Consider the following 217,040-nt stretch of genomic DNA (forward strand, 5'->3'; position numbering starts at 1 on the left):
AACGTGACCGATTGTGCCCACGTTTACGTGTGGCTTATTACGTTCAAACTTAGCCTTAGCCATGAAATCATCCTCGTTTACGTCGAACACGGGTCAAAACAACTCAGTTTCGACAATCGCCTGAAAAAAACCAGACACCTGATACTTAAAAAGCAGACTAATAAGCCTGCTTTTGGAAAACTGTGCGAATAATCGCTTAAACTGTATATCTGGAGCTCTTATCGAGATTTGAACTCGAGACCTCTCCCTTACCAAGGGAGTGCTCTACCACTGAGCTATAAGAGCATAGACTTAGAATGGAGCGGGAGACGAGGGTCGAACTCGCGACATGTAGCTTGGAAGGCTACCGCTCTACCAACTGAGCTACTCCCGCTTAATGTTGGTATCAACAACTTCAATCTAAGTTAATGGTGGTGAGAGAAGGATTCGAACCTTCGAAACTTTCGTGGCAGAGTTACAGTCTGCTCCCTTTGACCGCTCGGGAATCTCACCTTTACACTTACTTCAGTGTTGTTCTTTTACTTCACTTCAAAACTTAAGATGGTGCCGGCACACGGATTCGAACTGTGGACCTACTGATTACAAGTCAGTTGCTCTACCAACTGAGCTATGCCGGCGTTTCTTTTGTTTCGTACGTTTCGTATCGGAACGGTGTGCAGTTTAGCAAAAAAGAAAAACCTTGCAAGTGTTTTTTTCAAAAAAAACGTGAAAAAGTCATAAAATCAAACCATTTGATGATAATTCAACCGCTTTGATCACTGCGCGAGCTTTTATTTGCGTTTCTTGCCACTCTGAAGCTGGATTTGAGTCCGCAACAATGCCCGCTCCCGCCTGAACATAGACTTTATTTTCACGAATTACGCAGGTTCGAATCGCAATCGACATATCCATTTCACCATGCCAGCCTAAATAACCAACAGCACCACCAAAAATTCCTCGTTTTACTGGTTCAACTTCATCAATAATTTCCATCGCACGAATTTTTGGCGCACCTGAAAGTGTCCCTGCGGGGAAAGTTGCTTTAAAAACATCCAAAGCATCAACATCATCTAAAACTTCGCCCTGTACATTGGACACAATATGCATAACATGCGAATAACGTTCGATCACCATTTGGTCAGTCACTTGCACTTTGCCAATTTTTGCAATACGTCCAACATCATTTCGACCTAAATCGATCAACATTAAATGTTCTGCAATTTCTTTTTCATCGGACAATAGGTCTTGCTCAAGTGCTAAATCCTCTTCACGAGTCTTTCCACGTGGTCGAGTACCTGCTAATGGACGTACTGTGGCTATGCCATTTTCAAGACGAGATAAAATTTCAGGTGACGAACCAACCACATGGAATGGTTTACCATCGTTAAGCGTTACACCTTGCACAAGGAATAGATACGGCGATGGATTGAGATGACGCAGTGCACGATAAACCTGTAAAGCATCGCCATCGAAATCTGACACCATACGATGCCCAGGAACAACTTGCATCACATCCCCTGCACGGATGTATTCTTTTACTTTTTCAATAGACGCTAAGTATTTGTCTTCGCCTGTTAAGGATTCAAAATGTGGCGCAGTATGTTTTTTCGCTTGTAAGCTCACAGGCGTTGCAAGTAAGACTTCTAAATCATCGAGTTGCTTTTGTGCTTTCTGATAAGCATCGGCATCATTCACATCGGCGTGAACAACTAAAAATAATGTATCTTTCAAGTTATCAAAAACAATGACCGTCTTAGACAGCATCATCCAAATATCAGGTAAGCCCACAGGATCTGCTTCTGGCATGTTATTTAAACGTGGCTCGATATAACGCACTGAGTCATAACCAAAGTAACCAACGAGTCCTCCTGTGAAGCCTGGCAATGCAGGTAACTGCGCCACAGAAGGCACTTTAAACTGCGCCAAATAATCGCGAATGTATTGAAAAGGATCACTACATGATTCTGTTTGTAATGCACCATCAGGCGACTGTACGGTAAGCACCCCATCATTACAGGAAAATACGGTTGACTCACCTAGTCCAATAATTGAATAGCGTGCCCAATTTTCCCCACCTTCGACAGATTCAAATAAATATGCTTGTTTATGTGCTTTTAAGCGTGCAAATACAGAAAGAGGTGTGTCTGTATCAGCAAGACGCTGACGGTACACAGGAATCAAGTTATAGCCAGCGGTAGTGAGTTGTTCAAATTGATTTAAAGTGGTCATGAGGAATTTTCTCTTTTTCGATTGGATTTATAGCTGAAATAAAGTTTCTTTCAGCAACGCCATCGAAAAACGGTTTGTGTATTCATTCCTCACCCTTCTATATTAAGTATCGAACTCATTCTTTTTTGCTACGTTTTAAATTGCGGTTTTGCCTAAGAATCGGCTTATACCAACAACTCGTTTAAATTATCAACCACCTGCTGTGGCTGACATAAGCGAATATCTTCACCATGATTATAACCATAGCTCACCACAACACAATCGACCTCTGCCCGTCTTGCTGCCTCCACATCATTGCTTGAATCACCAATCATTAATGTCTTTTCTACATTACTTTGATAATGCTCTACACAATACAGTAATGGCTTAGGATGCGGCTTGCGCACTTCAAAACGATCACCACCAATCACATCAACAAAGTAATGATCCATTTTAAGTACTTCAAGTATTTTACGTGCAGGTTGCTCGGGTTTATTAGTGACACAAATAAGCTTTTTATGGTTTTGTATCCCCCACTCTAAAAACTCAAGAATGCCATCAAATGGACGCGTATCAACACAAGGATCGGCATTATAAATTTCAAGAAAAGTATCGAGTAATTGTTGATGCAATACAGGATCGATCTCGCCTTTTAAATATTTTAATGTGCTTTCACAAAATAAGGACGTACCCTTACCAATCCATACACGAACCTGTTGCTCTGTCACGGTCGGTAATTGCAAACGCTCCAAGCTTAAATTCATTGCACGATATAGGTCATAAGCTGAATCTACAAGCGTCCCATCTAAATCAAATAATAGAAGGTCTCGTTGATCTAGTTTTGCCACATCTATCATATTTTACTCGCTTCTAAAAAAGACAAAAGGCATGCGATTGCATGCCTAGAGTGTACCGCAATCGTTCAAGACTTACTTAAAGAATAGCCATGCAATAATTGCAAGTACAACCAAAACAATAATAGAGATCAATCCAACTTGAACATTTTTCTGCGCGTCTTGCTCTTGCTCAACACAAGCTGCAGGAATTTCCATTGGTGCTTCTTCTACACGGGCATGTATATCAACATTGCTAGGAATTGGTGCAGGCTTTGGCACTCCGACATTCACAGGCATACCATTAGCATGTAATGTCGTTTCTGTCGCACGATCTGCAAGGCTTGGCATACCTTGTGTATTCATTTGCTGTGCCGCTGTAGGTGCCACAGGTTCAGAAACGTCCTGAGTCTCAGTTTGCGCTGGTTCAATTACTTTTTCAGATTTTGTAATTTCTGGCTCAACCATCTCAGGAACAACCACTTTTTCAGACTCAATAATAACTTCTTCAGCTACAATCGGCTGTACGACCTCAACAACAGCAACTTGAGCTGTGTACTGCACACTTGCAAAACTTAGACTATCGCCATTTTTAACTTCGGTTTCTACCGCAATACGCACATCATTCACAAATGTACCATTGGAAGAATTAAGATCTTGTACCCACAAAGCATTATCTTTGAGCGATAATCCTGCATGACGGCGTGATACATCCGCAGCTTGTAATACCACATCTGCATCCTGATGGCGTCCCACAAGCATGTCACGATCTACAATTACACTTTGCGCCTGATCATCTGCCGCTTCTAGTTTCCAAGCCATGTCAATATTCCCAATCTAATTTCAATTTATATTAACACGTACATTCATATTTCCTGAATGTACCCGTCAAGATTTAGGGCGAACGGTTGTCGTCGTTACCGTATTTTTGGTTCTTTCTGTTTCTGTACGAGATTCTGTACGTTGAATGGCAGGTTCAATTGCTACAGGAGTTGTCACTACACTACTTTGCGTATTTACGGGTGATACACCACCTGATGGTACTTGTTGGTAACTTTGTGGCTGAGCGTTTTGTGGTTGCATGTTTTGCAAAGTTGAATTGACAGGCGATGTTAGTGGCAATCTTTGTTGATTTATATCTTCAACATTTTCAGGTAATTTGGCAAAATTACCCTCGGTATCCATTGCCAATTGTAGACTATAAAGTTGACTATAACGATCTTGAGCCAATTTACGTACATCTTTGCTATCACCCACAATAGTTGGATGAATAAAAACAAGTAAATTACGTTTTATACTACTTTTCCCATCTGAACGAAATAAACGCCCTAGACCTGGAATATCACCTAAAAGAGGAACGGACTGACGACTCTGCGAAACATCATCAGAAATTAAACCACCCAAAACAATCGTTTGCCCATGATCTGCAAGCACTGAGGTTTTTATGGCACGTTTACTTGTCACCAAATCCGAGGCTTGCCCCTTACTATCTGCAACTGCAGAAACCTCCTGCTCTACTTCCAGACGAATAGAACCACCCTCACCAATATGAGGAATAACTTTCAGCGTGACACCGACATCTTTACGTTCAATAGACGTATAAGGATTAGCTGTACCACCATTAGTCGTTACCGAACCCGTCACAAAGGGTACGTTTTCACCAACAACAATATAGGCTTCTTCATTATCCATAGTCAAAATAGACGGTGTAGACAACAAGTTAGATTTGGTATTTGACTTTAATGCTTGAATCAATGCCCCATATAATTTACGAGAACCATCAGCACCTTCTTTATAGTCACCCAAGATGAGCGATGTACCCGTTCCCATTGCGCTACCCAAACCAGCTGCACCACCAACCAAATAGCCTGCTGCGAGTTTAGATAAGCTTGAACCAATATTGTCAAAATTAATTAAACCCACACCACTACTTAGATCACCAAGCGCCCACTGCACACCCAACTGATCAGCATCATTACCTGACACTTCAATAATGGTCGCTTCAATAAGTACTTGTTGACGGCGCACATCAAGCTGTTGAATTGCTGCCTCAATTTCACGCATAAGTTGTGGTTCAGCTTTCACCACTAATGCATTTTGGGCACCATCAGCAATAATACTGACACCATTCGCATTAAAACTCGTTACATTATTTTGGTTATTATTGTTCGAGTTACTGTTCAAGTTAATAGATGAACTCGTACTACTACCACTATTTGAAGACGTACTATTCCCGGAACCAGAATTCATTAAGTTATTATTACTATTTGAGCTATTGCTATTTGAAGAACCATTTGAACTTGAATTGACTGCCTGCCCTGTAACAAGTCCTTGTAAAATTTCAGATAGATTTTTCGCACTCGCATATTTCAGCTTAAAGACTTTCAAACCACCTAAACGATCTGCAGAAGGCACATCCAACATTTCAATCATGGAGCGTAGACGTTTACGTGTACTCGTATCACCTTTAATCATAATACGATTGGTTCGCGCATCAGCAACTACACGTACACGCGAACCTGCAAAATCTTTCGATGCACCTGTTGCACTCATCGCACTCAACTGCTCAATAATTTCTTCAGCTTGACTGTGTTGTAATGGAATCGCCTCAATGTCATTTTGACCCGTGCCATCTAAGTTACGCACAATGGTTTCAAGTTGATAAATATTGCTTGCACGATCTGAAACAATTAATGCATTTGTTCCTTGAATGGCTGCCAAATGAGCAAACTGAGGCATCAATGGGCGAAGTGCAGGAATCAAATCATTTGGGTTGGTATTTTCAAGCCAAATGACACGGGTAACCACTTGATCACCACGCGCATTTCGGCTTGAATCATAGGGTACACCTGAATTTTTTACATTACTATCAGGGACTAAGCGAATAGTATTGCCTGAAGGTATAGCAACTACACCATTGACATTTAAGACCCCAAGAAAAAGATCGTAAACTTCATCCTTATTTAGCGCTTTATTAGAAATGACTGTGACATTGCCACGTACACGTGGATCAACTGCAAAGTTTTTTCCTGTAATGTCTGCGACTTCATTAATAAATGCAGTCAGATCAGCGTCACGCAGATTAATTTTCCATGTCTGCGCCTGAGCCACTGTACTCACAGTTGCCAACAGGGGTGCCGCCGCGACCAACGCCCAAAGTGGTCGATTGTGATTTGAAAAAGCCATAACTTATTATCTTTCCTAATTTATTTACAGCTACAGTCACTTATAAACTTTGCTGAATGGTCATCACCTGATCACCACGTTTAATTTCAATTTTTACTTTGCCTTCCCTTTTGGCTTGTTCAAGCAACTGTACATCGCTTTGCCCCTGCCCGACTGGCTGCCCGTTTAACGACAGAATACGATCTCCAGCCCTTAAACCGAGTTTAGTTTTTAATGCTGATGGTGTCTGATCAGTCACTTCGTAACCCTGACCACTTCCTGCATTGACACCCATATTTTTCATATATTGTTCACGGTCTTCATTCATTTTTTGAATGGCTTGACCCAAAACATTTTGATCAGAACTTGAATTACTCAATGGTGCAACCGATATTGGTGAACCTGAAGTTGATGAGTTCGAAACACCTGCTCCACCCTCCAATGCTTCTATTGGCTGATTCAGTGTCTCTAAACCGTTAAATTTCAATTCTTTTGTTGCGCCATTACTTTGCTTTAGAATGACTCGATCCCAATACACTTCTGCCAATTGATACGAGCTATCACCAATCATTTGCCCAACCACAATACGATCTGCAACATCACCCGTTTTGATCACAGCCGAAGAATATCTTGCAGGCATAGATACGACTACACCTTGCAACTGCATTGGTAAGCTATCATTTGCACTCGACGTACTTGCACCTTGCTCATAAAATAATGCAAAGCCTGAAATATTTGGAATTTGTTGTTGCTGAGAACCAGGACTGACCGAGCTCGGTTGCATCACTTGTGGTGGTGCGACCACCCACCAAAACATGGATGCAAGCTTCCAACAAAGTGCAAGAATCAGAAGCAATAAAACAATAGGCGCGAGACGATCAATCTTTTTGAGTGATAAATTTTCAAAATTTTCACGAAAATCTACCATTAGAATCCACCCTGAATTAAAGGCTGACGCGTACTAATAACATAGGTATCCAAACCTGCTTTACCATCATACGATGGAACATTAAGCAATAGGCGTTGTGTCAATTGCACATCGAGCATCATGCCCTGATCAAGCACAATATTTGCCATTTTTTGTCCACGTGCATCTTGTAAATCTATGATTAATTTTGTATTTTCATCTTTAAATATACCGTTCAATGAAGGCACACTCATACGATCTTGACGCTGTCCCATTGTATATTGCAATTCACCACCTGCCCATTGCAACTGCCCATCAACATCGCTAAAGCCTTTGTCTTTATTCATTTTAAATTGAATATCTTTAAGCTGAATGGCATTTGCAGGCCATTGCCAATTGACCACATTTTTCAGCGTATCGGGAGCAATCTGTCCCGTGATATTTTTAATAATAATATTTTTACCCAAGCCATACCCCACCACACCTTGTAGTTGTGTCTGTCCACTATGGATTTCAACATTGGCTGCGGCACGAAGTAAAATAAAATCTAAAGGACGAGTGCGCCATGAAACTGTGCCACGTAAATTGCCTTTTTGCCAATCGGCTTGACCAATCCAAATATTGCCACTGACATTTTGCAGGCTTTGATTATCTTTATAAAATTTAGAAATAAGCCATGTTGCAGGAATTTGTAGAAAAATAAAAATGACCAAAGAAATGAATCCAAGAATCCACCACCTCATTTGCTTTGATTTATTATTCATCCAACTGCACCAACTTATTCATTTATTCTTCCATGCGAGATGACACCTCTCTGAATAGACATTATGCATAGTTTTTGCAAATCGCCAATTCAATGCGCAAAAAAAACCGAGTATTCACTCGGTTTTTAAAATTTTAAAATTCAATCATGAACTTTAGCAGACCATCAGATCAAGAAATCTTCAAGTTTTGCGCCTTTTTCAATTTGAGCAACTAACCAACGTGGTTTTTTACCACGACCTGTCCATGTTTCAGCAGGATTACTTGTATTGCGATAGCGTGGCTCTACTGCTTTGCGTGTTGTTTTTTTACGTTTTTGCGCACCGTATTCAATCAATTGTTCAAGACTATATCCAACCGATTCAGCAATGTTAATAATATTATTATATGCATCTTCAATTTCTTGATCTTTTTTAGACTCTATTAAAGCTTCCGCCTCTGCTGTCAAACGACGAAGTTCTTCAACAGAAAGGTTACTGATATCTGGCATTACATATACTCCGAGAATAGCGATTTAATAATAATTTCAAAATTATAATATTTTTAATAGGGTAAATAAGCAATATTTATATGCGTCGCTACAACACAAATAAACAAAATAGTTATTCTTATGTATCACCATATCAGCAATTTATTCTGACTAAAATAAAAACACAATCATTTATACGACAACTACATTATATAAAATATAAAATTTTACCTATTAAAATTAACTTTTTAAATATAACAACTTTAATTTAAATGATGCTGAATAGTATTTTCAAGTGCGATTATTTTCTCTCGAATGATTTGTGGCATTAATGTCTTTTTCATTTCCACTTTATCGACAAAAACCACAACTGCTTCACCTAGAGCCACTATATCATTTTGTTGTGTACTATATAAAGCATAGCTCATACGCATTGCACTATTACGCAATTCTTCAACACGTACCCCTATATGTAATACATCAGGATAAAAAATAGGTTTTAAATATTTGCACTGATTTGATGCAACTACAGTATTTACATCATAACTAAAAATATCGAGTTGATCGAAATACCAAATACGCGCACTTTCCATATAACGGTAATACATGACATTATTAACATGCCCAAATGCATCCATATCTCCCCAAGCAATTTTCTGTTCAAAAATAACAGGATAATCAGCCAAAATATTCATTATATTTCTCATAATTTAAATGCAATAAAATTTGTGTCTTTCTCATAAATAGAGTTTAGTTGTTGAATCAGACTTTCATTACCATTTAATGCAGCTTTCACTCTTAAATAGTTCATCAATATATTATCAGGATATAAATCTAATAATTGATTTGCTTCTTCCATTCGCTCAGTTGCAGTGTAAATATGCCAACGCACAAATGTAAATACAGGAATACCTGGATATTGAACTTCAAACTGATTCAACTGTTGTTCAACAGCCATATAATTTGGATTCTGTTTTAATAGTTGATGTTGAAACCATAAATAAAAAACGTCTTGATCAAACTGCTCTGCCAATAAATGCAAAGCTAAATCGTCATGCTGCTGACTTAAATCAGGGAGATGGGTAAGTAGTTTTAACCACATTTTTTTAACAGGATAAGCCAAAGCATTTAAATTCTGTGCTTCAATTTCATAGCGCTGTTGCAAATGTAAAATATGCTCTGCATCTGCCTGTTCAAATTGAGCAAGTAACTGCGTTAACCATAATACCTGCGTTTCCGTTGTCAATATTACTGACTGTGTTGCATCCAAATACAACCATGGAAAACGCACTGCAAAATCACCCCACAAAACACTGAGTCGTTGCGTAAATGTCTGTCCAATTCGAGCTAACCACGGCGAAAGATCATGCGCACTCAAAAACTCTAAATGTGTCAGGGCTTGAGCACCATCATTTTGTGCAAGAAAAATTTCAACACGTTCAATTTCTGCCAATTCAAAAGCCATCGCTGGACTGCTTTCCAACACTTTCAATGCTTCAGTATATTGTCCTTGTTGAATCAATAAACGAGCATCAATAATATGTTTGAGCAATCCTGACTGATCAAAGGTCTGCTTGATAAAACCCTGTTGCTCTTCTGCACCCTGTAGCATCCAAATCACACCCAACTGTTCATACGGATGTAAATGATTAAAACTCAGTATATTGTCCTGCTGACGTTTCATCTTAACCATGAAACGCTTTAGCCACAGCCACAGCATTTGCAATAAAAAACTAACCAATAGTGCAAAAAACACCACAACCCACAAGTTGGTTTGTACTTGCACATCACGCCAAAGTACATAGACGTAACCAGCCCCTGCACCGTAACTGAGTACACTCATTGCTGCGATGGTCAATAAACCAAGTAAGGCATAAATCTGAAAAATGTGCTTCATTGGATTAATCCATAACCGCAAGGCTATTGAGCTTGGGAGAAAGAAGAATAGGTAGTTGTTTGAGTTGAATAACTTGTTGTTTGATTTTTTGACTATCAGCATCAGGTAAAGTATCGAGCTGTTGAATCGCAAAATCGAGCATTTGTTGATAATCTTTCATTTGCCCATGCGACAAAGATTGCTGTGCTGACAAAATACGAATTTGGACTTCTTTTAAAATCATTCTGCGATTCACCAACTCAACCTCAGGTTGTTTGACACTTTGTACACTGAACCAATTTTGCCAAAAATGTGCTACGGGTTGTTGAGTCGGTTTAAGTTGTGTATTGTCCACTTGTATCATCAACTGATGATCCAATTGCAATAAAGCATCGTCAAACTTTTCAAGTTGTTGGTTTTTAGCGACGGTAAATTGCTGAATACTGGTCTTATCTTGTGCAATAGTTTGATGTAAACTCTGCTTTAATGTTTCAGCCAAAGCATACTGCTCAATGGCATAATCGAGCTCATTGAGTTTTTCAACGGCATACACAAACTGTTGCTGTTGTAGCGCAAACTGTACCAGTTCTAAGCGTTGTTTAATCAAAATAATCGGACTTAAACCCGTTTGAACTAATGCTGTCTGTGTTGTAGGTGCGGATGTGGCTGAACTTGAATCTACTCCACGTTTCAATGCCACAAGCTGATCTGTCAAAGTTGCATTTTTTTGCTCACTTTGATGTAAATCATTTTGAATACTGTCCAATTGCTGATTCATGACATACATGTCATAGCTAATTTTTATTAGCCACGCCAATGCCAATACTAAAATCAAATAGACAAATTTTTTCATGATTTTCTTTCATATTCCGCTAAGGTTTGAACAATATGCGTAGGATTTAAACACTCAATTTGAATGATTTTAAAACAAAATTGTTGTTGTTTTCGATCTAATTGCAAAATTTCACTTAAACGCTGACCTAAAACCAAATAATGCATCTGATTTAAAACGTCGGGAGCATGCTGACAAAGTAATTTCCAATTATTCCAACTTGCCTCACTACTAATACACACCCATTTTTTTAAGTTTGGGCCCAAATGAGAAAAACAAACGTCCAACTGTTGAAAAACATGCCAACTCTGCTCGGGCAATGCACGTTGATATAACACAAAATTGATTACTTCAATTTGACGATCAAGGCATTGTTGCATCATAAATTGGCGTCCACCTTCACCTCGCCAAAAAGCAATTTTGTTTAAATCATTTTGCTCAGAAAATAAAGGTAAATTCAACATGCCTTCTGAGGTTTCAACTTCAGGAATAAGAGCATCTATCCCATATTCTGCCAAACAATCGGCTGTAGTTTTTCCAACAGCAATCCATTGGATATGTTGCAACTGTGCGAGAAGAATACCACTTTGTTGTAAATACTGCATGCCAATGCTAACCGCAGTTGGACTCACCACGACAATGCATTGCACCTCAGGCAACCGTTTAAACAAGATATCCAACGTTGACGAATACGGACATGCTTGTAGCTCCAATAACGGTAGCTCTACAACCTGATAACCATTCTGTCTCAGTACAGCCGTTAATGGTTGTGCACGATCAGCAGGTCGTGTATTCACAAAAAGCGTTATAGCTGAATTCGTCATAGTTGAATGAATGTCAAAAATGGTCATTAACTATTTTGATCGTCATGCAATGCTTTTAGCAATGCTCCTGCACCCAATGTCAATAATTCTTGAGCAAGTACAATACCAAGTGCTTCGGCTTCTTCAGGCTGCCCCTTCACTTCGGCTTTCAACAAAGTTAGACCATCCACACTACCGACACGACCTTCCATATGAATACCTTTCTCGGTCAATGTCGCATAGCCTGCAATAGGTACCTGACAACCACCTTCTAAATAAGCATTGAATGAACGTTCAGCACGAACACAAGCATTTGTTTCAGCATGCATCAACGGTAAAATTAAGTTCAAAACTTCCTGATCATCACTGCGACACTCAAGCCCTAAAGCTCCTTGTCCTACCGCAGGTAAACTAATATCTGGAGTTAAATTATGACGAATACGCTCATTTAGACCCAAGCGCTTCAAACCCGCACTCGCCAAAATAATGGCATCATATAAACCCGCATCTAACTTAGACAAACGTGTGCCAACATTGCCACGTAAATCAATAACATCAAGATCGGGACGTTGTTTTAAAATTTGGCATTTACGGCGCAAACTTGAAGTACCGAGTTTTGCACCCTGTGGTAACTCAGCAAATGAAGTATAGCTATTGGAAACAAAGGCATCAAAAGGGTCTTCACGTTCACAAATCACCGCAAGCTCTAAGCCTTTTGGCAGTGCCATTGGAACGTCTTTCATTGAATGTACAGCTAAATCTGCACGACCATCAAGTAAAGCCGCTTCTAGTTCTTTAACAAAAAGCCCTTTACCACCTATTTTTGCTAAAGGTGTATCTAAAATTTTGTCACCCTGAGTGACAAAAGTCACCAATTCCACCTGTAAGCCAATATGTAAACTTTCCAATCGTTCACGGATATGTTCTGCCTGCCAAAGTGCAAGCGGACTTTGACGTGTTGCAATTTTCAGAGTTTTCATCATCTTCAGGTCACTGTTGATTTTATTAACCCACTCAAATTAACCTGATAGCTTAAAAATGCAAGTAAAATTATCAATAACACCGTCATAGACATGCTGATTTATAAGTTTTGCATACGCTCACGAAGGAAGGGTAAATGACGTCGACTCACTGCTAATTTTTCATTCAACTCACGGCAACGCACTTGGTATTGCCCTGCTGCAACGAGCTCTAAGCCATCCAAGAAGCTTAAAGAAATGAGCGCATTTCGATGAATACGAATGAATTTATCGGCAAATTCTGTTTCAAGATCTTTCAGTGTTTCGTCAATCAAAACACTGCCATTACGATGACGTACCGTGACATATTTTTGATCTGCAAGAAAATAATACACATCTTCTAACGGAATCAATTCAAGTCCACGATAAGTTTTTGCAGCAATCTGCTGACGTTGATTTTTTTCTTCCATGAGTTCTTTTTTTTCTATATTAGACACTTGTGCCTGGGTGAGTTGAGTGACGCTTTCTAAAACACTTTGTAATTCTGATTTTGCAACAGGTTTAAGCAAATATCCTTTTGCTTGTGAACGAATTGCCTGCAACGCATGCTCATCGTATGCAGTACAAAAAATAATGGCTGGCATCGGGTTGTATTGACTCAAATGTTGCGCACAAGTCAAACCGTCCATTTCTGGCATTTGAATATCTAGCAATATGACATCGGGTTCAAATTGTTGAACCATCTGTAAAGCTTGCTGACCATGCTGTGCCGTTGCAACAACATCATGACCCAATTGGGTCACCAATCGAGATAAGCGTTCTACAGCAAGTGGCTCATCATCACAAATCAGGATGTCCATTCTTCCTCCTCACCTCAATTAACGATGATTTTTTTAATGTGTTAATTTTCGACTTCTTTTATTTATAGTGGTATTGAACCACAGTGGTAAACATATTTTGCCCCGCAACCTGACGAAATTGTACAGAATGACCAAAATGTGCTTTTAACCGCTGTTTTACATTGTCCAATGCAATACCATGCCCTTCTCTTAAACTTATTCTATCCTGTATGAACGGGTTAGTAATGACTATAGTGACTTGATTTTGCAATATTTCGACCAATATACCAACCCTACCACAGCTTAATTTTTTTTCAACACCATGAAAAATACTATTTTCAAGTAACGGCTGCAATGTGAGCAATGGAATTTGAGCCTCTGCTAATAATGCAACTGTCGGCATATTCCACTCTACTTGTAAGCGATCACCGAGACGAATCTGTTCAATCGCAAGATAATGCTGACACAATTCAATTTCTTCTTTTAAACTCACGAGCTTTAGTTCTTGTAAACTCGCTCGAAATAATCGTGATAAATCGATTAACATTTCTTCGGCTTTATCGGGATCTATACCGATTAAACTCACCACACTATTTAGGCTATTAAACAGGAAATGCGGATGAATTCGTGCTTGCATGGCTTGAATTCTTGCATTTAGCTCACTCGTTTGTTGCATAACCCATTGTTCACGCATATAAATATAGCGTAAACAAAATGCGCCGATTAACACGCCATAACTCAAATGTAAGGTTAAATGTTGCCCAAGCACACCCCAAGACAAACCTTTTAGAGATAAACTCATCCCCAAATAATGGCACAAATTTAAAATGACAGTGGTCAGTAGCACAATCATTTGTAAAAGAAAAAAACTACCCACATAGTTCCAAGCCGTACTGAGTTTTTGTAGCGTATTTTGAAAAAAATCGACCAATGCGGCAAATGCCAACAAAATCCAATTGATATACAGCACATAGCCAAGCACATGCGTGGCTTGTAAATTTGACCATGATTGTGCCTCAGCAAGTGCAATCAACAATGCCAACACATTACTCGTCATAAACAGTTCGACAAGATATTGCCAATGTCCAATTTTTGAAAAAAAATAAGAACGATGAAAGGTCGCCTGTCCATTTCCTGCAGATTCCTGTTGCAGTTTTTTAGCATGCTCGTCTGAATTTGCTATACTGCTGACAGTTCTACCGCTTTTTATCTTATTGAGCCGACATGACCACATCTTCTAATTCCTCTAATCCGTCACAAGCCCAAACTTCAGGCATGTGGGGCGGTCGTTTCTCCGAAGCTACGGATGCCTTTGTTGCTGAATTTACAGCATCTGTACAGTTTGACCAACGCTTTTATAAACAAGATATTGCTGGCTCTATTGCACACGCAACCATGCTTGCAAAAGTTGGCGTACTGACTAACCAAGAACGTGATGACATCATCAATGGTTTAAACACCATCAAAGCTGAAATTGAAGCTGGCAACTTTGAATGGCGCATCGACCTTGAAGATGTGCACATGAACATTGAATCTCGCTTGACTCAACGCATAGGCATTACGGGTAAAAAGCTTCATACGGGACGTAGCCGTAATGACCAAGTGGCAACCGATATTCGCCTCTATGTCCGTGACGAAATCGATGCCATTTTGCAATTACTCGAAAAATTACAAAAAGGTATTTTGGGTCTCGCTGCAAACCACATCAATACCATTATGCCTGGTTTCACGCATCTACAAACGGCTCAGCCTGTGACTTTTGGTCATCACCTCATGGCTTGGTTTGAAATGCTAGTACGTGACTCTGAGCGTTTAATTGACTGTCGTAAACGTGTTAACCGCTTACCACTTGGTTCTGCTGCACTTGCAGGCACAACCTACCCTATCGAACGTGAATTTACTGCCCAACTTTTAGGTTTTGAAGCAGTGTGTGAAAACTCACTCGATGCTGTGTCTGACCGTGATTTTGGTATTGAATTCAATGCCGCTGCATCTCTAATCATGATGCATTTATCACGTATGTCTGAAGAAATGATTTTATGGACATCTGCACAATTCAAATTTGTGAATATTCCTGATCGTTTCTGTACAGGCTCGTCAATCATGCCACAAAAGAAAAACCCAGATGTTCCTGAGTTGATTCGTGGTAAGACAGGTCGTGTGTATGGTGATTTAATGAGTCTTTTAACACTCATGAAAGGTCAGCCTTTGGCATACAACAAAGACAACCAAGAAGACAAAGAGCCATTATTTGATGCCATTGATACCGTTCGTGGTTCACTCATGGCATTTGCTGACATGATTCCTGCATTGGTTCCAAACATTGAAATCATGCGTGAAGCTGCTCTTCGTGGTTTCTCGACTGCGACAGACCTTGCAGATTACCTTGTTAAAAATGGCGTGGCATTTCGTGATGCACATGAAATTGTCGGTAAAGCAGTTGCGCTTGGTGTTGCTGAGTCTAAAGATTTGTCTGAGCTGACACTTGAGCAACTTCAGCAATTCTCTGACTTGATTCAAGCAGATGTATTTGAAAAAGCCCTCACACTTGAAGCATCTGTAAATGCACGTAACCACATTGGTGGTACTGCGCCTGCTCAAGTTGAAGCGGCAATTGCACGTGCATATACACGCTTAGAAAAGCTTTACGCTTAATTTTAAATTAAATTTAAATTAAATTTGGAGTATTGATATGTCTCGACAAGTTTTTTGCCGTAAATATCAGGCTGAAATGGAAGGTTTAGACTTTGCACCTTTTCCAGGTCCAAAGGGGCAAGAATTGTTTGATACCGTATCTAAACAAGCTTGGCAAGAATGGCTTAAACACCAAACCACGCTAATCAATGAAAAGCGTTTAAATGTGTTTGAAGCCGATGCAAAAAAGTTTCTTGAAGAACAACGTGAGAAGTTTTTGAGTAATGATGAATCTTTAGAAAAAGCTGAAGGTTTAAAACCTGAATAATTTAAATTTAAAATGGCTATTTTGAATTTAAAATCAAAGATGCTCCCAATTTGGGGGCATTTTTTGTAGCAGTTAAATACTCTCCCAGTTTTTAAATTTAAAATGTAAAACCACTTTAAATTTATTATTGAAAAGCAGATTTTATCTATCATTTTTAAACTAAAAATAAATTAAGATTCTGTATTGCCTGTTTAATTTTAAATGTAAGCAACTATTTGTATCTAAATTCGCCGAAATAAACACTACAGATGCAGAATATTACATAGCATCACAATAATAATGCTGAAATTTACATAAGCAAAGCCTATATTATATCTATCACCTAGCAACTTGTAATGTTCTTGATTTCCAAAGTTATTGATTGATTATAGTACAAAGCGTTTTGTGAAATATGTTGAACTAGACATTTATACCTTATAAATGAGTTTCTCAGTTTTATTCCTAGGTTTCCCCCAAAATCTAGGAATTTTTTTTGTCTGTCATTTAAGATAGATTAAATAAAACCCACCGAAGTGGGTCAAATCAATCAGTTAAATACAGCTTATTTTTTCTGAACTTTTTCTTCAATTTCTTCAACACTGGTATGACGTACATCATAACCTTTCGCAAGATAAATCACCTGTTCAGAGATATTACGTGCGTGATCACCAATACGCTCTAAAGAACGTAGTACCCACATCACATTTAATACACGACTAATATGACGTGGATCTTCAATCATATAAGTCATGAGTGTACGAGTCGCTGACTGATATTCACGATCAATATCAGCATCGGCAAGTAACACTTTTAATGCTTGTTCTGCATCAGCACGTGCAAATGCATCGAGTGCATCATGAATCATCACACGAACCTGATTACCAATATGACGGGTTTCCATATAACCACGAGGTGACTCACCCTCTTCACACAAGTTCTGCGCAATACGGGCAATTTTTGAGGCTTCATCACCAATACGCTCTAAATCTGTATTGGCTTTACTCATCGCAATTACCATACGTAAATCAATTGCGGCAGGGTGACGGCGTGCCAAAATTAGGGTCAGTGCTTCATCAATTTCACGTTCATAACGATTGACCACATTGTCTTGAAATTGCACATCAATTGCCAAATTTGCATTGGTATCGAGTAAAGCATGAATTGCGTTGGCGACCTGTTGTTCAACCAAGCCACCCATGGTCATAAATTTAGTATTAACATCTTGTAGGTCTTCATTGAACTGAGATGAAATGTGATGGCTTAAAACAGGATTGCTTGGGCTCAAGATAGATTCTCCTGCGACAAAAAATGTGCAATGGTACAAATATTAGGCGACATTTAAACACACCATTTATGAAGCTTTAATGACAAAATACAGGATTTATATTATTTCATCACTAACCATTGATTTAAGTCTTGAATCGCTTGATCATTTAACTGTCCAACACTTGCTTTTAGGCGTAAAACATTCATTACATAGTCATATTGTGCATTGACATAGTCTTGCTTGGCTGAAAATGCATTGCGCTGCGCAAGCAAGACATCGACCATATTTTTCAGTCCTTCATCATATTGTGCACGTGAGGCTCTAGATACGATTTCTGCCGACTGCATTGCTGCTAAACGAGCCTTTAATATGGATTGATCTGTATCGATCTGTAAATACTGTTTTTTCACATCAATCGATGCCTTACGAATAGCAGCATCCAAGTCGGCATCGGCTTTTTTAACTTTAATGGTCGATTGCTGAATAGTCTTTTGAGTACGCCCGCCATTAAATAAATTTAAATTCATTTCAACGCCAATTTGATTAACTTGACCATTGCCACTGATCAAGGTTTCAGGCGATTGCTTGTTTATGCCATAACTTGCAACTGCTTCAATTTGTGGATAGTTCGCAGCCTGATCAATACGGCGCTGATCATTTGCATACTGCTGTGCTAACCGTGCTTTTTGAATATCTAAATTATGGCTTTGCGCAAGTATCCGCCATTCATCAAGCGATGCAGGAATTGGTTGTTCATACTGAAAGTCATCACGCAATACTGCTAAATTTTCTTGGTATACACCAATAAGTTGCGTTAATTGTTCTTGTGCTAAAATCAACTGCACACCACCTGCTATACGATTAGCCTGAGCATTTTGAAATTGTGCATTGGCTTCACTGACATCACTTTTTGCTACTAAACCTTCACGCAGTTTGGCATTCATCATTTGCAATTGTTCAGATAGTGCTTTTTCTTCTTGGACATGAGTCATCGTTAATGCTTGTTGGCGCAGGACATTAAAATAAGCATCTGATACAGAAAGTAGATGTTGTTGACGTTGTAAATTCAACGTGACTTCACTCAGTTGTACCGACGTTTTGACTTGCTTATAGCCCTGCCATGCATCCCAACGGAAAAGCGGTTGTCTTGCAGTAACGGTCAACTGACGTGTTGTTGATGTTTCTGTCATCAAATCTGCTGAACCATTTCCATTGCCTAATCCATCCAATGAAGCATCATCAATATCTTGATGTTTACGGGTAATATTGCCTGACAATGTCACCGTCGGCATGAGAACACCTTGTGCAATACCCAAGTTTAATTGGTCTGCTTCATACTGATACTGATGCGCTTGCCACTCAGGATCACTACCCTGTGCACGCTGTACTGCCTGCATTAAATCAAGTGCATAACTGAATGGACTTAAAACGATCAAACTTAAAAAAAGACAGGTTTTATTCATTTTTGATTACACAAATGCTTGGCTTTGGAAATATCGATTGCTAGACATATCCGTTTATCACGCAGTAACATAGGGATTGATGCAAAAAAGTTGCTCTCATTTACCTATCTCTGCAACAAAACTACAATTCATTTCATTTATTTAGCACGATTTAAGCAAGAATAGAAATATAGCCTCAACGTTGTCTTCTTCTAAAGACAGCATATTTTTATTTTTAAATCTTTTCTTAATGGTTCTATGACTTTCAACTTTCATCATTTACGTGCTTATCGTGTACTGATCTTGAGTTCGATTGTGGTGCTTTCTGCCTGCCAGAAACCACCGCCTGAAATTGTACTTGAACATGAGCATACTGTATCGCAGGCGAATACTGCTCCTGATCTTAGTAAAATCTGTCAAGATTTGAAAATACAAATGCAAGACATGAATGATCAACGTACAACTTTTGCCTTGGAACAAATTAACCAAGATATTCGTATGTGTTTACCATTGATTAGTTTTAAAGAACAAAAAGAACTCTTAAAGCTTTCCGATCAAATGTACAGCCAATTTTTACATGTTGATCGTAATGCATTACAACAAAAGGCTTTTGAACAATACGCACAAAATGAATCACAGTACCCAACCCTCCAACAGAGTCTTTTTGAGCAATTACATGTCCGTGATCAATATCTCATTCGCCATAAAGGACAAGCCTATATTGAACTCATGGATGCAGGGAAAAATCATCTGTTCTATCGCAGAAATCCGCAGTATTTTGCTAAAGTCTTTGCACCTGATTTACCTCAAGCTGAAGAGATTTTTCTGACTGAAATGGCAAATCAAAATGAACAACCTTTAATTAAGAACAATCAAATAAGTATTTCACCTGATGAAATAATGCAACGCGCATTATTTTGGGAAAACTATTTAGCAGACTTCCCAAAAAGCACTTGGCGGAATGATGCAAACTATTTATATCAAACCTATACTAGCTTGTTATTTAAAGGTTTGGATGACCAACCTGTTTCCACGAATTATGAAGACAAGTTAGATATCCAACCACAAACTTTAGTTGCCGTTGAACAACTTGCAGAACAACAAGGGCCACTTGCAGAAAAAGCACAACGTTTTTTAAAAATTGTTGATGCTAAACCCAAACAAAATCATGCTAATTTTATTCAGGCACGCTCTGTATCTACACGTCAAGTAGAACAACAAGTCAATCTGCAAGATCCGCTTCTCATCAACAATAGTGATCAATTAGATCAAAGTTTAGAGTTACATACAGTCAATTTAAAAACATTAAAAAAACGTGATTGTTTTAGTGATGCATTATGTCGTTAAAAATTTTTTGTACCCCTATCTCCGAATAAATCAAAAAGTTAATGCATTCATAACCATCTTCTAAAGTTAAATATTTTTCTTATTTGTATATCGGCACAGAATATCAGCAGTGCTTGTGCTACTATCTTTGCATCGCTTGACGGAGCGCGAGTAATCGCTCGCTGAGATCATCTAAAGCGTTTAATTCATTTTGAAATTAAGCACACCTTGAAGATGAGTACCGTTGAACCTGATCAGGTTAAGACCTGCGTAGGAATCAAGCCAATCTAAAAACTAAATGTTACGCATTTGACTATTTGCAGTAGAAATACGCTTTTGCCATGCACGCTAGGATAAATCCCTCGCATCTCTGCATCGTACCCAAAAGTAAAATAGTCTAAAGCCTACTTGTTTTTGGTCGTGCTTGATTCGTTGATGTCATTCATAAGGATCATTGCAATGAACCAATTAACGAATCTATCTTCTCAAGACATTTCAGCTCAACATGAGCAAGATGCTAAAGATCTCACTCGTATTTTACCTGCATCCCGTAAAGTCTATATTCAAGGCTCACGCCCTGATATTCGTGTACCTATGCGTGAAATTGCCCTCACTGATACACCGACAGGCTTGGGTGGTGAAAACAATCTACCGATCATGGTCTATGACACATCAGGTGTTTATACCGACCTCAGCGTCCAGATTGATCTCAACAAAGGTTTGCCAAATATCCGTGAAACGTGGATTGCAGAACGAGAAGATACTGAACGCTTAGACACGCTGACATCTACTTTTGGTCAGGAACGTCTCAAAGATATTCGTACTGCTGAAATTCGTTTTGCGCATATTCAAAAACCACGCCGTGCCAAAACAGGCAAAAATGTATCGCAAATGCATTATGCAAAACAAGGTATCATCACCCCTGAAATGGAATATATCGCCATTCGTGAAAATCAGCGTCAGCATGAAGGTGCGGATATGCGCCAACATGTAGGGCAAAATTTCGGTGCGCATAACCTGATGGAAATTACGCCTGAATTTGTACGAAAAGAAGTGGCGGAAGGTCGTGCCATCATCCCTGCCAACATTAACCATCCTGAATGTGAACCAATGATCATTGGGCGTAATTTTCTAGTGAAAATCAATGCCAATATTGGTAACTCGGCACTTGGTTCAAGCATTGATGAAGAAGTGTCAAAAATGACATGGGCAACCCGCTGGGGCGCAGACACCATCATGGATTTGTCGACTGGTAAAAATATTCATGAAACCCGTGAATGGATTATCCGTAATTCCCCTGTACCGATTGGTACTGTTCCCATTTATCAGGCTTTAGAAAAAGTTGATGGTGTTGCAGAAGATTTAACTTGGGAAATCTTTAAAGATACTTTGATTGAACAAGCTGAACAAGGTGTGGATTATTTCACTATCCATGCAGGTGTGTTATTACGTTATGTACCGATGACAGCAAATCGTCTAACAGGCATCGTATCACGTGGCGGTTCTATCATGGCGCAGTGGTGTCTAGCGCATCATACAGAAAACTTTCTTTATACCCATTTCGATGAAATCTGTGAAATCATGCAAGCCTACGATATTTCATTTAGTCTAGGTGATGGCTTACGTCCAGGCTGTATTCAGGATGCCAATGATGAAGCACAGTTTTCAGAACTTCGTACCTTAGGTGAACTCACGCACCGCGCATGGAAACATGATGTCCAAGTCATGATTGAAGGTCCAGGTCATGTGCCTATGCATATGATCAAAGAAAATATGGATTTACAGCTTGAAGTCTGTCAGGAAGCACCCTTCTATACCCTTGGTCCACTAACCACTGATATTGCACCAGGTTACGATCACATCACCTCTGCAATTGGTGCTGCGATGATTGGTTGGTATGGTACAGCGATGCTGTGCTACGTGACACCTAAAGAACATCTCGGCTTACCGAACAAGAAAGACGTTAAAGATGGCATTATCACCTATAAAATTGCAGCTCATGCAGCCGACCTTGCCAAAGGTCATCCAGGCGCTCAAGTGCGTGATAATGCTCTATCTAAAGCACGTTTTGAATTCCGTTGGGAAGATCAGTTTAATTTGAGTTTAGACCCAGATACCGCACGAAGTATGCATGATGAAACCATGCCGAAAGAAGCACATAAATCTGCACACTTCTGTTCGATGTGTGGTCCTAAATTTTGCTCGATGAAAATCACTCAAAACGTGCGAGATTATGCTAAAAACCTAGATAATAGTGCATCAATATCTGAAGATAAACATGATGTTGAATCAGGTCTCGAAGCTATGAAAACGGCTTATCATGATCAGGGGAAAAAGCTATACCACAAAATCTAATTTTTAAAAAAATGATTTGTCTTTAAGCATTTCTCAGTTAGGATGAAGTGAATATGTTTCATCCTGACTTTTAAATATGGATATTATTCAGCAAGCAACTTATCAACACACAGATGTTGAGATTCAATCTCGAGAATTTCTCTATCGAGGCTTTGTGCAGGTTGAAAAAGTCAGTTTACAACATCGTTTATTTAATCAAACCGATTATACCCCTGTTTTTCAACGTGAATTAATCTTACGTAAAGAAGCAGCAGGCGTATTAATCTATAATGATTTGCAGCAAAAATTTGCACTCATTGAACAGTTTCGTATTGGTGCAATGGACGATATAATATCGCCATGGCAACTTGAAATTATTGCGGGGGTACTTGACGGTGATGAAACACCTGAAAGTTGCATTCGTCGTGAAAGCCTAGAAGAATCGGGCTGTGAAATAAATCAATTACAAAAACTTTTCCGTTTTTATCCTTCTGCAGGGGCATGCAATGAAATTTTTCATTTGTATGTTACAGAAGCTAAATTACCTGATCAGGGTGGCATTTTTGGCATGCCTGATGAAAGTGAAAATATAAAACTACATCTCCTTCCTTATTCAGCAATCGATGATCTATTGCAAGGAAGTCGTTTATGTAATGCACCCGTCATTATGGCGGTGCAATGGCTACAACAACATGTGGCAACATTAAAAAATGTCTAGGGGCAAGACATGGCTATACCATTACAACAAAATTTAAGTGATCAAATACACAGTAATAAAATTGTAATTCAAATTACAGATACACACTTGATGGAACATCCTGAACAGGAATTTATTCAAATTAATCCTGAACAAAATTTTCATGCCGTCATCAATGATCTATTACAACAGTATCCAAAAATTGATGCGATTGTCCATACTGGTGATTTAGCGCAAGTTGCCTCGCCTGCGACCTATCAACGTTATGTGAACTATATGGAAAAATTGGGCATCCCTTTTTTTCAAATTCCAGGTAATCATGACGATCTACGTTGTTTTCCGCTACATAACCCTCACCCTGAACCTACCGTGATTGAGTTAGGGCAATGGGCAATGATTTTGCTCAATAGTGCCGTTGCAGGAAAAACCGATGGTTGGATTCAGATGGAACAACTGCAATCTTTACAAACCCTGTTACACAAATATCAAGACAAAAAGATTATTTTGGCCTGTCATCATCATCCATTTGAAATGAAATCGCATTGGATTGATCAGCATAAGCTTAAAAATACAGTCGAATTTACCGATATTTTAAAACAATTTAATCATATTAAAGCTGTAATTTGCGGGCATGTGCATCAAGATTCAATCACTCTTTGGAACAATATTCAGTTCATTTCAACACCTGCAACTTGTATTCAATTCAAGCCTTTAAGTCATAATTTTGCCCTTGACCACATTGCACCTGGTTACCGCTGCTTACATTTAAAAGCCGATGGGCAACTGGAAACTATGGTACATAGACTCGAAAATTACAGCATTACAATAAATGAAGAAATTTCAGGTTATTAGCTTTTAATTTTGATGTTTTTCTATTAAGTTATTGCATCTGAAATGCGATGTAAAAAATCAAATCAAGAGATTGGTGGCTTTCATCTTGCTACAAAATTCTATATGATGATGCCCCCCGATAGCAGCAATCTATCGAGTGCGATAATAACACTTGCATATCACCATATTTTTTACGTATAGATAGTACGTATATGATGAGGAATGCCCTTTATGGCAAATGACAACCAAAATCAAACCCTGGATGATCAGGTTGATCTTGTAGATGAAAAATCTGTAAAACGTGTGCGTAAAGCTAAACCGAAGGCAGCTGAAGCAGGTACCACAGCAAGTCTGTTTGGTATTGAGCCTTATCAGCCTAAGAAAAATGAAGAATACATGTCTGAAGGTCAGCTTGAACACTTCCGCAAAATCCTCCTTGCGTGGAAAGCGGAACTCATGTCTGAGGTTGATCGCACATTAAATACCATGCAGGACGAATCATCTTCTTTGCCGGACGTCAATGACCGTGCAACGCAAGAAGAAGAGTTTGCAATTGAATTACGTACTCGTGACCGTGAACGTAAATTAATTCGTAAAATTGAGCAATCAATTGAAGCAATCAAAAATGATGACTATGGTTTCTGTGAAACGTGTGGTATTGAAATCGGTCTACGTCGCTTAGAGGCTCGTCCTACTGCAACGTTATGTATCGACTGCAAAACACTCGCTGAAATCAAAGAGAAGCAAAATAACGGTTAATTCATGTTATTGAATAATCCTCCCCTGACTCCTCCTTTAAAAAAGCAGGAGGACAATAGGATGGCATATTCAGGTCGGTTTGCACCATCGCCAACCGGCCCTTTGCATTTTGGCTCACTCATCACTGCGGTTGCGAGTTATTGCGATGCCAAAGCACATCAGGGGCAATGGTTTGTACGTATTGAAGATACCGATATTCCACGAATCTATCCCGGCAGTGAAAACCACATTTTACAATGCTTGGATGCGTTTCAGTTTGAGCCTGATGCCGAAATCATTTTTCAAAAAAATCGTCTCGATATTTATGAGTATGTCATTGAGCAATTGCATCAACAGCATTTAGTTTATGCCTGTCAATGCAAACGTAAAATACTTGGTTCTAATCATATTTATACGGGAACATGCAGAGATTTAGCTCTCCCCTTTAAAGATCAAGCTATTCGACTTAAAGTCAATGATCAGGTCATCTGTTTTGACGACTTATTACAGGGACAGCACTGTTCCAATTTACAAGCCGATTTAGGTGATTTTGTCCTTAAACGCAGAGATGGCATCATCAATTATCAACTTGCTGTTGTAGTCGATGATTTTTTACAAGGGATCACACATGTCATCCGAGGTTCAGATCTACTCGATAATACTGAACGGCAAATTTGGCTTGGACAGTGTTTAAACTACCCTAAATTACAGTATATGCATCTGCCTTTAGCCATGAATGCTCATGGAAGTAAGCTATCTAAACAAAACCATGCTGAAGCACTCAATATTCAACATGCTCCTCAAACGCTCGCTCAAGCACTCTCTGCGCTTGGACAACCTCCCGTAGACATCGATCAGCCCTATAAAATGCTCACTCAAGCCATTTCACAGTGGGATCGTAAACTCATTCCTAAAGGCACTGAAATGAACGGTATTTATCAATAAAAAAGCCATTTGAAAACAAATGGCTTTTTTACAACTTCATTTTAAAAATCACTTAAAATTAGAAATTAGATTCTTCTCGTGCAGGATTACTCTTTTGTGTTGTCGCATCAATCTTTAAAATCAGACTGATCATGACCGCACACATAATCAGTGACGAACCACCATAACTAATGAATGGTAAAGTCAAACCTTTAGTTGGTAGCATTCCCATGTTCATTCCTGCATTTACTAGAATCTGCAACAGAAAGATAATACTGATACCGTAAGCCAAATAGCCTGCACGTAAGTAATTATTTTTCAATGCGCGATGCCCAATACTGATACAGCACACCAGTAAGGTGAATGACAAGGCAAGCACAGTCGAAATACCAAAGAAGCCAAATTCTTCACCTAAAATTGCCAGCATGAAGTCAGTATGGGCTTCTGGTAAATACGACATTTTTTGAATACTATGCCCAAGCCCTACACCAAACCATTCACCACGTCCAAATGCCATAAGTGCATTGGATAACTGATAACCAGCACCTAATGGATCGGCCCATGGATTTGAAAATGACATCAAGCGCTCAAAGCGATAAGGCTCAAAAACGATCAAACCAATAAAAGCAATTAAAATAGCACCAAATGCAAAACTAAATTGAATCATTGGCGCACCAGCAAGAAAGAACACACCTAGCATTGAGGCTGCAATCACCACTGTCGCACCTAAGTCTGGCTCAAGAATAATTAAACCAACAGTGAGCACCATCACAATACCAAGTCGTACAAGCCCTTTAATATTATTACGAACTTCTTCTGAACGACGTACCACATAATCGGCGGTAAAAATAGTCATCACGACTTTTGCAACTTCCGTTGCCTGTAAAGTAAAACCACCAATACGAATCCAACGGGTTGAACCGTTGACTTCTGTACCAACCACCAAGACTGCACCAAGTAAAAGAATCGTTCCGATCCACAGCAGAAAGGTATTTTTAAACCAATACTCTAATGCCACCTTATAAGTGATGAATGCCGCAACAGCAGCAACAGCAATAGAAATAGCATGACGAATCACATAGTGAAATGGTGCTTCATGTGAACGTTCAGCATACGGCATAGAAGCAGATGCCACCATGACCGTACCAATACAGAGCAATGCCAGTACACAAAAAATTAAAGTATTTCTAACAGTAATTTCAGCAGGTATTTTAGGTGTAATCCGCTCATAAAGCTGATGCATTTTACTTATGGTTGCCTGAGCTAACCCAGCCATATTCTCTTCCTTATGATTCTTCTTGATTGAGTGCGTTTACATATTCAACAAAATGCTGACCACGTTGTGGATAGCCTGTAAACATATCAAAACTTGCACATGCTGGCGATAATAGCACCACATCATATGCATGCGTATGTTGCTGACTCAAATTAACGGCTTCTTGCAAAGATTCTGCATATAAAAGTGTGGTTGTCCCCTCAATTGCTTTTTCAATCACTGGACGATCTTCCCCAATTAACACCGCAACTTTGGCATATTTTTGTAATGAATCACGCAATGCTGTGAAATCTTGCCCTTTGCCTTGACCACCTAAAATGATCGCAACCTTCCCCCTTTTTGCTTCAATGGCAGCACCTAGACCATCAATTGCAGCAAGTGTTGCACCAATGTTTGTGCCTTTCGAATCATTGTAATAACGCACATTATTGAGCTCACGAACAAACTCACAGCGATGCTCAAGCCCTTTAAATGTTTTTAAAGTTTCTAACATGACATCCATTGGTAAATTAATGGCTTCACCCAAAGCTAAACACGCCAAAGCATTGGCAACATTATGCGTACCTTGAATGTACATCTCTGCACTATTTAATAAACGCTCACGACCTCGCGCAAGCCAAATGTTGCCATTGTCTTCACGAAGGATGCCATATTGATTCAAATCAGGTGCATTTAAACCGAAACTTTGCATAGGTGTGACATCGGGAACCAATGGACGAGTCAGTGAATCATCGCGGTTAAACACGACTTTTTTCACGCCTTGGAAAATACGATGCTTCGCTGTGTGATACGCAAACATATCACCATGACGATCTAAGTGATCTTCACTAATATTCAATACAACAGCGACTTCTGCATTTAAATTGGATGTCGTTTCAAGCTGAAAACTCGATAATTCTAGAATATACAGATCAGGATCATCTTTGGTTAAGTCCAAAGCTGGTCGTCCTAGATTACCTCCAACAGCAACTTTTACACCCGCATTCTTCGCCATCAAACCAATCAATGTGGTCACTGTACTTTTTGCATTTGAACCTGTGATCGCCATAATAGGCTTCTCAGTTGCACGGCGTAAAATTTGAATTTCACTAACAACGGGGATCCCTTGGGCAATCGCTGCCTGAATTTCAGGAAGCTTCGGATCAAGCCCTGGACTAATTACAATTTCTTCAGCTTGTAATAATAGCTCTTGATCCAACTGTCCAAAACTCGTTTGTACTTCTGTTGGAATTTGATCATGTCCCGGTGGTAGCGCACGCGAATCCGTCACAGCAACGCGGTAGCCTTTTTCATGCAAAAAATTTACTGCCGAAACACCTGAAATCCCAAGCCCAGCCACAACCTTTAAACCACCACGTTGTATCAACATTTTTGCTCACCAGCATTTAAATTTTAAAACTTGCAAAATGTTAGCACTTTGGCGATTTGATTGCCTTTTCTGTTTTCACTTTCTCACTCATTTTTTGTGTCCGTGCGTAAATATTCTGTCATCTCTATTTGAGATCATGTTTAAAAAAATGGATCACCTATTATTCAGCCATAAAAAAAGCCACCCTCTTTTGAGAATGGCTTCATTGTTTTATTTAAATGAATCTATCGAAAGCAATTTGAATCCTATTTCCATTTAACCGCTTGTACTTCTATTTTTTTAGATGGTGCTGAATCGGTTGAACATCCACAACCACCGCCACAACCTGCAACCATTGCAGGTTGTAACCATTTTGCGAGTTTCGTCCAACCCTGTGCCTGACAAAGTTGCGAAAGCTTCATAAAAACCGTATATGCCGATTTTGGGAATACTTTTTTAAATACAAAAATCGTACTCCAAATCACCAATGCTGTAATAATCAATAATTCAATCATTTCAAACTCCTTCGCTACGTCTTCAGACCATTAGCCAAAATAGTGTGTCGCAATTTGATAGGTCAAATATGCCATCAAATATGCAAGACCAAATAAATATGCTGTCATCACTGCAACAGTTTTCCACGAACCTGTTTCACGTTTTACCGTTGCCAAAGTTGCTAAGCAGTGTGGCGCATAAATAAACCAAACCAAGAGTGACAAACCTGTCGCAAGCGACCAACTCAGATCACCATGACTGATTAATTGTGATAAACCTTGTGATACTGCATCTTCATCTGTCGCAGACAAGGCATAAACAACACCGAGTGATGCAACAAGAACTTCACGAGCAGCCATTGCCGGAATTAAAGCGATACAAATTTGCCAATTAAAACCAAGGGGTGCAAAAATTGGTTGCATCAAATGACCCAACATCCCAGCAAATGAATAATCAATTGCGGGTAATGTGCCACCTTCAGGCGGTTGTGGGAATGTGCACAAAAACCAAAGCAAAATAGACAACGCAAAGATGATACCACCCACACGTTTTAAGAAAATTTTGGCACGATCCAATAATCCAATCCAAACGCTTTTTACATCAGGAATACGGTAACTTGGCAATTCCATAAGTAACGCATGTTCTGATTTATCTTTTTGGAAGAATTTCAATACCGTTGCAACAATCAACGCACTGACAATACCTGACATATACAAAGCAAAGAGTACCAAACCTTGTAGATTAAACATGCCCCAAACAGTTGTGCTTGGAATGAATGCAGCGATTAATAAGGCATATACGGGTAAGCGTGCCGAGCAAGTCATTAGTGGTGCAACAAAAATCGTGGTTAAACGATCTCGTGGATCACTAATACTTCGTGTCGCCATAATACCAGGAACAGCACAAGCAAAACTTGAGAGTAATGGAATAAATGCTCGACCACTTAGACCTGCTTTAAACATCAATTTATCGAGCAAGAATGCTGCACGAGGTAAATAGCCTGATTCTTCTAAAACCAATATAAAGAAAAATAGAATTAGAATCTGCGGTAGGAAGACAACAACGCCCCCAGCACCTGCAATCACACCATCCACAACCAAACTATTTAGCATTGGATGAGCAATAAATGAACCGACAAATTCACCAAGCCATGCAAATGTATCTTCAATTAAGGTCATGACAGGTTCAGCCCAAGCAAATACGGCTTGGAAAACCACAAACATCATCACTGCAAGACTAAGTAACCCTAAGACTGGATGTAAGAAAATTTTATCGAGAAAATCTGTACGTTTATCTTCTTCGTCAGCAAAGTTGACCACATCTTTTAAAATCTGTTCAACTTTTTCATGATTTGTTCCTGACAGATGAACATCGCTCAACTCCGTATCTTGTGTACGGAATTTCTTTTGATCAAGTGCATTCATCAGGTTTTCAATACCTGAATTACGTACTGCAACCGTTTCAATCACAGGTACACCCAAACGTTGTGAGAGTTTCTGTGTGTTGATTTGCATACCACGGCGACGTGCTTCATCCATCATGTTAAGCACAAGTAAAATCGGTTTACCTTGTGCAATCACTTCGAGGACTAGACCCAAATGCAATTTTAAATTGGTTGCATCGACAATACACAAGAATGCATCTTGTTCCTGCTCTTCTGCAATTTTACCCATGACTACATCACGGGTAATTTCTTCATCTGGACTTGTTGCATTAAGGCTATATGTTCCCGGCAAATCTAAGACACGAACACCTTGCCCTGAAGGCAATGTAAAGGTCCCGACTTTACGTTCGACCGTAACGCCTGCATAGTTGGCAACTTTTTGACGTGTCCCTGTCAAATGGTTGAATAGTGATGTTTTACCGCAGTTCGGATTTCCTACCAAAGCAATACGTAAAGCTTCGCTCATGTAGGTACCCCTGTTGATGCATCTGCAATTTCGATTTTTTCCGCCTCAACTTTACGTAAAGCAAAACGTGTAAAACCAACTTGAATTAAAATTGGGTCACCACCAAAGATACCTTTAGTGATGACTTGCACTCGTGTACCAGGAACAAAACCTAATGTTTCCAAACGACTCGCGACCATATCAGGACGCTGTGTTTCTGTGTTTTCGACTCGAGCGACCTTGGTAATCACAGCCGAGTGCTTTACCTTTAATTCTGACAAACGCACGGTAAATAACCCTAAAATCAATGTATATCTACCGTTTAGTATACATACAAATGAGAATAATTACCAAATCATGTTTGATAATAATTCTCATTTATTTTGTGATTCGACATCTTGTAAATTTTGCTCTACATTGCTGTAAAAGGATTGTTTTTATCACTATGCTCAATAAAAAGCCTCGCATCCCCACTGCTGTTCAAATCCCTGTTAATTATGATTTTTTACAAGGTTTCCGTGATGATTTGATTGCTCAATCCGTCAGTCCACATACTCGAAATGCTTATTTATCTGATCTCATTAACTGTGCAGATCTTTTAGTTCAGCCCATGCCTAATTGGAGTCATGATGATATTTCTGATGTATTGATTGCGTTAACAAAGCAAGGAAAAAGCCCTCGTTCAATTGCACGAGCATTATCTGCATTACGTTCATTTTTTAAATTTTTACGTGAACAACATTTCCGCTCAGATAATCCTGTCAGCACACATAAAACACCAAAATTAGGACGCTCATTGCCAAAGGATTTGTCAGAAGAAGATGTTGATGCGCTCATTCAAGCACCCGATTTAAATACGGCACTAGGACTGCGTGATCGCGCCATGCTCGAAGTTTTGTATGCCTGTGGTTTACGTGTGACAGAACTGCTCAATCTACGTTTAGAACTGATTAATCTCAAACAAGGCTATTTACGCATTGTTGGTAAAGGCAATAAAGAACGCCTTGTACCTATGGGTGAGGTTGCTTGTGAATGGATTGAAAAATATTTAATAGATTCACGTCCTCAATTATATAAATCGGCAACGGATTATTTATTTTTAACTCAACATGGCGGCATTATGAGTCGGCAGAATTTTTGGTACGCCATTAAACGCTATGCACTCCAAGCAGGTATACAATCGGATTTATCTCCGCATACGTTACGTCATGCCTTTGCAACACACTTGCTCAATCACGGTGCTGACTTACGTGTCGTCCAAATGCTTCTTGGTCATAGTGATTTATCAACCACTCAAATTTATACGCATGTTGCACAAGTCCGTATGCAACAGCTTCATGCACAACATCATCCTCGTGCATAAACTATAACTTCTATTTTTTGTGGCAAACTGATTTATATCGCCAAATTTCACCACTTAATCAAGTTTTAACAAAGTCTAGGCAATTTTTTGCTATGCTGATTGTCTAAAATGAATTTCCACGCAGAACAACATAAAGAGTTATTTATGCCATTTACCCGTTCAAAATTAATGCTTGCTTGTACACTTGCAACTGGATTGCTTTTTTCAGGATGTTCAAACTCAAAAGAGAGCAAAAACGATGATGGAACATTGACGGCAACTGCACCTGCAACAGGTGAAGCATCCAATTTGAGCGAGCGTAATGCGAAAGAACGTTTAATTCAGACTCTACAAGGTCATTTTAAAAAAGCCAACATCAATGCAAAAATTACCGACATTAAACAGACTGAAGTGCCAAATTTATATTGGGTTAGCATGGAAGGCATGTCATCAGTATATGCAACCAGCGATGGCAAATATATTATTCAGGGCGATGTCATTCGTTTAGGCGGAACTGAACTCAGTAGTATCAGTGACAAATTGCAGTCGACTGAAAATAAAAAGCACTTTGAAAATTTGAAAAAAGAAGATTTATTGGTTTACCCTGCACAAGGTAAAACAAAACATGTGATCTATGTCTTTACTGATGCAAGCTGTCCGTATTGTCATAAGCTGCATGAGCACATTCCTGAAATTACCGCTCAAGGTATTGAAATCCGATATATCGCATGGCCTCGTGGTGATCAGTTCATGCCTGCAATGGAAAGCATTTGGTGTAGTAAAGACCGTGCCGCAGCATTTGATCAAGCGATTGCTGGCGTACAGCTTCCTCCTGCAAACTGTAAAAATCCTGTCCGTGATATGTATCAGCTCGGTCTGAATATGGGCGTGAACGGTACACCTGCAATTTACAATTCAGAAGGTGAATATTTGGGGGGTTACATGACCGCAGATGAAATTTCAAAGCGTTTAAATAAATAATTTTTATCAGTAAATTTACTATTATTTATAGCTAAAACAGCAATACATATAAAGATGCGTCAGGCTCTAGAGTCTGGCGCATTTTTTAGCTATGATCTAAGCTTAATACAATTTAAATGCATAATGGAGTGTGACGTGAAACCTGTGCGTCTGGCAATACTCGGTCTTGGTACCGTAGGCGGTGGTGCCCTTAAACTATTACAAGAAAACGCTGCTGAAATTAGACGTCGAACTGGTCGAGAAATTGAAATTACCCACGTGGGTACTCGTCGTCCACGCCCCGATTTAAATTTACCAGCAAGCATTAAGCAAAGTGCTGATCTGCTCGACATTGTTCGTCAACCTGATGTAGATGTTGTGGTTGAGGTGATGGGCGGTATTCATCCTGCTTATGAAGTCATGATGGAAGCCATCAAACATGGCAAACATATTGTGACTGCAAATAAAGCCTTACTTGCAGAACATGGCAATGAATTGTTTAAAGCGGCTGAAGATCACCATGTTCAAGTCGCATATGAAGCTGCGGTTGCTGGTGGTATTCCAATCATTAAAGTGATTCGTGAAGGTTTGGCTGCAAATAAAATTGAATGGCTTGCAGGCATTATCAATGGTACGGGTAACTTTATCCTCACAGAAATGAGCGAAAAAGGTCGTGCCTTTGATGACGTACTCAAAGAAGCGCAAGAACTTGGTTATGCAGAAGCAGATCCAACGTTTGACGTAGAAGGTATTGATGCTGCACACAAGTTAACGATTTTGGCATCATGTGCATTTGGTATTCCGCTACAGTTTGACAAGGTCTATACCGAAGGTATCACCAAAATCACAGCACAAGATGTCAAATATGCTGAAGAACTTGGCTATAAAATAAAACACTTAGGTATTGCTCGCCGTTCAGCAAAAGGCATTGAACTTCGTGTACATCCAACTTTAATTCCTGATGAAGAACTCATTGCAAATGTAAATGGCGTGAAAAATGCTGTTCTTGTTCAAGCCAATGCAGTGGGTCCAACATTGTACTACGGCGCTGGTGCTGGTGCAGGTCCAACAGCCTCTGCTGTGGTTGCCGATGTTGTCGATATTGTTCGTGACATTATTTACACAGAAGATGGTGCAGGTACTATTCCACAGCTTGCCTTTGAAGCACTTTCAGACTTGCCAATTTTAAGCAGTGATGAAATGACGACAGGTTATTATCTGCGTATCAATGCTGAAGATCAAACGGGTGTACTTGCTGATGTCACCACAATTTTGAGCCGTTTAGGCATTGGAATTGATGCGATTATGCAACAGCCACGCTTAAAAGATTTGATTCCTATTGTGATCCTCACTGATCCAATTCAAGAATCGAAAATGAATGAAGCAATTGCTAAAATTCAGGCTTTATCTTTCGTTCATGGCGAAGCTGTACGAATTCGTTTAGAATTGCTTGATAACTAATCGGGTTGGGGGTAGTCATGCCCTCTACCAGCTCTACTCATAAATTTGGAACACCACCATGTCTACTGCAAATCGCTATACAGGACTTGTTGATCGCTATCGTGACCGCTTACCCGTTTCTGCAACAACCCCTGCAATCTCTCTCGGTGAAGGTAATACGCCTCTCATTAAACTTGCAAATATTCCTCGTTTAATTGGTAAGAATGTCGAAATTTATGTGAAGTACGAAGGTTTAAACCCGACTGGTTCATTTAAAGACCGTGGTATGACCATGGCTGTAACAAAGGCTGTTGAAGAAGGCTCTAAAGCAATTATCTGTGCATCTACAGGCAATACTTCTGCTGCGGCTGCGGCTTATGCTGCTCGTGCCGGTATCAAAGCATTCGTTTTAATCCCTGAAGGCAAAATTGCCATGGGTAAAATGGCACAAGCGATGATGTATGGTGCTATTACTATGCAAATTCGTGGTAACTTCGATGACGGTATGCGCCTTGTTAAAGAAGTTGCAGACCAAGCGCCTGTAACGATTGTAAACTCAATTAATCCGTACCGTTTACAAGGTCAAAAGACCATTGCATACGAAATCGTAGATGAACTTGGTCGTGCACCTGATTATCACTGCTTACCTGTAGGTAATGCAGGAAATATCACTGCACACTGGATGGGTTATACCGAAGCTGTAGCAAACCAACCCGTAGGCGAGTTTGAGCAAGTTATTTATGACGCTACAACTGATGCCTTCACAGGTCCTAAACCTGAAGGCTTACCAACAATGGTAGGTTACCAAGCTTCAGGTGCAGCTCCATTCTTACGTGGCGCTCCGGTAGAAAATCCTGAAACAATTGCAACTGCAATTCGTATTGGTAATCCACAGAGTTGGAACCATGCGAAAGCTGTTGTACGAGACTCAAAGGGTTGGTTTGATGAACTAACTGATGCTGAAATCTTAGATGCTCAACGTATGCTTTCTATGTATGAAGGTGTATTTGTAGAGCCAGCTTCTGCTGCATCGATTGGTGGTGCAATCCGTGACCTTAAAGCAGGTAAAATTCCTGAAGGTTCAGTCATTGTATGTACTGTAACAGGTAATGGCTTAAAAGATCCTGATACTGCAATCAAACAATGTTCTGATGCAGTCATGTTGTCTATTGATGCCACTATGGATCAAGTACGTGATTCAATTCTTTCAAATATGTAAAATTTGAACGTATAAAAAACCTGCCAAGCGCAGGTTTTTTTATTTTTTAAATTCAAAATAATAATACGACATCCGTTTTAATCCCAATAAAATAAAAAATGCTTCTCAAAAGAAGCATTTTTTGATTACACAATTTATTTCAATAAGATCAAATAAATTAAATACGTTTTGGTAAATTACTTACCCAATTCATTAGATTAGTTGCATCATTAGTACGTGCTTGAGATGTACTTGCTCCAAGTAACACAACAACAGCAGGACGGCTATTCACAGTAGTATGCATCACCACACAACGCCCTGCTTCATTGATATAACCTGTTTTTGAAATATTGATATTCCAGCCACCGTTACGTACTAATGCATTGGTGTTATTAGATTTCAATACACGATAACCTAAATTGAAGTCATAATGCGCTGTAGTGGAAAATTGACGGATCAAACCATATTGTGATGCTGCACTGACCAAAATACCTAAATCACGTGCTGATGCGATATTACGTACATCTAAACCTGTAGATTCAACATAGTGCGTTGAATTCATACCTAACTGACGTGCTTTGGCATTCATTGCTGCAACAAATGCAGTACGACCACCTGGATATGTACGTGCTAAAGCAGCGGCTGCAGGATTTTCCGATTTCATGAGTGCCACAAGTAACATTTCAGCACGATTCATAGTATCGCCCGCTTTCAACGTTGAACTTGAGTTTTTACCGCCCGCACCTGCAAAATCAATCTGTTGCAAAGTAATATCTTCAGACATATTTAAACGTGCATCAGAGGTTACAACGGCTGTCATCAACTTAGTAATCGATGCAATTGGTAAGGCTGTATTGGTATTTTTACTATAGAGCACTTCACCTGTATTCGCATCCATCACCAATGCAGCTCGTGAATTTACAGATGGCTGATTACTATAACTATTTGTATCTGAAATATAAATAGATTTTGGTGTAGTACTACTTACTGTATTACGATTGGTTGTATTCGCTGTATTCGACGTACGCAATGTTGTCGTAATAGTGGTTGAGCCTTGTGGAGATGGTTCATCATCATCCAAAGAGTCATTGTTTAATAGTTGGCTTGCATCTGATGAAGACCAACTGATAGAAGCCTGACTGCTACTCCCAGAAGGATTCATGACTAGATCTGCAAAACTCGTTGAACTTAGACCAAAGAGTACTGATAGACTCAATACACTCATCAATGTTTTTTTAGATTTTTTCACGGTTACCTACTCATTTCGGGAGGTGTTCAGCAATCTTGCTTCTTACCTCGAATATGACTTACATTTACACACTGTCGCGAATAATATAAATTTACGAAATTGTGCATGATGATTCTATAAGGATTATGGATAGCATTGCCAATTTTGTTGTGACATTGCAAGTGAATTTTGCTTTATGTAACAAAAAACATGATATTAAAATCATTAATAGAGGTGATATGTGATTACAGTTCTCGTCGTTGATGACCATGAATTAGTGCGTACAGGGATCTGTCGCATGTTAGAAGATCAAGTCGATGTACAAGTGATTGGTCAAGCTGAATCTGGCGAAGAAGCGATTGCCTTAGTACGCCAACATCACCCCAATGTCGTTTTGCTTGATGTTAACATGCCCGGTATTGGCGGTGTAGAAACAACTCGCCGCTTACTCCAAACTGCACCAGAAACCAAAGTACTTGCTGTCAGTGGACTTGCTGAAGAGCCTTATCCATCCTTATTATTAAAAGCAGGTGCTCGAGGCTATATTACTAAAGGCGCACCTATTACAGAAATGCTGCGTGCCATTAAAAAAGTTATGCAAGGCGGTAAATATTTCAGTGCCGATATTGCAGAACAATTGGCAAGTTCATATCTCTCCGACACACAAACCTCACCTTTCGATGCATTATCTGAACGAGAAATGCAAGTGGCAATGATGGTAGTAAATTGTATTAGCGCACAAGAAATTTCCGATAAACTTTTTGTCAGTGTCAAAACCGTCAATACTTATCGTTATCGAATTTTTGAAAAATTGACAATCGATAGCGATGTAAAACTGACGCATCTTGCTATTCGTTACGGTTTAATTAAACCTTAAATCTAACTTTCTTTAATTGATTTGATTAAAAATCCGAGCATCGTTATGACTCCATCGGTATCCGTTTCTATGTCTCAGACGATGTACCGACTTGGATCGTCATATACGGGCTATCGGCTGATTACATCTGCAAGCCTGATTCTGATTTTTTTACTTACGTTAAATAATCAAACACTGCACTATGAATCGCCTGGACTGTATTTATATTCACTGATTATTTATGCCATTTTAAGTGCCGCACAATTGGCCTTATTAAAATTTTTCCCTCGTGCTATCTCAACACAATTAATTGCTATTTTTGCAATTGATGTCATTTTTTTAAGCACTTTGACCTTTGCATTAGGCGGACCTAATGTTTCTATTGGTCTACTGTTTGTAATTACGGTCTTTGCATCCAATTTTTTACTGACACGCAATAAAGCCTTACTCATAACACTTTCTGCCGTCATTGCAGTGGTTTATCAACAATTTTTTGGTAGCTATTTTGATTATTCCAATTTAAATAATATCGGCAATAGTGTTTTCCTCGCTTTTTTGTTTTTTGTCGTCCATGCCATTGGGCAGATTGCCATTCGTCGCTTTCAAGTACTTGAATCACTTAACAGCCATCAATCAATTGAATTATTCAAATTACAAAATATTAACCGCTACATTTTAGAGCAAATTGAAGTTGGTTATTTGGTCTTAGATGAGCAATGTAAAATTCTAGTCAGTAACCCTGCGGCTTGTTCATTACTTGGAATTTCATCACTTTATGCACATCAGCAGTATCATTTAGCAAACTTCCAACCCGATCTTTTTGAAAATCTCAGAGACGCAACGTTAAGAGATGGTGAACGCTTTCAATTCCAATCAAAGCAATCTTCTTATACCGTTGATATTCGTGTGCAAAAACTGATTGTGCCTCATCAGGCTTTAACCTTACTTGTTCTTGAAGATGCACAAAAACTCAATCAAAATGTACAACAACTTAAACTTGCAGCATTAGGTCAACTCTCAGCGAGTATTGCTCATGAAATTCGCAATCCCCTAGCGGCCATTGCACAAGCCAATGAGTTAAACCAAGATAGCGATGAAGAACAAAAAATCATGCTCAATCAAATGATTGCTAAACAAACACAACGTATTGATAAAATTATTAAAGATACATTGGATATGGCAAGAAATAAAAAAACCAAAACGAGCCTCATTGATGTCCAAATTTTTATTGAAGATTTACTCCAACACGATTTACATGATGCTCAAACGCAAATTGAACTGCAGCTAAAATCAAACTATGAAATTTACTTTGATGAATCACAATTACGTCAAATTTTGGTCAATCTCATACGTAATGCCTTAAGACATAATCCAGAATATGCAAATGCTATTCAACTCAATATCCATGCCCAAGAAAATATGTTATTTTTTGATGTGATCGATTTCGGTCATGGCATCGCAAAACAAGATTTATCGCAACTTTTTCAACCGTTTTTCAGTACCGAAATCAATGGAACTGGTTTAGGATTATATCTATCACACAGTCTATGTGAAGCCAATCAGGCAAAACTAGTCTATGTAGAGCAAAAACAACAAGGGGCATGCTTTCGAATTGAATGCCCACTCACACATTAAATTAGGTTTTTTGGGGATATGACAACAAAGCAATCTTTGGTCTTATTGGTCGATGATGAACCTGACCTATGTACACTCATGCAAATGACTCTCTCACGCATGGGCATAAAAACGCATATTGCACATCATCTACAACAAGCACGCTATTTTTTTACAGAGTATAAATATGATGCCTGTATTACCGACTTAAACTTACCTGATGGTAGTGGTTTAGATTTAGTTCGTCATGTCTCTGAACATTATCCAAAAACCCCAATTGCCGTACTCACCGCTTATGGCAATATGGAAATTGCGATTTCTGCACTTAAAGCAGGTGCTTTTGATTTTGTCAGTAAACCCATTAATCAAATGCATTTGAATCAATTAATGCAAAAGGCACTGCATGTGCCACAAGCCGATGCTGAAGTAAATTTACAACTCGAACATCGTATGCTAATTGGTGATTCTGATCTTATTCAGAAACTTCGTGAAGCCATTAAAAAAATTGCTCGCTCACAAGCACCAGTATTCATTACGGGGGAATCAGGCACAGGCAAAGAAGTTGTTGCCAATCTTATCCACCAACTCAGTAATCGTAGTGATTGTCCTTTTGTCGCAATTAATTGTGGCGCGATTTCAGATGAGCTAATCGAAAGTGAATTGTTTGGGCACATTAAAGGTTGTTTTTCAGGTGCAACCCAAGACAAACAGGGGCTGATTCAAGCATCCAATGGCGGTAGTCTATTTTTAGATGAAATTGCCGAGTTAAGTATGGCAACCCAAGTCAAGCTATTGCGTGCCGTACAAGAAAAGAAAATTCGTCCTTTAGGCAGTGATAAAGAGATTGAAGTCGATTTTCGTATTATTAGTGCGAGCCATCAGGACTTAGAGCGCTTAGTTGAACAAGGTAAATTCCGTCAGGATTTATTTTTCCGTATTCATGTCATGGATATCGTTTTACCCCCATTACGTGATCATAAAAGTGATATTCCTGCGCTTGCAGCACATTTTATAGCGCAAATTTGCCGTGAATGGGGAATTCCAAATAAAAAACTCACCGAAAAAGCACTCAATTTTTTAATACAACAACAGTATCCTGGTAATGTCCGTGAACTACGCAATATTGTCGAACGTGCCATTACACTGAGCGATGATGATCGGATTGACTTACAGCACTTACAATCTGCACCTATGCGTGTTTTACAGAAAACAGAACCGAATAACACCACAGCCAGCAACGAGGCTGTAACGCCTATTTCAACCGTAGATAAAGCTAAAAGTGATGCCTTACAAATTCCTGAGGAAGGTTTAGAACAGTTCCTTGAAAATGTTGAAAAGGAAGTTCTGCTCAATGCTTTGAATCAAACCCATTGGAACCGCACACTTGCTGCGAAGAAACTCGGCATGACCTTCCGTTCACTGCGTTATCGATTGAAAAAGTTTGGACTCGATACTGATGATGACTAAAACGAAAGTCATCTAAATAAAAAAATGAGGATGATTGTCCTCATTTTTTATTTAACTTTATATAAATTAAAGCTATTTATGCTTGATCAACATCTCTGCAACATTATTCAAATAAGTATCTTCTTTCATATCTAAAGGCCATGCATATTCTTGATTGGGACGAATCCCTTGACCATCAATCATGCTTTCCTTTGGGGTGAAATAATGCGATACCGTCATTTGTAGAGCCGCACCATTGGCAAGTGGAAAGAGCTTTTGTACGACACCTTTCCCATAACTTTTTTCACCTAAGACCCATGCACGCTGATGCTCTTTCAAAGCGGCTGTAAATACTTCGGCTGCCGAAGCTGAACGCCCATTGATAAGGATACCAAGTTTTAAATTCTGAAATTCATTGCCCGGCAATGCCTGAAATTGTTGATCACCTTCTGAGCGACTTTTAGTCGAAACAATCACGCCTTGATTTAAAAATAAATCTGCTGTTTCAACAGAAGATGACAACAATCCTCCTGGATTATTGCGTAAATCAATCAGTACCGCTTTTAATTTACTTGGATTATTTTCTTCAATTAAACGCTTAATTTCATTGGCTGTATCTTGTTGAAAAACTCGTACATGCAAAACAAGGACTTGGTTGTGCAATAGCGTGGCTTCAATATCAGCCACATCCATTTTTTTATTTCGCACAATGCTCATTACAGGACTATTGGCATTGAGCTGTAATTGTAAAGTCGAACCTATTGAGCCATGTAATAAATCTTCAACTTGTTCTCTGTTCAGATTTTTGAGTTCCTGATTATCGAGTTTAAAAATGGTAAAACCATTTTTAAGACCCAATTTATAAGAGTCTGAATTTACAGTTAAATTTTTGATTTGCCACTGACGATTGTGATTATCATAGTTCAATTCAAAATCGACTGTCGCCAAATCACTTTCAGTATATTGAACGAGTTGTTTATATTCTTCAGGACTTAAATAACGTGAATATCGATCTAAGCCACCAACCAAACCTTTGATCGCTTGTAAAAATAAAGCATCATCCGATTTTTCCGTGACATAGTTTTGTTTGACTGTGCCATAAATTTGCACAAATTGTTCAATGGACTCTACTGGAACTTCGGCAATGCTCTGCTCCGGATCATCCATTTCTAAAGAATCATCATATTCCGCTGCATAAAGTGAATGACTTGCACTCATCAATAAACCTGTTAAAACCGTAATGTATTTCCAGTTCCGTAGCATTCATTCACCCGATGCATTGAATATCAATATTATTTTAATGTAATGAGATTACGACCTTTCATATCACTCGGTACAGGTAACTGCATCAAACTCAATAGGGTCGGTGCAACATCGGCAAGAACACCACCGTCGGCAATGGTTGCAGCCGTTGGGCCAACATAGATAAAGGGTACAAGTTCCGTGGTATGCTGGGTATGTACTTGACCACTCACGTAATCTTGCATTTGTTCAACATTACCATGATCGGCAGTAATCAGCATATGCCCTTTCCGCGCCATTACAGCTTCATACAAACGACCTAAACAAGTATCGACTGTTTCAACCGCTTTAACCGCAGCATCAAACACACCAGTATGCCCAACCATATCACCATTGGCATAGTTCACTACCAACAAATCGAACTCGCCTGAATTGACCGCAGCAACCAATTCGTCAGTGACTTCTATGGCACTCATTTCTGGTTTTAGATCATATGTAGCAACATTTGGCGATGGAATCAAAATACGTTTTTCACCCGGATACTCATCTTCACGACCACCGCTAAAGAAGAATGTAACGTGTGCATATTTTTCAGTTTCGGCAATACGCAGTTGAGTTTTACCTAAACTTGATAGATATTCACCAATCGAGTTTTTAAGTGCATCTGGCATATAAGCCACAGGTGCATCAATGCTTGCTTGATAGCGTGTCAACATGACAAATTTAGAAAGTTTTGGCACAACTTTACGTTCAAAATTAGCAAAGTCTTTTTCTACAAATGCTTTGGTAATTTCACGTGCACGGTCGGCACGGAAGTTCATGAAGACAATGCTGTCGCCATCAGATACTTTCGCAACATCACCAATACGAGTTGCTTTGACAAATTCGTCATTTTCCCCTGCCGCATAAGCAAGTTCTAAACCTTCTGTTGCAGAGGTTGCAATACGTACTGCTTCGCCTTCAGTCATTAAACGATAAGCTTGCTCAACACGATCCCAACGGTTGTCACGATCCATTGCAAAATAACGACCAATCATGGTCGCAATCCGCCCTTGATTTGGATATTTAGCAAAGACAGCATCTAATTTTTGTAATGATGGCTGTGCGCTACGTGGTGGTGTATCTCGACCATCAAGGAAAGCATGTAAATACACGGTTGCTCCACGCTTTAGTGCAAGCTCTACCATCGCAACAATATGATCTTCATGAGAGTGTACACCGCCTTGAGACAACAAGCCCATGATGTGCACTGCACCATTTGCTGCTTTGGCTTTTTCAACAGCATCGATAAGGACTTCGTGCTCGAAAAAATCACCTGTACGAATATCTTTGGTAATACGTGTGAAATCTTGATACAACACACGACCTGCACCCAAGTTCATGTGACCCACTTCAGAGTTGCCCATTTGACCATCAGGCAAACCCACATCTTCACCTGAACCTGAAATCAAACTATGCGGATGCTTATCCTGCATCATGGTTAGATTTGGCGTTTTTGCTGCTAAAAACGCATTATCTTCGACCGCTTCACGATGACCCACACCATCCATAATCACTAGAACGTGCGGGATTTTGCCAGCAGTTGCATCCGTCATAATTTTCACTCTTTAATGTTTACAAGTTAATCATTCTATCTTACCGAATTTCCCAGTAAGACTCTATGTTCTCTCAATGTTTGCTTCATGGAAATCCTGAATCACGTAGATCAGGATTTCAAATTACTTAAGTTATAAATAAATCTAGTTTTAAAGATCATTAAGACAAACAAAATATTTTAAATGCTTAGCGCGCACGATGTAGCAAATAACTTCCAACCACGAACATGATTCCAATTGGTAAGAATACAAACCATGCAGGAGATGGTGAATATACCAAACTCGCATAGCCCAAGAAGTCTTGTAGATAGAAAAATCCTAAACCGACAAAGAGTGCAATCACCAAACGGAAACCCATCGATTGTTGGCGCAAAGGTCCAAAAATAAATGAACATGCAATCAATACCAACATCAGCAATGCTAAAGGTGAACCCACTTTTTGCCAAAATGCCAATTGATAGGTTTTCGGTACTTGGCTATATTCATGCATATATTTCATGAAGCTTACCAACTGACTTGGTGCTAAATCTTCAGGATCAATGGTCACCATATGTACATATTTCGGTTGCAATGCCAAAGCTAAAGCTTGTTGATCTGCATGATTTAAAACCGCACTACCATTGGGCTGTAAAATCATTTGATCTGAATTTTTCAGAATCCACTGGCCATCTTTAACAAACTGCCCTTGTTCCGCATTTACAACATTTTCAAGACGATAGTCGTGATCAAAATCGACTACTTGAACTTGTTTGAGTTCACCTTGTGAGTTGGCATAGTCAATGTATATGAAACGCTGACCTTCTCGTGTCCAATAACCTTTTACTTCACCTAATGCTGCAACACTACGATGACTCTTAGCACTTTTTGCTTGCTCATTGGTATATGGAACAATCCATTCGCTTAGTACAAAAGAGAGTAAAACCAAGACCAATGCAGAACGCATCACCCAACCGACAATACGCCACAAGCTAATACCTGCGGCACGCATCACAATCAGTTCACTACTCGATGCCATGGTGCCTAAACCAAGTACTGCACCAATGAGCGCTGAAATTGGTAAAATTTCATAGAGATAACGTGGCGCACCCCACATCACAAATTTAAATGCATCCCAAGCGCTATAAGTATCATTCAGATCGCCTAATTCAGCCAAATAGGTAAAGAGTACTTGAAGTACAGACAACACTGCTGTTGCACCTAGCATGGCAAGTAAGGTCGTTTTGGTAACGTGTTTTGCGACAATTCGACGTGCTAACATTATGATCTCACTCGCTGAATTTGTTTTTTCAACTTCGGTGCTAGTTTTTGTTTACGTGCAAAAAGTGCCGCTGCAATAGCATACACCGCCAAAACTGCAGGATATGCCCAAATACCCATTTCATCTTTACTAATACGGGTTTTCACTGCCATCAATGCCACAATCAAACTTGCAAAGATCAATAGGGATGGAAACAGTTTTAAGTAACGCCCCTGACGTGGGCTCACTTCACACAGTGCAATTGCCAACATTAATGCCACAACGACACTAAATGGCACAAAAATACGCCATCCTAGTTCGCTCGCAACCACAGGATCTTCACGAGTTTGCCACAACTTACCAAATGACAAAGCTTCTACATCACTACTTTCAAATTTAGCTTCTTTATTATTTTCTAAACGTAAACGATAAGACTGAAATTCTGCCTGAGAATACTGCGGTGTACCTGGATAAATCTCATAACGACGCCCTTGCAATAGGTCAACCACACTTGCAGTATCATTATCCATTTGCACACGAGTAGCTTCTTTTGCCAAGATCATCACATCAGGTTTACCTTCTTGGGTCGCACGCTGATAGAAGAAAATATCTTTCAAATTCTTACGATCTTCGGACAATGCACCCGCATAAATGGTATATGCACCCGAAGAAATAAACTCTTTAGGACGTACCAAATCAAAACCTGTCCGTACCGCTTGTGTTGTTGTCAATTGATCAAATTGACGAATACCCCACGGCGACATCCACACCATTAAGACAGTCTGTACAGCCATATACACCACGGTCAATGGAATCAGTAAACGCCCGAGTTGAATCCGACTTATGCCACTGCCGTTTAATACCGCCATTTCATGGTCAACGTACAAACGTCCAAAAACCAACATCAACCCAATAAAAAAACCAAGCGGTAAAATGAGGGTTAAAAATTCAGGTAAACGATATCCGATGATGCTGAATAAAATACTCGCATCAAGACGCCCTTGTGCCGCTACACCAAAATATTTGATCAAACGCCCGCCCATCATAATCAGGGTGAGGAGTGAAATGACAACCAGCGAGGTCGACATCACTTGCTTGACGAGATAACGTCTTATAATCAAAGTAATCTTCCAGAATCGGATTAATCGGAACGAAAATCACTGCCCATCAATTTAATTTGGCAGGATCAATAGTTTACCCGAATGTTAAAAATATAAAACCATATTGAAATTCTACCATTGACAGTGGTTCAATGGTTTAATGTTTTACAACCTCGTTCAGGCACGTTACTGCATATGAAACTTACGCTCAATACAACTTATACAACAGCATCAGAGAGTCAGTCATTGTTGATTCTTGTCGATTCAGAACAACAACAAATAGTTAAAACAACATATCAAATCAATGATTTAGATTCTTTAGCTCAAGCGACACAATTTAAAGCGGGTTTCAATGAGATTTTACCGCTTATCGGGAAAGTTCCTGCACAATTGAACAGTACGCTCATTGGTCTAGATAAAGCAACGGAATTAAAAGCAGCGAAGTTAGCAAAAATCGCACAAACCATTATCAAAGCGTCACAAAAAAAATGTGCAAAAATCAGTGTTGATATTTCAGCTGTCCCTTCGGAGCTACATTATTTACTTGCTTTGAACCTGACTCAAGCAGCTTATGCCTATGATGAGTACAAATCGAAGAAGAATGAATTTGCACTCAATCATATTGAACTCATCGCAACCAATTCACCATTAACAGCGCAACAACTCAGCCTGATTGAAGCTGTACAAAATGGTCAGAACTTTGCTCGTGATTTGGGTAACTGCCCAGGAAATATCTGTTTCCCTGAATATTTAGCGGAGCAAGCACTTGCACTGGCAGAAGAGTTCCCTGATCTACTGAAAGTCACTGTACTTGAAGAACAGCAATTGGCTGACTTAGGCATGAATGCTTTTCTTGCTGTGAGCAAAGGTTCAGACCGTCCGGGTCGTGTGATCACCCTTGAATATATGTCAAATATTGACCAAGCACCAATTGTCTTGGTCGGTAAAGGTGTCACCTTTGATACTGGTGGTATTTCACTTAAACCAGGTGCAGGCATGGACGAAATGAAATTCGACATGTGCGGTGCAGCATCTGTTTTAGGGACTCTACGTGCTTTATGTGAATCTAAATTACCTATTCATGTTGTTGGTGCTTTGGCTGCGGCTGAAAACATGCCATCAGGCAGTGCAACACGTCCAGGTGATATCGTTACCACAATGAGTGGTCAAACGGTTGAAATTTTAAATACTGATGCTGAAGGTCGTTTAGTACTGTGCGATACACTAACCTATATCAAACGCTTCAACCCTGCATTAGTCATTGATATTGCAACATTAACAGGTGCGTGTGTGGTTGCACTTGGTTCAGTAGTTTCAGGTCTATTTACTCCTGATGATGAACTTGCGGCTGAAATTACTGCGGCGGGTCAAAACTCATTTGACCGTGTATGGCGCTTGCCAGTATGGGATGATTATCAAGAACAATTAGACTCACCATTTGCCGATATCGCTAACATTGGCGGTCCTAAAGCTGGTGCAGTGACAGCGGCTTGTTTCCTACAGCGCTTCACGCGTGACTACCGTTGGGCACATTTAGATATTGCAGGTTCTGCTTGGAACTCAGGTGCAAATAAAGGTGCTACGGGTCGTCCTGTGCCACTTTTAATGCAATTGCTTGCCAATCGTGCACAGTCTAATGGCTAAAATTAGCTTTTATCTGTTTGAAAAAAGCCCTGAACGACAAGTGCAAAGCACTTGTCGTTTATGTCGTAAAATTTTGCGTCAATCTGCACGAATTTGGCTACATTGCCCTGATCCAAAAGTACAGCAAGAACTTGATGAGCTGCTATGGTCATTTGATCCGACAAGTTTTCTGCCACATGGTATACAGGACACAACTGCACCCATTTGTATTTCGGCAGATTTACCAACAGAAAATGATTGGATTGTATTTAATTTTAACAATCAAGCGCTTGAAAATATGACCCAGTTTGATCACATTATTGAAATCATCGAAAATGATGAACAAGCGAAAATCATCGGTAGAGAAAAGTTCAAAACTTATCGTGGTCTTGGCGTACAACCGCAAACCTTTAAATTATAAAGATGAAGATGAATTTTAAATTCATACTTTTCTAGGAGATACATTGTGGCACTAAATGTCGGTCAGGACTTTAAAAAGCGGTGGCTTGATGCACCGAATGCTGTACGTCAGTCGTTTTTTGATGACCTCAATCGTATCTGTGATTTGTTGCAACCGTCAACAAGCATTGAAAAGTGGATAGACAATGACCGACGAGCCCTTCAAGTTGCACAGTTACAAGTCGATCAAGCTTATGCTGATTTAAAAGCACAACTCATTGAAGAAGCCCGCATACGAAAGCAACTCGCACTAGAAAAATCACTAGCAGATAAACGTGCAAAACAGCAAGCTTATAATTTGCAATTACAACAAGATGAATTACAGCAGTTTTATGCACAAACCCAATCACTCAATGCTTTGCGTCAAGTGATTGATGATGAAATTGCGCAACAAAGCCAACGCTATAGCAAAAATCCTGAATATCCTGCAATTGATTTTTCTAACCCACGCTCACGTATTCAAGATGACGAAATTCTTTCCGAGCTTGAAAGTGTACGTTTACGTTTAGAACTTGAAGCTGAAACTTCGATTGAAGAAGCTGTGAATGCATTTCGCAATAAACTCAAAGCTGCGGCAAAAGATGAAATTGATTACATTTTAGAAAATTCAAAGTTTTCAGCAGAAATATAGATTAGCTTATCCATTTTAATGCTAATAGTTTCATTTTACTGTCACCAAAATGCAATCTTTATGTCACATCATCATACCAAGTACCAAAATCATCAATGCTAGGTTTGAAAGAACGCTAACTCAATTGATGATGGCATTCAAAATGTATAATTTTTGAATCATATTGCATTGTTAGGGGATATAAAATGGATACACTCAATCAAATATCAAACCATATTCATCAACTGCATACTGGCGAACAATGGACGCTTTCCGTACAAGACTTATTGATTAGTCGTACCGACTTTCAATGTATTTCAGTTTTTTTAAGCCGTGAATCAGACAAAGGACATTTTTCTTTACTTGAAGAAGGTCAAACGAATTCGTACATCGGTCATACCTCACTAACCATTATCAAGCACTAAATATGTTTTGCTAGAGAACAAAAAAGCCCATCAGGGCTTTTTAAATAAAATATAGATTAAATAGCGTCAAATAATAAAGATAATAAATTCCCTGCACCATAACCAATGCCAAGCAATAGGGTAATCCAAATCAATCCGCCAAGTACATTATACATCATAAAAACAGGCAGTTTCATATGCCCTGCACCGGCAGCAAAAGGTGCAAATGACCGTACAAATGGAATAAAACGGGCAAATAAAATGGTCATACCACCATGTTTTTGGAAGTAATAATTGGTTTTCTGAATATATTCGGGCTTAAAAATTCGTGAATGCGCATGAAAAAACTTAAATCCCAACACTCGACCAGTAAAATAATTGACGATATAGCCTAATACCGATGCAATAAATAACAATAATCCCATATAGTGCAAATGTACCGACTCTGCTGTTGAACACAATGCACCCACAGCAATCAGTAAACTATCACCGGGTAGGAAAAACATAAATACAGAACCCGTTTCTGCAAAAACAATCAAAAATAAAATGGCATAAATCCACAAGCCATAGTTTTCCAACAACATGGGCAAAAACTGTTCTAAATGTAGTAAAAAATCAATCAATCCACACTCGCTTAAGAATTTTCGATTCAGTGATAAGCTGAATTAAAACACAGACAAAGAAAAACAGCCTAATTAAATTAGGCTGTTTTTTATCTTCATTACAGTGTAGTCTATTTTAAAAAGCCATTCGCTGCTAAAAACTCCATACTCAATTTTGATTCTGCTTTAGGCTCAGCAGCTTTATCACCCAACAGTAAACGCTCAATATAACGGGCTAAAATATCAACTTCTAAATTGACTTTTGCACCGACTTTCCACGTTCCAATATTGGTTCGATCTGCTGTATGTGGAATCAAATTGAGACTTAAAATACTGCCACGTAAATGATTGATGGTTAAGCTAATACCATCGACAGTCACTGACCCTTTTTCTGCCAAATATTTTGCAATTTCAGCAGGGGCTGTCACTTCATAATATATTGAACGTGCATCTGAACGAACAACTGTAATTTCACCGACAGCATCGACATGACCACTGACAATATGCCCACCAAAACGTGTGGTCGGTAACATCGCTTTTTCAACATTCACCGATTGACCAACTTTCCAATTGCCCAATGTCGTACGATTTAAACTTTCACGAGAAACATCGGCAGCATACCAATGTTCGCCCCATTCAATCACCGTTAAACAAATGCCATTAGTCGCAATTGAATCGCCTAAATGTACATCGGACATATCTAGATCAGTATGAATACGTAGGCGTATATCGCCACCGACACTTTGTAAACTTTCAACTTTACCTAAACTTTCAATAATGCCTGTGAACATAATTTACCCTACAACCTCATTTATTGAGGAATTTATACCTGACTGTATTGAATGGTGCCAAATGACCTTTTTAAAGGGCTCTCACCATTTTACCAAAGTGCCAACTGTGTACTCACCCCTGTGGTATCGACACCACCAAGTTCTGCAAAATGATACAACTGCCCGAGCAACTGACGCAAAGGTGGACCTGATTTGGCATGTGTATCTGTAATGACAATAAACTCAAGTACACGTGCACGCTCGGACTGGCGCTGTTTACTGACACGATAACGAGGTACATCTTGTGTCAATAACGTCACCTTGCCACGTTTCAAATTGGCAGCCAGTAAGTCTTTGGCTTCAATATTGCCATCAGTTGAATAACTCGTCAGAATATAACGTGCATTGATGGTTTCCAATAACTTCTCATATGCTTCCTGCGCATGTTTAGAAGAGTTATATTGACTTGGACGTTCTTTTCGCCAAGCACGATCAATACCACTTTTAAACCCTTTAGTATCAGGTGTCGGTAAATCGGTTTGATCCCAAAGCGTCAATGAATTGAGGACATGGTAATTACTGCTATACGCATGTTGATTATAAGGTGGGTCAAGATAAGCGACATCCACTTCAAAACTACTCATTTGATTGGCAAGATGTTGCGCATCAACACACCACATTTCTGCCATTGGTATTTTTTGCTCAGTATCACCAATTTCACTAAAACGACTTGGTGTTAACCAAAGCAATGATTCAATACGCTCAAGCGCTGTTTGCGTTTTACCACCCCATCCATGATGGAAACTTTTAAATACGCCACTTGTATTACTGACCAAACTTGCTGAATACAGTAATGGCGCAAGTAATGCACTCATCTCGACATCATCAATTGCACCTTGCGCTTGCCATGTTGCTATCTGCTGACGAATCGCATCAATACGCATTCCATTACGACGTTTAAAGAATAAACGGTCACGTGCAGGATCATAAAGGTCATCATTACGTGGGCACAAATTATGTGTCACCCATCCTTTGACTTCAGGCAAACGGTTTAAATAATCAATGGCTTTTTGATAACCACCCAACTCTTTAAATGCAGGTGCATCGGTACATGCCAAAATGGCATGATTCAATGCATGACTGTAGGGTTCCCAATCATTGGCAATCACACGATAACCATTTTGACGCGCTAAACGTGAAACGACCCCACTACCTGCAAAAAAGTCAGCAAAAATCGGGGCACGTTTACCGCCTTTATTCAGTGTGCCTGTTATTTCAAGGGCTTCAAGAATCAAATGCAGTAAGCGACGCTTATTCCCTAAATACGGCACAAGTTGATGAAATAAATATTCATCTGTCGTACGCGCGGAATGACGACGCTTATGATAAATCGCTGGCGTAGTAGATTCTGAATTCATACGGACTCTTGTAAGGGAATGAGTTTTAAGCGAATGTCATCACCCAATTGTGTCACATCAAGTAGCTTAAAACGAAGTTGTTCTGCCATACGATCAAACTCCGCATTGAACATCGTTCGTGCTTTTGCACCTAAAAATGTCGGTGCGACATAACTGATCAGTTCATCAACCAATTTTGCTTGTAAAAATGCAGTGGATAATGTCGCACCCGCTTCAACAAGCACATCATAAATCTGTATTTTTTTGAGTGTTTGTAAAAGTTCTGGTAAAGATTGTATTTCTAATTGTACCACGCCAATCTGTTCAAGTTCTGAGCGAAAAGGCCCCATAACGATAACCGTATCAGGGGTTTGTAAAATTTTTGCTGTCAATGGCAAACGTCCTTGCCGATCAAGGATTATACGTTTCGGCTGAATAACAGTTGCTAAATCAACACCTTCAAGTTGACGTACATTAAGTAAAGGATCATCAACTAAAATGGTTTCAATACCCGTAATGACTGCACCCGAAATCGCACGCCAATGTTGTACATCTTGACGGGCAAGATTACCCGTAATCCATTTAGACTCACCCGATGCCATCGCTGTACGCCCATCTAAACTCGATGCAATTTTTAAGCGTACATAGGGCATATCTGTTGCCATTGCCTTTAAAAAGCCTTTGTTTTGTACTTCGGCTTGTGCTGTACAGACATCTGTTACAACCTCAATGCCTGCTTGTTTTAATATTTCTATGCCTTTTCCTGCAACTAAAGGATTGGGGTCTGCACAGGCAATCACTACACGAGTAATGCCTGCTTCAACTAAACCTTTAGCACACGGCGGTGTACGCCCATAATGTGCACAGGGTTCAAGTGTCACATATGCAGTTGCACCTTGTGCCTGCTCTCCTGCTTCATGCATAGCAAAGACTTCTGCATGTGAACCACCGACAGGTGCAGTTGCACCACGCCCAACAATCGCACCGTCTTTGACAATTACACAACCAACTGCTGGATTGGGGCGAGTGCGGTAAATAGCTTTTTCTGCCTCAGCCAATGCTTGCAGCATCCAGAAATGATCCTGGTTTAACTCAGACATAGTGTTCCCAATTGGCAATAAGAGTGATATGAAAATGACATAGAATAAAAATTAGTTTTCCTGACCGTTATGCTGCATTTGTTCAATCTGGCGACGGAATGCTTCGACATCCTGAAAATCCTGATAAACCGATGCAAAACGTACATAAGCGACATGATCAAGTGCAAACAAGGATTGCATGACAATTTCACCAATCGTGCGTGAGCGTACATCTCTCTCACCCAAACGACGAATTTTTAATTGAATATCACTTAAAACCGTTTCAATTTGCTCTTGCGTGACAGGACGCTTCTGTAACGCATGCATGAGCGATCTACGCATTTTCGCTTCATCGAAAGGTTCATTTTTTCCATCTGATTTGGTTACACGTGGCATAACCACTTCATAACTCTCAAATGTAGTAAATCGTTCACCGCAGCTCGTACATTCACGGCGTCGACGAATCTGGCAACCTTCAGCCGCAAGACGTGAATCAATCACTTTACTGTCTGCGGTGTTACAAAATGGACAATGCATAGCGGTTTAATTGAACAAATTTTATGGAAGAATCAAGTGTAGCAAAAAAATGGAGATTTGTTGAGTTTTACGCTACATATAGAAAAAAAACAGCCCTTTTGGGCTGTTTTACACAATATATAGTTTTTATTATTGAAGTAACATATCGTTATTCAATACGTTCACCATGTTGACTCAAGTCTAGACCCATGCGTTCATCGTCAGCTTCAACACGAATACCAATTATCAGGTCAATCACTTTAAGAATAATGAAAGTCACAATAGCACTATAGGCTATCGTTGCAAGCACACCTTCAACTTGTACCCAAAGTTGTTCTAGCATAGTTGGTGCTAAAACGACACTGGCTGCTTTAATAATTTCTTCGTTATAAAACACGCCTGTTAAAATTGCACCTACAACACCACCAACGGCATGTAGACCAAATGCATCTAGAGCATCATCCGCTTTTAAAAGACGTTTTAATGACGTTGTACCCCAGAAACAAACGACTCCGCCAATCACGCCCATGATCAATGCACCACCGACACCAACAAATCCTGCTGCTGGTGTAATCACCACAAGACCCGCCACTGCACCTGACGCGCCACCCAAGACTGAAGCTTTACCACGGACAAAACGTTCAACCAACAACCATGTAAATGCTGCGGCAGCCGCTGCGACTTGAGTCACTAAAATCGCCATACTTGCACGAGCCCCTGCACCCAATGCAGAACCACCATTGAAGCCAAACCACCCAACCCAAAGTAAACTCGCACCAATAACAGTGAGTGTTAAGTTATGCGGTGCCATCGACTCACGCCCCAAGCCCATACGTTTACCAAGTAAATATGCTGCTACTAAACCTGCGACACCTGAGTTAATATGTACGACTGTACCACCAGCAAAATCTAACGCACCCGCTTTATATAACCAACCATCCGCAGCCCAAACCCAGTGTGTAATTGGTGCGTATACCAAAATGACCCATACCGCAATAAAGGCAACGAAAGCTGAGAATTTCATGCGATCAGCAACCGAACCACTTAAAATAGCAACAGTAATAATGGCAAATGTCATTTGGAAAATAACAAATAAGCTTTCAGGAATTGTGCCACTGAGTGCATCAAAAGAAACACCATTGAGCATAGCTTTGGATAAATCACCAATGTATGCACCTGACCCTGAGAATGCTAAGGAATAACCGACCGTTACCCAAATCAGACTCACAACAATGGCAGCAGTTAAGCTATACATCATGGTACTTAAAACATTTTTTTTACGAACCATACCACCGTAGAACAGTGCTAGACCTGGGATGGTCATTAACAAAACCAATGCTGTCGAAACCAAAACCCATGCTGTATCTCCTGTATCTACTGTCGGCTCAGCAGCAGGTACTGCTTCAGGAGTTATAGCAGCAGGAATGGGTTCTATAGATGGAATAGTGGTTGCAACTGTCTGATCTGTATTTGATGCAACTGTAGAAGTAGAGGTAGGCTCAGAAATACTTTCTTCAGCCCAAGTGACTGAACCACCAAGAAGTGCACCAGACAAGCTGAGTGCGAGCAGCATTTTTTTCATTTGATTCCCCAACCAATTTTTTTGAGTTATGTACTTAGGTACATAACTTGCAAACTTTATGCCAACTTAAACAGCATCAGGACCAGTTTCACCTGTACGAATACGAATCACTTGCTCAAGATTAGTGACGAAAATTTTACCATCACCAATTTTTCCTGTGCTTGCAACACGAGTAATTGATTCAATCACTGAGTCGACCAAATCATCACTGATTGCGATTTCAATTTTAACTTTCGGCAAAAAATCGACGACATATTCAGCGCCACGATATAATTCTGTATGACCTTTCTGACGACCAAAGCCTTTTACTTCTGTTACGGTAATCCCTTGGACACCAATTTCAGAAAGTGCTTCACGCACATCATCCAATTTAAATGGTTTTACAATTGCAGTTACGAGCTTCATGTTATTTTCCTTCGGCTTTTCTTACCAGTAAGGTTTTATGTTCAATTTTCGTGCCAAATTTGGGAAACGGTTGGGGGTGCTTCACAAATCTAGCAGAAACAATATGTACATTCTATTGTATACTCGAAGACTGACTTTGAGTTTTAAAAAATACAGATTTTGTGATTGTTTTTTTATATTTTTTTATCAATTAATACCATAGAAATCAGTTAATACTTTGGTCGTCGTTTAAGCAATGTTACACTCATGCTATGCAACAAGCTGATTTATGGAACACTAAAAAATGATTGAAACCCTTTTACACGCTATTCTTGAACAAGTTGATCAACCCAAAAAAGATCTTGAGCATAATCTTCGCGCCTTGCTCAATGAAGCGGTCAGCAAAATGGATTTGGTTTCTAAAGATGAGCTTACACGACAACAAATTGCACTGAATAATGCCAATTTTCGTTTAGAACAATTGCAACAACAACTCGCGCAACTCGAAACACAGTTACAAAAATAAAAATACATAAATTGCACAAATTTAGTGCAATAAAGACTAAATTTGATTAAAAATAAAGCAAAAATGGAAAATAATAATGTCTTTTGCAAAAATCTATACCCGAGGTTTGCTCGGTTTACATGCACCTCAAATTGAAGTTGAGGTACATGTCAGTCAAGGTCTGCCCTCACTAACGATTGTTGGCTTACCTGAAGCGGCTGTAAGAGAAAGTAAAGATCGTGTGCGATCTGCGATTATCAATAGTGGATTTCTTTTTCCTACCAAACGTTTAACCATCAATCTTGCACCTGCTGATTTACCCAAAGATGGTTCTCGACTAGATCTACCAATTGCGCTAGGTATTCTGATTGCCTCAGGGCAATTACCTGAAAATGCAACTGATAACTTTGAGTTTATTGGTGAACTCGCGCTCGATGGGCATTTACGCCCTGTTTCAGGAACATTGAATATTGCAATGGCATGTCAACAAGCAGAGCATCAACTCATGCTACCGCTTGAAAATGCTGATGAAGCGGCTCAACTGCCCAATTTTAAAGTCTTTGCAGCAAATCACTTAAAGCAAGTATGTGAACATTTCCTCAATTTGCACCAAATTAATGCAACTAAATCACCCGATATTTCCTTTATTCCAAACTGCAAATTTGACCTTGCAGATGTCAAAGGTCAATTACGCCCAAGACGTGCTTTGGAAATTGCAGCAGCAGGTGGACATTCGATTTTATTTAAAGGGCCACCTGGTACAGGAAAAACTTTACTTGCTTCAAGGCTATCTAGCATTTTGCCACCATTAACTGCACAAGAAAATTTAGAAGTTGCGAGTATTTATTCTATAGCAAGTACCCAGCACAGTTTTGGACAACGCCCTTTTCGAGCACCACATCACACTGCCTCTGCTGTTGCTTTGGTTGGTGGAGGCTGTCAGTTCCACAAATAAATCAGAGTTTACACAAATAAACTAGAGTAAGAATGAAAAGTATATTATCAATAAACTTTAATTTTTCATTTTGTAAAAATATATGCCTGTTAATAATGAAAAAATAACGACTATTGACTGTTTCCCAAATGATAATATTAGTCGGGTAGTTTATCGATATGGTGGACTTGTTCGTAACGAAGATAACGACTCAACTAACCCTTTTGTAGAAGTGTTATTAATTGAGATTAGAAAGAGTGATCAATGGTTATTTTTGGATAAATGCTCCACATTCCTCGTTCCAGTTCTTGATCTTGATGCTGTTCAACATGGCAGTATTTGGGATGGGAATGTTTTAACCGATCAATCCTATAGATTTTCAGGAAAACTCATCACAAAACGATTTTCTTTCGACTTCACCAATAATAAACCTAAGAACATAAAACTTACGGACAGAATCCCCAATACGTCAGAGTACTACATTCCATTAAAAAACTATTTTCTCCCCAATAAAGTTGATTATGTTCTACAAGGCTATCCATTCACTAAATACACCAATGATTCATATCGTAAAGTGAATCACTGCTTAATGCATTCTAATGATGGAACTCAAGTCATCACTTCCTCAATTCATGTTTTGCATAGCTTATTCGTCAATCGTAAGGATATTCGCGGACTCTTATTAGGAACTTCAAGCCAATCCATCATTAATCGCTTTTTAGAATCTTATACAACAAAAGTTGAGAATGATAATATTGAATATAAAATAAAAATCAGAAAGCCCTATGAAGATATTGGCGAGACTGCAATTATTTTTCTTGCCAATCTAGCCTTAAATCAGCATGTTCAGACGATAGTTGATAAAATCCAAAGAAGTATGGAGATTACTGAGTTTAATAATCTTCAGCATGGCTCAAGCACACGATATCCAATTGTATTTCCGCCACACCCTACAAAGCTTTTCCTTGAAGCAGAAGGAATTTGGCTAGATGACAATAAGACACGCTTTTTTATTACTAGAGTGAAAAAATTTGATCCTATTAACGATCACATGATTGATGTCAATAAAGACCTTACTAATACTATTTCAAAACCTGATGAGAAAAACCCTCGACCTCGTGAAAAAAGTCAAAATAAAAACGAGCACATCAATACTCAAAAACCACCATCAAGAACAAGCGGTGAATATCGTAAGCGTTCTGATGTTGAAACAGGAAATACACAAGGTATTTTGAAGTATTCTTTTAATGAACCAACTAATGATCCAATTGAAGTTGGGACACCCAATCATCCATATTCGGATAAATCTGAAGATGTTGAAACATCATCTGATGAACAATATGGCAATCAAAATACTAAGACTAAAAAATCTGAAACAACAGATACACCACCTAACAGAGATGAACGTTTTGACATTCAATATATTATCCAATCTCTCCAAGAACTTGCTTCTGAAATTAACTCTCCCCTAGAACACCTTTCTGCAATTGATGAGCACGGTGAAAGGATAGCGAGTATTAATTTACTTCAAATCAAAAAACTTGTACCTGAACCCAAACACCCCTCATGGATTGATTATGAAAAAGGGCGAAAATTATTGTTCTTACAACTAGATTTAAAAGACCAAAATAGTTTTTCCTATCTCATCGATATTCATAAAAATAAAAATCATGAAGCATTTTGTGCTTTTCTTATTCTTACGCAACGTCGATTAACAAACGAACAAATCAAAAAAATTTGTATTGAGCTAGAAAGTGCAAAAGGAATTAAAAAGTGGGCACTCTACTGCGATAGATTCATTCATAAAATGATTGCAATAAAACATTTATATGCAACACCAGTTGAGTGGAAAAATCGCTTTAAAAATTTATTCATAAGCTTACAGAAGGACAACTCCTAATTAAAGAATATTTTTCATACAACCATATATGTATGAAATTACTTGGTATTTCATGTTCTCAATAAATTTGCGAAATAGAAAAGAGTGAAATTTTAGTTCAGTTCGCCTATACTAACAGTTCAATTTAAATTTCTATTCGTATTCACACACTTATGCTTTTGACTCCACCCTAGTTTATTTACCCATCTTTTTGTAAATAACTCATCACTGTCTAGTGATGTGGTGTAGTCGCTTGTGTGTTGTATATATCACATCACTAGCCTTTATCTAAAACTATATAAATAGGCTATTTCTATGTTTTCTAATGTACGAGAACAATGGTTCTCTAACATCCGTGGGGATGTGCTTGCAGGACTTGTCGTAGGTCTTGCACTTATCCCTGAAGCTATCGCTTTTTCAATTATTGCGGGTGTAGATCCTAAAGTAGGTCTATACGCATCCTTCTGTATTGCTGTTGTGATTTCTTTTGTTGGTGGTCGTCCAGCCATGATTTCAGCAGCTACTGGAGCTATGGCGCTTTTGATGGTCACCTTGGTTAAGGAACATGGACTTGAATATCTTCTCGCTGCAACAATTTTGACTGGTGTTATTCAGATACTAGCAGGGTATTTAAAGCTCGCTAAGTTAATGCGGTTCGTGTCCAAATCTGTGGTCATTGGCTTTGTAAATGCTTTAGCAATTTTAATTTTTATGGCTCAGTTACCTGAGCTAACTAATGTGACTTGGCATGTTTATGCATTGATTGCTTTAGGACTAGCTATTATTTATCTATTTCCGTTAATACCAAAATTGGGAAAGCTACTACCTTCTCCGCTTGTTTGCATCATTGTGATTACCTTATTAGCAATAGCCCTAGGAATTGATGTACGGACTGTTGGAGATATTGGAGCATTACCTGACACACTTCCAATGTTCTTGATCCCGAATATTCCTCTAAATCTTGAGACATTGATGATCATTTTACCGTATTCAGTTGCACTAGCAGCCGTAGGTTTGCTTGAATCTATGATGACAGCAACCATTGTCGATGAAATGACGGATACGCCAAGTGATAAGCATCAGGAATGTAAAGGACAAGGTATTGCAAATATTGCCTCTGGCTTCATGGGGGGGATGGCAGGTTGTGCCATGATCGGTCAATCTATGATTAACGTAAAGTCGGGTGGACTCACACGATTATCGACTTTCTCTGCAGGTATTTTTCTTCTCATTTTAGTTGTGTTTATCAGTGATTGGCTCAAAGTCATTCCAATGGCTGCCTTGGTTGCTGTGATGATCATGGTTTCGATCAGTACATTTGAATGGAGTTCTGTCACCCAATTAAAAGATAACCCTAAAAGTAGTAATGTTGTGATGATTGCGACTGTGATCGTTGTAGTAGCAACACACAATTTGGCATTAGGCGTTTTAACAGGTGTACTGCTCTCAGCTTTATTCTTGGCCAATAAGCTTGAAAATGATATTCAGGTAAATGTTTCTTTTGAAGGGACAGCTCGTGTATATGATTTGAGAGGTCAAATCTTCTTTAGCTCTTCGGAAAAATTTATGCGAGGTTTTGACTTTAAAGAAGATATGAAAGACGTAATTATTGATTTAACTCACTCACATATTTGGGATGTAACATCAGTCGCTATGCTTGATTCCGTGGTCAATAAGTTCCAAAAGAATGGTGCGAATGTCACGGTTCGAGGCTTAAATGAAGCCAGTTCGATCATGATTGATAAATATGGAGTTCATTCAAGGGTTTAATTTCAAGCAATTACTAAATTCATTTTATGACCAGTGACACTATGAGAAATCATAGTGTCATTTTTATAATTAATTTTATTCAATCTGAAAATATGGAATTGCATATATATGGTTATTCATATATAAATATATTCAAAGATTCTGTTGAGTTTGAGCAAATGACTGCTACTCCAAAAGTTAAGATCTATCACAACCCTGAATGTGGTACATCACGTAATACATTGGCGTTGATTCGTAATGCCAATATTGAACCTGAAGTTATTGAGTACCTTGAAACGCCACCATCTAAAAATGAACTGATTCAAATGATCGTAGATGCGGGTTTAACCGTGCGAGAGGCAATTCGTAAAAATGTTCTGCCATATTCTGAGTTAGAACTAGAACGTGATGATTGGACGGATGAACAGCTTTTAGATTTTATGCTTCAGCATCCAATTTTGATTAACCGCCCATTCGTGGTGACTGAACTAGGAACTCGTTTAAGTCGTCCGTCAGAACTGGTCTTAGAAATTTTACCACTCCCACAAAAGGGTGCTTTCACTAAAGAAGATGGTGAACAAGTGCTTGATGCAAATGGGCAGCGATTGAAATAAAAATTTAATGGATATATGTGAATATTAATATATCCATATATTTTAATGAGTGAAAATATGGATCAAATCAATTTCTTTAAATGTTTGGCTGATGAAACGAGATTCAACATCGTCATGTTGGTTCTTGAAAATAATGAACAGTGCGTTTGTGATTTGACTGAAAAACTAGAGTTGAGCCAACCCAAGATTTCACGTCATTTAGCCTTACTACGCTCTTCTGGTCTTTTACAAGATCGACGTCAAGGCCAATGGGTCTATTACAGTCTCAATCCCAATTTACCCACTTGGTGCATAGACATCTTAAATACCCTTAAAAATGCCGATATACAGCCAAAAATTGCCCCATCATTTCAGCAAATCAATAGTTATTGCGAGTAAAACAATATGAAATTTCTTTTTTTGTGTACTGGAAATAGTTGCCGTAGCATCCTGTCAGAAGTTCTTTTTAACAGCCGTGCCCCAGAGGGTTGGAAAGCTTATAGTGCAGGCAGTAAACCATCGGGACAGGTACACCCACTGACGATTGAAACCTTGGAAAATCTAGGTCTTTCAACAGATGGTTTGTGGAGTAAAACCATTGATGATTGTGAACAATATCAACCTGACGTAGTGATTACTGTTTGTGATTCAGCAGCGCAAGAAGCGTGTCCACTTTATTTAGGTGGAGCGATCAAAGCACATTGGGGTTTGGCTGATCCATCACATTTAGACTTACCTAAAGATGAAAAACTAAAAGCATTCCAAGTCACTGTAGACCATATCAATCGTCGTTTAGATGCATTGTTGGCACTAGATACAGCGCACATGTCTCGTCCTGAATTGATTGCTGCAATCAATCAAATCTCAGATATTGAATGAGAACATCATGGCTCAACAAAGATTATCCTTTCTAGATCGTAACCTCACGCTATGGATTTTCATTGCGATGGGGTTGGGAATAGCGATCGGTGTGTTCTTTCCACAAGCGTCAGTGGCATTGGATAAAATGAGTGTGGATTCCGTCAATATTCCAATTGCGATTGGTTTGATTCTGATGATGTATCCACCATTAGCAAAAGTAGACTATGCTGCGCTACCACAGGTGTTTAAAGACAAAAAAACCTTAACTTTGTCTTTGGTACAGAACTGGGTGATAGCACCTGTATTGATGTTTGCATTAGCTATTATTTTTCTACATAGCTATCCAGAGTATATGACAGGGTTAATCCTGATAGGACTGGCTCGTTGTATTGCTATGGTCTTGGTGTGGAATGGTTTGGCTTGTGGGGATAACCAATATGTTGCTGCATTGGTGGCCTTTAACAGTATCTTTCAAATTTTATTCTTTAGTACCTATGCTTGGTTGTTCTTGACCTTCTTACCACCGTATTTTGGTGTTGCAGGGCAAGTGATCAATGTCGATTTTTGGACAATTACCCATGCGGTATTGGTGTATTTAGGAATTCCATTTTTCCTTGGCTTTATGACCCGATTCATTTTGGTTCGAGCTAAAGGTTTGGTTTGGTATCAAAACGTCTTCTTACCCAAGATCAGTCCACTAAGTTTGTTGGCATTATTGTTCACGATTGTGGCGATGTTCAGCCTAAAAGGTAACGATGTGGTGAGCTTACCGATGGATGTCTTGCGTATTGCCATTCCATTGACGATTTACTTTATCGTGATGTTCTTCATTAGCTTCTTTATGAGCAAATGGATGGGGAATGACTATCCTAAAACCACAGCTATTTCATTTACTGCTGCGGGAAATAACTTTGAACTGGCGCTTGCTGTAGCGATTGCAACTTTTGGTTTAGCTTCACCAGTGGCGTTTACTACTGTAATTGGCCCACTGGTTGAAGTCCCCGTGTTGATTGCCTTAGTCAGTGTGTCATTGTGGCTCAGAAAAAAGTTTTTTAAAGCAGAGGTATAATTTCTATGACTCTCCCAAATGTAGATATGAATCTTATCGATCAACCTACTTTAGAAAAAGTACAAGCTAAAGAGCTGGATCATTCACCACGTATTTTGCTGCTGTACGGTTCAAACCGTGAGCGTTCATACAGTCGATTGGCGGTAATGGAAGCAGGACGTATTTTGGAGCAGTTTGGTGCCGAAGTAAAAATCTTTCATCCTAAAGGTTTGCCCTTACCTGAAGATGCGGACACTGAGCATTCAAAGGTTAAAGAGTTGCATAATTTACTCGCTTGGGCAGAAGGCATGGTGTGGTGCTCACCTGAGCGTCATGGCTCCATGAGTTCAATCTTTAAATCGCAAATTGATTGGATTCCACTGGCGGGTGGTGCAATTCGTGCAACGCAAGGAAAGACTTTGGCTTTGATGCAGGTTAGTGGTGGTTCGCAATCTTTTAACAGCTTAAACCAGATGCGTATTTTAGGCCGTTGGATGCGCATGATCACTATCCCGAACCAATCGTCTATTCCTAAAGCTTTTTTAGAGTTTGACGAAGATGGCAGAATGAAACCTTCAGCCTTCTATGATCGAATTGTCGATGTGATGGAGGAGCTGTATAAGTTCACCCTGCTCACCCGCGGACAAAGTCAGTACCTCACAAATCGTTATTCAGAACGAAAAGAGTCGGCAGAGGAGTTATCTAAGCGTGTCAATCAACGTAGCTTATAAACTTTAGGTGATTAGAAATGCAAAAGAGACATTCTAAATTAGTGATCTTAGGTTCAGGACCTGCGGGTTAACTTTACAACTTTATTGTTGGTCAGACACAATAAAAAAGCTCAATTTGTTATATAAATTGAGCTTCTCATTTAAGTTTTTTTATTAATTACTGAGATTTTGGGCAACTAATATAAATGCTCACTATACTTCACAGTAACAATATCATTCACTTCAGTAGCTATATCTTTTTTTATAGTACTAATATAAGTCAGCTGATGAAAAATATATCAACTCCCTTCTAACCCAAATGATCTAGGCTTCATTCTATTTAAATCAGTTTTGACTAGCGTACTAGCCAATCTTCTTTTTCAATTTTTTGATTCCGCCCAGTTCTTGAATCTTTTTTTACTTATTAGAGTTGTACTATTGCCATACCACCCAACGCACTTATTAACACAACAAGCCAAGGTGGTAGCTTCCAAAAAACTAATAACAGAAATGCAATTATAGCCAAAGCAAAATCAATAGGTTTTAAAATTGCACTTGTCCAAACTGGATTATAAAAAGCAGCCAACAATATTCCGACTACAGCTGCATTTACCCCCATCATCGCATATTGTGCAGTAGGGAAATGACGTATTTTATGCCAGAAAGGCAGTACTCCCAATACAAGTAGAAAAGCTGGTAAAAAAATCATCACCAAGGCAATGAGTCCACCCAACCAACCATTAGGTTCTGGTTGAGCAATAGCTCCAAGATATGCTGCAAAAGTAAACAATGGGCCGGGGACAGCCTGAGCTGCACCATACCCTGCTAGAAATGTATCATTAGTAACCCAACCTTCCCCAACTACAGATGCTTGCAAGAGTGGTAGTACCACATGCCCCCCACCAAATACTAACGCACCAGCTCTATAAAAACTGTCAATCAACATAATGAGATGGTTCTGAGTAATTGATGCTAACAGAGGTAAGACAAGTAAAAGAGCAAAAAAAAATGTTAAGGACAATATTCCCACCCACAAGCTGACTTTCGTCGGTATTGTTGTTACTGGTAAAGATGGAACTTTCTTTAAAAATATTATACCTAAGCAAGCACCACCAATAATAACAACAATTTGCCCCCAAGCATTTGAAATCAAACTAATGGCAACAGCAGCTACTATAGCCATGCTAATTCGTAGCCGATCTGGACAAAGACTTTTTCCCATTTGCCATAAGGCTTGAGCTACTATAGCAACCGCTACAACTTTCAGACCATGTAAGCCACCTGTACTTAAAACGCCATTCAGTTGAGATAAGCCTAATGCAAAACAAATTAAAGCTATTGCTGATGGCAAAGTAAAACCAAGCCATGCAGCAATAGCCCCCCAATAACCAGCACGTGACAATCCTAGTGCAATTCCAACTTGACTACTTGCTGGACCTGGAAGAAATTGGCATAACCCAACTAAATCTGCATAAGCATGGTCACTAAGCCACTTGCGTCGTTCAACAAACTCCGTATGGAAATAGCCAAGATGAGCAATAGGTCCGCCAAAAGAGGTCAATCCTAGTTTCAAAAAAGCAAAAAATACCTCCAAGACGGAGGCTCTATGCGGAATTTCATCCTGTTTCACATGGCTGGTCATGCAAATTATCCTATGTTCAATTCTATTTAAAAATTTCAATATCATTAAATAGGGTACACTCCCTTTTATTTAATACATATTAAAAACATCAAGACAATATTAGTTAATATCTAAATTTGGATCCAAAATCGTAAATTTTACAGATGATGTTTTAGGCAACCAATATGAATGCCCATTAAACATTACCACAAGACCATCCTTGACCTCTGTAACCATCCCTGCTTTAACTTTTAAAGCATCAATGTAAGGAAGTTGGTGGAAATATCTAAGACTTTTTCTAATCCAATTGATCAGAACTTCATTGTTACTTAAATCACTCTGAGTTAAGGCAATAATCTCATTTTCAATTTTTTGTTTGCGCTTAATTTTTAAAAACCCAGACTTTTTCAAAGCTAAATAGTCAATATCAGTACCAAAGTTGTCATTTAAAAAATTAATGAATCCAGTGAGTGCAGCAGCTTGACCCGAATAATCTGATAAATACGTCTTGATATGTTCCAAAGTAGGTAGTTGAGAATTTTCATGCCCCATTGATAGCATCAATGCAACAGCAGGTTTTACTGCCAACCGAGCTGAACGTATTGAAGTCTTACCTCGTTTCATTTTTTCTTCTAATTTATTTTTGTACTCTATTACGACATCATATGCCAAAGATGGCTGTGAAATGCTTTGTACAAGTTTTTCCATCTGATCTCGTTCTGAACAACTTTTTTTGTTATCCATATCTATTCGAATGTCATGCACTTCTTCAAGCCATTGCATCACCAATTCAAATTTTCTAAGTCCACTGCTTCGTAATACTGATAATAACTGTATTGGTGTAGGTACAGATTGATTCCAATCTATTTCGGTTTTCATAAAGAAATGGGTCTGTTTATTTATATATAATGCAGCTTTATGCGCCCCAACTTTCTTTTCTAACCAGCCTATATAGTTTTCATACTGCTGTTTTAAGTAACTAGACTCAAATACTTTCTGATTTTGATCAAATTTATTCCATAAATTTTGATGCCAATAACAATCATCGCATAAATCAGCACAACCTGCTGCAATCATACAATGACATGCTTTACAGGATTTCTGAGACTTATCTCTACATTTTTTACACGTTCTTTGTCCTGATGCATCAGATTGCAATAAACGATGTTTCTGGCACGATGGACATGTCTCATAATCTCGTGTCGCACATTTTGGACATATCCGTAGATGATCATTAAATCGTGAAATTCGGGTCAATTTTTGTGATGGCGTACCACATCGTTCACAAGACTCAATGGGTCTAAAATACACGGAACAACTATTACACACCACACCATATTCGGTCAGCTTACCTATTGGTTTATTTGTCTGATTACATCGAATACAGGGGTGTTTCTTAATACATTCATTGCAAATGGCTTGTTCATCATCTCTAGGGAGTCGGGCAAAGTCACCACAACTTGGGCATAGCCGCTTTTTAAAGATACGAGCATAACAAGTCGAACAATATTTCTTGCCTTTATATCGTTTTTTTATGAAAGAAACAGACTGGTTACATTCATGACAGTCATGTTTAATAACATTTTCAGTCAATATGCCTCGCTCCACTATTATTGCTTCTTCTCAATAAATTTAACCATTGACGTTGTACACTTGCTTTAGATTTTGGCTTAGTAACAGTTATTGCTGCACGAGAGACAGGATAATGTCTTGTAGGCTTAATCATTAAATCTTTCATCTGTTGGAGCTGAACAGGCAGCTTCTTACGCTTATCCCAAAAGTTTGCATGACTTATTCCATATTCTTTTGAACGCTGCACCAATAAATCACACGGAATATCCATAATCTGATCCAATATTGAGAGCAGAACTATTCGCTCCTGAGTATTCAAATATTCAAATGCTAAAGGGGTAACAGGATATGGAAGATTTAAATTTACGCCAAAACTTTCAAATAATTGAATCACATTTTTATTGGGAGTACTGGTTAATAATCTAATCTCACTGAGCCATGCACGAGCAATTGAAAACCACGCTTGAGAGGTCACACTTGTGTGATTATAAAAACCAACTTTTTGTTTTAAAACCCGATCAGCTTTATTTTGGAAGTTTAAAACACTTGAGCTGATAATTTGATTTTGCTGACAATACCTTAAATCAAAACCACATGTCGTACAGATCGCCAAACAGCCATGTTCCAAATCAGTCTTAAATGGTTGGATCGTAGCACCACATTTAGGACAATGATCGATCAAACTTATCTGATGCCGATCACAACTACAATGCCATCCCATACGCCACATTAAACGCAAATAAGGCGGTTTAGTACCATCTCTCAAGCATTCAATACATATTTGCCGACCTGATGTGTTTGAACGATTACGTATACCTAAAGAAAGAACCCAAGGAATGTTTTGTTTTGGATCATAATCTTGGTGTATGTCAGAACAAAAGCTACTCAATATTGTTTGCTGTATGTTCTGCTTTGACTCAATGCTATGAGATAAAAGAGCATCAAGCTTTCCTTTATCTACACCTTTGTCTAAATCAATCGTCAAGGCTCTCCATTTACCCCATAGAGCCTCAACGAGAACCATAGGTGAGCATCCTACATCTAAAGCTGAACGAATCAACCACGATGAAAATATCTCCCCTTGTTGAATGGGAGTTCTGATATACCAACGTTGTTCAAGTTGACTCATCTTTATCTCCCTATATTTCGCAGATTTAACTCACACTAAGATTTATATTCCTGATATTTCTTAAACCCTCAGTCGGTTTAAGCCATTTAAACTTATGCACGATGTCATAAGTAATTTCTTCAGTCCCTTGTAAAATAGCTTCTTTAGCACATTCCACTAGTAATCGATTTAAATCACCTAAATTTCCACCAGAGACTTCAAAAATCAGCGTAGCAATCTCTTTTGAAGCAAGATTTGATGATTTTTTTAAGGGCAAAAGCCGAACATAACTAATTAATAATCTTAAAAAATCTTGGTTCAGTTCCCATTTTGGTAAATTCATCACATCAAAACGGCTCGCATATTGCGGATCAGTATGTAATATGGTGATCGCTTCACGAGTACCAACCCCGACAATATTCAGACTCAATTCATTACTAAGATTCTTCAGCGTATTCATGACTTCAGGAAGCATTTTGGCTGAACCTGTCAAACAATTATGAATTTCATCAATGATCAACATTTTTGTCTCATACTTACGCATCAAATGTACTGCTTGATTTCGTAATTTGGCTTCAGGATCTGTTGCCCGAAATGGCACAAAAAAATGATTCAAAATATTGATATAGAGTTCTTTAACATTGGCTTTTGCAGGGGCAAGTATTGGCAGAACTGGCTTAGTTACCGAAAGCAAGTCCATGTCTGCATCACTTACGGTTTTTGTGTAATATTGTTTAGCGAACTCATGAATGATAGTGGTTTTTCCCATGTTAGAATCACCAACAATTAATAGACACTCAGGTCTAAGTTTTCTAGGGCGATTCAGAATATCAGTCAATGTATTCAAAATCGTAATCGCTTTCTTATAGCCAATCCATCGATCTGTGAATAAGGTTTCAATCCTTTCACTATCGCTTAATTGCATGATTTCAAGTACATGGTCTGCAAGATGTTCATATATTTCCATCACATCACCTTAAATCATCAAATGCGGTTAAAGGGGTACTCCACAAATCATCACTTGCCTGATTATTTTCAGAAACTACAGGTATTTTTTTCTGATTATTTTCAGAAAGTTGAGTGATGGCTTTTTCATTTTCCTTTTTTCTTTGATTTGAGCGACGTTGCTTTCGAGTCAAACTTCGAGCCTGATTAAGTTGCTCACGCAGATGCAAAATCGCTTTATAAATCTCATCCTGATTCTGAACATCCTGACGTTCACTTTTGAGATAGTCCTGAACCTGTTTATATTCAAATAAACTAATAGGTGGTATTTCTCGCTTCGCAGTAGGTACTTTAAAATAAGTATTAGAAAAAGGCTCATAAAACCAAATCTGTGAAATATCTCTCGGATCACGCTTAAATACAAACTTTCTTTTACGTTTCCTATTACTATCTTCTGGATCAATAGAATTGACCCATTGTCTTAAACAATCTGCAAAATAGAACAAGTTATCTTTTTGAACACCAGTACGTTGAATGGTTGCTTCAAATTCAGGCAAAAAATCAATAAATAAAGTATCTTCGTCAGATACACGTTCTTTCAAACCCGTTCCTACGCTCGTCTTGGTTCCCCAAACACCTTCTTCCCACTTAATGATAGGAGATGTCCCTAAAGCAGAATGCTTCTTCTGATGATAGACTTTGGTAATCCAATAAACGATATAATATTCAAGCTCTTTTAATGTCATACATGCTTGTTTGGCGGAATCATAAGTTCCTCGCTGTTGTACATTTGAAAAAGTTGTACCATCCAGAACATGCATTTCAAGATTAACTATCCCAATCATACGCTCAATGTGACCACCAAACCTTGCACCACCAATTGGTCTGTATTCCCAGTGAATCCCATATTTTAGACAAGCTTTACTGATGTGATTAGTCCTAAAATCAGGCCCATTATCTGTGTGCACCGAGTCCATGATTCCTTCAACTTGCCACTCAGCATCAATATCAAGTTCAATTAACTTACGTTTTTTTGACAAAATGCAGGATGCTATGCACATCGCTACAGAGGTTGCACTTGGTGCTTCTAATGAGAGGTAATACCCAACGATTATCCGACTAAAAACATCAATCGCCAAGGTTAAATGCGGTTTACCGATTGCTTCTCTATATTCATCATCCACGATTTCAATATCTAAAGGAGTGTGGTCGATCTGTACATACGCCAACGGATAATCTGCATTCGGGAAAGAACCAGCAGCAGCCTTAAATTTATCTATTGCAGCTTTCGATCCATACCGTGATTTTGTCACTTGGTAATCGTTTAAAGCCTCAATTCTTCTACGAATGGAGTTTTCATGTGGTGCTTCAAGTTGTAGCCGTGAACACTCTGCTTTTACAATATCAATCGTTTTGGAAATACTTGGTTTCTTTGCATTCAAATATTCATCATTGATGGCTTGTTTGATAATATTGGAGACTTGAGGTGATAGCCTTGATTTTTCAGTTGTCCAACCTCGTTTTTTGGGAATCAAAGCCATTAGAGAGTTATTTTCTCGATAATCTTTAAGCCACTTCCACAACGTTGAACGATTCACATCATATTCATTCGCTCTATTTTCAACCAATTCGGTTGTAGAATAATTAATTAAAGGTTTAATAATTTCATAACGTTGTAAAGCAATCTGCCAAGCTTCATTACTGATATCTTGATCACCTTTATTTAGATTCTCTGATGATAAATTTTCCGCATCAAAAACAGTCAAGTGCCTAGCATTAACCTGTAAGCTACGCACCGAATCTAGACTTGATATAACCATATCGTTGGCATTTAAAACATTCACAATTTTATAGGGTTGCCCCTCATAACCGACAATTACATTCGGTTTAAGAGTGAGACGGCTACGATCAATACGAATAGCATTAGATTCAATCATTTAAACACTCCCCTCAAATGCATCATTTTGGTTCACCCATATCACTGTTTCAGCAGTTAAAGGGGAGTAAAGATCGCAAGCAATCGTTCGCTTAGCAACAAGTGCCCAAATTTGGTGAATACCTTTCAGGACATTGGTCTTATCTTTAAAAATATGAGCAGGTAATTGATTAATTGTTGATTGACCTAACTTTTGCAGGGTATCGAGTAAAAGATTCTGATCAGTTGGATCTACATGAGAACGTCTAAATTTTCGCAAAAAGTTAATATTTTCCCAATACTGATCGTACAACCTTGATTCATTGATAATTTTAAACTTCCACCCCTTAGCAACAGCATAACGATGAGCTGCTCTGAATTTTGGTTTTAACTTATCCCAATCCTCCATAAGCTTTTTCTTAGGCTTAATCTCGATGAGCATTGGTACTGGGAAATCTTCAAAATCATCACAATTCGAGCTTGAAAACTGTACCAAAAAGTCAGGTGTATACGTCGATTCATTACCTAACTCGGTAATATAAGGAATCACAACAGGCTGTCCGACCACATCAATTACATTGTTATTAAATTCTTGCTTGAGTATGAAATCTCGCTCAAGTGTGGACTCAAACCAAATGGTTTTTTCACCTCTAAAGGCATAATTGCCTGAAATACTCCCATAAACTGTTTGAGCCTTTCGAACAGGCGAATATTCATCACTCAGTTTTTTCATAAAAATCCACCTTAAAGCTACTCGTGCTTATTACTGTAATTTTGCAAGCGACTCTTATCTATTTATGTAAATAATCTAATTTAATTGTGTAAAAAAAGAGTAGCAACCTATTGATTATCTATAATGCCACTCTATTCTATTGCTGTAAATGACAGAGGCTCACAACCGAAACCAGGTGAAATTACGCTCGCTCATTTAGGTGTTTTATTTTTAGATGAATTACCCGAGTTTGATCGAAAAGTTTTAGAAGTCTTACGTCAACCTTTAGAGTCTAAAGAAATTGTGATTTCTCGCGCTTCACGGCAAATGACTTTCCCCGCCAACTTTCAACTCATTGCGGCAATGAATCCATGTCCATGTGGTTATGCTTTTAATCAGGACAGTCGTTGTCAATGTTCGGCAGAAGCGATTAAACGCTATCAAAACCGTATTTCAGGTCCTTTACTTGATCGTATTGATTTACATATTGATGTGCCACCATTAAAAGCACAGGAATTACAGGATAATAAACCTGTTGAAAATTCTGAAACTGTACGATTACGTGTCACTCAAGCATATGATTTACAAATATATCGTCAAAGCTTTCTAAATCAAAGTTTGTCACCACAACAACTTGAAAAATATGCATTACTTGATGATGGTTCACAAAAAATAATTGCGCTTGCACAACAACGATTAAACCTCTCTGCGCGTGCCTATCATCGGATACTTCGAGTTGCGCGTACTATTGCTGATCTTGCTCAATCCGAACATATTCAGAGTATGCATCTCACGGAAGCGTTATCTTATCGTAGTCAAGAAAATTAAAGATTGTTTTGTTTAAATGATCGAATATATTAAAGGTACTATTCAATCATAAAATATGCCTCATCAGGAGTACACCACTTGACCCTTGCTATACAGATTCGACCTGAACAAGATCAAGATATTCATGACATTACTCAAGTGACTGAATTGGCTTTCGCTGATGCGCCACATAGTAGTCATACTGAGCATTTTATTGTGAATGCTTTACGCGAGCAGCAACAACTTACAATTTCGTTGGTCGCATTATTGGATGGCAAAATCATTGGACATATTGCAATTTCACCCGTGAACATTAGCTCAGGTGAAAAAAATTGGTATGGTTTAGGTCCAATCTCTGTTTTACCTAAATATCAAGGACAAGGCGTCGGTTCTGCACTCATTCAGCAAGCGCTACAACAGTTAAAAAACTTAGGTGCTGAAGGTTGTGTACTACTTGGTGAACCTGAATATTATACTCGATTTGGTTTTCAAGTCGTATCAGGGCTGACACTTGCAGATGTTCCTGCTGAATATTTTCAAGCCTTATCCTTTAACGGTAATTTTGCACAAGGTGATGTGACCTATTCTTCAGCATTTGAAGCAACAGCATAATCTAAATATTGAAGTATCATTTTTTACATTCGATTTTCTAACTCAATAATTTAATTCATAAAAAAGCCCGATGAAATCCATCGGGCAAAGCGCATTTGATATCCATTTATTATTCTAAAATTAGTATTATTATTTACAAAAGTTTAGAAAGATTTAGCCAAGGTAAAAACTGCTCCTGTTTCTACAGCACGTTCTCCTGCATGTGACATACCATCAGTATCAATATTGGTTCCAATAGCTGCCAATTCAGCTGTTAAACCCGAAACAGATTTGAAACCATAAGTCACACCTGCTTTCCAATCTACATAATTATCATCGCCATTAAAGTCGTATTTATCTTTATCTACAGTTGTATAACCAACACTCGCAATACCACCAAAACCTGTCGAACCAAACGGCACTGTATATCCAACATTAAAATTCCAACTGTCACCATCTAAACCTGCATAATCATTGGTATAGTTCACATTGGTTAAAATATTATCACCTGAAATAATGGCATCTTTAAAGCCTAATTTTCCATAAAGCTCAACCCAGTTCAAATCACTATCACTTGGATAATTATAATAAAGCACACCAACATCTAATAAAGGTTTACCTGGAAGACTGGTCAAATTTGTAGCAAAACCTAATGATGGGTCAAGCTCTAAGCTTGGTGAGTCCTCACCAAAATCTACATTTGAACCCCAAAGTCCAAAATACAATCCTGATGTATGTGCCAATGTGAAACCAGCTTGAATTGCTGGATCATTTTGAGTTTGCGTAATCCCACGAAAACGATAGTCAGAAGTAATCGCCGCAGAGCCACTAAAGCTCAAACCCAAATTTGACAATGCTGTATTTTCTGTAGCCATTGCGACAGTTGTCATTGATGTTAAAATAGTTGCAGCGATCAGTTTAATTGAAAATTTCATTGGTATTACTCCCCATCAAATGGTGTATTTGTTTTGTTTAAGAACTCGAGAGGTATTTAGCAAATGCTATGCCAATTTTAATATTGATAATATTTTTTTAATAAAAAATTAATGAATTCATGCTTTTAAAATCTAAAATTTTTAATAAAGTTAAATCATGCTGCTGAAGTAATAGCCTTTTCAATTTAAAATTTTCAGTCTAGATATAACTTTATATACACATCATGCCTTTATTTATTCTTTTTAAGCGTAATTGCATATATACAAATGAATTATGCGTTAATTTTGTGCAAAATTGAATCAAGCGACATTCAGCTATTTTTAAATACTATCCTGATCTAATTTGATGCATTTTCGCTTAAATCCTTTATCGCGTTTTAAACACTTACAATACCTTACTGTATCTACTAGATTTTTACTCACCTTATCAAAAACATCATTTGAATGTTTTTTAAGCACAAAAAAGGTGCATATTAAATATGCACCTTTTTATGACAAAGCTAAATTATCTTAAAAAGCATAATTTAAACCGACTACTGTATTGTTATCAAAGTCATCACCTATACGATTTTCACCACCCATCACATAATCAACAGATATCTTTAGACCTGTTTTAGCAATTTCTTTACTAATTCCAAGGCGTGCTTCATTGAAAGCAAAGTCTTTTTTAGTTTCCATTAAAGCATCATCACGACTACTGTTATACACAGAAGCACCAATCGATGTATTCAACATAAACTCATATGGCAATGTATGACTATATGCCGCACTAAGGTACAAATCACCTGCATTGGCAAATGCCGCATCGGCAAGCATAACAGTCATACTCATAGTCAAATCTTTATAAGTAAGTGCACCTAAGACATCAAAACCTGTGGTCTTACGTTTCTCGTTATTGTCTGCATAAACAGTCCCACCATTGTGGTAAATATAGCTCGTTGCTTGTAAACGATAACTCAAGTCTTGATTAATTTCATGATCATAAGCGATATAAAGATCATTTTCGATGCCATGATCTTTGCTTTCATCAGTCATATCATAGTCTAGTGTAGACCCCCAATATCCCACACTAATGCCATTATTAAAGGCATATTCAAGTTCACCTTGTAGAGCAGGTTCATCATTTTCTACACCACCACGGTAAACATATTGTGAAACAACACCAATATTCCCCGATAAGTGCTGTGTCGCCTTTTCAGTCTCAGCAATCGCTGTTTGAGTTAAAAGTGAAGTAATACATAAAGCAGAAAGCGTGTGTTTGGAGAGATAAAAGCAAGACATATGGAAAGACTTGGAACAAAAAGATGAGCGATTCTACTTTTTTTTTAATTTTTAGTAAAAATAAATCACCTATTATTTTTATGACATTATTTCATCTATTTGAAACATTATTTCATTCTTTATAATGGGCTTATTTCATAAAAAAGTGATGCCTAAGTTAAGAAAAACAGAATAATATCTGAAAAACATGTAACTTTAGTAAAATAAAATGATAAACACTGTTATTTTTTTATGTTTTACTTATACAATTCAGTAAAAGAACCGTGTTCTATTTAAACAATATTGTAACCAATAATTTAATTGTGGGAATTTTCGATGCCAACCGCTCAGAAACTTACGTTAGCAGTACTCATTAATGCTGCTCTTATTTCTTCAGTATACGCAAGTGAACAAAGTGAAGCTAAGGGCTTTTTAGAAGATGCTTCTGGTTCTGTTTTACTACGTACTGGCTTTATCGACCGTGATAAGAAAAATGGTGTAGAAGATACTCGCTCTACAGCTCAATCTGCAATTTTCAAATTAGAATCTGGCTATACTCAAGGTATTGTTGGCTTTGGTGTGGGTGCTGTAGGTGATGGTTCTTTCAAAATTGGTAAGAACAATCATGCTGGCAATCAAATGATTCCTCTACACAATGACGGTGCAAAAGATGCAAATGGTCATGTAGACGCATACGATCATTGGGCTCGTGGTGGCGCAAGTGTCAAAGCTCGTATTTCAAATACAGAAGTTCGTTACGGTACTCAAGTTTTAGATTTGCCTGTACTTGCGAGCAATACCGGTCGTATGGTTCCTGAATACTTTGAAGGTGTGCTTGCAACAAGCCGTGAAATTAAAGGTTTAGAATTAACTGCGGGTAAATTTACTAAAAACCAAATGTCCGATCAAATCAATACAGATTCTGATGTGAATGGCAATGGACTCGATAGTGCTATTGTTTGGGGTGCCAAATACAAATTTGATGACCAATTCAACGCATCTTATTATGGTTTAGATTCTAAAAATGCTTTAGAACGTCACTATGTTAATGCCAACTATAAATATCCATTGGCAAATAAAAGCTCTTTCACTGTAGATTTCAGTGGTTATCACACTGAATGGGATAAACAAGCTTTAACTTACTCATCCCCTCTTGGCGATAAAGATGTAGATGGTCGTAGCAATAATATTTGGGCACTTTCAGGTACTTATAACCAGGATGCACACACTGTAATGTTGGCTTACCAGCAAAATACAGGCAATACTGGTTATGACTATGGTCAAAATGCCGATGGCTTCCAAAGTATCTATCTACCAAATTCTTACTTATCTGATTTTATTGGTAATCATGAAAAGTCGGTTCAAGTACAGTACAACTTAGACCTAGGTAGTTATGGTGTTCCAGGGCTAAATTGGACGACTGCATATGTCTATGGCTGGGATATTAAAGTTGCAAATAATCCAGAAGAAGGTAAAGAACGCGAATTCTTTAACCAAGTAAAATATACCGTTCAATCTGGTTTTGCTAAAGATGCTAGCTTACGCTTACGTAACTCAATCTACCGCGCAAATAATGCTTATGACGGCGCATATATTGGTGATACCAATGAATGGCGTATCTTCTTAGATATTCCTGTGAAATTATTCTAATTCACACGATATTTAAGTCATAAAAAAACCTGCATCATCGGATGCAGGTTTTTTTATTCAATATTTGAATCATATAAATCAACAAAATTATTTGTTTGCTGCTTTATACGCTTCAATTGAATCTAATACTTCTTGCTTTGCAACATCAGCACCAGACCAACCACTTAATTTAACCCATTTGCCTGGCTCTAGATCTTTATAGTGAGCAAAGAAGTGTTCAACTTGTTTGATCAATAGTTCAGGAAGATCTGTATATTCTTGAACATTTTTATAAAGCGGTGTTAATTTGTCATGCGGAACTGCGATCAATTTCGCATCTACACCACCATCATCTTCCATGTTCAATTTACCAACAGGACGACAACGAATCACTGAACCTGGTTCAACTGGGTATGGTGTTACAACAAGTACGTCCAGTGGATCACCATCCAAAGACAATGTATTTGGTACATAACCATAGTTCGCTGGATAGAACATTGCAGTACCCATGAAGCGGTCTACAAACAATGCATCAGAATCTTTGTCAATTTCGTATTTAATTGGCGCTGCATTTGCAGGAATTTCAATGATTACGTAGATGTCATTCGGTGCATCTTTGCCCGCTGGGATATTGCTATAGCTCATAGAATTGCTCTTTAACTGAGGTGTTATTTAAAAATCTGGACGATTATAACGCTTTATGTCATTTGAAGAAATAAATTGAATACAGTCTGTATTTAGATTGTAAAATCAAATGATACGGATCACAGTAATCATCAAAATAATGGGACATGCCATCGACAAAAACCAAATGATCGAGCGTAATGTTGCTAGATTCAATAAATAGCAAATACCATAAATAATACGTAAGACAATATACGCGATACCAAGTTTCATAATGATGACTTGTGGCACCACCATATATTCAGCCATCAAAACAGCAGCAATAAATAAGGGTAAGCTTTCAAAAGAGTTTTGCTGTACTGCATTGGCACGTGCTGCTAAACCTGTCGTCTTGGCTAAAAAATCACGTGGATTTTGATTGTCACGGGGTTTAAAACCACCTGTAACTTTGGCAAGAATGGTAAAAACATAAGGCAATAAACAGGCAATTAAAATTAGATATATGATGCCATCTATCCCGGACATGGGTTTATTCTCGTAAAGTCTGAATACAAACCATCATAGCATGTCATTACTGCTATAATTTTGTCTAAGTTTAGAGATTTGCAAAATTGTGTAGTGAGGGCAACATCGTGCAACCAGATCAAAATGAACTGCTTGAGGTTTTAGATAAGCAACGTCAACAACAAACTGAAATTGATCGTATTTTAAAAGTTGTATTGCCCATTTTAGCATTCTTGTTGTGTGTAATTTGTGCCAACTACAATTGGCAATCTACGCTTGGCACACTGCTCGTATTAGTCGTAGCATTTTGGGCGGTTGGTATTAAGAGAATGAATTTATATCTTTGGCTTGCCATTATTGCGGTATATTGCCTCATTGATATCTATTTCAGCTATGGAACAATTCAGCCAACTGCATTGGGTCGTCAAATGGGAACCATGCTGACCTTTACAGGCATTGTCGGTTTGAGTCGTCCTTATATTGATGGTTGGTTTATCCGTTCCAAAAACAATCAGCTCAAATAATCATACATACTTCAATTTTACGATTTAAAACAATATTTTAATACATAAAAAAGCACCCTATAGGGTGCTTTTTATTTTTATGAAATTACTTACGTAAATCTTTACGTAGAATTTTACCTACGTTTGATTTTGGTAATTCATCCATAAATTCCACATAACGTGGGCGTTTATAACCCGTTAGATTTTCTTTTGCAAAAGCAAGAACTTCTTCTGTTGTTAATGATGGATCTTTTTTAACAACGAACAACTTTGGAATTTCACCCGATTTTTCATCAGGTACGCCAATTGCTGCAACTTCCAACACTTTAGGATGAGTTGCAATAACTTCTTCAATTTCAGAAGGATAAACGTTAAAGCCTGAAACCAAAATCATGTCTTTTTTACGATCAACAATTTTGAAGTAACCACGTTCATTCATGATCCCGATGTCACCAGTACGGAAATAACCATCTGCAGTCATCACTTTCTCAGTTTCATCTGGGCGGTTCCAATAACCTTTCATGACCTGAGGACCACGAATCGAGATTTCACCTTGCTCACCTTGTGGTAGATGATTGCCATCATCATCCAAAATTGCCATATCTGTTAATGGAATTGGAACACCAATCGTGCCACTAAATTCTGTCGTTGCAGGTGGATTTGCTGATGCAACAGGAGAAGTTTCAGATAAACCATAACCTTCGATAATGATCGTACCTGTCACTTTTTTCCATTCAGCAGCAGTCGATGGCAATACAGCCATACCGCCACCCATCGCCATTTTCAAACGACTAAAATCAAGCTGACGGAATTCTTCGTTATGTACAAGTGCATTAAATAATGTATTTACAGCAGGGAAGAAACCTGGTTGATATTTACGTAATTCTTTAATCACCGCAGGTAAATCACGTGGATTCGGAATCAAGATATTCGCTTGACCTTTATACATGCCGTACAGTGCACAAACCATAAATGCAAAAATATGATACAGCGGTAAAGCACAGAAGATACGGTCATCTTTCGCACCATCACCTTGCCCAAATTTACTTTGGAAAATACCGTCACACTGCAACAGATTGGCAACCAAGTTGCGATGTGTCAGTTCCGCACCTTTAGACACACCTGTCGTACCACCTGTATATTGGAGTACAGCAGTATCACTCAATGTCATATTTGGACGTTTGTAGTTATCAGCACTAACTTTCGCAAGTGCCGCATTAAACTTGATATGCCCTGGAATATTCCAAGCAGGAATTTGTTTACGAACATTACGTAAAACAAAATTAACCAATGTACCTTTTAATGTGCCAAGCATATCGCCAACTGAAGCAACAACCACATGCTTCACTGGTGTTTTTCCATGGATCGCTTGATATACGGTAGCAAAGTTTTCAATAATCACTAAGGCTTCAGCACCAGAGTCATTTAACTGATGCTCAAGCTCACGTGTAGTGTACAGCGGGTTAACATTAACCAAAACCAAACCTGCACGGAAGACCGCCAATGCAACAATTGGATACTGCAATACGTTCGGCATCATCACAGCAACACGGCTGCCTTTTGCTAAACCAAGGCTCTGAAGATAGGCTGCAAATTTACGGCTTGCAACTTCAAGTTCACTGAATGACAACGCCTTATCCATAAAGATAAATGCGTCACGTGAGCCAAACTTTTGGAAATTACGCTCAAAAATATCAATAAGTGAGGTATTTTCCGGCGGCAATTCTACTGTCTCTGGAATCCCAGTTTTTTGGTATTCAGTGAACCATATCTTTTCCATAATGCCCTATTCTCCAATCTCTAATCCTTGGTTTTAAAATGTTTTTCTCAATATTAAGCATGCTTTTTAACTTTCTTTTGCTCAATATTGCATCCATCTGCTCGAATACTCACATATATAACGTATTTCAAGCTATGGATGCCACTATTATCTTTGAATGAGCAGTTTATTTGCTTTCTGATATCCTCGTGGTAGGAGCAAACCTTTACTTGCTCTTTTTCCGATATATTTTTGTAAATCATCACCTTTCAGTTTTAATTGCTGTTGTCCCGCAACCACATGAATCATTTCATTTAAATTCAATACCGCTACAGATAAGACTTGATCACCCGCTTCAAGTTGTATCAACTTATTCCCTTTTCCTTTATTTAAAACAGGTAAGTCAGCAAGATCAACCAACAGCAAACGCCCTGCTGTACTTAAAATCGCAAGATGTGTTCCATCCTTAATAACCTCTAAGGGGAATGCTTTCGCATCATCTGCAACTGTAAGGAAAGATTTACCTGCTTTAGCATTAGTATCTAATTGTTTTGCTTGTGTTTTAAATCCATAACCACTAGAACTTAATGCAACGATTTCACTATCATCTTCTTCAACTAAGGTTTGAATAAAACCCACACCATTTGCAGGTGAAAGTTTTGAACTCAGCGGTTCACCTAAACCTCGTGCAGATGGCAAACTGCTAATTGGAAGCGCATAACTACGTCCTGTTTCATCCAACACGTAAACTTTCTGATTGGACTTCCCTTGTGCAGAACTCAAATACTGATCGCCTGCACGGAAATTCAATTTTCCAACATCAATATCATGACCTTTGGCACAACGGATCCAACCAGCTTCTGAAAGTATCACTGTCACGGCTTCCGCAGGCATTAAATCTTGTTCACTCATTGCAGATGCTTCTGCACGTTGCACAATTGGAGAACGGCGATCATCACCAAATTTTTTCGCATCATCTTTAAGTTCATCAATAATCAATGCTTTTAAAGATTCAGGATTTGCCAACTGCTCCCTAATAATCGCTGCGCGAGCTTCAAGTTCTTCTTGTTCACGGCGCATTTCCATTTCTTCAAGTTTTGCCAAATGACGCAACTTCAATTCTAAAATGGCTTCCGCTTGAATTTCATCAATATTAAAACGTGACATCAACTCAGGTTTTGGCTGATCTTCTTCACGAATAATACGAATCACTTCATCAATATTTAAAAAGGCAATAATTAAACCACCCAAGATATGCAGGCGTTTTTCAATTTTATTCAAATGATATTGCAAACGACGTGTGACCGTATTCTTACGGATTTCAATCCATTCCAATAAAATTCGGCGGATCGATTTTACTTGTGGACGACCATCAGCACCAATCATGTTCATATTGACACGATAGCTTGATTCTAAATCTGTCGTTGCAAATAAGTGGCTCATCACTGACTCTGCATCAATACGATTAGAGCGTAAAACAATAACCAAACGTGTTGGATTTTGATGATCTGATTCATCACGTAAGTCACTTACTAATGGTAACTTTTTGGCTTGCATCTGATCGGCAATTTGTGTGATGACTTTTGAACCTGACACTTGATATGGCAGTTCACTAATAATAATTTCGTTTTTTTCGATAGTATAAATGGCACGTGTGCGATAACTACCTCGCCCTGTAATCTGAATTTTAAGCAATTCAGCAGGTGGTGTAATAATTTCTGCACGGGTTGGTAAATCAGGTGCAGGGATATATTCTGCGACTTGTTCATCGGTCAAATGTGGCTTACGAATCAGCGCAATTGTTCCTTTGACCACCTCACGTAAATTATGCGGAGGAATATCGGTTGCCATTCCCACCGCAATACCCGTTGTACCATTGAGTAGGATATTCGGTACACGTGCAGGCAAATTGACAGGTTCTTTCATTGAACCATCAAAATTGTCCTGCCAATCTACTGTGCCTTGTCCAAGTTCAGTCAGTAATAAATCGCTATATGCCGACAATTTCGCTTCGGTATAACGCATTGCTGCAAATGATTTTGGATCGTCAGGAGAACCCCAGTTGCCTTGTCCTTCAATAAATGGATAACGATAACTAAACGGCTGTGCCATCAGTACCATAGCTTCATAACATGCAGAATCACCATGTGGATGGTATTTACCCAATACATCACCAACAGTACGTGCAGATTTTTTTGGCTTACCACTTGGTTTAAGTCCAAGCTCACTCATTGCAAAAACAATACGGCGCTGAACAGGTTTCAGACCATCACTGATATGTGGCAATGCACGGTCCATAATCACGTACATGGCATAATTGAGATAAGCTTGTTCGGTAAATTCTGCTACGGAGCGATTTTCTGTCGCTTGATGCGTAAGGATTGTCATAACAACCTTTAATCCTAAATAAATGCGTTCTAAATGTGTTTATGTATCTATGTTCTTATGCTAAATCGCAGGGTCTAATGAAACAAGGGGAAGTCTGTTCCATAACGACAATTTATGACACTCTATGTCCCTACTGAGGTAAAATTATCCACTTTCAGTCAAATGATCAAGCCTTATAAACTGATTTATTAGATTCTCTTGTACTAGATGTATTCTTTATAAATTCAAGCTAAGCCAAAACATTCAAAAAAATGGACATGAATACACCCTTTAAGTCCAGACAAGCTACAGATCAGTAAAATAAACCTACACGTAAACACATCAATCGCCGAGAATTCAAACACTTCTAAGGGTTCATTTTTTGTAAAAATCAGGCAAAATATTACAAATTTTTTAACGGACACAAAAGTGGCTGAAGAAGCAACCAAACTCAGTGAAGTGGCACAAGACACTTCACAGCTCATCCATTCTGCAGGTGAAAAAACTGCGCAATCGGTGATTGAACATACTGCAAAATATAATGATGCTTACTCGACCATTGATAAATTTGTTGACGGCTTTTGGGAACGTGTACCGTATCTGTGCATCGGTTTAACCGTTATTATTATTTTTTGGTTACTGTCAAAACTGTTCAAATTTTTTGTCCGTAAAACGTTAGAAAATAAATCATATACGCGTCAAAACTTAGTTCTAGTGCTCAACCGTGTCGGTAGTACTGCAATCATGTTCTTTGGCTTCCTCATTGCGATGGTTATTGCTATTCCTGGCTTTACCCCTGCTCAGCTCATGAGTGCACTGGGGATTGGTTCGGTTGCAATCGGTTTTGCATTTAAAGATATTTTTCAAAATTTACTGTCTGGTATTCTTATTTTATTGAGTGAACCATTCAAAATTGGTGATGATATTATTGTGTCTGGCATGGAAGGTACGGTCGAAGATATTCAAATTCGTGCGACATTTCTACGTTCTCCAGATGGTCGTCGTATTGTTATTCCAAATGCTACTGTCTATACAAGCCCTGTTACAGTTAATACAGCTTATCAGCGTCGCCGTTGTGAGTTTATTGTGGGTATTGGTTATGAAGATGATGTACAAACTGCTAAAGATCTTATTTTGCAACAGCTTGATCGTGATCAAAAAATCTTGAGCCAACCAGGTTTTACCGTGAATGTTACTGCGCTTGCAGACTTCTCAGTAAACTTAACCGTTCGTTGGTGGGTCAATACCACTGAAACCACAACATCTGCATCAATCAGTGAAATTCAAGAACACATTTTAAAAGCTTTTGCTGAAAACAATATTTCAATTCCTTATCCTGTACAGGAAGTGAAAGTTTATCGTGGTGATCCATCTGTGGATGATACTGAGTCAGGTCGTGCTAAACAGTCGAGCTAAATAAACGACCAAGTACATAAGAAATTGCAGTTTCAGTGCGTAAAATACGGTTGCCTAGGCTTACAGCTTGGCAACCATTTTTTATGAGTAAATCAACCTCATACGGAATAAAGCCACCTTCAGGACCAATCAATACAATACACGGATGCTCAATTGCAGAGGGCATTTTTTGTGTTGTATATGGATGTGCCACATAGGCAGGACAATGTTCATTTATTAATGTTGGTAGTACATCTTCAGTAAAAGGTTTAAAGCGTTTATAAATTTCAACTTGCGGTGCAATCGTATCACCCGCCTGTTCTAAACCAAGCATTATATAGTGTTCAATTTGCTGTAAAAATGGTGTTTGCCAATAGCTTTTATCGACCCGATAACTATGGATCAGAATGAGTTTTTCTACACCCATCGTCACTGCATCCATCATTAAACGGCGCAACACTTTCGGGCGAGGCATCGCAACGACCAAAGTCACAGGCAGTTTTTCAGGCACACTTTCTTCTTGTAAGAGTTTTACCCGAATACTATGTTCGGTTATTTCGACGATTTCTGTGAGATAGCGCTTCCCCTCACGAATGCCGACCTTCAAAGTATCTCCAACTTGGACATTGACATGGGTTTTTAAATGTTCAAGTTGGCGACTTGCTGTGATATTCCAAAGGTCAGATTCGGTTTGACGAGGGTCTAAAAGAACGATGTTCATAATTTTGATAAGAACCGATCAATCACTGCAATATGCTTCTGCAAAGAACCCTTATTCTGATTTAACACTTCAATCGCATGCTGGCTCAATTGCGTTGCAAAATCCTGATCCTCTACACAACGCACCAATAACTGCACAACATCATGTTCAGACTGACCAATGGCAACAGCATTCGCCTGTAAAAACTCATCAACAATCGCTTGAAAATTAAAATAATTCGGACCAATCACCGTCGGTACATTCAAAACCATCGGCTCCAAAATATTATGACCGCCACCCGGTTCATTGAGTGAACCACCAACAAAACTGGCTTGACTGAGTGCATACCACAACCACATTTCGCCCATACTATCTGCTAAATATACTTGTGTATCTAATTGAATAGACTGATTTAAGCTACGGCGTTGCGTATTTAAATTTAAACTTTGTGCAACCTTAAAAACCTCATCAAAACGTTCAGGATGACGAGGAACGACTATGACTAAGCAATCAGAATGCTGTTCTAAATAAGGTTTCAGTCCATTGAGTAATTTTTCTTCTTCAGGTGCATGTGTACTTGCAAGGGTAATGATTTTACGTCTTGCTAAATTCCAATCGTGTTTTAACTGCTGTGCTTTTTCAATAAAAACTTCAGGTGCGGAAATATCAAATTTAATACTACCCACAACTTCACTTTTTGAAGCCTCTAAACCCAATTCGATAAAGCGTTGCTGTGTCGCTACATCTTGTGCAAGTAATGCATCAAAATTTTGCAACATGGGACGAGTTAAACTCGGCACTTTGCTATAGCCTTGTGCTGATTTTGCAGATAAGCGTGCATTGACCAAAATACAAGGCACTTCAAATTTATCAGCTTGATCAATCAGATTTGGCCACAACTCAGTTTCTACGAGAATAAGTAATATGGGTTGATATTTTTGATAAAAATCGGCAATTAAAGACTTCTGATCGGCAGGTAAATACACGGCTTGAAACAAAGCCTCATAAGGAGCTTTTAAAAATAGTGCTTTAGAACGAGCCTGACCTGTTTTAGTCGTATTAGTCACTAAAATGGGCTGACCCAATTTTAAATAATGTTCAATTAAAGGCTGTGCAGCATTGGTTTCCCCCACCGAAACACAGTGAAACCAAATTGCTTGCTTATTTTTGGCACTCTGAAATGGACCAAAACGCTCAAGACATTCCTGTTGATATGCCTCTACATTTTGTGCACGCTGTTTTATTTTCCACTTATATAATGGTTTTACCATCGCCAAAGCAGCGTTATACCAAAAAGGAGTAGCCAAATAATAATCTCAAACTAATCAAAACTGCACGAATATAGCAGAGCCTCATCGGCTTGTTAACCAATGAAGCTTAAGGAAATGTGTTTATTTTTAAGCGTTCGGTTCTAATGCTTCAAGTTCTGCCAAAGTTGGATAATCTACATAGCCTTCAGCAACATCCGTCCCGATCATATTGTCGAAAATTAATTCATTCAGTGGCGCATCTCCAACTAAACGCTCATACAAATCAGGATTGGAAATATAGTCTTTACCAAATGACACCGCTTCTGCCTTGCCCGAAGCCAATAAATCAATTGCATCTTCACGACTTAACTTCATATTGGCAATGTATGGCACACCATTCGATCGCTGTTTCAAATAACCACTAATACTGCCTTCATCCAAATGCTCACGAGTAAAGAAGAATGCAATTTTGCGCTTACCCAATTCTTCGAGTGCATAACCAAATGTTTCACGTGGATTCTCATCACCCATGTCATGCTCATCACCACGCGGCGCAAGATGCACGCCCACACGACCTGCGCCCCAGACTTCAATCAAAGCATCAACGACTTCTAACAAGAAACGTGCACGATTTTCAACTGAACCACCATAGAGATCGGTACGTTGATTGGTTGAACTTTGTAGGAATTGGTCAATCAGATAACCATTGGCTGCGTGTAATTCGACACCATCAAAACCTGCTTGTTTGGCTTTAATTGCAGATTGTTTGTATTGTTCAACAATGGCTTGGATTTCTGAAATTTCCAATGGACGTGGCACAACATATTCACGTTTTGGACGCAATAAGCTGACATATCCCGCTTGTTGGACTGTACTTGCAGATACAGGTGTTTCACCATTTAAAAGATCAGGATGCGAAACACGACCGACATGCCAGAGTTGAGCAACGATTAAACCTTCTTTGTCATGTACCGCATTGGTAACCAACTTCCAACCTTCAACTTGTGCATCAGTGAAAAGCCCGGGAGTATTTAAATAACCATTAGCTTCTTCAGAAATCACCGTTGCTTCAGAAATGATTAAGCCTGCACTTGCACGCTGGGCATAATACTCAGCCATCATTACAGTTGGAACACGTTCAGCTGTTGCACGACTACGTGTTAGAGGAGCCATGACCACTCGGTTTTTGAGTTTCAATTCGCCAAGGGTTAAAGGTGAGTTTAATTGAGCCATATTCGCCTCGTTACTCACTTTCCAATTTAAATTAGGAATTAAAGTGAGTTTTGTAGATAATCGATATATTGCTGAATCAAAGCTTCGTTTCGGGAAAAATACGACCACTGACCGTATTTTTCGGCTTGGATTAAATCTGCTTGCTGTAAAACAGACAAATGATTTGACATGGTCGATTGAGAGACATTACCGAGCTTTTCGATATTCCCTGCACACACACCACGATTAAAGCCACCACATTGCTCCTCAGACAAAAACTGCTCAGGGTTCTTCAACCATTCAAGAATTTGCCGACGAGTCGGATTTGCCAGCGCTTTAAAAATTAAATCTATATCCATCATATAAGGCACGTTTAATTGAGAGCTAAATATGAAACTGCAAAGCCTTGATCAACATCTTTACAAACACTATATCGTATTTTTTCGATTTTAATATCGAATATTTTAGATATATTTGCAAAAAAATCTTAAGACTTTGCTTTTAAATTAAATTTATTTGAAAACTTATAAGCCTTGTTTCAAGCTTGCTTCAATAAATTTATCCAAATCACCATCCAACACCGCACCAGTATTTGAACTTTCAACACCAGTACGTAAGTCTTTAATACGTGAGTCATCTAAAACGTATGAACGAATTTGACTTCCCCAACCAATATCAGACTTGGTATCTTCAAGTGCCTTCGCAGCATCATTACGAATTTGCATTTCACGTTCGTACAGCTTTGCACGTAACTGTTTCCAAGCATGGTCACGGTTAGCGTGTTGTGAACGTTGGTTCTGACAAGCCACCACAATACCTGTTGGCGCATGCGTTAAACGTACAGCAGAATCGGTTTTGTTAATGTGCTGACCACCCGCACCCGATGCACGGTAAGTATCGGTACGAACATCCGCAGGGTTAATATCAATTTCGATATTATCATCAACTTCAGGTGAAACGAATACCGCTGAGAATGATGTATGACGGCGGTTTCCTGAGTCAAATGGCGATTTTCGTACCAAACGATGTACGCCAGATTCTGTACGTAACCAACCATAGGCATACTCACCATCTACACGAATAGTTGCCGATTTAAGTCCCGCAACATCGCCATCCGACTCTTCCATCACTTCAGCTTTAAAGCCATGACGTTCGATCCAACGTAAATACATACGAAGTAGCATAGATGCCCAATCTTGCGCCTCTGTACCACCTGAACCCGCTTGAATTTCCACATAACATGGGTTCGGATCCATTGGATTACTAAACATACGACGGAATTCAAGTTTCGCCAATTCAGCTTCACTTGCATCAAGTTCAGCCTGAACATCAGCCAATAAGCTTTCATCATCTGCTTCAACAGCAAGGTCAAGCAATGCTTGTGCATCTTCAAGTTGTGTAGACAATCCTTCTAAAACGTTTAACACGTTTTCAAGTTCGCCTTTTTCTTTTGCCATAGCTTGTGCACGACTTTGGTCATTCCAAATGCTCGGGTCTTCTAACTCACGGAGAACCTCTTCTAAACGCTCTTTCTTTAGATCGTAGTCAAAGATACCCCCGTAGTGTTTGACCACGGTCATTTAAGTCTTTTAGCTGTACTAGATAAGGATTAATTTCCACGAGTTTTCATCTCACATTTGACATCTTTTCATTTGCAGGCATTCTACCACAGAGCAGCTAAAGTTCAGAATCGTCATTTTTTAGTGTTTTATTGAATTAACATGTGTTTGTAAGATGAATTTATTTGCTTTCTATCAACACTAAAATGATGGTTTTTAGTAAAAATTATTCCCTAGATGCAATGAACTAAAATCACTATTTTATTACAAATTGTGTTTAAATTTGCATCATATAAAATCTTCTTCACAGTATCCACACAGTTTTAATAAAACAAAACATTATTTTTTATTTATATATTTCAATATTATATTTAATTAATTTACATAACTTTACTAATGTTTCAATTTTATTACCTGAGTTCTATTGACGGTATTTTTATTTCACCTAGACTAAATATGTAACAAAAAATGTATATCGAAATGGATCATTTTCAGAGGGCAATAACCATGAAAAAATTAGCAATCGCTTCAGCAGTCTTATCCGCGTTGGTCATGACTGGTACAGCAGCACATGCTTACCAAGCAGAAGTCGGTGGTTCATATACATACAATGACCCAGATGATTTTGACGCAACACATCAGTTCGGTGTAGATGGCACATATTATTTCAACCCAGTTCAAACACGTAATTCGCCACTCAATGAAGCAGCGTTCCTTGACCGTGCAAGTAATGTAAAAGCGAATGTCGATTATGCAAATAATGACGGCGTAAAAAATAGCCAATACGGTGCAGGTCTTGAATACTATGTTCCAAATTCTGATTTCTATGTGAGTGGTCGTGTAGGTCGTAATGAACAAGAAGTTAAAGATACACCTATAGATAACAAAGTAACCACTTATGGTGCTGAAGTTGGTTATCTACCAGCACCAGGTTTATTACTTGCGTTAGGTGTAACAGGCTATGACGTAAAAGATGGTGATGATGGTGCAGACCCAACAGTACGTGCTAAATACGTGACTAAAGTAGGTCAATATGACGCTAACTTTGAAGCATTTGGTGCATTTGGTGATCTTGATGAATACCGTGTTCGTGGTGATTTATACCTAGATAAAACTTTAAGTGTCGGTGCAGATTATTACAACAACGATTTATATGATCATGATGAGTTTGGTATTTCTGCTAAGAAATTCTTTAACCAAAATGTAAGCCTTGAAGGTCGTGTTGGTTTCGGTGATGACTACAACACTTATGGCGTTCGTGCAGGATACCGCTTCTAAGTTAAGGCATTACCCAACTTAAAGGTTCCAACCATTTAAATAGAAATTAAAAAAACCGCTATTCATAGCGGTTTTTTTATTGTGAAATACGGTTAATTTTCAACATGTAACATGCGTAATTGCAAATTTACTCGTCCATTAAATTCATTCTTATCGAGTTCATATACCACTCGGACTTTATTTTTTGTGGCATCGAATTGGAATTTATCTCGGGCATTAAATGCAATTGCATCAACAAATTGACCGTTGTTCAAACCCAATTTTAACTTTAAATGGACCTCTTTAAGCCAACGATGCTCCAATAGTTCAAATTCGCCCTCAAATACTGGTGATGGAAATTTTTGCCCCCATGGCCCCAATTGCTCAATTAAATCAACTGTCTGTAATTGAATATCTTGTTCATGCAAAACTCCATCTGTCCATAATACTGCATCAAACAAGGCTTCATCGGACTGTGAAATTAAATCAGTAAATACTTGTTTAAACCGTTCAAAATTTTGCTTTTCAATAGTTAAACCTGCCGCTGCCGCATGTCCACCAAAAAAACTTACCATATGCGGATACTGTTCTGCCACTTGCTCAATGGCATCTCGAATATGAATACCTTCAATTGAACGTGCTGAACCTTTAATATGAATACCATCCTTATCGGCAGCAAAAACAATACTCGGACGATGGAACTGCTCTTTCAAACGCCCTGCGACAATCCCAATTACGCCTTGATGCCACTGTTCATCAAACATCACCAACGCTGCAGGTAAATTATCTTCATCCAAGTGTAAGGACTGCATTTCAGCAAGCGCTTCTTGTTTCATTTGTGATTCAACTTGACGGCGTTCAAGGTTTAAATCATTAAGCTGACGAGCGAAGGTATAAGCTGTTTGCATATCGTTGGCAAGTAAACATTCAATGCCGATGTCCATGGTTTCCATACGCCCTGCCGCATTGATGCGTGGTCCTAAAACAAAACCTAAATCAGAGGCTTTTAAACTCATCGGGTCACGACCTGCAATATCAAGCAGTGCGCTAATACCTGCACGACATTGATTTTGCTGAATGCGTTTTACGCCTGCATCAACCAAAATTCGATTGTTATAATCGAGACTGGCGACATCAGCATAAGTTCCTAACGCCACCAAGTCTAAATATTGTGCCATTTTCGCACTCGACTTGCCTGCTTGAGTACGTTGACTGCTCAAATTTGCAAGTAAATAAAAGGCAACACCAACACCTGCTAATGCCTTGCTTGGGAAATCACAACCGAGCTGATTTGGATTAACTACCGCTTCTGCATCAGGTATTTCCTTGGTTGTTAAATGGTGATCGGTAATAATCACTTTCACACCATACGACTGCGCCTGCTTCACACCTGCATGACTTGAAATACCGTTATCCACCGTAATCAAAAGATCAGGTTGAAAACGTTCAAATGCTAAATCTGCAATTTTTGGAGTCAAGCCATAACCGTATTTGAAACGGTCAGGCACTAAATATTCAACATTTGCACCCATTTCACGGAGTGCCAAAATCATCAGTGCAGTACTCGTAGCACCATCGGCATCATAATCGCCCACAATCACAATTTTGAGCTGTTGATCTATCGCATCATTCACGAGGTCAATAGCCCGCTGTAAACCTTTCATGGTCGGTGCAAGCAAATATTTGAGTTTTAAATCAAGTTCTTTTTCTGACTGTACACCACGTCGTGCCAAAATTTCAGCCATAAAATCTGAAACATTGGAAAATTGTTTCGGATCACTCAAATAAGGTCTTTGCTGAATTTGCATATGAGATATAGCAACAGTGAAAAAGAAGATTAAAAAGTATATCGCCTTCCGAGGCAGGACACCAACACCTCCTTTTAAAGAAAAATAAAGGCGATGAATTCAATATAAATTCATCGCCTTATTCATTTTCCAATCAAAATTTATGGCATCAAACGTTGTATCTGCCATACATTTTCAGTTTTTTCATACACCAAACGATCATGTAAACGGTTCGGACGGCCTTGCCAAAATTCATAATAATCAGCTTGTAGGCGATACCCTCCCCAAAACTCAGGTTTGGTCAATGTCGCTTGTTGCTCTACACGATCATGCAACGCTTGAAAACGCTGTTGTAATAACTCACGACTTTCAATCACACCACTTTGCGGTGTACTGATATGCGCTGCAATTTGGCTATCACGGGGGCGTTTGTGATAATAATCGGTTGATTCTCCAACTGAAATTTTCAATACCTTCCCTGCAACACGTATCTGACGTTCAAGTTCAGGCCAATAAAATAACAATTCAGCATAAGGATTAGCCGCTAAATCCAATCCTTTTTGACTGTCATAATTGGTATAAAAATCATAACCTGCTTCAGTCGCGCCACGCAGTAGTACAGTGCGAACATGTGGTCGCCCCTGAGCATTTGCAGTCGCAAGTGACATGGCATAAGGTTCGTGAAGTTTAGCTTCCAAAGCTGTATTAAACCAACCTAAAAACTGCTCATGCGGATCAGCATTGACATACTGTTCATGCAACTCACCTTTTTGGTAGCTTAAACGTAATTCACTTAAATCCTTAATTACATCACTCATGCTTTAACCTTTAATATCGAAATTTTTATATTCAAAAACTAAGCTAAACTTTGATCAAGAACTAAACTGCATTTTGACGTACAGCATCAGCCAAATGATTTGCAAGATCAGTTACTTCTTGAAGATTATCACCTTCAACCATGACACGAATCACGGGTTCAGTCCCAGATTTACGAATCAAAAGACGACCACGTCCTTTCAACTGCACTTCTGCTTTGTCAAACTCCGCAACCAATGCAGGTACAGAGAATGGGTCAAACATATTTTCTAAGCGTACATTCACTAAGACATTAGGTAAGATTTCAAAATCAGCAACCAATTCATCAAGTGATTTATTTTGTTCAACTAAAACAGTCAATACCTGTAATGCAGCAATAATTGCATCACCTGTTGTACTCTTGTCTAAAGTCAAAATATGACCTGATGGCTCGCCACCAATAGACCAATTATTCGCTTCAAGATTTTGTAAAACATAACGATCGCCAACATTTGCACGAACAAATGGCACTTCGGCTTTTTCAAGCGCAAGTTCAAGTGCCATATTACTCATCACTGTGCCGACAATGCCTGCTGGTTTATTGGTAGCTTGAGTCGCTAAAATATAAAGAATATGGTCACCATCGACCAACTTACCATAACGATCAACCAAAACTACACGATCTGCATCACCATCGAAGGCAATACCCAAGTCAGCTTGCTGTTCTACAACCGCTTTTTGTAAACCTTCAGGATGTGTTGAGCCACAATTTTCATTGATATTCAGGCCATCGGGTGTGTTATTCATGGCAATAACTTTTGCACCTAACTCACGAAATACGGCAGGTCCGACGTTATATGCGGCACCATTGGCACAATCCACTACAATTTTTAAATGGCGCAAATTGAAATGGTATGGAAATGTCGATTTACAGAATTCAATATAACGGCCATTGGCATCTTTCACACGCACACTTTTACCCAAGTTTGCGTTGTCATCAATCACGATATCTTTTTCAAGTTCTTTATTGATGGCATCTTGAATCGAATCAGGCAATTTTTTACCTTCATCTGAGAAAAATTTAATCCCATTATCAAAATATGGATTATGTGATGCAGAAATCACTATGCCTAAATTTGCATGTAAAGCACGTGTTAAATGCGCAATTGCAGGTGTTGGTAGTGGTCCCAACAAATGCACGTAAACACCTGCGGCATTCAAACCTGCCTGTAAGGCAGCTTCAAGAATATAACCTGATAAACGTGTATCTTTGCCCAATACAACAATCGGTTTTGACTTCGGACTTAATTGTTTTAAGACTTTACCCGCTGCGAAACCTAATTTTAATGCAAACTCTGGGGTAATCGGTAGCTGACCAAATTTTCCACGAATCCCATCTGTTCCAAAATAACTCATCTGTACCCCAACTTATTATGTGTTGTTTAGCTGCCTGTTTAATTTCCTCACTTTACACCAAAATAAAAAAGCCGTCATAACATGACGGCTTTTTTCAATCAAAACGATACGAAAGATTAACCTACACGATAGTTTGGTGCTTCTTTAGTAATCGTTACATCATGTACGTGAGATTCAGACATCCCTGCTGATGTGATTTTCACAAACTTAGCATTTTGACGAAGGTCTTCAATAATCGCAGAGCCTGTATAACCCATAGATGAACGTAAACCACCCATCATTTGATGAACGATGTTACCCATTGGACCTTTATAAGGCACACGACCTTCAATACCTTCAGGAACCAATTTCTCAGCACCTGCTTTAGAGTCTTGGAAATAACGGTCAGCAGAACCTGTTGCACCCGCCATTGCGCCCAATGAACCCATACCACGGTATGCTTTGTAGTAACGACCTTGGAAAAATTCAACTTCGCCTGGAGCTTCTTCAGTACCCGCCATGAGTGAACCCACCATGATGGTACTTGCACCTGCACCAATTGCTTTCGCCATATCACCAGAGAAGCGAATACCGCCATCTGCAATCAATGGAATTTGATCTTTCAATGCATTTGCAACAGCATCAATTGCAGAGATTTGTGGCATACCAATACCAGCCACAATACGTGTCGTACAGATTGAACCTGGGCCAATTCCGACTTTAACAGCATCTGCACCAGCATCAAGTAATGCCAATGCAGCATCACCCGTTGCGATGTTCCCACCAATGACTTGTACTTGTGGATAGTTAGCTTTAACCCAACGTACACGCTCAATCACACCAGCAGAATGACCATGCGCTGTATCAACAACAATCGCATCGACACCAGCATCAACAAGCGCTTCAACACGACTAGGTGTTTCAGCACCTGTACCGACTGCTGCACCTACACGTAAGCGACCTAAATCATCTTTACAGCTGTTTGGATAAAGCTCAGCTTTATTAAAGTCAGTAACAGTAATTAAGCCTTTTAATTCGTTGTTTTCACCCACCACCAATACTTTTTCAATACGGTGCTGTTGCAATAATGCTTGGATATGTTCTTTTGAAGCATTTTCACGTACAGTGACCAAACGGTCTTGACCTGTCATGATGTTGCTTACTGGCTGTTCAAGATTGGTTTCAAAACGTGTATCACGTCCTGTCACAATACCAACTACTTTGCCATCTTTAACAACAGGTACACCACTGATGTTGTTCGATTGAGTAATCGAAATCAACTCGCGTACCGTTGTTTCAGGCGTCACAGTAATTGGATCTTTCACCATTCCTGCTTCGAATTTTTTCACACGGCGAACTTCTGCTGCCTGAGCAGAAATATCCATGTTTTTATGAAGAATACCAATACCGCCGTTTTGCGCCATCGCAATTGCCATACGTGACTCTGTCACAGTATCCATTGCTGCTGAAACTAAAGGGATATTCAAATTGATGCCACGAGTCAGGCGTGTCTTTAGGGAGACATCTTTTGGGAGGACAGTAGAATAGGCAGGGAGTAATAAGACATCATCAAAGGTTAGGGCTTCTTGAACGATGGTCAACATAACAGTCTCGCTGGTAATTTCCGTGAGCTATTATATACAAATTTCAGTTTAAATTTCATTTTTTATTAGTCCGATTTAAAGTCTTTGTTGAGTATTTATAAATTCAATGTAATTTCAACTAGCTATTGCTATCATCCGAAGTCAAATATTCAACTCAACATCAGACCTGTATACATTTTTATCTGAACAATCGACTTTAAATCTAACTTAAATTATCTAATCTTTATTCTCAGACCATTCAATCCAGTTTAAACCACTTGGTCATAGTCTTCGTCATTACTTGGATATGCAGGTTCAATCTCAATCAATGGGATTAATCCATATCCTGCCCGTGCTTTATGACACTGCTCATCGCCCGCTTGTACGTCCTTACATGAAGAACTGCGTTGTGCGTACATGGTACAACTAACCTGCTGACCAATTTCACCTGACAACATAATACAACGTGGATTTTTTTGATTGGTTCCTTTCATACACGAATATACAGGCGTTATTGCTTCAACAGCCTCTTCTGGCATACCTTCCCCTTCTGCCCAATAAAATGAAACTCTGAAGAAGGCGCAACAGGCCCCGCAAGTTAAACACGCATCCTGTGCAATTATTTGTGACAACATTTTTTTAAAATTCTCGTAGTCAAAAAAACCTCCTTCATCAAATACAATGAAAGAGGTTTAAAGTGGATTTTGGCAACGTAAATCGTAAAAAAAAATGCGTATAAACTCAATATTTTTTTTGAACGTAGATGTTTATTTTATTGCGGACAAGTAAAAACTGTTTGATCCATCAAATCGACACCACATTGTAAATTTTCAATCCAATCTAAAAACTCAGTTATCTGTGCTTTACCTACAAATGGTGTGCCGTGCTGCGGTACGATCATTTCAATATCCATACCACGTACCATATTGACCCAAAGACGGATCACACGATTGGTACACATATAACGCTGATGAAAACCCTTCATTTTAGGAATATGAGTAACGAAATCCGTAATTGGCGTCGAAGCATCCGCCACCATTGAAGCACCCATATCGCCTGAAAATAAAATTTTCGAAATTGGATCATAAAATTGAAAATTACCAACCGAATGCAAAAAATGCGCAGGCACAGCAATAATACGTGTTTTGCCTAAATAAATAGAATCACCTTGGTCTGGTAGTTCAATCAAACGCTCCAACCAACCACCTTTCATTCGATCACTCATAAATGCTGAGTTCAAATGCGGTAAAAAACGTGCCCACAATTTCGATGCTACGACTTTGGCATCGGTATATACCAACCAACGTGGCATAGAAGTAATAATATCGGGGTCTTGATGCGATGCAATCACATAATCTAAATTTGCCAAACGAGTGTATTTATTGAGTTCCATCGTCAACGGCACATAAGTCAAATCACCACCTGGATCGATCACTGCTGCACGGTCATTATTGACAATTAAAAATTGATTTGCTTGAACACCTTCGCCTTTCACAAGACTGGTAAAACTAATGCACTTATGCACTCCATTATCAAACAATACCTGCGATGTAGTACGATCCAATGACATTAAAAAAACCCCGAAATATTTTAAAAATTAAAAATTTATTTATTCCATACAACATATAAGGATTTCTTTAAAGTTACAACAAATATACAATAATATTTTGATAATAATTACATGAATACTCAAAAACAAATCCCGCCAATTGACGGGATTAGTAACAAGGCGAATGAATTTAAAAATAATAATGTTGCACTAAAACACTTACGCCAATCACCAAGAAAATGGCTGCACCTATTTTATGAATCAGTGAAATTGGTAGACGGCTTGCAAACTTGTCACCAACAAAGACCGCAGGCACGTTTGCAATCAGCATACCCAAGGTTGTACCTATGGTAACGAGAATAATGCTGTCATATTTAGCAGCCAATGCAACGGTGGCTATTTGAGTTTTATCACCAATTTCTGCGAGAAAAAATAAAATGAATGTGGCACCAAAAACACCGAATTTTTGCCATTTATTAATACTGTCGGTTTCATCATCTAACTCATCGGGAATGAGCATCCAACCTGCCATAGCAATAAAACCAATAGCAAGTACCCATACTAAAATATCAGGGTTGAATAATTGCGTAATCCACTGACCAAGAACAGCAGAAAGACCATGATTAATCAAAGTTGCGATTAGAATGGCAGCAATAATTGGAACAGGTTTACGAAAACGTGCAGCAAGGAGTAAAGCGAGAAGCTGTGTTTTATCACCCATTTCAGCGAGGGCAACAATCACAGTTGAAGAAAGGAGTTCTTGCATAAGGATTCTCTGGCTAGCAAATATATACCGATGACTTATCCCTCCTGCTAGCCAAGTATCATGTGTGCAAAAAGCACTGCATGAAATGCAGAGTGATAAATCAAAGGTCTTGCCAACAAAAGAAACTAAATATTTGAATTTACAAATATTGAGTCAAATTGGTTCTTTGCTATGATGACCATGCTCTGTTGAGCAATTATGTTGACCATCACCTATTTACAGAACGTAAATAGCGGCTACTCCCCAATGAAGTTTAATTAGTTTACAATATTCCAAGATAATTGCACACTAATTTTAAATAAATAAAAATATTAAGACATCAGCTATGAGTGATAATTTCAGATACTATTTACAACAATATCAGAAACCTAAATTAATTTTCATCATTGGTGGCGGACCATCTTTAAAGAAAATCGACCTTTTATCTTTACAACATTCAGATCATTTCATTATTTGTTGTAATCAAGCATTTCAACTCTTTCCAAATGCTCGGATTGCACATCACAGCGATTACAACTGGTGGCAACAATACCAAATAAAACTAGAACAGCAATTTAAAGGTGATCTCATTACTGGCTGTGGTTTAGGCAGTACCCTTAGCTACCCTTCAAATGTGACACGTTTATCTACAAGTCACTACGAGAACCATCATGAATTGTTTACATTACCCACCATGATTACAGGGAATAATTGTGGCTTGCAAGCCTTAGTGCTTGCTCACTTATTTAAGCCACAACATATCATATTGATTGGTTTTGATTTTAAAGCAACCAATAATACAACGCATGGTTATAACAAAGCAGACCTTACATCAATTGAACATTATCAAAAATTTTGGAATATATTCTTAAAAGATTTCAAACGATTTGAACAACTAAAAAAAATACAATGGAATGTAGCCTTTCCCAATATTGAGATGCCAAAAATTTGGAACCTTAATCCTGACTCAGCTCTAGAACTTTATGATAAGAGTAAGAAGTTGGCTGACTTTATTTGATATACAGAAAATGCTAGGCATTTTTTGTATTTAAATAATAATCTAAGTTAAAAAAAATCTCGCCGAAACGAGATTTTTAACAAGATTAAAATACTATTTACAGCAAAATATTACGAATATCAGCCAAAAGCTTGCTGAGTTTATTGGTAAAGCGAGCTGCATCTGCACCATTAATTACACGATGGTCATAAGACAATGACAACGGTAACATCAAGCGTGGATCAAAATCTTTACCATTCCAAACAGGTTGCATAGTTGCAGGTGAAATCCCTAAAATCGCAACTTGAGGCCAATTCACAAGGGGTGTAAATGCAGTACCACCAATTGAGCCAAGGCTCGTAATGGTAAAATTCGCACCTTGTAAATCTTTTGGTGATAATTTCTTATCACGCGCTTTTTGACTCAACTGACCTAACTCAATTGCAATTTGCTTAATCGACTTTTGATCAGGGTTACGCAATACAGGCACAGTCAAACCATCAGGCGTCGCCACTGCAATACCTATATGGATTTCGTTACGCAACAGTACGCCTTTTTGATCATCAGCCAGATGCCCTGCAAAATAAGGCTCTTCTTTCAACAAGAATGCCACAGCTTTCGCAATAAATGCCAAAATAGTCAGGCTTACACCTTGCTTTTTAAAGCCATCTTTCAGCTCGCCACGCCATGCTTCAAGTTCAGTAATATCCGCATGATCAAACTGAGTCACTTGTGGAATGAAGTTATTCAATGACAATTGTGGTACAGACACTTGCTGTAAACGTGTCATTGGTGCGACTTCACCACCACCAAATGAGCTAAAGTCTGGTAATGATGGTAAACCTGATGCAACAGCAGGTGCAGTCGCTTGTGGAGCAACTTGTGGCGCAGTCAATTTGGTTTTTACATAAGCAAAAACATCATCTTTCACGACACGATCATGTACACCCGATGCTTGTACTTGTGACAGAACCACACCTAATTCACGTGCAAGTTTACGTACCGCAGGACCCGCATAGACTTTGGCATTTTCAGCCTGTTGAGCAGAACTCAATTTATCGCCATTCGCTACAGGTGCAACTTGCGCATTCGCTTTCACAGTTTGCGCTTGAGGTGCTACAGGTTTCGCAGGTGCAGTTACTTGCGATGCTTGTGTAGTCTGCACTTGTGGTGCTTTAACTTCACTTGTTTGTGCTTCAATTGTTACCAAAGCCATGCCTTGTTTCACCGCTTGGTTTAACTCGACATGAATAGCTTTTACAACACCAGCAACTGTACTTGGAACTTCAACCGACGCTTTGTCAGATTCAGCAACACATAGACTTTGGTCTTTTTCGACTGTGTCACCCACGCTGACTAAAATTTCTGAAATCGTTGCTTTATCAACACCTAAATCAGGTACAACCACTTCAATAGGACCTGCTTGAGTCTTGGTCGCCACAACTGCTGTTTTTTCAGCAACAGGTTGAACCGCTTCTGACGGTGTGACTGAACTTACAGAGTCAGAAACAACCGCTTCCACCACTTCAGTTTTCACAGTAATCAGGACAACGCCTTCTTTGACTGAATCACCTTCTTTAACAATCACTGATTCAACGATGCCTGCAACTGTGCTTGGCACTTCAACCGTTGCTTTGTCTGATTCAACCACAACAATACTGTCATCTACAGCAATGCTATCGCCAACTTGAACAAGAATCTCGCCAACCAATGCTTTTTCAACACCAATATCAGGCACTTTCACTTCGATAGTTTGTGCTTTTGTTTGTGCTGATGTTTCAGTTGATTGACTTGGTACTGTATTGGCTTGGGCAACAGGCGCGGCTTGTACAGCTTCAACTTTTTGAGCTTCTGTTGGTACAGGCGCTTCATTAGTTTGAACTGAATCTGCTGATTCAACTTCAATCAAGACAGCACCTTCTGAAACTGAATCACCTTCAGCAACCGAAATACTTTTCACTACACCTGCCGAAGTGCTAGGCACTTCAACAGAGGCTTTGTCCGATTCAAGCAACACAATACTGTCATCGACAGCAATCGTATCGCCCACTTTAACCATAATTTCTGCAACGGTGGCTTTATCGACACCAATGTCAGGAGTCTTAATTTGCATCATTATTTCTCCTCAGTTGGTTCAGCATAAGGCGCAACATCTTGAGTCGTTGGATGCGCTTGTGGTAACCATGCCACTGGACGATCAACATCCAATTCAAATGATGAAATTGCATCTTTCACCAAACGTGCATCTACTTCGCCTTCATCCGCCAATTTTTTCAATGTTGCGACAACAATATGTGCAGCATCGACACCAAAGTAACTACGTAGCGTGCCACGTGTATCTGAACGACCATAACCATCTGTACCTAATGCTACGAATGGACGGCTATCTGGTAGATAGGCGCGGATTTGTTCGCTATATGCACGTACATGGTCTGTTGCAGATACCACAATGCCATCTGTACCACGCAATTGCTGAGATACCCATGCTTCTTTGCCATCTTCAAGTGGATGCAAGCGGTTGTATTCTTCAACAGCCATACCTTCGCGAGCCAATTCATTGAAGCTTGTTACGCTCCAAACATTAGAATGGATTTGATATTCATCACGTAAAATTTTCGCAGCTTTGATCACTTCACGTAAGATCACGCCTGAACCAAGTAACTGAACAGTGGCTTTTTCATCTTTTTCAAACTGATACATACCACGTTTAATGCCTTCTTCCGCACCTTGTGGCATTTCAGGATGTTCGTAGTTTTCGTTCATTACGGTTAAGTAATAGAACACACGTTCTTGATCAACATACATGCGTTTCAAGCCATCATGCACGATTACTGCTAGTTCATAGCCAAAGCAAGGATCATAAGCCACACAGTTTGGAATAGTATTTGCCAAGATGTGAGAATGACCATCTTGATGCTGTAAACCTTCACCGTTTAGTGTAGTACGTCCTGCTGTTGCACCTAACAAGAAACCTTGTGCTTGAGAATCACCTGCCGCCCATGCCAAATCGCCAATACGTTGGAAACCAAACATTGAGTAATACATGTACATTGGAATCATTGGCAAATTATTGGTTGAATAACTTGTACCCAACGCAGTCCAAGCACTCATCGCACCTGCTTCGTTAATGCCTTCATTGAGCATGTGACCATCTTTAGCTTCACGATAATTCATTAGCTGTTCTTGGTCTTCAGGTGTATATTTTTGACCATGTGCGGCATAAATACCCAACTGACGGAACATACCTTCTAAACCAAAAGTACGCGCTTCATCTGGAACAATTGGTACAACACGATCTTTAATGGCTTTATCTTTCAGTAATGTCGCGATTAAACGCACCATCACCATTGTCGTTGATTGCTCTTTATCGCCACTGCCTTTCAACACACCATCAAAAATTGACAGTTCAGGAATTGGCAGTGCTTCACTATCTTTACGACGTGCAGGCAAATAGCCACCTAAACTTTCACGGCGTGCTTTCAAATATTTCAATTCAGGAGAATTTTCACTTGGACGATAAAGTGGCACTTCTTCCAATTGCTCATCGCTAAATGGCAAATTGAAACGATCACGTACATATCTTAAAGAGTCAATCTGCATTTTTTTGATTTGATGCGTTTTATTCACCGCTTCAATTTCATCAGACAAACCATAACCTTTCACTGTTTTCGCTAAGATTACAGTGGGTTGACCATTACTAGTCATTGCTGCGGCATAGGCTGCATAGACTTTATACGGATCGTGACCACCACGGTTTAAGTTGTCGATGTCTTCATCGCTTAAACCTTTAACCAATTCTTCTGCTTCAGGATATTTACCGAAGAATTTTTCACGAGTATACGCGCCACCCTTCACTTGATAACGCTGATAATCACCATCAACGGCTTCTTCCATACGTGCTTTTAATGCACCTGTAGTGTCTTTATCAAGCAGTGAATCCCAATGACGACCCCAAACTACTTTAATCACGCGCCAGCCTGCACCACGGAAAATTGACTCAAGCTCTTGAATGATTTTACCGTTACCACGTACAGGACCATCAAGTCGTTGTAAGTTACAGTTTACAACCCAAATCAGGTTGTCTAACTTTTCACGACCAGCAAGTGAAATAGCACCTAAGCTTTCAGGCTCATCCATTTCACCATCGCCTAGATAAGCCCAGACTTTACGGTCTTCTTCTTTAATCAAACTACGATTCATCAAGTACTTTTGAATATGCGCTTGATAAATCGACATGATTGGACCCAAACCCATCGATACCGTTGGGAACTGCCAATAATCAGGCATCAAATACGGATGCGGATAGCTTGATAGTCCATTACCATTCACTTCACGGCGGAAGTTGTTGAGCTGATCTTCAGTCAAACGTCCTTCAAGATAAGAACGTGCGTAAATACCTGGCGCACAGTGACCTTGATAATAAATCATGTCACCGCCAAAGCTATCGCTATTGGCACGGAAGAAGTGGTTAAAACCAACATCATATAACGTTGCTGAAGATGCAAAGCTTGCCAAGTGACCACCTAAATCATCACCTGTTTTATTGGCACGAAGAACCATTGCCAAGGCATTCCAACGAATCAATGCACGAATACGACGTTCCATGTCTTGATCACCCGGCATTGCAGGAGACTCTTCAACAGAAATCGTATTGAGATAAGGAGTATTCAGTCGCTGAATAGGAACATGCTTCGCGATCGCTTGTTGATATAATTTTTCTAATAAAAAAGCGGCACGATCTGTACCCATATGCTTCAAAACTGAATCAAAGGCTTCTTGCCATTCCTGTGTCTCTTGAGCGTCTGTATCAGCATAGTACGCCATAATTCACCTGTTCCTTTTTCTTAAATAACCATGTTCTATATGTACCATGATTATCACCAATCAAGTTATCGTTACAGATGAATGTGAAGTAGCACCACTATTTAGGAACTAAATACTTAATGACTTTTATTTACGCAAAATAACAAAAAACCGCCAATTTTGGCGGTTTTTATACAATTTTGATGATACTTAACTGTTTGTTATTAAAACAACCATATTCCCTTACAACGCAATTATGGCAACATTGCTAAATAAGTTGATGGATTTTTGCGTTGACCATCTTTCACTACTTCATAATGTAAATGAGGACCAGTACAACGACCAGTACAACCTACATTGGCAATTTGCTCACCTGCTTTCACTTGATCACCAACACGAGCAATCAGACGTGATGCATGTGCATAACGAGTGAGGTAACCATTACCATGATTAATTTCAACATATTGACCATAACCTGTACCCCAACCTGACTTAGTCACAATACCAGGACCTGTCGCATAAATTGGCGTACCACTTGGCGCAGACATATCTAAACCTGAATGGTTTTCAGCACGACCACCCATGGTACGACCACCATAATTTGAGCTAACACGCTTTAAATCAGGTAAAGGATGTGTCACCAACCATGAATATGGCGATGAACTACCACTATAACGTGGAGTAGAAACTGATGCAGCTGAACCATATTTTTTAGCAATAGAGTCGTTGTTCAATTCAATGACTTTTTCAGATGAAGCACGAATGGTCACATCAAGTTTAGTATTTGCAGGAATATCCATATCATCAGGGTGAGTAAATGAACCTTGAGATAAAGTTCTTGTAAGCTCACCTAGGCGGTCTTGATTTGTACCACTTGCTGCATCTAGCTGAACCATGTCAGCAAAAGCAACAGATGCAGCAGAAGCTGCCAACGAAAATGCTAATAAAATACGTCGCGAATGCATAAAAAACCTCTTAAACTGTCCTTAATTAAGCTTCTTGTGTGATCTCTTCCTTGATATTCACTAGAATGAAATTTTAAGACTAAAACATAATCATGTAGGAACGATGTATGTCTGAACCAAAAAATGTCTTCCAACAAACAAGACAGCACATAAAAACAGGAAACTTGTCGTTTCTTACAAAGCAAGTCGCCGAATGGCAAAAACTTACTAAATTAATTCAACCGCTTTTGCCCCAACCGGAACAATGGCAGATTGTCTGTTATCAATACGGTATATTGACCCTAACCGGAGAAAATCAAGCCATGATTAGTCAGCTCGGTTATCTTCAAAAACAGTATATTTCTCATTTGGCACAACTTGATGGTCTGAAAGATTTAAATAAACTTCAAGTTCGATTAAGACCACGGTCACAACCAGAACAGAAACCTATTAAAACTGACAAACAAATTAGTCCAGAAACACGCGAAATGTTACATAATGCCGCTAGTTTTGTGTGCGACCCTAAGCTTAGCCAAGCTCTACTGCGTTTGGCAAGCAATAAAAAGTAAACAAAGTTCCTATTATTATTTTTTAGTACATTTTATTATGTGAATCAAATCACATTAAAACATGATATATTATAACATTAGCATATAAAGACAATGACTTATGTCACACTGACAAATTGAATCGGGCAAAATTCCCCGTTATCAAATGTTACAATTTCATAGCTATCTGGATCACTTTTAACATTGCGTAAAAGTTGGTTGTTGAGTGCATGACCTGACTTATAACCATCAAAACGGGCAATAACTTGGTGCCCAAGCAAATATAAATCACCTACCGCATCCAAAATTTTATGGCGTACAAACTCATCAGCGAAGCGTAAACCCTCTTCATTGACGACACCATTGTCATCTAAGCCTACTGCATTATCTAAACTTGCCCCCAAAGCTAAATTATTCGCTTTGAGATAATCTAAATCTTTCATAAACCCAAAAGTTCTTGCACCACTCACTTCATAAACAAATGTTTCTGTTGAAAAATCAATGGTTGCAGATTGGTATTCTTTGGCAAATGCAGGATGATCAAAATCAATTGTAAAGTTGATTTGAAAGCCATCATGTGGACTAAAAATAGCCTTTTTATCATCAAGTAATGCTTTGACAGGTTTTAAAATACGAATGAATTTTTTAGGTGCATCTAGCTCAACCAATTCACCTTGCATAAGTAAGTAAATGAATGGACCTGCACTACCATCCATAATTGGAACCTCAGATGCCGACACCTCAACAATCAAATTATCAATGCCAAGTCCAGCAATAGCACTCATGACATGTTCAATTGTTCCCACTTTGGCATTGTCTTGAACCAAATTAGAACACATAAATGCTTCTTGGATCAGCATTGCATCCGCAGGAATATCGACAGGTGGATTCAAATCAATTCGACGAAAAACAATTCCCCCATCCGCAACATGAGGTAAAAAGTTAATTAAGACTTTTTGCCCGCTATGCAGTCCAATGCCGCTCGCTTTCACGACACGTTTCAGGGTTCGTTGTTTCAACATACTTCAATGGTCTTCAACCTCAATCAGCTATACGTTAGCACATTTAGCCATTGATAAAAATCAAAAAAGGTAATGAATTCTCATTACCTTTTTCATATACAGCATTAAAACCATATTTCAAGCATTACTTACGTTGCTGATTTTTCAGATAATCCTGAATACTCATTGGCGTTGAACGCGGTGCTGCACTTGATGTAGGCGCAGATGAATCTTCTTTGTTCGAACGGTTATGAATAGCTGGTTGATCATCTTCATCTACTGCTGATTGCTGTGTAGATGCTTGCTGCGCATAATTTTGAGAAGCGCTTGAAGTGACAACTTTACGGCGTGTTTCAGACGCATCATTAGCATTACGTGTAAGACCTGTTGCAATCACTGTCACACGAATTTCATCACGTGCATCAGGATCAAATACAGTACCAAAGAAAACTTCGCCATCATCTAAATCGACGATTTGATTGACAACATCAGTAATCACTTCTGTTTCACGAAGGGTAATATCAGCACCACCTGTAATATTAATTAAAACACCTTTGGCATTCATAATATTAACATTATCAAGTAATGGACTGCGAATCGCGAGGCGAGCAGCTTCTTCAGCACGCTCACTACCACTACTCTTCCCTTCACCCATCATCGCATAACCACGAGTACTCATCGCTGTTTTCAAATCGGCGAAGTCAAGGTTAATATGACCAGGACGAACAACAAGATCGAAGATACTACGTACTGCATTTAACAGAACATCATCTGCTTTACGGTAAGCATCTTGCATTGAAATATCACCATAAACGCTTAGTAAGCGTTGATTTGGAATGATAATCAAAGAATCAACATGCTGTTCAAGTTCATCAATGCCTTTTTCAGCGGAACGTTGACGACGACGACCTTCGAAGTTAAATGGTGTCGTTACAACACCTACAGTCAAAATACCCATTTCTTTGGCAATTTCAGCAACAACAGGTGCAGCACCAGTACCCGTACCACCACCCATTCCTGCTGTTACAAATACCATATCCGCACCTTCTAAGTGCTGACGGATTTGTTCACGACTTTCTTCTGCAGCCATTTGACCTACATCAGGATTGGCACCTGCACCAAGACCACGTGTACCTTGCTCACCTAACTGAATTTTAAAAGGTGCGTTCATACGATCAAGTGCCTGTTTGTCTGTATTGGCACAAACAAATTTTACACCTTTAATATCCGATTGCACCATGTGCTGAACGGCATTACCACCACCACCACCTACACCAAATACAGTAAAACGGGCTTGACCGTTACCATCGGTTTGTTCGTCGTCTAATAATTCAAATGAGGCCATGACCTTCAGGATTCCTAATAAATTCGGCAGCCACTTTGAAGCCCGTATACTGCCTTGATCTTCAATAATAAAAAATTGTTTTTAGAATGCTGTGCCTGTTTGAGCTTGTCAAGTACAGAGCGACATACTTACAACTTCCTAACAATATTCCCCAAAAACTAAAAAAAACTTTTCAATTTATCATTGAACGTTGACCATCCATTTGCGACTCGTTCAAAAAATGGACGTTTCCCAGAAGTGTCAGGCTCTTCAATTGCTTCCTGCAAATCACCCTGACTAAACATGAGTAAACCTGTTGCAGTCGTGTACATCGAACGGCGCAGTACCGATAAATGCTGATCTTCAGCAAATACTTCTAAAGGTGAATTACCCAAATGCGCTGAAACACCGAGGATATGACGTGTCAACGTCACCATACCCTCAATCTGACATGCATCACCTGCCAATACTACACCATGATACAGACTCTGTAATGCACCTTTATTTTCAAGTTCTGTACGGACTGTGTGTAAAATTTCTTCATAACGCGCAATGATAATGTCTGAAAGCTCAATACGACTAATTGATTGCGGTCCATCAATTGCTTCAAATTGAATCATGTGTTCTGGTTTTACTTGTTGTAAATCAACACATCCATGCAATAATTTTAGACGTTCCGCTTCTTCTGTCGTGGTCTGTAAAACAGTTGCAATATCACGTGTTACATTTTCACCGCCACGCTGTATGGTATGTGCAAGTGCCAATTGACCTTCAATATACACCGCAATATTGGTTGTTCCTGCACCAATATCAAGCAAACATACGCCATATTCTTTTTCATCTTTGAGTAAACTACTTTCAGCAGTAGCTAAACAAGACACCACCATTTTTTCAACAAAAATGTTCGCTCCTTTAATCGCGCGATCCAAGTTTTGCATGGTACTAATGGGTAGCATCATCAACTGATAATGCCCTGTTAAGCTATGTGCAGATAAATTAAGAGGATTTTGTACCCACTCACCCTCACCATCAAGTTCAAACCCCATGGGTACTGCACTTGCAAGATAATAGTCAGCTGTCATATGGCTGGCTTTCGCAAGCTCAAGTGCGCGAACCATTTCTGTCGTAGTAATGGTATGTTCAGGATTGGCAATAGGTGTACGTCCAACTGCATAATGACTTTGTAATTCGGTACTTGGAATTGAAATCCATGCAGAATGAACACGACATTCTGCTATATCTTCTGCTTCCTGCACTGCATTTTTAATGGCTGCTGTGACTTTATCTAGGCTCACAATCTTGCCTTTATTCATACCTTTATTGCGTGCAGAAGCCATACCAATAACCTGAATTTTATCAGGGGCATGTACCTTAGCTATCAATACTGAAACTTTATGTGTCCCAATGTCTATCGCCACAACTGAGGGAACAGCTTCATTCATCACGTCTACCATTTTATCTTGATTGATTATGTTTTGGCTTAACGCCTCTTATAAAGCCATACATTATGGCTGTGTAACATTTCTATTCGCAACATTACTGTCACTATTTCTTACAACAAACTGACCACTTTTAATCTGTGGTGCAGCTGAATTTTTCCATTGTATCGAAAGACCATTTCGATAACGCAAATCAATTGCCGTAATATTTGGCCAAGCAGACTTCAAATCATGCTGTGCCAAATAGCTCAAACGCTGCAATTTGCTCATGGTTTGATCTTGATCCACAATAATACGTAGACCTGTGTCAAACTGCATAAACCACGTCATACGCTCGGTCAGATAAAGCTCTTTCAAGCGCATTCCTGTAGGATGAAATAACTGATTAATTTCATTATAACGACGCATCATCACTTTGGATTGGCTGAGTGGCCCATGAAGCAATGGCAGTTGCGTATGATTCCGAATCACTGCTTCAGAATACACATCACCCGCATCACTTAACAGACGCCCTGTTCCCCACCGAGCAATGGCATGTCGAGGCATCACACGTACACGAATACCATCTGGCCATGCACGAGAAACCACCACTCGATCAACCCATGAAACCTCAAGTGCCCGATCACGAATCACTTCCAAATCGGAAGTAAAATAATTATCGGTCACAACAGGTGACAAGTGTCGCATCATCTGTGTATTTTCTTGTTCCAAATCTGTACCAATCACTTGTAGATTTGCAACTTGAGCATCAGTAATGACTTTATATAGCCCGAACACTCCTGCTGCTAAAACAAAACAAGCGACCACCATGAGTATCCAACTCCCCGCATTGAGCATTTTATCTTTGCGAGTAATCGGTTTCTCATGGATAGAGGTCGTAGCGACACGTTTGCGTCGCATAGATGCAGGAAGTTGAGCCATAAATTAGTGTGCTTTTTCTGCTAATGTTTGCTCAAGAATTGCTACACACAATTCATCAAAACTATAACCCACCGCATTGGCTGCTTTTGGCACCAATGAATGGCTCGTCATTCCAGGTACAGTATTGACTTCTAGTAACCAAAAATTACCTTGCTCATCCTGCATCGCATCAATACGTCCCCAATTGCTTGCTCCAACCGCTTGGAATGCACGTAAACATAATTCTTGTAATTGCTTTTCTTCAGTTTCGCTCAAACCACATGGAATACCATATTCCACATCATTACGGTTATATTTTGCTTCATAATCATAGAAAGCAACATCAGCTGGTGGCTGCAGACGAATCACCGGCAAAGGCTGACCATTTAAAAAAGAAATGGTAAATTCACGACCTGTAATCCATTTTTCCGCCATCACAATAGCATCATGCTGTGTTGCTTTTTCAAGTGCTGCTGCAAGATCTTCTACTTTTTCAACCTTACTCATACCGACACTTGAGCCTTCATGCACAGGCTTAATAATGAGCGGTAAACCTAAGTTCTCAATGACTTCATTGAAATCAGCATCTTTACCAATAATACGATAAGGCGCAGTAGGTAAATCCGAACCTTGCCAAATTTGCTTGGTTTTGACTTTATCCATGCCAATTGCAGAACCTTGAACACCAGTACCTGTATATGGAATATTCATCCATTCCAAAGTACCCTGAATTTGACCATCTTCACCACCACGACCATGTAGCACAATAAAGGCACGATCATAATTGACCAATTCAGTCACACTGCGTTCCTGGGGATCAAAGCCTTCTGCATTCACTCCTGAACGTAACAATGCTTCGAGTACGGCTTTACCACTATCCAATGAAACTTCACGCTCAGCAGATTTACCACCAAGCAATACCGCTACTTTTCCAAATTTAGAAGCATTTGACACGTTTATATCCTTAAACTTTACAAATAAGTCAATTTCAATTTAATCATCGGTTATGGCGCATAGAGTGATGCATATCCACAACCCATCATACAATTATTTTAAATACAGCTGGTTCTGTGCCAATTCTACAGAAATTGCTCCCACGTTACCCGCACCTTGTGTTAATAACAAGTCATTCGCTTGTAACACTTTTTGTATCACATTTTGTAAATTGCCTTCGACTGGGTCAATCAATATCGGTTCAACTTCTCCGCGTAGACGAATACTACGTGCAAGAGAACGACTATCTGCACCAACTATTGGCTTTTCACCCGCAGAATAGACCTCTAGTAATAACAATTGATCAACTTGTGACAATACATCAACGAAATCATCAAAACAGTCACGAGTACGGCTAAAACGATGCGGTTGGAACATCATGACCAAACGGCGATCAGGGTGACTTGCTCGTGCTGCTTTAATCGTCGCTTCTACTTCTTTCGGATGATGACCATAGTCATCGACCAATTTCACCGTGCCTTCACCTAGTTCATACTCACCTTGAACTTGAAAACGACGACCAACTCCACTAAAGCTTTCAAGAGCACGTGCAATCGCTGCATCTGAAACGCCTTCATCGGTTGCAATACCAATGGCTGCAAGTGCATTTAGAATATTATGTAAACCTGGCATATTGATGGTCAAGCGAAGAGGCTCACGACCTTTACGTAATACTGTGAAACTTGATTGCATACCCGTTTGATCAACATCAACTGCACGAATATCATTATCTTCGTTAAAACCATAGGTCAATACAGGACGACCAATGCGTGGCATAATTTCACGAATATTAGCATCATCACCACATACAACGGCTAAACCGTAAAATGGCATTTTTTGTAAGAATTTAATGAATGTATCTTTCAATACATCAAAGCTACCACCATAAGTGTCCATATGATCTGCATCAATATTGGTCACAATTGCAGCCATAGGCTCTAAGTGTAGGAATGATGCATCTGACTCATCCGCTTCCGCCACTATATAACGACTCGCACCCAATGCGGCATTCACACCTGTACGATTGAGCAAGCCACCAATTACATAAGTTGGATCCATGCTTTCTTCAGCAAGCATGCATGTCACAAGACTTGTTGTGGTAGTTTTACCATGTGTGCCTGCAACTGCAATACCGTGACGGTAACGCATAAGCTCACCAAGCATTTCAGCACGGCGTACGACAGGTGTACGTGCTTCAATCGCAGCTTTTACTTCTAAGTTTTCAGGATCAATGGCAGTAGATACTACTAAAACATTTGCACCCAAAATATTATCTGCATGATGACCAATATGAACTTTAATGCCATTCTCTTCGAGCTGTGCAGTAGTTTTCGATGCTTTAATATCTGAGCCAGAAACTTTATAGCCCTGATTCTTTAACACTTCGGCAATACCACACATTCCTGCACCGCCAATACCCACAAAATGAATGTGTTTAATACGACGCATTTCAGGAATTTTGATCAGATTTTTTGCTTTATCAGCCGGACTTTGTGGAGACATAATTTACTCTAAAAATTTACAAATCTTGAATTAAACCAACCACACGCTGTGTGGCATCGGGCTGAGCGTGTTGACGGGCTTTTATCGCCATTTCCATCAACAATTGACGATCCATCAGTGGCGTCAGTAAATCTTTTAACGAATCTGGTGTCATACTATTTTGTGGACAAATCTTCGCTGCACCTATTGTTTCAAGGAAGCGTGCATTTGCTGTTTGATGATCATCCACCGCACTTGGCAAAGGAACAAAAACTGCTGCTAAACCTGCTGTTGCTACTTCAGTCACAGTCAATGCACCTGCACGGCAAATAATTAAATCTGCGTCAGCATAAGCTTTCGCCATATCTTCAATAAATGGCTCAACTTGCACATGCATACTTTGCGGTATATCAGCATACAAAGCTTGAGTTGCTTCTTGTTTATTTTGACCACATTGATGAAAAACCTTCAAAGGTACATTGAGCTGTTTCAATGCCAAAGGTACGGTTTCATTTAATGCCTGTGCCCCAAGCGACCCCCCCACAATTAAAACGTGAATAGGTTCACCTACACTCATACGCTCTTTATAGCGAAATGAGGGATTATAAATTGCCGTAATTTCCGAACGTACAGGATTACCTGTAGTTACAATTTTTGGCGCTTCAGCAAATGTATTTGGGAATGCCTGACATACCGTTTTTGCAATACGAGATAATTGAGTATTGGTAAACCCTGCAACCGCATTTTGTTCGTGAATAATCACTGGGATGCCAAGTAAGCGTGCTGCCAAGCCACCAGGTCCTGCAACATAGCCACCAAAACCAGCAACAGCTTCGACATTTAACTGTCTCATATAACGCATCGCACTCAGCGTTGCTTTCATAATTTTAAATGGCGCTACAAGTTTACGGATAACACCATTACCACGTACACCCTGAATATCAATCTGATAAATAGGAATATCATGTTGTTTTAAAAGTCGGTTTTCCATCCCTGTCGGTGTTGCAAGCCAAGACACTTGGCAACCCTGTTGTTGCAATTCTTTTGCAACCGCAAGGGCTGGGAATACATGTCCACCAGTTCCTGCTGCCATCATCATGACGTGTCGAGGTGTGCTTTGCTGAGGTTTGGTCACGGTCTAATTCTTCAATTCAAAAATAAAAAGTACGTACATTTTAGATATACAATTGTAATCACAAAGCACTACGGGGAAAAGTTTATTTACTTTTTTTCACTCAGTGCTTCATTGTTTTTTTCTACTGATTTACGAGTTTAAACCAATTTTATCATTCATCAGTCAAAAAATACTGAAGAAAGTGAGTTTTACATCAACTTCAACAAAAATTCACAGAGCACCTAACACGAGCGCTCTGTGTTCGTTTCATTTTTTACTACAATAAAGACTAAATCAATGAAACATTAAGTCCTAAACTGTTTTACCTGCTTCAAGTACAGCAAATAAATCATCTGCAATAGACGTTCCAAACTGATCATCAATTTCACGAATACACGTTGGACTCGTCACGTTAATTTCAGTGACATACTGACCAATAACATCTAGACCCACAAAAACCAAACCTTTTTCTTTTAAAAATGGTCCAACTTTAGCTGCAATCGCTTTATCATTTTCAGTTAATGGTCGTGCTTCACCCAAACCACCCGCAGCTAAATTACCACGAACTTCACCATTTTGCGGAATTCGTGCCAAGCAATAAGGTACAGCTTCACCATTCACCATCAAAATACGTTTGTCACCGTCGACTATTTCTGGAATATAACGCTGAGCCATTATTGGCTGCGTACCATTTTCAGTTAAAATTTCAATGGTTGAGCCAATATTCACACCATCTTGGTATAAACGGAAAATTCCCATTCCCCCCATACCGTCAAGTGGCTTGACAATAACGTCACCATGCTCTTTTAAAAATTCACGAATTAAACTTTGCTGTGAAGTAACCAATGTTGGTACTTGTAAATCGGGAAATTGGGTTGCAAATATTTTTTCATTACAATCACGTAGGCTTTGTGGTTTGTTAATAATCCACGCACCTTCTCGTTCCGCTTGTTCTAAAATATACGTGGTGTACACAAAGTTCATATCAAATGGTGGGTCTTTACGCATTAACACCACATCATATGTCGCAAGAGATTCTTTCTTTTGCTCACCCAATTCATAGTAGTGATTGTAATCTTCAAACACTTTGAGTGGTGAAATCAGACCAAAAGCTTTGCCCTGATCAATATATAAATCCTGTTGTAATGCATAACCTAACTCATGCCCACGACGTGATGCTGCCCACAGCATTGCCATCGTTGAGTCTTTTTTTAGGTTTACATTTTCGATGGGATCCATCACCACAAGTACACGCATACAATTGCTCTTATAAAATTTTGGCTTCCTTGGAGTATAGCCGAGATCAAATACAAAGTTTTCTGCTTTTTTTAGATACTTATCATAGATTCAATATAAAATTGTGTCTTTAAAAATTAATACAAAATATCGCATTATTCTGTTCAGTTCTTAGCCACTACTGTATTTTAAATAACTATAAATTATACTAGTGTTAAATCTATGAAAAATAATAAACAAAACTTTCAAACTGGGGTGCTCGTTGGTGTATTAAGTAGCTTTGCAATCGTTGGTTTAGGCTTTCTGGGGCAAAATGCTTATATGCAATATCAAATACATCAAGTTTTGGGGCATATCTCACAACAGCAAAAAAAATTTGCTGATCAAGTAAATCAACAGTATTTATCTAACAACAACGGACAACTCATTCAATTACTTCGGAAATCCTCAGACATTCAAAATACAATTATCCCTAACTTGCAAACTCAAGATGGTGTGAATTTTCAATTCAATCAATTGCAACTGATCGTTGACTTAAAAAACAATAGTAAAATTCCAGAAAAATTGGCGCAGCACAAAATTTACTATCAACCGCAATCATTAGATGGGCGAACAATTACTTCATGGCAATGTTTTTCAGATCTAACAGACAATATTCGACCAAAATATTGTCTCTATAGTGAAAAAGCACCTGATAATTCTAATCTTTTACGCCAAGCTATACTTGCAAACACATCCGAATATCGACGAGATCATACAAGATCAACACATACACCACCTATTGAAAATGATTGCACAAAATTTAAAACCAAACTTCCGCAACAATTTGATGTATTCGCCACAGGTGCATATTCAGGACGTGAATCCAATTATCAAATTGATAACAGCGGTCACCAAGCCAATGAAATGGATATACAAGTTCAACATACCCGCCCAATTCTACTTATTTTAGGTGCGTATGAACCCACTATTTGGAATATAAAATGGGAAGCGAATACACATATTGTAGGTGTTATCGCAACGGGATATCACACCCAAAAAGTCATTGGATTACCTAAATCTATTCCTGTATTAGAAACGACTTCTGAAAACTCACAGTGCGGTTATAGTTATGTTTCTAGTGACAATACCTCAGAAATCAACCAATTATCACAGAAAATTTTACAGCGTGATATTCAAGCCGTTGTCATTGCACAAAATGGACGAGCAACAATTGGAAATATCAACTCAAATGCACAACTGCAATTTTCCCAAGATCGCACAATGAAAGATGTGATTGATCGGAATGCTCCTTTAGCAGGGCAAGCAGGCATACAAGATGCAATTGCAAAAGGTCTACTCAGACCTGCAACTCGAGCAGATATTGACGCATGGAAAGCAGCCAATAATCGTGCGAAAAACATTCATACACCGCCAGTCGTTGGAGGTACATCCTCTTCTGGCACAGGTATGGAATATGTACATTTTGACCGTGCTTATGTGGTCTTAAAAGAAATGACGATGCCCGCAGGTTTATATGGAGCTCACTCGGTTACGATTTTTGTACCTGAAGGCGTACCACGACCTCAAGGCAATCCGGGACATTCAACCATTTATGAAATCAAATCGGGGAGTTGTTATGGTTCTAGTCCTGATTGCTTAAGACACTAATTTTTATAAATATTGATAGATTATTTTTAGATTGTTTCTCAATTCTTTAAAGAGCATTGAGAAACAGGATTATTACATTTTACAAATTATTTTTTTTATTTTTTTCAATAACTAAATCTTTTTTTGCATCATCTTTATTATTTCTAATCACATATTCATCAGCACTTTGTGGATCGGGTGGTAGGTTTAATTTAATTCGGCAACCACATTCAGTCTCAGATTTTTGAAATACTGTAATTTCAGCCTGTAAAGAAATGGGGCGACCAATAAAAAAATCAGTCTGAGCTAAATTCAAACACAGTTTTTCTGCATACTTTGGCTCTAGTTCACCGACTTTATGATCGTGGATACGCACTTGCACCACATAAGTTTGATTTTGTCGTGCCTCTTCACGCTGAACAAGTGCAGTTATATAAATCACTTCTTGATTAAATTTTAGCATCAATTCGTTTTGTAATTTTCGCTGAGCAATATAGCCCAAAGGTACCACAACACTAAATGGCAACAATGGATCAAGCTGATAGGGATACATTTGAAAATACATATCGCGTTCAATTTGATAACGCCCCCATCTACGTTGATCACTTTGGCGAATCACTAGAAAGCCAACAATCACGCAGATGATTATTAAAAGCAACCACAACATCTCAATCCGCTTCCCAATAAACTCAAATCCAAAATTTGTGCTAAAAATAAGGAGCGCATTGCTCCTTAAATTATAGAATGACTATTACATCGTTAGAAATCATTAATATTAGATACCGTATTTCACACGATAAGCTTCCATTTTTGCCAAAGCTTCTTGATCGCCTTTCGTATCTAAGAATGTCATCAAATCACGCATAGTAATCAGTGCATGTACAGGAATTTCTAACTCTTGCTGAACTTCCTGAATTGCAGACAATGTACCTTGACCTTTTTCTTGACGGTCAAGCGCAACTAATACACCTGCAATACTTGCACCCGCATTTTTCAAGATAGTAACCACTTCACGAATAGCTGTACCTGCAGTAATCACATCATCAATGATCCACACTTTTTTGCCTTCAACAGAAGCTCCAACCAAGACACCACCCTCACCATGATCTTTGGCTTCTTTACGGTTAAAGCCCCAAGGCACACTTTGACCATGCACTTGCGATAATGCCACAGCAGTTGCAGCAACAAATGGAATGCCTTTATACGCTGGGCCAAAAATCACTTCAACATTATTACACTGAGTGAGTTTATCGGCATAGCCCTGAGCTAATAATGATAATGCTTCACCGTCATTGAGTAAGCCTGCATTAAAAAAATAAGGACTCACACGACCCGATTTTAAAGTAAACTCACCAAATTTAAGCACACCACGTGATAATGCGAGTTCGATAAAAGCTTGTGGATCAAATTGAGCTTGCGAGGTCATGAGGTGCTCCAAAATTCATACAGAAAGGTTATGACTGCGCATGATACCAAAGAGTAGCTATCCAAGTGATCAAAAAATTTTAAGAGTTGTCTCAATTAATGTAAATGGTTTACGTGCATCTGTGACCAAAGGCTTACTTGAATGGCTTGAACAGTCCGATGCCGATGTGGTTTGCATGCAAGAAAGTCGCATTACCCACGCACAATGGACAGATAAATTTAAACCTGAAGGTTGGTATACGCATCTTTTTCCTGCTGAAAAAGCGGGTTACGCAGGTACAGCCATTTATAGTCGCCTTCCCTTTGTATCGATTACCGATGGCTTAGGTTTTGAACTTGCAGATAGCCAAGGACGTTTTATTTCAGCTGAGTTTGATCTTGGACTCGATCAACCTGTCCATATTTGCTCACTGTATTTGCCTTCAGGTTCTTCAGGCGATGAAGCGCAAGCACGTAAAGATCGTTTCCTTGAAGAATATTCAAAAATATTGAAACAATGGCGTGATGAAAATAAGTCTGTGATTATTTGTGGCGATTACAACATCGTACATAAACGTATTGATATTAAAAACTGGTCAGGTAACCAAAAAGCATCGGGCTGTTTACCACATGAACGTGCATGGCTCGATCATATTTATGATGAATTAGGCTATGTCGATACCTTCCGTGAAGTGCGTAAAGAAGCTGAAGTGTACTCATGGTGGTCAAACCGAGGGCAAGCTCGTGCGAAAAATGTTGGTTGGCGGATTGACTATCAAGCCTGTTCACCTGATTGGAAAGAGCGCACAGTCAATGCTTGGGTCTATAAGGAACAATGGTTTAGCGATCATGCCCCCGTCATTATTGACTATAAAATCTAAATTTAATTTTTTTCAATAAACCATATTGAGTGAACAACCGTTTACTCAATATGCGTAAATATCTCACATCGCTTGACGAAGTTGTGGATGTTTTTTCTACATAATAAACGGCATTATTGCTTCACGGCAAAGGGATGTGATCAGGATGATCAAATAGGGATAGGAAGCCGTAGGATGGATAGAAAATAGTTACGCAAGTGAATATTTTCCAAGGACGAAACAATGGACGTTGTATTGAGACCCGCATGATCAGGATGATTAAATGCGGGTTTTCTCTTTTATAGTCTTTAATTTTTTTATTTTCAATTAATATTTCCATTATTATTTATTAGAGTAAGACAAAACTTATTTTTATTATCATCAAAATCAAATAAAGCCCTGTCCACAACAACCAATTTTTATTATGAAGTTTTTTATCGTTAGATTATTATCACAATAATCTAACGAGCTATGTTCTTTTATCATTCTTATGCTTTATTGATTACATAATGCCAAATTTTCCTTACAGTTTTATGACTGCCTCAAATTTTTATTCAAACATCATTCATGCGTAAATTGACTGCTTTTGTTATGCTATTTTGCAGATTAAAGAATGGATCAACCTGATGTTAAAAATTTATGGTATCAAAAATTGTAGCTCTATGAAAAAAGCCTTTGACCTACTCACAGAACTCGGTATTGCATACGATTTTCATGATTATAAAAAGCAAGGTATTGATGCTGAAACGGTAAAAACTTGGCTCGATCAGGTTGGACAGGACATCATCTTAAATAAAAAAGGCACAACTTGGAAAAAACTAACCGAAGCAGAGCAACAACATGCACTTTCTAGTGAAACAAATTTGATTGAAACGCTGACAACGCATACAAGTATGATCAAACGACCGATTATTGAAAGCGATGACCAATATATTGTGGGCTTTAATGAGGATGCGATTCGTATATTGAAATAAATCCCCTGCTAAAAACTTCAAAATTTATTGATTAAAAAAGCCTGAATACATCAGGCTTTTTTAAAAATCTCTAAAGTAAAATTTTTTAATCAAATACTTAGATGTGTTTATTGCGCACGAATCCAAGTTTGATTACGACCTAAAGCCGATACACCAATATAACCGCGTAGATTCAATTTATTCCCCGCAAGCTCACCTTTTAGCTTGTAGGTTTTACCATTTTTAGGATCTAAAATAGATCCGCCTTCATAGCTTGTACCACCGACATTTTTAAGATTATGAACAATGGTCACGCCTTTGAGAGATTTGTTTTTATACGTCCCTTCACACTTCGTACAAGCATTTTCTTCACCTGGTGTCACTATGCTTTGGATCGTTGCAGAAAGGGTGCCGTTTTTCTGTTCTGTAAATTTTACAATAGCTTTTGGTTTGCCTGTTGCATCATCAATGGTTTTCCATACAGTTCCATTGAGTGGGTCTGCAGCATTAGCAAAAGTAGCAGTTGCGAGTAATCCTAACGTGAGTGCGATTTTTTTCATTTTTTTCATTTCCCTAGTCATATTTGACCTATATATTATTAAAAACTCAAAACAAATATGCAATTTTTCAATGTGACTATTTAGTGTAGCCTTGTAAATATTAGCCAATATTTCTTCATAAACAACTGCTAATTTAAAAAAAATGGACAAAATATGAAGTTTAATCCTGCTTTGAAACAATATCTTACAGAGAGCATTTTAAAGACAAGTTTTAAAATGCCTAGTCGTCTCAATATCCCACCCACTGCAGTGCGTTTTGCATTGGAACAACTCACTCGAGTTTTCCCCCAACATAAAGATGTAAAAATTCGTTCTTTACGCCTCGCAGGTATTCCTGCTGAAGAAATTAAACCACAAAAAAGTGCCACTCAATTGATCTTTCATATTCATGGTGGAGCATTTTTTGTCGGCTCACTCAAAACGCATCGGGCATTTTTATCTGAAATTGCGGTACGTACTCAAATGCAGGTGCTGCATCTTGACTACCCACTTGCACCTGAACATCAGTATCCTGAAGCGAGTGAAGCTGTTTATGATGCTTATCTACAACTTTTATCACAAGGTATTTTACCCAAAGATATTATTATTTCAGGCGATTCTTGTGGTGCAAATTTAGCACTTGCCTTAGCACTAAAACTGAAAAATGAAGATCCTGAATTGTTACCTTCGGGTCTGATTCTCATGTCTCCTTTTTTAGATTTAACATTGACAAGTGAGTCTTTACGTTACAATCAAAAACATGATGCTTTACTGTCAATCGAAGCCCTTGAGACAGGTATAGAATTTTATGTGCCCAAAGGCATGGATAAATCCCAACCTGAACTTTCACCTATTTTTGGTGATTTTGAAGGCTTACCTCCAACACTCGTTCAAATTGGTTCTAAAGAAATTTTACTCGATGATGCAAATCGCTTTGAAACCAAAGCCAAAGCAGCCAAAGTTGATGTAACATTAAAACTGTATACAGGCATGTGGCATAACTTCCAAATGTTTAGCCCATGGTTTGATGAAGCTAAAACTTCTTTAGCAGATATTGCAACTTTTGCGCATCGACTAGATCAAGATTAATACAAATATATATTATGAGCTTAAATCAAATTTAGGCTCAAATTTTAAATTTTGGACGTTAAATTTACTTACAATTTTAAGTTTTAAATTAACAATCTATAGTTTATATTTAAAAATAATAACAAATTAATAAATACCAATACTTTACGATATAGTCTTTCCCAAAAATAGGAATGTGACAAGATTAGTTATTCATCCAAATTATTAGAGCGCTTACTCTGATTATTTTTGTAAATAGTGTGATAAAATTCACTAATTTATAATTATTAATGAGTTAATTCAACAAATTAACGAATAAGTATGTTTGATCTTTATTATTTAAAAGCGTATATTTTCGTCAATGAGCAATAAAAATACATAAATAATCGGAGGAGAAATTTGCTATGCGAAATAAAATTTATTCCGAAAGACGTCGCAAATTACATACATTTTTTAAAAATGTGATTAAAAATTCGTTTATAAACGGATGGATTAATAACAACCAAACAATGGCAGATGATACGATTACAGACCCTTTAACAGGTCTATATAATCAATTTGGTATCAATTCATACTTAAAAGAATTACATCCACAAATTGGAATTAGCTATGCAATTGTGCTACTCAATGTCGATAACTATAAAGACATTCAAGCACAATATGGAATTAAAGCTGCTGAAGTCGCATTGATTTCAACTGCAAGTATTATTTCCGATAATTTGCGTGAAACCGACTTAATTGGTCGTTATGGCGAGCATGAGTTTATTCTTATTCTGAGCAATATTACCCTTGAATATGCAAACAGCGTTGCACGCCGAATTGCGGAAAATGTACAAAGTAAATTACTCAAAGTAAAAACTCAATCTATATTATTACAGGCAAGCTGTGGTATTTCTGTTTCTGAACAAGATGCTTATAGTGATGCCATTTTACAACAAGCAGATCAGGCACTTTTTGCAGCGAAATCGAATGGTATTAACCAAATTCGTGATCACAGTACTATTGCAAGCTAAGACCTAAAATAGAAATTGTTTACCGAAATAATTTCTATTTTATATTGTAATTTTTTATAGATCTGGATGCCCTATTATTAGTAGAACATCATTCCATATCTTCAGAGCATACCGCTCAACATACACATATGAATCTTGGAAAACAGACAAAAAAACTTCGCTTTGTTCTTAATAAAATATTACATAATAATATCATTATGAATTGGAGCAATCTCAATAAGTGCATCTTGATTTTAAGTCTTGCATGTACGATGCATTTGCTTTGGCTATTGTGGAAAATTTTTATTTTATTGACCCCTTCACTTTGGCATTGGGTCGATATGAGTTTATTGAAATTTCAAATTTATCTCAATCTTGCTAGTTTTTTTTTATTATTGTTTTTAATTTTGCCATGCTGGTTATTCCAAGGTAAACAATGGGCTGAAACAGCTCTTCCCTATGCCATTCTCAATATTTTTGTTGCCGTGATCATGCGTGATGGCTATCTGATTGGATTATTTAGTCCAGCGACCGTGATCGCATTTATTTGTATATCTGGTTTGGGGCTAATTCTATTTGAACACCGCTTTGTCTATTTCCCTCTAATTTTTGCTTGTATTGTATATATTATTCTCAGCTATCTGACGCTAACTCATGATTTACCTTATTCGCCTTTATTTACACCTGAACTTCTTTCACCCACTTTAAATATATTTTGGGTCAGTAGCATGGCTTATTTTGTAATACCAATCGCATTTGCTAGCTTAATCCTTTGCGAAATTCTACTTTTTCAATGGCGTCATCGTGAGTCTTTAATTAAAACCCTCAGCCAAACAGATCCATTGACCACTCTGTTTAACCGTCGCCATTTCAATGAACAATTAAAAAGAGTTCAAGCAGTTGCACACAACTATGCCATTATTCTACTCGACCTTGATCATTTTAAAACCATCAATGACCAATATGGACATAGCGTGGGTGACAATGCTTTAAAACAAGTTGCTCAATGCCTAAAATCTCATTTACCTGAACAAGATCTTGTTGCTCGTTTTGGTGGTGAAGAGTTTATTTTTTCTTTACAAAATATTACGCTAGAACAAACACATGCGATTGCTGAACACTGTCGTCTCGCCATTTCATATTTGCGCATTCCTGTATCAGCCGATAAATTTATTTCACTCACAGCAAGTTTCGGGCTAGCAATGTCAAACCCAACACAATGCATTGATTCTGTTATTCATTCAGCAGATAAAGCGCTATATATTGCAAAACAAAAAGGCCGTAATCAGGTACACATTTATCAAAGCTGATATTCATATTCATTTAAATAGAAGTTAGCTCAAGCTTTGCTTCAGCAATCCACTGAGCTATAGCAGGAACTTGTATTATTTTGTTCATATAAGCTTGGCTTTTTTGATTGGTGGGTAACCCATAACTTATTACCCTCATTACTACAGGTGCAAAAAAAGCATCGGCAATACTAAATTTACCAAATAAAAAATCTCCTGTTTGCTCATGTAGTTCCCAGATCTGTTCTACTCGCTGTAAATCATTTCGAAGGTCTGCATGCTGTTGCCATAGTTGTTGCCCAAGTTCTTTTAAATTGGCATGAATATTCATGGGACAATAAGAACGTAATGCACTAAACCCACTATGCATTTCTGCACAAAGTGAACGTGCCCTTGCACGCTCTAGAGTATCTTGTGGCCACAAAAGCTTTTGTGGAAATTGTTCAGCAAGAAACTCACAAATTGCAAATGAATCCCAAATCGAAAAATCATTAATCACTAAAATAGGTACTTTGCCAACAGGATTCATAGATTGAATGGTTTGCTTAAATATCCCATCAGCTAAACCATCTAACTGGACTAAATGTTCTGTAAATTCAATGTCAAAATGGCGACAGACCAACCATGCTCTCATTGACCAACTTGAATATTTTTTATTTCCAATCCATAAATCCATGACAACCTCTTTTTATATTCGTTTTCAGTTTAATCAAATTTACAGTGCATAAAAAAGAGTGGCGAACCACTCTCTCATATTATTATATGGTCAATAGCTTATGATCTTAGAACAAGAACGAAATCCCTAAACCACCATTATAAGCTTTGTCACGACCTTCCAAATCAATACCAATGCTCGCATCGAGTTGCGTACGGTCATTTAATGCATAAATTAAACCTGTACCCAAAGCATACTCATAAGGCTGGCTTTCAATTTTACGGTAAACAAATTCTGAGTAACCTGATAAATTTCCTACAATTTTATAGCCAACAGTTGGAATTGCAGTCACGCCCCACTCACCATCTTGAACTTGATAATTCATCGTTAAGCTTGTAGTCAGTAAGTCGTTATATTGGTAGTCTAAAGCTGTTCCGATGCTATAAATATCATCTTCTGCAGTAAATCCTTCGTTACCTGTTGCAATTTGTGCTTGCGCTAAAATTGCCATAGATAATTTATCATCATCTAGATCAATTGCTTTTTTCAAACCAATACTGACATCGCCTAAACCTGAATCATCAAATTTATCGCCCTTGTATTTGACTTGAGTCCACGCAGGACCTTGCCAACCAAGTTGTAATTCTAAACCTGATGCCAAACCTGTACGAAGTAACGTATCACCGTTTAAAGACAGTGTTTTTTGCTTAGCGCCATCAACAGTAGACTCGGTATAGTTTACGCTTGGTAAACCTTGCTCCCAAGCCACTTGTCCTACAGGTGTAATACCTGTACCAAAACCGCTTCCTGGACGATCAAATGAAAAGTCCGCAGCCATACTTCCCATACTCACAGTAGAAGCAAGGATTAAAGTCAATTTTTGCATTGTTATCATGTTATTACTCAGGGCTCTATTAATTCAATTCTTTTGACATCTTCGCACCACGACTACGCAGTAACTCAAGTGTTTCTTTTTCTTCAGGTAATGCTTGTGACCAATCAATTTGATCAAAATCTTGATCAAAGAATAGATCACTAATCGATGTTAAAATAGTTTTACCTTCTTCATCACGGGTATTTGGATTAACCTGATGATCAAGTAAGCGTAATACCGCAGGTGTACATGCTGCACTTGCTGCATCCCAAAGCGGACCATAGCTTTCTTCAGCATCCCACAAATGTAGATTCGCTTTTGCCAGAATAAGTGCATCCAAAATATCAAGATGTACTTGTAAAGTCTGTTGTTTTTGTTCAGCCGTCAATTCTTGACCTGCTTCATAGGCTTCACAAATAGCTTCCCACCATTTAAATAAACCATCTGACCATACTGACACAGCAGGACCTTTTTCAGGATCAATAAAGTTTGGATCAAGACCGTCTGCGAGCAGACGCTGAACCTGTGCAAGATCTAATTCTTCCAAGGCTTGTAAAAAAACTTGCTGCTGCGCATTTAACATATTGATCACTCTTTCTATCTGAATAAACATTATGCCGAATTCTTGTCAACTTTATCTAGGGTCTGATGAAAATTTATACTAATAATGTATTTTTTATCTATTCAACTTAACGATATTGAAATCAACTAACATTTTTTAATTCTAACTCATTATAAAAATATCTAAGCCATTCTAAAATTAAAGATTTAAATAAAGAAAAATTATGTATTATTTTTCAATTTTTTTAAAAATTCACGCATAAAAAAAGCCCCGAAGGGCTTTTTTGTATTATTTAAATGTCGATCTATGCTTCATCAAGATCAGCATCGACATCAGCAAGCTCAAGCTTACCTCCACGAATATTTTCTTTTTTCTCAAGTACATGCTCAAGACTACGTTTTACTCGTTCAATTGCACCGTGCAGTGAAGTATCAATATTTTTACCGTTATGGGTAACAACGACAGGTTTTAAACCAGCAGCTTTCACTTCAATCATGCTACGGATGTCATCATCTCCGCCCTTGTCACCATTTTCATCGCTAATATGTACTGAAATTTGCGTAATACGCTCAGTATGACGCTGAAATTCATTATTCAACTCATCTCGCACATAAGTAATTAAACGATCACTATTTTGAATATTTTTATCGGTACGGATTTCAATGTTCATAAATTATCATCCTCTTTCTTTAATTGAGAGTTATAGAATTTGCACAAAATTTTATATTTTGGGCTCAATTTTAGCTTGCTGTTCCATATCAGCTTGATCATCTTCAATGTACTGGAATATACCTCCACAATTGATCGGATGAACACCTTTGAGTCTGCAGATTCGTGTTCTTATGTCTTCAATATCAAGCCTTATTGGAAAATATGCAAGTACATTTTTCAATTATTTATGAAAACAATATGAAACTTGACAACTTGTTACACTTGAATTCATCTGATTGTTTTTTATTAATTTTAAAATAATTTTTTTTGATCAAAAGTCATCCAAATATTATTTTAAAATGTCTTTTGCTCTGTCTTTTAATCAATTGCTACAATTTTACATTAAAGACAGCATTTACATTATTCTTCAACGTCTGATCAGTTTTAACTTTATTTTTGCTTAATAATCTGTATCCTTAAGGCGCTTTCTTGGGGGAGAGATTAATCACATGAAACTGACTCAACTTGCAACAATTTGTGCCTTAGCAACAACTGCGACATTCACTCAAGCTGCGCCTATTTGGCAAGACTTCAGCTTAACTGGACTTTATGGTGAAAACTATGAAGTTGTCGATGAGCAACAAACAACGCTGACCGTTGAATATGCTGCAAAAGTAAAATATGCAGATGTATTCTTCTTTATGGATCGTATGCGTGGCGGTGATGACAATAAACTGACTTATTTCGAGTTATCTCCTCGTTTAAGCCTTGGTGAAGTGTCTGGAATGAAATTTTCTGCTGGTCCTGTTAAAGATGTATTAATTTCAACTACATGGGAAAGTAACCAAGACGATTTTGGTAACGATTTTGACAACTTCCTTTATGGCGTTGGTTTTGATCTTGCTATTCCTTACACACAATTTGCAAGTGTAAACTTTTACCGCGCGAATAATGACATCCAAAAAGATGACTATCAAATGACCATCACTTACGGTGTGCCATTTAAACTAGGATCAGAAGATTTCCTAGTTGATGGTTTCCTAGATTGGTCAACTGCTGAAAAAGATGATGTTCCTCATGCAAGCGAACTCAACTGGACAACTCAGTGGAAATGGAATGCAGGTAAACACATTTCTCCAGATACACGTTTATACTTAGGTATTGAACATTCTGTGTGGAATAACAAATTCGGCATTAAAGGCAAAGACGAAAATAATGTCAGCGCTTTAGTTAAATATCACTTCTAATTCGATATTTAACAATGTTTTTGAAAAGCAAGACTATGGTCTTGCTTTTTTATTGCCTGATCAATCAGATGATCTACAATAAAATATAAATAAGCTACCATGCCGTCTTTTATGAATTTAATCATCCGCCCCGCTCAGCTACACGATATTCCATATATTATGCAAATCTACAATGCTGAAATTGAGCATGGTGTTGCAACATGGAATAATCAACCAAAATCATTAGAAGAATATCAGCAATGGTTTCAGTATTTACAGGAAGCAGAGTTTCCACTATTTGTCGCAGAAGAAACAGAAACTCAAGTCATTTCAGGCTATGCTGAATATTCCAGTTTTAGAAATTTTAATGGTTATGATCAAACCGTTGAGCATGCTGTCTATATTGATCCGAAATTTACACGTTTGGGCTTAGGCAAAGCATTAATGAGTAAATTGATTGAACATGCTACCGCTCATCACAAGCATGTTATGGTTGCAGCAATTGATTCAGAAAATATAAGTTCCATTCAGCTCCATGGAAAATTAGGCTTTAAACAATCGGGTTTTATGCCCGAAGTTGGGGAAAAATTTGGAAAATGGCGTGACTTAGTGTTAATGCAATTAAATTTAGATGAATCTCATTAAATCAGAAATATATTTTAGGATTAGCATCATGATAAAAACAATTTTTTCAGGATCGCTTTGCGCTTTAGGATTAATCGCAATGACCTCCACTCATGCAGAGCTCTCTTATGAACAAGAGTTACAACAAGGCTGTGCCAAATTAAAACAATATGCCAATAATGGAAAAAAACTCTATGATCAAAAACAATATAAAAAAGCATTAGAGCAATTTAAAAATCAAGCATCTTGGTCTCAATTCTGTATGCTGAATGCTGATGATACTACAGTCAAAGTTAGCGATCGTGATGTTGCAATCGCCTATAATAATGTTGGTTTAACTTATGCCAAAATGAATCAGCCTTTATGGGCACGAGCATGGTATTTACTCAATATTCGAGATGAAATAGAACCTCAAAGTACCCGTTTTAATTTACAACAACTACCAAAGCCAAAACCATCGACAGACTTATCAGGGCAATATGTGCGTTATGCTGGTTTTGGTGAGTGGAATTACCTTACTGTCAAAAATAATAAAACTTCTTATCAAATTGAATTTGATGGCTTATATATGGGCATTCGCAGTCTGGTTTATGGACCAAATATGGGAGAATTTGATATCACAATGCCACTTTCTAAAAAACAAGCCGTTTACCGTTATGAAGATTGTAAAATTGATTTAAATTTTAAAAGTGATACTACTTCTGGAAACTCAATTAAAGTTACACAAAGTGATGGCAATTCAGGCTGTGGTTTTGGACACAATGTATATGCAGATGGTATTTATTTTAAAGTTGAAAACAATTAAGAATTTGATATTTATATGTTTTAATGCATATATAAATATTTGAAATAATTTGGTGGGTTAATGGCTAAATTCCTGAATACGAGCGCAACAAATTTCTTTTTAGAAGAACTGATTAAAAATGCAAAAGAACGTCTTATTTTAATCAGCCCATATCTCAGACTCAATGATCGGATCAAAGAATTATTAGAAGATAAAAATCGTCTGAAAATTGATATTCGTATTATTTATGGTAAAAGTGATTTACACCCAGATGAAATTAAATGGATGCAAAAGTTAGAATATATCCGTATCAGTTTTTGCAAAAACTTACATGCTAAATGCTATTTAAATGAACAAAGCTGTATTATTTCTAGCCTTAACTTATACGAATTTAGCCAAGTCAATAACAATGAAATGGGAATTTTAATTCAAAAAGATGATGATTTTGATGTTTATAAAGATGCTTATGAAGAAGCTCAACGTATTATTCGTATTAGCGATGAAGTTAGAATCTCACTTGATGAAGTCAATATAGAAAATACAAATGAAACTATTGTAGAAGCCAATGAAAGTTCTAACAAATTAACTTCATCTAAATTAGCAGCAAAACATAAACTTAAAACGGCAGAACTTCTAGAAAAATTTGTAGAAAAGGGCTTGTTGACCTTAAATGAAAATGGAAAACACTTTTTGACGGAGCAAGGCAAAGCTATAGGCGCTGAATTTAAAACAAGCCAATATGGTGGCTACTTCCTATGGATTGAAAATATGGAAATTTAATCATAAAAAATCCCCGATCATCGGGGATTTTTTATGAACAATCAAACAACTAAATCAGCCAAATTACCTTTCTGTTCAAGCCATTCTTTTCGGTCACTCGCACGTTTCTTTGCCAAAAGCTTATCTAATAGACCTGTTGTGAACTGCGTATCATCCAAATCTAACTGTACCAAACGGCGGGTATTTGGATCTAAAGTCGTTTCACGTAATTGACTGGCATTCATCTCACCCAAACCTTTAAATCGGGTAATTTGTGGATTTTTTGATTTTACTTTTTTCAAAATAGACTCAAGTTCACTATCATCTAAAGCATAGTAGACATCTTTAGCATCATCTATACGATACAACGGCGGCATTGCAACATATAGGTGTCCTTCTTCCACCAAAGTTGGAAAATGCTTCACAAACAAAGCACAAAGCAATGTCGCAATATGTAAACCATCTGAGTCCGCATCGGCAAGAATACAGACTTTGCCATAACGTAATTCTGACAGATCATCACTGCCCGGATCGACACCGATGGCTATGGCAATATTATGAACTTCTTGAGATGCCAGTACTTCATCGGAAGAGACTTCCCAAGTATTCAAAATTTTCCCACGAATTGGCATGATCGCTTGGAAATTTTTATCTCGGGCTTGCTTAGCTGAACCACCAGCAGAATCACCCTCTACAATAAATAATTCAGATTCTTCAAGCGTATGCCCAACGCAATCTGATAATTTTCCAGGTAAAGTTGGACCTGCAACAATTTTTTTACGCTCAACTTTTTTTGCGGCTTTTAAACGGCGACCTGCTTTAGCAATCATCATTTCAGCAAGTTGCATGGCAACGTCTGAGTTTTGATTGAGCCATAAAGCAAAAGCATCTTTGGCAATATTGAGCATAATATTCGATGCTTCACGGCTTGAAAGACGTTCTTTGGTTTGCCCTGAAAATTGTGGTTCTTGAAACTTGAGTGACAAAATATAATTTACGCCATCCCACACATCTTCCGCAGAGAGTTTCATATTACGTGGCAACAAGTTACGCAGTTCACAAAACTCACGCATTGCATCAGTCATACCTGAACGCAAGCCATTCACATGGGTACCGCCTTGTGCGGTTGGAATAAGGTTCACATAACTTTCTTGAACCTGTTCACCACCCTCAGCATTCCAACAAATAGCAAATTCAGCATTCGCACGCTCACCTTCACCTGTAGCAACATAAGCAGGATCAGGCACAATTTCCCGATCTTCCAGTTCATCCATCAAATAGTCGACAAGACCATTCTCAAATTGCCACTCTATTGTTTCACTATTAATTTCATCAATAAACGTAATTTTTAAACCTGCAGCTAAGACAGCTTTGGCTTTTAAATTATGTTTCAGTGCTTTTAAGGCAAATTTCGGTGAATCAAAATATTTTTCTTCTGGCCAAAAACGGACAGTTGTTCCTGTAGCACGTTTAGGTGCTTTACCTTCTAAAACTTCGAGTGGTGCAACAGGTTCACCATGCTCAAATACCATTTTATAAAGGTTACCTTGACGCTGTACTTCAACTTCCACACGATCTGACAAAGCATTGACCACAGAAATCCCGACACCATGTAAACCACCTGAAAATTGGTAATTATCTGTGCTGAATTTACCGCCTGCATGTAGTTTAGTCAGAATAATTTCAATACCACTTTGACCATATTCAGGATGAATATCGACTGGCATACCACGACCATTGTCTTCTACGGACAATGAACCATCTTTATAGACTTTTACTGTAATTTTATTGGCGTGACCTGCAAGTGCCTCATCGACAGCATTATCAATCACTTCTTGCGCCAAATGGTTTGGACGAGTGGTATCGGTATACATCCCTGGACGACGTCGAACAGGATCTAAACCAGATAAAACCTCAAGAGATTGGGCTGTATAAGACACGTTAATATTTTTCCTTTTATTTTACGGAGTAGGATAAAAATTCCAACAGCATTGGAATTTTATCTGCAAAATTTTCCATCGCATGATTGCCATGCATTTCTGTCATGGTCATTGATGTATGAGATGTTGCACTATAATACCTTTCAGCATCGCGATAATCCAAAATTTCATCGCCTTGTTGCAACAAAACCAAGAGTTTGTCTGCATCCTGAACAAATGGTACGGCTAACTGCTCAAGGTCATCAAGTTGTTGCTGATCAAGTATCCAATTTTCACTGACCTTATAAGGTAACTGCGAACCAATATGCTCCTGAAACAAAAGCCATGGTCGCATAGCAGGATTAATCAAAACAGCAGGTACACTATGCTTCGCGACCAATTGTGTCGCATAGAATCCACCTAAGCTACTTCCGACCAATACCACATCATCCAATTGCCTAATCAAATCAGATATTGTTTCTATGACTTGCAATGGAGGCATATTTAAATCAGGTAGATGTACTGTATACGATGTATAAAGTGTACAGTAGTCTTTTAGTTGTTGTCCTTTGATCGATAACGCGCTACTTTGAAAACCATGTAAATAGAGAATATTCATATCTAAAAAATTTGCTTTTGTTTAATAAACGCTCTAATTATTAGTGTGACCAAAATCACATTTTTGTTTTAATTTGTATGTATGACTAAATTGTCCGACAAAAAATTAAAACTTTAACGTAATCATCAGTATTTTAGAGATGTTCAGGATGAACACGTTAATACAATGATTTGAGGATTTATACCTTGATCCTCATCAAAAAGAAAGCATTGGAATGCGTATTAAGATAATTGAGGATAATGGCATATGACTAGTTTAACACCACTGCACGAAACCTATTGTAAATGGGATCGTTCTCCGCCAAGTCAGGCAGATGTATTGGAGGGTTTAGCACAGTTGCTAAGCGCACCTGTCAGTAGTGTTGCACAAGATCTAATTCGCTCTATCCAGCGTGAAGTTTTATTGAGCCTATTTGGACTAAGTAAACAAAAAGCTAAACGTTTTCAAAATTCTCCTATCGTCGAAAAAATTTATACGCTCGGATTTAATAGTCTGCAAACTTATAGCAATCATTTGCTTGCGCCAGCTTTGCGTAAAATCATTGAGCAGTTTCCTAATCTGCATGAAAAACCACTGACCTACACGCTGAACTTTTTAATCAGTGTTTTAAATGGTGTATTGGGAGATTACTTACTTGCCACACATAACCCACTTGCGATTACGAGTAATTTATACGATCACTATGGTGCTTTACAGCAAGGAGATTTAGCTGGTCGTGTGGTGATTTTTTCACATGGCTTATGTATGAATCATCAGGATTGGACAAGTCGTGGTAATGGTGGCATAGGTGAAAAACTATTGGCTCAACGTGATAACAACACCATGTTGTATTTACACTACAATACAGGTCGACGTATTTCAGCCAATGGTCGTTCTCTTGCCAATATACTCGAAGATTTAGTGAAACGTAATCCACGCATTACAAGTATTGACCTAATTGGACATAGTATGGGGGGACTAGTCTCACGTAGTGCTTTGTTTTACGGCAAGCAAAATATGCATCAATGGTTACATATGGTTGAAAATTTAGTCTGTCTTGGTTCACCCCATCATGGTGCAGTATTAGAACGTTTTGGTTTTGCGCTACAAGATAAAGTAGGACGTTTCCCTTTGATTAAATTGATTAGTCACATTGTCAATATTCGCAGTAACGGTATTTTAGATTTACGTTATGGTAGTGTGCGTGATGATGATTGGGAACATAACGCTGCACGTATTGGTCAGGTTGATGATAATCGCAAACCCGCACCGCTTCCTTCACATATCAATACTTTCTTGGTTGCAGGAACACTTGAGTTTGAAAATCGTAAAAATCGCACGCTTAAAGTGATTGGTGATTATTTGGTGAGTGTAAAAAGTGCTTTAGGTGAACATCCAAATCCACGCTATCAACTAAAACTACCTGAATCGCATAAAGCTGTATTTTATGGTTTGAATCATTTTGAAATTCAATTTCACGCTGAAGTTGCAGAGCAAGTTGCAAAATGGTTTTATCCGCACCATGACGAAATTGCAGAAGAACAAATCCGTAAATACTTAATCCAACTTGAAAATCTACAAGGTATTGTAGAAACCTAAAAATAAGAAAAGCCCGTTTCAACGGGCTTTTCTTGAATCAAATTTACAAGAAAATTAAGCAGGATATTTTCTAACTAGTTGCCACAAACTCACCAAAATCAAAACAGCAAAAAATGCAAATGACCATACAGGTAATGACTGACCTAAGAAGGTCCAATCAACCATCGCACATTCGCCTGAGCCTTTGAGTACATTTTCAAAGACTGACTTCAATGGCAAAGTATCAACCCAATAATCCAAACCTGGACCACAGCTAGGCACTTGATCAGCTGGTAAGTTTTGCAGCCAAACATGACGTGCGGCTACACCTGTCGACCATCCAATCGCAAGCGTACCTAAAAAAGCATAACCACGTTTCAATCCTGTAGATTTTGGATTATGTAGAAATGCAATTAGCGAAATCAACCCAAGCCCAATTAAGCCAATACGCTGGAACACACAAAGTGGACAAGGCTCAAGTCCCTGAAAGTGTTCGAGATACAGCGCAAAAGCCATGCCTACAACGCTAGCAATAAATAAAAAACCACTGACAACACGATAACTACGCCACTGCATGGCTATTCCTCTTATTTTTTATTTCAATACATCATTTAACGTTTATCTAAATTGTTTCAAATAATGTTCAAAACTTACTGTTGTATCTTGCTCAAGTTGTTGTTGCTTGTCTTTAGATGACACTGCAAGCTGTTCAAAATACGTTAAAAGTTCATCACTTAATACATGTTCTTGGTAATTTTTTACATGTGTTAAAGCCATAAAACTACCAAAACTCCATGTACCACCATGTTTCAATGTATCTGCAATCACTTGAGCAGATAGAGTTTTTTCGACATGATTAATACGTGTTTTCATCAACTGCATTGAATTACTGTAGATGTCCGTTGCGTAGGTTTGATTGAGTAAATCAGCCAAAGGTAACATTGCCGTTATATGTAAATTCAACCAATCTACTAGCAAATACTCAGCATTCGGCTCCAAAATTTTAGCATTCGGCGCTCGACCACGGTTGACCACTTCTGCCTGATTTTGATCAATCAAATCTTGTTCACTTTCAGGTAAATCAGGACTATCTTTGAGTAAACAATACAGCGCTATCACTTCTAAGAATGCTGCGGTATCTTCATTAATCCCAATATCACTATACGGATTGACATCAACCGCACGTAATTCGACATAAGCTATACCACGGTTTGCCAAAGCTTGTGATGGGGTCTCACCTGCCTCAGGTATCTGTTTTGGTCGAACTAAACTGTAATATTCGTTTTCAATTTGTAAAACGTGATCATTGATCTGAATCGGTTCGCCATTGGCATCGTCTAAACCTAAACGACTAAAAGGTGGGTAAGGCGTATAAACTGCTTTTTGTAAATCCGCCACATAATCTTTTAAATTATTATAATGAATACCCAATTGTTTCTGCGCTGAGTTTTGATAACCAAATCGCCCCATACGGAGTGCCGTTGCATACGGTAAATATAATGTACCTTTAATCAAAGGCAATAACTGATGCTCACGCCCTGTCATAAAACACTTACAAACAGATGGACTCGCCCCAATCAAATAGGTGACAAGTGGTGTTAAGCGGATAAAGTTACGTACTAATCCCAAATAACGATGACTACGATAATCCTGCAAACTCAAAGCTTTTAAGCGGTCATCTACTTCATGTTGTTGTAATGCTTCAAACACTTCATTCGGAAATGAAATATTGTAATGTACGCCTGAAATGGTCTGCATACGGCGACCATAACGCACACCTAAACCACGACGATAAAGTGTTTTAAATTTACCAATATTAGATGAACCATACTGTGCTAGACGAATATTTTCTTCTTCGTCATCAAGCATACATGGCATGGACAATGGCCATAGTTTTTCATCTTCAAGTAAATGACGATTCACCACCGCATGAATATCTTTTAAAAAATTCAATGCTTCAGGAATATTTGCTTTAGGTGGTGTAATAAATTCCATTAAAGCTTCAGAATAATCTGTCGTAATATGCGGATGAGTCAATGCTGAACCCAATGTCTCAGGATGATTGGTCTGAGATAAAAAGCCGTTGCCTTGCATACGCAGACTTTCACGCTCGATACCACGCAGCATGCCTTTAAATAGTGCAGCATCTGCCCAAGTCGGTAAAATGGCTTGAGTGTTGGCTTCTGGTTGACTCATTGCTTACTCTCTTATCTTAAAGAACATTTTCAAATCAAATGATTCAACTGCATTATATCGTGTTTTTACGATACAAAATCATGACAATAATAAATTCAGGTTGAATATTCTTAATCCATTACGGCAATTATTTATCACAAAGTCTACCGATAAGACATCTGAAATTTGTGATTTGCTTTATAAATGATGACAAAACAAGATCTAATTCAAAATTATGAGTATTCATTGATCTTTTATTTATGCTGAAATATTGAAATTAAGGCATCAAGCTTGCGATATAAGCACGATGATAAGTTACTGATTTAACAAAAATCAGCTTGAAATTTAGACTAAATCTATCATTTTAGAATGTAGGGCAGTCTAAAATCGAATTGTTTCTAAAACACCGTAAAAGCTTGATCATTCAAGCAGTACATCATCTCCCCATCATCCATCCACTTTTTTAAGAGGAACGAGATATGAAAAAAACACTAATCGGTCTAACGCTCATGACCGTTCTAACACTATCAGGCTGTGCGACAACACTCAGTAAGCCTCGTACATTTGATCAATTGGGACAGTACACTACAGTTCCCCTAAATGATCACAGTTATCGAGTCAGCTTTCAGGGCAACAGCAATATGAGCTTTGGTACAGCAGAAGAAATTACGCTATTAAAATCTGCTCAAGTCGCCCTGCTCAATGGTTTTAATTATTTCAAAGTACAAGATGATCCAAGTAACCGCAGCCAACAACCACCACGTAAAGCTGTGGTTTACCCAACGCCAAGCTATTATCCTTATGGATGGGGTTACCGTCGTCCGTATTGGAATGATCCATTTTATGACATGCCTCAAGTTGTCACACTTGATCCAGTACAAGTAGCATATACCATTGATTGTTTTAAAGATAAAAAATCTGCCCCTGATGATGCTTTTGATGCTCGTCTGATTTTACAATCTTTAGGACAAAAATATGGACTTAGTCCGACAGGACAGGTCATACAACCTGAACCAACTACGGTAACATCGAAGTAGACATAATTAATTTCAAAACAACGATACAGGACGATCAATGAGCGGAACTGAAACTACAGATATCCCGAGCCTAAACCGCAGTAAACGCCTTGCAACCATTGCGCTGATTGTGGCTGTATTGGTTTGGATTGCGTTAATCATTTCCGCCAAACTTCTCCCTGAATATATATGGCTCATTCATATTTTCATGCTCGGTGCAGAAGCGGGTGTGGTTGGTGGCCTTGCCGATTGGTATGCTATTACCGTTCTGTTTCGTAATCCTTTCGGGAAAATTCCAATTCCGAGGTTTTTACGTGATCACACCGAAATTATTCCACGTAACAAAGCCCGTATTGCCGAATCGATGGGTAAGTTTGTACAAGAAAATTTTCTCTCTCCACAAGTGGTCGAAAGAAGTCTAAATAATACTGACTTGAGTCTTGCTATCGGGAAATGGCTCGCTAATCCGAAAAACAACACTCAAATTGTTGATGTTATTCAACAAACAGTACCGAAAATTTTTGAATTTATTGGTCAAGAACAAATTGGTCGTTTTATTCAAAACAACAGTGTGCAATGGATTCGTAATACGCGTGTCAATCATCTTGCAAGTGAAATGTTACGTGCTGTTTTAGAAAATGATTTTCACCAAGATGTATTACAGCGTGGACTTGATGTTGCCCACGAATGGATGATGAATCACCCTGAGAAAACTCGTGAATTGACTCAAAAGCTATTTAAAGAACTTGGCGTTTCTCGCCTTGCTAAAGGTGCAAGTTGGATTGGGATTGATGTTGAGCAACGTACCATTGATTCTTTACTTACCAAAGTCGAGTCAATGCTTGCTGACCCTGAGCATCCAATGCGCCAGCACATTGAAGATATTGCCAATGAACTCAAAAACCAGCTTGCAGATTACAACAGCCCTGCAAGCCTACGGTTAAACGAAACAAAAAATGCACTTTTGGACAGTGAGTCTGTACTAAATTTTATGACAGGTGCTGTCGTCATCTTATGTGATGGTATTAAGTCCGATTTAGAAAAATCTGATTCAGGCATTGCTATGAATTTGCGTGTTGCTATACAGCAAGTGGGTGAAAATCTGTTGCTCAATCAATCTGTTCGCGACCTGCTCAATGACCGTATGAGCGGTATTGCAATCAATTTAAGTGATCAATATAGCGAAAAAGTCATTCGTTTTATTAGTGAGCGTATTCACGAATGGGACTCTCGTGAAATGATTGATAAAATTGAAAATGAAGTCGGTGGTGACTTACACATGATTCGTGTCAATGGTGTGGTTGTTGGCGCATTTATTGGTTTAACGCTCGGTGTGATTCGCGCCATTATTGATTTTGTAATTTAAGTAAAAATCCTTTCCATCTAACATAAACTGATAATTCATTGCTAAACTGAAATACATTAAAAAGCTCATTCTTGCAATAATGAGCTTTAGATGTAAACTTATGATTCAAAATGAAATATGGATTTTAAAATACTAAAATTTGATTTCACATCAAATGTTTATACAGATATTAGGCAGCATCATTTTGATTTTTCAATCAAGAATAATGGATGATGTATTTTAAATTTACGTTAAATCTTTTTATGATTGAACTTAAATGACTTTTTGATCTAATTTAAACAATTGATTTAAAGATGTATAAAATGTGCGACCATCTAAATTGAGGTCTACTTCAATTCCTGACTGCAAAAGAATTCTTTTGCCTACTTCAACTTCTTTTGAACCTTGACGTGTATTTTGCATTTTATTTAAGGGAATTAAAGAAACGATTATTTCCGTACCATTTTTAGATTTTGCAACTAAACTATTTTTTTCTAACAACGTATATCCTATTTTTTAATGCCTTTCCAACATGGAAATGGCTTGAACATTAAATTCCAGACGATAAAAAAGCACTAAAAAGTGCTTTTTTAAAGCATCTTACAACTTATACTGCAACGATGTTTACAGCATTTGGACCTTTAGGACCTTGAGTAATGCTGAATTCAACTTGTTGGCCTTCAGCCAAAGTTTTGAAACCTGAGCTAGCGATTTCGCTGAAATGAGCAAAAACGTCTGGACCTGATTCTTGTTGAATAAAACCGAAACCTTTAGTTTCGTTGAACCACTTAACAGTACCTTTAACAACAGTTGCATTTGACATAGTAAAATCCTACTAATTTTTAATAAATTTAGCCGTTTAACGGGCTAGTTATAACTTTGAAAATAATAAAGCATGAACTTAAAATCTAAAAAACGAAGGATTATAAACTAAAACTGCGATACTAAAGAAGATTTACCGAAACAAGACTTTTTTTTCTAGTCGAGAAGTATTATACCAAAAAAAACCAAATAATCAAGCAAACCATGAGCTATATTATCTTTTGAATCCAACTTACTCACAAAAACTATTGATATATAAGTAAATTTAAATATTTACATTGTTGAAAAAATATTCTTTCCAAATATCTTAGCTATATTTAGCTTTACGAAAAGCCAGATAAAATGTCTGGCTTTTTATATAGCTCATAAGCTACAACTATTTGCTCCAACCAAATTTTTTAAAAATCACCAAGCCTTCTGATGACTTTAAAAAGTCTATAAATTTCTGTGTTTCCGAGTTTTTCTCGCCTCGTTCCGTCAATGCCACACCCATATCACGATAAATTACTAAATCACGTTCAATCGGAACAATTTGACCAATATTCGGATTACTTACACCCCAAATATTAAAAACTAGCCAAGCATCGTAACTTTTATCTTCTTCCCAAGCCTTTTTTGCTAAACCTGTATTTTGTGCATATAAAGCAATATTTTTACGGAAATCTTTGGTTAATTGAATTGTACCCGTCCTCCCAGCAATATCTTCCCACATACCGACTTGCCCCGCACCATGCGTCACTAAAACTTTTATATTTGAGTTCGCTAAATCTTTAAAGCCTTTTATATGCTTAGGATTACCATCTCTCACCAATATTGCAGCAGGACGTAAATATAAAGGCTCAATTGATAACTTAACAATTTGATCTAAAAAGGTGATTTCTAAATCCGACATCATGGCTTCAGAGCCGCTATAGAAAATATCTGCATCAACTTTCGCTTGATCGACCCATTGTTTGGTTGGCCCAGCCGTAACTTTAACTTCTATCCCAGTTTGATTCTGAAATTGTTTAGCTGCTTCCTGCATGGCTGGAGCAGGACCTCCGGGGCCATAAACATGTAATGCTGCCAACGTTGGCATCGCAAAAGAACAAAGTACTAGAGATAATGCATAACGATTAAATTGAATTTTTTTGAACATTTCTATTTCCTTGAAGTAGATTAAAAATAATTTAATCGCGTCATTCATGTGCCTTTTTTCATTTGATGCCATTGGTTAAACGATTTGATGTAAATATGTATCCACTCTATCGCTTATTTTAATCCGCAATATCTGAGTAATTTTCTTCGTCACATTTATACAAATTACTTCTGTCTAGAGTAAAACTGTACATGAGTGAAGTTCGGCTATTTAGCTCTAAAAAATGACCTGCTACACTCAAAGCAATCTTTTTAATCGAATTTGTTCGTCATGATCGAAATCCATTCCAAACTACCTGCACAAGGCGTGACTATATTCAGCATCATGACAGCAATGGCACAACGCTTAAATGCACTCAATCTTTCTCAAGGTTTTCCTGATTTCCCTGCTCCACCAGATTTATTGCAAGCCCTCAGCCAAGCAACTTTGGATGGATATAACCAATATGCACCAGGTGATGGTTTACTCAGCTTACGTGAAGAAGTCGCTAAGCTCTTTGTTCAGCGTGACCAATTGAAGTTTGACCCTGTCACTGAAATCACCATTACCCCAGGTGCAACCATTGGTATTTTTAGTGCTATTCAAGCCATTGTACATCCAGGCGATGAAGTCATTATTTTTGACCCCAGTTATGACAGCTATTCGCCAAGTGTTCAATTGGTCGGAGCTAAAGCCGTTCACATTGCACTGAATGCACCTGAGTTTTCGGTCGATTGGAATCAAGTCAAAGATGCCATTTCTGCAAAAACACGCATGATCATTGTTAATACACCACACAATCCAACTGGAGCAATTTGGTCAAAACAAGATTGGTTAAATCTAATTGAACTGATTGAAGATAAAAATATTATTGTGTTGTCAGATGAGGTCTATGAACATTTAATTTTTGATCGTCACAAACATTACTCAGCACTTTCATTTCCTGAATTGCGCCATCGTAGTTTTGTCGTTGGCTCTTTTGGTAAAACCTTCCATGTAACAGGTTGGAAAACAGGCTACTGTGTTGCAGCACCCGAGTTAATGAAAGTCTTCCGTCAGGTTTATCAGTTTGCCAATTTTTGTGGTGTAACCCCTGTGCAAATTGCACTTGCCCAGTATATGCAACAACACCCTGAACATATCTCAGGTTTATCGAGTTTCTATCAACAAAAACGTGATTTATTTATTTCAGGTATTCAACAATCTAAATTCAGTCTACTACCTTCTTCAGGCACATTTTTCCAAAACGTTGACTATAGTGCAATTCGTCCTGATTTAAATGATGTAGACATGTGCAAATATCTCGCTGAAGAACATAAAATTGTCGCTATTCCTGTTTCCGTTTTTTATCAAAAAGCACCTGAAAATTTACGTCTCATTCGTTTTTGTTTCGCCAAAAAAAATGAAACGCTCATTCAAGCAGGTCAAATTTTGAATCAAGTATAAATAGCCCTTCATACATTAAAAAATGTTCAAAAAATAAAGCCTGAGTTACCCAAATACTCAGGCTTTTTCAATGAGGTCTGTTATATTGAGAACTAGATAAAGACAACAGAATATTCAGTAGAATAACAATGCCAACGCACTCAGATATGATTCATCAACCTAAATTTTGGAAAACCTTTTTAATTTTTCTAGTTCCGCTCATCGTCACCAATATTTTACAAAACCTATCGGGCACAATTAATACCATCTATGTTGGACAAATGCTCGGTGTCGATGCCATTGCGGCTATTTCGGTATTTTTTCCTATTTTATTTGCAATGATGGCATTTGTAATTGGTCTATCTGCAGGTGCAACAGTTTTAGTGGGTCAAGCATGGGGCGCACAGGACATCACGAAAGTCCGTCAAATTGTTGGTGCAACTTTATTTATGACACTAATTGGCGGAACGCTGATCGCATTTCTTGGTGTGGTATTTGCACAAAATATCTTGGCTTTACTCGGTATTGACCCTGATATTATGCATTTATCTTTGCCTTATGTTCAATGGATGTTGGCAGGTAGTCCATTCTTGTTTATTTACATCATTTACACCTCTATTTTGCGGGGTGTAGGCGATAGTACTACTCCTTTAATTGCATCAGGGTTGACTATTTTTGTTGGTTTAATTATCACACCTGTACTGATTAAAGGGCTTTTTGGTTTTCCAAAATTGGGCATTATTGGCCCTGCGATTGCCACGACATGTGGTTTTATGAGCGTTCTATTTTTCTTATACAATTATCTAAAGCGCAAAGAACATCCTTTACGCTTATGTCCAGAATTGATTCAAAATATCCGCTATCAACCTGAACTGACTCGTTTAATTTTAAAATTAGGCATTCCAACGGGTGTACAAATGGTCACAAACTCTGTGGCTGCACTGGTAATTATTGGTCTGATCAATCAATATGGCTCGCACGCTACAGCGGCATATGGTGCAGTCAATCAGGTTTTAAATTATATTCAGTTCCCTGCGCTATCTATCTCTATTGCTGCTTCTATTTTTGCAGCACAAGCGATTGGTGCAGGTAAGTCAGATTCTCTATCTAAAGTAACACGAACGGCTTTATGGATGAATATCATTATTACAGGTAGCCTGATTACATTGGCTTATTTGTTCTCAAAATATCTTATGGCAATGTTCATTACCGATCCTGCTGTCATTGAACTTGGACAACAGTTGCTCTTTCTTGTGCTGTGGTCAATTTTATTTTTTGGTGCGAGTGCCATTTTTGCATCGATTATGCGTTCAAGTGGCACCGTTTTAATGCCCATGCTGATCAATATTTTTGCGATTGTATTGATTGAAGTTCCTTTTGCTTATTATTTTAGTAGCATCTGGGGTTTAAAGGGCATTTGGTATGCTTATGCGCTGACATTCTTTAGTATGTGTATTGCTCAGGGGGTGTACTATCAATTTGTATGGAAGAAAAAAACCGTTGAAAAATTGATTTAATATCAAATATAAATACATAAAAATGCGAGCACATAACTCGCATTTTTTATGCCTAAACATTAAGTCTAAATTACCATGCTAAACGGTAACGCTCTAACTCATGTGCCTCAATTTCTACTGTTGACTGATCTTTAAAGTCGAGCAAAATATCATTTTTAATGGCGGAAAGTCGAAAGTCTTCTCTATGCCGTGGTCGAGCCAAATCAACATTAATAATTCGCTTAATTCGTCCTGGATGAGGTTGCATCACTACAACCCGATCTCCAAGTAAAACGGCTTCTTCTACATCATGTGTAACCAAAATTGTGGTGATTTTTTCTGAAGCCCAAATACGCTGAAGCTCTTGCTGTAAATTGGCACGAGTTAAGGCATCCAATGCTCCAAAAGGCTCATCGAGTAATAAAATTTGTGGTCGATTGACAAGGCTACGAGCAATTGCAACACGTTGACTCATCCCACCAGATAACTGACTTGGATACGCCTGTTTAAATGCACTAAGTTGTACCAATTCAAGATGATAATCAATTAGTTCCTGCTTTTCTTTTTTCGATAATTTGCTGTTGTCCAATGCCAAAGCAACATTTTTTTCAACCGTCAGCCATGGAAATAAACGGTGATCTTGAAAAACAATACCTCGTTCTAAACTTGTCCCCTGAATCGCTTGACCATCAATACTTATCTTGCCGTTGTATTCACCATCTAAGCCAACCAAAAGGCGTAATAATGTTGATTTCCCACAGCCACTATTACCCACAATACTAATAAATTCACCGGGTTGAATATCTAAATTAATGTGTTCTAATACTTTCAGCGGCTCGCCTTTGTTCGGAAAATATTTGTCCAATTGCTGAATTTGAACATGCCCAGCTATTTTTACGTGTTGATTCATTTGATCTATTTACTCACTTTTACCCATATTCACTCAAGTAATTGGGTCACATTATTTTTCTGAAGGCTGGCGCCAACGTAAATTGTAATTTTCAAAAAATTGTGCGGCTTTGGATAAAATCAATCCAATAACAGCAATCACCACCATGCCGTACAGCACAACTTCCATTTTAAATACATTCTGTCCATCTAAAATTGGGTTGACGACACCAAGATCTGATACAAAAAAATACTCTGCGCCAACCGTCGCCATCCACGAAAAGACCAAAGCAATATTTAAACCGGCAAAAATACTTGGTGCTGCCGCAGGTAAAAGCACTTTAAAAAACCGATGTGTGGCACTCAATTGGAAAATATCGGCAACTTCATACAAGTGATGAGGTACATTTTTAATGCCGTCGTAGGTATTGAAAAAGACAGGATAAAAGACCACAAGCGCGATAAAAATAACTTTAGACAATTCGCCATGACCGAACCACATAATCATCAATGGAATCCATGCAAATACAGCAACATGCTTAATGGCATTGAGCGTTGGAGAAAAGAATCGGTCTGCCCAAGTGTTTAATCCAAGTACTAGTCCTGCACTCACCCCCACTAATCCTCCTGCAATAAAACCTGCCAAATTCCGAATCAAACTTGCTAGTACATTTTCTCTCAGCTCACCTGACTGCCACCCTTTAATGAACTCATCCCAGACCGTAGAAAGTGGAGGTAAAAATGCAGCATCAATCCATTTTTGTTGTGCCGACACACTCCAAACCAACAATAAAATAATAGGAATGACTGCACCACGATAATCTATTTTTTTCATCGTTCATTCTCCTACTTTTGTAGATGCCAAGCCTTAAATGGACGTTGTAACAAGCTAATCAATACATCAAAGAAAAAGCCCACTAACCCAATAATCACCACTGTTGCCATCACCACATCAAGTTGAAAAATTTGACGACCATAGACCATGATGTAACCAATCCCCTCACTTGATGCCAATAACTCTACAGCCACCAAAGCTCCCCAAGCACTCGCGAGCGATAAGCGTAATCCGCCAATAAAGCTAATTAATGCACCAGGGAAAATCAGATTTTTAAACTTTGACCACACACTAAGTTGATAGACATCTGCTACTTCTGTCAGTGAAGATGGAATATTGCGTACACCTTTATAAATATTGACTGTCATGGGTAACAACGCTGCTTTTGCAATCAAAATAACCTTTAAGGCTTCATCAATTCCGACCACTAAAACCAGTAATGGAATCCATCCCACTACTGGGACAAGATTTAATATTTTAAAGATTGGCCATACATAGGCTTCAATTGTTTTCGATAAGCCCATACCTAAGCCAAGAAATATAGCTATCGTAATGCCTGCACCAAAACCATAAAGAATACGAACGAGACTTACGCTTAAATTGCTCCACAACTCTCCACTGCTATAAAGATCTTGTAGTGCTATCCACACCGCTTGTGGCGCAGGGAGGAGAAGTGGATTGACCCAACTTTTTTCGACAGCAACATACCAAAATAATAAAATGCTTAATGGAAAAATCCCTCCAATAATCCATTTCACTGCTTGGCTTGTTTTTAAAAAATCAATAATGCCTAACGTTCTAGCTTGCCTATCTAAACCTACAACAGTTTCTATAGGCTTCAATGCAATCTCCTCTGACATACTCACACTCCCTTTTCAGCACACTGCTTATTTGGTTGCCCAAAAATTCTGCAAGTTCAGTGTTTTCAATGCATTATTGACATATTTTGGTTCAACCCACTGATCAACATTAAAATCACCACGAATTAGTTTTAAATCCTGACCTGCTTTTAGTTTTTGTTTAATCAGTGAGATACTCGCCTGATTAAATACAGGTGCACTATGAAGCTTTAAATCTACACCTGTATTGGCTTTGACAAAGGCGTTATACGGTAGTCCTGACTTCGCCCAAAGCTTAAATAATGCATCTTTATTGGCAGGGTTACTCTCCCATGCTGCTTGCTTGACTAAAACATTCACTACTCTTTGTACAGTTTCAGGATACTTCTGTTCAAACTTTGAATTAACCAAAATATAGCCCGAACTTTGATACAAATTTGGTTCTTGCTTAGTCGAATAAATAATTTTGGCAATACCACGATCAACGACTGGGAAAATGGATTGATTGGTATAAAGACCATCAATATCCCCACTTGCCAATGCCGAATAACCGACAGGACCATCCATATTGACAAAACGGAAATCCTTTTCAGTAAAGCCATGCTTTTTAATGACATTATTAATAGCTAAATGGACACTTGTACCTTTAAAGAAACCAATCCGTTTCCCTTTAAGATCTGCCCAAGACTTCGCTGTTGAACCTGTTGGAACAGCCAAGTAGGTATTATCTTCACTTCCGCCAATGGCAATCAGTTTCGTATCTAAACGGCTTGCTTTACCAATTAACGCAGGTAGGTCTCCAAGCCAAGTAATATCGACTAGACCATTGGCATAAGATTCATTAATTGCAGGCCCTGCACCCTTAAAATTGTTCCATTGCACCTTAATGCCATCTTTTTGAAATTCCTTTTCAAGTAAGCCTAAAGTTTGTGTTGTTGCATAATAATTACCATAAGGCACAGGACGATTTCCTGTTCCAACCAAAGGTGATGCTAAACGAATCACAGTCGGTTTTGCTTCAGCAGCAACAGTCTGTAAAGATGGAATCCATGTTGCTGTTAAAAGTACGCCAGAGATAAAAACTTGAGTAAAAGAGCGCATCAAAAATTCCTCTAAATTATAAAATAAGGGTTAAAATCCAAACTGAAATTGCGCAACAACTTCATTATATTTTTGGTTGAAAATTTCGTTATTGACATGGTTTAAGTTCAATTGGAACTTGGTAGTTTCTGCAAAAAATGCATTTAAACCCAATGAATGGATATCAATCTGTTGATTCGTTAAGTCTTTATCTCGATCAATGGTGTCGTAACGATAAAATGCTTGATAAGACTTCGGCCACCAATCGTCATAGCGCCCTTGATTTCGGAAACCTTTGACAAATTGTTCACCTAAATTCCAGAACAATGTTCCTGTCTGTGACTCACTTTTGCGGTTACGAGTCTGTTGCTGACCAATATAAGTATCATCTTCACCTTTGACATATTCGTACGTCACACCAAAAGGATGATGGTTATAATAAATATCAAAGCCTTGACGTAAAATATCGCCTTTACCTGCAAATGCCGCACTATTACCATTGATATCAAATAAGTTACTTTTCCCTTGATACCAAGACAAACCAAAGCTCAATTCGCGTAACCATGAGTTATATTCTGCTGGCACGGTATAACGCAGACGTCCAATAAAATTCTTATCATCGTTGTCATCAGACTTATTTGCACCATTACCATTGACTACACCAAAAGCATAAGTCAATAAAGGTGAACGATAGTTATACCCATAATCCACAGTTGGAAATGCATCACCACGCACCACAAGACCTACTTCACGTAGTGCTAAACCGTAACCATATCCAGGTAAACTAAACAGTGCATTATTGATGGTTGGTTTTAAATCTTCTGTTGCTTGAACTTCCTGACCAAAAGGTAATAACTGTTGCCCAAGCGTCACCGATAAGCGTCCCGTATCCTGACTTAAAGTCGGTAAAACGTTATAAATCAATTGTGCATCGAGTAAATTTAAATAACTATTATTGGTTCCAGACTGTGGTGATGTACCAAAACGTAAATTAAAGTCGAGGTTTTTACCCTCTTCATAATCTCTAAATAAATTCCCAGTAAAGCCGACTTGCACTGCCCCTAAGTCAAAGGATGAACGACGATGATTCACCGCTGAACCTGTATTTAAACCTGTCGGTGGTGTGGTTTGTGGTTCATCAAGATAAGATGCCTTGGTCTGTACAACCCCATTTATTTGCAATTGGCGTGCAGATAATGCTGTTTTAGTATCTCGTTCACGTTGTACCTGATATTTAAAGTTTTCAAGATCACTTTGTAAGCCTTGGACATCAGCTTGAGTCGCAAAACCTTGACTTCCCTCTTCACCATCTACATTTTGCGCAAGTTCACCATCAATACTTTCTGAAACAATCGTTTCTTCAACTGCACCCTTTCGTACTTGAGTATCAGATACCTGCCCATTTTCTTGTTGTGATTTGAATTGATTGAGTTCAGTTTTCAACAGCTTTAATGATTTTTCTAACTGACTAACCTGTTGTTGTAGCTGATTTACATCTGGTGCTGCATGTGCCAATGCAATACTGGCACTTAATAATGAAAATGTCGCTAGACTTTGTCGAATGTGTTGCTTCATGAATCGAACCACCTACAGTTTTGCAAGCGATACATCGGTTGATTTAATCAACACAATGACCTGACTGCCAATTTGTAAGTCCAATTGTTCGACTGAACGTGTGGTAATAACTGAAGTAAAAATACCGGATGCCGTAACAACATCGACTTCAGAAACAACATCACCTTTAATAATTTCTTGAATTGTGCCTTTTAACTGATTTCGCACATTAATAGATTGGATAGTCAACTGAATAATTCCTATAAAATAACTTGGAACTAATACTGCCTAAAATTTATAATAATCAAAAATAATATAATCATCTTTTTATATCTTATTTTATAAAATAAAAAATTAGACTTCAGAAATACGACTCTCTATATATTTTAAATCATGAATAATAATATTTTCATACTGCCAAAAAACGACATTTAAATTAACTAATTTTTTAATCTCTTTATTAATCGTTTGCCTTGATGAAGATAATAAGTCAGCAAGGTCATGTTGTGAAATTTTGAGCTTTATTTCCAAACCATCTGGATGTGAAACACCATACTGCTGTACAAGTTTCCATAAGACATGACAAACTTTTTGATGCAAATTTGCCACCTGTGAAAATTTAATTTCATGCAATAGTGCATACATCCTTTGTGAGAGTATCTGCAATACATCTTGATATAAGATATTGTTATTATTTAATTCGTTCTGAATAATATGACGAGGAACAACCAAAACTCGAACTTGATTAAAAGCATAATAATCGTAATCAATTTTTTGCTGATTTAAACAAGGCAATAGATTAATGACGTTCTGTTCTGAATAATAATTAAAGGCATGAAAACGCCCCAATGGGCTTAAATAGCCAATTTGAATAATTCCATCAATCAGGATATACAACGCATCTGTGCAATTTTCCTTACTTAATATTAATTCTCCTTTTTGATGTTTTTTAGTATACGACTTGGTTATTATATTATCCAATCGATTATTAGATATATTTTTAAAGACATTCCTTAAAACACATACATTATCATTTAATGAAAAATCATAAAATTCCATAAATCCACCTTATATTTATCAATATAATATTAGATGGAATATGGAAATTACTCGAATCATTTATTATTCATAAAATATCTATTTTTATGCAAAGCCTTAAATATTGTTTATAAAGAATATACTTTACGAAACTTTTTCATAAAAACTTTCTTCACCATAATTTAAATGTGAAATATCACGTTTCACCTCTTGCTTTAATGCTTTACTCGGTTGACCGTCAGCACCTACAGGAATATCACCTTCTAAAGTCACACGGCGCACCACACGATGTTGATCGCCATAATCATTGATAGCACGATGTTGTGTCGCACGGTTATCCCAAATAGCAACATCACCTGCTTCCCAACGCCAACGTACAATATTTTCAAGTTTTAAAATATGACTCTGAAATAAATCAAATAATTTACGTGAATCTGTCGAGTTATAGCCTACAAAACTTTTAAAGAAATGCCCTAACAATAAAGTTTTTTCACCTGTTTCAGGATGCACACGCACCAAAGGATGCTCTGTTTCATACTCAGTTGCTGTGAAAATTTCACGATATTTTTCACGTTGTTCCGTGGTGATACTTGCTGATGCTGCATAGTCATAACTATTGCTATGCACTGCCCTTAAAGAATCAGCAAGTACTTTAAGTGATTCAGGTAAATGTTCATACGCAGCTGTCGTATTTGCCCAAACCGTATCACCACCGACTTCAGGGGCAATGACGCTACGTAAAATTGAAGCTTTAGGATAATTTTCAATAAAAGTAATATCGGTATGCCACGTATCTGCACGACCACCACGAGAGTCCAATTCTAAAATATGGTTTGAACCCTTTTTAGTGGGTACCGTTGGGTGATTCAATGGTGTCCCTAGACGAGCAGCGAAGGCTTCTTGTCCAATGTCATCTAGCTGATGCTGACCTTTAAAAAAAATCGTTTTATATTGTAAAAGCGCTTGATTGATTTCATTGACCACATCCTCAACAAGATTCGATGATAAATCTACTCCTGAAATTTCAGCGCCAATACGCCCACCAATCGGTTTTACTATAATGTGTTGATAGTTATAACTCATTTTTTATTCCTCAATTGTCATTTTGCTTCTATGCGTCAAAGTGCATATCCATGATTTGATAATGAAGAATCTGTTTATGCAAATCTGTCAAAAAATTGACATTTTTTTTCTGCATTTCTGATAAAGAAAAAATTAAAAAGAATATAAGTACAAAAAAACCCGCTTAAGCGAGTTTTTTATTTTAAAAAATTAATTACATATAAATTATTTAGGCTCTAATCTTTTACTTAACTTGGTTGCCATTGCAGTAATACGTTGGTAACCCGTTGGTAAAACACGTTGAATAAGATCGAGTGTTTTCGCATCATTACCAATCAACAAACGACGTTTGTTTTTCAACACTGCATCTAAAATTTGTTGTGCTGCTTCTTCAGCAGGCATACGCAATAATTTATTGAATGCTTTAGCCGATTTTTCAGGATTCATGCCCATTGATTTGATGCTATCACTCATACGTGCATCATTGGCAATATTGGTACGAATACCTCCTGGATGTACACTAAGCGCACTCACACCACTATTTTCAATGTCTAATTCTTGACGCAAAGATTCAGTAAAACCACGCACCGCAAACTTAGTTGAGTTATATGCAGATTGAGTTGGCTGAGCGGTTAATCCAAATAAACTTGAGGTATTGATGATGTGACCTTCACCTGTTTTTTTCAAATACGGAAGAAATTCTTTTGTACCGTACACTACGCCCCAGTAGTTAATACCCATGATCCATTCAAGGTCTTCATAATTTGAACCTTCAACTGTTGAGCCCAATGCAACACCAGCATTGTTAAAAATCATATTCACAGAACCATGATTTTGTACTGTTTCTTCAGCCCAAGTACGCACTTCTTCAAGTTTAGCAACATTGACTTTTTTAGACGTTACACGAACATTATAAGGTTTCACCAATTCTACAGTTTCAGCTAAACCCTTTTCATTTACATCACTAAGCGATACATGACAGCCTGCTTTCGCCAAGAGTACAGCAAGCTGCTGTCCCATACCTGAGCCCGCACCTGTGATTGCCGCAACTTTGTTTTTAAAATTTTTCATTTTTTGTCCTTTTTAGTCAACCACACAGATTTTGAAGCTGCGTAGTACGTGTTTATTACTATAAATTTGACAATACATATTGTCAATATACAATACTGATGATTCATACCCAAAAACGATATAAATATATTCATCGGCTTCAATGCTGTTTATTGGTAAAATCCACTTTTGCACGGTTAACTTGGCTTCTATTCTTATGACATACGTAGACTCAAATACAGAGATACACCCTGACGCACAGGCAAAACCTGTCAAAAAAATCATTAAAGAACGTCAGTTTAAAGGCATGTCACTCACTGAGCGTAAACAAGCACGTCGTGAAAAACTCATTGAAGCGGGCATTGAAGCCTACGGCACACATGGCTTTTTTTCGGTAACTGTTAAAGATATTTGTATAGAAGCGAAGCTAACTGAACGCTATTTTTATGAATCCTTTAAACGCAGTGAAGATTTGTTTCAAACTATTTTTCTCAAATTGATTGATCAAATGCAAAAAACACTGCTTACAGGCGTAATGAAAGCCTCGCCTAATCCTGAAAAAATGGTGCATTCAGGTTTAACCTCACTCTTTAAAATGCTCAAAGATGATCCACGCACTGCACGTATTATTTATATCGATGCTATGCTCGTTCAAGAACTGCATAACCAAGCGACTATTCATGAAACGATGACTCAATTTGATCGTATGATTCATGCTTTTGTAAGTTTGATGATGCCCAATATTTCTCGTTCTGAACAAGAGATTTCATGGGTTGCCACAGGACTGAATGGCTATGTCACCCAAATTGCAGTACGCTGGGTTATGGGAGGGTTTAAACAATCCCTTGAAGATGTCGTCATGGCATGTGAAACCGTATTTTTGTCATTATTAAATACATTTTCGAGTAAATAATTGAAAAAATTTACAAAATAGGTATTTTTTCCAAAAAAAATTAGATCAATAAGTATTTTTTATTGATCTAATAAATATATGATTATATTGATGATGTAAAAAAATTGTCACAAATCTTTGCTAAAAAATGCAGATATGATTTTTTTTGCAATGATACTGTCACAATTAAACCTTGTAATAAGCCTGTCATAAATAAAAACGGTCAACCGTTTCATTAATAGGGTATTGCGTTGTGAAAGATGACTATATTTTAATCGTCGATGACGAACTTCCGATCAGGGAAATGATCCATACCTCATTGGATATGGCTGGATTTCAGTGTTTACAAGCTGAAGATGCAAAACAAGCGCATCAAATGATTGTCGATCAACGTCCATCTCTGATTCTGCTAGATTGGATGATGCCTGGTGGTGTCAGTGGTGTAGACTTGTGTCGTCGCCTTAAACGTGATGAAAATCTAGCAGAAATCCCTGTGATCATGCTGACTGCACGTGGTGAAGAAGACCATAAAGTACAAGGTCTTGATGCAGGTGCAGATGACTACATGACCAAACCATTTTCAACCCGTGAATTGGTGTCACGTATAAAAGCGGTACTACGCCGTGCCAATGCGCTTAGCGGTGAAAAAACCATTGATGCCAATGGATTGATTCTTGATCCTGTCAGCCAACGTGTCAGCTTTAGTGATCATATTTTAGAGATGGGACCAACCGAATACCGTCTACTTGCCTTTTTTATGACCCATCCTGAACGTGCCTATACTCGTGCTCAATTGCTCGACCAAGTATGGGGTGGCAATGTGTATATTGAAGACCGTACCATTGATGTTCATATTCGTCGTTTGCGTAAAGTGCTTGAACCTTTTGCAGCAGACCGTTATGTTCAGACCGTTCGTGGCACAGGTTACCGTTTTTCGACCCGTGCCGATGTCGCTTTAGGCTAACATTTTTCAGGTAATTTTTTGTTTTATGTATGAACCCTACCCCGTCCCTGATCTTGCAAATGAATATAAAAAGTTTCGTTATAGTAGCTTATGGGCATTTGCAAAACAGGACTTAAAATTACTGGTCTTTTTACTGGTCATTGCCTGTTTTATTGGATTAGGTGCTGGGTATTTTTGGATCTGTATTAGCCTCGCATTTGTAGTCTTTTTTACCATCCAATTGCATTCGTTATATTTAGTCAATGATTGGATTTCCAACCGCCCTTATGATTCTCCACCCAATTTAAACGGGATTTGGGGCGCTTTACTGTTCAATGTATATCGAGCGCAGCGTCAGGAACGAATTGTACAAGCTGAAATGGTCGGACTCATTGACCGTGCGCAATCATCCTTAGTTGCACTTGCTGAAGCTGTTGTTCTGACGGATGAACTTCATCAAATTGAATGGTGGAATCCTGCTGCGGAAAAACTCCTCGGCATTCAACCGATTGATCGTGGTCGCAATATTTTGACCATTATTCGCCAACCCATTTTTATTGAATATTTCAACAATATTGACCAATCACCTGATGGCATTAAAATCAAATCATCCGTGTTTGATGAACATTATGTACAAATTAAATTAACTCGTTTTGGCAGTGAAAGTCGCCTTGTCGTAGCCTACGATGTGACACGCATGCATAATCTTGAGCAAATGCGTAAAGACTTTGTGGACAATATTTCCCATGAACTACGCACACCACTCACTGTACTGAGTGGTTATATTGAAACATTCACCGATCAAGAAGATTTAAACCCGCGTTGGAAACGTGCATTTGAGCAAATGCAGTCTCAAACACGGCGTATGAATGCTTTGGTCAATGATTTACTGTTACTTTCTCGCTTGGAAGGTAATAAACAAATTGCCAAAAACCAAATCATTGAAATGCCAAGCTTAATGAATCAATTGTTTGATGATGCACAAGCATACAATGTTGATTATGGACATACGCTCAATTTGGATATTGACAGCCATTGTGACTTAATTGGTTCGGATATTGAGCTTGCAAGTGCGTTTAGCAATCTGATCAGTAATGCGATTAAATACACGCCTAAAGGCGGTACAGTGACAATCGGATGGCATGATGATGGTGAGCATGGCTACTTTACAGTAGAAGATACTGGCATCGGTATTGATCCTAAACATTTACCACGATTGACTGAGCGTTTTTATCGTGTCGATAGCGCACGTAGTCGTCAAACAGGTGGAACAGGCTTAGGGCTCGCAATTGTGAAACACGTTCTAATGCAACACAATGCTTATTTGGAAATTGATTCTGAAGAAAACAAAGGTTCAACTTTCCGTGTGGTTTTTCCCAAAGAACGTTTATATATGCACGAATAACAAAATTTAAAAAATAAATATCATATAGTTAATAAAAAATCCCGCTAAAATTTTGCGGGATTTTTTTAATCTATTCTCAGCAAAAATCTTAAACCGATTTTACCTTCCCTAAAGCTTCACCCATGATGACATCAGAGTTAGCTTTTAAATAGTCATCCCAAACAATTTTATCTTTCTCAAACAATACAATCGCAGTCGACCCTAAGTAAAAACGCCCAAGTTCCGCACCTTTTTCAAGTTGCATCTCGTGATGATTCAACTCCACACGACCTGTAGGTTTCACTTTACCTGTCGCAACAGTTTCAATACCAGCCACAATCATTGCACCGACTAGAACCACTGCCATACGACCAAGTTCAGTATCAAACAAACATACCATACGCTCATTACGTGCAAATAAACCCGGAATATTTTCCGCAGTCGTTTGGTTTACAGAGAATAATTCACCTGGAATATATAAAGTTTCTGTTAGTTTACCTGCAAATGGCATGTGTACACGGTGATAATCTTTTGGTGACAAATACACCGTTACAAATTCACCTTGTTTAAAAGGTACTGCAAGTTGTGGATCACCAATCAATTTTTCAACTGAAAAACTTTGACCTTTAGCTTGAAATACATCGCCATCACGAACTTTACCAATTTGAGAAATTGCACCATCGGCAGGACATACAATATGCAGTGGATCAGGATCAACACTACGAATACCATCTTTTAATGCACGGGTAAAAAAATCATTGAATGATTTATATTTCAGCGCATCAGTTTGTTCAGCAATAGACATATCAATGCCATATTTCGCTTTAAAAGCTTGGATGACCACATTTTTAACAAGAGGATTTTCACTTGCAGCGACTTTACCCACCACACGACTCAATTGTTGTTGTGGCACAATACGCTGTGCTTGAATAAAAATTTGTTTTTTTAAATCAGAAGTAAGACTCACGCAGGTGATTCTCCAGTAATTATTGGACTGTCAGAACGATTACCCCATTCGCTCCATGCACCGTCATACGCCACAATATCCCAATTCAGTAATTTTCCAACAATATATGCCAGACCTGAGCGGTGATGCGACTGGCAATACACAACAACAGGCTGACTAAGATCAAAGCCTAACTGTTCAAGTCGTTGCTGTGTGCGTTCTAGGGAATGCAATTTTAAATGATTTTGACGTGCAATTGCAGTACTCCATTCAAAATGTCTTGCTCCCGGAATATGACCACCACGTCGTGCTGTCATTCTGAGCCCTGCATATTCATCTTCTGTACGACAATCCCATAGCTGAATTGCTTGCTGTTCAACCTTTTGGCGTAAATCATCGTATTGAATACGAAAATTTTCAACCTGACTCAAATCGACTTTTACCGATGTGGACGGCGAGTCAAATTCTTCAATATCTGATGATGTTGGGTAATCTGCACCAAGCCATGCATGAATACCACCATTGAGTAAACTGACTCGATCAAAACCCAGACAATGTAAATTCCAAATCAATCGCCCTGCCCATGCTCCACCCTCATCATCATAAACCACCACATGATGATCAGGTGAAATTTTTAAATAATCAACCAAGGCTTGTAAGTCTGCTTCTTCAGGTAAAAGCCCTGTAGCAGTTTCTTCAAGCTGAACCAATTGCCCAGGTTTGACATGGATGGCATGTGGAATATGAAGTTGTTCAAAAACCGAGCTTCGGCTTAAGTCGACAATACGCAGAAACGTATGTCCAAGATGGGGTAAAAGTTGGTCGGCATTGACCAATAATCCAAAATTAAACAAAGGTGCTGTCATAAGATTTTTCGAATTTTAGTTCATCATTACAATTGATCTTATCACAGCACGTTTGGCGATAATGCTGAATTTCAGGGATTCTTAGCTGAAATTCAAATATCAAAAAACCAATATTTTCAAATGATTTTAAGCCGATTTTTCTTCATCAGAAATATCAAAAACCTGCCGTAAATAGGCCAAGAAAGTATCGTTATCGGTCATAGTTTTACCCGGACTATCTGAGATTTTGGCAACAGACTGACCATTACATTCCACGAGTTTCAATACGATATTTAGCGGTGTTTGTCCCATATCATTGGTCAAATTTGTGCCAATACCAAAACTCACTTGGAAACGATCTTTAAAGTATTGATGCAAAGCCCAAGCACGTTCAACATCTAAACCATCACTAAAGGTTAGCATTTTGGTACGTGTATCAATTTTCAACTTTTTATAATGTTGATAAGCCTTATCACCCCATATAAATGGGTCACCACTGTCATGACGTAAACCATCAAATAGCTTAGCAAAATACAAATCGAAATCACGTAAGAATGCATCCATACCAACCACATCGGTCAGAGCAATACCCAAATCACCCCGATATTCTTGCACCCATGTTTCAAGCGCAGATTTTTGGAAATCGCGCAAACGAACATCAAGAGCTTGGAATGCTTGTAAAAATTCATGCGCCATCGTTCCAATTGGGTAAATACCCAATTCACGTGCAATCATGACGTTACTCGTTCCACGGAAAACCGCAGGCACAGCTTCATGGAATGTTTGAATGACATGCTTTTGCCAATCTAGGCTATAACGGCGACGAGTACCAAAATCTGAAACCAAGAATGGTGGATCATTTGGATTTTGTTCTTTTGAATATTGTTTTAATTGTGCAACTTTAGCTTGTAAACGACGTTCACCTTCAACCAGTACATCATCTGAACGAATACGGCTAAAGTAAAGCTCATTGACTATCGCAAGGACAAAAATTTCAAACATCATGGCTTGAACCATTGGACCTTCGACCCAAATATCCAAACGCCCTTCACTGTCAATTCCAGCTTTAATAAAGCGTCGTTTCAGTTGGAATAACTCCAAATAATCAACAAAATCGCTTTTGATAAAACGTAATTTCCGTAAATAAATCAGTTCATCTTCGGCAAATTTTAAGTTACATAGATGGTCAAGTTGTTCGTTGAGATCCGCCAAAATATCGACCAAGGGATAAACGGTATCATCAAGATTTCGACAACGAAAATGGTAAACACTATCGGCTTGAGGGAATTTGTGTAACACGACTTGTAACATGGTGAATTTGTACAAATCAGTATCGAGCAGGGATTGGATAATTGGAGCCATATCTATTTTTGATTTCGCTATGCTTATTTCATTAAAGCATATTTTTTTCGCAAAGAAGCCATGTTCTGACTAAATTTAAGAAATTTTAAATAACTCACACCAATACTTTGTTTTTTTTATCGAATTCAATGTAGTAAGTAAACGAATCGTTTAACTCGATACAGCTTTAGATGAGCTTTTAACAAACATTCATTATAATAATATGTTAATAAAATGAGAATTTAATATTTTTTTATGCATAATTGTTGAAATATCAAGCATACTTAATTAACATCTATGTATTAATAAAATTACATTTCTTTACCTAATAGAAATAATTACACATTTACCCCCAACCAATAAATGGAAAATTAAGTATGGCTAAATTTAACTTAGATGAATTGAATCAAATTGATGGCTTCGTAGCTGCGGCACTTGTAGACAGCGCAAGTGGTCTAGCAATGGCAGCTCTTGGTTCAGGCCTTGATTTAGAACTTGCTGCTGCAGGCAATACAGAAGTAATTCGTGCAAAGCGTAAAGTTGCAAAAGCATTGAATTTAAATGATAAAATTGAAGATATTTTAATTACACTTGGTAAGCAATACCACTTACTTCGTCCGCTTGATCGTAATGACGAATTATTCCTTTACCTTGTACTTGACCGTCAAAAATCAAATCTTGCAATGGCTCGTCACGAGTTGAAAGCATTTGAAAAAGGTCTAGATTTTTCTTAATTTGGTTTAGTTATACAAAAAAAGCTGGCAATGCCAGCTTTTTTAATCAAAAAATATTTCATATTAATTATAATTTTTTGCAAAATAATTCTACTTCTTTTCTATATTCATTTTCGTTGCATATTCAACGCCATGGGTATTTAAATATTCTCGAATTAATTGGCGTACAACCTGAGAAGGTTTCAAATCTTGCTGACTGCATAAATCTTCAAAAGCTTGCTTTTTTACAGGATCAATCAAGATTGTCAGCCTTGCCGTCTTATTTTCCATAATGCAGATTCCACAGCCCAGTTAACATTAAATGATAATATGATTATCATCATTTTTTCACAAGTTCTTTTCATCAATCTATAGGACAACATATTTAATCGATAAAGTATTAAACAGAATGCATATTTTCAGCAAAAGCAATAAAACACATATATTTTATATGGAATTGTATATTTTGCAATGTTGGTATAATTGTCAATTATTTATATACTCAATCAAGCTAAGCCATATTTTTACAAACCTCTTAACATCAATATTATTCGTATCTAATCAATACACTCTCTTGTTACACTAAGCTATATTCATCATCGTTTTAAAGAAGTACATGCGCGCACTATTACAAAGAGTTCTTGAGGCAAAAGTTGTTGTCGATGGTCAAACTACAGGCAAAATTGACACAGGAATTTTGGTCTTTTTGGGGATTGGTAAAGAAGATAACTTCGAAAAAGGCAAAAAGCTGATTGATAAAATCTTAAAATATCGTTTTTTTGATGATGAACAAGGAAAAATGGGCTGGAATATCAGTCAAGCCAATGGTGGCTTACTTCTTGTTTCACAGTTTACCCTCATGGCACAAACACAAAAAGGCTTACGTCCCGACTTTGGGCCTGCTATGCCACCAAACGATGCCCAAGCCTTATATGAGCAAATTGTTACTTATGCACAAGCACAATTTGAGCATGTACAAACAGGCATTTTTGGTGCAGATATGAAAGTTCACTTGGTCAATGATGGCCCAGTAACCTTCAATTTAGAAGTAGAATAAAATGTCAAAGCAAAATATCTAAGACAAAAAAAATCCTCGAATTCGAGGATTTTTTAAATCGTATTAACGCCCAGTTTTATCTTTTAAAAATTGACGTGCAACTTTAATTTTGTCTTTTACCGACTTTGGAACCTTAGGTGGAATCAAACGCGCCACTTGGTTAAACCAAACGAGTAGACTGAAATCACCTTCCATTTTGATCGTACCATTTTGCATGCCTGTCATGAATGCAGATGGATCACCCTTAATTAAGGTTTTAACACCCTGCTCGCTATCTGCAAATTGCAAAATAAAATCTGCTTTTTGCTCATCACCCGAAACGGTATCAATTTGACCATTATTGACTAAAATTTGACGAGCAACACCAAGATCAGTCCCGATTTGAATACGGAACTGACGGTCATGTGTCAATTCAACAAATTTTGGACTCGTACGAGCCAATTGTTTCATACGTAATGCTAGTCCAAGTACCATCAAGTCAAGCGGGTCTGTACTCGCATCAACAATAGGTAACTTTACAACGGGTATTGAAGAAAGTTTCATGACATTTAAGCCTGTTGTTTTAATTTAAAACTGTGGAATTCAGAAATTGGATCACATCCTAGCATATCTTACTATTTTTAAGCCGTAGTTATTTACAAATGTTTTGACCCATTTGTCACTTTATTCAATAGCAAATTATCTATAAAAAAAGGTATATCATTTTGATATACCTTGATATGTCTAACATTAATTTTTTTAGTGTAAAAATAGTCAGTTTAAACTGTAATGTCTGTGCATATTAAAGATGTTTGAGCTAAAAATGACTATTCATCTTCATACACAGGCGTATGCTCAATATATTGACGACGCGCTAAAGCTTTTTGCGCTCGGTTGTCTGCACCAAGTAAAAATACGGTCAATCCGATCATTGCTAAGCTAATGGCGCCCAAATAGCTGAACGCCAAAGACAAGTCTAAAAAATGTTGAATGCCGTAACGGATCGTTTCTAGAATTCCCCAAAACAACATCCCTGCAAGCATAAACCCTAACCAATGACGGTATGGGGAAAATAAAACAGTGATCAACGCTACTGCGATTAGACCAAATCCAATCATCGATGCAAAAGTCGCTGTTACCATAAAAACCTCCGTCAAAACCAAAAATGCTGAATCACATTTAAATCCTGTTTCACAACAATCGAGCACACTTATATTTAATCTTTTTTGCATGCTTATCATGAGCCTTGAAATGCATTATGGAGATTTTTTTTAAGAAGGAAAGTCTTGTTTCGATCTATAACGACACACAATGACGCAACATTGCTTTGTCATTACATTTTTATTTTAAACATTTTGCTGAGAGCCTATTCAGGATCAATTCTTGCGTGTCATTACAAAAAAATACCATTTAATTTTTGCCTGAAAAATCTTTTTTATCGATTGTTTCTACTTTGATCAATCTATTCTTCGCTCTATGAAAAGCCCATCAATCTATCTAATTTATAAGTAAAAAAAGCGACTCGAAAGTCGCTTTTTTGTCATCAACCTGTAAGATTTATTCGTGATTCAAATCTTTGTCGTGTACGCCTAATAAATATAACACGCCATCTAAACCTACACTTGAAATGGCTTGATTAGCATTTTGACGAACCAAAGGTTTAGCACGAAATGCAACACCTAAGCCTGCAATTGAAAGCATTGGTAAATCATTCGCACCATCACCTACTGCAATTGCTTGCTCAGGTGAAATATTCATTTCATTGGCAATTTTCTGTAATAAAAAGGCTTTACGTGCGCCATCCACAATATGACCTTTGACTTCGCCTGTAACCATGCCATTTTCAACATCTAAAATATTGGCATGCACTTCATCAATGCCTAATTTTGCTTGTAAATATTCAGCAAAATATTGGAAACCACCCGATAGAATTACTGTTCGGTAACCGAGTGCTTTTAAGGTTGAAATTAAACGCTCCGCTCCTTCTGTCACTGTTAAGCGTTCAGCAATTTTAGGAAGAACAGAGGCATCCATACCTTTGAGTAAGGCAACACGTGCACGGAAACTTTGTTGAAAATCAAGCTCACCTTGCATAGCACGCTCAGTAATTTCAGCAACTTGCTCACCTACCCCTGCTTCAATCGCAAGCTCATCAATCACTTCTTGCTCAATGAGGGTTGAGTCCATATCAAAACAAACCAAACGGCGATTACGGCGATACGCATTGTCTTCTTGTACAGCGACATCAATGCTTAACTCAGCAGAAAGACGTAAACATGCTGCTCGCATGGCTTGTGCATCAAGCATTTGCCCTTTTAAACCAAACTCAACACATGAGCGTTGCAAAATATCTTGTTGTCCATCACGCTCAGGACGACCTGACAAACGTGTCACCGTTTCGATGTTAAAGCCTTGATTCGATACGATCTGCGTCACTTGCTTTAAATGCTCCGCAGTCAGTTCGGGTGCAAGTGCCGTCACGATATAACGTGTACGTCCACCTTCACTAACCCATTGATCGTAATCTGTGCCTGTGATTGGTTTAAATCGAACTGTTAAACCGATATCATGTGCTAAAATAAGGATATCTTTCATTGCAAGTGCAGTCGCAGTCTGATCATCTGACGAAACAACAATGCCTAAAGTCAATTGATTATGAATAACCGCCTGACCGACATCGAGTATTTGCAAAGAATGTACGGAAAGTACCTGCATTAACCGAGTAAACTGATTCGGCTGGTCAGGTCCTAAAAAGGATATAAGAATGATTTCTTGCATGAATTGACTCGGGTCTGAGCTACAACTATTGTTAGAATCATAATCGAAATCGAATATTTTTTCTTTGGAAGTTTACGTTGAATGCACCAAGACAAGGGCTTTTTGCTAGCCTACTTACCGTAAGTTTTGCATTACACACATTTTTATTGGTAATCGCAACCACTCACCAACTGAACGAAAATCGTGCGAGTCAGGGACAACTGATGACAAGTCAGCTCGTCACAGACAGCGTTGCTGAGCTTGAACCTGCCAATACGGTGTCCTTAGCTTTACTTGCCAATCGTTATGCGACCAATCCAAGTGTGGCATCTATTCGCATTCTCGATGCTAAAAATCAAGTGCTAGCAACGAGTGGCATGGCAAAAACTCGTCAGGGTGAGGTTTTTGTCCGTGATGCGCTACAAAATGAAAAGAAAGTCGGTAGCATTGAAATTACGCTGATTAAACCAAGCATTGGTGAAATTCTACGTACACAATGGTTAGCCATTTTAGTTTCACTCATTATTCATGGCTTATTGTGGTTAGCATATCGTGCGATTGCTCGACCAACACGTAGTGAATACTTGGCACGTGTAAACCATGAGTCACGTTTGAAACATGAAATTATTCAATTGACTGAAGCACTTGCAGCAGAAAAATCTGCACAAAGTTTAAGTCATGCGGTTGCAGCGCAAAAATCTGAAGTAGCAAAAGTCGAAGTCGCTCAAACAAATCCTTCTGAAATGAAAAATGTTTTAGCACTCAACATTCAATTTTACGATCCAAAACAGTTAATCAATACTATTAACAGCTCTGTATCTAAACCGTATTTTAATTTGTGCCAAATTTTCTTAAATAAAAGTATTGTCCTGTGTGCACAACATTATAAATTGTCTTCAAACGATTTTATCCGAGAGCAAGAATTTAACAAAAATGGTGCAACCATTAGTATTGCAGCTGATCGCCCTGATGCAGCAGCATGTTTACTGATGATTGGTTCAGTGTTCCAACTGTTATCTGAAGTCCTCTACAAACGCTATCGTGAAGAAAAACGTTTTGTCCTACAAACTCGTAGTGCTGTTGCCTCGCAAGTCGAAGATATGAAAATCAATTCAGTACAAGCTGCAGAACGTCTATCACAGCATCTAATTGCTCGTGAAATGGCACTATACTTGGACAGCCAACACTTAAAAGTCATTACTGATCATTATCAGTTGGTCGCATTGCCAAATCCAAGTAATGTACTAACACGCCATGCGTATATGATTAATGGCATGAATAGCGAATCGGCTGAACTTGCCCATGCCATTCGTACTGAAATTTTACAAAGTAAGAAAAAAGCAGCGCAACTTGAATCTGAATAATTTCATCTTCTAAGCCAAGCTTTAAAAATCCCTGTATAACAGATGTTGTACGGGGATTTTTTTATCTTGCCCAAAATATAGATAAGGACTAAATAAAATCTGCAAACTGAATGTTCAATGTTTAAACTAAAACAATCACCTTTCAAATTTTCTTCCCTTTTCATTCCCCTACAAGCTTGTGTATAACTATGTACGGCAACGCCACATGATAAGCATAGGCAAAACATGTAAAAACACGTTAGACTATAGCGCAATGAATTCAATCAAAATGTCCGACAGACAGAACAAAAAGGTGAAGGTTGATGCCGCTCAATACCGTTGAAGAGCTTGTAGCAGATATCCGTGCAGGCAAAATGGTCATCCTCATGGATGATGAAGACCGTGAAAATGAGGGTGATCTGGTGATTGCCGCGACTCACGTTCGCGCTGAAGACATCAACTTTATGATCACCCATGCTCGAGGCTTGGTTTGTTTAACACTGAGTCGTGACCGTTGTGCACAGCTAAATTTGCCTTTAATGGTCGATGCGAATGGTGCTCAACATGGAACAAATTTTACGCTTTCAATTGAAGCCGCGAACGGTATTTCAACAGGTATTTCCCCTGCTGAACGTGCGCATACGATTCAAACAGCAGTTGCGGCACATGCAAAACCTGCGGATATTGTACAACCAGGACATATTTTCCCTTTGATGGCACAGCCAGGTGGCGTATTGCACCGTGCAGGTCATACAGAAGCAGGTTGTGATCTTTCACGTCTAGCGGGTCTTGAACCTGCCTCTGTGATTTGTGAAATCATCAATGAAGATGGCACGATGGCACGCCGCCCTGATTTAGAAGTTTTTGCTGAAAAGTATGGCTTGAAAATAGGCACGATTGCTGACCTAATTCATTACCGTATGACCAATGAACAAACAGTTGAACGTATTGATCAGCAAAGCATTGATACTGAATATGGAACTTTTGATTTGTACCGCTACCGTGAACTCGGAAACCCTGACATTCATATCGCTTTAGTTAAAGGTGAGCCTAAAGATGGCATCACGACTGTTCGTGTACATGGTTTCAACCCTGCACGTGACTTGCTCAAGCTAAACAAAAAAGATGGTGAGCCTGCTTGGAACTTAGATAAAGCACTCAAAACCATTGCAGACAGTGATCGTGGTGTTTTAGTTTGGATCGGTCAGCGCCATTTATCGGATTTAGGCCCTGCCTTAGAAGAACTTGGTAAACCAAAACCAACCAAATCAAATTCTGCACTTTCACAACAATATCAAACCATTGGTGTGGGTGCACAAATATTACGTGATCTCGGCGTTGAGAAAATGAAACTGCTCAGCTCACCATTACGTTTCAACGCATTATCTGGTTTTAACCTTGAAGTTGTAGAATATTGTTCTGCAAATCAAACTAAAAACTAATAATTTGTAAACAGATTTCTTTTTTCTATCACCGCCTTTTGAATTTTTTAAAAATACAAAATGGATGCACCAGATAAAAGAAATCTATTAAAAACTCTTGTGAAATCATCGAGGTTGCTATGGCGATTCGCCGAATTGAAGGTTTATTACATCTTGCGAGCGAAGACCGTTACGCAATTTTAGTTGGTCGTTTTAACAGCTTTGTTGTTGAACATTTACTTGAAGGTGCAATTGATACGTTGCATCGTCATGGCGTTAGCGATGATAATATCACTGTCGTTCATGCACCTGGCGCATGGGAACTTCCTGTTGTCGCTAAAAAATTAGCAGAGTCAGGCAAATTTGATGCTGTTATCGCACTTGGCGCAGTGATTCGTGGTAGCACACCGCATTTTGACTTCGTTGCTGGCGAATGTGCCAAAGGTTTAGGTGTAGTTGGTTTAGATACTGGCTTACCTGTGATCAATGGTGTATTGACTACGGACAGTATTGAACAGGCGATTGAACGCTCTGGTACAAAAGCAGGTAATAAAGGTGGTGAAGCTGCCCTTACTGCTATTGAAATGGTTAACCTGTTAAAGGCAATTTAAAGCATGTCGCAAACACTCCAAGCTACTTATGCAGCAAAACGTAAAGCACGTCGCTTTGCTGTACAAGGGATTTATGAATGGCAAATGAGCCACAACCCAGTCCATGAAATTGAAGCACGTACTCGTGTAGACAATGCCATGCACAAAGTGGATCTCGGCTATTATCATGAGTTGCTCACTGAAGTGATCGCAAACCATGAAGCATTGGATGCTTTACTTTTACCCGTTCTAGATCGTGAAATCAAAGCACTTGATGGCGTGGAATTGGCGACTTTGCGTTTAGGCGCTTATGAGCTCAAAGATCACATCGAAATTCCATATCGTGTTGTGCTAGATGAAGCGATTGAATTGGCAAAACACTTTGGTGGTGCAGACAGTCACAAATACATCAATGGTGTATTAGACCGTCTTGCAAATAGTCTGCGCGAAGCAGAAAAGCAACAGGCTAAATAAGCCTTCGTTGTATTTGACATGGCTGAGTTTTCTATTATTGACACTTATTTTAATCGTCAGAAACTTTCTGATGACGATTTAGGTGTCGGCGATGACTCAGCCTTAGTCACTCCCCCTCCCGGTCACCAGTTGGTCATCTGTGCAGATACCTTGGTTGCTGGTCGACATTTCCCTTACGATACTTCACCACATGCCATTGGTTGGAAAAGTGTCGCTGTTAATTTATCTGACATTGCAGCAATGGGTGCTAAACCTCATAGTATTTTGCTTGCACTGAGCTTACCCCAAATTGATCATGCTTGGCTCAAAGGTTTTAGCCAAGGACTATATGATTGTTGTGATCAATTTGGTGTGCGCTTAATTGGTGGTGATACCACACAAAGTCCTCATCTCACCCTTTCTGTCACCGCAATGGGATGGATTGAAGCAGGTCAAGCCGTCACACGTTCAGGCGCTCAAGTCGATGATTTGGTGGTCGTCAGTGGTACAATCGGTGATGCTGCTTTTGGGTTACAACACTTAGGGCATCCCTTACAACAACGTCTTGATTATCCAACGCCACGTTGTGAACTCGGTCATTTGCTCAGAGGTTTAGCTCACAGCATGATTGATATCTCTGATGGATTAGCACAAGATCTCGGGCATATTCTCAAAGCATCACAGGTTGGTGCTGTTCTTAACCTGAATCAACTTCCTATCAGCCCTGCACTTAAAAGCCTTCCTGAATCGCAGCAATTGCAATACGCACTCGCAGGTGGTGATGATTATGAGTTATGTTTTACAATAAGCCGCCAAAATTACGAAAAACTTTTGCAATTACAACCCAATGTAAAAACAACAATCATCGGGACAGTAAAACAGCAATATGGACTCACTTTTGAAAAAGATGGCTTAGATCACTCTCTTCAATTTAATGGATATCAACACTTTGCATAAACCGCCTATTGTCTTTAAAAATATGACTTGGTCTGAACGCATCATTGTATTTTGTGGTGTTGGTTTTGGTTCAGGACTTGCACCGAAAGCACCTGGAACGTTTGGTTCTGCATTTGCTTTATTATTTGTGCCTCTGTGGCTTGCAATGGGTTTTTATGGCTCTATCTTAACCATAACAATTATGTCACTGATTGGCATTTGGATTTGTGGTAAAACCGCCGAAATTATTCATGTACATGATGACGGACGTATTGTTTGGGATGAATTTGCAGGACAATCTATTACATTTTTGCCCTTAATTTATTTAGGTCAAATAAACTGGATTTGGGTCTTGGTCGGATTTGGACTCTTCCGCTTATTTGATGTGTGGAAACCATGGCCTATACGTGTCATCGATCAAAAAATTGATGGTGGCTTTGGTATTATGTTTGATGACATTATTGCAGGACTTTGGGCTGCGTTATGTATTATAATTTATCTATATTTTAGAATGGCTTAAGCCAAAATAATAGGGTGTTTTATGTCAACAACAGTAATTATTCTTGCTGCAGGTAAAGGAACACGTATGCGCTCCCAATTACCTAAAGTGCTACAGCCCTTAGCAGGAAAACCATTATTGGGTCATGTAATTGAAACAGCAAAAAAACTACAAGCTAAAAATATTATTACAATTTTTGGTCATGGCGGTGACACAGTACAAAAAGCTTTTTCACATGAAAATATTCAATGGGTTGAACAAGCTGAACAGCTCGGTACGGGTCATGCAGTCAAAGTGACTTTACCTGTATTGCCAAAAGATGGAGTCTCACTCATTCTGTCAGGTGATGTGCCTTGTGTTCAACAAAGTACACTACAACGTTTGTTAGATGTATCAACGGCAACAGGAATTGGTTTAGTAACGTTAACCCTTGCTGATTCTACAGGCTATGGTCGGATTGTACGTAAGGATGGAAAAATTCAAGCGATTGTTGAACATAAAGATGCGTCTGAAGAGCAGCGTCAAATTAAAGAAATTAACACTGGTATTTACTGCGTCAGCAATTCCAAATTGCATGAATGGTTGCCAAAACTGAGCAATGACAATGCCCAAGGTGAATATTACCTAACAGATATCGTAGCAATGGCTTTGGCTGATGGTATGGAAATCGCCTCAATTCAACCTGAATTGGCTTTTGAAGTTGAAGGGATTAATGACCGTATTCAACTTGCTGCTTTAGAGGGTGAATTCCAAAACCATCAAGCTAAATTATTGATGCAACAAGGCGTGCATATTATTGATCCGCATCGTTTTGACTTACGTGGTCAGTTGCATGCAGGACAAGATGTGTGTATTGACATCAACGTGATCATTGAAGGTGAGTGTACTTTTGGTGACAATGTCGAAATTGGCGCAGGTAGTATCATTAAAAATACCACCATTGCAGCAGGAACCAAGGTTCAACCGTATAGCGTATTTGACAATGCAATTGTCGGTGAAAATGTGCAAATTGGTCCTTTTGCTCGCTTACGTCCTGGCGCTAAACTCGCGAATGAAGTCCACATTGGTAACTTTGTAGAAGTAAAAAATACGACTGTTGGTGTAGGCTCTAAAGCCAATCACTTCACTTATTTGGGTGATGCAGAAATTGGCGCAGGCTCAAATATTGGTGCGGGAACCATTACCTGTAACTATGACGGTGCAAATAAACATAAAACCATTATTGGTGACAACGCTTTTGTTGGTACGAACAACTCTCTTGTCGCACCAATTACCATTGGCAATGGCGCAACCACAGGTGCAGGCTCAGTCATTACTCAAGATGTTGCAGATAATAGCCTTGCATTTGAACGTGCAAAACAAATTTCAAAAGAAAATTATCAACGCCCTCAAAAGATTGCGAAATAAAAGGATATAAATATGTGCGGAATTGTTGGTGGCATTGCTGAACGTAGCATTACAGATATTTTAATTGAAGGTTTAAAGCGTCTTGAATACCGTGGTTACGATTCAGCAGGCGTTGCATTGGTCGATCAAGGTCACATTTTACGTGAACGCCGTGTCGGTAAAGTTGCCAATTTGGCAAATGCAGTGTCTGAATCAAAAATTGTAGGTTCACTTGGTATTGCACATACCCGTTGGGCGACTCACGGTAAACCGACTGAAAATAATGCCCATCCGCATATTTCAGGTACTGTAGCTGTCGTTCATAACGGTATTATTGAAAATTACCAAGAACTCAAAGATGACCTTGAAGCGCTTGGTTATGTATTCACATCACAAACTGATACAGAAGTTGTTGCACATTTAGTTAATGATGCACTGAAAACAACACCTGATTTAATGAAAGCTGTTGAACAAGTTGTTCCACAACTTAAAGGTGCTTATGCACTCGGTATTGTGCATACAAATCATCCTGATGAACTCATTGCTGTACGTGAAGGTTCACCACTTGTGATTGGTGTGGGTATTGGTGAGAACTTTATTAGTTCCGATCAATTGGCTTTATTGCCTGTAACCAACCGTTTTATGTACCTTGAAGAAGGTGATATTGCACGTATTACCCGTTCAAGTATTGATGTTTATGTCAACGGTCAAGCGGTTGAACGTCCAATTAAAGAATTAGATGCTACTGTCAGCAATGCTTCAAAAGGTGAATATAAGCATTACATGCTCAAAGAAATTTACGAGCAACCTGAAGCAATTCAGCAAACCATCTCTCAAGCACTCAATGGTAATGCTCTACGTGATGATTTCTTGAAAAATGCTGAAATTGATTTTACCAATATTCAACAAGTACAAATTTTAGCCTGTGGTACAAGTTATCATTCAGGCATGATTGCAAAATATTGGCTAGAACAACTCATTAATCTACCTTGCCAAGTAGAAATTGCAAGTGAATTCCGTTATCGCTCACCTGTGATTGTAGCAAATACATTATATCTATGTATTTCTCAATCTGGTGAAACGGCCGATACCCTTGCAGCACTCCGTGATACGCAAAAACGTGCCGCTGAAAAGAATCTATCGATCAGCACCATGGCAATTTGTAACGTAGCAACTTCGTCAATGATTCGTGAAACTGATCACCACTTATTGACACTTGCAGGTCCTGAAATTGGTGTTGCATCGACTAAAGCATTCACCACTCAGCTTGCAGCGCTGATGTTATTGGCATTGAAAATTGGTCAAGTAAAGCAAAGTATTTCGACTGAGCATTTAACAGATATTGCAGCAGCTTTGTGGCATACACCAAAAGTAATTTTGGATACTTTACAGCAAGATAAAGACATTTTACGTTTATCTGAACTGTTCAAAGAAAAGCAACATTGCTTATTTTTAGGTCGTGGTACACAGTTCCCAATTGCTTTGGAAGGTGCATTGAAACTGAAAGAAATTTCATATATTCATGCAGAAGGTTATGCAGCAGGTGAATTGAAACACGGTCCATTGGCATTGGTTGACAATGACATGCCTGTAGTGATTCTTGCACCAAATGATGACATGCTCGAAAAATTAAAATCGAACATGGAAGAAGTTCAAGCTCGTGGTGGTGAACTATTTGTTTTTGCAGATGAAAATAGCGGAATCAAGGAAAAAGATCGTCAGCATATGGTCAATATCCCAACTGTCGATAATTGGTTAGCGCCAATTGTGTACAGTATTCCTGTTCAGCTTTTGTCTTACCATGTTGCGGTTCTTCGTGGTACCGATGTGGATCAACCACGTAACTTGGCAAAATCTGTAACTGTTGAGTAATCAAATACTTAATAAGATGTGTAGCATATAATCACGCTACCCTAGTTAAAAATAGTCAACCTTAGCGTTGGCTATTTTTATTTCAAAATCAGTCAATCAGAATCTGATTGACGCTGTTTAAGCTGTACTTTTAAAATTTTCCCTACAGCAATAATCGTTTGACGATCCGAATCCAAAGCGCCATATAACAGTGCTATTTCCCTCATCTCTAGAGTAATATCATAATGTGGATAGGATGCATTGCGATGAAATAATCGAGCATCAATATTCATATTCTGTGCAAAGATATGTAATTCTTCAAGTGTATCTGCCATCAAATGACACCACAGCTTCTCTTTAAACTGTACACGGGCACGATCTACATAAACTGCCACAAAAAGATTTCCTTAAAATGTAAAATGCTTGAATCATCAATATTTTAAATCCTAAATGCAACTAATCAATATTGAATCCTTGTTGTAAATTGGAATCATCGCATACAAAAAAGAGAGCCGTAGCTCTTTTAATGATTCAAATTTTTAAGATTGATCTTCCTTCATATTATCCGCTTTCGCTGCCCAATAAGTTGCCAAAGCAGGCCCTGAAATATTGTGCCATAAACTAAAAATTGCACTCGGTACAGCCGTCACGGGAGATGTGGCAAAATGCAATGCTGCAAGCGTCACACCTAAACCTGAATTTTGCATACCGACTTCAATCGAAACGGCTTTGGCATCGGCATAAGGTAGTTTAAACAAACGACTTGCCCAATAACCAAGTAGAAAACCCAAGCCATTGTGCAACATCACTACGCCTAAAATTAGTAAGCCTGATTGCAAAATAGAAGCTTTACTTGCCGCAATAATTGCAGCCACAATTAAAACAATCGCAATCACTGAAATCAGTGGCATTACCTGAATATATTGTTCTGTTTTTTGCTTAAAGAATGTTCTGAGCATTACCCCTAAAATAATCGGGAAAATCACCACTTTTAAAATATCAATAAACATTGAACCTGCATCAATCGGAATCCATTGACTTGCCAACACATAGAAAATAGCGGGTGTTAATACAGGTGCAAGAAATGTCGATACAGAAGTACAGGCGACAGAAAGTGCGGTATTGGCTTTTGCCATATAAGCAATCACATTAGATGCTGTACCTCCTGGGCAACAACCGACAAGAAGTACACCGACAGCAATTTCAGCAGGCAATTGGAAAATTTGACATAGCGCATAAGCCAGCCCTGGCATAATCACAAACTGCGCCACCACGCCAATAAAAACTGCCTTTGGACTTTGCAGCACGCCCTTAAAATCATCCACTGTCATGGTCATACCCATTCCAAGCATAATAATCCCAAGTACCCAAGGAATGTAGGCTTTCATCCATACAAAAGCTGAAGGAAAACACAACGCAATAAAAGCAAAAAATACGACCCAAAGTGCAAAGGTTTTTTGTATAAATTGATTGAATTTTAAAATAACCGACATCAGTGACTCGCTGCAAAAATATCTTGTGCAACCACGCGTTTCACGCCAGATGCCAACATGTTTTGCCATGCATGTTGCAATGAACCTTGTAAATCAATGGCTTTGGTTGCATCTGCAATCACATAAGATTTAAAGCCCTTTTTTGCTGCGTCTATTGCTGTCCATGCCACACAAAAATCAGTTGCAATCCCAACAATATAAACCGTATCAACCCCTCGTTCTTTTAAATACCCAGCCAAACCTGTTGATGTTTGATGATCGGCTTCCATAAATGCCGAATAACTGTCAATTTCAGAATGAAAACCTTTACGAATAATCAATTGCGCACGAGGAATATTCAAATCAGGATGAAAATCAGCATCATGTGTGCCTTGTACACAGTGCGATGGCCACAAAACTTGTGTTCCATAATTCAATTCAACAGTATCAAATGGATCTTTCCCAGCATGATTTTCTGCAAAAGAAATATGGTTTTCAGGATGCCAATCTTGTGTCAGAACAATATTATCGAAATGCGTTGCAAGCTGATTAATCTTTGGAATAATTTGATCGGCATGAGCCACAGCCAAATGACCTCCAGGTGTAAATCCGTTCTGTACATCCACCACAATTAAAGCGCTATTGCATTGCATTTTTATCGTCCTTTTTTCAATCTTCGTCTTTGAACATACTATATATTGACACTCAGTATCTAAGCCTTTGCAAAAAAATAAAATGACTGATTTTCATAACAAAATAATAGTTAGGCAAATCTTGAATGAGTCGTGCTGAAAAACGAGAATAAATCCGAGCTTTTCATGCTATTGATGCATAAAAAAAGTAACTTAATTTATTTTTGAATGTAACGTAGTTGTTGATCTTGCATATTAAACTTAGCAATCAACTTTTTTGGGCTCAATACATCTCTCCTCAAGTGAAGCCTTATTCTTATTGTTCGTATGTGATTAAAACCTTTTTGCAAGTAATTATAAAGAACTTATCTATATGTCACATTCAATCATTGATTGTAACAACAATATTTGTCGCAAAAAAAAATCAACATTAAAAAGCCTGCAATTGCAGGCTCCCTTTTTTTGATATTGTATATTTAGATCATATTAATCAGCTTCTAAACGGCGGGTTAACAACACCATAATAATCGCTGAAATCACAATACATGGAATGGCTGCTGAAACCACACCAGCAGCCCCGCTACCCATTGCTAAAAGTTGCCCAGCAATTGCAGGTCCCATCATCGCACCAATACGACCTACTGCTGATGCTGCACCCACACCTTGACCACGTAAATGAGTCGGGTAAACAAAGCTACCAAATGCATAAAGTACACCCTGTCCACCAATGGTGAATGTACCCATAATGGCTGCTGCAACAAACATCATGTTTAATGTTGATGCGCCATTTAAACTAAATAAACCAATTAAAATACCCACATACATTAAAATAATCACATAGGCTTTATTCCAACGGTCAATTAGCATACCCAATGATACTGTGCCGATTGCAGCACCAATTTGGAAATATACCATTGCCATACTGCCGTCTTTACGTGTAAATCCTAGCTCGGTGAAGAGTGATGGTAACCAACTCAGCATGATGTAAACCACCATCAAAGTGAAGAAATAGCTCACCCAAAGTAACAATGTACGTGGTGCATATTCACGACTGAATAAGTCTTTGTACGATAATTCTTTTTTCTCTATCGATGCTTCTTTTTGTACTTTTAAAAATTCACGAGATTCCGGCAAAAACTTGATCATTAACGGTACCACGATCAATGGCACAAGACCGCCCACATAAAAAATCGTTTTCCAACTGCTCGCCATATCTGATGATGCAAGCTGTGCTGCAAGTAGCGAGACAATAATGGCACCTACAGGCATACCGCAATACATCAAACCCACTGCACGACCTCGATTTTTCACCGATACCGATTCTGATGCAAGTGCGATCAGATTCGGCATTGCCGCACCCAATCCTGCACCAGCTAAAAAGCGCACCAATAATAATGAATAGAAACTATTCACCCAAACCGTACATAAGGTAAAAAAAGCGAAAATTGTCACTGAAGCAATCAGTACTTTTTTACGACCAATCTGGTCGGCATAACGACCACCAACCAATGCACCTGGCAGTAATCCTAAAATACCCGCACTAAAAAATAGTCCGAGCTGTGAAGCATCTAATGCAAAATATTCTTTAATTCCTGCTGCCGCAACCCCTGCCGCTTGAATATCGATTCCTTCGATAACTGCAATTAAAAAACAAATCAACACGGTAGTCGTGGCGTGTTTTTTATCGCTTGAAGTCAGGGTTTCATTCATCCTAAAAATCCTTTTGATATAGCCGGAAAATAGCAATGCATCATCGCTTACTCTTTAGCGACAAATAACTATCAAAAAGTGTTAGAAAAAATGAGTTTTATCGTTTAAAAATTTTACTGCCCAATCTAAAGTGCCTCATTATTTAGCCAAAAAACCAATAACTAAATGTAAAACTTGAGTAAAACACTCAGAAATATATATGTTTATCAGAGTCTATTCTCAATCTATAAGAAGATTCAACGATGGCTTATATCATTTAAAACGATCAATAACCTATTAAAAGCCCTTGCCTTAGTTTAAATTTTAATAGCCTTTGTGTATTGCATCATCTTTTTAAGCTCTTATTTTCTACACTTTTTTAGATAAATGGTGATACCTTCTCTGAAGCAATTCAAAAATAGGCTTGCATAGATATTGAACGAGACTTTTCAGGACTCAATGTAGCGCGTAAACAGCATGTTTTAAATTTTGAATACTTCTTTATGAAAACTATTTGTTGCTTTTTATAAAGTTTTTTCATGCTTTGACTAAAGCATATTGTTCTAAAAGACTGAATCAGTCATAATTTGCATAAGCATTATTCAATCAATGACGATTGATTTACGCCCAAATCAAAAAACTGCAACCATTCCTGCTCGGTGACTGAACACTCAGTGGATGGTCAAATAGGATTTTTTTCAAAATGACTCAGCAAGCACAGATTATTCAAGGCTCAATTGTCGCACTCGTCACCCCTATGTTTGAAGATGGCAGCGTAGATTGGAAGGGTCTAGAAAAGCTCGTTGAGTGGCACATTGCACAAGGCACAAACAGCATTGTTGCTGTAGGCACAACGGGTGAAGCATCAACACTCAATATGGCAGAACACACACAAGTCATTAAAGAAGTGATTCGTGTTACCAATAAGCGTATTCCGATTATTGCAGGTACGGGTGCAAACTCAACACATGAAGCGATTGAACTGACCAAAGAAGCAAAAGAACTTGGTGCAGATGCAGCGCTTCTTGTAACGCCTTATTATAATAAACCGACCCAAGAAGGTCTGTTCCAACACTATAAAGCAATTGCTGAAGCTGTCGATTTACCTATTATTTTATATAATGTACCAGGTCGCACAGGTGTTGACATGCTCAACGAAACTGTCATTCGTCTAGCAAGTGTTCCTCATATTGTCGGCATCAAAGATGCAACAGGTGATGTACCTCGTGGTCAAGAGCTCCTTGAGGGTTTAAAAGGTACAGACATGATTGTTTATTCGGGTGATGATGCAACTGCACGTGAACTGATTGAGCTTGGTGCAAAAGGCAACATTTCAGTTACAGCAAATATTGCGCCTAAAATCATGAGTGATTTATGTGCGGCAGCATTAGAAGGCAACCATGAACTTGCTGTTCAATATGATCAGCAAGTTGCAAAATTAAACAATATTCTATTTTGTGAATCGAACCCAATTCCCGTCAAATGGGCACTTCACGAAATGGAATTAATTGGCACAGGCATTCGTCTACCATTAACTCCGCTTGCAGAACAATACCGTACGCCTTTGCGTGAAGAACTCAAAGCAGCTGGTATCATTTAATAAGAGCTTAGCATTATGCAATTACGTTTTGGTTTAACCCTTGCCCTTTCAGCTTTAAGTTTAGCGGGTTGTAGTTCAATTGGCATCAAAAATGGCTCTTTAGATTATAAAGATACAACCACTTTAGCACCGCTTAAATATCCTGAAGGTTCAATGGTTAGACCTGCAACGCCTTTGTATCCAGCACCTATTGTTGAGCAAATGGCGATTGATAATGCACCAAAGTTCGAAAATAAACGTGGTAACCGCTTTGAAGTGCCACGTCCAGACGATGCAAGTGTACAAGTAGTTGCTCAAAGCAGTGAAAGCTCTACAGAAGCAGGTCGTCCTCAAATTTTAACTGATGGAAATGCAAATCCGTTGATCAAAATTGATGGGAATTCTGCTACAATTTGGCAGTACACACTTGCCACACTCAGCAGCTTGAATCATACCGTTGTTGGCCAAAGCAAAAATGCTTATGAAGCAACTGTCAAAGTCGACAAAAAAACGTATGTCCTCAAACTCACTTCAGTGGGCTCTAGCAATAACCTTGCGGTGTTCAATACCGATAACAGTTTTGCCGACAAAGAAGTCGCTGTAGAATTGTTAACCCAGATTTACCAAAACTGGCCAGCCTAGTCGTTCTAGGCAATTTTTTTTGCAAAAGGTTCCCCCATGTTAAAACAAACCTTGCTCTATACTGGTAAAGCGAAATCTGTTTATGAAACTGATAGCGCAGATCATCTTATTTTGGTTTTCCGTGATGATGCTTCAGCATTCAACGGTGAAAAAATAGAGCAACTGGATCGTAAAGGTAAGGTGAATAACCGTTTTAACGCCTTTATTATGGAAAAATTGGCAGCAGCAGGTATTGAAACTCATTTTGAGAAACTGCTTTCGCCAACAGAAGTGTTAGTGAAGAAGTTAGCAATGATTCCTGTTGAATGTGTAATGCGTAACTACGCTGCAGGTTCATTGTGCCGCCGCTTAGGTGTTGAAGAAGGTTTAGAGCTTACACCTCCAACATTTGAATTGTTCTTCAAGGATGATGCTTTAGGCGATCCTATGGTGAATGAATCTCAAGCGATTGCACTTGGCTGGGCAAATGCTGAGCAATTGGCTCAAATGAAAGAATTAACTCAAAAAGTTAATGTTGTACTTAAAGACTTATTTGCTCAAGGCAACATGCTTCTTGTAGACTTCAAACTTGAATTTGGTGTGTTCCATGACCGTATCGTTTTGGGTGATGAATTCTCTCCAGACGGTTGCCGTTTATGGGATAAAGATACAAAGAAAAAACTCGACAAAGACCGTTTCCGTCAAGGTTTAGGTGGTGTTGTTGAAGCTTATGAAGAAGTTGCTACACGTATTGGTGTAGATCTTTCAGATATATAATTTACTTCTAGAAATTAGATACTGAAACTCCTAAAAAAACCGAGCTAAATAGCTCGGTTTTTTGTTGAAGTATATTTAGTTCACAATCATTTTAATCGGCTGACTATATAAATAATACGTATTCTGCGCATCTATTTGATATGAATAACCCGCTACAACATAAGCTGTACCTTTATCTGTAAAAATGAGTTGACCATTTTCAACTTTATGATTTGGTGAACCTTTTAGTACAACAAAATGTGTTGCGAGTGCTTTCAACATTGCACCATTCTGTGCTTTTAAACTCAATGGAATCGCACTCGCCTGCCCGACTTTCATATTCATTTGAGTATTCGCCTGAACATCAACAATCCAATTTGAATACTTGTGAATATCATTGGTGGTTACGCCGTTTAAACCAGCAATATACAACTGTTTAAAAGTCATATCATTTAAATTCCATGGCCAAAAACTTACACCACGCTGCTGTGCTTCATTAAAAATATTGACCAAATCTGCACGATACGATGGATGATACGATGCAACATATTTTTGAGCATCGGCGAGCAAATACTTCACATTGGCCGATTTATTCGCTGCATTTGGTAGACTACCGACTAAAACCCCTGCCGATACATGATTCATATTAGTTTTGACTTGCTGAATTTGATCGCGATTAAATGATGTTGTGACCACTTGATCGACCACATCATATTTTGTAATTTCAGCCTTTAAAGCTTGAACCAATGTCGGTTGACTACTCTTAATTTCAATCATCAACACAGTATTTTTATTTTTTTTCAGCCAAATAAAATATTCTGCCAAAGTCGGTACGTGATAATTTTTATGTGAGGTTCGTAATTGCTGAACTTCAGCAAGCGTCATTTCTTCAATTTTCCCTGTACCTTTGGTCGTACGGTTCACCGTATTATCATGCATCACTACAAGATGTTGATCTTTGGTCAGATAAATATCATTTTCAATAATATCTGCACCCAACGTCACAGCATGTGTAGCACTTTCAAGTGTATTTTCATCCTCAAGACTCGGTACACCACGATGCCCAATAATCAAAGGTCGGCGTAATAAAGTATTTTTAGGAAATTTTTTTAAAACTTCAGCATAAATATTGCTGTTTTGGCTCAAAATACCATTAACGCCTGTAGTTAAAATTGTGGCAGCATGTACATGATCTGTGACATTTTGCTTTGTCCATACGGTCATTAACCGACGTTGCAAATAACTTACACTCGGTTTATCAAGCCCCTGTGCAGGTAAGATCATAATTTTGCTATATGCTGCATTGGTTTTCACTACAAGTTCCGCTAAATTTTCAGTATGTTTTTTAGATGAACGATACTGACTTAAATCAAGTGCGGTACGCAGAGCAGGTAGCTTTTGATGTGCTTCTACTAAAATCTGTGCGTCTTTTGAAATCAAAGTGATATCAGATAAATCATCTTCTGGTACAAATTGTTTTAAAGCATCAATTGTTCGTATATCAGCAATATCGAATGCAAAGATTTTATTTTTGGGTCTTGTTTCTAAAAGTGATTTAAGATCACCAATTACTTTACCTGTAGCATCTAAAACACGTAATTTGTTATCAAGTTGATAATAGTATTGATTTGCTTGTGTGAATGATGCTGATGTTGCCTTTACATCGCCTATACCACTTTGAATAAGTGTTGGCGGTGCTGACAATTGAAATGCTGTATTTTGAATGGCGGATGCACTGGTTTTCAGTTCTGAAAGTGCAGCATTTTGCTCAGAGATGCTAATTTTACGAATCTTCATGATAATACCCGTAGCAGATAAACCAATATCCCCTCGTAAATGCTGCTGATCAATTTCGACATCTTGCATCAACTGACCATTTAGATAATGTTGTACTCGATTACCATGTACCACAATACTGGCTTGATAGCTCTGCCCTTCTTTAAGTGTCTGACCTGATTTCGCCTCAATAACATTCCATTGCCCGTTACTTTTACGATTACCAAACTCCGTACCATTTTTTGCAGTTACATCGCTACGTACTGTAAATTGATAGTAAGTCTTTGGGATAATGCCTTGAGTCGTCACAACATCGTACATCACACTGCCCCAACGAGAGCTGTTTAATGGCTGATCAAGACTAAACTCAACATCGATACGGTAGTTCTGTTGTTGCTCTAAACTAGATGGCAACAAAATTGAAGTCGGTTGTATGTCATTCGCTCGACCATCAATTTGTAAAACACCATTTTGAATACTGATATTTCCAGGATTATTACCTGGAATACGCCACTGCTGTGGCAAAGTCTGTTGCTGAACAAAATCAACTTGATACAATATTTTTGTTGTATTCTCTGTAAGATTTTCAGTTTGTTCTAATGATCTATTTTTATGAATTTCTACTGCTTGGCTAAATGGAGAAAAAAAGAAAATACAGCCAAATAATGCAGATGAGAGTAATGAAATTTTCATAATTTTATGTTCATTGCAGCATGATTTTTACGACATGACACAATGATCTAGCGATAGAAAGAATATACATATTCTAAACCTTTTTCAGTGAACTCACATCCAATTAAAAGATTTAGAATTGCATTTTAGCCGATCAAATTATTGTTGTTGCTGACTTTGTTGCCATCTACGCTGTTGTAATTTTTCACCTTCGACTTCACGTTTATTACGTGCCGATTCATATAACTTGGTACCTTTAAGTTCAGGCGGTAAATATTCTTGCGTAACAAAATTTTCAGAATAATTATGCGGATAAAGATAATCAACACCATACCCCTGATCTTTCATCAGCTTGGTTGGTGCATTTCTTAAATGCAAAGGTACAGGTAAATTTGCTGTACGTTCAGCAAGTTCCATCGCTTTATTGATTGCTAAATAGGTACTGTTACTTTTAGCACTCGTCGCCAAATAGACCGCACATTGCCCTAAAATAATTCGACATTCAGGCATACCAATCGCTTGTACTGAGCGGAAGCATTCACCTGCAAGTAACAATGCATTTGGATTTGAATTACCAATATCTTCTGATGCCGCTACTAACATACGACGCGCAATAAAGACAGGATCTTCACCACCTTTAAGCATACGTGCCATCCAATACAACGCTGCATCAGGGTCACTGCCTCGAATGGATTTAATCAATGCCGATACCAAATCATAGTGCTGTTCACCTGACTTATCATAGCGGGCAATATTTTGCTGTGCGACTTTAACGACTTTGGCATTGGTGATGATATTTTCAACATCAGGCTCAAAAGTACTTGCAATCAAATCGAGTAAATTTAAAGCCTTACGTGCATCACCTGCTGCAAATTGCACAATGGCATCAAACTCTTCAAACTGCAAAAATCTTTCTTGTAAAAACTTGTCTTGTTGAATCGCTCGGGTAAGTAAATCTTGAATCGCATCATTGCTCAAAGCATTCAAGCTATATACCTGACAGCGTGATAATAATGCACTGTTGACTTCAAAGGATGGATTTTCTGTCGTTGCACCAATTAGAGTGATTTTGCCCTTTTCTACTGCATTCAGTAACGCATCTTGTTGTGATTTATTAAAGCGATGAATTTCATCAATAAATACTACAGGCGTGAGTAGGTCACCACTTTCTGCAATAATTTCACGTAGCTCTTTTACACCAGTATTCAGTGCAGAAAGGCTGACAAAAGGTCGATCAACCGCTTGAGCCAAAAGCAAGGCAATGGTGGTTTTACCTACGCCTGGCGGGCCCCAAAAAATAATCGAAGGTAAATGCCCTTGATCAATCATTTGACGTAAAGGTGCCTGATCACCCAATAAATGATCCTGCCCGATAATTTCGGACAAATCACGGGGACGCAGTCGTTCAGGAAGTGGAATTTGTGTATCAGACATAAGACTTATGATTATAAATTGAGGCTGTTCTTAGTCTACTATGGAAAGCCTCAAACAACATATAAAAGCCAATATTTTTAAATAAGTGGATTATTAAAATGATGCTCAACGTACCCATTTTACAATGTATTCATCAATCTCTTCAGGATCAATCTCAGCCTCTGAAATACAGCGCCCTGCAACCGATTTTCGAGCTTTAATGACGTTATGGCGTGAACCTGTAATGAGATGATGCCAAGCAGGTAAACTCTTACCCTCATTGACTCTACGATATGCACAACTATTTGGTAGCCAATGAATATTTTGTAATTTTTCAGATGTTAATTGAATACAATCAGGAACATACTGCATGCGGTTTGGATAATCTGAACAATGCCCTGTTGTGCAATCAAGTAATTTACACGCCACTTTGGTATAGGCAATTTCATTAGTTTCATCATCTTCTAATTTGATTAAGCAACATTGCCCACAACCATCACACAAAGCCTCCCACTCCGCTTGTGTCAGCTGCTCAAGCGTATAGTTTTTCCAAAACTCTGTGCGCAATTCATTGCTCATTTCAATTGATTTTCCAAGCCTTTAGATCAATTATAACAGTTCTAAGCTTTGAATTTGATCTTACAAATATCAACTTCAAATACTCTTGTTACACTTCTACAGCTTGCTCACATGAGTACAACATAAATTCACACGCTTAAAATTACATCACACCTATACTAAATTTAATCGATAAAAAAGAAGGAGAAGAGTATGTTCCGTTGGGCTATTATTTTCGCCATTATTGCACTTGTTGCGAGTCTATTTGGCTTCGGTGGTGTCGCAGGTATGTCGAAAGACTTTGCTGTCATTTTATTGGTTATTGCTGTCATTTTAGCCATAGTTGGATTTTTATTTAAGGGTCGTGCCTAAAAAAATTATGTGCTAAACATACAATAACTTAGTTTATATAAGAAGAAGGCTATATGCCTTCTTTTTTAATTTCAAATATATAGCTCAATAGATATTAGGTTATTGAAGAAATATAATTTCTCACATTTCAATTGTTAATATTGGCAACAAAGTCATTTTAAAAGTATATTTTTATGATTTAATCGAGCTATTCCCTCATCTTTATAAGGATTTAATGCATGACTCTTGCCATCCAAACACGTGAAGTGGTTTATCAAGACAAAGATGGTCATCAACTGATCGGTTATTTCGCTGCACCTGAAAATGCACAAGCTGTTGCAGGCGTACTTGTTTCACCTGAATGGTGGGGCCGCAATGAATATACCGAACAACGTGCACGTGAACTTGCAGAACATGGTTATGCAGCCCTTGCGATTGATATGTATGGTGATAAAAAAGTCACAACAGATGCATCTCAAGCCTATGCATGGATGATGGATACATTTAAAAACGCCAATACTATTGTTGATCGTGCAACTGCTGCACTCGAAACATTGGCAGCACAGCCTGAAGTCGATTCAAATCGTGTGGCGGCGATTGGCTTTTGCTATGGTGGTAAAGTCATTTTGGATCTTGCACGTTCAGGTGCACCGCTAAAAGCTGTTGCCACATTCCATGCAAATTTGAGCGCTCAATCTCCTGCTGAAAAAGGCAAAGTTCAAGCTGAAATTTTAGTATTACACGGCGAACAAGACAGCATGGTGTCCTTAAATGATGTAGAAGGATTTAAACAAGAAATGACTCAAGCTGAAGTGACTCATCATGTCACTATTTTAAAAGATGCGAAACATGGTTTCAGTAATCCACTTGCTGATGAACGTGCTCAAGCCAATAATGTCGATTTGGGTTATAACGCGGCTGCGGAAAAGCAAAGTTTGCAAGAAATGTATGCTCTACTACAACGTAAACTTTCTTAAAATAAATGAACGAAAAGATCATCTTTTTAGCTTTACGACATACGGTAAAGTCATTCAAGATGGCATTAATACTTAGAGGAAAATATCATGACTGACAAAAAATGCCCTTATTGCGAATTTGATGAATATGACATCATTGCGAAAAATGAGTATGGCGTTATTTTGCCTGAACTGAGTCCAATCTCGAAAGGACATTCAGTTATTATTCCACTACGCCATGTCGATTCTTTTTTTGAAGTTACTGAGAAAGAACGTAAAAGTCTATCTTCACTTCTTGAGCTTGCACGCAATGAATTGAAAATCCGTCATCAACCTGAAGGTTTCCATATTGCATTTAATGATGGCAATGTCTTTGGTGATGATCAAGCTGAGCACTTCCACATTCACATTATTCCACGTTATAAAAACGAATCATTAAAATTGGATCAACGTTGGGGTATTACAGCTTAAAGTTTATTTTGAAATGACAAAGACGTTTCGGCGTCTTTTTTATTATCCATCATATTGCATCCTCGTTCAGTGCTATTCTTCGCTATACTGCTCTCGTCTTTTCCCATCTTTAATTCTTCTGAGTCCTATGTCTTCATTTTCTTTTTCTGATGCACTCTTAACATGGTTCGATGTACATGGACGCCATGATTTACCATGGCAAGTGGCAGATGATCCTTACAAAGTTTGGGTTTCAGAAATTATGTTACAGCAGACTCAAGTCAAAACAGTCTTACAATATTTCCAAAAATTTATAGATCGTTTTCCAACAGTCGATGATCTTGGTAAAGCATCATGGGATGATGTCGCTCCCTATTGGGCAGGGCTTGGTTACTATGCTCGTGCTCGAAATTTACACAAATCCGCAGGTATTGTGCATCAAACAGGAAGTTTTCCAAAGACATTAGAAGAGTGGATCGCATTACCTGGCGTAGGACCTTCCACTGGTGGGGCACTAATGTCACTCGGACTACGCAAATATGGTGTGATTATGGATGGTAATGTAAAACGAGTACTTGCCCGTTTTCATGCCATTGAAGATGATTTGAGTAAGCCAATACATGAACGTGCAATGTGGCAACTTGCAGAAAGTCTTTGCCCAACTGAGCGTAACCATGACTATACTCAGGCGATTATGGATTTAGGTGCAACCATTTGCACACCGAAAAAACCACTGTGTCTATACTGCCCAATGCAACAGCATTGCAAAGCACATGCACAAGGACTCGAAACTGAATTACCGTTTAAAAAAGCTAAAAAGCCTGTACCTATCAGATATGCTAAAGTTTTATTGATCGAGTCAGATGGACAATGGTTATGGCAGCAACGTCCGAGTAGTGGCTTATGGGGTGGTTTATGGAGTTTGCCTATTATTGAAAATGACATTGAGTTTGATCAAATTTGCCAAAGCTTAAAACTCATTTCTAAAACAAAATCTATGCAAATTTCACATAGCTTCACCCATTTTACGTGGATTCTCACGGCACAAATATTCAAAGTTGAAGCAGAGGAAAAAGAGTATTTATTAAGTGAATTGGATGGCGAATGGTTATCGCCACAAAAAGCTACACAAATGGGCATTCCTACAGCGATGAAAAAATTGATCTCTGCTGTTGATCTATGACATAGTCGGATACGAGCTAAAAATAACTCATACTTATAACGTCAAATTCACTTGATTAAATGATCTCATCATTTTTAATAATAGGATTACCTGTGTCCCGCTTATTGTCCTTGAGCCTGCTTGGTTTTATGCTCACCCTACTTAGTGCCTGTACCACAGCACCTAAAAAACAAATTCCAATAACATTACCGACAGAAACAGTGTTACAGCTTAAAGCGAGTCCTATGCCAAAGAAGCTACCTATTCCTGTCGATGGCATTAAAACCAGCCAACTCAGTGATACTTGGGGAGCATCACGCAGTCAGGGACGTAGCCATGAAGGTATTGACATTATGGCTCCACGTGGAACAAAAGTGTTGAGTAGCACCAATGGCATAATCACAAGTTTGAAAAGCAATAATTTGGGTGGCATAGTCATTTGGATGATGGGACCTGCGGGGACATATCATTATTATGCGCATCTCGATGGACACAAACGGGGTCTAAAAGAAGGTGACTATGTTAAAAAAGGCGCATTGATTGGTTATGTCGGTAATACAGGAAATGCAAGACACACTGCCCCTCATTTGCACTATGGATTATACTTAGAGGGTAAAGGGCGTGGTGCGGTTAATCCCTATCTCTATTTACGTTAATTTTTTAAAATCAGGAATTACATTTCATGTCAGAAGCTTTCATTGAGCGCATGGTTACATTTGCAGAATCAGGCAATCAGCAAAAAATTGTACTGAATGATCAAACGCATCAAGGTTGGATTATGGAAATTTCTGAAGATTCCCTCTTGATCAGTACAGGATTTGCAGATAAAACAGGTAAGGATATTTGGATTAAATTCACAGATTTAGAACAAGCACAATTATCCTATTGGGATAATCAAACAGATCAATGGGCAGATTTCAAAATCTAAATACTCTGCCCAACTTATAGCGGAGTAAACTTCATGACAACCCAACGCTGTGGATGGTGCTCCGATGATCCGCTCTATATCGCTTACCATGATTATGAATGGGGTATCCCAAATCATAATGAACAACATCTATTTGAAATGCTATGTCTTGAGGGGCAACAAGCTGGACTTTCTTGGATTACTGTACTAAAAAAACGTGAGCGTTATCGTGAACATTTCTTTCAGCATTCGATTCTACACATTGCCCAACTGACCGATCAACACCTTGAATATAAATTACAGGATGCAGGTATTATCAGGCATATTGGTAAACTCAAAGCCATTCGGGATAATGCCATTGCTTGGGAAAATATGAAAGCTCAAGGTATTAATATGGTCGATTGGTTATGGAGTTTTGTAGAAAGTGCACCAAAACTTAATGATGTCCCCAATTATAAACAAGCGCCTGCACAAACTGAAATAAGTCAAAAGCTATCCAAAACACTGAAAAAAAAATGGCTTTAAATTTGTCGGACCAACAACCTGTTATGCTTTTATGCAAGCCGTAGGTATGGTTAATGACCATGAAAATAGCTGTACATTTCGCTAATCACCCATTCAAAAACGATAAAATCTTTCTTCTATAAGGAATGACACAATGACAAACAATACAATCAATGCTTATGCAGCACACAGTGCAGGCGCAGAACTTGTTCCTTACCAATTTGATGCTGGCGAATTACAAGCTCATCAAGTTGAAGTCGAGGTTGAATACTGTGGACTTTGCCATTCTGATGTTTCAGTAATTAATAATGAATGGGGCAATGCAGTTTATCCAGTTGTTGGCGGTCATGAAATTATCGGTATCATCACTCAACTAGGGTCAGAAGCGAAAGGTTTGAAAGTTGGGCAACGCGTTGGAATTGGTTGGACTGCGGAAAGTTGTCAGTACTGTGACCCATGTGTCAGTGGTCAGCAAGTACTTTGTACAGGAGAGAAGAAAGCGACTATTGTAGGTCATGCAGGTGGTTTTGCAGATAAAGTTCGTGCAGGTTGGCAATGGATTATTCCTCTTCCTAATGACTTAGATCCTGAAAGTGCTGGCCCATTACTATGTGGCGGAATCACCGTATTTGACCCTATTTTAAAACATCAAATTTCAGCCATTCACCATGTCGGTGTAATTGGCATTGGTGGTTTAGGTCATATGGCGATTAAACTACTTAAAGCATGGGGCTGTGAAATTACTGCATTTACTTCAAGCCTAGACAAGACCGATGAACTCAAAGCTATGGGGGCAGACCATGTCGTCAATAGCCGTGATGCAAGCGCATTAAAATCTCAACGTGGCAAATTTGATTTATTGCTGTGTACCGTGAACGTGACTTTAGATTGGAAATCGTATTTAAATACCCTAGCACCAAATGGTACTATTCACATGCTCGGTATGGTGCTTGAACCGTTAGCAATTCCTGCAGGAACACTAATTAGTGGTGCAAAATCAGTTACGGGCTCTCCTACTGGCTCTCCATTTGCACTACGTCAACTTTTACAATTTGCAGCACGTAAAAATATCGCACCACAAATTGAGCTGTATCCGATGTCAAAAATTAATGATGCCTTGGAACGTCTACATTCAGGTCAGGCACGTTATCGAATTGTGTTAAAAGCTGATTTTTAATAAACCGTACTAATCTCTTTAATCGCTATCGGAAGTGATAATTTTTTACTTACTTTTTCTGTTCAATAGAATCCATCCCAACCTCCCTTTAAAAAAGGGAGGTTGGGATGGATTCTAATCTAATATTAAACAGATTCGTAATATTCCCCTCTTTTTAAAGATGAGTAGCAAAGCTACGCAAGAGGGAAAATCTTTAAGCCACATTTTCTACGTCTAACTCCCCTCTTACCCAATCTGCCAACAACACAAGCGCATCTTTAATTTCATCTGACAACTCATGCCCTGCATTTAAACGAATACAATTGTTATAACGATTGTCCTCGCCAAAAATTAAACCCGGTACGATATTAATACTGTGCTCTTGTGCAAAATAATACAGCGCCAAACTATCAATTTGCTCAGGAAACTGTAACCACAATGCATAACTGCCCTGCGGTTCATTTAAACGAATATCGACATCATAAAAAGCAGAATGAATAAACTGACGATACTGCTCCACCTGCACCATCAATTTAGGACGTAACTCAGTGAGATGTTGACGATAAGCTCGACTAAAAATTAAATCGGCAAGTCCCAATTGTAGCGGTGTATTTACCGATATATTCTGCAACATTAACTTGGCATGTAAATGTTGCAAGCGCGATGGTAGGCAAAACCATCCCACTCGATACGCAGGTGATAAAGATTTAGAAATCGAACTACAATAAATCACATAACCATCTTGATCCCAATATTTGATTGGCAATGGACGCTTTGCATTGAAACTACATTCTGCATAAATATCATCTTCAATCACATAGCATTGATATTTTGAAGCAAGTTGAGCAATTTTTTCTTTCTCTGCGTTGCTCAGACAGAAACCTAAAGGATTCTGAAAATTGGCCGTTAATAGACATACTTTTGCGCCTGAATTTTGCATTTCCAGTTCTAATCGTTCTAGGTCAAAACCTTCAGTATTAGCAGGAATTTCAACAATTTTTCGGTTCAATAAAGCTAATAATTGCAACTGACCATTATAGTTAGGGGTTGGAACAATAATACTGTCACCTTCATTGCTCACATTTTGTACCATGATGGATAATGCAGGCATACAGCCATTGCTGATATAAATATCATCCTTAGCAATATAAAAGCCATCTTCAGCCCAATGCACTGACAAAGCTTCACGTAACTGTGAATGACCTTGCCGATTGTTATATAAAAAGTCTTCAGGTTTACAATGCTTTAAAGCACGTTGAATAGAACGTCTAATTGCCTCGACAGGTACTAGATTTGGGGACAGTTGAATTGAACCTAAATGAACTAAGCGACTGTTGGCTGAAGCTTCATGGATTTGTATTTGTAAATCCAAGTTAGAAATATCACGGGCATGCGATTTAAAATCGGGATGATTCGGTACAGCAATTTGCGGTTTTTGCGTAAGAGATTGTACAAAGTAACCCGATTTTTCTTTGGCATAAATCAAGCCTTGCGCTTCAAGTAATTCATAGCAACTTTTTGCAGTATTCAAACTAGTACTTTGCAACTCAGCAAACTGCCGTAAAGAACTAAGTTTTTGCCCAACAATCAATTCACCGCTATAAATTTTCTGTGCAACCTGCTCTGCTAATACCTGATATTGAAATGCCATATCTGTACCCAAATTTTAATAATAGTTGTATCTGTATCTATTAAACTAACAGATTTATTCTTCTTTTACAGTTAGTTTTTAAATCCAATTGATTTAAAAGGAGAAAAATGATGAGAATGATCGTACTTGCTTGCATCGCTTTTGGGCTGACAGCCTGCCATCCTCAACAGGTCAACAAAGCTGCACAACAACAGCATTTCATTTGTAAATCATTGATTGAAGGTTTTTTAAAAACACAAAAATTAGGTGAATATCAGCTGAATCATTTGCAACCCACTTTGCATCAAACGGCAGCTAAACGTGAATATACTTACCAAGCAAGCGCTGATCACTCAATGAAAATTAACATGCCATCACAGCAAAATTTAAAGTTTGAATGTCTACAAAAAACTGCTGAGCAATTCGATATTCAATTAGTCAATCCACAACAAACCCAAAACCAAACTTTACTGAGTTTAAGTTTACCACCGCAAAAAACTATCGATACTTTGACAGCTTTTTCGCTAAAAACTCAATGAATAAACGGACACGTTTCGGCAAATGTTCCTGCTGATAATACACCGCATGGATGTGTTGTTCATAAATGTCTATTTGATCTTCAAACAGTGCAATTAATCGATTTTGTTTCAGATCTCGATGTACTAAAAAGGCAGATAAACACGTAATACCTAAACCATCCAATGCCATTTGTCGAACCGTTTCACCATTAGAAGCTTTAATTTTAGGACGAACTGTCAACTTTTCACCATTAATTTTGATTGGCCAAGTATTTAAATGCGATACCTTGCTAAAGCCAATTTGAGGATGATTGAGAATGTCTTGAGGCGTTTTCGGATAACCATTTTTTTCTAAATATTCAGGGCTTGCCACAAGGTATAAGCGACTTTTACACAACAATCGTGCATGTAAACTTGAATCATTCAGCTCACCAAAACGGATTGCCACATCAGTTTTATGTTCGAGTAAGTCAATCACTTGATCATTAGAGTTGAGTTCAATTTCAATATTTGGATAAAGCTGATTAAACTCAGACATTAACGGAACAATCACATGCAAGACAAATGGCGTTGCTGAATCAACTCTAATTAGCCCCGAAGTATCACCATCCGATTTGAGTAAAGCATCTTCGGCTTCATTTAAATCATGCACAATTTTTCGAGCTTTTTCTAAGAAAATATGCCCTTCTTGTGTCAATTTTAATTTTCGAGTTGTACGCTCTAACAAAGTCACATTCAGTTTAGACTCAAGGCGTTGTAATGCACGACTAACACCAGACGTTGTTTGGTCTAACTGTAATGCTGCTGCTCCAATTGAGCCACTATCAACAATATTAATAAAAGCATTTAATTCTTCTAAGGTCGATTTCATATCACCAATACAACTCGCAATAATTGATTTTTAATCAATAATATTTTGCCAATTCACCACTTTAATGGCAACAATAAAACTTGCAAAATACACTCAATCTAAAAATGAAGAATATTCATGTCACAAACGACTTTATCCTATACACCTAAAATCATCCCTGCTTTCGGCGTAGGTACATTCCGCCTATCGGGTCAAACGGTCATAGACTCTATTAAAACCGCTTTAGATGTCGGTTATCGTGCAGTAGATACGGCACAAATCTACGGCAATGAAGCCGAAGTTGGACAAGCGATTGGTGAAAGTCATATTCATCGCAATGATTTATTTATCACCACAAAGATATGGACAGAGCACTATCGTGCAGACAAACTTATTCCAAGTTTAAAAGATAGTTTACAAAAATTGCGAACCGATGCGGTCAATCTCACCCTGATCCATTGGCCTGCACCGTCACTTGGAATGTCTGTAGCAGAAATGATGCAAAACCTACTTGAAGCCAAACAACAAGGTTTAACCGAGCATATTGGTATTTCTAACTTCAATATTGATTTAACACAACAAGCGATTGATGCCGTGGGTATTGAAAATATTGCCACTAATCAAATTGAACTCAGTCCTTATTTGCAAAATCATCAGTTAGTCAATTATTTACAATCCAAACATATTGATGTGACCTCATATATGACATTGGCATATGGCAAAGTATTGAATGATCCTATTTTGAGTGACATTGCCAAAAACCATCAGGCTTCAACTGCTCAAATTGTCTTAGCATGGGCATTACAAGAAGGCTTTGCTGTGATCCCTTCTTCGACAAAACGGGAACACTTAATGGCAAATTTGAAAGCACAAGATATTCAATTGACCCATGAAGAAATTCAATTGATTCGACAACTTGAATGTAATAGACGTGAAGTAAATCCTGAAAATTTAGCACCAATTTGGGATTAGTCCGATATGAAAATTAACTTTCCCTTACTCGCCCTTGCCATTGGTGCATTTGCCATTGGTACAACAGAGTTTTCTCCCATGGGATTTTTGCCACAAATTGCAGAAAATCTCAATATTTCTATTCCCACCGCGGGTATGCTCATCACTGCTTACGCACTTGGCGTGATGATTGGTGCACCAATCATGACTTTATGGTTTGGACATTTTCCACGCCGTAAAGCTCTGATTATTTTAATGGGCATTTTTACACTAGGTAATCTTTTTGCGGCAATTGCTCCCAATTATTGGGGCTTAATGGGCGCACGAATTTTTACCAGTTTAAACCACGGCGCATTTTTCGGTATTGGTTCAATTGTTGCCACAAGTGTTGTACCAAAAGATAAACAAGCGAGTGCAGTTGCGATGATGTTTATGGGGCTGACTATTGCCAATATCGGCGGTGTACCTTTAGCCACATGGATTGGACAAAATATTGGTTGGAGAATGTCTTTTGCACTGATTGCAATCTTAGGTGTCATCACCATGCTCTCTCTTTGGAAAGCACTGCCTGAGGGTGAACTCGGGCAACGTCCTGATGTCAAAGCAGAACTCAAAGTTCTAACACGCTTGCCTGTAGTACTTGCATTACTTACAACGGTGATGAGTGCGGGTGCGATGTTTACCCTATACACCTATATTGCACCGAGCCTACATCATATTACCCATGCGACACCAACTGTCATTACATTCATGTTGGTTCTCATCGGCATTGGCTTTTCAATTGGCAATCATTTAGGCGGAAAGTTTGCAGATTTATCGGTATCCAAAACCCTAATTGGCTTCTTGGTTGTTTTGATGGTGATGATGTTGCTCTTTCCAATCTTAGCAAAAACGACGATTGGTGCTGCCATTGCATTGATCATTTGGGGGGCAGCAGCCTTTGCCGTAGTTCCCCCTTTACAAATGCGTGTCATGTCTGTTGCACATGAAGCACCAGGCTTAGCATCATCGGTCAATATTGGTGCTTTCAACTTAGGCAATGCCTTAGGAGCCGGGGCTGGTGGCGCAGTCCTCAGTATGAACATGAGTTATGCCATGGTTTCAACCACAGGTGCTGTCCTAACTGCAGTAGGATTAGTTTTAGTCTTTATTCAAATGAAGATGAGCAAAGAACTTGTACAATAATTCATTCACTAATGTGGCTAAACATCAAAACAAAAACCTTCAAATATGACGTTGAAGGTTTTTGTTTTAAAACGACTTAAAAATTATTTCAACATCACAGGTAAAGCGGGTAATACACTGTTCTTTGCCAATTCTGCTTTCATCTTTTGCAACATTTGATAAGGCTGCTGCTCGACCAACATATTGGTCACACTTTGCGGAATTGAACCTTCAGGGTCAGCAAAACCCGTCGTAGTCACTTTAGTTTTATTACCTGCTATTTTTTGAAAAACCCAATCGCCTTCATAATTTTTTAAACGAATATAATTCGGATTTAGCGGTTTACCTGAAGCAATGGCTTTATTTTTAATGCTAATTGTACCATTGGCATCTTTAAACATTTTCCCTTTCACTACCATATCACGGTCTTTTAAGGGAAATGGAAAATCGAGCACCATATATAGAGTGAACTCTCCTTTTTTATCATCACGAGATAACACTTCAGCACGAGCCACATTGGGCACCCACTTCGGTGTATTTTGCACATCTAAAACGAGGGCAACTGCTCGCTCAATTGGTACATCATAAGTCGTTTCGCCTTTATAAGATAAAACCGTCTGACTCGGATCTTGATAAGTCCAAACTTTAATATTATTTTTATTCATACTAAGTTTAGCATTGGCAGGTAAAGCCGCCTGTGTAGTCAGGCATATTGCACTGACCACACACGCAAATAACATCACTGTTTTTTTCATTCGAAATTCTTTTCTAGATCATTTTTATTTATTTTAATGAAACACACTTTGGACTTAAATGTCATTTAAGCCTAAAACATCTTTCATATCGTATTTTTTGGCATCTTTACCCACAACCCATGCGGCTGCACGTACTGCACCTGAAGCAAAGTTCATACGGCTTGTCGCTTTATGTGTAACTTCTACACGTTCGCCTTCACCAATAAACATCACGGTATGTTCACCAACAATATCACCGCCACGAATGGTTTGAAAACCAATGCTTTGACGTTCACGAGGACCTGTATAGCCTTCACGATGATAAACTGCATCTTGTTTTAAATCACGACCTAAAGTATCTGCAATCGCTTCACCCATCATAAGTGCTGTACCTGATGGTGCATCTACTTTATGGCGGTGATGTGCTTCAATAATTTCAATATCGACAGTATCGTTAAATACTTTGGCAGCAAGCTCAAGTAATTTAATTGACACATTCACACCCACTGAATAGTTCGCAGCATAGACCACAGGTGTTTTCGTTGCAGAATCGTTCAAAATATCTTTTTGTTCATCTGAAAAACCTGTTGTACCAATAACCATGGCTACGCCAGCAGTAGAACACAATTTCAAGTTGCTTTCAGTCGCTACAGGTGCAGTAAAATCAATAACAACATCAACATCTTTCAAAACTTCTTCTAGGCTACCAACAACCTTCACACCCACGGCACCAATGCCTGCAAGCTCACCTGCATCTGTTCCAATGAGCGTACTTTCAGGGCGCTCTACAGCAGCAGCAAGTTGATAACCTGCTTGTTGTACCGCTTGAATAAGCGTACGACCCATACGACCGCCTGCACCTAAAATCCCAATGCGTGGAGCTGACATAACATTTTCCTGATGTTGATTCTAAATTAATCTTACTATAACAAAAGTCTGGGAATTTTCTAAAAGTTAAAATTGAAATTTAATCCACCATACACATCGCAGTGACTAAATTTCATCGTGCATAAAAAAGCCACTTCAAGATGATATTGAAGTGGCTTTTCATCATTCTGCATTTAACTTTATTTTAGTCAAATAAGCGATCAAAGAATGATTTTTTCTTTGGTGATGATTTATTGTCATCGCCATCCATTGTTTCCTGTAACTCTTTTAACAGTTCACGTTGACGTGAAGTAAGATTTATAGGTGTTTCAATGACAATACGGCACAGTAAATCACCTTGCATACTGGTACGAACAGGTTTTACACCTTTACCACGTAGACGGAACATTTTACCTGTTTGCGTTCCTTCTGGAATTTTCAGGCTGACGCGACCATCTAAAGTCGGTATTTCAATTTCTTTACCTAAAGCTGCATCAGCAAAACTGACAGGGACATCCATATATAAATCTGCGCCATCACGTTGGAACACTTCATGTTCACGAACTACGACTTCTACATATAAATCGCCTGCCTGACCATCACGAATCGCTTCACCTTTACCAGTTAAACGTACACGATCACCATTGTCCACGCCCGCAGGAATGGTCACTTCAAGTGTTTGCTGACGGTCTTTTACACCAGAGCCATGACAAGTATTACATGGGTTCTTAATGATTTTACCTTGTCCACGACAGGTATTACACGTTTGTTGCACAGAGAAAAAGCCCTGCTGCATACGTACTTGACCCGCACCATGACAAGTCTTACACGTTTCTACATCATTTGGATTTTTTGAACCCTTCCCATCACAAGTTTCGCATGGTGCTGGTGCAGTAAAGCTAATGGTTTTTTTCACACCTTGAACAGCTTCTTCAAGAGTCAATTCCATGACATAGCGTAAATCAGAACCACGGCGTTGACGTTGTTGTTGGCTACGACCACCAAAAGAACCACCGAAAATATCACCGAACTGACTGAAAATGTCTTCTGCGCTGAATCCACCTCCACCGAATCCACCGCCGCCGCCCATACCACCTTCAAAGGCTTTATGCCCCATACGGTCATACATACTACGCTTTTCACTATCGGATAAAACTTCGTAAGCTTCAGCAGCTTCCTTAAATTTTTCTTCTGCTTCAGCGTTGTCAGGGTTACGGTCAGGGTGATACTTCATCGCCATCTTACGATAGGCTTTTTTAATCTCATCATCACTTGCGGTTTTGGCAACAACCAAAACCTCATAATAATCACGTTTAGCCATGTTTGGCGATGCTCCACGGAATTTAGATAAAACTTAACTGTGAATAAGATGGGGATACCTTATCCATTTTACAAGTTATAACAATAATATTTTTAAAATGCGGCTTTCTTATTGAGATATTTGCTAAAACCTTTAATCCACGCATTGAGTAAAAACAACCATGCAATGGTACTAAATACGACACCAACAACTGTACAAGCCTTAACCCAAAGCATACTATCCCAATAAAAGAAAATAAGCGGAATAAACCAAAGTGCAGCAAAAGCGGCCAAAATAACAAAAATAATGACATTACGCATGACCCAAAGTGCTTGTGCATGCATCCATACCTCTGCATCAACCTGAGCAACTTTACGAGCAAGTAAATATGCAATCACAGCACTGACCACACTGAACAGTGCAAGAAACATAAACATATAAGCCATCGCCATATAACGGCGATGTTTTTCCAGATTGTCTTGCCCCATGCGTATTTTGAACCTCACATTTACTGCACACTGATATCATTTTTATGCAGTAAATTTACAAATATTATTTTATGTAAACGATCAAGTGCTACTATATTGAAATTTTCAATTTTTCGCACCTGATATTCCGCTTTTTTATGTAGTTTCGACGGTTTTTTTCACCTTAAACCATGTTGCATACAGCGCAGGTAAGAAAAATAGCGTCAATAATGTCGCAATAATCAATCCGCCCATAATCGCCACAGCCATCGGTCCAAAGAAGATACTTCTAGATAATGGAATCATCGCAAGTACCGCAGCCAACGCTGTTAAAATAATCGGGCGGAAACGGCGTACTGTAGCATCTAAAATTGCATCCCACTGATTTTGCCCAGCCAAAATATCTTGCTCAATCTGATCAATCAAAATGAGTGAATTTCGCATAATCATGCCTGACAGTGCAATTGTGCCAAGCATTGCCACAAAACCAAACGGTTTATTAAACAGAAGTAAAAACAGCACCACGCCAATTAAGCCCAATGGTGCAGTCAAAAAGACGATGAATGACCGTGACAAACTTTTCAATTGAATCATCAATAAGGTAAAGACCACAGCCAAGAATAATGGCATACCCGCATTCACGGAGCTTTGTCCTTTTGCTGATTCTTCTACTGTACCACCAACCTCAACCAAGTAACCGCTCGGTAATTCAGTGCGTAGCTGATCAATCTTTTCAGCCAACTCACTAACGACTGTCGCAGGCTGTAACTTAGTCGCAATATCAGCACGAACAGTAATCGTTGGCAAACGGTTACGATGCCAAATTAAACCATCTTCAAATTTATAATCAATTTGTGCAATCTGCGCTAGAGGTACTGTGCCCCCATTGCTTGTTGGTACAGCCAAACTTGATAATGCTTCTACACTCATGCGTTCTTGTTGATCACCACGAATACGAATATCAATTAATTCACGTTTTTCACGATACTGATTAATGACTGCGCCTGTAATTGAGCTATTTAAGAAATTAGCTAAATCTTGTGAAGTCACACCCATTTGACGTGCACGATCTTGATCAATATTCAAAGAAATGATTTTACTTGGCTCGCCCCAATCTAAATGAACATTGGTCGTATTTGGATTCTCTCCCACCAGCTTCGCAACTTTCATAGCTTCTTGACGTACCGTTTTTACATCTTCACCAGAAACACGATATTGCAGTGGATAACCCACAGGTGGACCATTTTCAAGTAATGACACACGAGTACGAACTTGTGGTAAAAGTTGGCGAATTTGAGTATCTAAAGATTTGCGAATGTCATCTCGATCATCAATTGATGATGCCAAAACAACAAACTGTGCAAAACTTGCCTGTGGCATTTGTTGATCGAGTGGTAAGTAAAAGCGTGGTGAACCCGTCCCTACATAAGCGACATAGTTATCAATACCTTTTTGCTTCGACAAAAATGCTTCAACTTTTTTCACAGCATCTTCTGTCGCTGTAAGTGATGCTCCTTCTTCGAGTTTTAAATCGACCAAAATTTCTGCACGGTTAGATGGTGGAAAAAATTGCTGTGGTACGAGTTTAAACATCGCAACTGACAACAGAAAAATACCGACCGTAATTGCCACAACGGTTTTTCGATAGGTCACACATACATTAACTAATTTACGAAAACTTTGATAAAAACGACTTTGATAAGGGTCAAAATGCTCACCTGCATGATGCACGATCGGCTCAGGTTCAGGCTGTTTACGTAAACGAGCTATTAAACGTTGATACCACGGAGCACGCTGAGCTGTTTTGCTAAAATCAGGCAATAATTTATCGCCCAAATATGGTACAAACAGGACAGCAGCAATCCATGACACAATCAGTGCGATGGTCACCACTTGAAAAATTGAACGGGTATATTCCCCTGTACTTGATGCAGCCGTGGCAATTGGTAAAAAGCCTGCTGCGGTAATGAGTGTTCCTGTTAGCATGGGAAATGCGGTACTCGTCCACGCATAGCCTGCCGCTTTCATTCGACTATAGCCTTGCTCCATTTTTATCGCCATCATTTCAACGGCAATAATCGCATCATCGACCAATAAACCCAGTGCTAAAATTAATGCACCCAAAGAAATTTTATGAAGACCAACATCAAATAAATTCATGCCTGCAAAGGTCATTGCCAAAACCAATGGAATGGAAAATGCTACCACAAGCCCTGTACGGAAACCGAGTGAAAAGAAGCTGACCAATAAAACAATAATGACAGCTTCAGCAAGCACTTTTACAAACTCATGAATACTGCGCTGTACCGCCACCGGCTGATCTGACACTTTTTGCAGTTTCATACCCAAAGGTAAAGTCTTTTGTAGCGACTGAAATTCTGTTTCGAGGTTTTTACCAAGCGCAATAATGTCGCCACCTTTACGCATCGCCACAGACAAACCAATACCGTTTTCCCCCATAAAACGCATGCGAGGTTGGGCTGGTTCACTAAAACCTCTATAGACATCGGCAACATCGCCCAATTGAATAGTTTTATCGCCCACCAACAACGGCATTTTTTTTAAGTCATCGACACTTTTAATTGCACCACTGACGCGGACTTGAATACGGTCTGAACCTGTTTCAAAGTAGCCTGCACTGGTAATCGCATTTTGTTTTGCTAATGCCTCTTGAATGGCTGTGACAGGTACACCGAGTTGCACCGCTTTGGTGTTTGATAACTCAATCCAAATTTTTTGATCTTGTAAACCAATCAAGTTCACCTTACTGACATCTTTCACACGTTGTAGCTGTAACTGCAAACGGTCTGCATATTCTTTTAAAGTCGCATAGTCAAAGTCATTGCCAGTGAGCACATAAATATTACCGTAGGTATCACCAAACTCATCATCAAAGAAAGGTCCTTGCACACCACTTGGCAATTGCCCTTTGATATCTCCAACCTTTTTACGGACTTGATACCATACATCGGGTACTTGCGAAGACTTCAATGAATCTCGAGCCATAAACATAATCATGGATTCTCCTGGTCGAGAATACGCCATAATTTTGTCGTATGAGCCTGTGCTCATCAGCTGTTTTTCAATTTTATCGGTAATCTGTAAAGAAACTTCTTCAGCCGTTGCACCTGGCCAATAAGTCTGTACCACCATTACTTTAAAGGTGAAGGGTGGATCTTCACTTTGTGAAAGTTTTGAATAAGAGAATAGACCGACAATTCCGAGCAGTAACATAAAATAAAGAACTAAACCTTTATTTCTCAGTGCCCATTCAGAGAGATTAAATTTAATTGGTTCGCTCATATGCCCGCCTCTTTCATGCTGACAGCACGATTTTCACGGTCTACAGGTTTAATTTTTTGCTTTTCACGCAGTAAATGAACACCACCTACTACGACCCATTGTCCAGTTTGTAAACCACTGATCACTGGTACACTGTCACGTCCATAAGCACCCAATGTCACGTTAACTTTGTGTACAGTCTGATTTGGATTGACTACCCAAACATAAGCCTGATTTTCTGTGGCTGATACACTCGACAAGGGCACACTTAAAATATTTTGAATATTTTGACTAAAGAAAACACGGGCACTTTGCCCAAGTTGAATTGCAGACTGACCTTCTTTAAGTGCTACTTTGACACTAAAAGTCCGTGATTGATCTGCCGCAGGGGATATTTCTCGAACATAAGCTGCAAATTTATCATTCGGTTTTGACCACAAAGTAATCCAAGCATCTTGACCAACTTTAATTGATGAAATTGCCTGTTCAGGAACACCTATCACCACTTCACGATCACCATCAATTGCCACTTGGTATGCAGGCTGCCCTGCTGAAATCACCTGTCCAATTTCAATATTACGTTCAGTAATGACACCATTTTTATTGGCAACCAATTGGTTATATCCTGTTTGGTTAGCACTGACATCATAATTCGATTGCGCTTGTTTTAGTGCTGCATTGGCTGAATCATATTGATTTTTAACCGTATCGTACTGTGACCGACTTACAGCATTAATCGGTAAAAGTTGCTGAAAACGCTTAAACTCATCTGCCGCAACTTTAGCAGCAGACTGTGCACTTTCAAGTTGTGCACGAGCTGAGTTAAGTTGTAATTGCGCATCTTTCACATCAAGTTTTGCTAAAACCTGACCGATTTTAACGCGGTCTCCCGTATCGACATAACGTTCAACAATTTGTCCACCCACACGAAATGCTAAAGCCGTTTGTTGTTTTGCCTGCACATCGCCTGCATAGCTTTTTTGGTCAATCAGAGACGTTGCAGGTTGTTGAACCATTACAAATGGAATTTGTTCTACAGTGGGTTGTTCTTTGCTGCATCCCCACAGCGTTACATAACTGATGATCATCAGACTACTGATCGTCGTTTTCAAAATATTCATACACAAAGCTCTTATTCAAATGTGTTTTTTCAGGCAAAATAATTTTTTCAGACAAAACAATTACGGGTTATTAATTTGATCATTTCTTAATTAATATACCGCATGGTACACTAATTGCAATTGCTGTAAAAAGTAAATGACTTTACTTAGTTTTTTTTATGGATATGTTTGTGCAAATACCTGTTGGACGACCTAAAGATCTCGAAAAGCGTCAGAACATTCTGAATGCTGCCAAAGCTGTTTTTCTCAAAAATGGCTATCATGGTTCAAGCATGAACCACATTGCCCAAGAAGCAGGCGTGACCAAGCTCACGGTCTATAATCATTTTCAGGACAAACAGAATCTTTTTATTTGTGCAATTGAAGCGACTTGTGAAGAATCAATCAGCGCTAAGCCACTAACGTTATCTGCAGATAGTAATTTTCGTGAAGTGCTTCATCAAACTTGCGGGCTTGCATTAAATGTTGTCAATTTGCCCGAAGCCATTAAGTTAGAGCATTTATTACTTGAGCTTGCTGCCGAAAAAAATCCATTGGCAGTTTTATTTTTTAATGCTTCTCATCAACGTATGAATATGGTTTGGGGAAATTTATTCAGCCAAGCGGCATCTTTTGGTTTTATTCAATCAAATGAGATTGATAAACAGATTTGCCTGATATTGTCTTTATTACTTGGTATGCGTCATCACGAAGTTTTACTCGGTATCCGCAATCCACCCGATGCTAAAGAAAAAGAAAGCATTATTACTGAAAGTATTGATCTATTCTTATTAAAATATAGTATCCCACCTAAATATTTAAATTCTAAATAATCTATAAGACCAATTTGGGCATACTGAATTGGTCACTACCCTATTTGCAGAAAAAGTATGCAATGAATACATACTTTTGTCTGTACCTGCTTGGCTTAGCAGAAAATCGAGTGCATATTCAAAAAAGAGAACACATGGAGAGTAAAAAATGGTTCAACAAATTGATGCTCCTCTACGCGAAGACGTCCGCCTACTCGGAAATTTGCTTGGAGAAACCCTGAAAGAACATGCAGGGCAGGATTTGTTTAATCAGATTGAACAAATTCGTGCTTTAGGCAAAGGCGCACGTGATGGGCAGCTTGAAGCTGAAAAAGAGCTTGAACAACTCTTTCTCAATTTAAAAGATGAAGAGATTTTACCCCTGACCCGTGCTTTTTCACACTTTTTGAACTTTGCCAATATTGCTGAGCAGTATCATGTGGTACGCAGTCGCCGTCAAAGTGAATTTGATGTGACCGCACCCTCTCCAAATGTCCTTGATCATTTATTTGAAAAATTTAAAAACCAAGAAATTAATGCCGATAAGCTCTACCAACAAATTTGTGAACTAAAAATTGAATTGGTACTCACAGCGCATCCAACTGAAGTCAGTCGTCGTACACTCATTCAAAAATATGATGGTATCAATAATTGCCTGTCTAAATTTGATCAACAGAAACTCACACCAAAACAACGTGATGAAGTACTTGCCGATTTGAAACAATTGGTCTGTTCTGCTTGGCAAACAGATGAGATTCGTCAGCATCGCCCAACACCTATTGATGAAGCAAAATGGGGCTTCACTACCATTGAACAAACATTGTGGAATGCTGTACCAAAATTCATTCGTAGCTTAGATTCACAAGTACAAGACAACTGTGAAAAATCTTTACCGTTAAATATTGCCCCAATTCGCTTTGCATCGTGGATGGGTGGCGACCGTGATGGTAACCCTAATGTTACTCATAATATTACTCAAGAAGTTTTGTGGTTATCGCGTTGGAAAGCTGCCGATCTTTATCTACGAGATATTGAAGACTTACGTTGGGAATTGTCAATTGAGGCATCTTCAGAGGAGTTAAGCCAAGCATTAGGCTACAAACACCCTGAGCCATACCGTGAATATTTACGTACAACACGTGAACGTCTAAAAGCGACCCGCCAATGGCTTGCTGATAAATTGCGTGGACAACATTCAGATGTTGATCGTAGCTTAATTATTAGTCATAAAGATGAATTATTACAACCATTACAGCTATGCTATCGCTCATTGATGGACTCTAATTTACCTGAAATTGCCAATGGTAAATTGCTCGACTTTATCTACCGTGTGAACTGTTTTGGTATCGAATTACTCAAACTTGATATTCGCCAAGAATCAGGTCGTCACCGCCAAGCCATTTCTGCGATTACTGAATATTTAGGTTTAGGCAATTTTGAAACATGGACTGAACAAGCCCGTCAAAACTTTTTATTGCAAGAACTACAAAGCAAACGCCCACTATTACCAAAACATCTTAATGAGCCAACAGGTAGCCTGATTGACCATCCGGATGTGCAAGAAGTTTTTGCCACCATGCGGACGTTAGCAGAACAACCTAAAGAATGTTTAGGTGCGTACATCATTTCAATGGCGGAATATGCGAGTGATGTTTTAGCCGTTTTACTCCTGCAAAAAGAAGCTGGCATCGAACATCCACTTCGTGTCGTTCCATTGTTTGAAACCTTGAAAGACTTAGATGGCGCAGCAAGTACCATGAGCACTTTGTTCAATATGCATTGGTACAAACAGCATATTCAAGGTAAACATGAAGTGATGATTGGCTACTCAGATTCTGCTAAAGATGCAGGCTTTATGTCAGCAAATTGGGCGCAGTATCGTGCACAAGAAGAATTGACTGCCATTGCTCAACAACATGGCGTACAGTTGACCCTTTTCCACGGGCGTGGTGGCTCAATCAGCCGTGGTGGCGCACCAACGCAACAGGCATTATTCTCACAACCACCGGGTTCAATTTCAGGTGCTATTCGTGTAACTGAACAAGGTGAAATGATTCGCTTTAAATTTGGTTTAGAAGAAATCGCTCTTCAAAACCTCGAAATTTATACCGCAGCAACGCTTGAGGCAACACTATTACCCCCCCCTGAACCTAAACAGGAATGGCGTGATTTGATGCATAAAATGACAGATCTTTCTGTTCAGGTTTATCGTCAAACTGTGCGTGAAAATCCACATTTTGTGAAGTACCTACGTACCGTTACTCCTGAACTTGAATTGCAAATGTTACCGCTCGGCTCACGTCCTGCAAAACGCAAAGTCAGTGGGGGTATTGAATCTTTACGTGCTATTCCATGGGTATTTGCATGGACACAAATTCGTTTAATGCTTCCTGCTTGGCTCGGAACAGGTGCGGCAATTAATCAAGTTATTGGTCAAGGTCAAAAAGATTTACTTGATGAAATGTTAGCAGAATGGCCGTACTTCCAAACTTTAATTGATATGTTGGAAATGGTTTTATCTAAAGCCGATTCAAACATTGCACTATATTACGAAGCACACCTAACTGATGATGAGGATTTGAAAATCCTTGGTACAGAGCTTCGTCAGCGTTTACACGATGCAGTACAAACATTATTGGCAATGAAAGGTGAATCGAAACTGCTCAGTTCCAATGAAGTTTTAGATCAGGCGATGCAAATTCGTAAACCGTATTTATTACCATTACACTTACTTCAAGCTGAACTCATGAAGCGTCGTCGTGGTTACTTGGCAGAACGTCAAGCTGAACACACGCCTGTCGACCATGCTCTTATGGTGAGTATTGCAGGCATTGCAGCTGGTTTACGCAATACAGGTTAATTGATCCATCTTCGTTATACATTGAAAAAGGGATATTTAAATATCCCTTTTTTATTTTTTAGTCACGTAACCATTAAAAAAAGATTTTACGCTTTTAGAATAGGCATTATCACTTTTATAAACATGATGATTCGCCAAATTTTTATTGCCTTTTTTATATGATTCAGAAGCGAATTATTTCCGATATATACGCATAATTCTCACTATTATCAACAATATTTTATATACCAAATGGTAAATTAACCATAAAACTCATATATTTGAGTTGAACGAAAATTTGTTACAGAAATTAAAAATTATTAAAAACAAGCGTATGATGTTCCAAATTTGTTTTTAGAGTGCTCATTTTATGTCCAACTGGTTCCCCAAATGGCAACCTTATTCAGGCAGAGTTGATGCTCGTCCTGTCGGTACCAATGAGTATCTTCCTCCCGCTCAAAGTGCTGTTTTAGGTATCCAACATGCATTTGCTATGTTTGGTGCAACGGTTCTTGCCCCATTTCTGATGGGCTTTGACCCAAACCTTGCCATTTTAATGTCAGGGATTTGTACCATTTTATTTTTCATCATGACTGGCGGACGTGTTCCTAGTTATTTAGGTTCAAGCTTTGCCTTTATTGGTGTCGTTATTGCTGCGACAGGCTATGCTGCATCGGGTACAGGTGCACCTAACCTTAACCTTGCGACTGCTGCTGGCGGAATCATGGCGTGTGGTATTTTATATGCAATTTTCGGTTTTATCGTGATGGCAACAGGTACACGATGGATTGAAAAACTCATGCCACCTGTCGTGACTGGTGCTGTAGTCATGATTATTGGTTTAAACCTTGCACCTGTAACAGTCAAAGGTGTCGCAGGTAATAACTTTAATATGTGGATGGCTTTGGTCACCGTACTGTGTATGGGTTCAATTGCTGTATTCACCAAAGGTTTATTACAACGCTTATTGTTATTGGTCGGTTTACTCTGTGCTTATTTGATCTATTTTATTGTATCGAATGTCTTGGGTAATGGTACACCAATTAACTTTACACCGATTCAACAAGCTGCATGGTTCGGAATGCCAACCTTTCACTCGCCTGTTTTTGATATCAATGCAATGCTCATCATTGCACCTATTGCACTGATTTTAGTGGCTGAAAACTTAGGTCATATTAAAGCAGTTAGCGCCATGACTGGTGAAAACTTAGATCCATACATTGGTAAAGCCTTTGTTGCCGATGGTATTGCCACCACACTTTCAGGTGGTGTAGGCGCACCAGGTATGACGACCTATGGTGAAAATATCGGTGTAATGGCTGTCACCCGTGTTTACTCAACTATTGTTTTCGTCATTGCTGGCGTATTTGCGGTTTTCTTAGGTTTTTCACCAAAGTTTGGTGCCATTATTCACACTATTCCAACGGCAATTTTAACTGGTGCTTCAATTGTAGTCTTCGGTTTAATTACTATTGCAGGCGCAAAAATTTGGATTGAAAACAAAGTTGATTTCTCCAAAAATAAAAACCTAATGGTTGCTGCTGTAACGATTATTTTAGGGACAGGTGATTTTGCCCTACAATTTGGTGACTTTAACTTAGGTGGTATTGGTACCGCTACATTCGCGGCTTTATTCTTAAATTGGATTTTTAGTTTTGCCGACAAATCAGAATAGTTTTTTTTCAAAATAATAAATTGTGACTTTTTAAGCAGCCATTGGGCTGCTTTTTTTATACCTTGATTTTGACTGTCATAAATCTACTTTTTTTATCATCAACTTTAAGTAAAATAAAAATACTCTCAAGCTATTTCAGTAACAGACTCCCATGCGCCTCGACTTTTTTGACCTGCAATTGTTTCTTAATATTGTCGATACAGGTAGCCTGACTCGCGGAGCAGAGCGTTCGGCTATTTCGCTACAAGCAGCAAGTGAGCGTATCAAAAAATTAGAGCAATATTATAAAACTCATCTATTTACTCGTCATGCCAATGGGGTAAAACTCACCCTTGCGGGACAAACTTTTGCAGAACAAGCTTTATTGTTGGTACAACAAGCAAAGAAACTTGAACAAGTCATGTCACCCTATGCCAAAGGTATGATAGCTCAAATGACGCTTTGGTGTAACTCTTCTGCACAAAGTGAATATTTACCTATATTACTGCCACAATATTTGGTCGAAAATCCACATGTTCAAATAGACCTACAAGAAGCTGAAAGTCGTGAAATTATTCAAAGTATCGAAAAAGATACGGCAAAATTAGGGCTGATTTCAAATTTTTTTCATCATTCAGGCTTACAAACCCTCGAATTTTCAGATGATCCATTGGTACTCATTTGTCCACCATTTCATGAACTCAAAGATCAACAACAGCTTAATTTAATCGATATTTTGCATTATCCTTTTGTCGGTTTAATGCAATATCATTCGCTACAACAATCGATTGAAACCCAAGCAAAATTGCTCAATTGTGCAATTCAATATCGGCTTAGACTGCCAAATTTTGCTGCCATTGCTCAAGTCGTTGCCAATGGTGTTGGTATTGCAATCATGCCCAAACGTGCTGCACGGCGTTTAAATATTTTATATGATTTTCGTCAAGTAGAGCTTGTTGGAGAATGGGCAAATCGTAAACTATTGCTCGTTGCGAAAAACTTTGATGAACTCCCCTTGTCCTATCAACATTTTTCACAATTTTTAATCGAACAAAAAAATCATTTATAAATAAACTTAAATCAAACCAAACGGATGCAAAACTGAATAACATCCAAAAATCACTAAACCACAAAAGAATAGCTTACGAAATCTTTGCTCAGGAATACGGTAACGAATTTTTGTTCCTGCCCACATGCCAACCAATGCAGGAATAAGTGCAATCAATGATAATTTATAATCAATAGGCGTATCTTCTACAGGATTTAGATGTAAGAAAATCGCCAAACAAAAAGTTGATACGGTAAAAGCGAGTCCAAGTGTTTGAACTAAGTCATCACGTTTTAACTGCAAAGATTGCACATAAGGTACGACAGGAATGACCACTACGCCTGTTGCGACCGTTAAAGCTCCTCCCAAATAGCCGACCATTGGAGATAACCATTTTTCATATGGTGCAAGATTCGGCATACTTTTGGCAAATAAACCATACAACCCGTACAGTGCCAACATTCCACCGAGTAGTGCTTCACTGTGAAAGCCCGAAGTATTTTGTCCTAGAGTTGGAAAAATACTCCACACTGAACCAACAATAATTCCTAATAACAAAGGCCAAAACCGTTTAATGAGACTAAACACATTGCCCTCAGCAAAAAGTTGCCAAAGATTGGTCACAATAGATGGAATAATCAACAATGTTGCCGCTTGAAAAGGACTAATCACCAAAGTTAAAAGCCCCATAGATACAGCAGGTAAACCTAAACCAATCGTACCTTTAATCATGCCTGCAATGGTAAATACAGCAATTATAAATCCAATCATAGAACGTTCCTCAGCAATTGGGCACATGCTACAACGCCATCTATAACTGAGAAATCACTGTTTTCAGTAGTAAGCCTCAATCAATGATTGAGGCTCTCATTGCTTAAATTTAAAAGGAAGCATCCAATATTTAACAATTGGAATAGAACTAATTTATACAAATTAAAATAATTATTTAAAATTCAATAAACTACAGACCAATCAGTCTTAAAATGCAGACAAAAATCGTCTTTTATATTTTAAATTTATATTATGAGGTACAAGCAGTATCTGATTTTTTTATATTCGATATATAAAATTACGTCTTCATATCAAGACATTGTATTAGTCATAATATTTTCAAATAAATAATTCTTATATCACCTTAATAAACGTATAAATCAAATTTCAAATGAAATCGATCTAATTGAAATCGCATTAACAACAAAAGACCCTAAAGATGTTGTCAGTACATTTTTAGCAAACTCATCTAAAGATAAAGTCAAAAATACTGCATAAAAACTCGTTGTAGAAAATGCTCTGTATATGTCTTTAAGCTTTAAAAATAAGGAACTTGAACCTATAAAACCATGGTGTGGTGTATGTAAATGTCATCAAATTTATCTCGACCCTTTCTTTACTTTCAGTACGTATGGGAAGTAAATGACTTCCAAATCACTGAGATATTTGGTGAAGGAGAAATGTCGCTGTATTTGGTCAGTTTACTTATACGTCAGTAGAGGTAGGTTGTACATTTAACTTTCCATTCTCTACTTTAGCTAAAGTCATAGATGGTCAAATTGTATATTTACAATTTATGGAAAACACGTATTTATCTGCTCGTTCTTTCCGTAAATCTGGAGCTTAGAAAGTACAAAACAAAGGTCTTCATTTACTGTAAATGAATAAAATTTGAAATGATCCCGACCATTTATGATTGAAAGATCGAGATGGTTAAAATAAAAAAGCTGTTGCATCATGCAACAGCTTTTTTATGGGCGAATTTCTTTTAATTCGCGTTGAATAAAATGCTGAATCATTTCCCGATAAATTTTTTCAACTAAATCTGGATCTGTGTGTAATTGAATGGCTTGCTCACGGACTTTATTAATCACTTGCTGCACACGTTCTGGCGACTGTACATCTTCTGCTGTACGCTTAAAACGAACGGCTTGATCGACATAAAATTGGCGCGTTGCAATCATTTCAATCAGTTCCTGATCAATCAAATCAATTTTTGCTCTTACTTGCTCTAAGTTTTCACATTTTTCTTTATTCATTCTTAAATCGTTATCCTATTGACGATGTTCCGATTGGTTTTCTGCTTTATATTTTTGCTCAAGTACATTACTAAATATACTTTCAATCATCCAAACACGATAGAGACTATTGAAAGTATATTGTTTTCCATCAATCCTTAATTCGAGTATAGGAAAATCGGGCTGATGTTTTGCTACGCTACGTGCATCATTTTCCTGAAGTAAAGAGTTAATATCAAGTTCAGTCAGTTGCTCCACACCCAATTCACGTTGCATCTGTTGTAAATGCGCTTTGTGAGAAAAATCTTTTCCTTTTGTCCATACTGCCTGCAAAATATCATACATCGCATCAATGCGTTGCTCTTCAGGTACGCTGTAATAAAGCTGTGCAATATTTAAAATACTATCTGCAGTTGGACGACAAAATGGCGTAAATTTAACTTCGGTTCGCTTAGACAAGCGTGTAGCCAATGCCCAATCAAAAAAGTCGCGACCGTGATAACTCAACGGAAAAATATTAAGCTGAATATTATAATAATCTGCGAGTTCTTCTTTAATATACGCCAACAATAACCAACTAATGGGGTCTTCGAGCGCAATATATAAATCGAGTTCAGGATGCATCGCCTGAATCTCCGCAAGCTCTTCTGCATCACTGAGTAAATGTTCACGCCACTCAATATGATCAATCATGAAAATCGGGTTATCAATGAGTAATTTTTGTTGTTTTAAACGGCGAGTTAAGCGGAGTAAATCATCGACAGCATGATATTTCCGTCCACCAAAGTAAAAATAACTTTCTAGTACAGGCGTATGATCAAAAATACGTTCAGGTAAATTTTGTGGTTTTTGATGTTGTTTCGACATGACGTACAAAGTACGTAATTTGCCATATTGTTGTTGCCACAACATGTGAAAAACATCTTCAAGTAAATAGAGAAAATTTTGCCCCGTGAGTGGTGTATTTCTTAAAATAGTTTCAGCTTGTTGTAATGCTTCTGCGCTAGGTAGTTCTGGTTTTTCATTATCATAACTAAATCGATGCTGATTGGCTAAAATTTTGGCATCATTCAAACTATAGGTTCGCCATTCTTCCATACTCATACCGTTCGGAGGTTCTTCGGCAGTATCGGAAATCGTCACTTTTAAAGGTTTTAAAGATTCAATTAGAATATCATCGAGTTGCGTCAGTTGCTGTACAGTCAAATAACTATAAACATCATCAAGACGCAAATAAATATGTAGTCCCTGTTCCGTAGGCAGAGTCTCCTGACGTATTGGCTTTTTATAGAACCAACTCGATCGGATTGGATCAAACCAACGGCGTAGCAGTGACATGAGTTTTTGCCTCGAAATAAAATTTTGAACAGAAAAATACTGAATATGAGCAGATTCGTTTAAAACCTGTTCAAGCATAGCACCCATTCAAGATAGACGCTTCACAAAATATTGAAGTTCATCTCAAACTTATAGCAACTCATTACTCAAAGTTCAATGATTAGATTGACTTTAAATCAATTGTTTCAGTCACATTCATACAGCATTTAAGTATATTTCTGTCATAAAAAATGCACTCTTTAGAGTGCATTTTTCAATCTAATGAAAATAATTTCCATCTATACTGAGGATGAAGTCATCTTAGATCTCACGTACTGCGCCACGAGAAGCACTTGTGGTATGCATTGCATAAGCTTTCAAGGCTTTCGATACTTTACGTGGACGCTCTTCAGCAGGCTTCCAACCTTTGGCATCTTGCGCTTCACGGCGAGCCGCCATAGTTGCATCATCAACCGCCAAGTGAATACCACGGTTTGGAATATCAATTTCGATACGGTCGCCATCTTCAACCAGACCAATCGCACCACCTTCAGCAGCCTCTGGTGAAACGTGACCAATCGATAGACCTGATGAACCACCTGAGAAACGACCATCGGTTAGCAAGGCACAATCTTTACCTAAACCTTTCGATTTTAGATAACTGGTTGGGTACAACATTTCTTGCATACCTGGACCACCACGTGGACCTTCATAACGAATCACAACCACATCGCCTGCCACAATTTTGCCAGCTAGAATGGCTTCCACTGCTGCATCTTGGCTTTCAAATACACGTGCTGTACCGTTGAATTTCAAGATTGAATCATCAACACCCGCAGTTTTTACAATACAACCATCCAATGCAATGTTGCCGTAAAGTACAGCTAAACCACCATCTTGTGAGAATGCATGTTCTGCATTACGAATGACACCATTTTCACGGTCACCATCTAAACGTGCATAGTAGCGGTTTTGTGAAAATGCAGTTTGCGTTGGTACGCCACCTGGTGCAGATTTAAAGAAGTTATACACATCTTCATCTTCTGTACGCATGATGTCCCATTTATCTAAAGCATCTTTCAACGTCTTTTCATGTACGGTTGGTACGGAAGTATCCAATAAACCTGCACGATCTAACTCGCCAAGAATTGACATGATGCCACCTGCGCGGTGGACATCTTCCATATGCACGTCTTGTTTTGCTGGTGCAACTTTACATAATACAGGTACTTTACGTGACAAACGGTCAATGTCTGTCATGGTGAAATCAACTTCAGCTTCGTGTGCTGCAGCCAATAAATGAAGTACTGTATTGGTTGAACCACCCATTGAAACATCAAGAGTCATCGCATTTTCAAAGGCTGCTTTGGTCGCAATTGAACGTGGTAATAGGCTGTAATCGTTTTCTTCATAATGACGTTTAGTAATTTCAACGATCAATTGACCTGCACGCTCAAATAATTTTTGACGGTTGGCATGTGTCGCAAGCGTAGAACCATTACCCGGAAGCGATAAACCTAATGCTTCCGTTAAACAGTTCATTGAATTTGCAGTAAACATACCTGAACATGAACCACAAGTTGGACACGCGGAACGCTCGTATTCGGCTACTTCTTCATCGGTGAAACTGTCATCTGCCGCAACAATCATCGCATCAACCAAGTCAATCGCATGTTCATTACCACGAATTTTGACTTTACCCGCTTCCATTGGCCCACCTGAAACGAACACGACAGGAATGTTCAAGCGCATAGATGCCATCAACATTCCTGGTGTGATTTTGTCACAGTTAGAAATACACACCATTGCATCTGCACAGTGAGCATTGACCATGTATTCCACTGAATCTGCAATCAAATCACGTGATGGTAGTGAATACAGCATGCCATCATGACCCATCGCAATACCGTCATCGACAGCAATGGTATTAAATTCTTTAGCTACGCCACCTGCTTGTTCAATTTGGCGTGCGACAAGCTGACCCAAATCTTTTAAATGTACATGACCTGGTACAAACTGGGTAAATGAGTTCACTACTGCAATAATCGGTTTACCAAAATCTTCATCTTTCATTCCTGTTGCACGCCATAAGCCACGTGCGCCAGCCATATTTCTTCCGTGTGTCGATGTTTTTGAACGATAGTCAGGCATTGTGTTATTCCAACAAGGTTTGAGCTTGAAATGAATGCTAAGATTCATTTTGGCAAATAAACTGAAATTCCGCATTGAATCAGTCAAAATATAATCACATCATACTACAGGTTACTGAGCTCTGTGATAGCAAGCCATGCGATCTTTTTTTATACGCACATAATTGGCTGATATTCCGAACTTGTCATTCAATACATCTTGAATACCTCCTAATATAAACCCATCACCTTCGATTCCATACAAAACTTATATGAATAATTTTTTATTTTTACATTAATTTTAGTTATGCTTTTTTATGTTTTTGCCAATTTTATTTTATAAAAAAGGCTTCCAAAGAAGCCTTTTTTTTAATCTCTTAGTCTTATGACTGCTTAATTAAGTATAAACCTGTACATTGTTTACCTGCCACATCGGTACATAATTCTGCTGTCGTTGCTGAAACCCACTTTAAACCTAGACGAATATCAGCATTGGTATAATCTGTTGCCTGCCCACCACAACTCGCTGCTTTATTATCAGACTTAACTTTCATGGTCAAAATATCAAGCTCTTTAGCATCTTTACTGCGCATAATGGCAAATTCACCTGACATTTTTTTTTGTTTCGCTGTGTAGTTAAACTGACCTGGTTTATTAAATTGATATTTTTCTGAACATTGTGTTTTTGCATTATAAACTGACCAGTTACCCCAGAATGTTTTATCGAGTGCCACTTGATTTTTATCAAATGCTTGAACCGAAAAAGCAACGCCTAGAGTACATGCAATCATTACAAATCTTTTTAACATTCAAATACTTCCTTATACAATTTAAATTAACGTTCTGGTCGTAAATACACGGGACAACTTTGACCTAATGCATCATTACAAAAATAGATCTGCTGATCTGATACTTTTTTAATAAAATTCGTAGTCGATGTCCCAGCTTGATCTATTGTACTACCAGCACAATCAGGTTGACGATTATCGGTTTTAAAACTGATCATCACTGCAGGCAACTCAAAATTAGTTGTTGCTTGCATAAAGTGATAAACCCCTGTTACGCGCTCACGATTACTCTGAATCAGAATATCCCCATTTGGTAAAAATTGATATTTTTCAATACAACTCATACCTGGTTGAATCAATCCCCAACTTTTTTCTGATTGTAGTTTTTGTACCAATGTCAGATCAGCTGATGCAGTGGATACAGCAAGTAGACCACTCAATATTCCAACTAAACTCAATAGCGTTCTTTTCATTGCTCTATACTTATCTTCAGTTTGTTATTACCACGTAATATTGACACGACGATTCGGCGCCAAACATTCCACTAACTGTATTTTTTTGTTCTCACCAGAACATTGCTGATAGCTATCAGTACGATTTTTAGCCTCAAACTGAATCCGATCCGCTCTCACGCCCTGTTCAACCAACAACTGTGCAATGGTATTAGCACGAGATGCCGACAAGTTTTGATTATAGCTATAACTACCTAAACGGTCTGTATAGCCAGTCACATGAACCGCTTCTGTTTGTGATTGTTTAATCTTTGTCGCAATTTCAGAAATCATACTAGGGTTTTTAATTCCTTGTTTATCACCACGATCAAAATAAAACAATATATTTGCAGCATTTTCAGCAGATAAACCACCTGCTTCTACAGCTGATTCATTGTTAACGCCCCATGCCATTAAACCCTGACATGCCTCGCCTTTCCAATAAAGATCTTCCGACAAATACTGTTTATCGAAATCAATGCGAAGCTGACAACGCTTATATTGCTGACTATTTGGTTCACGAATATCAAGTACATAATTCCACGTCTTAACAGCAAATAGACCTTCTGAAAACTGTGGGTTACCCAATAAATAACGGATTTGATCTTTGGTTAGACCTTTATCTAAACGTGCAACATCATCATATTCATAACGCTGTACTTGTTTTAAATAACTGTCTTTGATTTCTGGAAAGTGAATTTCTTCTGTCGTTTGTACTGGCGCAGCTGCATTGGTGATGGACATCATCAGACCACAGAGTGCACTGAACATAATTTTTTTCTTCAATGTATTCATTTTATTTTCCTCATATTTGGGTCGAAAAAAGGGAAGCATCTGTATGCCTCCCTCATCTGATGATTAATCAATTACACCACTGATACCAATACGAACACTTGGATCACCTTGAGATGCTGCAGCAACACCACCTGTGATCGACCAGCGACCATTATCGGCAGTTTTACGTAAGGTCACACCCACTGCATTTTCACCACCATGATAAGCAGCACCTGCAGCATAAGTATATTTACCTGGAATATACGGTGCAGATTCAAGCGCCATGGCTGCTGCAATACCCGCATTGGCTTTTTGCTCAACATTATCAATACGGTCATTGGTCACGCGGAATGCATCATCCAATTTGGTACTGACATTATCAATTTTTTGATTCAGCGCTTGATCCGCCTGATTCAATGCATCAATTGCACCACCAACATTGTTATGCTTACTGTCACCAACGGTATAGCTTGGTGCAGTGAAACTTCCAGTAATATTGTCATACGCGGCACCACCACCAAGATACTTAACAACAGCATCATTAGTCGTGTTCAATTGGCTACCATTCACTGCATCTTTCGATGTTGAATTCACAGCACCATTTGCAACACCTGTCACAACACGATCACCATCTTTACCAGCAACGTTGACGGTTGTACCACCTGAGTCTTTACCAATCGTAATTGGTGCAGTCGCATTTTCTTGCTGAACAATTCCCGCTTTACCACTCGTAATGTTATTAATATTCGATTGAATATTATTAATGTCAGATGTGTTTTGATCAACTTGCTGCTGAACATTCCATAACTGACCACCATTAACGGCATCTTTTGAACCTTCAGCAACATTACCGTCTTTCACATTCGTAATCGTTGTGCCTTTGCCATCTGTCCCACCAGCTAAAGTAATACTGCCCTTATTCACAGTACCATCTGGGTTCTTATCATATTGAACAGCAGAATTATTAACATTATTAATCTGATCACTCAACTGATTACTTACAGATTTCAACTGTGCAACATTTACCGCATCTGAATCTGCAGTACCTGCTGCTACACCTGTAATCTGACGATAAACTCCAGCTGAAGCATTACCTACAGCTACTGCACCTGTTGTTGATGTCGTTGCCAAAATAGCAGCTTGATCTGCAGCAGCCGCATTCGCAGAAATATAACCCGCTATACCAGCGCCTGTTGTTGCAGCAGACTTATTACCCAATACAACTGAACCTTCAACTGTTTGAGTGACATCATTACCAAGTACAAAAGTATTGTCTGTACTAATCGTATTGTTATTACCCACCGAGTAACTATTGTTGCCATCGATAATTGATGGATCGCCTAAGGCACCAGAATTATTACCTTTAACAATATTACCCTTACCAATACTAATCGATTGATTACCTAATGCTTGTGCACCGTCACCAATTGCAATTGATGAAGCACCTCCTACAATTGAACTATGACCTAAAACTACAGATGCCGTCGCTGAAGCTAGAGCGCTTGTATTATGTCCTAATGCAATTGAACTCATCGCACCTGTAGCGACAATTGCATTTACACCAATTGCTGTAGAATCTAAACCACCAGCGCTCGAGTCATTCGTTGTACCCAATGAACCTTTGCTCATATCCGCATTGGTATGGAAGTATTTCACACCTTCCGTATTCATTTTTTGTACAGTTTGAGCAATGGTTAAACGATCTGTCGTTTGCTGACCTTCTTTGTTGTACGTTAGGAATAATGAGTCCTGATTATTATTATCAGGGTTCTTATTCACAATGACATCTGAAATATTGATGGTCGTTGTTCCACCCTTACCATCATCAATTTCAACATTAGTAATATTGTCTTTAATCGATTGATTAACAACCAACAATTGATCTTCTGTAGCAGCCTGACCACTTACAATATTGTCAGGGTTCCAAGTTTTATTGGTTAAGCCATTCAATGTACCTGTTGTACCATTAAGTGTAATGGCGTTAGTACCTGTACCAACGGTAATTTTATCAGTTGCAGTCACAGTGCTTAATTTCAAATCTTTATTTAAAGCGAAATCAATTTTATTGCCTGTTTTAGTTACTGTTAAATTTTCTTCACTATCAGCGGTACCAATATCTACAGTATCTCCTGCCTTAATTGCACTTGAATTCTGACCATTAGAATTTAACATCCACCCGGTATCAAGAGCACTAATTGCAGCCCCAACATTTTTATAGTCAGTACCATTTACTGCATATGTTGGTGCCGTAACTGTACCATCCGAGTTATATGATGAGTTTCCACCTAGTGCATCCATCATTGCTATGTAAGTACCATATAGTTGGCTACCATTTACAGCATCTTTAGACGTTAAGCTAACCTCACCTCCTTTTAAATTCGTTATCGTTGTTCCATTGGTACCCGCAAGTGTCACACTATCTTTGTTCGCTTTAGTCGGATCTGTTGGATCTGCATCATATCTAACTGCAAAATCATTCGTTGTCTGTTGCACGTCACTGACTAACTTTAATTGTTCTTCAGTTGCGGCGCGACCAGCAGTGGCAAAGTCAGCTGCTGTAAGATTCTTATTACTTAAACCAGTAATATCACCTTTTGCAGCATCTAATTTCAGTGTATTTATGCCGTTAGAGACAGAAATATTACCCGCTGTAACGC

200 protein-coding genes, 4 tRNA genes, 4 pseudogenes and 2 riboswitches are annotated in these 217,040 nt (G+C 38.4%); of the genes and pseudogenes, 82 read left to right on the forward strand and 126 right to left on the reverse strand.

Going from position 1 to position 217,040, the window contains the following annotated elements; all coding sequences use genetic code 11:
* From FW754_RS05550 to FW754_RS05640, 19 genes and pseudogenes are all read right to left on the reverse strand, one after another.
* Positions 1-63, reverse strand: a pseudogene (locus FW754_RS05550) (GTP-binding protein); the annotation flags it as partial.
* Positions 64-210: 147 nt separating this feature from the next.
* Positions 211-285, reverse strand: a tRNA-Thr gene (locus FW754_RS05555).
* Between the two features lie 12 nt (positions 286-297).
* Positions 298-373: transfer RNA gene (locus FW754_RS05560), tRNA-Gly, on the reverse strand.
* 35 nt (positions 374-408) lie between these two features.
* Positions 409-492 (reverse strand) — tRNA-Tyr (locus FW754_RS05565).
* A 49-nt stretch (positions 493-541) separates the two neighbouring features.
* Positions 542-617: transfer RNA gene (locus FW754_RS05570), tRNA-Thr, on the reverse strand.
* A 97-nt stretch (positions 618-714) separates the two neighbouring features.
* Complete coding sequence (gene trpE, locus FW754_RS05575) at positions 715-2,208, reverse strand: anthranilate synthase component I (protein ID WP_409512856.1); 1,494 nt, start codon at positions 2,206-2,208, stop codon at positions 715-717.
* A 164-nt stretch (positions 2,209-2,372) separates the two neighbouring features.
* Complete coding sequence (locus FW754_RS05580) at positions 2,373-3,041, reverse strand: HAD-IA family hydrolase (RefSeq protein WP_446324171.1); 669 nt, start codon at positions 3,039-3,041, stop codon at positions 2,373-2,375.
* Between the two features lie 75 nt (positions 3,042-3,116).
* Positions 3,117-3,842: an FHA domain-containing protein gene (locus FW754_RS05585; protein WP_409512855.1), complete on the reverse strand. Its 726-nt coding sequence runs from the start codon at positions 3,840-3,842 to the stop codon at positions 3,117-3,119.
* Positions 3,843-3,908: 66 nt separating this feature from the next.
* Entirely contained in the window at positions 3,909-6,206 is a 2,298-nt protein-coding gene (gene gspD / locus FW754_RS05590; RefSeq protein ID WP_409512854.1) for a type II secretion system secretin GspD, read from the reverse strand.
* A 40-nt stretch (positions 6,207-6,246) separates the two neighbouring features.
* The gene (locus tag FW754_RS05595) at positions 6,247-7,113 is read right to left on the reverse strand and encodes a type II secretion system protein N (protein WP_419346148.1); all 867 of its coding nucleotides are present in this window, start codon (positions 7,111-7,113) and stop codon (positions 6,247-6,249) included.
* Positions 7,113-7,856, reverse strand: a complete 744-nt coding sequence (gspN, locus tag FW754_RS05600) for a type II secretion system protein N (protein WP_409512852.1) — start codon at positions 7,854-7,856, stop codon at positions 7,113-7,115. Before gspN ends, FW754_RS05595 begins: the two co-directional genes overlap by 1 nt.
* 164 nt (positions 7,857-8,020) lie before the next feature.
* On the reverse strand, positions 8,021-8,344 hold the full coding sequence (locus FW754_RS05605; RefSeq protein ID WP_409512851.1) for an H-NS histone family protein: 324 nt from the start codon (positions 8,342-8,344) through the stop codon (positions 8,021-8,023).
* 242 nt (positions 8,345-8,586) lie between these two features.
* Positions 8,587-9,018: an acyl-CoA thioesterase gene (locus FW754_RS05610; RefSeq protein ID WP_409512850.1), complete on the reverse strand. Its 432-nt coding sequence runs from the start codon at positions 9,016-9,018 to the stop codon at positions 8,587-8,589.
* A gap of 8 nt (positions 9,019-9,026) precedes the next feature.
* Positions 9,027-10,220, reverse strand: coding sequence for a heme biosynthesis protein HemY (locus FW754_RS05615; RefSeq protein ID WP_446324081.1), 1,194 nt, complete (start codon positions 10,218-10,220; stop codon positions 9,027-9,029).
* A gap of 4 nt (positions 10,221-10,224) precedes the next feature.
* Positions 10,225-11,052 (reverse strand): hypothetical protein, encoded by an 828-nt coding sequence (locus FW754_RS05620; protein ID WP_446324082.1) that lies wholly within the window; start codon positions 11,050-11,052, stop codon positions 10,225-10,227.
* Positions 11,049-11,882 (reverse strand): uroporphyrinogen-III synthase, encoded by an 834-nt coding sequence (locus tag FW754_RS05625; RefSeq protein ID WP_446324083.1) that lies wholly within the window; start codon positions 11,880-11,882, stop codon positions 11,049-11,051. The genes FW754_RS05620 and FW754_RS05625 overlap by 4 nt, the downstream gene beginning before the upstream one ends.
* Positions 11,882-12,814 carry a hydroxymethylbilane synthase gene (gene hemC, locus FW754_RS05630; RefSeq protein ID WP_446324172.1) on the reverse strand — a complete coding sequence of 311 codons (933 nt, stop codon included), beginning with the start codon at positions 12,812-12,814 and terminating at the stop codon, positions 11,882-11,884. Before hemC ends, FW754_RS05625 begins: the two co-directional genes overlap by 1 nt.
* 101 nt (positions 12,815-12,915) lie before the next feature.
* Positions 12,916-13,653: a LytR/AlgR family response regulator transcription factor gene (locus FW754_RS05635; RefSeq protein ID WP_409512846.1), complete on the reverse strand. Its 738-nt coding sequence runs from the start codon at positions 13,651-13,653 to the stop codon at positions 12,916-12,918.
* 58 nt (positions 13,654-13,711) lie between these two features.
* Complete coding sequence (locus FW754_RS05640; RefSeq protein ID WP_446324084.1) at positions 13,712-14,866, reverse strand: sensor histidine kinase; 1,155 nt, start codon at positions 14,864-14,866, stop codon at positions 13,712-13,714.
* Here FW754_RS05640 and argH point away from each other — a divergent pair.
* Both argH and FW754_RS05650 read left to right on the forward strand, forming a co-directional pair.
* Positions 14,857-16,287 (forward strand): argininosuccinate lyase, encoded by a 1,431-nt coding sequence (argH, locus tag FW754_RS05645; protein ID WP_446324085.1) that lies wholly within the window; start codon positions 14,857-14,859, stop codon positions 16,285-16,287. The two genes, FW754_RS05640 and argH, sit on opposite strands and share 10 nt — an antisense overlap.
* Before the next feature lie 37 nt (positions 16,288-16,324).
* Complete coding sequence (locus FW754_RS05650) at positions 16,325-16,594, forward strand: oxidative damage protection protein (RefSeq protein ID WP_409512843.1); 270 nt, start codon at positions 16,325-16,327, stop codon at positions 16,592-16,594.
* A 541-nt stretch (positions 16,595-17,135) separates the two neighbouring features.
* Here FW754_RS05650 and phoU read toward each other — a convergent pair.
* Together phoU and abuO are read right to left on the reverse strand one after the other, a co-directional pair.
* Complete coding sequence (gene phoU / locus FW754_RS05655; RefSeq protein ID WP_446324086.1) at positions 17,136-17,858, reverse strand: phosphate signaling complex protein PhoU; 723 nt, start codon at positions 17,856-17,858, stop codon at positions 17,136-17,138.
* 101 nt (positions 17,859-17,959) lie between these two features.
* Positions 17,960-19,303, reverse strand: a complete 1,344-nt coding sequence (gene abuO / locus FW754_RS05660; RefSeq protein WP_446324087.1) for a multidrug efflux outer membrane protein AbuO — start codon at positions 19,301-19,303, stop codon at positions 17,960-17,962.
* 237 nt (positions 19,304-19,540) lie between these two features.
* Between abuO and FW754_RS05665 the strand changes: the two genes are divergently transcribed.
* The 6 genes from FW754_RS05665 (at position 19,541) to gluQRS (ending at position 26,153) form a co-directional block, all read left to right on the forward strand.
* Positions 19,541-20,629 (forward strand): hypothetical protein, encoded by a 1,089-nt coding sequence (locus tag FW754_RS05665; RefSeq protein ID WP_446324088.1) that lies wholly within the window; start codon positions 19,541-19,543, stop codon positions 20,627-20,629.
* Between the two features lie 130 nt (positions 20,630-20,759).
* Positions 20,760-20,902, forward strand: a riboswitch (TPP riboswitch).
* Between the two features lie 165 nt (positions 20,903-21,067).
* Positions 21,068-22,963 carry a phosphomethylpyrimidine synthase ThiC gene (thiC, locus tag FW754_RS05670; RefSeq protein ID WP_409510755.1) on the forward strand — a complete coding sequence of 632 codons (1,896 nt, stop codon included), beginning with the start codon at positions 21,068-21,070 and terminating at the stop codon, positions 22,961-22,963.
* 76 nt (positions 22,964-23,039) lie between these two features.
* Entirely contained in the window at positions 23,040-23,660 is a 621-nt protein-coding gene (locus FW754_RS05675; protein ID WP_446324089.1) for an NUDIX domain-containing protein, read from the forward strand.
* Positions 23,661-23,669: 9 nt separating this feature from the next.
* Positions 23,670-24,491 carry a 3',5'-cyclic-AMP phosphodiesterase gene (cpdA, locus tag FW754_RS05680; RefSeq protein WP_409510753.1) on the forward strand — a complete coding sequence of 274 codons (822 nt, stop codon included), beginning with the start codon at positions 23,670-23,672 and terminating at the stop codon, positions 24,489-24,491.
* Between the two features lie 210 nt (positions 24,492-24,701).
* Positions 24,702-25,229, forward strand: a complete 528-nt coding sequence (gene dksA / locus FW754_RS05685; protein ID WP_409510752.1) for an RNA polymerase-binding protein DksA — start codon at positions 24,702-24,704, stop codon at positions 25,227-25,229.
* Positions 25,230-25,232: 3 nt separating this feature from the next.
* Entirely contained in the window at positions 25,233-26,153 is a 921-nt protein-coding gene (gene gluQRS, locus FW754_RS05690) for a tRNA glutamyl-Q(34) synthetase GluQRS (protein WP_446324090.1), read from the forward strand.
* 58 nt (positions 26,154-26,211) lie between these two features.
* Here gluQRS and ftsW read toward each other — a convergent pair whose 3' ends face one another.
* The 5 genes from ftsW to FW754_RS05715 all read right to left on the reverse strand — a co-directional run bounded on the left by ftsW (position 26,212) and on the right by FW754_RS05715 (position 31,427).
* Positions 26,212-27,408, reverse strand: a complete 1,197-nt coding sequence (gene ftsW / locus FW754_RS05695) for a putative lipid II flippase FtsW (protein WP_409510750.1) — start codon at positions 27,406-27,408, stop codon at positions 26,212-26,214.
* 10 nt (positions 27,409-27,418) lie between these two features.
* Positions 27,419-28,777, reverse strand: coding sequence for a UDP-N-acetylmuramoyl-L-alanine--D-glutamate ligase (gene murD, locus FW754_RS05700; RefSeq protein WP_446324091.1), 1,359 nt, complete (start codon positions 28,775-28,777; stop codon positions 27,419-27,421).
* A 245-nt stretch (positions 28,778-29,022) separates the two neighbouring features.
* Positions 29,023-29,271, reverse strand: coding sequence for a DUF6587 family protein (locus tag FW754_RS05705; RefSeq protein WP_419346157.1), 249 nt, complete (start codon positions 29,269-29,271; stop codon positions 29,023-29,025).
* 30 nt (positions 29,272-29,301) lie between these two features.
* The gene (gene feoB, locus FW754_RS05710) at positions 29,302-31,161 is read right to left on the reverse strand and encodes a ferrous iron transporter B (RefSeq protein ID WP_419346158.1); all 1,860 of its coding nucleotides are present in this window, start codon (positions 31,159-31,161) and stop codon (positions 29,302-29,304) included.
* Positions 31,158-31,427, reverse strand: a complete 270-nt coding sequence (locus tag FW754_RS05715; RefSeq protein ID WP_409510746.1) for a FeoA family protein — start codon at positions 31,425-31,427, stop codon at positions 31,158-31,160. Before FW754_RS05715 ends, feoB begins: the two co-directional genes overlap by 4 nt.
* A gap of 158 nt (positions 31,428-31,585) precedes the next feature.
* On the opposite strand from FW754_RS05715, the gene xerD reads away from it, so the two are divergent.
* The 4 genes from xerD to thrC all read left to right on the forward strand — a co-directional run bounded on the left by xerD (position 31,586) and on the right by thrC (position 36,101).
* Positions 31,586-32,503: a site-specific tyrosine recombinase XerD gene (gene xerD / locus FW754_RS05720; protein WP_446324092.1), complete on the forward strand. Its 918-nt coding sequence runs from the start codon at positions 31,586-31,588 to the stop codon at positions 32,501-32,503.
* 144 nt (positions 32,504-32,647) lie between these two features.
* Positions 32,648-33,463, forward strand: a complete 816-nt coding sequence (locus FW754_RS05725; protein WP_446324173.1) for a DsbC family protein — start codon at positions 32,648-32,650, stop codon at positions 33,461-33,463.
* 135 nt (positions 33,464-33,598) lie between these two features.
* Positions 33,599-34,903: a homoserine dehydrogenase gene (locus tag FW754_RS05730; RefSeq protein ID WP_409510744.1), complete on the forward strand. Its 1,305-nt coding sequence runs from the start codon at positions 33,599-33,601 to the stop codon at positions 34,901-34,903.
* A gap of 58 nt (positions 34,904-34,961) precedes the next feature.
* Positions 34,962-36,101 (forward strand): threonine synthase, encoded by a 1,140-nt coding sequence (gene thrC / locus FW754_RS05735; RefSeq protein WP_409510743.1) that lies wholly within the window; start codon positions 34,962-34,964, stop codon positions 36,099-36,101.
* Between the two features lie 157 nt (positions 36,102-36,258).
* On the opposite strand, the gene pbpG is transcribed toward thrC, so the two are convergent.
* Positions 36,259-37,329: a D-alanyl-D-alanine endopeptidase PBP7/8 gene (gene pbpG / locus FW754_RS05740; protein WP_409510742.1), complete on the reverse strand. Its 1,071-nt coding sequence runs from the start codon at positions 37,327-37,329 to the stop codon at positions 36,259-36,261.
* 220 nt (positions 37,330-37,549) lie between these two features.
* Between pbpG and gacA the strand changes: the two genes are divergently transcribed.
* The 3 genes from gacA to FW754_RS05755 are packed head-to-tail and all read left to right on the forward strand — an operon-like array spanning position 37,550 to position 41,245.
* Positions 37,550-38,185, forward strand: a complete 636-nt coding sequence (gene gacA, locus FW754_RS05745) for a response regulator transcription factor GacA (protein ID WP_409510741.1) — start codon at positions 37,550-37,552, stop codon at positions 38,183-38,185.
* Positions 38,186-38,230: 45 nt separating this feature from the next.
* Positions 38,231-39,799, forward strand: a complete 1,569-nt coding sequence (locus tag FW754_RS05750; protein ID WP_409510740.1) for a sensor histidine kinase — start codon at positions 38,231-38,233, stop codon at positions 39,797-39,799.
* Between the two features lie 18 nt (positions 39,800-39,817).
* Positions 39,818-41,245: a sigma-54-dependent transcriptional regulator gene (locus FW754_RS05755; protein ID WP_409510739.1), complete on the forward strand. Its 1,428-nt coding sequence runs from the start codon at positions 39,818-39,820 to the stop codon at positions 41,243-41,245.
* Positions 41,246-41,317: 72 nt separating this feature from the next.
* Here the strand turns inward: FW754_RS05755 and FW754_RS05760 are convergent, their stop codons facing one another.
* From FW754_RS05760 to lptF, 4 genes are all read right to left on the reverse strand, one after another.
* On the reverse strand, positions 41,318-42,487 hold the full coding sequence (locus FW754_RS05760) for a S41 family peptidase (RefSeq protein ID WP_409510738.1): 1,170 nt from the start codon (positions 42,485-42,487) through the stop codon (positions 41,318-41,320).
* Positions 42,488-42,516: 29 nt separating this feature from the next.
* Complete coding sequence (gene gpmI / locus FW754_RS05765) at positions 42,517-44,061, reverse strand: 2,3-bisphosphoglycerate-independent phosphoglycerate mutase (RefSeq protein WP_419346161.1); 1,545 nt, start codon at positions 44,059-44,061, stop codon at positions 42,517-42,519.
* Positions 44,062-44,248: 187 nt separating this feature from the next.
* Positions 44,249-45,319, reverse strand: coding sequence for an LPS export ABC transporter permease LptG (gene lptG / locus FW754_RS05770; protein WP_409510736.1), 1,071 nt, complete (start codon positions 45,317-45,319; stop codon positions 44,249-44,251).
* Positions 45,319-46,419: an LPS export ABC transporter permease LptF gene (lptF, locus tag FW754_RS05775; protein WP_446324093.1), complete on the reverse strand. Its 1,101-nt coding sequence runs from the start codon at positions 46,417-46,419 to the stop codon at positions 45,319-45,321. Before lptF ends, lptG begins: the two co-directional genes overlap by 1 nt.
* A 174-nt stretch (positions 46,420-46,593) precedes the next feature.
* Between lptF and FW754_RS05780 the strand changes: the two genes are divergently transcribed.
* From FW754_RS05780 to FW754_RS05795, 4 genes are all read left to right on the forward strand, one after another.
* Entirely contained in the window at positions 46,594-48,042 is a 1,449-nt protein-coding gene (locus tag FW754_RS05780; RefSeq protein ID WP_409510760.1) for a leucyl aminopeptidase, read from the forward strand.
* Positions 48,035-48,442, forward strand: coding sequence for a DNA polymerase III subunit chi (locus FW754_RS05785; RefSeq protein WP_419346163.1), 408 nt, complete (start codon positions 48,035-48,037; stop codon positions 48,440-48,442). Before FW754_RS05780 ends, FW754_RS05785 begins: the two co-directional genes overlap by 8 nt.
* A 45-nt stretch (positions 48,443-48,487) precedes the next feature.
* Positions 48,488-49,111, forward strand: coding sequence for a cell division protein BlhA (gene blhA / locus FW754_RS05790; protein ID WP_446324094.1), 624 nt, complete (start codon positions 48,488-48,490; stop codon positions 49,109-49,111).
* Between the two features lie 185 nt (positions 49,112-49,296).
* Positions 49,297-49,515 (forward strand): hypothetical protein, encoded by a 219-nt coding sequence (locus FW754_RS05795; RefSeq protein ID WP_409510732.1) that lies wholly within the window; start codon positions 49,297-49,299, stop codon positions 49,513-49,515.
* 56 nt (positions 49,516-49,571) lie between these two features.
* Here FW754_RS05795 and FW754_RS05800 read toward each other — a convergent pair whose 3' ends face one another.
* The 7 genes from FW754_RS05800 to glnK all read right to left on the reverse strand — a co-directional run bounded on the left by FW754_RS05800 (position 49,572) and on the right by glnK (position 55,845).
* Positions 49,572-50,117: a VTT domain-containing protein gene (locus tag FW754_RS05800; RefSeq protein ID WP_446324095.1), complete on the reverse strand. Its 546-nt coding sequence runs from the start codon at positions 50,115-50,117 to the stop codon at positions 49,572-49,574.
* A 110-nt stretch (positions 50,118-50,227) separates the two neighbouring features.
* Complete coding sequence (locus FW754_RS05805) at positions 50,228-50,887, reverse strand: riboflavin synthase (protein ID WP_409510730.1); 660 nt, start codon at positions 50,885-50,887, stop codon at positions 50,228-50,230.
* An 89-nt stretch (positions 50,888-50,976) separates the two neighbouring features.
* Positions 50,977-52,284: a DNA adenine methylase gene (locus FW754_RS05810; RefSeq protein WP_409510729.1), complete on the reverse strand. Its 1,308-nt coding sequence runs from the start codon at positions 52,282-52,284 to the stop codon at positions 50,977-50,979.
* Positions 52,281-53,363, reverse strand: coding sequence for a bifunctional diaminohydroxyphosphoribosylaminopyrimidine deaminase/5-amino-6-(5-phosphoribosylamino)uracil reductase RibD (gene ribD / locus FW754_RS05815; protein ID WP_419346167.1), 1,083 nt, complete (start codon positions 53,361-53,363; stop codon positions 52,281-52,283). Before ribD ends, FW754_RS05810 begins: the two co-directional genes overlap by 4 nt.
* A gap of 51 nt (positions 53,364-53,414) precedes the next feature.
* Complete coding sequence (nrdR, locus tag FW754_RS05820; RefSeq protein WP_409510727.1) at positions 53,415-53,879, reverse strand: transcriptional regulator NrdR; 465 nt, start codon at positions 53,877-53,879, stop codon at positions 53,415-53,417.
* 148 nt (positions 53,880-54,027) lie between these two features.
* Positions 54,028-55,440: an ammonium transporter gene (locus FW754_RS05825; protein WP_409510726.1), complete on the reverse strand. Its 1,413-nt coding sequence runs from the start codon at positions 55,438-55,440 to the stop codon at positions 54,028-54,030.
* A gap of 66 nt (positions 55,441-55,506) precedes the next feature.
* A complete protein-coding gene (glnK, locus tag FW754_RS05830; protein ID WP_139853406.1) occupies positions 55,507-55,845 on the reverse strand; it encodes a P-II family nitrogen regulator in 339 nt (112 codons plus the stop codon).
* Between the two features lie 283 nt (positions 55,846-56,128).
* Between glnK and FW754_RS05835 the strand changes: the two genes are divergently transcribed.
* The 9 genes and pseudogenes from FW754_RS05835 (at position 56,129) to arsH (ending at position 64,124) form a co-directional block, all read left to right on the forward strand.
* On the forward strand, positions 56,129-56,350 hold the full coding sequence (locus FW754_RS05835; RefSeq protein WP_446324096.1) for an accessory factor UbiK family protein: 222 nt from the start codon (positions 56,129-56,131) through the stop codon (positions 56,348-56,350).
* 76 nt (positions 56,351-56,426) lie between these two features.
* Positions 56,427-57,266: pseudogene (locus FW754_RS05840) on the forward strand (YifB family Mg chelatase-like AAA ATPase); the annotation flags it as partial.
* A gap of 100 nt (positions 57,267-57,366) precedes the next feature.
* Positions 57,367-59,163 carry a hypothetical protein gene (locus FW754_RS05845; protein ID WP_446324097.1) on the forward strand — a complete coding sequence of 599 codons (1,797 nt, stop codon included), beginning with the start codon at positions 57,367-57,369 and terminating at the stop codon, positions 59,161-59,163.
* 294 nt (positions 59,164-59,457) lie between these two features.
* Entirely contained in the window at positions 59,458-60,912 is a 1,455-nt protein-coding gene (locus FW754_RS05850) for a SulP family inorganic anion transporter (protein WP_446324098.1), read from the forward strand.
* Positions 60,913-61,070: 158 nt separating this feature from the next.
* Positions 61,071-61,505: an arsenate reductase (glutaredoxin) gene (gene arsC, locus FW754_RS05855; RefSeq protein ID WP_446324099.1), complete on the forward strand. Its 435-nt coding sequence runs from the start codon at positions 61,071-61,073 to the stop codon at positions 61,503-61,505.
* A 57-nt stretch (positions 61,506-61,562) separates the two neighbouring features.
* Positions 61,563-61,883 (forward strand): metalloregulator ArsR/SmtB family transcription factor, encoded by a 321-nt coding sequence (locus tag FW754_RS05860; protein ID WP_446324100.1) that lies wholly within the window; start codon positions 61,563-61,565, stop codon positions 61,881-61,883.
* Between the two features lie 6 nt (positions 61,884-61,889).
* A complete protein-coding gene (locus FW754_RS05865) occupies positions 61,890-62,363 on the forward strand; it encodes an arsenate reductase ArsC (RefSeq protein WP_446324101.1) in 474 nt (157 codons plus the stop codon).
* 7 nt (positions 62,364-62,370) lie between these two features.
* Entirely contained in the window at positions 62,371-63,414 is a 1,044-nt protein-coding gene (arsB, locus tag FW754_RS05870) for an ACR3 family arsenite efflux transporter (RefSeq protein ID WP_446324102.1), read from the forward strand.
* Between the two features lie 5 nt (positions 63,415-63,419).
* Positions 63,420-64,124 carry an arsenical resistance protein ArsH gene (arsH, locus tag FW754_RS05875; protein ID WP_446324103.1) on the forward strand — a complete coding sequence of 235 codons (705 nt, stop codon included), beginning with the start codon at positions 63,420-63,422 and terminating at the stop codon, positions 64,122-64,124.
* A gap of 403 nt (positions 64,125-64,527) precedes the next feature.
* On the opposite strand, the gene chrA is transcribed toward arsH, so the two are convergent.
* The 6 genes from chrA to FW754_RS05905 form a co-directional block, all read right to left on the reverse strand.
* Entirely contained in the window at positions 64,528-65,745 is a 1,218-nt protein-coding gene (gene chrA / locus FW754_RS05880) for a chromate efflux transporter (protein WP_446324104.1), read from the reverse strand.
* Positions 65,746-65,844: 99 nt separating this feature from the next.
* Positions 65,845-67,317, reverse strand: coding sequence for a transposase (locus FW754_RS05885; protein ID WP_446324105.1), 1,473 nt, complete (start codon positions 67,315-67,317; stop codon positions 65,845-65,847).
* The gene (locus tag FW754_RS05890; protein WP_446324106.1) at positions 67,310-68,425 is read right to left on the reverse strand and encodes a TniQ family protein; all 1,116 of its coding nucleotides are present in this window, start codon (positions 68,423-68,425) and stop codon (positions 67,310-67,312) included. Before FW754_RS05890 ends, FW754_RS05885 begins: the two co-directional genes overlap by 8 nt.
* A 25-nt stretch (positions 68,426-68,450) precedes the next feature.
* Positions 68,451-69,371, reverse strand: a complete 921-nt coding sequence (locus FW754_RS05895; RefSeq protein WP_446324107.1) for a TniB family NTP-binding protein — start codon at positions 69,369-69,371, stop codon at positions 68,451-68,453.
* A 4-nt stretch (positions 69,372-69,375) separates the two neighbouring features.
* The gene (locus FW754_RS05900) at positions 69,376-71,286 is read right to left on the reverse strand and encodes a transposase (RefSeq protein WP_446324108.1); all 1,911 of its coding nucleotides are present in this window, start codon (positions 71,284-71,286) and stop codon (positions 69,376-69,378) included.
* The gene (locus FW754_RS05905; RefSeq protein ID WP_446324109.1) at positions 71,287-71,997 is read right to left on the reverse strand and encodes a TnsA endonuclease N-terminal domain-containing protein; all 711 of its coding nucleotides are present in this window, start codon (positions 71,995-71,997) and stop codon (positions 71,287-71,289) included.
* Between the two features lie 156 nt (positions 71,998-72,153).
* Here FW754_RS05905 and FW754_RS05910 point away from each other — a divergent pair.
* Together FW754_RS05910 and FW754_RS05915 are read left to right on the forward strand one after the other, a co-directional pair.
* Positions 72,154-72,804, forward strand: a pseudogene (locus FW754_RS05910) (ATP-binding protein); the annotation flags it as partial.
* Positions 72,805-72,882: 78 nt separating this feature from the next.
* Complete coding sequence (locus tag FW754_RS05915; RefSeq protein ID WP_419346171.1) at positions 72,883-73,395, forward strand: GNAT family N-acetyltransferase; 513 nt, start codon at positions 72,883-72,885, stop codon at positions 73,393-73,395.
* A 143-nt stretch (positions 73,396-73,538) separates the two neighbouring features.
* Here FW754_RS05915 and FW754_RS05920 read toward each other — a convergent pair whose 3' ends face one another.
* Together FW754_RS05920 and FW754_RS05925 are read right to left on the reverse strand one after the other, a co-directional pair.
* Positions 73,539-74,309 carry a TorF family putative porin gene (locus FW754_RS05920; RefSeq protein ID WP_419346172.1) on the reverse strand — a complete coding sequence of 257 codons (771 nt, stop codon included), beginning with the start codon at positions 74,307-74,309 and terminating at the stop codon, positions 73,539-73,541.
* 510 nt (positions 74,310-74,819) lie between these two features.
* Positions 74,820-75,590 (reverse strand): TorF family putative porin, encoded by a 771-nt coding sequence (locus FW754_RS05925; protein WP_446324110.1) that lies wholly within the window; start codon positions 75,588-75,590, stop codon positions 74,820-74,822.
* A gap of 315 nt (positions 75,591-75,905) precedes the next feature.
* On the opposite strand from FW754_RS05925, the gene FW754_RS05930 reads away from it, so the two are divergent.
* A complete protein-coding gene (locus tag FW754_RS05930; protein ID WP_446324111.1) occupies positions 75,906-77,219 on the forward strand; it encodes an OprD family outer membrane porin in 1,314 nt (437 codons plus the stop codon).
* Between the two features lie 87 nt (positions 77,220-77,306).
* Here the strand turns inward: FW754_RS05930 and ppa are convergent, their stop codons facing one another.
* Positions 77,307-77,843 carry an inorganic diphosphatase gene (ppa, locus tag FW754_RS05935; RefSeq protein ID WP_409510719.1) on the reverse strand — a complete coding sequence of 179 codons (537 nt, stop codon included), beginning with the start codon at positions 77,841-77,843 and terminating at the stop codon, positions 77,307-77,309.
* A gap of 105 nt (positions 77,844-77,948) precedes the next feature.
* Positions 77,949-78,347 (reverse strand): MAPEG family protein, encoded by a 399-nt coding sequence (locus tag FW754_RS05940; protein ID WP_409510718.1) that lies wholly within the window; start codon positions 78,345-78,347, stop codon positions 77,949-77,951.
* Between the two features lie 107 nt (positions 78,348-78,454).
* Between FW754_RS05940 and FW754_RS05945 the strand changes: the two genes are divergently transcribed.
* Positions 78,455-78,850: a hypothetical protein gene (locus tag FW754_RS05945; protein ID WP_409510717.1), complete on the forward strand. Its 396-nt coding sequence runs from the start codon at positions 78,455-78,457 to the stop codon at positions 78,848-78,850.
* 85 nt (positions 78,851-78,935) lie between these two features.
* On the opposite strand, the gene FW754_RS05950 is transcribed toward FW754_RS05945, so the two are convergent.
* Positions 78,936-80,609 carry an AMP-binding protein gene (locus tag FW754_RS05950; protein WP_409510716.1) on the reverse strand — a complete coding sequence of 558 codons (1,674 nt, stop codon included), beginning with the start codon at positions 80,607-80,609 and terminating at the stop codon, positions 78,936-78,938.
* A gap of 147 nt (positions 80,610-80,756) precedes the next feature.
* Positions 80,757-82,976: a DNA topoisomerase IV subunit A gene (gene parC, locus FW754_RS05955; protein WP_446324112.1), complete on the reverse strand. Its 2,220-nt coding sequence runs from the start codon at positions 82,974-82,976 to the stop codon at positions 80,757-80,759.
* Positions 82,977-83,384: 408 nt separating this feature from the next.
* On the opposite strand from parC, the gene FW754_RS05960 reads away from it, so the two are divergent.
* Positions 83,385-84,371: a mechanosensitive ion channel family protein gene (locus FW754_RS05960; protein ID WP_409510714.1), complete on the forward strand. Its 987-nt coding sequence runs from the start codon at positions 83,385-83,387 to the stop codon at positions 84,369-84,371.
* Here the strand turns inward: FW754_RS05960 and FW754_RS05965 are convergent.
* The 5 genes from FW754_RS05965 to prfB form a co-directional block, all read right to left on the reverse strand.
* A complete protein-coding gene (locus tag FW754_RS05965; protein WP_446324113.1) occupies positions 84,355-85,071 on the reverse strand; it encodes a 16S rRNA (uracil(1498)-N(3))-methyltransferase in 717 nt (238 codons plus the stop codon). The two genes, FW754_RS05960 and FW754_RS05965, sit on opposite strands and share 17 nt — an antisense overlap.
* The gene (locus FW754_RS05970; RefSeq protein WP_446324174.1) at positions 85,068-86,321 is read right to left on the reverse strand and encodes a 3-deoxy-D-manno-octulosonic acid transferase; all 1,254 of its coding nucleotides are present in this window, start codon (positions 86,319-86,321) and stop codon (positions 85,068-85,070) included. Before FW754_RS05970 ends, FW754_RS05965 begins: the two co-directional genes overlap by 4 nt.
* Positions 86,322-86,447: 126 nt before the next feature.
* Positions 86,448-87,533, reverse strand: coding sequence for an alkene reductase (locus FW754_RS05975; protein WP_446324114.1), 1,086 nt, complete (start codon positions 87,531-87,533; stop codon positions 86,448-86,450).
* A gap of 38 nt (positions 87,534-87,571) precedes the next feature.
* Positions 87,572-87,871 carry an ArsR/SmtB family transcription factor gene (locus tag FW754_RS05980; protein ID WP_409510759.1) on the reverse strand — a complete coding sequence of 100 codons (300 nt, stop codon included), beginning with the start codon at positions 87,869-87,871 and terminating at the stop codon, positions 87,572-87,574.
* A 165-nt stretch (positions 87,872-88,036) separates the two neighbouring features.
* Positions 88,037-89,132 (reverse strand): peptide chain release factor 2 gene (gene prfB / locus FW754_RS05985; RefSeq protein WP_409510710.1). Its coding sequence is split into 2 segments (ribosomal slippage): positions 88,037-89,059 and positions 89,061-89,132, totalling 1,095 coding nucleotides; the frame shifts between segments, so codons are not numbered across the junction.
* Positions 89,133-89,578: 446 nt separating this feature from the next.
* Between prfB and FW754_RS05990 the strand changes: the two genes are divergently transcribed.
* A complete protein-coding gene (locus FW754_RS05990) occupies positions 89,579-90,349 on the forward strand; it encodes a putative porin (protein ID WP_409510709.1) in 771 nt (256 codons plus the stop codon).
* 92 nt (positions 90,350-90,441) lie between these two features.
* On the opposite strand, the gene recJ is transcribed toward FW754_RS05990, so the two are convergent.
* From recJ to FW754_RS06025, 7 genes are all read right to left on the reverse strand, one after another.
* Positions 90,442-92,136 (reverse strand): single-stranded-DNA-specific exonuclease RecJ, encoded by a 1,695-nt coding sequence (gene recJ, locus FW754_RS05995; RefSeq protein ID WP_409510708.1) that lies wholly within the window; start codon positions 92,134-92,136, stop codon positions 90,442-90,444.
* 140 nt (positions 92,137-92,276) lie between these two features.
* Positions 92,277-92,933, reverse strand: a complete 657-nt coding sequence (gene pdxH / locus FW754_RS06000; protein WP_446324115.1) for a pyridoxamine 5'-phosphate oxidase — start codon at positions 92,931-92,933, stop codon at positions 92,277-92,279.
* Positions 92,934-92,994: 61 nt separating this feature from the next.
* Positions 92,995-94,326, reverse strand: a complete 1,332-nt coding sequence (glmM, locus tag FW754_RS06005) for a phosphoglucosamine mutase (protein WP_409510706.1) — start codon at positions 94,324-94,326, stop codon at positions 92,995-92,997.
* A gap of 116 nt (positions 94,327-94,442) precedes the next feature.
* Positions 94,443-95,909: an IMP dehydrogenase gene (guaB, locus tag FW754_RS06010; RefSeq protein WP_409510705.1), complete on the reverse strand. Its 1,467-nt coding sequence runs from the start codon at positions 95,907-95,909 to the stop codon at positions 94,443-94,445.
* Between the two features lie 248 nt (positions 95,910-96,157).
* Positions 96,158-96,523 (reverse strand): YkgJ family cysteine cluster protein, encoded by a 366-nt coding sequence (locus tag FW754_RS06015; RefSeq protein ID WP_419346182.1) that lies wholly within the window; start codon positions 96,521-96,523, stop codon positions 96,158-96,160.
* A 137-nt stretch (positions 96,524-96,660) separates the two neighbouring features.
* A complete protein-coding gene (locus tag FW754_RS06020; RefSeq protein WP_409510703.1) occupies positions 96,661-97,458 on the reverse strand; it encodes an MBL fold metallo-hydrolase in 798 nt (265 codons plus the stop codon).
* A gap of 169 nt (positions 97,459-97,627) precedes the next feature.
* Positions 97,628-98,203, reverse strand: a complete 576-nt coding sequence (locus FW754_RS06025; RefSeq protein WP_446324116.1) for a TMEM165/GDT1 family protein — start codon at positions 98,201-98,203, stop codon at positions 97,628-97,630.
* Between the two features lie 98 nt (positions 98,204-98,301).
* Positions 98,302-98,460: riboswitch (yybP-ykoY riboswitch) on the reverse strand.
* 68 nt (positions 98,461-98,528) lie between these two features.
* Here FW754_RS06025 and FW754_RS06030 point away from each other — a divergent pair.
* Positions 98,529-99,200 (forward strand): methyltransferase type 11, encoded by a 672-nt coding sequence (locus FW754_RS06030; RefSeq protein ID WP_446324117.1) that lies wholly within the window; start codon positions 98,529-98,531, stop codon positions 99,198-99,200.
* Between the two features lie 97 nt (positions 99,201-99,297).
* Here the strand turns inward: FW754_RS06030 and FW754_RS06035 are convergent, their stop codons facing one another.
* The 3 genes from FW754_RS06035 to FW754_RS06045 form a co-directional block, all read right to left on the reverse strand.
* A complete protein-coding gene (locus FW754_RS06035; protein WP_446324118.1) occupies positions 99,298-101,292 on the reverse strand; it encodes a 2-oxo acid dehydrogenase subunit E2 in 1,995 nt (664 codons plus the stop codon).
* Between the two features lie 2 nt (positions 101,293-101,294).
* Positions 101,295-104,003 carry a pyruvate dehydrogenase (acetyl-transferring), homodimeric type gene (aceE, locus tag FW754_RS06040; RefSeq protein WP_446324119.1) on the reverse strand — a complete coding sequence of 903 codons (2,709 nt, stop codon included), beginning with the start codon at positions 104,001-104,003 and terminating at the stop codon, positions 101,295-101,297.
* Between the two features lie 233 nt (positions 104,004-104,236).
* The gene (locus FW754_RS06045) at positions 104,237-104,947 is read right to left on the reverse strand and encodes a M23 family metallopeptidase (protein ID WP_409510698.1); all 711 of its coding nucleotides are present in this window, start codon (positions 104,945-104,947) and stop codon (positions 104,237-104,239) included.
* A 107-nt stretch (positions 104,948-105,054) separates the two neighbouring features.
* On the opposite strand from FW754_RS06045, the gene FW754_RS06050 reads away from it, so the two are divergent.
* Entirely contained in the window at positions 105,055-105,495 is a 441-nt protein-coding gene (locus FW754_RS06050; RefSeq protein ID WP_409510697.1) for a DUF721 domain-containing protein, read from the forward strand.
* A 98-nt stretch (positions 105,496-105,593) separates the two neighbouring features.
* Here the strand turns inward: FW754_RS06050 and lpxC are convergent, their stop codons facing one another.
* The 8 genes from lpxC to gshB all read right to left on the reverse strand — a co-directional run bounded on the left by lpxC (position 105,594) and on the right by gshB (position 114,984).
* Complete coding sequence (gene lpxC, locus FW754_RS06055) at positions 105,594-106,496, reverse strand: UDP-3-O-acyl-N-acetylglucosamine deacetylase (protein WP_409510696.1); 903 nt, start codon at positions 106,494-106,496, stop codon at positions 105,594-105,596.
* A gap of 124 nt (positions 106,497-106,620) precedes the next feature.
* Positions 106,621-107,820, reverse strand: coding sequence for a cell division protein FtsZ (gene ftsZ, locus FW754_RS06060; protein ID WP_446324120.1), 1,200 nt, complete (start codon positions 107,818-107,820; stop codon positions 106,621-106,623).
* Positions 107,821-107,978: 158 nt separating this feature from the next.
* Positions 107,979-109,241 carry a cell division protein FtsA gene (ftsA, locus tag FW754_RS06065; RefSeq protein ID WP_419346185.1) on the reverse strand — a complete coding sequence of 421 codons (1,263 nt, stop codon included), beginning with the start codon at positions 109,239-109,241 and terminating at the stop codon, positions 107,979-107,981.
* Between the two features lie 63 nt (positions 109,242-109,304).
* The gene (locus FW754_RS06070; protein WP_419346186.1) at positions 109,305-110,159 is read right to left on the reverse strand and encodes a cell division protein FtsQ/DivIB; all 855 of its coding nucleotides are present in this window, start codon (positions 110,157-110,159) and stop codon (positions 109,305-109,307) included.
* 3 nt (positions 110,160-110,162) lie between these two features.
* Complete coding sequence (locus FW754_RS06075) at positions 110,163-111,092, reverse strand: D-alanine--D-alanine ligase (protein ID WP_409510692.1); 930 nt, start codon at positions 111,090-111,092, stop codon at positions 110,163-110,165.
* Between the two features lie 93 nt (positions 111,093-111,185).
* Complete coding sequence (murC, locus tag FW754_RS06080; RefSeq protein ID WP_446324121.1) at positions 111,186-112,634, reverse strand: UDP-N-acetylmuramate--L-alanine ligase; 1,449 nt, start codon at positions 112,632-112,634, stop codon at positions 111,186-111,188.
* A 16-nt stretch (positions 112,635-112,650) separates the two neighbouring features.
* Positions 112,651-113,748, reverse strand: coding sequence for an undecaprenyldiphospho-muramoylpentapeptide beta-N-acetylglucosaminyltransferase (murG, locus tag FW754_RS06085; protein ID WP_446324122.1), 1,098 nt, complete (start codon positions 113,746-113,748; stop codon positions 112,651-112,653).
* A gap of 291 nt (positions 113,749-114,039) precedes the next feature.
* Complete coding sequence (gshB, locus tag FW754_RS06090) at positions 114,040-114,984, reverse strand: glutathione synthase (protein WP_419346189.1); 945 nt, start codon at positions 114,982-114,984, stop codon at positions 114,040-114,042.
* Between the two features lie 201 nt (positions 114,985-115,185).
* Here gshB and FW754_RS06095 point away from each other — a divergent pair, with 201 nt between their 5' ends.
* Positions 115,186-116,613: a hypothetical protein gene (locus FW754_RS06095; RefSeq protein WP_446324123.1), complete on the forward strand. Its 1,428-nt coding sequence runs from the start codon at positions 115,186-115,188 to the stop codon at positions 116,611-116,613.
* Positions 116,614-116,692: 79 nt separating this feature from the next.
* On the opposite strand, the gene FW754_RS06100 is transcribed toward FW754_RS06095, so the two are convergent.
* Together FW754_RS06100 and pyrE are read right to left on the reverse strand one after the other, a co-directional pair.
* Positions 116,693-117,259 carry a hypothetical protein gene (locus tag FW754_RS06100; RefSeq protein ID WP_446324124.1) on the reverse strand — a complete coding sequence of 189 codons (567 nt, stop codon included), beginning with the start codon at positions 117,257-117,259 and terminating at the stop codon, positions 116,693-116,695.
* A gap of 108 nt (positions 117,260-117,367) precedes the next feature.
* A complete protein-coding gene (gene pyrE, locus FW754_RS06105) occupies positions 117,368-118,018 on the reverse strand; it encodes an orotate phosphoribosyltransferase (RefSeq protein ID WP_409510686.1) in 651 nt (216 codons plus the stop codon).
* A gap of 40 nt (positions 118,019-118,058) precedes the next feature.
* On the opposite strand from pyrE, the gene FW754_RS06110 reads away from it, so the two are divergent.
* Both FW754_RS06110 and FW754_RS06115 read left to right on the forward strand, forming a co-directional pair.
* Entirely contained in the window at positions 118,059-118,877 is an 819-nt protein-coding gene (locus FW754_RS06110; RefSeq protein WP_409510685.1) for an exodeoxyribonuclease III, read from the forward strand.
* Between the two features lie 605 nt (positions 118,878-119,482).
* Positions 119,483-119,830: a Spx/MgsR family RNA polymerase-binding regulatory protein gene (locus FW754_RS06115; RefSeq protein WP_446324125.1), complete on the forward strand. Its 348-nt coding sequence runs from the start codon at positions 119,483-119,485 to the stop codon at positions 119,828-119,830.
* A 107-nt stretch (positions 119,831-119,937) separates the two neighbouring features.
* On the opposite strand, the gene FW754_RS06120 is transcribed toward FW754_RS06115, so the two are convergent.
* On the reverse strand, positions 119,938-120,369 hold the full coding sequence (locus tag FW754_RS06120; protein ID WP_409510683.1) for a DUF2147 domain-containing protein: 432 nt from the start codon (positions 120,367-120,369) through the stop codon (positions 119,938-119,940).
* 153 nt (positions 120,370-120,522) lie between these two features.
* On the opposite strand from FW754_RS06120, the gene FW754_RS06125 reads away from it, so the two are divergent.
* From FW754_RS06125 to FW754_RS06135, 3 genes are all read left to right on the forward strand, one after another.
* A complete protein-coding gene (locus FW754_RS06125; protein WP_409510682.1) occupies positions 120,523-121,437 on the forward strand; it encodes an alpha/beta hydrolase in 915 nt (304 codons plus the stop codon).
* Positions 121,438-121,820: 383 nt separating this feature from the next.
* On the forward strand, positions 121,821-122,429 hold the full coding sequence (locus FW754_RS06130) for a GGDEF domain-containing protein (RefSeq protein WP_409510681.1): 609 nt from the start codon (positions 121,821-121,823) through the stop codon (positions 122,427-122,429).
* 197 nt (positions 122,430-122,626) lie between these two features.
* Complete coding sequence (locus tag FW754_RS06135) at positions 122,627-123,718, forward strand: GGDEF domain-containing protein (protein WP_446324126.1); 1,092 nt, start codon at positions 122,627-122,629, stop codon at positions 123,716-123,718.
* 13 nt (positions 123,719-123,731) lie between these two features.
* Here the strand turns inward: FW754_RS06135 and FW754_RS06140 are convergent, their stop codons facing one another.
* The 4 genes from FW754_RS06140 to FW754_RS06155 all read right to left on the reverse strand — a co-directional run bounded on the left by FW754_RS06140 (position 123,732) and on the right by FW754_RS06155 (position 126,458).
* Positions 123,732-124,373, reverse strand: coding sequence for a glutathione S-transferase (locus FW754_RS06140; RefSeq protein ID WP_446324127.1), 642 nt, complete (start codon positions 124,371-124,373; stop codon positions 123,732-123,734).
* A 106-nt stretch (positions 124,374-124,479) separates the two neighbouring features.
* Entirely contained in the window at positions 124,480-125,247 is a 768-nt protein-coding gene (locus tag FW754_RS06145; RefSeq protein ID WP_446324128.1) for a transporter, read from the reverse strand.
* Positions 125,248-125,266: 19 nt separating this feature from the next.
* Positions 125,267-125,809: an ankyrin repeat domain-containing protein gene (locus tag FW754_RS06150; RefSeq protein WP_409510677.1), complete on the reverse strand. Its 543-nt coding sequence runs from the start codon at positions 125,807-125,809 to the stop codon at positions 125,267-125,269.
* A gap of 283 nt (positions 125,810-126,092) precedes the next feature.
* Positions 126,093-126,458 carry an HPF/RaiA family ribosome-associated protein gene (locus FW754_RS06155; protein ID WP_409510676.1) on the reverse strand — a complete coding sequence of 122 codons (366 nt, stop codon included), beginning with the start codon at positions 126,456-126,458 and terminating at the stop codon, positions 126,093-126,095.
* Positions 126,459-126,948: 490 nt separating this feature from the next.
* Between FW754_RS06155 and FW754_RS06160 the strand changes: the two genes are divergently transcribed.
* The 4 genes from FW754_RS06160 (at position 126,949) to FW754_RS06175 (ending at position 129,853) form a co-directional block, all read left to right on the forward strand.
* Positions 126,949-127,686: an outer membrane protein OmpK gene (locus tag FW754_RS06160; protein ID WP_446324129.1), complete on the forward strand. Its 738-nt coding sequence runs from the start codon at positions 126,949-126,951 to the stop codon at positions 127,684-127,686.
* A 111-nt stretch (positions 127,687-127,797) separates the two neighbouring features.
* On the forward strand, positions 127,798-128,310 hold the full coding sequence (locus FW754_RS06165; RefSeq protein ID WP_446324130.1) for an N-acetyltransferase family protein: 513 nt from the start codon (positions 127,798-127,800) through the stop codon (positions 128,308-128,310).
* A gap of 28 nt (positions 128,311-128,338) precedes the next feature.
* Positions 128,339-129,094 (forward strand): hypothetical protein, encoded by a 756-nt coding sequence (locus FW754_RS06170; RefSeq protein WP_419346203.1) that lies wholly within the window; start codon positions 128,339-128,341, stop codon positions 129,092-129,094.
* A gap of 60 nt (positions 129,095-129,154) precedes the next feature.
* On the forward strand, positions 129,155-129,853 hold the full coding sequence (locus tag FW754_RS06175) for a phospholipase D family protein (RefSeq protein ID WP_446324131.1): 699 nt from the start codon (positions 129,155-129,157) through the stop codon (positions 129,851-129,853).
* Between the two features lie 41 nt (positions 129,854-129,894).
* On the opposite strand, the gene parE is transcribed toward FW754_RS06175, so the two are convergent.
* Both parE and FW754_RS06185 read right to left on the reverse strand, forming a co-directional pair.
* Complete coding sequence (parE, locus tag FW754_RS06180) at positions 129,895-131,772, reverse strand: DNA topoisomerase IV subunit B (protein ID WP_446324132.1); 1,878 nt, start codon at positions 131,770-131,772, stop codon at positions 129,895-129,897.
* A gap of 16 nt (positions 131,773-131,788) precedes the next feature.
* Positions 131,789-132,370, reverse strand: a complete 582-nt coding sequence (locus FW754_RS06185; protein ID WP_446324133.1) for a YqiA/YcfP family alpha/beta fold hydrolase — start codon at positions 132,368-132,370, stop codon at positions 131,789-131,791.
* Between the two features lie 246 nt (positions 132,371-132,616).
* Between FW754_RS06185 and FW754_RS06190 the strand changes: the two genes are divergently transcribed.
* Positions 132,617-133,948 carry a PGAP1-like alpha/beta domain-containing protein gene (locus FW754_RS06190; RefSeq protein ID WP_409510669.1) on the forward strand — a complete coding sequence of 444 codons (1,332 nt, stop codon included), beginning with the start codon at positions 132,617-132,619 and terminating at the stop codon, positions 133,946-133,948.
* Between the two features lie 54 nt (positions 133,949-134,002).
* Here the strand turns inward: FW754_RS06190 and FW754_RS06195 are convergent, their stop codons facing one another.
* Together FW754_RS06195 and gshA are read right to left on the reverse strand one after the other, a co-directional pair.
* Positions 134,003-134,503 carry a disulfide bond formation protein B gene (locus tag FW754_RS06195; RefSeq protein ID WP_409510668.1) on the reverse strand — a complete coding sequence of 167 codons (501 nt, stop codon included), beginning with the start codon at positions 134,501-134,503 and terminating at the stop codon, positions 134,003-134,005.
* 42 nt (positions 134,504-134,545) lie between these two features.
* On the reverse strand, positions 134,546-136,123 hold the full coding sequence (gene gshA, locus FW754_RS06200) for a glutamate--cysteine ligase (protein ID WP_409510667.1): 1,578 nt from the start codon (positions 136,121-136,123) through the stop codon (positions 134,546-134,548).
* A gap of 458 nt (positions 136,124-136,581) precedes the next feature.
* Here gshA and FW754_RS06205 point away from each other — a divergent pair, with 458 nt between their 5' ends.
* Both FW754_RS06205 and FW754_RS06210 read left to right on the forward strand, forming a co-directional pair.
* Positions 136,582-137,139: a CC0125/CC1285 family lipoprotein gene (locus FW754_RS06205; RefSeq protein WP_419346213.1), complete on the forward strand. Its 558-nt coding sequence runs from the start codon at positions 136,582-136,584 to the stop codon at positions 137,137-137,139.
* A gap of 37 nt (positions 137,140-137,176) precedes the next feature.
* Complete coding sequence (locus FW754_RS06210; RefSeq protein ID WP_419346214.1) at positions 137,177-138,484, forward strand: DUF445 domain-containing protein; 1,308 nt, start codon at positions 137,177-137,179, stop codon at positions 138,482-138,484.
* Positions 138,485-138,736: 252 nt separating this feature from the next.
* Here the strand turns inward: FW754_RS06210 and FW754_RS06215 are convergent, their stop codons facing one another.
* The 3 genes from FW754_RS06215 to FW754_RS06225 form a co-directional block, all read right to left on the reverse strand.
* Positions 138,737-138,964 carry a hypothetical protein gene (locus FW754_RS06215; protein ID WP_409510664.1) on the reverse strand — a complete coding sequence of 76 codons (228 nt, stop codon included), beginning with the start codon at positions 138,962-138,964 and terminating at the stop codon, positions 138,737-138,739.
* A gap of 106 nt (positions 138,965-139,070) precedes the next feature.
* Entirely contained in the window at positions 139,071-139,286 is a 216-nt protein-coding gene (locus FW754_RS06220) for a cold-shock protein (RefSeq protein ID WP_409510663.1), read from the reverse strand.
* Positions 139,287-139,661: 375 nt separating this feature from the next.
* Complete coding sequence (locus FW754_RS06225) at positions 139,662-140,423, reverse strand: substrate-binding domain-containing protein (protein WP_446324134.1); 762 nt, start codon at positions 140,421-140,423, stop codon at positions 139,662-139,664.
* A 270-nt stretch (positions 140,424-140,693) separates the two neighbouring features.
* On the opposite strand from FW754_RS06225, the gene FW754_RS06230 reads away from it, so the two are divergent.
* Together FW754_RS06230 and FW754_RS06235 are read left to right on the forward strand one after the other, a co-directional pair.
* Complete coding sequence (locus tag FW754_RS06230; RefSeq protein ID WP_446324135.1) at positions 140,694-141,848, forward strand: methionine aminotransferase; 1,155 nt, start codon at positions 140,694-140,696, stop codon at positions 141,846-141,848.
* A 128-nt stretch (positions 141,849-141,976) separates the two neighbouring features.
* Complete coding sequence (locus FW754_RS06235; protein ID WP_446324136.1) at positions 141,977-143,344, forward strand: MATE family efflux transporter; 1,368 nt, start codon at positions 141,977-141,979, stop codon at positions 143,342-143,344.
* Between the two features lie 70 nt (positions 143,345-143,414).
* Here the strand turns inward: FW754_RS06235 and FW754_RS06240 are convergent, their stop codons facing one another.
* The 9 genes from FW754_RS06240 to FW754_RS06280 form a co-directional block, all read right to left on the reverse strand.
* Positions 143,415-144,233 carry an ABC transporter ATP-binding protein gene (locus tag FW754_RS06240; protein ID WP_409510659.1) on the reverse strand — a complete coding sequence of 273 codons (819 nt, stop codon included), beginning with the start codon at positions 144,231-144,233 and terminating at the stop codon, positions 143,415-143,417.
* 51 nt (positions 144,234-144,284) lie between these two features.
* Positions 144,285-145,046: an ABC transporter permease gene (locus tag FW754_RS06245; RefSeq protein WP_446324137.1), complete on the reverse strand. Its 762-nt coding sequence runs from the start codon at positions 145,044-145,046 to the stop codon at positions 144,285-144,287.
* Between the two features lie 11 nt (positions 145,047-145,057).
* Complete coding sequence (locus FW754_RS06250; protein ID WP_446324138.1) at positions 145,058-145,906, reverse strand: ABC transporter permease; 849 nt, start codon at positions 145,904-145,906, stop codon at positions 145,058-145,060.
* 27 nt (positions 145,907-145,933) lie between these two features.
* Entirely contained in the window at positions 145,934-146,986 is a 1,053-nt protein-coding gene (locus tag FW754_RS06255) for an ABC transporter substrate-binding protein (RefSeq protein WP_409510656.1), read from the reverse strand.
* A 30-nt stretch (positions 146,987-147,016) separates the two neighbouring features.
* Entirely contained in the window at positions 147,017-148,540 is a 1,524-nt protein-coding gene (locus FW754_RS06260) for a hypothetical protein (protein WP_446324139.1), read from the reverse strand.
* Positions 148,541-148,552: 12 nt separating this feature from the next.
* Positions 148,553-148,768, reverse strand: coding sequence for a TOBE domain-containing protein (locus tag FW754_RS06265; protein ID WP_409510654.1), 216 nt, complete (start codon positions 148,766-148,768; stop codon positions 148,553-148,555).
* A gap of 105 nt (positions 148,769-148,873) precedes the next feature.
* On the reverse strand, positions 148,874-149,578 hold the full coding sequence (locus FW754_RS06270) for a Crp/Fnr family transcriptional regulator (RefSeq protein ID WP_446324140.1): 705 nt from the start codon (positions 149,576-149,578) through the stop codon (positions 148,874-148,876).
* Between the two features lie 123 nt (positions 149,579-149,701).
* Positions 149,702-150,640, reverse strand: coding sequence for a TauD/TfdA dioxygenase family protein (locus FW754_RS06275; protein WP_409510652.1), 939 nt, complete (start codon positions 150,638-150,640; stop codon positions 149,702-149,704).
* A 204-nt stretch (positions 150,641-150,844) separates the two neighbouring features.
* Positions 150,845-151,690 carry an SDR family NAD(P)-dependent oxidoreductase gene (locus FW754_RS06280; RefSeq protein ID WP_409510651.1) on the reverse strand — a complete coding sequence of 282 codons (846 nt, stop codon included), beginning with the start codon at positions 151,688-151,690 and terminating at the stop codon, positions 150,845-150,847.
* Between the two features lie 196 nt (positions 151,691-151,886).
* Here FW754_RS06280 and FW754_RS06285 point away from each other — a divergent pair, with 196 nt between their 5' ends.
* The 3 genes from FW754_RS06285 to phoR all read left to right on the forward strand — a co-directional run bounded on the left by FW754_RS06285 (position 151,887) and on the right by phoR (position 154,909).
* Positions 151,887-152,582, forward strand: a complete 696-nt coding sequence (locus FW754_RS06285; RefSeq protein ID WP_409510650.1) for a TetR/AcrR family transcriptional regulator — start codon at positions 151,887-151,889, stop codon at positions 152,580-152,582.
* A 232-nt stretch (positions 152,583-152,814) separates the two neighbouring features.
* Positions 152,815-153,525, forward strand: coding sequence for a phosphate regulon transcriptional regulator PhoB (phoB, locus tag FW754_RS06290; RefSeq protein ID WP_409510649.1), 711 nt, complete (start codon positions 152,815-152,817; stop codon positions 153,523-153,525).
* A gap of 25 nt (positions 153,526-153,550) precedes the next feature.
* On the forward strand, positions 153,551-154,909 hold the full coding sequence (gene phoR, locus FW754_RS06295) for a phosphate regulon sensor histidine kinase PhoR (protein WP_409510648.1): 1,359 nt from the start codon (positions 153,551-153,553) through the stop codon (positions 154,907-154,909).
* A gap of 88 nt (positions 154,910-154,997) precedes the next feature.
* On the opposite strand, the gene asd is transcribed toward phoR, so the two are convergent.
* From asd to pncB, 3 genes are all read right to left on the reverse strand, one after another.
* Positions 154,998-155,855 carry an archaetidylserine decarboxylase gene (gene asd, locus FW754_RS06300; RefSeq protein WP_446324141.1) on the reverse strand — a complete coding sequence of 286 codons (858 nt, stop codon included), beginning with the start codon at positions 155,853-155,855 and terminating at the stop codon, positions 154,998-155,000.
* On the reverse strand, positions 155,852-156,700 hold the full coding sequence (locus tag FW754_RS06305) for a sulfurtransferase (RefSeq protein ID WP_446324142.1): 849 nt from the start codon (positions 156,698-156,700) through the stop codon (positions 155,852-155,854). Before FW754_RS06305 ends, asd begins: the two co-directional genes overlap by 4 nt.
* Before the next feature lie 126 nt (positions 156,701-156,826).
* On the reverse strand, positions 156,827-158,041 hold the full coding sequence (gene pncB / locus FW754_RS06310) for a nicotinate phosphoribosyltransferase (RefSeq protein ID WP_409510645.1): 1,215 nt from the start codon (positions 158,039-158,041) through the stop codon (positions 156,827-156,829).
* A gap of 356 nt (positions 158,042-158,397) precedes the next feature.
* Between pncB and FW754_RS06315 the strand changes: the two genes are divergently transcribed.
* Entirely contained in the window at positions 158,398-158,754 is a 357-nt protein-coding gene (locus FW754_RS06315; protein WP_409510644.1) for a roadblock/LC7 domain-containing protein, read from the forward strand.
* Between the two features lie 90 nt (positions 158,755-158,844).
* Here FW754_RS06315 and FW754_RS06320 read toward each other — a convergent pair whose 3' ends face one another.
* The gene (locus tag FW754_RS06320) at positions 158,845-159,024 is read right to left on the reverse strand and encodes a CopG family transcriptional regulator (RefSeq protein ID WP_409510643.1); all 180 of its coding nucleotides are present in this window, start codon (positions 159,022-159,024) and stop codon (positions 158,845-158,847) included.
* Between the two features lie 325 nt (positions 159,025-159,349).
* Here FW754_RS06320 and dtd point away from each other — a divergent pair, with 325 nt between their 5' ends.
* Entirely contained in the window at positions 159,350-159,790 is a 441-nt protein-coding gene (gene dtd, locus FW754_RS06325; RefSeq protein ID WP_446324143.1) for a D-aminoacyl-tRNA deacylase, read from the forward strand.
* Positions 159,791-159,853: 63 nt separating this feature from the next.
* Here the strand turns inward: dtd and FW754_RS06330 are convergent, their stop codons facing one another.
* The 3 genes from FW754_RS06330 to serB form a co-directional block, all read right to left on the reverse strand.
* On the reverse strand, positions 159,854-160,333 hold the full coding sequence (locus FW754_RS06330) for an SCP-2 sterol transfer family protein (protein WP_409510641.1): 480 nt from the start codon (positions 160,331-160,333) through the stop codon (positions 159,854-159,856).
* 263 nt (positions 160,334-160,596) lie between these two features.
* The gene (gene aciT, locus FW754_RS06335; RefSeq protein ID WP_409510640.1) at positions 160,597-160,911 is read right to left on the reverse strand and encodes an AciT family ciprofloxacin tolerance protein; all 315 of its coding nucleotides are present in this window, start codon (positions 160,909-160,911) and stop codon (positions 160,597-160,599) included.
* Between the two features lie 415 nt (positions 160,912-161,326).
* Complete coding sequence (serB, locus tag FW754_RS06340) at positions 161,327-162,547, reverse strand: phosphoserine phosphatase SerB (protein WP_409510639.1); 1,221 nt, start codon at positions 162,545-162,547, stop codon at positions 161,327-161,329.
* A gap of 77 nt (positions 162,548-162,624) precedes the next feature.
* On the opposite strand from serB, the gene FW754_RS06345 reads away from it, so the two are divergent.
* The 8 genes from FW754_RS06345 (at position 162,625) to glmS (ending at position 171,026) form a co-directional block, all read left to right on the forward strand.
* Positions 162,625-163,890, forward strand: a complete 1,266-nt coding sequence (locus FW754_RS06345) for a hypothetical protein (RefSeq protein ID WP_446324144.1) — start codon at positions 162,625-162,627, stop codon at positions 163,888-163,890.
* A 302-nt stretch (positions 163,891-164,192) separates the two neighbouring features.
* Complete coding sequence (ribBA, locus tag FW754_RS06350; protein ID WP_419346234.1) at positions 164,193-165,311, forward strand: bifunctional 3,4-dihydroxy-2-butanone-4-phosphate synthase/GTP cyclohydrolase II; 1,119 nt, start codon at positions 164,193-164,195, stop codon at positions 165,309-165,311.
* 119 nt (positions 165,312-165,430) lie between these two features.
* On the forward strand, positions 165,431-165,901 hold the full coding sequence (gene ribH / locus FW754_RS06355) for a 6,7-dimethyl-8-ribityllumazine synthase (protein WP_409510636.1): 471 nt from the start codon (positions 165,431-165,433) through the stop codon (positions 165,899-165,901).
* Positions 165,902-165,904: 3 nt separating this feature from the next.
* Positions 165,905-166,354, forward strand: a complete 450-nt coding sequence (gene nusB, locus FW754_RS06360) for a transcription antitermination factor NusB (protein WP_409510635.1) — start codon at positions 165,905-165,907, stop codon at positions 166,352-166,354.
* Positions 166,355-166,372: 18 nt separating this feature from the next.
* Positions 166,373-167,290 carry a thiamine-phosphate kinase gene (gene thiL / locus FW754_RS06365; RefSeq protein ID WP_446324145.1) on the forward strand — a complete coding sequence of 306 codons (918 nt, stop codon included), beginning with the start codon at positions 166,373-166,375 and terminating at the stop codon, positions 167,288-167,290.
* The gene (locus tag FW754_RS06370) at positions 167,268-167,789 is read left to right on the forward strand and encodes a phosphatidylglycerophosphatase A family protein (protein WP_409510633.1); all 522 of its coding nucleotides are present in this window, start codon (positions 167,268-167,270) and stop codon (positions 167,787-167,789) included. The genes thiL and FW754_RS06370 overlap by 23 nt, the downstream gene beginning before the upstream one ends.
* Positions 167,790-167,810: 21 nt before the next feature.
* Positions 167,811-169,175, forward strand: a complete 1,365-nt coding sequence (glmU, locus tag FW754_RS06375) for a bifunctional UDP-N-acetylglucosamine diphosphorylase/glucosamine-1-phosphate N-acetyltransferase GlmU (protein ID WP_446324146.1) — start codon at positions 167,811-167,813, stop codon at positions 169,173-169,175.
* Positions 169,176-169,187: 12 nt separating this feature from the next.
* The gene (gene glmS, locus FW754_RS06380; RefSeq protein WP_446324147.1) at positions 169,188-171,026 is read left to right on the forward strand and encodes a glutamine--fructose-6-phosphate transaminase (isomerizing); all 1,839 of its coding nucleotides are present in this window, start codon (positions 169,188-169,190) and stop codon (positions 171,024-171,026) included.
* Positions 171,027-171,118: 92 nt separating this feature from the next.
* Here glmS and FW754_RS06385 read toward each other — a convergent pair whose 3' ends face one another.
* The 4 genes from FW754_RS06385 to mhpT all read right to left on the reverse strand — a co-directional run bounded on the left by FW754_RS06385 (position 171,119) and on the right by mhpT (position 174,807).
* Entirely contained in the window at positions 171,119-171,400 is a 282-nt protein-coding gene (locus tag FW754_RS06385; protein ID WP_446324148.1) for a DUF4031 domain-containing protein, read from the reverse strand.
* 144 nt (positions 171,401-171,544) lie between these two features.
* Entirely contained in the window at positions 171,545-172,498 is a 954-nt protein-coding gene (locus tag FW754_RS06390; RefSeq protein ID WP_409510629.1) for a bile acid:sodium symporter family protein, read from the reverse strand.
* Complete coding sequence (gene pncA, locus FW754_RS06395) at positions 172,498-173,130, reverse strand: bifunctional nicotinamidase/pyrazinamidase (RefSeq protein ID WP_409510628.1); 633 nt, start codon at positions 173,128-173,130, stop codon at positions 172,498-172,500. The genes FW754_RS06390 and pncA overlap by 1 nt, the downstream gene beginning before the upstream one ends.
* 465 nt (positions 173,131-173,595) lie before the next feature.
* Positions 173,596-174,807 carry a 3-(3-hydroxy-phenyl)propionate transporter MhpT gene (mhpT, locus tag FW754_RS06400; RefSeq protein ID WP_446324175.1) on the reverse strand — a complete coding sequence of 404 codons (1,212 nt, stop codon included), beginning with the start codon at positions 174,805-174,807 and terminating at the stop codon, positions 173,596-173,598.
* Between the two features lie 694 nt (positions 174,808-175,501).
* Between mhpT and dapA the strand changes: the two genes are divergently transcribed.
* Genes dapA through purC form a run of 3 tightly spaced genes read left to right on the forward strand, consistent with a single transcriptional unit; the run spans position 175,502 to position 177,775 of the window.
* Positions 175,502-176,398, forward strand: a complete 897-nt coding sequence (dapA, locus tag FW754_RS06405) for a 4-hydroxy-tetrahydrodipicolinate synthase (RefSeq protein ID WP_446324149.1) — start codon at positions 175,502-175,504, stop codon at positions 176,396-176,398.
* Between the two features lie 15 nt (positions 176,399-176,413).
* Entirely contained in the window at positions 176,414-177,019 is a 606-nt protein-coding gene (locus tag FW754_RS06410; RefSeq protein WP_446324150.1) for a lipoprotein-34 precursor (NlpB), read from the forward strand.
* Between the two features lie 36 nt (positions 177,020-177,055).
* Positions 177,056-177,775 (forward strand): phosphoribosylaminoimidazolesuccinocarboxamide synthase, encoded by a 720-nt coding sequence (gene purC, locus FW754_RS06415; RefSeq protein ID WP_409510625.1) that lies wholly within the window; start codon positions 177,056-177,058, stop codon positions 177,773-177,775.
* Positions 177,776-177,850: 75 nt separating this feature from the next.
* On the opposite strand, the gene FW754_RS06420 is transcribed toward purC, so the two are convergent.
* The 3 genes from FW754_RS06420 to FW754_RS06430 all read right to left on the reverse strand — a co-directional run bounded on the left by FW754_RS06420 (position 177,851) and on the right by FW754_RS06430 (position 182,194).
* Positions 177,851-180,223: a glycerophosphodiester phosphodiesterase family protein gene (locus tag FW754_RS06420; RefSeq protein WP_446324151.1), complete on the reverse strand. Its 2,373-nt coding sequence runs from the start codon at positions 180,221-180,223 to the stop codon at positions 177,851-177,853.
* Positions 180,224-180,361: 138 nt separating this feature from the next.
* Positions 180,362-181,636, reverse strand: a complete 1,275-nt coding sequence (locus FW754_RS06425) for a replication-associated recombination protein A (protein WP_446324152.1) — start codon at positions 181,634-181,636, stop codon at positions 180,362-180,364.
* A gap of 105 nt (positions 181,637-181,741) precedes the next feature.
* The gene (locus FW754_RS06430; protein ID WP_446324153.1) at positions 181,742-182,194 is read right to left on the reverse strand and encodes a YcgN family cysteine cluster protein; all 453 of its coding nucleotides are present in this window, start codon (positions 182,192-182,194) and stop codon (positions 181,742-181,744) included.
* Between the two features lie 192 nt (positions 182,195-182,386).
* Here FW754_RS06430 and FW754_RS06435 point away from each other — a divergent pair, with 192 nt between their 5' ends.
* From FW754_RS06435 to ahr, 8 genes and pseudogenes are all read left to right on the forward strand, one after another.
* Positions 182,387-182,545: a DUF1328 domain-containing protein gene (locus FW754_RS06435; RefSeq protein ID WP_409510621.1), complete on the forward strand. Its 159-nt coding sequence runs from the start codon at positions 182,387-182,389 to the stop codon at positions 182,543-182,545.
* Between the two features lie 218 nt (positions 182,546-182,763).
* The gene (locus tag FW754_RS06440) at positions 182,764-183,501 is read left to right on the forward strand and encodes a dienelactone hydrolase family protein (protein WP_446324154.1); all 738 of its coding nucleotides are present in this window, start codon (positions 182,764-182,766) and stop codon (positions 183,499-183,501) included.
* Between the two features lie 87 nt (positions 183,502-183,588).
* Complete coding sequence (locus FW754_RS06445; RefSeq protein WP_446324155.1) at positions 183,589-183,951, forward strand: HIT family protein; 363 nt, start codon at positions 183,589-183,591, stop codon at positions 183,949-183,951.
* Positions 183,952-184,078: 127 nt separating this feature from the next.
* On the forward strand, positions 184,079-185,113 hold the full coding sequence (gene mutY / locus FW754_RS06450; RefSeq protein WP_446324156.1) for an A/G-specific adenine glycosylase: 1,035 nt from the start codon (positions 184,079-184,081) through the stop codon (positions 185,111-185,113).
* A 92-nt stretch (positions 185,114-185,205) separates the two neighbouring features.
* A complete protein-coding gene (locus FW754_RS06455; RefSeq protein WP_419346252.1) occupies positions 185,206-185,748 on the forward strand; it encodes a M23 family metallopeptidase in 543 nt (180 codons plus the stop codon).
* A 26-nt stretch (positions 185,749-185,774) separates the two neighbouring features.
* Positions 185,775-186,020 (forward strand): hypothetical protein, encoded by a 246-nt coding sequence (locus FW754_RS06460; RefSeq protein ID WP_409510616.1) that lies wholly within the window; start codon positions 185,775-185,777, stop codon positions 186,018-186,020.
* 33 nt (positions 186,021-186,053) lie between these two features.
* Positions 186,054-186,609 (forward strand): annotated as a pseudogene (locus FW754_RS06465) (DNA-3-methyladenine glycosylase I).
* Between the two features lie 48 nt (positions 186,610-186,657).
* Positions 186,658-187,680 carry an NADPH-dependent aldehyde reductase Ahr gene (gene ahr / locus FW754_RS06470; protein ID WP_409510614.1) on the forward strand — a complete coding sequence of 341 codons (1,023 nt, stop codon included), beginning with the start codon at positions 186,658-186,660 and terminating at the stop codon, positions 187,678-187,680.
* A 193-nt stretch (positions 187,681-187,873) separates the two neighbouring features.
* On the opposite strand, the gene FW754_RS06475 is transcribed toward ahr, so the two are convergent.
* Entirely contained in the window at positions 187,874-189,310 is a 1,437-nt protein-coding gene (locus FW754_RS06475; protein ID WP_446324157.1) for an aminotransferase-like domain-containing protein, read from the reverse strand.
* A gap of 110 nt (positions 189,311-189,420) precedes the next feature.
* Here FW754_RS06475 and FW754_RS06480 point away from each other — a divergent pair, with 110 nt between their 5' ends.
* Entirely contained in the window at positions 189,421-189,828 is a 408-nt protein-coding gene (locus FW754_RS06480) for a hypothetical protein (RefSeq protein WP_446324176.1), read from the forward strand.
* On the opposite strand, the gene FW754_RS06485 is transcribed toward FW754_RS06480, so the two are convergent.
* Positions 189,788-190,678 (reverse strand): LysR substrate-binding domain-containing protein, encoded by an 891-nt coding sequence (locus FW754_RS06485; protein ID WP_409510611.1) that lies wholly within the window; start codon positions 190,676-190,678, stop codon positions 189,788-189,790. The two genes, FW754_RS06480 and FW754_RS06485, sit on opposite strands and share 41 nt — an antisense overlap.
* A gap of 117 nt (positions 190,679-190,795) precedes the next feature.
* Between FW754_RS06485 and dkgB the strand changes: the two genes are divergently transcribed.
* On the forward strand, positions 190,796-191,629 hold the full coding sequence (dkgB, locus tag FW754_RS06490; RefSeq protein ID WP_446324158.1) for a 2,5-didehydrogluconate reductase DkgB: 834 nt from the start codon (positions 190,796-190,798) through the stop codon (positions 191,627-191,629).
* Between the two features lie 6 nt (positions 191,630-191,635).
* The gene (locus FW754_RS06495) at positions 191,636-192,793 is read left to right on the forward strand and encodes an MFS transporter (RefSeq protein ID WP_446324159.1); all 1,158 of its coding nucleotides are present in this window, start codon (positions 191,636-191,638) and stop codon (positions 192,791-192,793) included.
* Positions 192,794-192,876: 83 nt separating this feature from the next.
* Here the strand turns inward: FW754_RS06495 and FW754_RS06500 are convergent, their stop codons facing one another.
* The 6 genes from FW754_RS06500 to FW754_RS06525 all read right to left on the reverse strand — a co-directional run bounded on the left by FW754_RS06500 (position 192,877) and on the right by FW754_RS06525 (position 200,543).
* Entirely contained in the window at positions 192,877-193,527 is a 651-nt protein-coding gene (locus FW754_RS06500) for an START domain-containing protein (protein WP_446324160.1), read from the reverse strand.
* Positions 193,528-193,581: 54 nt separating this feature from the next.
* Entirely contained in the window at positions 193,582-194,394 is an 813-nt protein-coding gene (gene dapB, locus FW754_RS06505; RefSeq protein WP_409510607.1) for a 4-hydroxy-tetrahydrodipicolinate reductase, read from the reverse strand.
* Between the two features lie 184 nt (positions 194,395-194,578).
* Positions 194,579-195,694 (reverse strand): molecular chaperone DnaJ, encoded by a 1,116-nt coding sequence (dnaJ, locus tag FW754_RS06510; protein ID WP_446324161.1) that lies wholly within the window; start codon positions 195,692-195,694, stop codon positions 194,579-194,581.
* Positions 195,695-195,786: 92 nt separating this feature from the next.
* Entirely contained in the window at positions 195,787-196,161 is a 375-nt protein-coding gene (locus FW754_RS06515; protein ID WP_409510605.1) for a hypothetical protein, read from the reverse strand.
* A gap of 135 nt (positions 196,162-196,296) precedes the next feature.
* The gene (locus FW754_RS06520; RefSeq protein WP_446324177.1) at positions 196,297-199,431 is read right to left on the reverse strand and encodes an efflux RND transporter permease subunit; all 3,135 of its coding nucleotides are present in this window, start codon (positions 199,429-199,431) and stop codon (positions 196,297-196,299) included.
* A gap of 8 nt (positions 199,432-199,439) precedes the next feature.
* Positions 199,440-200,543 carry an efflux RND transporter periplasmic adaptor subunit gene (locus FW754_RS06525; protein ID WP_446324162.1) on the reverse strand — a complete coding sequence of 368 codons (1,104 nt, stop codon included), beginning with the start codon at positions 200,541-200,543 and terminating at the stop codon, positions 199,440-199,442.
* 170 nt (positions 200,544-200,713) lie between these two features.
* Between FW754_RS06525 and FW754_RS06530 the strand changes: the two genes are divergently transcribed.
* From FW754_RS06530 to FW754_RS06545, 4 genes are all read left to right on the forward strand, one after another.
* Positions 200,714-201,355: a TetR/AcrR family transcriptional regulator gene (locus tag FW754_RS06530; protein ID WP_419346265.1), complete on the forward strand. Its 642-nt coding sequence runs from the start codon at positions 200,714-200,716 to the stop codon at positions 201,353-201,355.
* A gap of 148 nt (positions 201,356-201,503) precedes the next feature.
* Positions 201,504-204,194, forward strand: coding sequence for a phosphoenolpyruvate carboxylase (gene ppc / locus FW754_RS06535; protein WP_409510602.1), 2,691 nt, complete (start codon positions 201,504-201,506; stop codon positions 204,192-204,194).
* A gap of 349 nt (positions 204,195-204,543) precedes the next feature.
* Positions 204,544-205,848, forward strand: coding sequence for a solute carrier family 23 protein (locus FW754_RS06540; RefSeq protein WP_446324163.1), 1,305 nt, complete (start codon positions 204,544-204,546; stop codon positions 205,846-205,848).
* Positions 205,849-205,999: 151 nt separating this feature from the next.
* Positions 206,000-206,896 carry a LysR family transcriptional regulator gene (locus tag FW754_RS06545; RefSeq protein WP_446324164.1) on the forward strand — a complete coding sequence of 299 codons (897 nt, stop codon included), beginning with the start codon at positions 206,000-206,002 and terminating at the stop codon, positions 206,894-206,896.
* Between the two features lie 6 nt (positions 206,897-206,902).
* Here FW754_RS06545 and FW754_RS06550 read toward each other — a convergent pair whose 3' ends face one another.
* From FW754_RS06550 to FW754_RS06585, 8 genes are all read right to left on the reverse strand, one after another.
* Positions 206,903-207,646: a sulfite exporter TauE/SafE family protein gene (locus tag FW754_RS06550; RefSeq protein ID WP_446324165.1), complete on the reverse strand. Its 744-nt coding sequence runs from the start codon at positions 207,644-207,646 to the stop codon at positions 206,903-206,905.
* A gap of 971 nt (positions 207,647-208,617) precedes the next feature.
* Positions 208,618-208,905 (reverse strand): chorismate mutase, encoded by a 288-nt coding sequence (locus FW754_RS06555; RefSeq protein WP_446324166.1) that lies wholly within the window; start codon positions 208,903-208,905, stop codon positions 208,618-208,620.
* Positions 208,906-208,920: 15 nt separating this feature from the next.
* Positions 208,921-210,222, reverse strand: coding sequence for a hypothetical protein (locus FW754_RS06560; RefSeq protein WP_409510597.1), 1,302 nt, complete (start codon positions 210,220-210,222; stop codon positions 208,921-208,923).
* Positions 210,223-210,522: 300 nt separating this feature from the next.
* The gene (gene ilvD, locus FW754_RS06565; protein ID WP_409510596.1) at positions 210,523-212,352 is read right to left on the reverse strand and encodes a dihydroxy-acid dehydratase; all 1,830 of its coding nucleotides are present in this window, start codon (positions 212,350-212,352) and stop codon (positions 210,523-210,525) included.
* Positions 212,353-212,713: 361 nt separating this feature from the next.
* Positions 212,714-213,139: a hypothetical protein gene (locus FW754_RS06570; protein WP_446324167.1), complete on the reverse strand. Its 426-nt coding sequence runs from the start codon at positions 213,137-213,139 to the stop codon at positions 212,714-212,716.
* A 26-nt stretch (positions 213,140-213,165) separates the two neighbouring features.
* Positions 213,166-213,591 carry a hypothetical protein gene (locus tag FW754_RS06575; protein WP_446324168.1) on the reverse strand — a complete coding sequence of 142 codons (426 nt, stop codon included), beginning with the start codon at positions 213,589-213,591 and terminating at the stop codon, positions 213,166-213,168.
* A gap of 27 nt (positions 213,592-213,618) precedes the next feature.
* Positions 213,619-214,404: a trimeric autotransporter adhesin/peptidogylcan-associated protein TpgA gene (gene tpgA, locus FW754_RS06580; protein WP_446324169.1), complete on the reverse strand. Its 786-nt coding sequence runs from the start codon at positions 214,402-214,404 to the stop codon at positions 213,619-213,621.
* A 63-nt stretch (positions 214,405-214,467) separates the two neighbouring features.
* Positions 214,468-217,040: YadA-like family protein (locus tag FW754_RS06585; protein WP_446324170.1), on the reverse strand; the 2,573-nt coding region annotated here is incomplete at its 5' end.

It is taken from the genome of Acinetobacter sp. 1207_04, assembly GCF_052850415.1.

Coding starts and splice junctions, on each gene's coding strand:
- FW754_RS06425 (WP_446324152.1), bottom strand. CDS start 181,636: ATGTCTGATACACAAATTCCACTTCCTGAACGACTGCGTCCCCGTGAT.
- FW754_RS05595 (WP_419346148.1), bottom strand. CDS start 7,113: ATGGTAGATTTTCGTGAAAATTTTGAAAATTTATCACTCAAAAAGATT.
- FW754_RS06245 (WP_446324137.1), bottom strand. CDS start 145,046: ATGAAAAAAATAGATTATCGTGGTGCAGTCATTCCTATTATTTTATTG.
- FW754_RS05990 (WP_409510709.1), top strand. CDS start 89,579: ATGAAAAAATTAGCAATCGCTTCAGCAGTCTTATCCGCGTTGGTCATG.
- FW754_RS06495 (WP_446324159.1), top strand. CDS start 191,636: ATGAAAATTAACTTTCCCTTACTCGCCCTTGCCATTGGTGCATTTGCC.
- FW754_RS06480 (WP_446324176.1), top strand. CDS start 189,421: ATGAGAATGATCGTACTTGCTTGCATCGCTTTTGGGCTGACAGCCTGC.
- FW754_RS06210 (WP_419346214.1), top strand. CDS start 137,177: ATGAGCGGAACTGAAACTACAGATATCCCGAGCCTAAACCGCAGTAAA.
- FW754_RS05635 (WP_409512846.1), bottom strand. CDS start 13,653: ATGGACATCCTGATTTGTGATGATGAGCCACTTGCTGTAGAACGCTTA.
- FW754_RS05805 (WP_409510730.1), bottom strand. CDS start 50,887: ATGTTCACAGGCATTATTGAAAGTTTAGGTAAAGTTGAAAGTTTACAA.
- FW754_RS05905 (WP_446324109.1), bottom strand. CDS start 71,997: ATGAAAAAACTGAGTGATGAATATTCGCCTGTTCGAAAGGCTCAAACA.
- aciT (WP_409510640.1), bottom strand. CDS start 160,911: ATGGTAACAGCGACTTTTGCATCGATGATTGGATTTGGTCTAATCGCA.
- FW754_RS06550 (WP_446324165.1), bottom strand. CDS start 207,646: ATGATTGGATTTATAATTGCTGTATTTACCATTGCAGGCATGATTAAA.
- FW754_RS06255 (WP_409510656.1), bottom strand. CDS start 146,986: ATGCGCTCTTTTACTCAAGTTTTTATCTCTGGCGTACTTTTAACAGCA.
- FW754_RS06165 (WP_446324130.1), top strand. CDS start 127,798: ATGAATTTAATCATCCGCCCCGCTCAGCTACACGATATTCCATATATT.
- FW754_RS05585 (WP_409512855.1), bottom strand. CDS start 3,842: ATGGCTTGGAAACTAGAAGCGGCAGATGATCAGGCGCAAAGTGTAATT.
- FW754_RS05785 (WP_419346163.1), top strand. CDS start 48,035: ATGGCTAAAATTAGCTTTTATCTGTTTGAAAAAAGCCCTGAACGACAA.
- gluQRS (WP_446324090.1), top strand. CDS start 25,233: ATGTTATTGAATAATCCTCCCCTGACTCCTCCTTTAAAAAAGCAGGAG.
- arsB (WP_446324102.1), top strand. CDS start 62,371: ATGGCTCAACAAAGATTATCCTTTCTAGATCGTAACCTCACGCTATGG.
- guaB (WP_409510705.1), bottom strand. CDS start 95,909: ATGTTGACCATCGTTCAAGAAGCCCTAACCTTTGATGATGTCTTATTA.
- FW754_RS05825 (WP_409510726.1), bottom strand. CDS start 55,440: ATGAAAAAAATGCTGCTCGCACTCAGCTTGTCTGGTGCACTTCTTGGT.
- FW754_RS06260 (WP_446324139.1), bottom strand. CDS start 148,540: ATGAAGCAACACATTCGACAAAGTCTAGCGACATTTTCATTATTAAGT.
- tpgA (WP_446324169.1), bottom strand. CDS start 214,404: ATGAATACATTGAAGAAAAAAATTATGTTCAGTGCACTCTGTGGTCTG.
- FW754_RS06150 (WP_409510677.1), bottom strand. CDS start 125,809: ATGTTAAATGCGCAGCAGCAAGTTTTTTTACAAGCCTTGGAAGAATTA.
- FW754_RS05760 (WP_409510738.1), bottom strand. CDS start 42,487: ATGCTACGGAACTGGAAATACATTACGGTTTTAACAGGTTTATTGATG.
- FW754_RS05925 (WP_446324110.1), bottom strand. CDS start 75,590: ATGTCTTGCTTTTATCTCTCCAAACACACGCTTTCTGCTTTATGTATT.
- gspN (WP_409512852.1), bottom strand. CDS start 7,856: ATGAATAATAAATCAAAGCAAATGAGGTGGTGGATTCTTGGATTCATT.
- FW754_RS06390 (WP_409510629.1), bottom strand. CDS start 172,498: ATGTCGGTTATTTTAAAATTCAATCAATTTATACAAAAAACCTTTGCA.
- pyrE (WP_409510686.1), bottom strand. CDS start 118,018: ATGACCTCGCAAGCTCAATTTGATCCACAAGCTTTTATCGAACTCGCA.
- FW754_RS06315 (WP_409510644.1), top strand. CDS start 158,398: ATGGCTAAATTTAACTTAGATGAATTGAATCAAATTGATGGCTTCGTA.
- FW754_RS06190 (WP_409510669.1), top strand. CDS start 132,617: ATGACTAGTTTAACACCACTGCACGAAACCTATTGTAAATGGGATCGT.
- FW754_RS06145 (WP_446324128.1), bottom strand. CDS start 125,247: ATGATAACAATGCAAAAATTGACTTTAATCCTTGCTTCTACTGTGAGT.
- FW754_RS05950 (WP_409510716.1), bottom strand. CDS start 80,609: ATGGAAAAGATATGGTTCACTGAATACCAAAAAACTGGGATTCCAGAG.
- dnaJ (WP_446324161.1), bottom strand. CDS start 195,694: ATGGCTAAACGTGATTATTATGAGGTTTTGGTTGTTGCCAAAACCGCA.
- thiC (WP_409510755.1), top strand. CDS start 21,068: ATGAACCAATTAACGAATCTATCTTCTCAAGACATTTCAGCTCAACAT.
- FW754_RS05920 (WP_419346172.1), bottom strand. CDS start 74,309: ATGAAATTTTCAATTAAACTGATCGCTGCAACTATTTTAACATCAATG.
- hemC (WP_446324172.1), bottom strand. CDS start 12,814: ATGAAAACTCTGAAAATTGCAACACGTCAAAGTCCGCTTGCACTTTGG.
- FW754_RS06160 (WP_446324129.1), top strand. CDS start 126,949: ATGAAACTGACTCAACTTGCAACAATTTGTGCCTTAGCAACAACTGCG.
- thiL (WP_446324145.1), top strand. CDS start 166,373: ATGGCTGAGTTTTCTATTATTGACACTTATTTTAATCGTCAGAAACTT.
- FW754_RS06270 (WP_446324140.1), bottom strand. CDS start 149,578: ATGGAATTTTATGATTTTTCATTAAATGATAATGTATGTGTTTTAAGG.
- FW754_RS06500 (WP_446324160.1), bottom strand. CDS start 193,527: ATGAAAAAAACAGTGATGTTATTTGCGTGTGTGGTCAGTGCAATATGC.
- nusB (WP_409510635.1), top strand. CDS start 165,905: ATGTCGCAAACACTCCAAGCTACTTATGCAGCAAAACGTAAAGCACGT.
- FW754_RS05850 (WP_446324098.1), top strand. CDS start 59,458: ATGTTTTCTAATGTACGAGAACAATGGTTCTCTAACATCCGTGGGGAT.
- FW754_RS06110 (WP_409510685.1), top strand. CDS start 118,059: ATGATACCAAAGAGTAGCTATCCAAGTGATCAAAAAATTTTAAGAGTT.
- glmU (WP_446324146.1), top strand. CDS start 167,811: ATGTCAACAACAGTAATTATTCTTGCTGCAGGTAAAGGAACACGTATG.
- FW754_RS05725 (WP_446324173.1), top strand. CDS start 32,648: ATGCCATTTACCCGTTCAAAATTAATGCTTGCTTGTACACTTGCAACT.
- xerD (WP_446324092.1), top strand. CDS start 31,586: ATGCTCAATAAAAAGCCTCGCATCCCCACTGCTGTTCAAATCCCTGTT.
- pdxH (WP_446324115.1), bottom strand. CDS start 92,933: ATGAGTGATGTAATTAAGGATTTAAGTGAATTACGTTTAAGCTACCAA.
- murC (WP_446324121.1), bottom strand. CDS start 112,634: ATGTCTCCACAAAGTCCGGCTGATAAAGCAAAAAATCTGATCAAAATT.
- ribH (WP_409510636.1), top strand. CDS start 165,431: ATGGCGATTCGCCGAATTGAAGGTTTATTACATCTTGCGAGCGAAGAC.
- lpxC (WP_409510696.1), bottom strand. CDS start 106,496: ATGTTGAAACAACGAACCCTGAAACGTGTCGTGAAAGCGAGCGGCATT.
- FW754_RS06175 (WP_446324131.1), top strand. CDS start 129,155: ATGGCTAAATTCCTGAATACGAGCGCAACAAATTTCTTTTTAGAAGAA.
- FW754_RS06135 (WP_446324126.1), top strand. CDS start 122,627: ATGAATTGGAGCAATCTCAATAAGTGCATCTTGATTTTAAGTCTTGCA.
- gshB (WP_419346189.1), bottom strand. CDS start 114,984: ATGCGTGTACTTGTGGTGATGGATCCCATCGAAAATGTAAACCTAAAA.
- ftsA (WP_419346185.1), bottom strand. CDS start 109,241: ATGAATGAAGCTGTTCCCTCAGTTGTGGCGATAGACATTGGGACACAT.
- FW754_RS06070 (WP_419346186.1), bottom strand. CDS start 110,159: ATGGCTCAACTTCCTGCATCTATGCGACGCAAACGTGTCGCTACGACC.
- FW754_RS05865 (WP_446324101.1), top strand. CDS start 61,890: ATGAAATTTCTTTTTTTGTGTACTGGAAATAGTTGCCGTAGCATCCTG.
- dksA (WP_409510752.1), top strand. CDS start 24,702: ATGGCAAATGACAACCAAAATCAAACCCTGGATGATCAGGTTGATCTT.
- glnK (WP_139853406.1), bottom strand. CDS start 55,845: ATGAAGCTCGTAACTGCAATTGTAAAACCATTTAAATTGGATGATGTG.
- FW754_RS05890 (WP_446324106.1), bottom strand. CDS start 68,425: ATGAGTCAACTTGAACAACGTTGGTATATCAGAACTCCCATTCAACAA.
- FW754_RS05620 (WP_446324082.1), bottom strand. CDS start 11,052: ATGAAAAAATTTGTCTATTTGATTTTAGTATTGGCATTGGCGTGGCTA.
- FW754_RS06275 (WP_409510652.1), bottom strand. CDS start 150,640: ATGAGTTATAACTATCAACACATTATAGTAAAACCGATTGGTGGGCGT.
- FW754_RS06240 (WP_409510659.1), bottom strand. CDS start 144,233: ATGAATCAACACGTAAAAATAGCTGGGCATGTTCAAATTCAGCAATTG.
- FW754_RS06420 (WP_446324151.1), bottom strand. CDS start 180,223: ATGAAAATTTCATTACTCTCATCTGCATTATTTGGCTGTATTTTCTTT.
- FW754_RS06445 (WP_446324155.1), top strand. CDS start 183,589: ATGACTGACAAAAAATGCCCTTATTGCGAATTTGATGAATATGACATC.
- FW754_RS06280 (WP_409510651.1), bottom strand. CDS start 151,690: ATGAAAAATTTTAAAAACAAAGTTGCGGCAATCACAGGTGCGGGCTCA.
- FW754_RS06320 (WP_409510643.1), bottom strand. CDS start 159,024: ATGGAAAATAAGACGGCAAGGCTGACAATCTTGATTGATCCTGTAAAA.
- FW754_RS06460 (WP_409510616.1), top strand. CDS start 185,775: ATGTCAGAAGCTTTCATTGAGCGCATGGTTACATTTGCAGAATCAGGC.
- FW754_RS06475 (WP_446324157.1), bottom strand. CDS start 189,310: ATGGCATTTCAATATCAGGTATTAGCAGAGCAGGTTGCACAGAAAATT.
- glmS (WP_446324147.1), top strand. CDS start 169,188: ATGTGCGGAATTGTTGGTGGCATTGCTGAACGTAGCATTACAGATATT.
- ribBA (WP_419346234.1), top strand. CDS start 164,193: ATGCCGCTCAATACCGTTGAAGAGCTTGTAGCAGATATCCGTGCAGGC.
- serB (WP_409510639.1), bottom strand. CDS start 162,547: ATGCAAGAAATCATTCTTATATCCTTTTTAGGACCTGACCAGCCGAAT.
- FW754_RS06205 (WP_419346213.1), top strand. CDS start 136,582: ATGAAAAAAACACTAATCGGTCTAACGCTCATGACCGTTCTAACACTA.
- trpE (WP_409512856.1), bottom strand. CDS start 2,208: ATGACCACTTTAAATCAATTTGAACAACTCACTACCGCTGGCTATAAC.
- FW754_RS06570 (WP_446324167.1), bottom strand. CDS start 213,139: ATGTTAAAAAGATTTGTAATGATTGCATGTACTCTAGGCGTTGCTTTT.
- ppa (WP_409510719.1), bottom strand. CDS start 77,843: ATGAGCTATAGCAATATCCCAGCGGGCAAAGATGCACCGAATGACATC.
- FW754_RS06035 (WP_446324118.1), bottom strand. CDS start 101,292: ATGCAAATTAAGACTCCTGACATTGGTGTCGATAAAGCCACCGTTGCA.
- FW754_RS06435 (WP_409510621.1), top strand. CDS start 182,387: ATGTTCCGTTGGGCTATTATTTTCGCCATTATTGCACTTGTTGCGAGT.
- FW754_RS06130 (WP_409510681.1), top strand. CDS start 121,821: ATGCGAAATAAAATTTATTCCGAAAGACGTCGCAAATTACATACATTT.
- lptG (WP_409510736.1), bottom strand. CDS start 45,319: ATGTTAGCACGTCGAATTGTCGCAAAACACGTTACCAAAACGACCTTA.
- FW754_RS06020 (WP_409510703.1), bottom strand. CDS start 97,458: ATGTCATTGGATCGTACTACATCGCAGGTATTGTTTGATAATGGAGTG.
- FW754_RS05675 (WP_446324089.1), top strand. CDS start 23,040: ATGGATATTATTCAGCAAGCAACTTATCAACACACAGATGTTGAGATT.
- FW754_RS06155 (WP_409510676.1), bottom strand. CDS start 126,458: ATGAACATTGAAATCCGTACCGATAAAAATATTCAAAATAGTGATCGT.
- FW754_RS06430 (WP_446324153.1), bottom strand. CDS start 182,194: ATGAGCAATGAATTGCGCACAGAGTTTTGGAAAAACTATACGCTTGAG.
- FW754_RS05665 (WP_446324088.1), top strand. CDS start 19,541: ATGACTTTCAACTTTCATCATTTACGTGCTTATCGTGTACTGATCTTG.
- FW754_RS06575 (WP_446324168.1), bottom strand. CDS start 213,591: ATGAAAAGAACGCTATTGAGTTTAGTTGGAATATTGAGTGGTCTACTT.
- arsH (WP_446324103.1), top strand. CDS start 63,420: ATGACTCTCCCAAATGTAGATATGAATCTTATCGATCAACCTACTTTA.
- glmM (WP_409510706.1), bottom strand. CDS start 94,326: ATGAGTTATTTTGGAACAGATGGGATTCGTGGAAAATTTGGTCAGCTA.
- FW754_RS05860 (WP_446324100.1), top strand. CDS start 61,563: ATGGATCAAATCAATTTCTTTAAATGTTTGGCTGATGAAACGAGATTC.
- ftsZ (WP_446324120.1), bottom strand. CDS start 107,820: ATGGCCTCATTTGAATTATTAGACGACGAACAAACCGATGGTAACGGT.
- pncA (WP_409510628.1), bottom strand. CDS start 173,130: ATGCAATGCAATAGCGCTTTAATTGTGGTGGATGTACAGAACGGATTT.
- FW754_RS05605 (WP_409512851.1), bottom strand. CDS start 8,344: ATGCCAGATATCAGTAACCTTTCTGTTGAAGAACTTCGTCGTTTGACA.
- FW754_RS06140 (WP_446324127.1), bottom strand. CDS start 124,373: ATGGATTTATGGATTGGAAATAAAAAATATTCAAGTTGGTCAATGAGA.
- cpdA (WP_409510753.1), top strand. CDS start 23,670: ATGGCTATACCATTACAACAAAATTTAAGTGATCAAATACACAGTAAT.
- FW754_RS06540 (WP_446324163.1), top strand. CDS start 204,544: ATGTCCAACTGGTTCCCCAAATGGCAACCTTATTCAGGCAGAGTTGAT.
- FW754_RS05755 (WP_409510739.1), top strand. CDS start 39,818: ATGACAACAAAGCAATCTTTGGTCTTATTGGTCGATGATGAACCTGAC.
- feoB (WP_419346158.1), bottom strand. CDS start 31,161: ATGAGCGAAGCTTTACGTATTGCTTTGGTAGGAAATCCGAACTGCGGT.
- pncB (WP_409510645.1), bottom strand. CDS start 158,041: ATGGCTCCAATTATCCAATCCCTGCTCGATACTGATTTGTACAAATTC.
- FW754_RS05900 (WP_446324108.1), bottom strand. CDS start 71,286: ATGATTGAATCTAATGCTATTCGTATTGATCGTAGCCGTCTCACTCTT.
- FW754_RS06120 (WP_409510683.1), bottom strand. CDS start 120,369: ATGAAAAAAATCGCACTCACGTTAGGATTACTCGCAACTGCTACTTTT.
- FW754_RS06555 (WP_446324166.1), bottom strand. CDS start 208,905: ATGAATAAAGAAAAATGTGAAAACTTAGAGCAAGTAAGAGCAAAAATT.
- FW754_RS06230 (WP_446324135.1), top strand. CDS start 140,694: ATGATCGAAATCCATTCCAAACTACCTGCACAAGGCGTGACTATATTC.
- FW754_RS05610 (WP_409512850.1), bottom strand. CDS start 9,018: ATGAATATTTTGGCTGATTATCCTGTTATTTTTGAACAGAAAATTGCT.
- murD (WP_446324091.1), bottom strand. CDS start 28,777: ATGTTGATACAACGTGGTGGTTTAAAGGTTGTGGCTGGGCTTGGGATT.
- FW754_RS06220 (WP_409510663.1), bottom strand. CDS start 139,286: ATGTCAAATGCAACTGTTGTTAAAGGTACTGTTAAGTGGTTCAACGAA.
- FW754_RS05895 (WP_446324107.1), bottom strand. CDS start 69,371: ATGGAAATATATGAACATCTTGCAGACCATGTACTTGAAATCATGCAA.
- FW754_RS05970 (WP_446324174.1), bottom strand. CDS start 86,321: ATGGTAAAACCATTATATAAGTGGAAAATAAAACAGCGTGCACAAAAT.
- ahr (WP_409510614.1), top strand. CDS start 186,658: ATGACAAACAATACAATCAATGCTTATGCAGCACACAGTGCAGGCGCA.
- FW754_RS06195 (WP_409510668.1), bottom strand. CDS start 134,503: ATGCAGTGGCGTAGTTATCGTGTTGTCAGTGGTTTTTTATTTATTGCT.
- FW754_RS05640 (WP_446324084.1), bottom strand. CDS start 14,866: ATGTGGTCATGTCGGCTCAATAAGATAAAAAGCGGTAGAACTGTCAGC.
- FW754_RS06330 (WP_409510641.1), bottom strand. CDS start 160,333: ATGAAACTTTCTTCAATACCCGTTGTAAAGTTACCTATTGTTGATGCG.
- gshA (WP_409510667.1), bottom strand. CDS start 136,123: ATGAGTCAACCAGAAGCCAACACTCAAGCCATTTTACCGACTTGGGCA.
- FW754_RS06170 (WP_419346203.1), top strand. CDS start 128,339: ATGATAAAAACAATTTTTTCAGGATCGCTTTGCGCTTTAGGATTAATC.
- gpmI (WP_419346161.1), bottom strand. CDS start 44,061: ATGACGGATGCAACTGCTGGCAAAATCCCGCACGTTCTAGTGATTATG.
- FW754_RS05750 (WP_409510740.1), top strand. CDS start 38,231: ATGACTCCATCGGTATCCGTTTCTATGTCTCAGACGATGTACCGACTT.
- ilvD (WP_409510596.1), bottom strand. CDS start 212,352: ATGCCTGACTATCGTTCAAAAACATCGACACACGGAAGAAATATGGCT.
- FW754_RS06225 (WP_446324134.1), bottom strand. CDS start 140,423: ATGTTCAAAAAAATTCAATTTAATCGTTATGCATTATCTCTAGTACTT.
- dapA (WP_446324149.1), top strand. CDS start 175,502: ATGACTCAGCAAGCACAGATTATTCAAGGCTCAATTGTCGCACTCGTC.
- recJ (WP_409510708.1), bottom strand. CDS start 92,136: ATGCAAATTCAGCAAAGACCTTATTTGAGTGATCCGAAACAATTTTCC.
- FW754_RS06025 (WP_446324116.1), bottom strand. CDS start 98,203: ATGCAAGAACTCCTTTCTTCAACTGTGATTGTTGCCCTCGCTGAAATG.
- FW754_RS06125 (WP_409510682.1), top strand. CDS start 120,523: ATGAAGTTTAATCCTGCTTTGAAACAATATCTTACAGAGAGCATTTTA.
- FW754_RS05705 (WP_419346157.1), bottom strand. CDS start 29,271: ATGATTGAATTATTGATTATTACAGCATTGGTGATTTGGAGTACGATT.
- gspD (WP_409512854.1), bottom strand. CDS start 6,206: ATGGCTTTTTCAAATCACAATCGACCACTTTGGGCGTTGGTCGCGGCG.
- FW754_RS05625 (WP_446324083.1), bottom strand. CDS start 11,882: ATGACCATTTTTGACATTCATTCAACTATGACGAATTCAGCTATAACG.
- FW754_RS06515 (WP_409510605.1), bottom strand. CDS start 196,161: ATGGGGCAAGACAATCTGGAAAAACATCGCCGTTATATGGCGATGGCT.
- FW754_RS05930 (WP_446324111.1), top strand. CDS start 75,906: ATGCCAACCGCTCAGAAACTTACGTTAGCAGTACTCATTAATGCTGCT.
- FW754_RS06050 (WP_409510697.1), top strand. CDS start 105,055: ATGTCTGAACCAAAAAATGTCTTCCAACAAACAAGACAGCACATAAAA.
- FW754_RS05795 (WP_409510732.1), top strand. CDS start 49,297: ATGGATACACTCAATCAAATATCAAACCATATTCATCAACTGCATACT.
- FW754_RS06560 (WP_409510597.1), bottom strand. CDS start 210,222: ATGTCACTGCTACGCCGTTGGTTTGATCCAATCCGATCGAGTTGGTTC.
- FW754_RS05835 (WP_446324096.1), top strand. CDS start 56,129: ATGATTGAAACCCTTTTACACGCTATTCTTGAACAAGTTGATCAACCC.
- FW754_RS06095 (WP_446324123.1), top strand. CDS start 115,186: ATGAAAAATAATAAACAAAACTTTCAAACTGGGGTGCTCGTTGGTGTA.
- FW754_RS05650 (WP_409512843.1), top strand. CDS start 16,325: ATGTCTCGACAAGTTTTTTGCCGTAAATATCAGGCTGAAATGGAAGGT.
- FW754_RS05975 (WP_446324114.1), bottom strand. CDS start 87,533: ATGGCTCAATTAAACTCACCTTTAACCCTTGGCGAATTGAAACTCAAA.
- FW754_RS06285 (WP_409510650.1), top strand. CDS start 151,887: ATGACATACGTAGACTCAAATACAGAGATACACCCTGACGCACAGGCA.
- ppc (WP_409510602.1), top strand. CDS start 201,504: ATGGTTCAACAAATTGATGCTCCTCTACGCGAAGACGTCCGCCTACTC.
- FW754_RS05845 (WP_446324097.1), top strand. CDS start 57,367: ATGCCTGTTAATAATGAAAAAATAACGACTATTGACTGTTTCCCAAAT.
- abuO (WP_446324087.1), bottom strand. CDS start 19,303: ATGAATAAAACCTGTCTTTTTTTAAGTTTGATCGTTTTAAGTCCATTC.
- FW754_RS06250 (WP_446324138.1), bottom strand. CDS start 145,906: ATGTCAGAGGAGATTGCATTGAAGCCTATAGAAACTGTTGTAGGTTTA.
- FW754_RS06440 (WP_446324154.1), top strand. CDS start 182,764: ATGACTCTTGCCATCCAAACACGTGAAGTGGTTTATCAAGACAAAGAT.
- ribD (WP_419346167.1), bottom strand. CDS start 53,363: ATGTCTGAGTTAAACCAGGATCATTTCTGGATGCTGCAAGCATTGGCT.
- FW754_RS06030 (WP_446324117.1), top strand. CDS start 98,529: ATGAGTGATAATTTCAGATACTATTTACAACAATATCAGAAACCTAAA.
- dkgB (WP_446324158.1), top strand. CDS start 190,796: ATGTCACAAACGACTTTATCCTATACACCTAAAATCATCCCTGCTTTC.
- FW754_RS06305 (WP_446324142.1), bottom strand. CDS start 156,700: ATGACAGCACCTTTGTTTAATTTTGGATTATTGGTCAATGCCGACCAA.
- FW754_RS05980 (WP_409510759.1), bottom strand. CDS start 87,871: ATGGATATAGATTTAATTTTTAAAGCGCTGGCAAATCCGACTCGTCGG.
- FW754_RS05780 (WP_409510760.1), top strand. CDS start 46,594: ATGAAACTTACGCTCAATACAACTTATACAACAGCATCAGAGAGTCAG.
- dtd (WP_446324143.1), top strand. CDS start 159,350: ATGCGCGCACTATTACAAAGAGTTCTTGAGGCAAAAGTTGTTGTCGAT.
- FW754_RS06525 (WP_446324162.1), bottom strand. CDS start 200,543: ATGAATATTTTGAAAACGACGATCAGTAGTCTGATGATCATCAGTTAT.
- argH (WP_446324085.1), top strand. CDS start 14,857: ATGACCACATCTTCTAATTCCTCTAATCCGTCACAAGCCCAAACTTCA.
- purC (WP_409510625.1), top strand. CDS start 177,056: ATGTTAAAACAAACCTTGCTCTATACTGGTAAAGCGAAATCTGTTTAT.
- dapB (WP_409510607.1), bottom strand. CDS start 194,394: ATGTCAGCTCCACGCATTGGGATTTTAGGTGCAGGCGGTCGTATGGGT.
- nrdR (WP_409510727.1), bottom strand. CDS start 53,879: ATGCATTGTCCATTTTGTAACACCGCAGACAGTAAAGTGATTGATTCA.
- phoR (WP_409510648.1), top strand. CDS start 153,551: ATGTATGAACCCTACCCCGTCCCTGATCTTGCAAATGAATATAAAAAG.
- FW754_RS06185 (WP_446324133.1), bottom strand. CDS start 132,370: ATGAATATTCTCTATTTACATGGTTTTCAAAGTAGCGCGTTATCGATC.
- FW754_RS06235 (WP_446324136.1), top strand. CDS start 141,977: ATGCCAACGCACTCAGATATGATTCATCAACCTAAATTTTGGAAAACC.
- FW754_RS05615 (WP_446324081.1), bottom strand. CDS start 10,220: ATGAAGCACATTTTTCAGATTTATGCCTTACTTGGTTTATTGACCATC.
- FW754_RS06015 (WP_419346182.1), bottom strand. CDS start 96,523: ATGTTGTCACAAATAATTGCACAGGATGCGTGTTTAACTTGCGGGGCC.
- FW754_RS06115 (WP_446324125.1), top strand. CDS start 119,483: ATGTTAAAAATTTATGGTATCAAAAATTGTAGCTCTATGAAAAAAGCC.
- FW754_RS06370 (WP_409510633.1), top strand. CDS start 167,268: ATGGATATCAACACTTTGCATAAACCGCCTATTGTCTTTAAAAATATG.
- mutY (WP_446324156.1), top strand. CDS start 184,079: ATGTCTTCATTTTCTTTTTCTGATGCACTCTTAACATGGTTCGATGTA.
- arsC (WP_446324099.1), top strand. CDS start 61,071: ATGACTGCTACTCCAAAAGTTAAGATCTATCACAACCCTGAATGTGGT.
- FW754_RS06410 (WP_446324150.1), top strand. CDS start 176,414: ATGCAATTACGTTTTGGTTTAACCCTTGCCCTTTCAGCTTTAAGTTTA.
- FW754_RS05810 (WP_409510729.1), bottom strand. CDS start 52,284: ATGAATTCAGAATCTACTACGCCAGCGATTTATCATAAGCGTCGTCAT.
- FW754_RS05965 (WP_446324113.1), bottom strand. CDS start 85,071: ATGAACATCGTTCTTTTAGACCCTCGTCAAACCGAATCTGACCTTTGG.
- FW754_RS06545 (WP_446324164.1), top strand. CDS start 206,000: ATGCGCCTCGACTTTTTTGACCTGCAATTGTTTCTTAATATTGTCGAT.
- FW754_RS05940 (WP_409510718.1), bottom strand. CDS start 78,347: ATGTCCGGGATAGATGGCATCATATATCTAATTTTAATTGCCTGTTTA.
- thrC (WP_409510743.1), top strand. CDS start 34,962: ATGTCTACTGCAAATCGCTATACAGGACTTGTTGATCGCTATCGTGAC.
- FW754_RS06485 (WP_409510611.1), bottom strand. CDS start 190,678: ATGAAATCGACCTTAGAAGAATTAAATGCTTTTATTAATATTGTTGAT.
- FW754_RS06100 (WP_446324124.1), bottom strand. CDS start 117,259: ATGTTGTGGTTGCTTTTAATAATCATCTGCGTGATTGTTGGCTTTCTA.
- aceE (WP_446324119.1), bottom strand. CDS start 104,003: ATGGCGTACTATGCTGATACAGACGCTCAAGAGACACAGGAATGGCAA.
- ftsW (WP_409510750.1), bottom strand. CDS start 27,408: ATGGCTGGGTTAGCTCAGGCAACCATAAGTAAAATGCATCAGCTTTAT.
- FW754_RS06045 (WP_409510698.1), bottom strand. CDS start 104,947: ATGCATTCGCGACGTATTTTATTAGCATTTTCGTTGGCAGCTTCTGCT.
- parC (WP_446324112.1), bottom strand. CDS start 82,976: ATGACAATCCTTACGCATCAAGCGACAGAAAATCGCTCCGTAGCAGAA.
- chrA (WP_446324104.1), bottom strand. CDS start 65,745: ATGACCAGCCATGTGAAACAGGATGAAATTCCGCATAGAGCCTCCGTC.